179 protein-coding genes are annotated in these 190,364 nt (G+C 66.4%); 89 read left to right on the top strand and 90 right to left on the bottom strand.

Translation table 11 applies throughout. From position 1 onward, the window contains the following. Positions 1 to 315: 315 nt before the first annotated feature. The 3 genes from ACFWF1_RS29430 to ACFWF1_RS29420 form a co-directional block, all read right to left on the bottom strand. Positions 316 to 1,239, bottom strand: coding sequence for a serine/threonine protein phosphatase (locus tag ACFWF1_RS29430; RefSeq protein ID WP_379288218.1), 924 nt, complete (start codon positions 1,237 to 1,239; stop codon positions 316 to 318). 774 nt (positions 1,240 to 2,013) lie between these two features. Further along, the gene (locus ACFWF1_RS29425) at positions 2,014 to 2,433 is read right to left on the bottom strand and encodes a hypothetical protein (protein WP_379288220.1); all 420 of its coding nucleotides are present in this window, start codon (positions 2,431 to 2,433) and stop codon (positions 2,014 to 2,016) included. Positions 2,434 to 2,789: 356 nt separating this feature from the next. Then, entirely contained in the window at positions 2,790 to 3,758 is a 969-nt protein-coding gene (locus ACFWF1_RS29420; RefSeq protein ID WP_379288222.1) for an Acg family FMN-binding oxidoreductase, read from the bottom strand. A 258-nt stretch (positions 3,759 to 4,016) separates the two neighbouring features. Here ACFWF1_RS29420 and ACFWF1_RS29415 point away from each other — a divergent pair, with 258 nt between their 5' ends. After that, positions 4,017 to 4,442, top strand: a complete 426-nt coding sequence (locus tag ACFWF1_RS29415; RefSeq protein WP_379288498.1) for a hypothetical protein — start codon at positions 4,017 to 4,019, stop codon at positions 4,440 to 4,442. Between the two features lie 71 nt (positions 4,443 to 4,513). On the opposite strand, the gene ACFWF1_RS29410 is transcribed toward ACFWF1_RS29415, so the two are convergent. Continuing rightward, the gene (locus ACFWF1_RS29410) at positions 4,514 to 5,617 is read right to left on the bottom strand and encodes an esterase/lipase family protein (protein WP_379288224.1); all 1,104 of its coding nucleotides are present in this window, start codon (positions 5,615 to 5,617) and stop codon (positions 4,514 to 4,516) included. Positions 5,618 to 5,727: 110 nt separating this feature from the next. Here ACFWF1_RS29410 and ACFWF1_RS29405 point away from each other — a divergent pair, with 110 nt between their 5' ends. Continuing rightward, positions 5,728 to 6,711 (top strand): GlxA family transcriptional regulator, encoded by a 984-nt coding sequence (locus tag ACFWF1_RS29405; protein WP_379288226.1) that lies wholly within the window; start codon positions 5,728 to 5,730, stop codon positions 6,709 to 6,711. Positions 6,712 to 6,740: 29 nt separating this feature from the next. Here the strand turns inward: ACFWF1_RS29405 and ACFWF1_RS29400 are convergent, their stop codons facing one another. The 3 genes from ACFWF1_RS29400 to ACFWF1_RS29390 all read right to left on the bottom strand — a co-directional run bounded on the left by ACFWF1_RS29400 (position 6,741) and on the right by ACFWF1_RS29390 (position 9,290). Further along, entirely contained in the window at positions 6,741 to 7,178 is a 438-nt protein-coding gene (locus ACFWF1_RS29400; RefSeq protein ID WP_379288228.1) for a hypothetical protein, read from the bottom strand. Between the two features lie 460 nt (positions 7,179 to 7,638). Continuing rightward, positions 7,639 to 8,223, bottom strand: a complete 585-nt coding sequence (locus ACFWF1_RS29395; RefSeq protein ID WP_379288229.1) for a hypothetical protein — start codon at positions 8,221 to 8,223, stop codon at positions 7,639 to 7,641. Positions 8,224 to 8,375: 152 nt separating this feature from the next. Next, a complete protein-coding gene (locus tag ACFWF1_RS29390; RefSeq protein WP_379288230.1) occupies positions 8,376 to 9,290 on the bottom strand; it encodes an RNA polymerase sigma-70 factor in 915 nt (304 codons plus the stop codon). A gap of 168 nt (positions 9,291 to 9,458) precedes the next feature. On the opposite strand from ACFWF1_RS29390, the gene ACFWF1_RS29385 reads away from it, so the two are divergent. The 12 genes from ACFWF1_RS29385 to ACFWF1_RS29330 all read left to right on the top strand — a co-directional run bounded on the left by ACFWF1_RS29385 (position 9,459) and on the right by ACFWF1_RS29330 (position 23,075). After that, positions 9,459 to 9,944, top strand: coding sequence for a carboxymuconolactone decarboxylase family protein (locus tag ACFWF1_RS29385; protein ID WP_379288232.1), 486 nt, complete (start codon positions 9,459 to 9,461; stop codon positions 9,942 to 9,944). 182 nt (positions 9,945 to 10,126) lie between these two features. Then, complete coding sequence (locus tag ACFWF1_RS29380) at positions 10,127 to 11,611, top strand: dolichyl-phosphate-mannose--protein mannosyltransferase (RefSeq protein ID WP_379288500.1); 1,485 nt, start codon at positions 10,127 to 10,129, stop codon at positions 11,609 to 11,611. A gap of 151 nt (positions 11,612 to 11,762) precedes the next feature. After that, entirely contained in the window at positions 11,763 to 12,782 is a 1,020-nt protein-coding gene (locus tag ACFWF1_RS29375; RefSeq protein ID WP_379288234.1) for an ABC transporter substrate-binding protein, read from the top strand. A 12-nt stretch (positions 12,783 to 12,794) separates the two neighbouring features. Beyond that, positions 12,795 to 13,607, top strand: coding sequence for a siderophore-interacting protein (locus tag ACFWF1_RS29370; protein ID WP_379288235.1), 813 nt, complete (start codon positions 12,795 to 12,797; stop codon positions 13,605 to 13,607). A 127-nt stretch (positions 13,608 to 13,734) separates the two neighbouring features. Further along, complete coding sequence (locus tag ACFWF1_RS29365) at positions 13,735 to 16,074, top strand: bifunctional salicylyl-CoA 5-hydroxylase/oxidoreductase (protein WP_379288237.1); 2,340 nt, start codon at positions 13,735 to 13,737, stop codon at positions 16,072 to 16,074. Positions 16,075 to 16,076: 2 nt separating this feature from the next. Further along, entirely contained in the window at positions 16,077 to 16,865 is a 789-nt protein-coding gene (locus ACFWF1_RS29360) for an SDR family NAD(P)-dependent oxidoreductase (protein ID WP_379288239.1), read from the top strand. Between the two features lies 1 nt (position 16,866). After that, a complete protein-coding gene (locus ACFWF1_RS29355) occupies positions 16,867 to 17,385 on the top strand; it encodes a MarR family winged helix-turn-helix transcriptional regulator (RefSeq protein WP_379288241.1) in 519 nt (172 codons plus the stop codon). Beyond that, positions 17,385 to 18,236, top strand: a complete 852-nt coding sequence (locus tag ACFWF1_RS29350) for an enoyl-CoA hydratase family protein (protein ID WP_379288243.1) — start codon at positions 17,385 to 17,387, stop codon at positions 18,234 to 18,236. The genes ACFWF1_RS29355 and ACFWF1_RS29350 overlap by 1 nt, the downstream gene beginning before the upstream one ends. Positions 18,237 to 18,238: 2 nt before the next feature. Next, positions 18,239 to 19,402, top strand: coding sequence for an acyl-CoA dehydrogenase family protein (locus ACFWF1_RS29345; protein ID WP_379288244.1), 1,164 nt, complete (start codon positions 18,239 to 18,241; stop codon positions 19,400 to 19,402). Between the two features lie 34 nt (positions 19,403 to 19,436). After that, entirely contained in the window at positions 19,437 to 21,074 is a 1,638-nt protein-coding gene (locus tag ACFWF1_RS29340) for an AMP-binding protein (RefSeq protein ID WP_379288246.1), read from the top strand. Beyond that, the gene (locus tag ACFWF1_RS29335; protein WP_379288248.1) at positions 21,071 to 21,493 is read left to right on the top strand and encodes a RidA family protein; all 423 of its coding nucleotides are present in this window, start codon (positions 21,071 to 21,073) and stop codon (positions 21,491 to 21,493) included. The genes ACFWF1_RS29340 and ACFWF1_RS29335 overlap by 4 nt, the downstream gene beginning before the upstream one ends. 4 nt (positions 21,494 to 21,497) lie before the next feature. After that, positions 21,498 to 23,075 carry a carboxylesterase/lipase family protein gene (locus ACFWF1_RS29330; protein ID WP_379288249.1) on the top strand — a complete coding sequence of 526 codons (1,578 nt, stop codon included), beginning with the start codon at positions 21,498 to 21,500 and terminating at the stop codon, positions 23,073 to 23,075. Positions 23,076 to 23,179: 104 nt separating this feature from the next. Here the strand turns inward: ACFWF1_RS29330 and ACFWF1_RS29325 are convergent, their stop codons facing one another. Continuing rightward, positions 23,180 to 24,826, bottom strand: coding sequence for an alpha/beta fold hydrolase (locus tag ACFWF1_RS29325; protein WP_379288251.1), 1,647 nt, complete (start codon positions 24,824 to 24,826; stop codon positions 23,180 to 23,182). Positions 24,827 to 25,073: 247 nt separating this feature from the next. Continuing rightward, positions 25,074 to 25,481 carry a MerR family transcriptional regulator gene (locus ACFWF1_RS29320; protein WP_379288252.1) on the bottom strand — a complete coding sequence of 136 codons (408 nt, stop codon included), beginning with the start codon at positions 25,479 to 25,481 and terminating at the stop codon, positions 25,074 to 25,076. Between the two features lie 50 nt (positions 25,482 to 25,531). Between ACFWF1_RS29320 and ACFWF1_RS29315 the strand changes: the two genes are divergently transcribed. Beyond that, positions 25,532 to 26,404: an NAD(P)-dependent oxidoreductase gene (locus tag ACFWF1_RS29315; protein ID WP_379288253.1), complete on the top strand. Its 873-nt coding sequence runs from the start codon at positions 25,532 to 25,534 to the stop codon at positions 26,402 to 26,404. A gap of 91 nt (positions 26,405 to 26,495) precedes the next feature. Here ACFWF1_RS29315 and mdlC read toward each other — a convergent pair whose 3' ends face one another. Then, a complete protein-coding gene (gene mdlC, locus ACFWF1_RS29310; protein ID WP_379288254.1) occupies positions 26,496 to 28,091 on the bottom strand; it encodes a benzoylformate decarboxylase in 1,596 nt (531 codons plus the stop codon). 26 nt (positions 28,092 to 28,117) lie between these two features. Beyond that, entirely contained in the window at positions 28,118 to 29,104 is a 987-nt protein-coding gene (locus tag ACFWF1_RS29305; protein WP_379288256.1) for an ABC transporter ATP-binding protein, read from the bottom strand. A gap of 350 nt (positions 29,105 to 29,454) precedes the next feature. Between ACFWF1_RS29305 and ACFWF1_RS29300 the strand changes: the two genes are divergently transcribed. After that, positions 29,455 to 30,462: an alpha/beta hydrolase gene (locus tag ACFWF1_RS29300; RefSeq protein ID WP_379288257.1), complete on the top strand. Its 1,008-nt coding sequence runs from the start codon at positions 29,455 to 29,457 to the stop codon at positions 30,460 to 30,462. Here the strand turns inward: ACFWF1_RS29300 and ACFWF1_RS29295 are convergent. The 4 genes from ACFWF1_RS29295 to ACFWF1_RS29280 form a co-directional block, all read right to left on the bottom strand. Beyond that, entirely contained in the window at positions 30,459 to 31,082 is a 624-nt protein-coding gene (locus tag ACFWF1_RS29295) for a DJ-1/PfpI family protein (RefSeq protein ID WP_379288259.1), read from the bottom strand. The two genes, ACFWF1_RS29300 and ACFWF1_RS29295, sit on opposite strands and share 4 nt — an antisense overlap. Before the next feature lie 87 nt (positions 31,083 to 31,169). Next, on the bottom strand, positions 31,170 to 33,125 hold the full coding sequence (locus ACFWF1_RS29290; RefSeq protein ID WP_379288261.1) for a cutinase family protein: 1,956 nt from the start codon (positions 33,123 to 33,125) through the stop codon (positions 31,170 to 31,172). 222 nt (positions 33,126 to 33,347) lie between these two features. Continuing rightward, positions 33,348 to 34,001: a maleylpyruvate isomerase N-terminal domain-containing protein gene (locus ACFWF1_RS29285; protein ID WP_379288262.1), complete on the bottom strand. Its 654-nt coding sequence runs from the start codon at positions 33,999 to 34,001 to the stop codon at positions 33,348 to 33,350. A gap of 87 nt (positions 34,002 to 34,088) precedes the next feature. Then, on the bottom strand, positions 34,089 to 34,970 hold the full coding sequence (locus ACFWF1_RS29280) for an SDR family NAD(P)-dependent oxidoreductase (RefSeq protein ID WP_379288263.1): 882 nt from the start codon (positions 34,968 to 34,970) through the stop codon (positions 34,089 to 34,091). Between the two features lie 537 nt (positions 34,971 to 35,507). Here ACFWF1_RS29280 and ACFWF1_RS29275 point away from each other — a divergent pair. Then, positions 35,508 to 36,320 (top strand): MBL fold metallo-hydrolase, encoded by an 813-nt coding sequence (locus tag ACFWF1_RS29275; protein ID WP_379288265.1) that lies wholly within the window; start codon positions 35,508 to 35,510, stop codon positions 36,318 to 36,320. A gap of 28 nt (positions 36,321 to 36,348) precedes the next feature. On the opposite strand, the gene ACFWF1_RS29270 is transcribed toward ACFWF1_RS29275, so the two are convergent. Next, complete coding sequence (locus ACFWF1_RS29270; RefSeq protein ID WP_379288267.1) at positions 36,349 to 36,756, bottom strand: nuclear transport factor 2 family protein; 408 nt, start codon at positions 36,754 to 36,756, stop codon at positions 36,349 to 36,351. Between the two features lie 58 nt (positions 36,757 to 36,814). On the opposite strand from ACFWF1_RS29270, the gene ACFWF1_RS29265 reads away from it, so the two are divergent. Next, entirely contained in the window at positions 36,815 to 37,396 is a 582-nt protein-coding gene (locus tag ACFWF1_RS29265) for a TetR/AcrR family transcriptional regulator (RefSeq protein ID WP_379288268.1), read from the top strand. On the opposite strand, the gene ACFWF1_RS29260 is transcribed toward ACFWF1_RS29265, so the two are convergent. Next, positions 37,383 to 37,877, bottom strand: coding sequence for an SRPBCC family protein (locus ACFWF1_RS29260; protein ID WP_379288270.1), 495 nt, complete (start codon positions 37,875 to 37,877; stop codon positions 37,383 to 37,385). The genes ACFWF1_RS29265 and ACFWF1_RS29260 overlap by 14 nt on opposite strands. 148 nt (positions 37,878 to 38,025) lie before the next feature. Continuing rightward, positions 38,026 to 38,469 (bottom strand): hypothetical protein, encoded by a 444-nt coding sequence (locus ACFWF1_RS29255; protein WP_379288272.1) that lies wholly within the window; start codon positions 38,467 to 38,469, stop codon positions 38,026 to 38,028. Positions 38,470 to 38,708: 239 nt separating this feature from the next. On the opposite strand from ACFWF1_RS29255, the gene ACFWF1_RS29250 reads away from it, so the two are divergent. Next, the gene (locus ACFWF1_RS29250; RefSeq protein ID WP_379288273.1) at positions 38,709 to 39,803 is read left to right on the top strand and encodes an alpha/beta hydrolase family protein; all 1,095 of its coding nucleotides are present in this window, start codon (positions 38,709 to 38,711) and stop codon (positions 39,801 to 39,803) included. A gap of 19 nt (positions 39,804 to 39,822) precedes the next feature. On the opposite strand, the gene ACFWF1_RS29245 is transcribed toward ACFWF1_RS29250, so the two are convergent. Next, positions 39,823 to 40,506, bottom strand: coding sequence for an alpha/beta fold hydrolase (locus ACFWF1_RS29245; protein ID WP_379288274.1), 684 nt, complete (start codon positions 40,504 to 40,506; stop codon positions 39,823 to 39,825). Between the two features lie 87 nt (positions 40,507 to 40,593). Further along, on the bottom strand, positions 40,594 to 43,320 hold the full coding sequence (locus ACFWF1_RS29240; protein WP_379288275.1) for a LuxR C-terminal-related transcriptional regulator: 2,727 nt from the start codon (positions 43,318 to 43,320) through the stop codon (positions 40,594 to 40,596). Positions 43,321 to 43,703: 383 nt separating this feature from the next. Between ACFWF1_RS29240 and ACFWF1_RS29235 the strand changes: the two genes are divergently transcribed. The 3 genes from ACFWF1_RS29235 (at position 43,704) to ACFWF1_RS29225 (ending at position 51,126) form a co-directional block, all read left to right on the top strand. After that, entirely contained in the window at positions 43,704 to 49,154 is a 5,451-nt protein-coding gene (locus ACFWF1_RS29235) for a carboxyl transferase domain-containing protein (protein WP_379288276.1), read from the top strand. Positions 49,155 to 49,327: 173 nt separating this feature from the next. After that, positions 49,328 to 50,059 (top strand): DUF2071 domain-containing protein, encoded by a 732-nt coding sequence (locus tag ACFWF1_RS29230; protein WP_379322232.1) that lies wholly within the window; start codon positions 49,328 to 49,330, stop codon positions 50,057 to 50,059. 281 nt (positions 50,060 to 50,340) lie between these two features. Further along, on the top strand, positions 50,341 to 51,126 hold the full coding sequence (locus tag ACFWF1_RS29225) for an SMP-30/gluconolactonase/LRE family protein (protein WP_379288277.1): 786 nt from the start codon (positions 50,341 to 50,343) through the stop codon (positions 51,124 to 51,126). Between the two features lie 188 nt (positions 51,127 to 51,314). Here the strand turns inward: ACFWF1_RS29225 and ACFWF1_RS29220 are convergent, their stop codons facing one another. After that, complete coding sequence (locus ACFWF1_RS29220; protein WP_379288278.1) at positions 51,315 to 51,476, bottom strand: hypothetical protein; 162 nt, start codon at positions 51,474 to 51,476, stop codon at positions 51,315 to 51,317. A 105-nt stretch (positions 51,477 to 51,581) separates the two neighbouring features. Here ACFWF1_RS29220 and ACFWF1_RS29215 point away from each other — a divergent pair, with 105 nt between their 5' ends. Together ACFWF1_RS29215 and ACFWF1_RS29210 are read left to right on the top strand one after the other, a co-directional pair. Continuing rightward, complete coding sequence (locus tag ACFWF1_RS29215; protein ID WP_379288279.1) at positions 51,582 to 52,541, top strand: alpha/beta hydrolase family protein; 960 nt, start codon at positions 51,582 to 51,584, stop codon at positions 52,539 to 52,541. Between the two features lie 87 nt (positions 52,542 to 52,628). Beyond that, positions 52,629 to 53,294, top strand: coding sequence for a hypothetical protein (locus tag ACFWF1_RS29210; protein WP_379288280.1), 666 nt, complete (start codon positions 52,629 to 52,631; stop codon positions 53,292 to 53,294). Between the two features lie 15 nt (positions 53,295 to 53,309). Here ACFWF1_RS29210 and ACFWF1_RS29205 read toward each other — a convergent pair whose 3' ends face one another. The 3 genes from ACFWF1_RS29205 to ACFWF1_RS29195 all read right to left on the bottom strand — a co-directional run bounded on the left by ACFWF1_RS29205 (position 53,310) and on the right by ACFWF1_RS29195 (position 57,544). Further along, positions 53,310 to 53,468 (bottom strand): hypothetical protein, encoded by a 159-nt coding sequence (locus tag ACFWF1_RS29205; RefSeq protein ID WP_379288281.1) that lies wholly within the window; start codon positions 53,466 to 53,468, stop codon positions 53,310 to 53,312. A 146-nt stretch (positions 53,469 to 53,614) separates the two neighbouring features. Next, positions 53,615 to 55,285: a bifunctional 3'-5' exonuclease/DNA polymerase gene (locus ACFWF1_RS29200; protein ID WP_379288283.1), complete on the bottom strand. Its 1,671-nt coding sequence runs from the start codon at positions 55,283 to 55,285 to the stop codon at positions 53,615 to 53,617. Between the two features lie 141 nt (positions 55,286 to 55,426). Continuing rightward, entirely contained in the window at positions 55,427 to 57,544 is a 2,118-nt protein-coding gene (locus ACFWF1_RS29195) for a HelD family protein (protein WP_379288285.1), read from the bottom strand. 103 nt (positions 57,545 to 57,647) lie between these two features. Here ACFWF1_RS29195 and ACFWF1_RS29190 point away from each other — a divergent pair, with 103 nt between their 5' ends. Beyond that, entirely contained in the window at positions 57,648 to 58,277 is a 630-nt protein-coding gene (locus tag ACFWF1_RS29190) for a TetR/AcrR family transcriptional regulator (RefSeq protein ID WP_379288287.1), read from the top strand. 6 nt (positions 58,278 to 58,283) lie between these two features. Here the strand turns inward: ACFWF1_RS29190 and ACFWF1_RS29185 are convergent, their stop codons facing one another. Then, a complete protein-coding gene (locus tag ACFWF1_RS29185) occupies positions 58,284 to 58,850 on the bottom strand; it encodes a TetR/AcrR family transcriptional regulator (RefSeq protein WP_379288288.1) in 567 nt (188 codons plus the stop codon). A gap of 196 nt (positions 58,851 to 59,046) precedes the next feature. Here ACFWF1_RS29185 and ACFWF1_RS29180 point away from each other — a divergent pair, with 196 nt between their 5' ends. Further along, positions 59,047 to 59,913 (top strand): MBL fold metallo-hydrolase, encoded by an 867-nt coding sequence (locus ACFWF1_RS29180; protein ID WP_379288290.1) that lies wholly within the window; start codon positions 59,047 to 59,049, stop codon positions 59,911 to 59,913. Between the two features lie 272 nt (positions 59,914 to 60,185). Here ACFWF1_RS29180 and ACFWF1_RS29175 read toward each other — a convergent pair whose 3' ends face one another. Together ACFWF1_RS29175 and ACFWF1_RS29170 are read right to left on the bottom strand one after the other, a co-directional pair. Then, a complete protein-coding gene (locus ACFWF1_RS29175) occupies positions 60,186 to 60,698 on the bottom strand; it encodes a hypothetical protein (protein ID WP_379288291.1) in 513 nt (170 codons plus the stop codon). Positions 60,699 to 60,891: 193 nt separating this feature from the next. After that, positions 60,892 to 61,335 (bottom strand): hypothetical protein, encoded by a 444-nt coding sequence (locus ACFWF1_RS29170; RefSeq protein WP_379288292.1) that lies wholly within the window; start codon positions 61,333 to 61,335, stop codon positions 60,892 to 60,894. Positions 61,336 to 61,608: 273 nt separating this feature from the next. Here ACFWF1_RS29170 and ACFWF1_RS29165 point away from each other — a divergent pair, with 273 nt between their 5' ends. Both ACFWF1_RS29165 and ACFWF1_RS29160 read left to right on the top strand, forming a co-directional pair. After that, positions 61,609 to 62,628: a serine hydrolase domain-containing protein gene (locus ACFWF1_RS29165; protein ID WP_379288293.1), complete on the top strand. Its 1,020-nt coding sequence runs from the start codon at positions 61,609 to 61,611 to the stop codon at positions 62,626 to 62,628. Between the two features lie 41 nt (positions 62,629 to 62,669). Next, positions 62,670 to 63,026: a hypothetical protein gene (locus tag ACFWF1_RS29160; protein ID WP_379288295.1), complete on the top strand. Its 357-nt coding sequence runs from the start codon at positions 62,670 to 62,672 to the stop codon at positions 63,024 to 63,026. A gap of 7 nt (positions 63,027 to 63,033) precedes the next feature. On the opposite strand, the gene efeB is transcribed toward ACFWF1_RS29160, so the two are convergent. From efeB to efeU, 3 genes are read right to left on the bottom strand one after another with little or no spacing between them, the layout of a single operon-like run. Continuing rightward, the gene (gene efeB / locus ACFWF1_RS29155; protein WP_379288296.1) at positions 63,034 to 64,311 is read right to left on the bottom strand and encodes an iron uptake transporter deferrochelatase/peroxidase subunit; all 1,278 of its coding nucleotides are present in this window, start codon (positions 64,309 to 64,311) and stop codon (positions 63,034 to 63,036) included. After that, positions 64,295 to 65,428: an iron uptake system protein EfeO gene (gene efeO, locus ACFWF1_RS29150; protein WP_379288298.1), complete on the bottom strand. Its 1,134-nt coding sequence runs from the start codon at positions 65,426 to 65,428 to the stop codon at positions 64,295 to 64,297. Before efeO ends, efeB begins: the two co-directional genes overlap by 17 nt. Positions 65,429 to 65,448: 20 nt before the next feature. Continuing rightward, complete coding sequence (gene efeU / locus ACFWF1_RS29145; protein ID WP_379288300.1) at positions 65,449 to 66,351, bottom strand: iron uptake transporter permease EfeU; 903 nt, start codon at positions 66,349 to 66,351, stop codon at positions 65,449 to 65,451. 313 nt (positions 66,352 to 66,664) lie between these two features. Between efeU and ACFWF1_RS29140 the strand changes: the two genes are divergently transcribed. Beyond that, complete coding sequence (locus tag ACFWF1_RS29140) at positions 66,665 to 67,072, top strand: hypothetical protein (RefSeq protein WP_379288302.1); 408 nt, start codon at positions 66,665 to 66,667, stop codon at positions 67,070 to 67,072. 52 nt (positions 67,073 to 67,124) lie between these two features. After that, a complete protein-coding gene (locus ACFWF1_RS29135; protein WP_379288304.1) occupies positions 67,125 to 68,360 on the top strand; it encodes a hypothetical protein in 1,236 nt (411 codons plus the stop codon). A gap of 4 nt (positions 68,361 to 68,364) precedes the next feature. Here the strand turns inward: ACFWF1_RS29135 and ACFWF1_RS29130 are convergent, their stop codons facing one another. Further along, a complete protein-coding gene (locus ACFWF1_RS29130; RefSeq protein WP_379288306.1) occupies positions 68,365 to 69,039 on the bottom strand; it encodes a response regulator transcription factor in 675 nt (224 codons plus the stop codon). Positions 69,040 to 69,098: 59 nt separating this feature from the next. On the opposite strand from ACFWF1_RS29130, the gene ACFWF1_RS29125 reads away from it, so the two are divergent. From ACFWF1_RS29125 to ACFWF1_RS29115, 3 genes are all read left to right on the top strand, one after another. Next, a complete protein-coding gene (locus ACFWF1_RS29125; protein ID WP_379288308.1) occupies positions 69,099 to 69,941 on the top strand; it encodes a phosphatase PAP2 family protein in 843 nt (280 codons plus the stop codon). Between the two features lie 11 nt (positions 69,942 to 69,952). Continuing rightward, on the top strand, positions 69,953 to 71,368 hold the full coding sequence (locus ACFWF1_RS29120; RefSeq protein WP_379288309.1) for an ATP-binding protein: 1,416 nt from the start codon (positions 69,953 to 69,955) through the stop codon (positions 71,366 to 71,368). Positions 71,369 to 71,462: 94 nt separating this feature from the next. After that, positions 71,463 to 72,080: a DedA family protein gene (locus ACFWF1_RS29115; protein WP_379288310.1), complete on the top strand. Its 618-nt coding sequence runs from the start codon at positions 71,463 to 71,465 to the stop codon at positions 72,078 to 72,080. Positions 72,081 to 72,354: 274 nt separating this feature from the next. Here ACFWF1_RS29115 and ACFWF1_RS29110 read toward each other — a convergent pair whose 3' ends face one another. After that, positions 72,355 to 73,017, bottom strand: coding sequence for a hypothetical protein (locus ACFWF1_RS29110; protein ID WP_379288311.1), 663 nt, complete (start codon positions 73,015 to 73,017; stop codon positions 72,355 to 72,357). A gap of 71 nt (positions 73,018 to 73,088) precedes the next feature. Beyond that, positions 73,089 to 73,874 (bottom strand): dienelactone hydrolase family protein, encoded by a 786-nt coding sequence (locus ACFWF1_RS29105; protein ID WP_379288312.1) that lies wholly within the window; start codon positions 73,872 to 73,874, stop codon positions 73,089 to 73,091. Positions 73,875 to 73,963: 89 nt separating this feature from the next. Between ACFWF1_RS29105 and ACFWF1_RS29100 the strand changes: the two genes are divergently transcribed. Together ACFWF1_RS29100 and ACFWF1_RS29095 are read left to right on the top strand one after the other, a co-directional pair. Next, complete coding sequence (locus ACFWF1_RS29100; protein ID WP_379288314.1) at positions 73,964 to 74,416, top strand: MarR family winged helix-turn-helix transcriptional regulator; 453 nt, start codon at positions 73,964 to 73,966, stop codon at positions 74,414 to 74,416. Positions 74,417 to 74,528: 112 nt separating this feature from the next. Next, the gene (locus ACFWF1_RS29095) at positions 74,529 to 74,813 is read left to right on the top strand and encodes a hypothetical protein (RefSeq protein WP_379288316.1); all 285 of its coding nucleotides are present in this window, start codon (positions 74,529 to 74,531) and stop codon (positions 74,811 to 74,813) included. 70 nt (positions 74,814 to 74,883) lie between these two features. Here ACFWF1_RS29095 and ACFWF1_RS29090 read toward each other — a convergent pair whose 3' ends face one another. Continuing rightward, positions 74,884 to 75,489, bottom strand: coding sequence for a CatB-related O-acetyltransferase (locus ACFWF1_RS29090; RefSeq protein WP_379288504.1), 606 nt, complete (start codon positions 75,487 to 75,489; stop codon positions 74,884 to 74,886). Positions 75,490 to 75,562: 73 nt separating this feature from the next. Then, the gene (abc-f, locus tag ACFWF1_RS29085; RefSeq protein ID WP_379288317.1) at positions 75,563 to 77,170 is read right to left on the bottom strand and encodes a ribosomal protection-like ABC-F family protein; all 1,608 of its coding nucleotides are present in this window, start codon (positions 77,168 to 77,170) and stop codon (positions 75,563 to 75,565) included. A 157-nt stretch (positions 77,171 to 77,327) separates the two neighbouring features. Here abc-f and ACFWF1_RS29080 point away from each other — a divergent pair, with 157 nt between their 5' ends. After that, the gene (locus ACFWF1_RS29080) at positions 77,328 to 77,957 is read left to right on the top strand and encodes a TetR/AcrR family transcriptional regulator (RefSeq protein WP_379288318.1); all 630 of its coding nucleotides are present in this window, start codon (positions 77,328 to 77,330) and stop codon (positions 77,955 to 77,957) included. An 83-nt stretch (positions 77,958 to 78,040) separates the two neighbouring features. Here ACFWF1_RS29080 and ACFWF1_RS29075 read toward each other — a convergent pair whose 3' ends face one another. Further along, positions 78,041 to 78,616 (bottom strand): TetR/AcrR family transcriptional regulator C-terminal domain-containing protein, encoded by a 576-nt coding sequence (locus ACFWF1_RS29075; protein ID WP_379288319.1) that lies wholly within the window; start codon positions 78,614 to 78,616, stop codon positions 78,041 to 78,043. Between the two features lie 70 nt (positions 78,617 to 78,686). Between ACFWF1_RS29075 and ACFWF1_RS29070 the strand changes: the two genes are divergently transcribed. Beyond that, the gene (locus ACFWF1_RS29070) at positions 78,687 to 79,955 is read left to right on the top strand and encodes an FAD-dependent oxidoreductase (RefSeq protein ID WP_379288321.1); all 1,269 of its coding nucleotides are present in this window, start codon (positions 78,687 to 78,689) and stop codon (positions 79,953 to 79,955) included. On the opposite strand, the gene ACFWF1_RS29065 is transcribed toward ACFWF1_RS29070, so the two are convergent. Then, positions 79,941 to 80,567, bottom strand: a complete 627-nt coding sequence (locus ACFWF1_RS29065; RefSeq protein WP_379288323.1) for a TetR/AcrR family transcriptional regulator — start codon at positions 80,565 to 80,567, stop codon at positions 79,941 to 79,943. The two genes, ACFWF1_RS29070 and ACFWF1_RS29065, sit on opposite strands and share 15 nt — an antisense overlap. A gap of 82 nt (positions 80,568 to 80,649) precedes the next feature. On the opposite strand from ACFWF1_RS29065, the gene ACFWF1_RS29060 reads away from it, so the two are divergent. Together ACFWF1_RS29060 and ACFWF1_RS29055 are read left to right on the top strand one after the other, a co-directional pair. Then, positions 80,650 to 81,621 (top strand): zinc-binding dehydrogenase, encoded by a 972-nt coding sequence (locus ACFWF1_RS29060; RefSeq protein ID WP_379288325.1) that lies wholly within the window; start codon positions 80,650 to 80,652, stop codon positions 81,619 to 81,621. A 110-nt stretch (positions 81,622 to 81,731) separates the two neighbouring features. Then, positions 81,732 to 82,160, top strand: coding sequence for an NUDIX domain-containing protein (locus tag ACFWF1_RS29055; RefSeq protein ID WP_379288327.1), 429 nt, complete (start codon positions 81,732 to 81,734; stop codon positions 82,158 to 82,160). A gap of 117 nt (positions 82,161 to 82,277) precedes the next feature. On the opposite strand, the gene ACFWF1_RS29050 is transcribed toward ACFWF1_RS29055, so the two are convergent. From ACFWF1_RS29050 to ACFWF1_RS29035, 4 genes are all read right to left on the bottom strand, one after another. After that, positions 82,278 to 82,664 carry a VOC family protein gene (locus ACFWF1_RS29050; RefSeq protein ID WP_379288329.1) on the bottom strand — a complete coding sequence of 129 codons (387 nt, stop codon included), beginning with the start codon at positions 82,662 to 82,664 and terminating at the stop codon, positions 82,278 to 82,280. A gap of 82 nt (positions 82,665 to 82,746) precedes the next feature. Continuing rightward, positions 82,747 to 83,274 carry a GtrA family protein gene (locus tag ACFWF1_RS29045; protein ID WP_379288330.1) on the bottom strand — a complete coding sequence of 176 codons (528 nt, stop codon included), beginning with the start codon at positions 83,272 to 83,274 and terminating at the stop codon, positions 82,747 to 82,749. A 142-nt stretch (positions 83,275 to 83,416) separates the two neighbouring features. After that, the gene (locus tag ACFWF1_RS29040) at positions 83,417 to 84,520 is read right to left on the bottom strand and encodes a serine hydrolase domain-containing protein (RefSeq protein ID WP_379288332.1); all 1,104 of its coding nucleotides are present in this window, start codon (positions 84,518 to 84,520) and stop codon (positions 83,417 to 83,419) included. 128 nt (positions 84,521 to 84,648) lie between these two features. Next, the gene (locus ACFWF1_RS29035; RefSeq protein WP_379288334.1) at positions 84,649 to 85,329 is read right to left on the bottom strand and encodes a nitroreductase; all 681 of its coding nucleotides are present in this window, start codon (positions 85,327 to 85,329) and stop codon (positions 84,649 to 84,651) included. Positions 85,330 to 85,430: 101 nt separating this feature from the next. On the opposite strand from ACFWF1_RS29035, the gene ACFWF1_RS29030 reads away from it, so the two are divergent. Beyond that, positions 85,431 to 86,015, top strand: a complete 585-nt coding sequence (locus ACFWF1_RS29030) for a TetR/AcrR family transcriptional regulator (RefSeq protein WP_379288335.1) — start codon at positions 85,431 to 85,433, stop codon at positions 86,013 to 86,015. 3 nt (positions 86,016 to 86,018) lie between these two features. Here the strand turns inward: ACFWF1_RS29030 and ACFWF1_RS29025 are convergent, their stop codons facing one another. Continuing rightward, complete coding sequence (locus tag ACFWF1_RS29025; protein ID WP_379288336.1) at positions 86,019 to 86,393, bottom strand: hypothetical protein; 375 nt, start codon at positions 86,391 to 86,393, stop codon at positions 86,019 to 86,021. A 237-nt stretch (positions 86,394 to 86,630) separates the two neighbouring features. Beyond that, on the bottom strand, positions 86,631 to 87,344 hold the full coding sequence (locus tag ACFWF1_RS29020) for a helix-turn-helix transcriptional regulator (RefSeq protein WP_379288338.1): 714 nt from the start codon (positions 87,342 to 87,344) through the stop codon (positions 86,631 to 86,633). Positions 87,345 to 87,712: 368 nt separating this feature from the next. On the opposite strand from ACFWF1_RS29020, the gene ACFWF1_RS29015 reads away from it, so the two are divergent. The 4 genes from ACFWF1_RS29015 (at position 87,713) to ACFWF1_RS29000 (ending at position 91,841) form a co-directional block, all read left to right on the top strand. Continuing rightward, the gene (locus ACFWF1_RS29015) at positions 87,713 to 89,296 is read left to right on the top strand and encodes a sugar ABC transporter ATP-binding protein (protein WP_379288340.1); all 1,584 of its coding nucleotides are present in this window, start codon (positions 87,713 to 87,715) and stop codon (positions 89,294 to 89,296) included. Beyond that, positions 89,293 to 90,423 carry an ABC transporter permease gene (locus tag ACFWF1_RS29010; RefSeq protein ID WP_379288342.1) on the top strand — a complete coding sequence of 377 codons (1,131 nt, stop codon included), beginning with the start codon at positions 89,293 to 89,295 and terminating at the stop codon, positions 90,421 to 90,423. The genes ACFWF1_RS29015 and ACFWF1_RS29010 overlap by 4 nt, the downstream gene beginning before the upstream one ends. Positions 90,424 to 90,502: 79 nt before the next feature. After that, a complete protein-coding gene (locus tag ACFWF1_RS29005) occupies positions 90,503 to 91,483 on the top strand; it encodes a substrate-binding domain-containing protein (protein WP_379288344.1) in 981 nt (326 codons plus the stop codon). A gap of 109 nt (positions 91,484 to 91,592) precedes the next feature. Continuing rightward, positions 91,593 to 91,841, top strand: a complete 249-nt coding sequence (locus ACFWF1_RS29000; protein ID WP_379288346.1) for a hypothetical protein — start codon at positions 91,593 to 91,595, stop codon at positions 91,839 to 91,841. On the opposite strand, the gene hrpB is transcribed toward ACFWF1_RS29000, so the two are convergent. The 3 genes from hrpB to ACFWF1_RS28985 are packed head-to-tail and all read right to left on the bottom strand — an operon-like array spanning position 91,838 to position 95,036. Further along, positions 91,838 to 94,270: an ATP-dependent helicase HrpB gene (gene hrpB, locus ACFWF1_RS28995; RefSeq protein ID WP_379288348.1), complete on the bottom strand. Its 2,433-nt coding sequence runs from the start codon at positions 94,268 to 94,270 to the stop codon at positions 91,838 to 91,840. The genes ACFWF1_RS29000 and hrpB overlap by 4 nt on opposite strands. Beyond that, positions 94,267 to 94,764 carry an SMI1/KNR4 family protein gene (locus tag ACFWF1_RS28990; RefSeq protein ID WP_379288350.1) on the bottom strand — a complete coding sequence of 166 codons (498 nt, stop codon included), beginning with the start codon at positions 94,762 to 94,764 and terminating at the stop codon, positions 94,267 to 94,269. The genes hrpB and ACFWF1_RS28990 overlap by 4 nt, the downstream gene beginning before the upstream one ends. 8 nt (positions 94,765 to 94,772) lie before the next feature. Then, entirely contained in the window at positions 94,773 to 95,036 is a 264-nt protein-coding gene (locus ACFWF1_RS28985; protein ID WP_379288352.1) for a hypothetical protein, read from the bottom strand. Between the two features lie 148 nt (positions 95,037 to 95,184). Here ACFWF1_RS28985 and ACFWF1_RS28980 point away from each other — a divergent pair, with 148 nt between their 5' ends. Continuing rightward, positions 95,185 to 96,528, top strand: coding sequence for a family 1 glycosylhydrolase (locus ACFWF1_RS28980; protein ID WP_379288353.1), 1,344 nt, complete (start codon positions 95,185 to 95,187; stop codon positions 96,526 to 96,528). Here ACFWF1_RS28980 and ACFWF1_RS28975 read toward each other — a convergent pair whose 3' ends face one another. From ACFWF1_RS28975 to ACFWF1_RS28965, 3 genes are all read right to left on the bottom strand, one after another. After that, entirely contained in the window at positions 96,529 to 97,725 is a 1,197-nt protein-coding gene (locus ACFWF1_RS28975) for an MFS transporter (protein WP_379288355.1), read from the bottom strand. Between the two features lie 51 nt (positions 97,726 to 97,776). Further along, a complete protein-coding gene (locus ACFWF1_RS28970) occupies positions 97,777 to 98,115 on the bottom strand; it encodes a hypothetical protein (protein WP_379288356.1) in 339 nt (112 codons plus the stop codon). Between the two features lie 108 nt (positions 98,116 to 98,223). Continuing rightward, on the bottom strand, positions 98,224 to 98,997 hold the full coding sequence (locus ACFWF1_RS28965; protein ID WP_379288358.1) for a ferritin-like domain-containing protein: 774 nt from the start codon (positions 98,995 to 98,997) through the stop codon (positions 98,224 to 98,226). Between the two features lie 124 nt (positions 98,998 to 99,121). Here ACFWF1_RS28965 and ACFWF1_RS28960 point away from each other — a divergent pair, with 124 nt between their 5' ends. Together ACFWF1_RS28960 and ACFWF1_RS28955 are read left to right on the top strand one after the other, a co-directional pair. Continuing rightward, positions 99,122 to 99,721, top strand: a complete 600-nt coding sequence (locus tag ACFWF1_RS28960; protein WP_379288360.1) for an HD domain-containing protein — start codon at positions 99,122 to 99,124, stop codon at positions 99,719 to 99,721. A gap of 145 nt (positions 99,722 to 99,866) precedes the next feature. Next, positions 99,867 to 100,613: a thioesterase II family protein gene (locus ACFWF1_RS28955; RefSeq protein ID WP_379288362.1), complete on the top strand. Its 747-nt coding sequence runs from the start codon at positions 99,867 to 99,869 to the stop codon at positions 100,611 to 100,613. Here the strand turns inward: ACFWF1_RS28955 and ACFWF1_RS28950 are convergent, their stop codons facing one another. Next, positions 100,614 to 101,186 (bottom strand): TetR/AcrR family transcriptional regulator, encoded by a 573-nt coding sequence (locus tag ACFWF1_RS28950; RefSeq protein WP_379288364.1) that lies wholly within the window; start codon positions 101,184 to 101,186, stop codon positions 100,614 to 100,616. It lies immediately after the preceding gene. Positions 101,187 to 101,309: 123 nt separating this feature from the next. Between ACFWF1_RS28950 and ACFWF1_RS28945 the strand changes: the two genes are divergently transcribed. Then, complete coding sequence (locus tag ACFWF1_RS28945; RefSeq protein ID WP_379288365.1) at positions 101,310 to 101,753, top strand: Fur family transcriptional regulator; 444 nt, start codon at positions 101,310 to 101,312, stop codon at positions 101,751 to 101,753. A 37-nt stretch (positions 101,754 to 101,790) separates the two neighbouring features. After that, on the top strand, positions 101,791 to 104,025 hold the full coding sequence (gene katG / locus ACFWF1_RS28940; protein WP_379288367.1) for a catalase/peroxidase HPI: 2,235 nt from the start codon (positions 101,791 to 101,793) through the stop codon (positions 104,023 to 104,025). A 57-nt stretch (positions 104,026 to 104,082) separates the two neighbouring features. On the opposite strand, the gene ACFWF1_RS28935 is transcribed toward katG, so the two are convergent. After that, on the bottom strand, positions 104,083 to 105,897 hold the full coding sequence (locus ACFWF1_RS28935) for a CHAT domain-containing protein (RefSeq protein ID WP_379288368.1): 1,815 nt from the start codon (positions 105,895 to 105,897) through the stop codon (positions 104,083 to 104,085). A gap of 193 nt (positions 105,898 to 106,090) precedes the next feature. Beyond that, positions 106,091 to 108,031: a potassium transporter Kup gene (locus ACFWF1_RS28930; protein WP_379288370.1), complete on the bottom strand. Its 1,941-nt coding sequence runs from the start codon at positions 108,029 to 108,031 to the stop codon at positions 106,091 to 106,093. Positions 108,032 to 108,837: 806 nt separating this feature from the next. Between ACFWF1_RS28930 and ACFWF1_RS28925 the strand changes: the two genes are divergently transcribed. Beyond that, positions 108,838 to 111,978, top strand: coding sequence for an FAD-dependent oxidoreductase (locus ACFWF1_RS28925; protein WP_379288372.1), 3,141 nt, complete (start codon positions 108,838 to 108,840; stop codon positions 111,976 to 111,978). Positions 111,979 to 112,019: 41 nt separating this feature from the next. Here the strand turns inward: ACFWF1_RS28925 and ACFWF1_RS28920 are convergent, their stop codons facing one another. Continuing rightward, positions 112,020 to 113,213 (bottom strand): MFS transporter, encoded by a 1,194-nt coding sequence (locus ACFWF1_RS28920; protein WP_379288374.1) that lies wholly within the window; start codon positions 113,211 to 113,213, stop codon positions 112,020 to 112,022. 235 nt (positions 113,214 to 113,448) lie between these two features. Here ACFWF1_RS28920 and ACFWF1_RS28915 point away from each other — a divergent pair, with 235 nt between their 5' ends. Then, positions 113,449 to 114,345 (top strand): LysR family transcriptional regulator, encoded by an 897-nt coding sequence (locus ACFWF1_RS28915; RefSeq protein ID WP_379288376.1) that lies wholly within the window; start codon positions 113,449 to 113,451, stop codon positions 114,343 to 114,345. A gap of 142 nt (positions 114,346 to 114,487) precedes the next feature. Here ACFWF1_RS28915 and ACFWF1_RS28910 read toward each other — a convergent pair whose 3' ends face one another. Further along, a complete protein-coding gene (locus tag ACFWF1_RS28910) occupies positions 114,488 to 114,916 on the bottom strand; it encodes a pyridoxamine 5'-phosphate oxidase family protein (protein WP_379288377.1) in 429 nt (142 codons plus the stop codon). Positions 114,917 to 115,244: 328 nt separating this feature from the next. Between ACFWF1_RS28910 and ACFWF1_RS28905 the strand changes: the two genes are divergently transcribed. Continuing rightward, positions 115,245 to 116,123, top strand: a complete 879-nt coding sequence (locus ACFWF1_RS28905) for an esterase/lipase family protein (RefSeq protein ID WP_379288379.1) — start codon at positions 115,245 to 115,247, stop codon at positions 116,121 to 116,123. Between the two features lie 167 nt (positions 116,124 to 116,290). Here the strand turns inward: ACFWF1_RS28905 and ACFWF1_RS28900 are convergent, their stop codons facing one another. The 3 genes from ACFWF1_RS28900 to ACFWF1_RS28890 form a co-directional block, all read right to left on the bottom strand. Then, the gene (locus ACFWF1_RS28900) at positions 116,291 to 117,601 is read right to left on the bottom strand and encodes a lipase family protein (RefSeq protein WP_379288381.1); all 1,311 of its coding nucleotides are present in this window, start codon (positions 117,599 to 117,601) and stop codon (positions 116,291 to 116,293) included. 175 nt (positions 117,602 to 117,776) lie between these two features. Then, entirely contained in the window at positions 117,777 to 118,985 is a 1,209-nt protein-coding gene (locus ACFWF1_RS28895; RefSeq protein WP_379288383.1) for a PucR family transcriptional regulator, read from the bottom strand. A gap of 146 nt (positions 118,986 to 119,131) precedes the next feature. Continuing rightward, on the bottom strand, positions 119,132 to 119,284 hold the full coding sequence (locus tag ACFWF1_RS28890; RefSeq protein WP_379288384.1) for a hypothetical protein: 153 nt from the start codon (positions 119,282 to 119,284) through the stop codon (positions 119,132 to 119,134). A 302-nt stretch (positions 119,285 to 119,586) separates the two neighbouring features. On the opposite strand from ACFWF1_RS28890, the gene ACFWF1_RS28885 reads away from it, so the two are divergent. Continuing rightward, complete coding sequence (locus ACFWF1_RS28885) at positions 119,587 to 120,609, top strand: LGFP repeat-containing protein (RefSeq protein ID WP_379288386.1); 1,023 nt, start codon at positions 119,587 to 119,589, stop codon at positions 120,607 to 120,609. 32 nt (positions 120,610 to 120,641) lie between these two features. Beyond that, positions 120,642 to 120,923: a hypothetical protein gene (locus ACFWF1_RS28880; protein ID WP_379288387.1), complete on the top strand. Its 282-nt coding sequence runs from the start codon at positions 120,642 to 120,644 to the stop codon at positions 120,921 to 120,923. 81 nt (positions 120,924 to 121,004) lie between these two features. Here the strand turns inward: ACFWF1_RS28880 and ACFWF1_RS28875 are convergent, their stop codons facing one another. Further along, positions 121,005 to 122,156: a hypothetical protein gene (locus ACFWF1_RS28875; RefSeq protein ID WP_379288389.1), complete on the bottom strand. Its 1,152-nt coding sequence runs from the start codon at positions 122,154 to 122,156 to the stop codon at positions 121,005 to 121,007. A gap of 100 nt (positions 122,157 to 122,256) precedes the next feature. Next, the gene (locus tag ACFWF1_RS28870) at positions 122,257 to 123,780 is read right to left on the bottom strand and encodes a beta-N-acetylhexosaminidase (RefSeq protein ID WP_379288390.1); all 1,524 of its coding nucleotides are present in this window, start codon (positions 123,778 to 123,780) and stop codon (positions 122,257 to 122,259) included. A 472-nt stretch (positions 123,781 to 124,252) separates the two neighbouring features. Between ACFWF1_RS28870 and ACFWF1_RS28865 the strand changes: the two genes are divergently transcribed. Then, complete coding sequence (locus ACFWF1_RS28865) at positions 124,253 to 126,130, top strand: lytic transglycosylase domain-containing protein (RefSeq protein WP_379288392.1); 1,878 nt, start codon at positions 124,253 to 124,255, stop codon at positions 126,128 to 126,130. A gap of 9 nt (positions 126,131 to 126,139) precedes the next feature. Here ACFWF1_RS28865 and ACFWF1_RS28860 read toward each other — a convergent pair whose 3' ends face one another. Continuing rightward, the gene (locus ACFWF1_RS28860) at positions 126,140 to 126,295 is read right to left on the bottom strand and encodes a hypothetical protein (RefSeq protein WP_379288393.1); all 156 of its coding nucleotides are present in this window, start codon (positions 126,293 to 126,295) and stop codon (positions 126,140 to 126,142) included. 613 nt (positions 126,296 to 126,908) lie between these two features. Further along, positions 126,909 to 127,559 carry a TMEM175 family protein gene (locus ACFWF1_RS28855; RefSeq protein WP_379288395.1) on the bottom strand — a complete coding sequence of 217 codons (651 nt, stop codon included), beginning with the start codon at positions 127,557 to 127,559 and terminating at the stop codon, positions 126,909 to 126,911. 92 nt (positions 127,560 to 127,651) lie between these two features. Between ACFWF1_RS28855 and ACFWF1_RS28850 the strand changes: the two genes are divergently transcribed. After that, complete coding sequence (locus ACFWF1_RS28850; RefSeq protein WP_379288396.1) at positions 127,652 to 128,416, top strand: alpha/beta fold hydrolase; 765 nt, start codon at positions 127,652 to 127,654, stop codon at positions 128,414 to 128,416. 139 nt (positions 128,417 to 128,555) lie between these two features. Further along, positions 128,556 to 128,783 (top strand): hypothetical protein, encoded by a 228-nt coding sequence (locus ACFWF1_RS28845; protein ID WP_379288398.1) that lies wholly within the window; start codon positions 128,556 to 128,558, stop codon positions 128,781 to 128,783. A gap of 13 nt (positions 128,784 to 128,796) precedes the next feature. Here the strand turns inward: ACFWF1_RS28845 and ACFWF1_RS28840 are convergent, their stop codons facing one another. The 5 genes from ACFWF1_RS28840 to ACFWF1_RS28820 all read right to left on the bottom strand — a co-directional run bounded on the left by ACFWF1_RS28840 (position 128,797) and on the right by ACFWF1_RS28820 (position 133,235). Further along, complete coding sequence (locus tag ACFWF1_RS28840) at positions 128,797 to 129,633, bottom strand: SMP-30/gluconolactonase/LRE family protein (protein ID WP_379288400.1); 837 nt, start codon at positions 129,631 to 129,633, stop codon at positions 128,797 to 128,799. Positions 129,634 to 129,699: 66 nt separating this feature from the next. Further along, entirely contained in the window at positions 129,700 to 130,515 is an 816-nt protein-coding gene (locus ACFWF1_RS28835; RefSeq protein ID WP_379288402.1) for a DUF1460 domain-containing protein, read from the bottom strand. 123 nt (positions 130,516 to 130,638) lie between these two features. Further along, positions 130,639 to 130,851 (bottom strand): hypothetical protein, encoded by a 213-nt coding sequence (locus tag ACFWF1_RS28830; protein WP_379288404.1) that lies wholly within the window; start codon positions 130,849 to 130,851, stop codon positions 130,639 to 130,641. Positions 130,852 to 130,901: 50 nt separating this feature from the next. Next, positions 130,902 to 132,458, bottom strand: a complete 1,557-nt coding sequence (locus ACFWF1_RS28825; protein WP_379288405.1) for a M1 family metallopeptidase — start codon at positions 132,456 to 132,458, stop codon at positions 130,902 to 130,904. 189 nt (positions 132,459 to 132,647) lie between these two features. Further along, positions 132,648 to 133,235 (bottom strand): hypothetical protein, encoded by a 588-nt coding sequence (locus ACFWF1_RS28820; RefSeq protein ID WP_379288406.1) that lies wholly within the window; start codon positions 133,233 to 133,235, stop codon positions 132,648 to 132,650. Between ACFWF1_RS28820 and ACFWF1_RS28815 the strand changes: the two genes are divergently transcribed. Continuing rightward, positions 133,234 to 133,608 carry a hypothetical protein gene (locus ACFWF1_RS28815; protein ID WP_379288408.1) on the top strand — a complete coding sequence of 125 codons (375 nt, stop codon included), beginning with the start codon at positions 133,234 to 133,236 and terminating at the stop codon, positions 133,606 to 133,608. The two genes, ACFWF1_RS28820 and ACFWF1_RS28815, sit on opposite strands and share 2 nt — an antisense overlap. 447 nt (positions 133,609 to 134,055) lie before the next feature. On the opposite strand, the gene ACFWF1_RS28810 is transcribed toward ACFWF1_RS28815, so the two are convergent. After that, on the bottom strand, positions 134,056 to 134,907 hold the full coding sequence (locus ACFWF1_RS28810; protein ID WP_379288409.1) for a ParB/RepB/Spo0J family partition protein: 852 nt from the start codon (positions 134,905 to 134,907) through the stop codon (positions 134,056 to 134,058). A 1,054-nt stretch (positions 134,908 to 135,961) separates the two neighbouring features. On the opposite strand from ACFWF1_RS28810, the gene ACFWF1_RS28805 reads away from it, so the two are divergent. Beyond that, positions 135,962 to 136,540, top strand: a complete 579-nt coding sequence (locus ACFWF1_RS28805; RefSeq protein ID WP_379288411.1) for a hypothetical protein — start codon at positions 135,962 to 135,964, stop codon at positions 136,538 to 136,540. Here the strand turns inward: ACFWF1_RS28805 and ACFWF1_RS28800 are convergent. Further along, positions 136,534 to 136,680, bottom strand: coding sequence for a DUF1059 domain-containing protein (locus tag ACFWF1_RS28800; RefSeq protein ID WP_357390253.1), 147 nt, complete (start codon positions 136,678 to 136,680; stop codon positions 136,534 to 136,536). The genes ACFWF1_RS28805 and ACFWF1_RS28800 overlap by 7 nt on opposite strands. Positions 136,681 to 136,880: 200 nt before the next feature. Between ACFWF1_RS28800 and ACFWF1_RS28795 the strand changes: the two genes are divergently transcribed. Then, the gene (locus ACFWF1_RS28795; RefSeq protein WP_379288413.1) at positions 136,881 to 138,131 is read left to right on the top strand and encodes an alpha/beta hydrolase family protein; all 1,251 of its coding nucleotides are present in this window, start codon (positions 136,881 to 136,883) and stop codon (positions 138,129 to 138,131) included. Between the two features lie 52 nt (positions 138,132 to 138,183). Next, entirely contained in the window at positions 138,184 to 138,726 is a 543-nt protein-coding gene (locus tag ACFWF1_RS28790) for a YaeQ family protein (protein ID WP_379288415.1), read from the top strand. 318 nt (positions 138,727 to 139,044) lie between these two features. Here the strand turns inward: ACFWF1_RS28790 and ACFWF1_RS28785 are convergent, their stop codons facing one another. Then, entirely contained in the window at positions 139,045 to 140,448 is a 1,404-nt protein-coding gene (locus ACFWF1_RS28785; RefSeq protein WP_379288417.1) for an FAD-binding protein, read from the bottom strand. 50 nt (positions 140,449 to 140,498) lie between these two features. Further along, the gene (locus ACFWF1_RS28780) at positions 140,499 to 141,992 is read right to left on the bottom strand and encodes a hypothetical protein (RefSeq protein ID WP_379288418.1); all 1,494 of its coding nucleotides are present in this window, start codon (positions 141,990 to 141,992) and stop codon (positions 140,499 to 140,501) included. A 390-nt stretch (positions 141,993 to 142,382) separates the two neighbouring features. On the opposite strand from ACFWF1_RS28780, the gene ACFWF1_RS28775 reads away from it, so the two are divergent. Beyond that, the gene (locus ACFWF1_RS28775; RefSeq protein WP_379288420.1) at positions 142,383 to 143,324 is read left to right on the top strand and encodes a hypothetical protein; all 942 of its coding nucleotides are present in this window, start codon (positions 142,383 to 142,385) and stop codon (positions 143,322 to 143,324) included. On the opposite strand, the gene ACFWF1_RS28770 is transcribed toward ACFWF1_RS28775, so the two are convergent. After that, entirely contained in the window at positions 143,240 to 143,686 is a 447-nt protein-coding gene (locus tag ACFWF1_RS28770) for a hypothetical protein (RefSeq protein WP_379288422.1), read from the bottom strand. The two genes, ACFWF1_RS28775 and ACFWF1_RS28770, sit on opposite strands and share 85 nt — an antisense overlap. A 128-nt stretch (positions 143,687 to 143,814) precedes the next feature. Between ACFWF1_RS28770 and ACFWF1_RS28765 the strand changes: the two genes are divergently transcribed. The 4 genes from ACFWF1_RS28765 (at position 143,815) to ACFWF1_RS28750 (ending at position 145,489) form a co-directional block, all read left to right on the top strand. Continuing rightward, entirely contained in the window at positions 143,815 to 144,213 is a 399-nt protein-coding gene (locus ACFWF1_RS28765) for a hypothetical protein (RefSeq protein WP_379288423.1), read from the top strand. A 113-nt stretch (positions 144,214 to 144,326) separates the two neighbouring features. Next, on the top strand, positions 144,327 to 144,527 hold the full coding sequence (locus tag ACFWF1_RS28760) for a hypothetical protein (protein WP_379288425.1): 201 nt from the start codon (positions 144,327 to 144,329) through the stop codon (positions 144,525 to 144,527). A 60-nt stretch (positions 144,528 to 144,587) separates the two neighbouring features. Then, positions 144,588 to 144,908, top strand: coding sequence for a hypothetical protein (locus tag ACFWF1_RS28755; protein ID WP_379288427.1), 321 nt, complete (start codon positions 144,588 to 144,590; stop codon positions 144,906 to 144,908). Next, positions 144,908 to 145,489 carry a carboxymuconolactone decarboxylase family protein gene (locus tag ACFWF1_RS28750; protein WP_379288429.1) on the top strand — a complete coding sequence of 194 codons (582 nt, stop codon included), beginning with the start codon at positions 144,908 to 144,910 and terminating at the stop codon, positions 145,487 to 145,489. Before ACFWF1_RS28755 ends, ACFWF1_RS28750 begins: the two co-directional genes overlap by 1 nt. A gap of 79 nt (positions 145,490 to 145,568) precedes the next feature. Here ACFWF1_RS28750 and ACFWF1_RS28745 read toward each other — a convergent pair whose 3' ends face one another. Then, positions 145,569 to 146,237, bottom strand: coding sequence for a pyridoxamine 5'-phosphate oxidase family protein (locus tag ACFWF1_RS28745; protein ID WP_379288431.1), 669 nt, complete (start codon positions 146,235 to 146,237; stop codon positions 145,569 to 145,571). After that, entirely contained in the window at positions 146,230 to 147,294 is a 1,065-nt protein-coding gene (locus ACFWF1_RS28740) for an NAD(P)H-dependent flavin oxidoreductase (RefSeq protein WP_379288432.1), read from the bottom strand. The genes ACFWF1_RS28745 and ACFWF1_RS28740 overlap by 8 nt, the downstream gene beginning before the upstream one ends. Before the next feature lie 96 nt (positions 147,295 to 147,390). Between ACFWF1_RS28740 and ACFWF1_RS28735 the strand changes: the two genes are divergently transcribed. Beyond that, a complete protein-coding gene (locus ACFWF1_RS28735; RefSeq protein WP_379288434.1) occupies positions 147,391 to 148,248 on the top strand; it encodes a LysR family transcriptional regulator in 858 nt (285 codons plus the stop codon). A 26-nt stretch (positions 148,249 to 148,274) separates the two neighbouring features. Here ACFWF1_RS28735 and ACFWF1_RS28730 read toward each other — a convergent pair whose 3' ends face one another. Then, positions 148,275 to 148,898 carry a TetR/AcrR family transcriptional regulator gene (locus ACFWF1_RS28730; RefSeq protein WP_379288436.1) on the bottom strand — a complete coding sequence of 208 codons (624 nt, stop codon included), beginning with the start codon at positions 148,896 to 148,898 and terminating at the stop codon, positions 148,275 to 148,277. Between the two features lie 70 nt (positions 148,899 to 148,968). Here ACFWF1_RS28730 and ACFWF1_RS28725 point away from each other — a divergent pair, with 70 nt between their 5' ends. The 5 genes from ACFWF1_RS28725 (at position 148,969) to ACFWF1_RS28705 (ending at position 154,944) form a co-directional block, all read left to right on the top strand. Then, positions 148,969 to 149,862: an NADP-dependent oxidoreductase gene (locus ACFWF1_RS28725; protein ID WP_379288437.1), complete on the top strand. Its 894-nt coding sequence runs from the start codon at positions 148,969 to 148,971 to the stop codon at positions 149,860 to 149,862. Positions 149,863 to 149,940: 78 nt separating this feature from the next. Further along, positions 149,941 to 150,639 carry a hypothetical protein gene (locus ACFWF1_RS28720; RefSeq protein ID WP_379288439.1) on the top strand — a complete coding sequence of 233 codons (699 nt, stop codon included), beginning with the start codon at positions 149,941 to 149,943 and terminating at the stop codon, positions 150,637 to 150,639. Positions 150,640 to 150,851: 212 nt separating this feature from the next. Next, a complete protein-coding gene (locus tag ACFWF1_RS28715) occupies positions 150,852 to 151,430 on the top strand; it encodes a hypothetical protein (protein WP_379288441.1) in 579 nt (192 codons plus the stop codon). A 270-nt stretch (positions 151,431 to 151,700) separates the two neighbouring features. Then, a complete protein-coding gene (locus tag ACFWF1_RS28710; RefSeq protein WP_379288443.1) occupies positions 151,701 to 153,035 on the top strand; it encodes a hypothetical protein in 1,335 nt (444 codons plus the stop codon). Positions 153,036 to 153,219: 184 nt separating this feature from the next. Further along, positions 153,220 to 154,944, top strand: a complete 1,725-nt coding sequence (locus ACFWF1_RS28705) for an FAD-dependent oxidoreductase (protein ID WP_379288444.1) — start codon at positions 153,220 to 153,222, stop codon at positions 154,942 to 154,944. Between the two features lie 52 nt (positions 154,945 to 154,996). Here the strand turns inward: ACFWF1_RS28705 and ACFWF1_RS28700 are convergent, their stop codons facing one another. Continuing rightward, positions 154,997 to 155,599, bottom strand: a complete 603-nt coding sequence (locus ACFWF1_RS28700; protein ID WP_379288446.1) for a GNAT family N-acetyltransferase — start codon at positions 155,597 to 155,599, stop codon at positions 154,997 to 154,999. Between the two features lie 202 nt (positions 155,600 to 155,801). Here ACFWF1_RS28700 and ACFWF1_RS28695 point away from each other — a divergent pair, with 202 nt between their 5' ends. Beyond that, positions 155,802 to 156,275 (top strand): DoxX family protein, encoded by a 474-nt coding sequence (locus ACFWF1_RS28695; RefSeq protein ID WP_379288448.1) that lies wholly within the window; start codon positions 155,802 to 155,804, stop codon positions 156,273 to 156,275. Between the two features lie 18 nt (positions 156,276 to 156,293). Here ACFWF1_RS28695 and ACFWF1_RS28690 read toward each other — a convergent pair whose 3' ends face one another. Beyond that, positions 156,294 to 157,370: a threonine aldolase family protein gene (locus ACFWF1_RS28690; protein ID WP_379288450.1), complete on the bottom strand. Its 1,077-nt coding sequence runs from the start codon at positions 157,368 to 157,370 to the stop codon at positions 156,294 to 156,296. Between the two features lie 117 nt (positions 157,371 to 157,487). Between ACFWF1_RS28690 and ACFWF1_RS28685 the strand changes: the two genes are divergently transcribed. Further along, the gene (locus tag ACFWF1_RS28685; protein ID WP_357390205.1) at positions 157,488 to 157,823 is read left to right on the top strand and encodes an Lsr2 family protein; all 336 of its coding nucleotides are present in this window, start codon (positions 157,488 to 157,490) and stop codon (positions 157,821 to 157,823) included. 70 nt (positions 157,824 to 157,893) lie between these two features. Here the strand turns inward: ACFWF1_RS28685 and ACFWF1_RS28680 are convergent, their stop codons facing one another. Both ACFWF1_RS28680 and ACFWF1_RS28675 read right to left on the bottom strand, forming a co-directional pair. Further along, complete coding sequence (locus tag ACFWF1_RS28680; protein ID WP_379288452.1) at positions 157,894 to 158,226, bottom strand: hypothetical protein; 333 nt, start codon at positions 158,224 to 158,226, stop codon at positions 157,894 to 157,896. 155 nt (positions 158,227 to 158,381) lie between these two features. Then, positions 158,382 to 159,104 carry a LuxR C-terminal-related transcriptional regulator gene (locus ACFWF1_RS28675; RefSeq protein WP_379288454.1) on the bottom strand — a complete coding sequence of 241 codons (723 nt, stop codon included), beginning with the start codon at positions 159,102 to 159,104 and terminating at the stop codon, positions 158,382 to 158,384. Between the two features lie 193 nt (positions 159,105 to 159,297). Between ACFWF1_RS28675 and ACFWF1_RS28670 the strand changes: the two genes are divergently transcribed. Continuing rightward, positions 159,298 to 160,122: an LLM class F420-dependent oxidoreductase gene (locus ACFWF1_RS28670; RefSeq protein WP_379288456.1), complete on the top strand. Its 825-nt coding sequence runs from the start codon at positions 159,298 to 159,300 to the stop codon at positions 160,120 to 160,122. A gap of 247 nt (positions 160,123 to 160,369) precedes the next feature. Then, complete coding sequence (locus ACFWF1_RS28665; RefSeq protein ID WP_379288458.1) at positions 160,370 to 162,421, top strand: phosphocholine-specific phospholipase C; 2,052 nt, start codon at positions 160,370 to 160,372, stop codon at positions 162,419 to 162,421. 1 nt (position 162,422) lies between these two features. Here the strand turns inward: ACFWF1_RS28665 and ACFWF1_RS28660 are convergent, their stop codons facing one another. Both ACFWF1_RS28660 and ACFWF1_RS28655 read right to left on the bottom strand, forming a co-directional pair. Further along, a complete protein-coding gene (locus tag ACFWF1_RS28660; RefSeq protein WP_379288460.1) occupies positions 162,423 to 163,817 on the bottom strand; it encodes an amidase in 1,395 nt (464 codons plus the stop codon). A gap of 156 nt (positions 163,818 to 163,973) precedes the next feature. After that, the gene (locus tag ACFWF1_RS28655) at positions 163,974 to 164,168 is read right to left on the bottom strand and encodes a hypothetical protein (protein WP_357390193.1); all 195 of its coding nucleotides are present in this window, start codon (positions 164,166 to 164,168) and stop codon (positions 163,974 to 163,976) included. Between the two features lie 172 nt (positions 164,169 to 164,340). Here ACFWF1_RS28655 and ACFWF1_RS28650 point away from each other — a divergent pair, with 172 nt between their 5' ends. Further along, complete coding sequence (locus ACFWF1_RS28650) at positions 164,341 to 165,159, top strand: SDR family oxidoreductase (protein ID WP_379288462.1); 819 nt, start codon at positions 164,341 to 164,343, stop codon at positions 165,157 to 165,159. A gap of 63 nt (positions 165,160 to 165,222) precedes the next feature. Here ACFWF1_RS28650 and ACFWF1_RS28645 read toward each other — a convergent pair whose 3' ends face one another. Continuing rightward, on the bottom strand, positions 165,223 to 165,426 hold the full coding sequence (locus ACFWF1_RS28645) for a cold-shock protein (RefSeq protein ID WP_107655522.1): 204 nt from the start codon (positions 165,424 to 165,426) through the stop codon (positions 165,223 to 165,225). Positions 165,427 to 165,782: 356 nt separating this feature from the next. Between ACFWF1_RS28645 and murJ the strand changes: the two genes are divergently transcribed. Further along, positions 165,783 to 167,390 carry a murein biosynthesis integral membrane protein MurJ gene (gene murJ, locus ACFWF1_RS28640; RefSeq protein WP_379322233.1) on the top strand — a complete coding sequence of 536 codons (1,608 nt, stop codon included), beginning with the start codon at positions 165,783 to 165,785 and terminating at the stop codon, positions 167,388 to 167,390. A gap of 10 nt (positions 167,391 to 167,400) precedes the next feature. On the opposite strand, the gene ACFWF1_RS28635 is transcribed toward murJ, so the two are convergent. Next, entirely contained in the window at positions 167,401 to 168,285 is an 885-nt protein-coding gene (locus ACFWF1_RS28635) for an SDR family NAD(P)-dependent oxidoreductase (RefSeq protein WP_379288464.1), read from the bottom strand. A gap of 105 nt (positions 168,286 to 168,390) precedes the next feature. Beyond that, on the bottom strand, positions 168,391 to 169,593 hold the full coding sequence (locus ACFWF1_RS28630) for an MFS transporter (RefSeq protein WP_379288465.1): 1,203 nt from the start codon (positions 169,591 to 169,593) through the stop codon (positions 168,391 to 168,393). A gap of 74 nt (positions 169,594 to 169,667) precedes the next feature. On the opposite strand from ACFWF1_RS28630, the gene ACFWF1_RS28625 reads away from it, so the two are divergent. Beyond that, positions 169,668 to 170,426: a DeoR/GlpR family DNA-binding transcription regulator gene (locus ACFWF1_RS28625; protein WP_379288467.1), complete on the top strand. Its 759-nt coding sequence runs from the start codon at positions 169,668 to 169,670 to the stop codon at positions 170,424 to 170,426. A gap of 116 nt (positions 170,427 to 170,542) precedes the next feature. Next, positions 170,543 to 171,520, top strand: coding sequence for an iron-containing redox enzyme family protein (locus ACFWF1_RS28620; protein ID WP_379288468.1), 978 nt, complete (start codon positions 170,543 to 170,545; stop codon positions 171,518 to 171,520). 2 nt (positions 171,521 to 171,522) lie between these two features. Here ACFWF1_RS28620 and ACFWF1_RS28615 read toward each other — a convergent pair whose 3' ends face one another. From ACFWF1_RS28615 to kduI, 5 genes are all read right to left on the bottom strand, one after another. Further along, positions 171,523 to 171,768 carry a CDGSH iron-sulfur domain-containing protein gene (locus ACFWF1_RS28615; protein WP_379288469.1) on the bottom strand — a complete coding sequence of 82 codons (246 nt, stop codon included), beginning with the start codon at positions 171,766 to 171,768 and terminating at the stop codon, positions 171,523 to 171,525. 56 nt (positions 171,769 to 171,824) lie between these two features. Beyond that, positions 171,825 to 172,337, bottom strand: coding sequence for a hypothetical protein (locus tag ACFWF1_RS28610; protein WP_379288471.1), 513 nt, complete (start codon positions 172,335 to 172,337; stop codon positions 171,825 to 171,827). 103 nt (positions 172,338 to 172,440) lie between these two features. Continuing rightward, positions 172,441 to 173,274 carry an IclR family transcriptional regulator gene (locus ACFWF1_RS28605; RefSeq protein ID WP_379288472.1) on the bottom strand — a complete coding sequence of 278 codons (834 nt, stop codon included), beginning with the start codon at positions 173,272 to 173,274 and terminating at the stop codon, positions 172,441 to 172,443. Further along, complete coding sequence (locus tag ACFWF1_RS28600; RefSeq protein WP_379288474.1) at positions 173,259 to 174,017, bottom strand: SDR family oxidoreductase; 759 nt, start codon at positions 174,015 to 174,017, stop codon at positions 173,259 to 173,261. Before ACFWF1_RS28600 ends, ACFWF1_RS28605 begins: the two co-directional genes overlap by 16 nt. Continuing rightward, a complete protein-coding gene (gene kduI, locus ACFWF1_RS28595) occupies positions 174,014 to 174,832 on the bottom strand; it encodes a 5-dehydro-4-deoxy-D-glucuronate isomerase (RefSeq protein ID WP_379288476.1) in 819 nt (272 codons plus the stop codon). Before kduI ends, ACFWF1_RS28600 begins: the two co-directional genes overlap by 4 nt. Before the next feature lie 124 nt (positions 174,833 to 174,956). Here kduI and ACFWF1_RS28590 point away from each other — a divergent pair, with 124 nt between their 5' ends. The 9 genes from ACFWF1_RS28590 (at position 174,957) to ACFWF1_RS28550 (ending at position 186,757) form a co-directional block, all read left to right on the top strand. Then, on the top strand, positions 174,957 to 176,258 hold the full coding sequence (locus tag ACFWF1_RS28590) for an ABC transporter substrate-binding protein (RefSeq protein WP_379288478.1): 1,302 nt from the start codon (positions 174,957 to 174,959) through the stop codon (positions 176,256 to 176,258). Beyond that, entirely contained in the window at positions 176,255 to 177,142 is an 888-nt protein-coding gene (locus ACFWF1_RS28585; RefSeq protein ID WP_379288480.1) for a carbohydrate ABC transporter permease, read from the top strand. The genes ACFWF1_RS28590 and ACFWF1_RS28585 overlap by 4 nt, the downstream gene beginning before the upstream one ends. Next, positions 177,139 to 177,987: a carbohydrate ABC transporter permease gene (locus ACFWF1_RS28580; protein WP_379288481.1), complete on the top strand. Its 849-nt coding sequence runs from the start codon at positions 177,139 to 177,141 to the stop codon at positions 177,985 to 177,987. The genes ACFWF1_RS28585 and ACFWF1_RS28580 overlap by 4 nt, the downstream gene beginning before the upstream one ends. A 65-nt stretch (positions 177,988 to 178,052) precedes the next feature. Then, on the top strand, positions 178,053 to 180,689 hold the full coding sequence (locus ACFWF1_RS28575; RefSeq protein WP_379288483.1) for a hypothetical protein: 2,637 nt from the start codon (positions 178,053 to 178,055) through the stop codon (positions 180,687 to 180,689). Continuing rightward, the gene (locus ACFWF1_RS28570; RefSeq protein ID WP_379288485.1) at positions 180,679 to 181,779 is read left to right on the top strand and encodes a glycoside hydrolase family 88 protein; all 1,101 of its coding nucleotides are present in this window, start codon (positions 180,679 to 180,681) and stop codon (positions 181,777 to 181,779) included. Before ACFWF1_RS28575 ends, ACFWF1_RS28570 begins: the two co-directional genes overlap by 11 nt. Before the next feature lie 181 nt (positions 181,780 to 181,960). After that, entirely contained in the window at positions 181,961 to 183,481 is a 1,521-nt protein-coding gene (locus ACFWF1_RS28565; protein ID WP_379288487.1) for a catalase, read from the top strand. Between the two features lie 83 nt (positions 183,482 to 183,564). Continuing rightward, positions 183,565 to 183,738 carry a hypothetical protein gene (locus ACFWF1_RS28560; RefSeq protein ID WP_379288489.1) on the top strand — a complete coding sequence of 58 codons (174 nt, stop codon included), beginning with the start codon at positions 183,565 to 183,567 and terminating at the stop codon, positions 183,736 to 183,738. A gap of 82 nt (positions 183,739 to 183,820) precedes the next feature. Then, positions 183,821 to 185,194, top strand: coding sequence for a DUF5933 domain-containing protein (locus tag ACFWF1_RS28555; RefSeq protein ID WP_379288490.1), 1,374 nt, complete (start codon positions 183,821 to 183,823; stop codon positions 185,192 to 185,194). 72 nt (positions 185,195 to 185,266) lie between these two features. Then, entirely contained in the window at positions 185,267 to 186,757 is a 1,491-nt protein-coding gene (locus ACFWF1_RS28550) for a wax ester/triacylglycerol synthase family O-acyltransferase (protein ID WP_379288492.1), read from the top strand. Here the strand turns inward: ACFWF1_RS28550 and ACFWF1_RS28545 are convergent. Together ACFWF1_RS28545 and ilvD are read right to left on the bottom strand one after the other, a co-directional pair. Further along, positions 186,713 to 188,413: a DUF885 domain-containing protein gene (locus tag ACFWF1_RS28545; RefSeq protein WP_379288494.1), complete on the bottom strand. Its 1,701-nt coding sequence runs from the start codon at positions 188,411 to 188,413 to the stop codon at positions 186,713 to 186,715. The genes ACFWF1_RS28550 and ACFWF1_RS28545 overlap by 45 nt on opposite strands. Before the next feature lie 53 nt (positions 188,414 to 188,466). Further along, the gene (ilvD, locus tag ACFWF1_RS28540) at positions 188,467 to 190,173 is read right to left on the bottom strand and encodes a dihydroxy-acid dehydratase (protein ID WP_379288496.1); all 1,707 of its coding nucleotides are present in this window, start codon (positions 190,171 to 190,173) and stop codon (positions 188,467 to 188,469) included. Between the last annotated feature and the right edge of the window lie 191 nt (positions 190,174 to 190,364).

Raw genomic sequence — 190,364 nt, 5'->3', positions numbered from 1 at the left:
AAACGCCACGGCTACCGCACCCCCGCCCAAGTCCTCGACCAGCTACTGTCGAACCCCGACAACCCTGTTGCATCGACCCCTTGAACCTGCCCGAGAGACCAGTTACATAGATTCCTCGTGATCGACTGTCCAACAGCGCATCGGGCGATCTCGGCGGAACATGCCGCGCGACTGACGGGCTGAGATTCGCCGCGGTTCAGAACACCCGGCATTGCCGCGTGGCGCGGGTTAGTCAGCCGTCCAAATATCTTGATCGACAAGGCTTCCCAACGCGGGCATATGTGGATGAGCGTGCCGCGGGTGACCGGTGCGCAGTTACCCAGCCGGGTACTCCGCGTGGATGTCGCCGGCGAAGAGTTCCCAGTAGAAGGAGTTCATCTTCGCGGCGGCGGGTGCATGCCGGGTCAAGATCGCGGCGACCGTCGGTGGCACGTCATCCGGTATTTGCCCGGCGGCGCACTGGAATACGTACTCGTTGCGGGCGACTGGGCCGCCGCCGGGCGGTATCGGTACCCCGCAGACATCGGTCACCAGCCAGTTGACCAGTCGCATCGCGGCATAGTCGGCGTCATGAGTGCTGTGTTGTTCGGCGAAGTCGCGCTCGGCGGCCGACAGGTCGAATTGCGGCGATGTGACCAACCCGAAATCGCTGAGATAGATCCTGGCCCCGTCGGTGCGCATATTGTCGAAATGCCCGTCCATGTGCAGCAACTCCCGATCCCGCAGAAACGTCACAATCTCTGAAAACTGCCGCTCGACTGCGGAGGCCTTGCCGACCGGGTCCTCGCGCAGCAAGTCCGGCATCGAGTACGGGATGTACTCGCAGAACAGCACAAGGCTGCATGCTGCGGCGGCCAGCGCTTCGAGACGGGTCCGCACGGCCGGGCTACCGCCCTGGGCAGTGACGACCGTGTCGATGTCTGCGTGTTCGGCTGCGATCGGCGACCGGCCAGGTAGTACTCGCCAGTGATAGAGCATCGGGAACGACTGCGTCTCGCCGCCCAGAACTGCTTCGGTGACAATGATGTTCGCCGCCAGCTCGCGCCATGCATTGAAACTCGGGCCGCCGATACCGTACTGACAGAACACCGGCAGGTCGAACAGGTTCGCGGTGGAGCCTTGGTTAGCGACCTCCCGATCGGTCAACGGGATCCGCTTGGTGAACATCGGGAGGCCGTCGACGACGAGGACTGCCGAGCCACCACCCACACCCACGCTGACGACTCGACCAGCGTCCACCAGCTCAGCGAGCTCAAAATCGCTGCGCGACGCCAGGAATGCCGAGAGTCTTTGGTGGCGAGCAGTTCTGGCAGCTGTCACCGCACGATTCTGCCACCGCTCGGATGATCGGCCGATAGAGACGCCCGCGGCTGCGTCGGGTCGAGTCAAATGGCCAGGGGCAGCCCCGTTCGCGGAGATCGAGTCGAGTCAAATGGTCGTTGTTGAAGATCAAGTAGCGACCTTTTGACTCGACTCGGTTCGTTGTCGGGTGACGGCGGCTGCCGGGCGACGCTGGACCGGGCTATTGCACACCGAACTTGGGTCCGAAGGGCTCGATACGCCACAGCCAGCCAGGCTGTGGTGCTGTTCCCGAAAGCCTTGGGCAGGGAAGCGGCGGGGGCCGGTGCAGTTGGTAGTACCGAGTCGAGTCGAATGGTCGTTGCTCAAGATCAAGTAGCGACCTTTTGACTCGACTCGATTCGTTGTCGGGTGGCGGCGGCTGCTGACGACACTGGAACGGGCTATTGCACACCGAACTTGGGTTCCCACCGAACTCGGGGCAGTCCCTAAAGTCGTCGTGGCTGCGTCGAGTCGAGTCAAATGGTGGTTCGCGGACTTCGGGTCGAGTCGAATGGTCGTTGTTGATGATCAGGTAGCGACCTTTCGACTCGGCTCGATTCTTGGTTGCTCATCGGGAGCTACTCGACGACGCTGGGAGGGGCCGTTGCGCACCGAACTTGGGGTCCGAAGGTCTCGAGAACAGCACCACAGCCAGCCAGCCAGGCTGGAAGATCACGTCGCGCGCCTAACCGTAAGGGGAAGGTCGGGGACGGCACACGACGCGCCCAGCATTACTGAGTGGCTGGCAGCGAGACCGACTGCGGCGCAGTGTATCCACGTCCTTTCGAATGCCGTGCATGCACCTTGCGTTGCAGCACTACTGAACTCGCAGTAGCCGGTGGTCCATTCGTCCTTGTCGACCTGGTACCCGACGATCTGAAAACACTCGAGGTCGTCACGGAAGCCGGGCAGGGTCTTCGCTTCGCGAATTCGCTCCTCTGCGTGCTGCTCGGTTGAGTAGACACCCAGCAGCTTGACGTCATCTCCGTCTTGCTCATCCCAGTCGAGGTCGCCATCCGCGTCGAAATGCCGAACGGGAGACCCATCCGTGGGGCGCGCGTGACCGAGGTGCCAAAGCAGGTAGACATCCACTAATAGAGCGTATGCGAGCCTGGCATTACTCAACGCAAGTGAGCGCGCATGCCGCATATCCCGCGCCTAACTGGCATTCACGGCGTGAGATGATCCGATAATCCTGACAACAGGCACTCCGGGGTGCCCGAGGCCTTTCGGCCGAACCGGTAGAGGTAAGTCGCGGGAGGCGGGAGAACCGCACGCGTGGCGCGCGATCGGTGCCGACAAGTCCTTACCGGACCCGTTCGATGTCGAGAACCGCATGTCGTGGCGGGTGGAGAACGTCTGGCACTGCGTGCAGATTCAGCCATGGGACAGATACGACTTGCCGTCACAAAGTGCCTCACTACCGAATGTGGTTGGCTGGCAACGAGTTACACGTCGATCACGTCTTCGATCGCTCGGCGTGGAGTTTCGGCCAGGGGTGCGGAATCTGTTGGTATCCAGCCGATTCGAATCATGGTTTGGGGGAAGGCGCAGTCGAAGAGCACTGCGGATCGGATGTCGTCGCGCAGTTCGGGGAGGCCGAGTGGCTCGGTTTGCAGGCAACTGGACAGGCCGAGACGGGTGGCTCCCAGTAGCAATGCGCTGGTGGTTTCGCCTGCGCGCAGTTGAGATCGGCGGTCGTCCTGCGGGGTGCAGACCACCAGCCATTCCGCGGCGTCGGGGTCGACGTGGCGGTCGATCAGTTCGGCGTCGGCGAATACTCGCGCGGGAATCTGATCGGATGGATGTGGTTGCGGCACATTCGATCCCGGCACACCGTCGACGGTCCGGCGCTGACCGCTCCACGCGGCGAGTTCGAGTTGGTAGCCGGGATCCGCGGCATGGCGGGTCACGGCATCCTGGAACGGCCGGACCAACCGGAGGCGAAGGCTTTCCGGGACGTGGCGCACCACGGCACCGAACTTCGCGGCGTTGCGCGAGATGGTTTTGAGGTCGCCGGGCGGGATTTCCCACGAGCGGAAACCGCGGCGATCGCTGTGCCGCTGCAGCAGGGCCGCGCCGAGTTCGATATCGGCCTGGGTCGGCTGGTGCGGTGCGACCTCGACGGTCGCGAGATGGTCTGGCTCATCCGGGTCCGGCAGGTGCGTGACGGTGGCGGACCAACCGAGCACGGCCAGCGCGACGCGCAGATGATGCAGCGCGGCGCCGCAGCTCACGATCAGCTTGCCCTGCTGCGGGTCACTCGCCATGAGATGCCGTTGCGGGTCGGCCCAGAGCTCGATCGCATGGTCGCCGATCCGCCAGCGCCACGGCTGGGTGTTGTGGATCGAGGGGGCGCGGCCCGCCATCTCCAGCGCGATCTTGACCGTGTCCATGGTCGGCGACGACGGTGCCATGAGCTCGGATCCATCCTTCCGATCGACAATGTTCGGCGGCGCATCACCGTGGTTGAGCAGGCCTTTCGTGATCGACGCCGGTTTCCAGTCTTACCGCGGGGCAGCTGCCTGTCATCGAGTCGTATGTCACGTGGGTTGGTGTGCGCGCCGTCAGCTGCCGATTCGCCCCGCGAAAATCAGGGCAGAATCTCGCACCGGAACGGATAGGCTCGGCGGCATTCGGGTCGGGTTCCGCCAACGTTCCAGGAGATCGCTGTGCTGACTTTCGCTCGCAAGCTCGGTATGGGCGCGGTGTTTGTCGTCGCGTCAGGATTGTCGACCGCTGGTGTCGCTACCGCGGCGCCGGTGATCGTTCCGTTTCAGATCAGTCCGGCTCCGTTCGGAAATCCGAACGGCAGTTTCGATGCGCCCGCGATTCAGTGCGCGGCGGTGGTCGGTGACCAATCCGGCGTGGTGGTGATTACCGGCAGTAGGCCGGGCGGATGGGGCTGTCTGCTCATGGCACCCGTGCAGTGGATCAACTTGTCGACCGGTGCGACCGGCTCCGCGCAGCTTTCCGACGGCCTGAACGGGATTCCGGCCCAGGTGTCGATGGTCACCGGTGCCGGACAGGTTGTCGTCATGGTCAGTCCGCGGCAGGGCGGGACGGTCACGCCCGGTTTCGCAACGCTCTCCGTGCCGTAAAACCGGCCGGGCGCCGCCGGATCGTTGGTCGATCCGGCGGCCCGCGAAAACCGTTGCCGGTCAACAGGAATTCAGATCAGCCAGGGGTTGACGCTGCAAACCAGGTCGGGATGGGCGACGGGATCGAGTGCGTGCAGCGCGATGGATATCGCCCGTGGCGAGTAGAGCATCGAATTGTGGTCGGAGATGTCCTGTGGGCAGCCGTCCTGCAGGACGATGTCGTTGACCGTGGCTCCCGGTCCGGCCGTGAGGAACGTCTTGTCGAACGGGGTCGACACCTCGTCGTAGATCCCGCCGACGATGGTGTAGTCGACGCCGGGGACCGTGTCGCCGCCCTCGTTCACCTTGGCGACGACCTTCGAGTCGTACACCTGCTGAACTCCGCCCGCGCCGAGTACCTGGGTGAACGGCACGTGCAGGTCGATGCTGCCCGGTGGCAGTTTCGCTTGGATCGCCATCATCAGCGTGGCGAAGCTGTCGAGTGAGGTGCCGTGATTGGTGCCGCCGTAGGTGATGAGGTGTCTCACCTTGTTCCGTGCGGGATCGTCGGGATTCGCGCCGCCCTCGTACTTCAAGTACAAGCGGGTTTCCAGGGCGGCTTGCGAGTGCCCGATCATGTCGACCTGGTCGGCGCCGGTGGCGACAAGCACGCGATCGACGAAGGTGGCGACCTGTTTGGTGGACTCTTCGATGTCACCGGTGGCGCCGGGAAGTAGGGCGTCGAGTCCTTGGCCCCGAACGACGGGACGGCCGAAATTGAACGTGAACACGCAGTACCCGGCCTGTTTCAGCTGCGGCGACATCGAGGCGTAGGCACCGTAGGCGTTAGCCCAGGTGCCATGCACCAGGACAACCGGGCGCGGGTGGGCGTCATCCGGTTTGCAGGACCAATCGTTGGCGCCCTGGGGTGCCGCATCCGGGAAGGCGAGGCCATAAGCGAAGGCCGCGGCTTCGTCGCGCAGTTCTGGGCCGTATCCGATCGTGTCGGAGGCGCGCGAGGTCGGCTCCGAATCCGCAACGGCCACTTCGATATTCAGCCCGAGCATGACGAGGGTTGCCGCCATGATCACCGCGATATCGCGCGGCCGGACGCGGTTCAGGTCGAGCGTGGCGCTGCGGCGCCGTTTCCGGCGAGCGTCGGTGTCGGCGCGATCGCCGGTTGGTGTGCTGGTCATCACGTGCTCCCTTCGTCCTGTCCCGGCCTTACTGGTCGGTTGTCCATGATGTCGCCAGAACGAGACGGCAAACGAGTAGCTATCTGGTCGGTTATCAGTAGGATCACGACATGCGGATGGTCGCGATCGTCGTTCCCGCCAGCGTCAACACCTTCGATATGGCGATGGGTGGGCAGCTTTTCGCTGCGGTTCGGCTCCCCGATGGCAGTCCCGGCTATGACGTCCGATTTTGTGGCGAACCCACGGTCGCGCTCGCCTCCGGCCAACCGGCCGGCATGCTGCAGACCACTTGGCCGTTGGCAACAATCGAGCAAGCAGACACGGTGATCATCCCGGCCGCGGCGAGCATCTTTCAGCCCACGACGCCGGACCTCATCGAACCGCTCGACCCTCGGCTGGTTACTGCCGTGCTACGCGCCGCGGACCGAGGCGCGCGAGTAGCGTCCATCTGCACCGGCGCCTTCGCACTCGGCGCGATGGGACTCCTGGACGGTATGCGGGCGACCACCCACTGGCTTTACTGCGACGAACTCGCCCGGCGCCACCCACTCATCGAGGTGGATCCGACCGTGCTGTTCGTCGACAACGACACGGTCGTCACCTCGGCAGGCGCGACCGCCGGCCTGGACATGTGCATGCACCTGGTGCGGCGCGATTACGGCTCGGCCGTTGCCAGCGATACCGCACGCTTGCTGGTGATGCCGCTGCAACGCGACGGCGGCCAAGCGCAATTCATTCCCCAGTACCTGCCGCCGCAGAACGCCACCGCACTGCAACCCGTACTGGACTGGATCGAGCACAACCTCGCCCGGCCGCTCACGCTGAGCGAAATCGCGAACCACGCCGGACTCAGCGTCCGGACCCTGCAGCGTCGCTTCCGAACCCAGCTCGGCACAACCACATTGAACTGGCTGCTGGCCGCTCGCGTTCATCGCGCCCAGTACTTACTCGAGACGACAGATCTATCGGTCGACCGTATTGCCGCGGAAAGTGGTTTCGGATCGGTCGTCAATCTGCGCCATCACTTCATCCGGCAAATCGGCACGCCGCCGCGCAACTACCGGCGCGCATTCGGCAACGTCGCCGCGAGTTAGTCGAGCGCGGGGAACGTCGAACGTCGCTGTCACGGTAAGGAATTCGGCCACGGGTTCTCTGCGAGGAGCACACCCGACACCCGTTGCAGACTTTGCCGGCGACGCAATTCGACCATCTCACCGCAAGGTCGTGCAGGCGACACCGACGCTTGGGACGCGCACCACTGCGAGAGCACCAGCAGCGATCGCGGATCACCCTCGTCCAGCGACACCAGCAGAGTCGCGTTCCGCTGCGGAAACGCGGGCCAGTCGACATGCAACAGCACGAGCGACTCCTGATCAGGTTGCGCCACCACCGCCTGCACGTGCAGCTCCGGCCAATCCAGCGCCGAAGTCGGTTGCGACACAGCCATTTTCTCGGCCAAGGCCTGCGCGTCCAGGTTGCCCGCGCAGACGAGATAGGCCGTCCGGAACAACCCTGATACGAGGAACAGGGTGATACCGACCAGCCCGACCGCTAGGCCCACCAACCGACCGTAAGCCGAAACAGGCCACGACACACCGGGATTCCACGGGCCTTAACATTCCGGCGGAATTCCTCAGCCGTCGCAGCCACCCAAAGGGATAGGCGGAACAGCCGAAGTTGACCGATCAGCCTCGTCACATGGTTCCGGATCAGGCTTTGGTTCCGCCGACGGCACAGGTTCTGGCTCCGCACTGGGCACAGGCCCGGGACAAGACGTGGGTTCCGACTCTCGTCCCGGTTCCGGTTCTGGCTCGGCCTTGGGTTCAGGTTTCAGGCTCGGCTCCGGCGTCGGCATCAAGTTCGGCATTGGCATCGGCCATGCCTCCGGTCCAGGTCCAGGCTCAGGTTCCGACTCCAGCTCCGGCTCCGACTCCGGTTCGGGCTGCGGCCGCGGCTCGTGCTCAGGTCCCGGCTCGGGTCCTGGCTCCGGCTCCGGTTCTGGCTCGGGTCCCGGCTGCGGCTCAGGTTTTGCTCAGCACGACATCGGTCACCCGCGACCACAGCTCTGACCGCTCCCCCGCGCCGATCTCGGCGCTGGTCATCCAGAAGTACTCGAAGTCGAGGCACCCACCTGACTCCAGCACGCCGATGGCCCTGGGCAATTGTGCCTCGGTGATCGCCTGATCGATCGCCGAACCCCACTCCGCTGGACGTTCGATCCCGTGCCGCAACACAATCGGATCACCGAGGGTGTCGACGAGGGTGTAGGCGTACGAGACCTGGTTCGGTGCAGGAGAATTGGCGTACTCGATGATATTTCGCCGCAGCGTAGTGGTGTCGTAGCGAACGCACCGAGGCTTGCCCCCGACAATCACTACGAGACCGCGCTCGTACAGATCCAGCCGAGTACGGCGGTTCCGCCCTTGTATATAGGCCAGCCACAACAGATCCCACAGTAGCCGAGCACCGACCATCAGCATGCCTGTCACACCGACGATGGCCACCGCGGCGACACCACTCACGAAACCGAGCACCGCCACCGAAGCGGCGATGAGCGTGGCAACCCCTTCGATGACATACCGCCGAACATCGGGTTGCGCTGCCACGTAAGTTCTTCGGTGCGACCCCAGATCCGCCCGCGCCGCTACCCGGCCGATATCAGCACGAAGATCACTACCGGCAGGATCCGTCACGACGGCTGACTATGCCCCGAACCGTCAACCCCGGCCACCGGCCTTGACGGAACCCATACGCGCACTCAACGGCGCAGCGCGGTCTCGCGCTCCATGTGCGACAGCTTTTCGGGATTGCGCACGGAGTAGAGCCCGGAGATGAGCCCGTCGTCGATGCGCAACGCGATGACCGTGTCGATCTCCCCGTCCTGTCGGAGCAGCAGCGCCGGAGCACCATTGACCTGCGCCGGCTCGACCGACATCGTGGCGCGGATCCGGTCGAAACCGACGGCCAGCAAGCGAGCCACGAGGTCGGAGCCGACGACGGGTCGCGGCACAGCCTGCTTGATTCCGCCACCGTCGCCGAGGAAAACCACGTCCGGCGCGAGGATGTCGAGCAGGTTCTGCATCTCGCCCGTTTCGATCGCCCGCTGGAATGCGGCGAGGGCGTCGCGGGTCTGCGACGGCGAAACGACTCCGCGCGGTCGGCGGGCCGTGACGTGTGCCCGGGCCCGATGCACGATCTGGCGGACCGCAGCCGGAGTCTTGTCGACGGCCTCGGCGATCTCGTCATAGGACAGGTCGAAGACCTCGCGCAGCACGAACACCGCACGCTCAGTCGGCGCGAGCGTCTCCAGCACGAGCAGCATCGCCATCGACACACTGTCCGCCAACTCGACATCCTCGGCCACGTCAGGCGCGGTGAGCAGCGGCTCGGGCAACCACGAGCCGACATAGGACTCCTTGCGGCGGCCGAGCGTGCGCAGCCGGCCGAGCGCCTGGCGGGTGGTGATGCGAACCAGGTAGGCCCGCTGGTCCCGAACCATGTCGAGATCGACACCCGCCCAGCGCAACCAGGTTTCCTGCAGCACGTCCTCGGCGTCGGCGGCCGAACCGAGCATCTCGTAGGCGACCGTGAACAGCAGGTTGCGGTGCGCGACGAACGCGGCGGTGGCGGGATCGGCCTGGCTTTCGGGCGCGGTGTTCGACGTACCTGCCATGGGGAAGCTCCTAGCTCTCTGCTGTGTCACCCCACCAGATGCCGCACCGCGCGGTTTTGTGACACCGCCCGATTGTGGCGCTCGTCACGTCACCGCAGCTGTCACAGGAGCCGAGTCGTCGGCATCTCATGGTCGTACACCGCAACACCAACGAGTGAGGACGACATCATGGAACCTCGAATCGACCTGTTCACCAACCAGCTCGGCGCCAAGTTCGGCAAGCGGTTCGCCAACGCCAGCATGCCGATCGCGCAGTCGTCGCTGCCGAAGGCCACGCAGGAACTGGTGTCGTTGCGCGCCAGCCAGATCAACGGCTGCGGCTGGTGCATCGACCTGCACACCAAGGACGCCGCGGCCGCGGGCGAAAGCGCGGTCCGGCTCAACCTGGTCGCCGCCTGGCGCGAGGCCACCGTGTTCACCGAGGCCGAGCAGGCCGCGCTGGCGCTGGCCGAGGAGGGCACCCGCCTCGCCGACGCCTACCAGGGCGTCTCCGACGAGACCTGGGCCCAGGTCCGCAAGCACTACGACGACGACCAGACCGTAGCCCTGGTCGCGCTGGTCGCGATGATCAACGCGGCCAACCGGCTCGCCGTGATCGTGCACCAGAAGGGAGGTTCTTACCAGCCAGGCATGTTCGACAGCTTCGCGAATTGACTCAGGCGAATCGTGGCCCGGCCCACGTTCATTCCGGGCCGGGCCCTGCCATCGAGGTCGCAAACCGTTGCAACGCTCGGGCTTTGACGCCCGGTTCGGTTGTCGGATCCGACTCTCCGTAGGGTCGGATCGTGGTTGATGTGGGGGTGAACCGGTGGGCTCGGCCGATCGTCGACGAGCCGATGGTGCGGCCGGAGCCTGGTCTGGGTGACACAGCGCGTGGTTGGTGGGTGACGATCGCGCTGACGCTGATCGCGGCGGTCACCCGGTTCGAGCGGCTCTGGTCGACGACCGATGACGGGATGCCGGTCTTCGACGAGAAGTACTACGCGTTGCAGGCGTGGGAGATGCTGACCAATGGGATGGGGATCGAGGACAATCCCGGGTACGTGGTCGTGGTGCATCCGCCGGCGGGGAAGCTGCTGATCGCGATTGGTGAGGTGCTGTTCGGTTACAGCCCGTTGGGGTGGCGGTTTTCGGCGGCGGTGGCCGGAACGCTGTTGGTGTTGCTGGTGATTCGGATCGTTCGGCGGCTGGCCCGGTCGACGCTGATCGGGGCTGTCGCGGGAATCCTGATGATCACCGATGGCGTCACCTTGGTTTCGTCGCGGATCGGGATGCTCGACATCTTTCTCGCGGTGTTGGTCACGGGGGCGTTCGGGTGTTTGATCGTCGATCGTGACGAGGTCAGGGCGCGGCTGGCCGATGCCGCGGGACGGGTCACGGCGACTTCGTTCGGGCCTCGTCTAGGGGTGCGGTGGTGGCGGTTCGCTGCTGGAGTTCTGCTCGGACTAGCTTGTGCCACAAAGTGGTCGGGGGCGTATTTGATGGTCTGCTTCGTGGTTCTGTGCCTTGGTTTCGATGCGGCGGCGCGACGGCGATACGGCGTGCCTCGCCCCTATGTCGGCACGATCGTGCGCGATGCCGTACCTGCCGTGTTCGCGTTGATCGTCGTCGCGCTCGGCGTGTATCTGGGGTCTTACGCGGGGTGGTTTGCGAGCGAAAGCGCGATCAACCGGCACGCCGTCGGGATACAGGCCGGCGCGGGCGGGTTCTTCTCGTTCGTGCCGGATGCATTGCGGTCCTTATGGTTCCAGCACGGCGAGGTCCTCGAGGTGCATACCCATCTGACCAATTCGGCGGGTTTCCACCATCCGTGGGAGTCCAAGCCGTGGACCTGGCCGATGGGGTTGCGGCCGATGCTCTACCACTATTCCGATACCGAGCAGACCACCGGGTGCGGGCAATCGGCGTGCGTGCGAGCGATCATGCTGGTGGGTACGCCCGCGATCTGGTGGCTGGCGCTGCCTGCGGTGGGGTGGGCTTTGTGGCAGTCGATTACTCGGCGCGACTGGCGATACCTGGCGGTGCTCGCCGGCTACGCGGCCGGATGGTTGCCGTGGTTCGCGGTGCTGGACCGGCAGATGTACTACTTCTACGCCACCGCGATGGCCCCGTTCCTGGTCATGCTGGTTGCGCTGGCACTCGGGCACGTCCTCGGACGCGCCGCCGAATCCGACGAGCGTCGTGGCACCGGATTGCTGGTGGTCTGCCTGTACCTGGGGTTGGTCGTTGCGAACTTTGTCTGGAATTACCCGATCCTGACCGCGATGCCGATCACGGAGTCGAGCTGGCAGCAGCATCTATGGTTGCCGAGCTGGCGCTGACGACGAAGTCGAGTCTACCGGCCAACGCTGCCGAGTCGGCTTCCGCAACAACAGCATTGGAGAAGCGGTGCTGCGTGCGGCCTGCATGCGGTGATCAACCTCATGTAGGTGAGGCTTGCCTTACTGGCGACAACTCGTTCTAATGGCCGCCATGGACACAATCCATTTGACCCGCCGCCGCCTGTTCTCGGCCGCCTGTGCGGTCGGGCTCGGGGCCGTCGCTACCGCGTGCACCGGCCGGTCTGCCGAGGACGGATCGTTCACGGGGCCGGGCGGCTGGTCATTCACCGACGACCGGAACAGTACGGTGCACACCAAGGAGGTGCCGTCCCGGATCGTCGCCTTCGTCGGGGCCGCCGCGATGCTGGCCGATTTCGGGCTGCAGGATCGCATCGTCGGGGTGTTCGGCGAAACACGAACGGCGGCACACGAACTGGCACCGTTGAAGGGCGAACTCGACCTCGACGAGGTGACCGTGCTCGGTAACAACTGGGGCGAGTTCAATGTCGAGAAGTACGCGGCGCTCGAACCCGATCTGCTCGTCACCGATATGTATGTGCCAGATCGGCTTTGGTATGTCCCGGACGAGAGCAAGGCGAGAATTCTGGCGATCAATCCGAATGTGGCGGCGGTGCGGGTCGCGCACCGGACACTGCCGGATACCATCGCACGCTATACCGAGCTCGCTCACGCGTTGGGGGCGGATCTCAACGCGCCCAAGGTAACCCAGGCCAAGGCTCGCTTCGAAGCAGCGGCACAATCGATTCGCGACGCGGTCGCGGAGCGGCCCGGACTGCGCGTGCTCGCCGCCTCCGCGGCACCCGGCATCTTCTACGTGTCCGATCCGAAAGTATCTGCCGACCTGAGCTATTTCGCGCAGTTGGGCGTCGACGTGGTCGGGCCGGAGCACGTCACCGGCGACGGCTTCTTCGAGGAGCTGAGCTGGGAGCACACCGACAAGTACCCGGCCGACCTGATCCTGCTCGACGGCAGATCCACCGGACTGTCCCCGGAGGCGCTGGCCGCCAACCCGGTCTGGCGCGGCCTGCCCGCGGTGCGCGCCAACCAGATCGGCGGTTGGCAGCCGATCTACCGGTTCTCGCACGCAGGCACGGCACCGCTGCTCGAGGACCTGGCCGCGGCCATCCGCCGCTCCGGCAAAGTCACTTGAGAAGGAATCACCATGCGCGCCCAACCTTTTCGGTTCTTCGAAAATGTGCCGGTCCTGCGGACCGAACTACTCAGCCCCTCCCAGCTCCGGATCGTTTTCGGCGGTCCGTCATTGGCGGGCTTCGCGAGCGGCGGACGCGATCAGAGCCTGTCGCTGTTTCTACCCCAGCCGGGTCAGTCGAAACCGTGGATCCCGATCGACGCCGGTGAAAACTGGTTCGCCGAATGGCGAGCCGCCGATCCTGCCGTCCGGTCGGTGATGCGGGCATACACCGCGCGCGGGCATCGTCCCGAAACGGGCGAGCTGGATATCGATTTCGTCCCGCACGCCGACGGCGGACCGGCTTCGCGATGGGCGGCCCAGACGCAACCGGGCGATCGGGTCACCATCCTCGGTCCCTCCGACGGCGACAATCGCAGCGTGGCATTCCGCCCGCCCGACGACGCGGGATGCGTGCTCATCGCCGCGGACGAGACGGCATTGCCCGCGGCGTCGAGCATCCTCGAATCGCTGCCCGCCGGGACCGTCGCCAAGGTATGGATCGAGGTGCCCAACAAGGCAGATCGCCGAGAGCTTCACACCAAGGCGGACGCCGAGATCACCTGGCTGGTGCACGACGATCGCCAGCGCGGCCAGATCCTGCGCGCAGTCCAGTCCGCCGCATTGCCGCACCGGCGGCCCTACGCGTGGATCGCGGGCGAATCGGGCGTCGTGCGCGCATTGCGCCGCCACCTCATCACCGAACGGCGTATCCCAAAGGCGGACGTAACCTTTCGCGGCTACTGGCGGCTCGGCGCTTCGGAGGACGACCTCCGCAACGAGTAAGCCGCCCGGCCGACGAAGACGCTTGGGCGTGGCTGGACGAGGACTCTGGGTCGACAATCCGGCGAAAGTGCTTTATGTCTAAAGCTTTAGGTATAAAGTACTTGGTACCGCGACTCGAGGAGAGCGTATGAAGGTCGTGTGCATCGGCGGCGGGCCCGCCGGCTTGTACTTCGGGTTGTTGATGAAGCAGCTCAATGCCGATCATGAGGTCACCGTGGTCGAACGTAACCGTCCCTACGACACTTTCGGGTGGGGCGTGGTGTTTTCCGACGCCACGATGGAGACGATGCGGGTGTGGGATCGCAGCACCGCGGACCGGATCGAGTCGGCGTTCAACCACTGGGACGACATCGAGCTGCGCTTCAAGGGGCGCGTCTTGCGTTCCGGCGGACACGGTTTCGTCGGCATCGGCCGCAAGAAGCTGCTGAACATCCTGCAGGCGCGATGCGAGGAGGTCGGGGTAAAGCTCGAGTTCGACCGAGAGGTCGACTCCGACACGGAATTCCTCGACGCCGACCTGATCGTCGCCGCCGACGGCATCTCCTCCAGAATCCGCCACAGGCACACCGATGTCTTCGTGCCCGACCTCGTGACCCGCCCGAACCGCTACATCTGGCTCGGCACCGAGAAGCTCTACGACGCCTTCACTTTCGACTTCGTCGAAACCGAACACGGCTGGCTACAGGCACATATCTACAAGTTCGACGAGAACACCAGCACCTTCATCGTCGAGGCACCCGAACACGTCTGGCGGGCACACGGACTCGACCAGGCCACACCGGACGAGTCGGTGGCGTTCTGTGAGCGGGTGTTCGCCGACAACCTGCGGGGCGAGAAGCTGATGACGAACTCACGTCATCTACCGGGTTCGGGCTGGCAGAACTTTCAGCGGGTCAAATGCGAGCAGTGGTGGCTGCACAACGGCAACAGCCACGTCGTACTGATGGGCGACGCCGTACACACCGCGCATTTCGCCATCGGCTCCGGCACCAAGCTGGCACTCGAGGACGCCATCGAACTGGTCCGCCAACTCGGTGAGTACGGCGACACACCCGCGGATCTGCCCGACGTGCTCACGCACTACCAGGAGGTCCGCTCGGTCGACGCGCTCCGCCTACAGAACGCGGCCTGGAACGCGATGGAGTGGTTCGAGGTCTGCGGCGAACGCTACTGCGACCAACTGGAACCCGAGCAGTTCATGTACTCGATGCTCACCCGCAGCCAGCGCATCAGCCACGAGAATCTGCGCCTGCGCGACAAGGGCTGGCTGGAGGACTACGAGCGCTGGTTCGACGCGCGGGCCGGCGTCGCCCGGACCACCGAAGAACCTTCCGTCCCACCGATGTTCACGCCGTACACCGCCCGCTCGGTGACGCTGAAGAATCGCGTGATCGTCTCGCCGATGGCCCAATATTCCGCCGTCGATGGGGTTCCCGGCGATTTCCACCTGGTGCACCTCGGCGCTCGTGCGCAAGGCGGTGCCGGGCTGGTGTTCGCGGAGATGACCTGTGTCAGTGCGACGGGCCGGATCACACCCGGCTGCCCGGGCCTGTACACCGACGAGCAGCGCCAGGCCTGGCAGCGCATCGCCGAGTGGGTACACGACAACACCGACGCGAAAATCGGTATGCAGCTGGGGCATTCAGGAGCCAAAGGTTCCACGCGCCGCATGTGGGACGGCACCGATCAGCCACTCACCCCGGACGACGACGAACCGAACTGGCCGTTGATCTCGGCGTCACCGCAGCAGTACCTGGCTGGGGTGAGCCAGTGGTCGCGGGCGATGACCCGCGCCGACATGGACGAGGTGACCGAACAGTTCGTCGTCGCCGCCCGCCGCTCAGCCGAAGCAGGCTTCGACTGGCTCGAATTGCACTGCGCGCACGGCTATCTGCTGTCGAGCTTCATCTCGCCGCTGACCAACCAGCGCACCGACGCCTACGGTGGCTCGTTGTCGAACCGACTGCGCTATCCACTGGAAGTGTTCGCCGCGGTCCGCGCGGTATGGCCCGCCGAACTCCCTATGTCGGTACGTATTTCGGCACACGACTGGGCCGAGGGCGGCATCACCCCGGCCGACGCCGTCGAGATCGCGAAGTGGTTCAAGCAGGCGGGCGCCGACCTGATCGACTGTTCCTCAGGCCAGGTGACCAAGCAGGAACAACCGACGTTCGGGCGCATGTGGCAGACACCGTTCGCCGACCGGGTGCGCCAAGAGGCGGGCATCGCCACCATCGCCGTCGGGGCGATCTCCGAGGCCGACCACGTGAACAGCATCGTGGCCGCCGGACGGGCCGACCTGTGTGCCATCGCCCGCCCGCACCTCGCGAACCCGTCCTGGACGCTGACCGAGGCGGCCAAGATCGGCTACACCGAACTCGGCTGGCCCAAGCAATACCGCGCCGCCAAGCGGCAATTCGAAGCGAACATCCAACGCCAGCAGGCCGCCGCGGCGGGGAAAGGCTGACCATGCCCGAGGTCGACACCAGCGGCATCGCCGACCGGCACGCGCTCGTCACCGGCGGATCACGCGGCATCGGCGCGGCGATCGCGAGCAGGCTCGCGCACGACGGCGCCCGCCTCACCCTGCTGTCCCGTGACTTCGCGCGGGCCACCGAAACCGTTGCCCGGCTGCCGAAATCGGCCAAGGCGCACGCCATCGCGTGCGACATCACCGACCCGGAGGCCATCGCCGCCGCGTTCACCGACGCCCGGCTGATGTACGGCGCGATAGACATCCTGGTCAACAACGCCGGGCAGGCGGCGAGCGCACCACTGCGGCGCACCACCGACGAGCTGTGGCAGCGCATGCTCGCGGTGAACCTCACCGGCACGTTCCTGTGCACGCGCAGCGCGGTCACCGACATGCTGGCCGCCGGGCGCGGCCGGGTGATCAATATCGCCAGCACGGCAGGCCTGCGCGGCTACCCCTACGTCACCGCCTACGCCGCCGCCAAGCACGGCGTGATCGGCCTGACCCGTTCGCTGGCACTGGAACTCGCGAACACGGCGATCACCGTGAACGCGATCTGTCCCGGCTTCACCGACACCGACCTGTTGCAGGAGAGCGTGACCCACGTGACCGAGACGACCGGCCGTAGCGCCGACGACGCACGCGCGGCCTTCACCCGGCACAACCCGCAGGGGCGGCTGATCGAGCCGGACGAGGTCGCCGCCACCGTGGCCTGGCTCTGCTCGGACGCGGCGGCTTCGCTGACCGGACAGTCGATTTCGGTCAGCGGCGGGGAGGTGATGTGAGGTGACCACCCGGCACGAGCTCGGCGACGAACGCATCGGCATGGAGGCCCGCACGGTCTCCGGCGATCACCTCGATGTGCGGCTGTGGCTGCGATTGCTGGCCACTACCAACGAGATCGAGCAGGAGATCCGTACCAGGCTGCGGGTCCGGTTCGCCACCACACTCCCCCGCTTCGACTATCTGGCCCAGCTCGACCGGCATCACGACGGGCTCCGGATGAGCGCGCTGTCCCGCTATCTTATGGTGACCGGCGGCAACGTCACCGGCCTGACCGATCAGCTGGTGGCCGAGGGCTGGGTCGACCGGATTCCGGACCCGGTCGACAAGCGCGCGACGCTGGTGCGGCTGACCGAGCTCGGGCGTGAGTGCTTCGAGGAGATGGCCGCCGAACACGAACGCTGGCTGACCGAGATGTTCGCCGGCTTCGGCCGCGGCGACGAGCAGGCGCTGTTCGACCTGCTCGGCAGGCTGCGCGTCCACCTCGCCGGAACGGCCCCCATATCGAACCAGGAACGCTGATGACCCAGAACCTCGACCCCGCACTGCGCGAGGCCAACCGCACCACACTCGCCGGCTACCAGAGCATTCACTTCCAGTGGAAGGTCGACGAGGGCGTCGGCACGATCATGCTCGATCGCCCGGACCGTAAGAACCCGTTGACCTTCGACTCCTATGCCGAGTTGCGAGATCTGTTCCGCCGCTTGGCCTATGCCGAGGACGTCGCGGTGATCGTGCTGCACGGCGCGGGCGAGAACTTCTGTTCCGGCGGCGATGTGCATGACATCATCGGCCCGTTGATCGCGCTGCCCGCGCCCGAGCTGTTGATGTTCACCCGGATGACCGGTGATCTGGTGAAGGCGATGCGGGCTTGCCCGCAGCCGATCGTGGCCGCCGTCGACGGCGTCTGCGCGGGCGCCGGTGCGATTCTGGCGATGGCGTCCGACCTGCGGGTCGGAACCGCGCGCAGCACAACGGCTTTCCTGTTCACTCGGGTCGGGCTCGCCGGGTGCGACATGGGGGCCTGCGCGATCCTGCCGCGCATCATCGGGCAGGGTCGCGCGTCCGAATTGCTCTACACCGGACGGGCAATGACCGGTAACGAGGCTTACGCATGGGGTTTCTTCAACCAGCTGACCGAACCGGAGCAACTGCTGGACACCGCCGGGCAGCTCGCGCACCGGCTGGCCGAGGGCCCGACCTTCGCGCAGGGCATCACGAAAACCATGCTGCACCAGGAGTGGTCGATGACGGTGGACCAGGCGATCGAAGCCGAAGCCCAGGCCCAGGCGCTGTGCATGCTCACCGAGGACTTCAAGCGGGCCTATCACGCGTTCCGCGACAAGCAGCGGCCGAAGTTCGAAGGGAACTAGTCATGTCCGAAGATCACTGGGACTGGCCCTTTTTCGAGGATGAACACCGGAAGCTGGCCGCCGCACTGCACGACTGGGCAGCCGATCACCTCAACCACGGCACCAGCACCGACGTCGACGCCCGATGTCGTCGGCTGGTCCGCGCGCTCGGCGACGCGGGCTGGCTGCGACACACCGTCGCCGGCACCGAGTTCGGCGGTAACCGCGACCAGATCGACACGCGCGCCCTCTGTCTCGCCCGCGAGATACTCGCCGAACGCAACGCACTCGCCGACTTCGCCTTCGCGATGCAAGGACTCGGCTCCGGCGCGATCAGCCTCGCGGGCTCCGACGAGCAGAAGCGGCACTATCTGCCCCGAGTGGCCGCCGGTACCGCGATCGCGGCGTTCGCGCTCTCGGAAACCGAGGCGGGCTCCGACGCCGCCGCGCTCTCGTGCACCGCACGCGCCGACGGCGACGAGTACGTCATCGACGGCGAGAAGACCTGGATCTCCAACGGCGGCATCGCGGACTTCTACGTGGTCTTCGCCCGCACCGGGGAAGCCGAAGGCGCGCGGGGCATCTCGGCGTTCATCGTCGACGCGGACACCCCCGGCCTGCACATCGCCGAACGCATCGACGTGATCGCCCCGCACCCGCTCGCCCGGCTGCGCTTCGACGGCTGCCGAGTGCCTGCGACACAACGCATCGGTGCGGCGGGCGCGGGCTTCTCGATCGCCATGCGCACCCTCGACATCTTCCGGACTTCGGTGGCGGCCGCCGCCCTGGGCTTCGCCCGCTCCGCCATGGCCGAGGCGATCGCCAGGGCGACCTCGCGGCGCATGTTCGGCGGCGTGCTGTCCGACTTCCAGCTGACCCGAGCCGAACTCGCGCAGATGGCGACCACGATCGACTCGACCGCACTGCTGACCTATCGCGCGGCCTGGCAGCGCGATCAAGGGCGGTCCGTCACCCGCGAGGCCGCCATGGCCAAGATGGCCGCGACCGAAGGCGCCCAACGGGTTATCGACGCCGCGGTGCAGATGTGGGGCGCGCTCGGCGTGGTCAGTGACCAGCCGGTCGAACGGCTCTACCGCGACATCCGGGCCCTGCGCATCTACGAGGGCGCCACCGAGGTGCAACAACTGATCATCGCCCGTGAAGTCCTCCGTGGCGCCACCTCCTGATCCACGATTCTCCTTCTCCCCCAAGGTTCGACCCATGACAAGCGCGCACCTCGACACCTTCGCCCGCGACAACCTGCCCCCGCTCGACCAATGGCCGGACCTCGTGTTCGACGCCCCTGAGTTGCAGTTCCCAGCCCAACTCAATTGCGCCGGTGAACTACTCGACCGCCAGCTGGCCATCGGCAACGGCGACCGCCTGTGCGTGCAGGCACCCGACGGAACGCGCTGGACCTATGCCGATCTACACGAGCAAGCCAATCGCATTGCCGCCGTGCTGGTACACGATATGGGGCTCGTGCCGGGCAATCGGGTGCTGCTGGACGCCCCGAACAACCCCATGCTCGCGGCGTGCTGGTTCGCGGTGCTGAAGGCGGGTGGCATCGCCGTGACGGCCATGCCACTGCTGCGGGTCAAGGAACTCACCCAGATCGTCGACAAAGCCCGAATCACGCACGCGCTCTGCGATTCCGCGCTGTCCGCTCGACTGGACGCGGTGGTGTCGGCCTGCCCCACGCTGAACCAGGTGCGCTACTTCCACAGCGCCGCCGACGACGGGCTCGAAGCGCTGATGGCGCGGCACAACGGCCGGTTCGACACGGTCGACACCGCCGCCGACGACGTCTGCCTCATCGCCTTCACCTCCGGTACCACCGGCGTGCCGAAGGCGACCGTGCACTTCCACCGCGATGTCATGGCGATCTGCCACTGCTTTCCGCAACACATCCTGCGGCCGGAGCCCGACGACGTGTTCATCGGCAGCCCGCCGCTGGCCTTCACCTTCGGTCTCGGTGGGCTGCTGCTGTTTCCGATGACGGTCGGCGCTTCCACCGTGCTGCTCGAGCAGGCCGGCCCGCCGCAGCTGCTCGACGCCATCGAGAAGTTCCGTGCGACGGTGCTTTTCACCGCACCCACCTCGTATCGCATTCTCGCCCGCCATGACCTGAGCGGCAGCTCGCTGCGCAAATGCGTCTCGGCGGGCGAATCGTTGCCGCCGAGCACCCGCGCCCGATGGCGCGAGGCCACCGGCATCGAGCTGATCGACGGCATCGGTGCCACCGAGATGCTGCACATCTTCATCTCCGCCGATGAGGCGCACGCCAGACCCGGCGCGACGGGCCTAGCGGTACCCGGATATGAGGCGCGCGTGGTGGACGCGGACGGAAACACGTTGGGCCCCGGCGAGATCGGGCTGCTCGCGGTGCGCGGCCCGACCGGCTGCCGCTACCTCGCCGACGACCGCCAGACCACCTACGTGCGCGACGGCTGGAACTACACCGGCGACGCCTACTCGATCGACGCCGACGGCTACTTCCACTATCAGGCCCGCTCCGACGACATGATCGTGTCGTCCGGCTACAACATCGCCGCACCCGAGGTCGAGGACGCGCTGGCCGGGCACTTCGCGGTCGCCGACTGCGCCGTGGTCGGCGTGCCCGACGAGGACCGCGGCCAGATCGTCAAGGCGTATGTAGTGCTGCGCGCGGAGATCGAGACCCGCGAGGGGATGGTCAAGGAATTGCAGGATTTCGTGAAACAGACAGTGGCACCGTACAAGTACCCGAGGGCGATCACCTTCGTCGACGCGCTGCCGCGCACGCCGACCGGCAAGCTGCAACGCTTCCGGTTGCGCGACGTCGATGCGGTGCACGGAGATTCGGCGGCGACGGCATGAGGGTGCTGCAGCCGCCGGGGTGGCCACGGCCGCGCGGATACGCCAACGGCATTGCCGCGCGCGGGGAAATGGTGTTCGTGGCGGGCATGATCGGCTGGGACACCGAGGGCGTGATCCGCTCGCCCGACCTCGCCGACCAGGTGCGTCAGACGTTGCGCAACATCGTGGCGGTGCTCGCCGAGGCGGGTGCGGAGCCGGCCCACATCGTCCGAATGACCTGGTACATCACCGATGTCGACGCGTACGTGCGCGCGTATCGGGAGATCGGGGTGGCCTTCCGCGAGATTATCGGCGACTTCCGCGCGGCGATGACCGCCGTCGAGGTGAGCCGCTTGGTCGAGCCGGACGCCAAGGTCGAGATCGAAGTCACCGCCGTGATCCCCGACCCGCCACAGGTTGGGGCAGCAGAGCAGGAGTGAACTCATGGGAGTTGTCGTCACGACCACGGCGGGTGCCGTCGAAGGTCGCAGGGACGGTGCCCTTTTCGTCTTCAAGGGCATCCCGTACGCCGCCGCACCGTCCGGGGCGCTCCGCATGCAGGCGCCTGTCCCGGTGGCCGGCTGGGACGGCATTCGCCCGGCCCTCGAATACGGTGCCGCGCCACCGCAATTGCCGTTGACCGCCGGAACTCCACCGTTGTGGCGGCCTGCCGACGGCCTCGACTGCCTGAGCGTGAACGTCTGGACACCGGGCGGCACCGGCGACCGGTTGCCCGTGATGGTGTGGATCCACGGTGGTGGCTGGAAAGCGGGCTCGTCCAGCGATCCGGCGCACGACGGTGCGATTCTCGCTCGCGGCGGGGTCGTCCTCGTGACGTTCAACTATCGAGTCGGCTTCGAGGGCTTCGGATTTGTCCCCGGCGCGCCCGCCAATCGCGGCTTCCTCGACCAGACCGCGGCGCTGCGCTGGGTGCACGACAATATCGCGGCGTTCGGTGGCGATCCGGACAACGTCACCCTCTTCGGCGAATCCGGCGGCGGGCTCTCCATCGCCGCTCTGCTCACCGCGCCCGGCGCCCGCGGATTGTTCCGGCGCGCCATCGTACAGAGCCCCGCCGCGCGCTTGCTCCCCGAGGAAGAGGCCAGGCGGATCGCCGAAATCATCGCCGCCGCACTAGGTGTCGAGCTCAACCAGCTCGCCACACAAACACCCCTCGCATTGCTGTCGGTGCAGGATGAACCGCTCGCCGCGATGGAGGCCGACCCCGGCGCCTGGACAACACCCGAGGCGATCACCGCCTTCACCCCTGTCATCGACAGCGTCACCGTCGTCGACAAGCCTTGGCTCGCACTGGGTTCGGGCGTCGCCCGCGATATCGACCTGATCTCAGGCTCGACCCATGACGAGTTCACCCTGTTCGCGTTGAGCCGCGGTCTGATTCAACCCAGCGCGTCGGCGATGATCAAAGGTCTGCCGGCCTTCGCGCGTATGACCGCCCGCGGTCTACGCCGCCACGGCCTGCCGCCGACCCCACGCCGGAGTCGCCTGCGCACGGTCGATTTAGCCAGCACCGCAGCCCATCTCGGCCTGCCACCCTCGGCACTCGCCGCCTATCGCGCGGCCTATCCGACGTCCACCGACGCCCAGCTCTACACCGTCATGTATTCCGACGCGATGTTCCGCATGCCCGCCATCTGGCTCGCCGAGGCGCACACCGCCGCGGGCGGCCGCAGCCACGTCTACGACTTCACCTGGGCCAGCCCAGCTCTCGGCGGCATCCTCGGCGCCTGCCACGTCGCCGACATTCCGGCCACCCTCGGCAACACCGACAGCCCCCTGGCCTCCTTCGTCCTCGGCGGCCCCCGTCCCCCGGAAAGCCTGCTCCGACTCTCCGAACAACTCCGCGCCTCCTGGATCTCCTTCGCCACCACCGGCGACCCCGGCTGGCCCGCATTCACCCCCGCCCAATCCCTCACCCGAATCTGGAACACCGAACCCACCGTCGCCGCAGACCCGCTCGCCGCCTCCCGCCAGATCTGGCAGCAGAATTCCGGCCGCTGATCAGCCGAAAACGCCGCCGAGCTACTGCCCGAATACGACTGATACCGGCCGAAACTACTGGACCCGAACGACATTCGAACGGCTCCGCACCGCTGTCGGTGGGATCAGGGCCCCGCTTCGACCTCCGTCTTTACCTGGTCGGCGGACTCGCCGAGCAGCGGTATGGTCGCTTCGGGGTCGGGGTTTTCCGGATTGGGTTGGGCGGGAACTGGCATCGGCGGGTCGGCGGTGGCGCATTCGACTGTGCCTGCCGGGAGTTTCGCGTCGAGGAGGTAGGCGTTGACGGCGTCGTTGACGCAGGCGTTCGCGGGGGTGGTGGCGTATAGGCCGTGTGCGCCTTCGTTGTGCACCACGATCAGGACGCTGTCCAGGGTTTTGGCCATGGCCTGGCCGTCGACGAGGGAGGTTTGGGTGTCGCCGTCGGACTGAACCACCAGTCCCCGTGGGTATTTCGGGGTGCCGATCTTGACCAGCGGTTCGGCTTTGTCGGTGTGGAAGGAGCAGGCGTTCGGGCTGAGCTGGCCGACGGTGTTGCCGTACGGGAAGGTGTCGCGGGCCGAGCGCATGTCGCGGAAGTAGACCTCCATGTCGGTCGGCCAGTCCCAATCACACAGCACGGCAGCGTTTACCGCGCCCGACATGTCGTTGTCGTCGTCGCGTTCGGTGACCGCCTCGTCGTCGAGGGCATCGGCCGTTTGCGCGGCGTGCTGGTTGCTGCGGTCCACGTCGGGTCGCGGTGGTGCGCCGTGGATCTCGTCGAGCACGTAATGCATGCTCTTGGCGAAGGGCGCCCAGGACTTGCGGTAGCGGGTGAATTCGCCTACGGCTCCGTCGAAGTCGTCTCGGTTGTCGAATCCGCCGACGGGCTGCTTGATGATCGCTTCGGCGATGGTGTCGATGGACGCGCGCACGGCTTCCGGTTTGGCGCCGAGATGGAATACCGCGTCGCGCTCGGCCGTCCAGGCGGCCCAGTTCTCGAAGTTCTTCTTGATTGCCGCTGCATTGTTCACATCACCGTCGCGCCAGCTGACTCGCGGATCCAGCGACGAGTCGAGCACATTGCGGTTCAGGTGCTCGGGAAACATCTCTCCATAAACCGAGCCCAGCCAGGTGCCGTAGGAGACGCCGAGATAGTTGATGAAGGATTCGCCGAGTTGGGCGCGAATGTTGTCCATATCGCGGGCGGTATTCATCGTTGTCACGTAACGACGGAACTCGCCGCCGGTTTGCGCGCACGCCGCTTCTTTGGCTTTCGCCTGCTCGACCAGTTGGATGAGGTCGTTGTCGGTGGGGCGAGACTGCGAGGAAATCGGAAACCGGGTTTCGTCGACGGGTGCGCACGCAGCCAGGTTCGTCGACTTCCCCACGCCGCGCACATCGATGCCGATGATGTCGTAGACCTGCCCGATCGGCTGTTCGGCGTACTGGGTAGGCATCGACAGACCCGCGCCGCCGGGGCCGCCGGGATTGGTGAAGAGCACGCCCAGACGTCGTTCCGGAGCTTTGGCGGCGGCCCGGCTGATCGCGATATCGATCTGTCCGCGACCCGCATCGCGGTAATCCATCGGAACCTGCACCGTCGCACACTCCAGGCCCGCGAGTTCCGCACCATCACAGGCCGCCCACTGCACATTCGACGCCGGACGCTCCTGCACGGTCGCTCTGTCACCCGGCCGAGTTTGCGGCTCCGACTTGCTACAGGCGGGCGCGAAGATCGCGACCGTGGTGAGCGCCGCGACCAATACCGCCAATGGCCAGGAATCAGCCGGCTGCGGACAATCCGCCGGTTGTCGCACAACCGGTTTGGTGCGTGCGATCGCACGTCGAGTGATAGCAGCGAAGTTCCTGATTGCCATGATCGACTCTCCTGGTCTCAATGAATTAAGGCCACCCGAGCTATCAATTAGCAAACTACACAGGATTGCCGCATTTCCATTGACGAACACGAGAAACAAGCCGCAGACATTTGTGCACTCTGTCAGCCAGCGCGCCGACTACTCAGGCAGAGACGGGCAACGCGTCGGCATCATGCAGCGGCGGATAGCTCTCGCCGCCCATTCGCTCGGCCGCATCGATGTATTCGGCGAGCACGTCGCGCGACTGCGTGAGCTTGTCGAGCTGGTCGTCCAGTCGCCGCAGCCGGGTCCGCAACGCGGCCACCAACTCCGGGCACCCGGGCAACTCCGGCGCCTCGCCGACGGCGCACGGCAACAAGTACCCGATGTCCTCGGACGACAGACCAGCAGCGAGCAGGTGCCGGATCTGCTTCACCCGCAGCACGGCCGTCTCGTCGTACTCGCGATAACCGTTCGCGCCGCGGTCCGCTGCCAGCAGGCCTTGGGCCTCGTAGTAGCGCAACTGATGGGCGTTGACGCCCGTCCTCGTGCCCAGTTCTCCGATCAACATCGCAAACCTCACTTGACCTTCACACCGATATCAACGTTGACGATGCTCTCATGACCAACGAAACCGAAACATCCGTGACCGTCCTCGGACTCGGGCTGATGGGCCAGGCGCTCGCCGGCGCGTTCGTGAAAGCCGGGCATCGCACCACCGTGTGGAACCGCACGTCCGCCAAGGCCGATCAGCTGGTGGCCGACGGCGCCCGACTCGCGCCGACGGTCGGCGACGCGCTCGCGGCGAGCGCGCTGACGATCGTCTGCCTCACCGACTACTCGGCCATGTATGAACTGCTCGACGCGAGCGAGCTTGACAGCACGACCTTGCTCAATCTCACCTCGGGCGACTCGGCTCAGGCCAGGGCAGCCGCGCGTTGGGCCGAGCAGCGCGGCGCTCGTTACCTGGATGGGGCGATCATGGCCATCCCACCGGCGATCGGCACCGACGAGGCGATAGTTCTGCACAGTGGGCCGCAGTCGGTCTTCGCGGCGCACGAATCGACGCTCAGCGCGCTCGGCACCGTCACCTATCTCGGCGCGGATCATGGGCTGGCGTCCCTGTACGACGTGGCCGGCCTGGCCATGATGTGGAGCGTGCTGAACGCCTGGCTCCAGGGCACCGCCATCCTCAGGACTGCCGGGGTCGACGCCGCCACGTACGCGCCGTTCGCCAGGCAGATGGCGGCCGGGGTGGCCGAATGGCTGCCCGGACATGCCGAGCGGATCGACAACGGCTCCTTTCCCGCCGAGGTGGCGAGCCTGGAGACGCACGCGCGGTCGATGGTGCATCTGATCGAAGAGAGCGAGCGACTGGGCGTCAACGCCGAACTGCCGAAGCTGTTCAAGGCGATGGCCGACCGCTCGATCGCGGCCGGCCACGGCGGCGAGCAGTATCCCGTACTGATCGAAGAGTTCAGCAAGCCCGCTTAGTTACGTTGGACGGCAAGGTGATTAGCAGCCGACGAGGTGGTGTCGCCCGCTCGCCACGCTCGCGGCGCCTTGCCGTCCACCAGTCGCCGGATCAGGCGAAGATGTCGCTCGGTTCGGGCACGACGTCGACTTGGATCAGCGAAGGGCCCGGAGTGGTGAGCGAGTGCTTCAGTGCGGTGCTCAGCGCGTCGGGGTCCGCTACGGCGACCGCGGGGACGCCGTATCCCTGTGCCAGGGAGACGAAGTCGATTCCGGGCAGCGTCAGGCCGGGCAGTTCGGGGGCACGCAGCCACGAGCCGAAATCGGCGAGGACCTGGTAGATGCCGTTGCGGACAATGACATAGGTGATGTCGAGGTGCTGTTGGGCGGCCGACCATAGGCCGGTGATGCTGTAGTTCGCCGATCCGTCACCGATGAGCGCGACCACCCGTCTGCCGGGCTGCGCGAGTGCGACGCCGACCGCGGCAGGTAGTCCGTAACCCAATCCGCTTGCCGCGGCGTAGAAGTAGCTGTTGGGCTGGTTGATCGGCACGATGTCCCACCAGCAGCCCAGGGACGGCGCCTCGTATATCCAGGCCGCGTCGTCGGGTCGTAGCTGGGCGAGGACCTGCTTGAGTCGCGTATTGGTGACAGCACTGCCGGGCTGCCCGATAGACGACGAAAGCGGTTGTGGCATAGGGCGTTTACCAGAATCAACGAGCGTGACCAACCGAGCCAGCGCGTCGGCTGGGTCACCGACGATCGCATCGCCGACCGGACTACGTGCCGCTTGATCCGGATCGGCTGTCACGGATACCAATTCGGTGCCTGGCCGCAAATAGGGTCCCGGTGTCCAAGCGTGATATGGTAGCACCGCTCCACCGATCCAGGCGATGAAATCGTAGGGGGCGAGTTGATCGTGAATCTGTTCGACGGAAAGGCCCAAAGTGCCTTGGTAGCAACGATGATCGGTCGGGAAACCGATCCGGGCGTATTCGAAACTGCCCAGCAGCACCGGTAGCGCGGCCTGTTCGGCCAGCGCCACTGCGGCATCCCACCCGCCGTACCCGTCGACGTCAGGGCCGAGGACCAGCACTGGATTTCGAGCGGCGTTCAACCGGTCAGCAAGCCGTTCGAGCGCGGCGGCGGAGGCGACCGGCCGCCCTTCGACCTTATGGGCGACAAGATACTGCTGGTTGTCCGAGTCCGCGGTTTCGTTCCAATCCGACAGTGGCACAGACACGTAGACCGGTCCGGTCGGCGCGGTAGTGGCGCACGCGATGGCGCGGGCAAGCACCGCGGGCACCGACTGCGGCGACGGCGCCTCGAAACTCCATTTGACGTGCGGCTTGGGCAATGTCGTCGGATCGGGGTTGGCGAGCATGCCTTGCGAGGTGAGCAGCTCGCGGGACTGCTGGCCGCTCATGAGGACCAAGGGCGTGCCCGCCATATAGGAGTTGACCAGGTTGCCCATCGCCTGCCCGACGCCGGCCGCCGAGTGCAGACTCACCAGCACGGGGCCGCCGGTGGCCTGCGCGTATCCGTCGGCCATGGCCAGTCCGGCACCCTCGTGCAGCGCGAGAATGTAGCGGAAGTCCGCCGGGAAATCCTGCAGGAAGGGCAATTCGTTGGAGCCTGGATTGCCGAAGAATGTGGTCATGCCGCGGGCACGCAATATCTCGTAAGACGCCTCCCGCACTGTCGGCACGGCAGCTCCTTCGCGATAGTCCCTGGTCAATTGTCGTTTCGGTCGAGTGATTCGCGAATTGCCACCTGGGCCGGGTGCGGCAGTGTGTGCATGATCTCGCGGACCCGGTCCTTGCGGCGCAGCACGGCCTGACGCACCGGCATGCCCGGCGTGGCCTGCATCTGCGGCGCGATGCCTTCGATCTCTTCGGCACCGCCGTGGTGGTGGCCTGCGTCGAACATTGCCTGCTCGCGGGCCATTTGGGCTTCGTCCTTCTCCTCGGACATGCCGATCGGACCCTGCATGCGGCCGTTGAGGAACTGCTTGACCACCGGCTCGTCGGAGGTGAGCAGGACTTCGCGCGGGCCGAACATCACCAGCTGACGGCGGAACAGCATGCCGATATTGTCCGGAACTGTGCGCGCGAGGTTGATGTTGTGCGTGACGATCAGGATGGTGGCGTCGATCTGTGCGTTGATGTCGATCAGCAGTTGGCTCAGGTAGGAGGTGCGCACCGGGTCCAAACCGGAGTCCGGCTCGTCGACGAGAATGATCTCCGGGTCGAGTACCAGTGCGCGCGCCAGGCCCGCCCGCTTGCGCATACCGCCGGATATCTCACCGGGGAGCTTGCCCTCGTCGCCGAGCAGACCGGTCAGCTCCAGCTTTTCCATGACGATTTGCTTGATCTGCGACTCCGACTTCTTCGTGTGCTCACGAAGCGGGAAGGCGACGTTGTCGTAGAGGGTCATGGAGCCGAACAGCGCGCCGTCCTGGAACAGCACGCCGAAGAGTTTGCGGATCTCGTAGAGCTGCTTGTTGGAGCAGGTGGTGATATCGGTGTCGCCGACAAAGATCGAGCCGCGCTCCGGCCGCAGCAGCCCGATCAGCGACTTCAGGAAAACCGACTTACCGGTGCCCGACGGGCCCAGCAGCGCGCTCACCTCACCGTACGGCAGCGAAAGCGAGACATCCTGCCAAATCCGCTGCGAGCCAAATGATTTGGTGCATCCTTCGGCCCTGACCGCGACACCCATGATCGACCTCCATAGATTCCCGACGAGAACCCACCGACGAGGCCTGACCGCCTCCGCCATCTCGCGCTGGACCGTCGGTCAACTGTAAACCGCGACGTACCGCGAGGGTCTCGATTCCGTGGACCGAGCCAAAGTTGGGATCCAGCACAATCGGAGTGTCCGCCCGGTCGCGATGCCCGATTGGTCACCTATAGCGGTCGAGTTCTCGTCCCATTTACTGACTCGACGCATCAACGAAACTGGACGGTCGACCTAATTTCGTTCACTGCGTGCTGATCGATCGTCGATCACCTACGGCTGGGCCGACGGATCGGCGCGGCCTGCGGCTCGTGGGTTACGGAGGAGGGCGTATGTCCTGGTTCGGATTTCGGCGTGGTGCCGCGGCTGTGCTCGCCGCCGGGTCGCTGCTGGCCGGTATGTCGTTCGCCGCGCCCGCCTCGGCCGATTCCTACGACCCCGGCCCCGTTCCGCTGAGCCGATACGCGCCCGCCGGCGAGCATGAGGCGGTGAGCACGGCGGCGGTCTACCCATGCCAGGCGCTCTACGCCGTGTACGACGCCGTCGGCCACGTACTCGGCAACCACTCGGCCATGACCTGCACGCGCGAATTCCCCGGCGGCCTGGACTCGCCCGTCGGCGTGGACTTCTACTACCCGAAGGACATCGCCACGATGACCCGGGTGCCGACGGTCGTCTGGATTCCCGGATTCACCTCCGAGCCAGGCAATTACGACGCCAGCGCGCGGCTGTGGGCCAGCAACGGTTTCGTCGTCGCGATGCCGCACGACCTGATCAACTCACTGGACGAACTGCCCCTCGCCGCCGCGGCCGCCCTGTCCGCGGCCAACCGCGATCCGCGAAATGTGTTGCACGGCAAGCTCGATCTGAGCCGTACCGTGATCGGTGGGCACTCCGGCGGTGGCGGTGCCGCCATCAACGGCGCTGGCATCCCGCCGAACATCTACCAGCTGATCGATCCGGACTTCCGCATCATCGGCGCCGTCCCCACTCAACCGGGACCGGTCGCCGCCGCCTTCCTCGTCAACGTGCCCACCCTCTATCTCACCGGCTCCGCCGATTTCATCGTCCCGCACTTCCTACCGAGACTCGTCGAATACGAACTCGCCTTCAACGCCCCCGCAATCCTGGTGTGCCTCAAAGGCGTAACCCACTGGACCCCCTTCGACGACGCCACCCACAACCCGACGGCGACCATCACCCTCGCCTGGCTCCGCTACCTCGTAGACGGCGACAAAACCGCCGCAAGCTACTTCACCGGCCCCGACTGGAAACTCCGCACCGACCCCGCGGTCGACTACGCGCTGCGCAACGTCCGCGCCGACAATCTCCCCGCTTAACGGCTAGCGGACACGGTGGCCGCGTGCAGGTACGGCGTGATGTTTCCCATCGCGCGGGCCACGTAATCTTCCTTCTCCCCCACCGGCGCAACGTAATACAGTGCTTCTTCGGCCGCTTCGACACTCTCCAGATGGGCGATCATCCAGGCGGCGAGATAAGGAGAAGCGAGGCAGCCGCCCGCGGTGGCGATGTTGCCTTTGGCGAAGAGGGGTTGGTTGAGGACATCGACGCCTGCGGCTTGAACCCACGGCTTGGTGGTGAGATCGGTGCACGCGGGGACGCCCTCGAGCAGTCCGAGTTTGGCCAAAACCAAAGTGCCGGAACATTGTCCGGCGAGCAGCTGGCGGGACGGATCGAGTTGCAGCTGTGCCATGAGCGCTTGGTCGGCGACGACTTCCCGGGTCTGACTGCCGCTGCCGACGAGCACCGCGTCGGCGGCGCTGGCTTCCTCGAGGGTGGCCATCGACTCGATGACGACCCCGTTCATCGAACGGACGCGCTGGGTCGGGCTGGCGATCGAGACCCGCCAATCCGGCTTCTTGATCCGGTTGAGGACGCCGAGGGCGATGAGGGAGTCGAGTTCGTTGTAGCCCTCGAAGGTAAGGATGGCGATGTGCATGGCGATTGCCTTTCCAGGTTGCTACCAGGCACTGTATTGACCCCCGTCCGACACGATCAACAGAATTTCATGCCCGAGACGCGCGGGTTATTTGACGTATCCGATGCGCTGGTTCATCCAGTCGCCGAGCCACTGGACGGCGTTGCGGCCGGAGCCGTCGACGATCAGCGCACCGTAGTTCATGTGCACGCCGGACGCGACAAAGTTTGCGGCGCTGAGGCCGTCGACGACGAGGTTGACCAGGTTGATGTCGTGGAACGGTGCCATTCGGCCGAGCGGGGCGGTCAGCTCGCCGAGGTCGAGGTCCTGCTGGGCGATGGCGCGCGCCGGGGCCCGCTTGCCGAGGACCTGCGGCGGGGACTGTTGCGGCTTGCCTGCGAACATGTCGGCCGCCGCCGCGGCCAGGTCGGCGCCGATCGGCAGCAGGCCGGACAGCGCGACGCCCGCGCCGATCAGGTCGGGTGCCTGCCCGGCCGGCGGGACCACCTTCTGCAGCACCGACCAGGCGACGTCTTGGATCCGGCTGACGATGTTGACCAGGCGGGGGATGTCGACGTTGGACAGGATCGAGGTCACCCTGGCCGCGACCTCGGTGTAGCCCTGCGAGTCCGGGATGATCGACAGGACCTGCGAGATCCATTTCAGATCGACGCTGCCGCTGAGGTCGGCCAGTGGTTGCAGCTGGTTGTTGAGTTCACCGGCGATCTCATTGGCGCCCCCGGCGTCCATCGCGACGACCTTCTGCGGCAGCAGCGTGAGGTTGTCGAGGATGCCTTGGAAGTCGAAGGTGGTGACGTCGGCGGCGACGTCGAGTGCCTGGTCGACCAGCACACTCGGCTTGAGCAGCGACAGGATTCTCGTTGCCGAGCCAAGGGTTTCGGCCGGTGTGGCGGCCAGCGGTGCGACCTGGTTGCGGACGGCGTGGGCTTCGGCGCGCAGCGACCGCGCTTTCGGCGAGCCCGCCGCCAGCGTGCCGACGCCTCGGTTCAGCAGTTTGGTCGAGGTGTCGGCGATCGTGCGCACCGCCGATACCGCACCCGAAAGGTCCGAGTCCCCTGCCGCGGTGAGTACCTCGCCCGCGTTGTGCTCCGCAGTGCCGCCGGGGGCAGCGATCAGCCGGGCCGTGGCAGCCGGGTTGGCCGCGCCGGAGTCGACCAGGTCGACCAGTGGGTTGAAGGTGTCGAGCAGCTTGTTCGCGCTGTTGCGGACCCGCGCCAGGTCGATGCCTGCGGGAGCGGCGAGGCCGGCGGTCAGCCCGGCAACGTCGGTGGCCACACCTGAGAGATCGGTCTTCGAGAAATCCGAGGTCAGGGCTGCCGCCACCGGAAGGTTCGGGTCGGCCGGCGGCGCGCCGATGCTCAGCGTCTTGCTCAGGATCGAACCCAACGCCCCGAGCAATGGGTTGACGCCCTTCTGAATCGAGCAGTACAGGTCCTTCGGGTCGCAGATCGAGGTGACCCGGCCCGAAAGCTTGCCCATGCCCTGCGGTCGCGGATCGGCGATCCCGGTGCCCCTGGTACCCGGACCGACGACGACCTCACCCTTGGTGCCCGCGCCCGGATCGGAGAGCAGGCCGACGGCAAGGACCCGGTCGGCGGGGACGGGGCCGCGGTCGTTGCCGATGTCGGCAGCGAGATCACCGGCGGCGTCGGCCCCCTGGCTGTAGCCGTTGATCGTGAATCTGGCAGTGGGGCAGCGTGTTCCGTAATCACGCAGCGCGGCGGTCGCGTTGGCCAGCGCGGTGTTCTTGCTGTCGGCATAGGTGTAGCCGTTGTCGAACGCGCGGGCCATATAGGGCGTGAAATAGATTTCCGAGCGTGGCCCCTGCTGGCGTGCGATGGCGTCCGCGATCGGCGCGAGCATGCCGACGGGTCGCGCCGGGTCGGCATCCTCGTCGGTCTCCCAGGTGCCGGGAATGAATAGATTGAAGGTCGCCGCGCAACCGTTCGGCCCCGCCTGTGCGATGGCGGGGACGGTGACAACAGACGAACCGACGGCAACGGTCACCAGGGTGGCGACTACATACCGCTTGGACGAACGCATGACTGACACCTGCACCCTCACTGCTGAACTCGGTTGCCCCGATCGCCGCGCGGACCCGCACATCATCGAGCCGTCCGCCGCCTCGAGGCGATGAACTGCGCTCGCTTCGATTGGTCGATCCGGCACTACGGTAAATCAAATTCCCGAATCATGAACTGTCAGCAGTGCCGTACTTACATTCGTTAAGAAGCACTTTCAAATCGAATGCAATGGGAACCGGAGTTATCCGAGGACGAGGGGGAGTTTCGTTGCCAGCTCGCCTAATTCGGACTGCTCCGCGGCTGCCGGGCTCCGGCGTCCGGTGCCGATCAGCAGCGCGTCCTTATCGGACCATGAGGCCGGGAATGGGGACCCGGCGATCTTTTCGAGCATCGCGCGGGCACGCGACAGGGATTCGGCGGGCGGTTCGGGGGCGTCGGGGAGGTAGGCGATCAGGTCGAGGTGGTGCAGGGTCCATTCCATGACATAGGCGCCGAGGTAGTCGGCCACGGTCAGTACATAGTCCTGGGTGCTGACGCGGAGGTCGGGGTTCGCGAGTTCGGCGGCGCGACCTGCGGCGGAGCCGACGTCGTCGAGGTGGAACTTCAGCAACTCCGGCTGCTCGTAGGCGGCGGCCAGCCGGACGATGAGCGCGTCGAGCGGGTCGTCGCCGGTGGGCGTTTCGACGATTTTCCAGTAGGTCACCGCGTCGCGGTTCGGTTCCTTGCCGGAGGGTGTCACCAGCGTGATCAGGACGTCCTGCGCGTCGATGATCAAGTGGCACACCAGATCCCGGACCAGCCAGCCGGTGCAGCCGGACGGCTGCGCGAAGTCCCGGTCCGGAAGTTCGTCGACGGCCGCGCGCAACGCGGTCCACGAGCGTGCGAAGAGTTCCACGGCAGCAAGCTAGCAGCGACCGGCCGCTCAGGCGACCGGATTCGCCGGCCCCGCAGTTGGGGTGAAACACGACCGGCCGCAACCACTTCAGCGAGAGTGCTGGACGCGGGCGATGGTCCGGTCCATGATCCACGCCATCAACCCGGGTGCGACGGCCGCGAGCCATTGCATCAGGCGACCGGACAGCGTCGGTACGACCGAGGCCTTGCCGCGAGCCGCACCGACCAGCAAGGCGTGCGCGACAGCGGCCGCGGTGATCGGCGCCGAGGAGCTCAATGCTCGCAGCTCCGGCGGTTTGGTCGCGGACTCGGCGGCTAATTGCGGGGTGTCGACATCGGGCGGCATGACCACGGTGACCGTCACGCCATGGGGTTTGAGCTCTTGGCGCAGCACCTCGCACAGCGTCCGTACGGCGGACTTGCTGGGACTGTATGCGCTGTAGCCGAAGCAGGGCAGCACCGCGGCCAGGGACGAGATGACCGTGACGCTACCGCGCTCACCGGCGCACAGATCCCGTACCGCCGACTGGATAACGTGCAGCGCCCCAAAGTAATTCACCGACATGTGGCGGACGAAGTCGGTGTCGTTCAGCTGCGCGAAGTAGCCGGGCCTGGCGATACCGGCGCAGGCGATCACCGCGCCGATCTCGCCGTGACGGGCACGGGCTTCCGCGACGGCCGCGTCGACCTGAGCCTTGTCCGTCACGTCGACGGCGAACACCGCCAGCCCGGACACGGACTCGGCGAAGTTCGAAAGGCGTTCCAGTGCAGCATCTTCGAGCACTAGAACGCTGACCCGCGCACCCACCGACAATGCCGACTCGGCCACCGCGAGCCCGATACCGCTGCTCCCGCCGGTGATCACGACATGGCGACCGCTCCAGTAACGCGACACGTCGGCGGGCAGCGAGATCCGGGCGGCCGGAGCCGAAACACGCTCGCGGCCGGTCAAGTAGAGGTTCTGGGACATGGCGGGCACTTCCTTCCGTCACGATCGCCCGGCAACCACCGGGTGTCTCATTCAGGTTGGGCGGCCCCCGTCAGAGCAATGCCAAGCCCACCGCAAAACCGCGTAAGAATTCGCGCCGGCGTACTCATCGCAGATTCTTACGTCCCTTTGCCGCAACCCCACCACCTCTTTTACCTCGCGCGCGAACGATATCGACTACCAACACTCCGAAACCCATTGGGAGAACCGACATGCCCCCCTTTCTGCAATTCATCCTGCTGCTCAACCTGCTGACAAACGGCTTCATCAGCGGCGCACCGGTACCGGGCGGCCAAGCCATCTGACGCCTCACCCCAAAGTGGACATCGCCCAAGTCCTGCTCGCCTCTTGGGCTGAATCGAGTCGGATATCACAGCGGGCGAACATATTTCGCCCGCTGCGAATCGCGGCGCCGGATGCCGCCGATCCTGCGGAGGGTATGGGCTGGTGGTTCGACTGCGGTGGGGTTCGGGGTGCGTGTAGAAACGGGGTGGGTGTGCTCGGCAGGATGAGGTGGATATGTGGAAGATCTGTCAGACGTGTGCGGTGGAGCACGAGGCTGGGGCCGAGGTTTGCCGTATCTGCGCTGATGAGCGGCAGTGGGTGCCTGCTGCCGGGCAGCAGTGGACAACGCTCGAGAAGCTCGTTGCGGCGGGGCACAGGGTGGTGGTGCGGGAGTTGGAGCCGGACATGTTCGGTGTGACGGTTGAGCCGGAGGTGGGGATCGGGCAGGAGTCGCATCTGGTGCGGACACCCGCAGGGAATGTGCTGTGGGACGTGACCGGCTATGTCGACGAGGATGCGGCGCGCCGGGTGCTCGAGCTCGGTGAAGTCGTCGCCATCGTGCCGAGTCATCCGCACCATTACGGCGTGCAGGTGGAGTGGAGCCGGGCGCTGGGTGGCGTGCCGGTGTATGTGGCCGAATCGGATCTGCAGTGGATTGCCCGGCCGGATCCGGTGATTCGGCCGTGGTCGGGGCGGCTCGAGCTGCTGCCGGGCGTTACCGTGCGCCAGTTGGGCGGACACTTCCAGGGCAGCGGCGTGCTGCATTGGGCGGCCGGGGCCGAGGGCCGCGGTGTGCTGTTCAGTGCGGACACCATTCACGCCAACCCGGATCGTAAATCGGTCGCGTTCATGCGTAGCTATCCCAACCGGATCCCGCTGTCCCCCGCCGTCGTGGAACGCGTCACGACAACCGCCGAAGAGTTCGAATTCGACCGCCTCTACGACAATTTCGGCAAAATCATCGACGGTGACGCGCGCGCCGCCATCCGCCGCTCGGCCGACCGCCACATCGGTTGGGTGCGTGGCGATTTCGACCATCTGACCTGAGAGCCGGACTCCGCCACCCGTGTTCGCGTCAGCGGGTGGCGGAGTCGGGGGTGAAACCCCAGCGGGCGGTGTCGGTGATCTGGACGAGGCGCGAAATCTGTTCGCCGCGAGTGGTGATGATGTGCGCGAAGGCGGCGTCGACCTCGGTGTCGCCACTGCGCGCCGGACCCCAGTAGCGGCCGAGTACCACCACGCGGTCGGGTCCGACAGCGAGGTATTCGCTGGGGTCGGCGTGGATGTCATAGATCTTGCCGAGCACGCCCCACATCCGATGAACCATGTCTTCGGGGCCGTGGTGCAGTCCCGCGACGCCGTGCGGCATGCCCGCGCTCATTTCGCCGACGAAATCGTCGGTCAGCAGTGCTTTGAGGGCGTCGGTATCCACCTTGGCCAGTGCGGCGTAGAGCTGTTCGGCGGTTTCTGTCGCTGTGTTCATGATTCCTCCCAGCTAGTATTAGAGAGTCATCTCTAATACTAGCTGTAGGATTGCTGATATGCCACGGCCTGCGATATACGACACCGATCTGCTGCTGGACGCCGCAGCTCGGATCGTCGCGACGGCGGGCGTGAGCGGCTTATCGGTCAAAGCGGTTGTCCGCGCATCGGGCGCACCGAGCGGATCGGTGTATCACCGTTTCCCCACCGGCGCGGCACTCAGCGGGGCGCTCTGGGTCCGCACACTCGAACGATTCCACGCCGGTTTGCTACCGCTGTTGGCCGCCGACGATCCGGTCGAGGCCTGCGTCGCCGCTGCCCGGTACGTACTCACCTGGTCACGGGACCACCCCGACGAGGCGCACGTCCTGCTCGCAGGCCCCGCCGCCTACGCACCGGACCGCTGGACCCCCGACCAAACCACCCGCAACGCCGAACTCGGCATGGCATTCCGTGACGCCATCACCACCGTCGCCCGGGGACTCGAACCAGCCGAACACACCACCGACAAGGTGGTCGTCGCCGTGATCGACCTCCCCTACTCCATCGTCCGGCGCTACCTCGGCATGAACACCGAAATCCCGTGCCACATCGAAGAACTCATCGCCACCTCGGCCCGCGCGATAGTCACTCCCCCGTGACGGCACCCTCGGCGATCTCCCTCGGCGGGATGCTGGCCTTTTCGGCTTCCAGCAACCCATTGATGTGATCTGCCAGCCAGACGACAGCGGCTTCCGACGCCTCGGCCACCCGATCGGTGAACGACACCGGGGTGTCGGCAACGCCGAGCGCACGATCAGGGTTGATCCATTGCTCTCGACTGAAGAGAGTCTCCGCACCACGTTCCTCGAAGGTGTATCGGAGCGTGGCATCGTGCCCGCAGTCGTACAGCATCACCCGCCACGGGCGCTCGTACTCGCGCACCTCCCAATAGAGGTGGAAGTCGATACCGTCGGTCACGCCGTGCTCATAGACGGCATCGCCCAACCGGAACGGGCGTTCGGTGACACCGCCGACCGAACGCGTATACGGGTGCCACTGCGGCCAGAATCTCGCCTGGGTGATCAGGTCGAAAACAGCCTCGATGGGGCCGTGCAGGAGAACCTCGAACCTTTCAGTCACGACGACCTCCTGAATCGGGGCAATGCCCAAAACGCGGCCTCGCTCAGCGGTCGATCAGGACACGCTGGACACGGTTCGGATATTCAACCACGCATAACGGTCGGCGCAGGGTGACGCCGGACACTCACTCCGGTGTAGCGCGGACCTACTACTTCCCGTCCTTGCGCTGCCCGATTTCTTTCGTGAGGGCGATGACGTCGGTCAGCAATTTAGGCGACTCGTTGCATTCGTCGGTGGTGACGCGCTTGCTGGTGCCGTCGCGGTAGGTGACGGTCACGGTGTAGAAGTACGAATCCCGGCAGTCGTTGGGGCCGGTGTAGGCGTCGGTCAGCGTCTGGAAGTCCGGGCTGCCGACCATGTCGAACAGGCTGCCGCGGCGCTCGTTCGCCACCTTGTCGTCGACGGTGTACAGCTGGTCGACGCCGGCGAAGCCGCCGGTCTGGTTCACCTCGACGCTCGTTGGCTGCGGATCGCTTGGCTTGGCCTGGGTTTCGCCGGTGCCGCCGCACGCGGCCGACGCGAGCAGCAGCGCGACCACGGCGGAAAGCAACAGCGGCTGCACGAGACCGCGGCGGAACCGAGATTCGCTCATAGCCGCACAGTATCGCGGCGGGCACGCCGAGACAATGCCGGCGCTCCCCAGTTGAACCCGGCGAAAGTTGCTGCTGTCGACGGCTTATCGGATCGTGAATCGAATCGACCATTTCCGAAGTCCGAAACAGACAAAGGCCAATTTAACAGTGGCAGTGGGCGATAGCGTGACGGGCAGGATTTCTGGGGGCTTGCGTCGTCACGGCCGACACCCCGCCCGCAACGGACCGCGGCACGGTGGTGAGCACGACTCCGGTCGCGCAGCTGTCGGCCGAGGACTTGGCGAAGTACTTCGCCTCGGGCAAGTTCGATACCCCGGTGCACAACGGAGTGGACGCGTATCGCGTCGACTACCGCACCGTCACTCCGACGGGTGCGCCGACCACCGCAAGCGGGCTGGTCATCCTGCCGCGCACCGAATCGCCGCGGCTACGCCTGGTCACCTTCGAGCACGGCACCCTCGTACTCAAGACTGACGCACCGTCGCGCAACAGCACGACCCGCCCCGACCAGGCCCGCGCACTCATGTTCGCGGCCGTCGGCTATGCCGCGATCGCGCCCGACTACCTCGGCCTCGGCGACGGCCCGGGAACCCACCCCTACACCCACGGCCCGTCCGAGGTCAGCGCGTCGGCCGACCTGGTGGCTGCCGCCAAAGACGTAGCAGCCCAACAGCATCGGGAGTTCGAGCGCGACGTACTCGTCACCGGCTTCTCGCAAGGCGGCCACGCCGCAACAGCATTCGGGAAGGCGCTCCAGGCGGGTGCGGTGCCCGGATTCGGTCTCGCCGCACTGGCACCGATCAGCGGCCCCTACGACGTGCAGCACGTCGAGACGCCCGCCGGACTCGACGGCCGGGTCGCACCGGCGTCGGCGGTGTTCTACTTCGCGTACTGGGTCACCAGCATGAACCGGATCTATCACCTCTACGACAACCCGGCCGAAGCCTTCCGAGAACCCTACGCCGACAAGGTCGACGGGCTCTTCGACGGCGAGCACGACGAGACCGCGATCAGCGCCGCCCTGCCCGCCACCCCTGACCAACTGCTTACGCCGGAGTTCATCGCCCTCGCCGAGAACCCGACCGGCGCCACCCTGAAGGCAATGACCGACAGCGACGGCACCTGCGATTGGACGCCGCGCATCCCGGTCCACCTCTACGCCGCCACCGGCGACCGCAACGTGGCCTTCGCCAACGCCGAACACTGCCTGCAAGCCCTGCACAGCGACAACGCCACCCTGCAGAACCTCGGCGATATCGACCACACCGCCACGGCCAAAACCGCACTGCCGCAGATCCTCACCTGGTTCCAGCAACAAGTACCTGCCAGCTGAGGACCTGCGGACGCCGCAGTTAAGCCGCTGCGCTGCGGATGATGTTCGCGACCACGTCCGGGCGAGACACGTACACCGCGTGGCTGCCGGGCGTCTCGACGACGGTCGCGCCGATCCGTTCGGCCATCGACGCCTGCGCGGCAGGCGGGATCATCTTGTCCTCGGTGACGTGCAGGTACCAGCTCGGCTTCAACCGCCAGGCCGCCTCGCTGATCGGGCCGCCCAGCGCCTCGAGACCCCACGGCACCTGGGAGTCGGCCAGGAACGCCGCGTCCTGCGCGGACAGGTCACCGGCGAACGACTCATGGAACTTCGCCCGGTCCAGGAACAGGTAGCCGTCCTGCGGTGGCAGGATCGGGGGCTGCGGGCCGTCCTGCGGGAAGGTGCCGAGGAGGGTGTTCACCGATTCGCCCTTGTCGGGCGCGAACGCGGTGATGTAGACGAGTGCGGCGACCTTGTCGTGGGTGCCCGCCTCGGTGATGACCGCGCCACCGTAGGAGTGGCCGACGAGGACGACCTCGCCCTCGATCTCGTCGAGGATCTGGCGCGTGGTCGCGGCGTCGTCGGCCAGCGACTTGGTCGGGTTCTGCACGACGCGCACGGTGAATCCGTCTTGGGTGAGGTTGTCATAGACCCCTCGCCATCCGGCCCCGTCCACGAAACCTCCGTGAACCAGGACGACTGTCTTGCTCTGCGCGCTCATACCGAGTCTCCTATGCAGTGAATTGCTGTTCGGCACAACCGAATCTAGTTTCCTGGTCGGAGCGGTGAATCCGTCAAATGACGTATATCAGCCGGGTTGCCTGCTCATCGCGTCGCGCAGCGCGCTGCGGGTGGTGATGCCGAGTTTCGGGAAGACGCGATGCAGGTGGGTGGACACCGTCCGCGCCGACAGGAACAGGCGCTCGGCGATCTCCTTGTTCGTCAGCCCGGAGGCCGCCAGTTCGGCCACCGCCAGTTCCTGCGGTGTCAACGCCGAGCCGCGAACGTCGGCGGGCGCGGAGTCGCCCGCCGCACGCATTTCCGCGCGTGTCCGTTCCAGCCACGGAATCGCTTGCAGCCGTTCGAAGGTTTGCGCCGCGGCGGTCAAATGGGTTCGGGCAGCGGCCGGTTCGCGCTCGCGGCGCAGGCGTTCGCCGTACAGCAGTTCGATTCGGGCGCAATCGAATACCCATCGATCATGGTCCGGGCCGGCAAGCGCTTCCTCGAACAAACTGCGCCAGTTGGGCGGATCGGTCACGGCGAGTGCGGCTTTGGTCAGCATCCGGAGCCTGCTGGAAAGCTCTGGCAAACCGGCCGCGACGGCGGCTTCGGCGTGGGCGCGCGCCTCCACTAACCGGCCGCTGCGGGCTGCGGCTTCAGTGAGATCGAGAACCAACCAGAGCGCGTGCGGTGTGTAGCGCGGAAAACTCCCCGGCGGGCTGACCGACGCCGCATGCCGGTACGCCACATCGAAACTCGACCGGCCCAGCGCGGACAGGCACCGAATATGCGACGAGTACCCGGCATAGGTGGCGAGGTGTCGCGGTGCGGCCCACAGCAGCAATTCCTCGGCGGCCAGCTCGGCGGCGTCGGTCCTTCCGCGGGCCGCGTCGACGAGTGCGCGCAGGAATTTGCCCGGCCCGGCGACCAGTGTGTAGCCGAATTCGGCGCACAGCTGCTGCCCCTCGTCGGTGACGTCGATCAGCTCGGCCCAGTCGCCTTCGAAGAAGTCGACCTGTGCGATCAGGAACAACGCTTCGATGGCTTTGGCGACCGCGCCGCCACTACGACCGTCGGTGATCACCCGCCACAAGGATTCGCGGGCCAGGCCGGCGCGATCGACATAGGCGGCGGCCGTTGCCACACGCACGATCCGCAGTGGATCTGCGGAGAAGCGCAGTCCGTCGAGCGCGTCGGTGAGCTGCCGCAACGCGGCCGGTATCGCCTCGACCGGATTGACGAAAACGTGGTGCAGCAACGACAGCGTGTCCGTCGGCTTCGGCTCGGCGAGCTCCAGCACCTCGCCGATGTCGTCCCACAGTTCTGGCCGTCCGCTGTAGAAGCCGACATACAGCAGCGTGTGCAGTGCCTCGACCATGGTGTCCGAGCCGGAATCGATGTCGTTCTTGTGCACCCGAATGGTGGCGAGCAGCAACCGGCTTGCGGTGTCGGCGTTGCCCTCGTCGTTGAGTAGCTGGGCCGCCGCGGCGACCGCCACTTCCAGCGACGGCGTCTCGCGAACCTCCGTGCGGTTCGCGTCCAGCAGCAGCCGCGAAGTGTCGGCGAGGTTGCCGGTGATCGACGCGCCGAGATAGGCCGCGCGGGCGGTGCGCCGGGCCCGATCGGACTCCGAGGTGCTCAACTCGGCGGCCCGCAGCATCGCGGCGGTCGCCCGCCTGCTGTCGCCGTGCCGAATCATCTGCTGCGACAACGATTCCAGCGAGGCGGCGATCTCACTGTCCGGACCGACCGCGGCCTGCCCGAGATGCCAGGCCCGGCGCTGCGGGTCCCTGGCGAAGGCCTCGGCGAGGATGCGATGGACCTCGCGGCGTTCCCCGCTCGTCGACTGCTCGATGACCGCCGCGCGGATGAGCGGATGCCGGAACTCGACCCGGCCGGTCCGTGGGTTCGTCCGGACGATCCCCGCGCGCTCGGCCGCCGGGAGATCGGCGATCCCCGCCGGTGTCGGCGCGCAGTCGTCCAGGGTCAGGCTGTTCTCGGCACCGGCGAGGATGACGAACAACAGCATCCGCCGCGTCCCGGCGGGCAACCCCGCGAGCCGATCGGCGAACATGCGCTGCAGCCGATCGGTCAGCGGCAAGACCGCAGGCAGGTTCGCGGGAGACGTGCCGTTCTCGAAGGCGGCGGGCAATTCGAGCAGCGCCAGCGGATTGCCGTGCGCGTCCGCGCGGAGGCGTCGGCGCACCCGCGCGGTCAGCGCCGGATACGCCGCGCGCAACAGTTCGTCGGAGTCGCTGTCGTCCAGCGGCGCCAGGTCGTGCACCCGGAAACCGCTGCGGGTGAACCCGTCGTCGGATTCCGCGCGCACCGCGACGAGCAGCCGGATGTCGCCGGTCCAGCGCCGGGCCGCGTAGCTCAGCGCCATCGTGCTGGACAGATCCAGCCACTGCACGTCATCGACGATCAGCAGCAGCGCGGTGCCCCGCTCCGCCGACGACCGCAGCAGTGCCAGCGTCGCCGCGCCCGCGATCAGCTGCGACGGCATCGGACCCGATGCCAGCCCCATGATCACGCGCAACGCGTCTCGATGCGCAACGCCGAGTTCATCGATGTCACTCATCAACGGATGCAGCAGCTGATTGAGCGCACCGAACTTCAGCTCGGCCTCATACTCGAGCGCCGCCGCCCGCAATACCCGCAGACCTTCGGCCGCGGCGATATCGGCGGCCATCTCCAGCAGCGCGGTCTTCCCGACGCCCGGTTCCCCGCGGAGAACCAATACCGGCTGGTCCCCGGCCTGTCCGAGGACGAACTTCGCAACCAGGTCACGCTCGACCGCACGACCGACCAACACGGCGACCAACACCCCCGCTCAACAGACTGATTATCGAGTTAACGCCACCGGCGAACCGAAATACAACCACTTCGCTCACCAATCGGACGGGCTGCGCGCCGGACCTCTGTCCGGTTCCGCCCGGAGGCAGCGGATCCGCAACCGAAGGCAGATACTGTTTCTACCCAATGTGATTCATCGACGCGACCGGCCCGATTCCGGACGCCGACCCGTCGGGCGAACCACATCCCGGACCCGCCGACCCCGGCTTCTCACACGCTACGGGCCGGTAACACCCGTTCGCTGTGCACATATTTGGATTAGAGGTGCACACTACGCGGGACCGTGAGTTGTAACCTTTCGCCCGTTGCTCGGGCCAGCTCTGGAGAGGAAGGAGTCGGCGAGTGTTCAGCCGCATCGCCATCGTGAACCGGGGAGAGGCCGCAATGCGCCTCATCCACGCCGTCCGAGATTTGGCCGCGGCAACCGCGCGTCCGATCGAAACCGTCGCCCTGTACACCGACGTCGACCGGAACGCGACGTTCGTTCGCGAGGCCGATATCGCCTATGACCTCGGGCCCGCGTCCGCGCGTCCGTACCTCGACCTGAAGGCACTCGAACAGGCGCTGGTCGCGACCGGCGCCGACGGGGCCTGGGTCGGCTGGGGTTTCGTCGCGGAAGACCCGGCGTTCGCGGAACTGTGTGAACAGATCGGCGTCACCTTCATCGGCCCCAGCCCGGATGCCATGCGCAAGCTCGGCGACAAGATCGGCGCCAAGCTGATCGCCGAGGAAGTCGGCGTGCCGGTCGCGCCGTGGAGCCGCGGCGCGGTGGAGACCGTGGAAGCCGCCATGACCGCCGCCGCCGAGATCGGCTACCCGCTGATGCTCAAGGCGACCGCCGGCGGCGGCGGGCGCGGTATCCGCGTGGTCACCAACGACGAAGACCTCGTCGACGCCTACGAACGCACCCGGCAGGAAGCCGCGCGCGCGTTCGGCAGCGGCGTGGTGTTCCTGGAACGACTGGTCACCGGCGCCCGGCACGTCGAGGTCCAGGTGATCGCGGACGGCCAGGGCACCGCGTGGGCGCTCGGCGTGCGCGACTGCTCGGTGCAGCGGCGCAACCAGAAGGTCATCGAGGAGTCGGCGTCACCGGTGCTGAGCGCCGAGCAGGCGGCCGAGCTCAAGGCCTCGGCCGAGCGGCTGGCCATCGCGGTCGATTACCGCGGCGCGGCGACCGTCGAGTTCCTCTACCACCCCGGCGACCAGCTGTTCGCGTTCCTCGAGGTGAACACCCGCCTGCAGGTCGAGCACCCGATCACCGAGTACACCACCGGTTTCGACCTCGTCCGGGCGCAGCTGCACGTGGCTTCCGGCGGCCGGCTCGAGGGCGAGATGCCCATCGAGCGCGGGCACGCCATCGAGGCCCGCCTCAACGCCGAGGACCCGGACCGCGACTTCGCGCCCGCCCCCGGCCGCATCGCGCGGCTGAATCTGCCTGCGGGCCCTGGCATCCGGGTCGACACCGGCGTCAGCGAGGGCGACACCATCCCGGCCGACTTCGACTCGATGATCGCCAAGATCATCGCCTACGGCAGCGACCGCGAGCAGGCGCTCGGCCGGCTGCGCCGGGCCGTCGCGCAGACCAGGGTGATCATCGAGGGCGGTGCGACCAACAAGAGCTTCGTGCTCGACCTGCTCAACCAGCCCGAGGTGATCGACGGCAGCGCCGACACCGGCTGGATCGACCGCGTCCGCGGCGAAGGCAGGCTCGTCTCGCATCGGCACTCCGCCATCGCGCTGGCCGCGGCCGCCATCGACGCCTATGAAGAGGACGAGCGGGCCGAACAGCATCGGCTGCTGTCCACCGCTTCCGGCGGGCGACCGCAGGTGCAGCACGAGAGTGGCCGACCGCTCGATCTGAAGCTGCGCGGCGCGAGCTACCGCGTGCGCGTCGCGCGGATCGGCGCGCACCGGTTCCGCATCGGCGTCGAGGCGAGCGGCGACATCCGTACTGCCGACGTCGATTTGGAGCGTTTCGACCGGCACACCGGTCAGATCATGGTCAACGGCACCCGCTACCGCCTGACCACCGGCACGCACGGACCGGTGCACCTCGTCGATGTCGACGGCGTGACCCATCGGATCAGCCGCGACGAGGGTGGCGTCGTCCGCTCCCCCGCGCCCGCGCTCGTTGTCGCGACGCCGCTCGAGGTCGGTGCCGAGGTCGAGGCAGGCGCGCCGGTCCTCGTGCTGGAGAGCATGAAGATGGAAACGGTGCTGCGTGCGCCGTTCAAGGCCCGGGTCAAGGAATGCGCCGTCTCGGTCGGCACCCAGGTGGAGACCGGTGCACCGCTGCTGTGGCTCGAGCCGCTCGGCGATGCGGACGAGGCAGAGGCCGAGGCGGTCGGGACCGTCGAGCTGGACCTGCCCGTCGGTCCCGCGCAGGTGCAACCGCACGAACGCACCACCCGCGGTCAGGAAGACCTGCGCAGCCTGCTGCTCGGTTACGACGTCGACCCGCACGACGACAGCCGTGTGCTCAGCGACTACCTCACCGCGCGTCGGGCCGCCCTCGCGGACGGTCGCAGGCCGCTCGCCGAGGAACTCGAACTCATGCAGGTGTTCGCCGACCTGGCCGAGCTGAGCCAGAACCGCTCGTCGGACGAGGACGGCAGCCAGAGTCACGTGCACAGCGCGCGTGAGTACTTCCACACCTACCTGCAGAGCCTCGACGTCGAGCGGGCCGGGCTGCCGGAGTCGTTCCAGGCCAAGCTCGCCAACGCGCTCGCGCACTACGGCGTCACCGAGCTGGAACGTTCGCCCGAGCTCGAAGCGGCGGTCTTCCGTATCTTCCTCGCGCAGCAGCGTCCGTCCGACACCGTCACTGTCATCACCACGCTGCTGCGTGAGTGGCTGCAGGAGCCGATGCCGGATCGCGCGTTGCGCGAGCCGGTCGGCCTCGCGTTGGAGCGGCTGGTGGCGGCGACGCAGATTCGCGTCCCCGTGATCGCCGACCTCGCGCGCGGCCTGGTGTACGCCTGGTACGGCCAGCCGCTGCTGCGGCGCAACCGTGCCCGGGTGTACACGAACATCCGTAAGCACCTGCGCCACTTGGACGCTCAGCCGGAGTCGGCCGATCGCGCCGAGCGCATTTCCGACATGGTGCGCAGCACCGAGCCGCTGGTGCGGCTGCTCGGTCAGCGGTTGGTGCGCGGCAATCAAGACAACACGGTGATGCTGGAGGTGCTGACCCGTCGGTACTACGGCAACAAGGGCCTGGCCGGTGTGCGGACCCACGAGGTCGGCGGCTGTACCTTCGTGATCGCCGAGCGGCGTGGTCTGAGCCTGGTGTCCGCGGCGGTGCGCTTCGACGCGCTCGACACCGCGTTGCGCGGGCTGAAGGAACTCGCCAGCGGTGCCGCGTCCATCGACGCCGACATCTACCTCAGCTGGGAAAACCAGCCTGCGGACTTCGACGCGATGGCGGCGAAGCTGCACGAGGTCCTCGGTGCGTACACGTTGCCGAGCCAGGTGCACCGGATCACCGTCGCGGTCGCCGGTAGCGGCGGCGCGGTGATGCACCACCACTTCACCTTCCGTCCGTCGGCCACCGGCATGGTCGAGGAGCGACTCATCCGCGGCCTGCACCCGTACATCGCTCAGCGGATGCAGATGCAGCGGCTGCGCAAGTTCGACCTCACCCGGCTGCCGTCCTCCGACGACGAAGAGGTGTACCTGTTCCGCTGCGTCGCCAAGGAGAACCCCGCGGACGAACGTCTTATCGCGTTCGCGCAGGTCCGCGACCTGGCCGCGCTGCGTGAGCAGGACGGCAGGCTGCTCGCGCTGCCGACCGCCGAGATCGCCATCGCGACCTGCCTCGACTCGATCCGCCGGGCCCAGTCGCTGCGGCCGTCGGCCAATCGGTTCAACACCAACCGCATCGTGATGTACATCTGGCCGCCGATCGACGTCACCCCGGCCGAGCTGGAAACCGTTGTCCGGCATGTGCGTCCGACGACAGCGGGCGCCGGGCTGGAGGAGATCCTGCTCATCGCCCGCCAGCGCGATCCCAAGACGGGCGAGCTCACCAAGGTCGCCCTGCGGATCGGCTTCGACGCCACCGAGGTGACCGTCGGCGAACGCTCCGACGAGGTGGTCGAGCCGCTCGACGAGTACCGGCAGAAGGTGCTGCGCGCCAGCAGCCGCGGCACCGTGTACCCGTACGAGTTGACCGGTCAGCTCGGCGAATTCGCCGAATACGACCTCGACGCGAACCACGCGCTGGTGCCGGTCGATCGGCCCAAGGGACGCAACACCGCGGCGATCGTGGCCGGTGTGGTCAGCACGCCGACCACGCAGTATCCCGAGGGTGTCACCCGGGTGGTGCTGCTCGGCGATCCGACGAAATCGCTTGGCGCGCTGTCGGAACCGGAATGCCGCCGGATCATCGCGGCATTGGATCTCGCGGAGCAGATGCGGGTGCCGCTGGAGTGGTACGCGCTGTCCTCCGGCGCCCGGATCTCCATGGAGTCCGGCACCGAGAACATGGACTGGGTGGCGGCCGCGCTCAAGCGGATCGTCGAATTCACCCAGGACGGCAGCGAAATCAACATCGTGGTCGCGGGCATCAACGTCGGCGCGCAGCCGTACTGGAACGCCGAAGCGACGATGCTCATGCACACCAAGGGCATCCTGGTGATGACGCCGGACTCCGCGATGGTGCTCACCGGCAAGCAGGCGCTGGACTTCTCCGGTGGTGTCTCGGCCGAGGACAACTTCGGTATCGGCGGCTACGACCGGGTGATGGGTCCGAACGGCCAGGCGCAGTACTGGGCGCCGGATCTGGCCGCGGCGCGCGACGTGCTGATGTCGCACTACGACCACACCTACATCGCACCCGGCGAGCAGGGGCCGCGCCGGTCGCAGTCGAGCGATCCCATCGATCGCGACGTCTCCGACTTCCCGCATGCGTTGGCGGACAGCGACTTCCGGACCGTCGGCGAGATCTTCTCGGCCGCCGCGAACCCGGATCGCAAGAAGCCCTTCGACATTCGGTCCGTCATGCGGGCCGTCTCCGACCAGGACCACCCGGTGCTGGAGCGCTGGGCCGGCATGGCCGACGCCGAGACGGCCGTGGTGCAGGATGCGCACCTCGGCGGTATCCCGGTGTGCCTGCTCGGCATCGAGTCGCGGGGCGTGCCGCGGCGCGGGTTCCCGTCCACCGACGGGCCGGACACCTACACGGCGGGCACGCTGTTCCCGCAGTCGTCGAAGAAGGCCGCGCGGGCGATCAACGGGGCCAGCGGCAATCGTCCGCTGGTCGTGCTCGCCAACCTGTCCGGCTTCGACGGTTCACCGGAATCGATGAAGAAGCTGCAGCTGGAGTACGGCGCCGAGATCGGCCGTGCCATCGTGAACTTCCAAGGGCCCATTGTGTTCTGCGTGATCTCGCGGTACCACGGTGGCGCGTTCGTGGTGTTCTCGAAGCAGCTGAACCCGAATATGACCGTGCTGGCGCTGGAGGGTTCGTTCGCCTCGGTGCTCGGTGGCGCACCGGCCGCCGCGGTGGTGTTCGCGGGCGACGTCAACCGGCGCACCGCGGCCGATGCGCGGGTGCGGGACCTGGCGGCGCGCGCCGCGAACGCGTCCGGCACCGACCGGGCGACGCTGACCGCCGAGCTCGACGAGACTCGGTCGTCGGTTCGCACGGAGAAGCTCAGCGAGGTCGCCGCGGAATTCGACAAGGTGCACAACATCCACCGTGCGGTCGAGGTCGGTTCGGTCGACGCGGTGATCAGCGCCGCCGAGCTGCGGCCGCGGATCATCGAGGCGATCGAGGCGCGACTGCCCTGATGATCGTGTGAGTTCGCCGGCAACGGCGGGTTCGGCCTTCGGGCCGGGCCCGCCGTTGTCGTCTGCGACGAAGCTCTCGGTGCTTCGCCGAGCGATGCGTATTACGGTCGAGTTCAGAGGGAATCGGCATCCAGCGCAACGGTGCGGCCGACTCCGGAGGGAGGATTCGCGACATGATGCCGCAAATTTCGAGCGTTATCGAGAGACGACTTTTGGTCAATTACCGAGTGGCGCCCGAGGTTGTGGCAGGCCTGTTACCGGCGCCGCTGCGACCGCAGTTGGTCGGCGACTGGGCGGTTGCCGGGATCTGCCTGGTTCGGCTCGGTCAGGTCCGCCCGGTCGGGCTGCCCGGCTCGATCGGTGTGCGCAGCGAGAACGCGGCGCATCGGATCGCGGTCGAATGGGATGGTCCGGACGGAGTCGAGAGTGGTGTCTACATTCCGCAGCGGGACAGCGGATCATCGCTGAATGTGCTGCTCGGCGGGCGCGTGTTCCCCGGCGTGCACAGCTTGGCTCGGTTCGACGTCAAGGAAAGCCAGCACGACCTGCACGTCGCATTCACCAGCCAGGACAACACAACCCAGGTCAGTGTGGATGTACACACCGTCGATGAGCTCGACGGCAGCGAACTGTTCCCCGACCTGGCCACGGCCTCAGAGTTCTTCCGCCAGGGTTCCGTCGGCTTCTCCGCCAGCCGCGACGGCCACCGCCTCGACGGCCTCGAACTGAACACGGCCCAATGGCAAGTGCGCCCAGCACATGCCACCGCCGTCCGGTCCACCTACTTCGAGAACCAGACCCGATTCCCCAGTGGCAGCGCAACTCTCGACTGCACACTGCTCATGCGCGACGTGCCCGCCACCTGGCGCGTCACCGCGCCGATGCGGATACCCGCCATAGCCTGACCTCCCCCGCCAAGGTGCCTCGCGACCGCCCCCTCTCTCGGGCCCCGCACTCTCTCTCGGGCCCCGCACTGGCTATAGGGCCCTATTTCGAGTGCAGATTCCGAGTGAAGGTGCAGATTCTGCCGTCGGCGTGGCGAGTTGGCGGCCGGGCACCGGCTATGTGAGCCGCGCACCCTGTGTACTGGGTGTGGGGGTTATGCAGAGGGGGTGGGGTTTCGGCGCGTGTGTTATGCGAGAGTGTGCGATTGGTGGAGCAGGCTCGCGGACCGATCGGAGACGATATGCCGACATCGCTGTATACGACGACCGGGCTGCTCGAGGCGCCGCTGGTGGGGACAGATGGCAGTGTGCTGTTCTCCAATGTCACCGGCGGCGGGGTCTATCGCTACCACGAGCAGGGTACGGAGACCGTACTCGCGGCACGGCGAGGAATCGGCGGCCTGGTGTGGCATGCCAATGGTGGTGTGGTGATGACTGGGCGGGATATGTCCTACATCGGTACTGACTCGGTGACGCGACAGATCCTTACCTTGGATGGCGCAACGGGTTTCAACGATCTCACCGTCGGAGCCGACGGCGCGCTGTATGCCGGAGTTCTGCGGCACCAGCCACAGCGAGGCGAGCCCGCTGGGCCGAGCGAAGTCATCAAAATCGGTCCGGCAGGCGATGTCTCGATCGCTGCCGAGAACATTCGCTGGCCCAACGGACTCGGCTTCACACCGGACGGGCAAGCGCTCTATGTCTCCGAATATGCCGAGAGCCGAATCCTGTTGATAGACAACGGCGAAAGTCATGTCTTCGCGACGGCACCGTCCGGCGAGTGCGATGGCCTCGCCGTCGATGCCGAAGGTGGTGTGTGGGTCGCACTCGGCACCGGAAGTGCCGTAGCGAGATTCACCCCGGATGGGCGACTCGATACGAAGATCGACCTCCCCGACGGCTTCGTCTCCTCAGTCGCGTTCGACGGAAGCACCCTGCTGATCACCACGGCAGGCCGCCTGCTGAGCCACCCCGTCGGCATCACCGGCACTCCCATCCCCGCAACCCTCATCCCACTCCCTGACTAGGGCGTGATGCGGAAGTAGGTGAGGTTGAAGTCGTGTTCCCAGGCGGTACCGTCGGTGGATTTCTCCCACGCGCCGATGATCTGATTGCCGTCCGGCGCTGAAGGTGCCGGAATACCGTTGGGAGAAGCCAGGTTCCATGCGCCACATGCGTAAGGTGCTCCGGTCCGAGCTCATTCGGTAGGTGCGGCTCACGCCGCGGGAATCCACTCGAAGGTCGTCCTGCCGCGTCGGTCGGTGCGGGCCGGAGTGTCCGGGCCGAAGAAGCCGGCCTCGAAGACGGCTTCGGCCTTCGACGCCGCGACCGACCCGGAATCATCGCTCGGTCTCGCGCTGCCAGCCGACGTTGACAAAACGGAACAGTGCTCCGTATATTAATTGGAGCAGCGCTCCGCTTCATCGTAACCCGCGCGGACGCTTGTGAACGCCTCGGCAGAGGCCCTCGAAGGGACAGCATCATGAGCGAATCCACTTACCCCGCCGACACTTTCGGCTCCCCGACCCCGGCCCTCTCGGTCAGCCCGGTGGTCCTGCCTGCTCCCGGACGCGCCGTCGACCTGCAGGTGCGCGTCTCCGCGCCCGTGACCGGCAGCGACTTGCCGATCATCCTGCTCTCGCACGGTCAGGGCCCCTCGAACAACCTGTCCTCACTGAACGGCTACGCGCCCCTCGTCAACTTCTGGGCGGCGCACGGTTTCGTCGTGATCCAGCCGACCCACCTGAGCTCGACGACGCTGAGGTTGGATCCCAATACCCCTGGGGCACCGCTGTATTGGCGATCACGCGCCGAGGACATGCACAACATCCTCGATCAGCTCGATGCGCTCGAGGCCGCCGTCCCGCAACTCCGCGGACGTCTGGACCGCGGCAAGGTGGCCGTGGCCGGGCACTCGATGGGCGGGCACACCGCGAGCCTGCTGCTCGGCGCGCGGCTCACCGATCCGGCGGACGGAACGGAGGTGAACCTGGTCGAGCCGCGGATCACGGCGGGCGTGCTGCTTGCCGCGCCCGGTCGAGGAGGCGACGCGCTCACCGAGTTCGTGGCACAGAACTATCCCTTCCTCTCGACCCCGGACTTCGCCGAGATGACGACGCCCGCGCTGGTGGTCGCCGGCGAGAAGGACGCCTCGGCGCACCTGACGGTCGCGGGCCCGGACTGGCACACCGATCCGTACTTCCTCGCCCCCGGCCCCAAGTCCCTGCTCACCCTGTTCGACGCGGAGCACGGGCTCGGCGGGATCTCCGGATACGACGTCGCCGAAACCACCGACGAGAATCCCGAGCGAGTGGCCGCGGTCCAGCGACTCACCTCGGCCTACCTCCGCGCCGAGTTCTACCCGGGCGATACCGCGTGGCAGGAGGCGTGTGCCGCGCTGACCGGCGGCCCGGACCCGCTCGGCCGGGTCGAATCGAAGTAAGCCGAACAAGCATCCTCCGAACCGGGCGAAACACGGTGCGATGCATGCTGATCCGATTATGTCGGTAGGTGGCGTTAACCTGCTGACATGGTCGGAACGGACTCGGCACTGCGCCGACTGATGCGCGAGGCAGGCAAGCTGCTGCAGCCGTATGGCTTCGACGGCTCGGAGGACACCTGGGTGCGCGTCATGCCCGATGGCGTGGCGTCCGTCGGGCGCACCCGAACGCTGCGGACCTGGACCGACGGGCAGCAGGTGCTCAGATTCGGCCTGTGTCTGAGCGCGACACCGACCGCATGGTGGGAGTTCCACAACTGGCGCAACGCCCAGCTCGGACGCCCGCCGGTGCCGATCGAGCAGGCGAGCGGCCCCGGCCTGATCAACGATCAGGGCATGCCGGACAACTTGACGGAATTGTGGTCGCTGGGAGTCGATCCGTCCCAACCTGGACGACACGCGCTACAGACCGATATCGACACCATCCGCGCCGAGCTACCCAAGCGCGTGCACGCCTACGCGCGCCGCGCCCTTCGACTGCTGGAACCCGACCGATACCTCGACGAACTACTGGCCGACCCGAACCCGCAGTACGCGACCTGGGAGGCGATCGTCGTCCTGCTCGCCGACCGCGGACCAGGACCGGAACTGGACGAGGCCGTCCGCCGGTTACACGCATATCTCCCTGGTCAGGACGCGCCGATCGACGCGGCGAACCTCATCGCCTACGCACAGGGCCGCGCGGCACTGGTCTGAGATAGACGGTCCAACCTAGCCAAATCGATCATCTCCACCCGGCTCGGGCGAAGCCTTGAGCACCTGTCCGATGCGGGTCAGTACGTCGATCTGTGCGGAGTCGCAGAGGTCGTTCACGGCGAATTCGACCGCGTCGACGTAGGAGTCCAGCAGACCCGGATGCCGGGTGAACATGGCCCGAACCTGAGGCGTTATCCGTTGGCCGGCATCGTCCTCATACGAATCCTCCAGGCCGCCAACGGAAACCGCGAAGCGGAGCGGAGCGATCCCTACATCACCTCCGCCACGGCATCGATCAGCGCGGGCGTCCAGGCCTAGACCTACTTCGCGTCGAAGTAGCACTCGACGATGGCGGTCGTGAACGGGAATCGGACCGGTATGGGACCAAAGGTGATGCGGCCTGCGGCGTCTGCGGCTGTGGTGATCATTTCGGCGACGGTCGCGGCCTCCTCGGCAGGGCAGTGCACGATCACCTCGTCGTGTTGGAAAAAGGCCAGTTCGGCGCGGAGGCCGGCGTGGCTCATCGCGTGACGCAGGCCCGCCAGGACCAGCAGGGCCCAATCGGCGGCACTGCCCTGGATCACGAAGTTGCGGGTGAAGCGGCCGCGGGCGCGAGCCGCGGCGGAGCTGCCGTACCCGTTGACCTGCTCCTGCGACAGTTCCGCCTGCTCGGGCGAGGTGACGGAGGCCGGTGGGCAGGTGCGGCCCAGCCAGGTGCGCACCAGACGGCCCTGTTCGCCGGCACGCGCCGCTTCGTCGACATAGGCCATCGCAGTGGGATAGCGGCGGCGGAGTTCAGCCATGTGGGCAAGGGCATCGCCGGAGGTTTGGCCGTAAATAGCGCCCAGCAGAGCGAGTTTGGCTTGGGCGCGGTCGCCGCCGAAGGCGCGGGCGGCCAGATCCGCGTAGAGGTCTTCGCCGCGGCCCGCCACCTCCATCAGTCCTGGGTCGCGGGAGACCGCGGCGAGTATTCGCGGCTCCATCTGGTCGGCGTCGGCGACCACCAGGGACCAGCCGGGGTCTGCGCGGATCGCCTGCCGGACCACCTTCGGGATCTGCAGGGCGCCACCGCCGTTGGTGGTCCAGCGGCCGGAAACCGTTCCGCCTGGCAAATATTCGGGACGGAAACGGCCGTCGTGCACCCATTGTTCGAGCCAGGCCCAACCGTTGGCGGTGTGCAGGCGGTAGAGCGATTTGTATTCCAGCAGGGGCGCGACCGCAGGGTGATCGATCTGCTGCAGTTCCCATTTCCTGGTGGAGGACAACAAGATTCCGGCGCGGGCGAAGGTTTTGATGATCTCGTTGGGCAGGTCCGGCCGGACGCGCACGCCGCCGAACGCGCGCGATACCTGGTCGGCCAGGTCCGCCATCTTGCGCGGTTCCAGGCCGCTCGGGAACCGCTCACCGAGCAGCTTGTCCAGCAATTCGCGGTGTACGTCCGCGCGCCAAGGGATTCCGGCTCTGGACATCTCCGTGGCCACCAGCATGCCCGCCGATTCGGCGGCGACAAGCAGCCGCATGCGGTCCGGATGTTCAGCCTTCGCAGTGCGGGCAACCTGTCCCGCGTAAACCTCCAGCAGGGCCGTGAATTCGTCCGTGCCCGGCGGCAGCGGCACCGGTCCGGACTCGAACAGCGACGGCTGGGTCTCGGCGGCCCGGGCAGGCGCATCCGGCGGGACAGGCAGATTGTGCAGTCGTGCCCAGGCCGCCGCCAGCGAGCGGGCCTGCCCCGACTGCCCCTCCTCGTGCCCGATCAGCAGCGCCTCCGCCGCCTGCACGTCATAGCACCGCTCGACCCGCACCCCGGCCGCCAGCAGCGATCGGTAGATCTCCGCCGTCGACCGCCACACCCACCGCTCGACCTCCGGTCGCGACCGCACCGCCTCGGCGAGCGAGGCCTCGCGGACCACCGGCCCCGCCGGCCGACCGTCCTGATCAAGCGGACACAGACAAGCACCCCCACCCTCCGTCTCGGCCACCGCCCATCTCATGCCCCGGAGTCTTGCACCGAGCACCGACAACCTCGTCGATAGCCGACCACAGCGCGAGAGTCGCGGTGCGAATCACCAGGCTGGTCGGCGGCCGACCGGCATGGAGCTCGGCTCGAACCGCAGGTGCCGCGGTCCGCGGTCTCAGACGCTCATCGCGGGTTCTCGAGTTAGGGGTTCCGGTAGGGCGTCGGCGTGGATGACGCGCAGGTTGCTGACAGCTCGGGTCAGCGCGACGTAAAGCCGTTGCAGGCCTCGTTCTTCCGATTCGGCGATGCGGGACGGTTCGACAACCAGGACCGTGTCGAATTCCAGGCCTTTGGCGATGGTGACCGGGATCAGGGTCAGGCGGGTGGAGTCGATGTCCGCTTCGGTGGCACCGAGGACAGTGTGCTGTAACCCGTTGGCGGAGAGAGCTTCCCGCAGGTCTGCGATGTCACAGTCGGCGGCGATGAGACCAACGGATCCTTCGTCGGTCAGTGCGGTGGTGCATGCCGCGAGGATTGCGCCGGTCATGTCTTGCGGTGTGACCCTGGTGATTTGGAGGGCATCCGCGGACTGGCGGTATGACGCCGGGCCGCGTAGCTCAGGGGCGATGTGTGGGAGTAGGCGAGCGGCGTAGTCGATGACCTGGGCGGGGACTCGATAGCCGCGGGTCAGTTCTTCGATGTGGCCGTTCGGTTTTGCGAGGTGGGTGAGGACGGTGGTCCAGTCTGTGGCGGCGGAGGGGCTGGTGGCTTGGGCCAGATCACCGAGGACGGTGCAGGCGCCTGCGACGCGGCGGCCGATTGCCCGGATTTGCATGGGGCTGAGGTCTTGGGCTTCGTCTACGACGATGTGGCCGAGTTTCGCTGGGCGCCGGATCATGGCCGAGGCCTCGTCGATCAGCGCCAGGTCGGGGCCGGTCCAGGTCATGGATTTCACGCTGCGCGGGCGCGGGGTGCGCAGGATGGCGTGCTGCTCGTCGGCGGAGAGGATGCCGTCGGCTGCGATGGCGAGTTGCTCGGTATCGGTGAGAAGTTCGAAAATCATTCGGGTGGAATCGGTTTCGGGCCACATCTGCTGGACGGCACGGACAATCGCCTTGGTGCGACAGAGCTGAGCAAGTGTGCTCGTGGTGCTCGGGTGCCCGGCCCGTTCCATCTGGCGCAGGACAAGCAGCGCCAAGCGCTGGGCGAGCAGTTCGATGCCGCTGCGGTAATCGGTGCCGCGGTTACAGACCTCGTCGAGTTCCTCGGCGATCTCGTCGGAATACAGGTGCCAGGTGCGCTGTAGATACTTGACCTGCACCGACTCGTCGAGCGGCCGGACGCGCGACCACAGGTGGCGCCGAATGACTTCGGCCATCCGGGCGTCGCCTTTGATGCGCTCGATGTGCGGATCGTCGGCTCGCGCGACGGTGATGCCGGAGTTGGTGAGCTCATCGATGGTGGTTTGTAAGACCTCGACCTCGCCGAGGGCGGGCAGGACGTTGCGGACATACGCGAGGAAGGCCCGGTTCGGCCCGATGACGGCGACCCCACCCTCCCGTTGTAGCCGCTCCCGCTCGGTGAACAGCAGATACGCCAGCCGGTGCAGGCCGACGGCGGTTTTTCCGGTGCCGGGCGCGCCCTGAATACACAGCGTGCGTTCCAGCGGAGAACGCACCAGGCTCATCTGTTCGGGTTGGATCGTGGCCACGATGTCGCGCATCGGCCCCTTGCGTGGCCGTTCGATTTCCGCGGCCAGCAGATCGCTTCCGCCGGAGTGCGCGAACCGTGCGTCCAGCGATTCGTCTTCGAAGGCGGTCAACTCGCCGTGGTGATCGAAGCCGAACCGGCGGCGAATTCGAACCTTCATCGGGTCCTGGTGACTGGCTTCGTAGAAGGCGCGCGAGAGCGGAGCACGCCAATCGATGACCATGAGCTCGCCCGCCTCGTCGCTCACGCCGCGGCGGCCGATGTAGACGCGATCACTGTCCGGTGCCGCCGAAGGTGAACCAACACTTCGGATTTCGTCGTAGACGTCACCCAGCGGGAAGTCCAGGCGGCCGAAGAACAACGGCACATCGTCGAGATCGGACAGTTCCTTGATCTGCTTCTGATGGAACTGGCGCGCCGCGAAGTTCTGCATCTTGTCGAAGACATCGCCCGACCCCCTACCGGTGGCGAGCGCGGTGACGGCCTCTTCGCGCATGCGGGCAAGCGCCGCGCGGCAGGTACTCAGATAGTCGCGTTCGACGCGAATCTCGGGCTCGACCTGGCCGTACTCAGCATTGTGCATGATCGCGACAACTCCCCACCTCGCAGCGCAAAATAAGTTAACTCGGTCAAGTATATGATCAAGTTAATTTGTATACCAAATAAGTTTTGACTACCCTGGATCCATGGAGGAACCCGGGCTACGCGAGCGCAAGAAGCGCCGCACTCGTGAGGCGATCGTCGAAGCCGCCTTCACCCTGTTCCAAGAATCCGGGTTCGACGGCGTCTCGGTCGCCGACATCGCCGCCGCCGCCGAGGTGTCCAAGCCAACCCTGTTCGCCTACTTCCCCACCAAGGAAGATCTCGTCCTGCGCCGATTCATCAACGGCGGCAGGGGTTCCGCGCTCGTCGTGCGCGAACGCCCCTCCGGCACATCGGCATTGAGCGCGCTACGCCAGTACTTCCTCGACCGGCTCGCCGAGCGTGATCCGCTCACCGGACTCAACGACACCCCGGCGGCGATCACCTTCCACCACCTGCTGTATTCCACGCCCGCCCTGATGGCCCACCTAGCCGGTTTCATGCTCGTCCAAGAACAAGACCTCGCCGACGAACTGCTCGCATCCGGCCGGCCGGGCGACGAATTCACCGCCCACCTGGTAGCGGGCCAGGTCTTCAGCACGCAACGAATCCTCACGCACCACAACGCCTCGGCGATACGTTCCGGCCACAGCGCCGACGACATCTATCCCACGGCGGTCACCCGCGCCGAGACCGCCTTCGGCCTTTTGGAGAGCCAGACGTTCAACCCCTGAACCTGCTTATCCGGCGTGCGTGGCGAGCAGGTCGTCGACGAGGTGGTGGGCGTAGTGGGTGCTCAGGGCGTTGGGGCGAAAGAGTATGCGGTACATCATGGGGGCTACTACGCGGTCGAGGATCGATTCGACGTCGTGTGTGGGTTCGCCGCGAAGGTTGGCGCGGGTCACGATGGTGTTGATTTGGTCGGCGGCGTAGTCGGAGCATTGGCCGGCGTTGGTGCCGTGGGGGTCGCCGAGTAGGGCGTCGCGGATGTAGGCGCGGCCGGGGGGTGAGTTCATTTCGTCGAGGAATTGTTCGGCCCAGGCGGTCAGGTCGGCGGTGAGGGTGCCGTGGTCTTCGGGTTCGGTTTCTGGGCGGAGGTGTTCGACCGCTACGTCGGAGAGTAGTTCGCGCAGGTCACCCCAGCGGCGGTAGATCGTCGACGGGGTGACTCCGGCGCGGGTGGCGATCAGTGGGACGGTGAGCGCGTCGCGGCCGAGTTCGGCCATCAGTTCGTGCGTGGCCGTGTGGACCGCCTGTTGGACGCGGGTGCTTCGCCCGCCAGGACGGACCATCGGTTTGCGGCTCATCTTGTCACCTCACAGTGTGTCGAGCAGGTCAGACAGTTGCGGAGATGGGCTCGGCTGCAGCCTCTTCGGGCGCGGCGAGTGGACATGAGAACCCCGGCGGTCGGTAAACGCGAATAGTTTGCTTTAACGTCAGAGTAGGAGCTACCGTTGCTTAACGCAAACCAATCGCGTTTACCCGCAGCCGAAGGAGCTTCTCGTGACCACATCCCCCTCCTGGACTGCCGGCGAGCTCACCATCCATCGCATCGACGAGATCGCGCTGCCGCGCCCCACCGGCGCCTGGTTGCTCCCAGCGGCCACTCCTCGGCTGGTCACCGAAAACTCTTGGCTGCAACCGAATTTCGCCGACAACGACGGCACCCTGAATCTGAACAGTCACACCTTCGCCGCGACGATCGATGGGTTGCGCGTGCTGGTCGACACCGGCATCGGCAACGGCAAAACACGTGCGAACCCGGCCTGGGACAACCTCGACACCGACTACCTGCAGAGACTCGACGCGGCCGGATACGCACCGGAGTCCATCGATCTCGTCGTGCTCACCCACCTGCACACCGACCACGTCGGTTGGAACACTCAGCGGCACAACGGCAAATGGGTTCCGACCTTCCCCAACGCCCGCTACCTCACCTCGCGCACCGAATGGCGATTCTGGGCCGACTACGACATGGACCAGCCACGGCAGCAGATGTTCGACGATTCAATCCACCCGATCAACGATGCCGGACTCCTCGACATCCTGGACGTCCCCGATTCAGGCCTGGACGTGGCCCCAGGACTGCGCCTACTCCCCACCCCGGGCCACACACCCGGACACCTCGCCGTCCAACTGGGCGACGCCGCACTGATCACCGGCGACTGCATCCACCACCCCGTCCAATTCGCCGACCCCACCATCGGCAGCTGCGTCGACATCGACCCGAGCCGAGCCGAAACCTCCCGCCGCGCCCTCCTCGAATCCCTCACCGGCACAGGCACTCTCCTACTCGGCACGCATTTCCCGCCACCCACGACCGGTTTCGTCGTCAGCGACGAAGGCACCTACCGACTCGTCCCGGCCTGACAGGGCAACCCGCCGAGTCATGTCGCGCACCACCGAGATCCGCTGCGTGGCAGTCATTCTCACCGGACATCTTTGCTGAACGCCCTATCGATTCGCTGTTCGAGTAGTTCGGCGAGCACCGGGCGCAGCACACCACGTGCCTACGATCGATCGGCGACCAGTATCGGCGACAGTCGAATCCTGGCTCTGATCAACAGGTTTCCTGAGGCGGATGGTGGCGGCCGCCACCATCCGCCTCAGGGTCCGAGTTCGGCGTTGGTCCTACGGAACTGTCAGTGCTGGCAGAGCCATTCGGTGCCGTAGTGCGCGGCGTTGTCGCCAGTGAGGTGAACCCAGCGGCCGTCACCTTCACAGGGTGCACCCTCGACCCTGGCCGTGTCCTGCGGGGTCGTTGACGGGGCGACCTGCGGAGTTGTTTCGGGGCCGGCACCGTAGTTGGGGTTGGTGCAGATTGTGCCTTCGCACGGCACCCAGGTGCCGTCGCCGTTGGGGTTCTGGATAGCGTTGGGGCCGATGTAGCTGCCGAGCGGGCAGCCCGGATCCTGGTTCTTGGCACAGTATTCCGGGCTCAGGTTGTTGTTGGTGGAGCCGTCGGCGCCGCGCTGCTGCGGGCTGGTGGGCGGTGGTGCCACCGTCGTGGTGATGGGGATGGTGGTGGTCGCCGCCGCCGAGGTGGTTGTCACCTTCGGTGTGCTGGTGCCCGGTGCTGGTGTCGAGTCGTCCGAACAGGCCGCCGCACCCCAGATAACAACCACCCCCACCAGGACTGTCAATACACGTTTCATCATTCCCGCCTCTCTCGAAAGCCACGAACCCCTTGCCGGTATTGGTGTCGCCGGGCGATCAGCGGATGCAATCGCGCAGACAAGTCTTCAGGTGAGCGTGCTCGCCAGGACAAACCGCCAGCCCGCAGCGGTGTGTCTCCCGATCGGTGGAGTACTCGGGTGCGTCTGCGGTGACAATTCGATGTGTTTCCGGCTAGGCGACGAAGTCGACCGGGCCGAACTCGAGTTCGGCCTGGACGATGGCGGCGGCGATGTCGTCGTGGAACGTGTCGGTGATGCAGTTCCACGCCTCGTCGCAATAGAACAGGTACATCTCGGAGGCGGATTCATACTGCGCGATCGCCAGCCCGGCAAAGTATTGAACGAGCTGCCCGCCGACAAAATGCCGTGTCCTGCCCGTAGGCGTGGCCCCACGAATGTCCGCCGCGCGGAGAACTCGTGCGCCATCGATGAACTGCGGCAGTTTCGTCACCAGCGGATTATCCACGCGCAAAGACCCGGTGCCCAAAATGGGGCGGGGGAACAACCCATCAACCAGTCGGCCTCTGCCAAGGTCAGTGCCGGAAGTCGAGGAGTCTCGCTCACGCGATCGAATCTCGCGGAGCGGACCGCCGCCCTCCGACAGATCGCCACGCAACGATGGTCTGGTGGGGCCAGCACGAATGGAAAGTAGGGTGCCTGCTGGATAGGAGAGGACCCCGATTGCTCATAGCGTGAACCGAGTCAACAACTGAAGGGAATCACCTTGCGCATCAGGGTTTGTGATCGATCGTTGGCCATCGTGGCGGTGACCGGAGCATTGGTTGCCCTCATGGCTACGGGTTGCGGTTCCACTGGAACTGCGCCAGCCGGGCCCGTTGCTGATGCTGGGCGGGCGAAAATCACTGAGGCCCTGAACAATCTGATCTCGGTGGACCATCTGCCCGGTGCGCAGATCGTGGTCACCGATCGCGGCCAGGTGTGGAGCGCGACCGCCGGAGCAGGCAACATCGAGCAGGGCACGCCGTTCCCGGACCACGCTCGAGTCCGGATCGCCAGCAACACAAAGACGTTCGTGGCGACGGTCATGTTGCAACTGGTGGCCGAGGGCAAGGTCGAATTGGATGCGCCGGTGGAACGGTATCTGCCGGGCGTTGTGCACGGGCCAGGGATCGACGGGAATCGGATCACGATCCGAAACCTGTTGCAGCACACCAGTGGAATCCCCGAATACGCGGCGGAGTTCGGGACGACACCCAAACCCGGGCAGATCGAGACCCACGATGAGCAAGTGCGTTGGGGGAAAACGGATATGACCGAAGTCGTCCGCAACGCCCTCACCGCACCTGCCGATTTCGAACCCGGCGCACAGTGGGCCTATTCCAACACCAACTACGCCATCGCGGGCATGGTGATCGAGAAGATCACCTCGAGCACGATCGGCGCCCAAATCACTCACCGGATCATCGACCCCCTCGGCCTACCCGACACCTACTACCCCGACCCCGATGAAACCGACATCCGCGGCCCACATCCGCTGGGCTACACCGAAATCGACGGCAAACTAATCGACTACACCAGCCAGAACGTCACCTCGGCGGGCGCAGCGGGAGCGATGGTCTCGACCGGCGCCGACCTCAACCGTTTCTTCACCGCACTCCTGGACGGCACCCTGCTCCCACCAGCCCAACTGGCCGAAATGAAAACTACCGTCCCCCTGGGCATTCCAGGGCCGCCCACGGGCTATGGCCTGGGCCTCCTCTACCACCAGCTCCCCTGCGGCACAGACAGCTGGGGCCACGGCGGCGACATCGACGGCTTCGAAACCCGCGGCGGCGCGACCACCGACGGCCGCTCGGTCACCGTGATCACCAACCAGGTCCCCACCGCCGCGGAACCCACCACCCACATCAACCAACTCGTCGACGCCGCCCTCTGCCCCACCACCTGACGACCACGTAATTGTCGGTGTCACAAGGCAAGATCTGGCCCATGAGCTTCGACATGCTGGTCTGGGAAGGCGAACGGCCGGACAACGACACCGACATGCACAACGTGCTGGACAGCTTGGCCAGATATCGAGAGGCTCGAGTTGTCCGAGGAGACAAGCCCGACCCGCCGAGCCAGCAGATCGCGGAGTTCGTGCAGGCCCTATTGCACCGCTGGCCGGACTGCCGCGAGGAGGGCAGTCCTTGGGCCAGCGGCGGCACCGGCGACGCGGACGGCTCCTCGCTGATCATCAATATCCGGTGGGGCAGGCAGGACGAGGTGGCCCCGTTCGTGGCCGGATTGGCGAAGGTGCACGGCCTCGTCTGCTACGACCCGCAGCAGGGCTGCCTACGACCGTAGCCGGGTATCAACTCGAGAACAGAGTTGATCCCCAGTAGTCGTCGGCCCCGAGCCCCGGCGGTACCGCGAAGACCGCTGAGCCAACATGTTTGATGTATTCGTTCAGGGCGTCGTTGCGAGCGAGGTTCTGCTGCATCGGGACGAACTGGGTGAGCGGGTTTCGGCAGTAGGCGATGAAGAAGAGACCCGCGTCGAGGTGGCCGAAACCGTCGGAGCCGTCGGTGAAGTTGTAACCGCGGCGCAGGATTTGGATACCGCCGAGTTCTTCGGCGGAAGCCAAGCGCACGTGGGCATCTTTATCGACGAGTGGCCCGGACGGCCCGGCCGACTGCAGATCGAGTTCGTCGAACTCGTCCTTGCCACCCATCGGTGCGCCGGTGCCCTTGGTGCGACCGATAACTCGCTCCTGCTCGTGCAGCGTGGTGCGATCCCACGGCTCGATCAGCATGCGGATCCGGCGGGTCACCAGATACGAGCCGCCGGCCATCCAGGCCTGATCGTCACCGCGATCGACCCAGACGAACTTGTCGACGGTGTCGTGATCCTCGGCCTTGATGTTGCGTGTTCCGTCCTTGAACCCGAGCAGGTTTCGCGCCGTCACCTGACTGGTCGAGGTCGAGGACGTACGCCCGAACCCGAGCTGCGACCACCGCACCGACACCGCGCCGAATCCGACGCGCGCGAGGTTACGGATGGCGTGCACCGCGACCTGCGGGTCGTCCGCACACGCCTGGATGGCGATTTCACCACCGCTGCGCGCCGGATCGAGCGCGTCCCCGGTGAACTTCGGTAAATCGGTGAGCGCCTTCGGTTTCCGCGACGCGATCCCGAACCGGTCGACCCCGTCGGCGGTGGTGAACAGCGACGGACCGAACCCGATCGTCAGCGTGAGCCGCGAGGGCGAAAGATCCAGTGCCTCACCGGTATCGGTCGGCGGCTTGTACGCGCCGGCACCGATGGCACCGCCGGGCGCGGCCTCGCGCCCCGAGGTCATCCGCTCCGCCATCAGCGTCCAGGTCTTGAGCAGATCGACCAGCTCGGCGCGGGATTTGGTGTGCACGTCGAATACCGCGAAATGCAGCCGGTCCTGCGCGGGCGTGACGATGCCCGCCTGGTTGGTGGCGCGGAACGGCACCACCCCGGAGGCGGCGGCCGCCGAGGCCGGGCTCGACATCCGCCCGGCCAGCACCCCGGCCCCGGCCGCCGCGACGCCGATACCTGCTGACCCGATCAGGCCGCGGCGCGAGATGCCGCCGCGACCTGCGGACTCACGCTCCCGCGACAACGCCCTGCACCTGACTCACCACCGCGGACAACGCATCGATCTGCCGCGCTAGCGCGGCGCGCTGATCGTTGCTGACCGTGTCGTAACTGACATGACCGTCGCCCTGCCGGTACTTTGCGAGCTCGCTGTCGAGTTCGGCGAAGCGCCGGTCGATCTGCGTGCCCAGATCGGGATTGCGCTCGTCGAGGATCGGCCGCAGGCTGGCGATCGCCGCCTGGGAACCGTCGACGTTGGCCTGGAAGTCCCACAGGTCGGTGTGCGAGAACGTGTCCTCTTCACCGGTGATCTTGGTGCGCGCGATCTCATCGAGCAGGCCCTGCGCACCGCCTGCCACCTGCACCGGATCGACGGTGTAGCTCGCCGCGCTGACACCCGTCACCAGTTCCCCGACATCGGTGAGCAGCTGGTCGGCCATTTGATTGGTGTCGGGCTGTAGGCCCTGTGTCCAGAGATCCTTTTCCAGCCGGTGGAATCCGGTCCACTTGTCGCCGGGGACGACATCGGCTTCGCGCAGATCCAAGCGCGGATCCAGATTGTCGGGGAAGCTCTCGGCGACCGGTTCGATGCGTTCGTAGTAGGTGCGGGCCACCGGGTACTGCTTCTTGGCGGACGCGATATCACCTGATTTGATCGCCGCGACAAACGATTTCGTGGTCTCCTGCAGCGCGGTCACCTGACTCACCAGATACCGCTTGTAGCCGTCGGCCGCATCGGCGAGTTTGCCGGTCTCATCCCGCTTTTGCGCCTCACCGGTCACGGTGAAGTCATGCCGGATGCCGTCGCCGACCATGCCCGGCTTGCACGCGGTCTGGTACTTGCCCGGATCGGGCACCGAGACGATCAACTGGCGGGTGAGCCCGGGACCGATGTTCTCGATCTCACCGATGACCCGCTCGCCGGCGCCGTACACGTAGAACTCGGTGACCTTGGTCCCGTTGTTGACGATCCGGAAGGTCACCGTGCCGGTTTCCGCCGAATCCTTGGCCACCGCGCAGGTGGAGTCGTCGGCGGTGACCGCGATATCGCCCGCCGACGCTGCATCGGTCTTACTGGTGCACGACACCAACAACGCTGGAACTGTCACCGCGACCGCTATCGGGAAAATGGAGAAACGCACGGAGAGTGGACCTTTCGTTGTCACGGCTGGGCCGCGGTATCTGTCGAAGAGCGAGTCGCGGGGTTCGCGCCCGCGGTGGCGGGCACCGGGCGCAGGAACAGGAACAGCACCACGACCACATAGAGCAGCCAGGCGAGCGCTTGCAGCACCGTCGGGTCGGCGCGGAAGTTGAAGATGCCCTGCGCGACCGTGCCGTACCAACTCGACATCGAGAACCACGAGGAAATGTCGAACGCGTTGTGCGCCAATCCCGGCAGCCAGTCCGCGGTCTGCAGCGCTCGAATTCCGTAGGCGAGAATCCCGGCGGCGACCACGATCAACAGCACGCCGGTGTATCGGAAGAAGGTGGCGAAATTGATCCGAACGGCGCCCAGGTACATCAGTACGGTCAGCGCCGCCGCGACGACAATTCCCAGCAGCAGACCGATCAAGGGCCATTGACTGCCCGCGGTGTTCTCGGCGTATCCGACCATCAACAGCGCGGTCTCCACGCCCTCGCGTCCGACCGCGAGAAACGCCAGCATCGCGACCGCCACCGGCCCGACATCGAGCGCATGCGACAGGCCCGCCTTCAAATCCCCGGAAATGGACCGCGATGCCGTCCGCATCCACAGGACCATCCAGGTCACGATCACGACCGCGGCCAGCGACGCGAGCCCGGCGATCAGCTCCGCGGCGATGCCGGTGACCGTGGAGGTGCCGTAGCGGATGCCGACGAAGATCGCGACGACCATCGCGACGGCAGCGCCCACCCCCGCCGCGACCCACTTCAACGACTCGCGGCGCTGCGACTTCACCAGAAAGGCCACCAAAATCATGACCACGATTCCGGTCTCGAGCCCCTCACGCACTCCGATCAACCCGCTGCCGAACAATTGAGCGGCGACCGAAGGTGCGCCGGAAGCAAACCCCTGCTCTGTCACATCCACTCCCAGTCGAACCAAACCCAGCCTAACCACAGTTCGGCAAGGCAAACCTAGTGTTGCACGCAGATCGGCAGTTTTGAAACCCGGTCCGGAAAGGTCGGCGCGCCGTACCGATCACGGCCGAGGCCGACCCATCCGCGCGGGTTCCCGGTTGTGCGGTGCGCGATCCAGCGGAAACGCCGGTGTCGATGCACGCGGGAAACGTGAACTGGGGAGCCCGCATGGTTATGAAATTGGTTGTCTTGCCTGACAATTGGGCTACGGCATGGCGGTGCGCTCGTCATCCGGTGACGCTCCCCTGGAGGGCTCGATGACTTTTGTGACCGCGCTGTTGCTAGCAGGCTTCCTCGGGGCAATGCCGGTGCCGGCCGCGCAAACCGGCGCGATCTGGCTGCATGACGACAGCTACGTATCCGCAGGCAAGGCCAATGCGTATATCGACGTGCAGTGCCCGAAGGGGCAGCAGGGCTGGACCCTGACCGTCCACCTCACCGCCGTCAAACCCGGACAGCCGACCGCCACCGGCTCGCTGACCTCGAAAGTGACCTGCGACGGCAACACCCAATGGCACCAGCACCCGGTCACCGTCCGCCCCGACAGCACACCGTTCTTCGCCAGCCACGACAAACAGAACCAGGGCGTCGCCGAACTCCGCGACCCCACCGGCACCCTGGTCGGCACGAATAGCAAGCAGATGACCTTCTACGCCTGGAATTAGCCGCCGGCGTCCTCAGCGTCGCTTCAGCGAGCTGTCCCTACAGTCCCGCGTTATGACCGAAACAACGCGACCCTGTGCCGAGACCCGCCGCGTGCTGCTGAGCAAGGTGCCCGAGGTCACGGTGTGGTTCTGGATCATCAAGATCCTGTGCACGACCGTGGGCGAGAGCTTCGCCGACTGGATCAACATGACCTTGGGCGTCGGCTTGGATCTGACCGCGCTCATCTTCACGGCCGTCCTGGCGGCAGTGCTGGCGTGGCAGTTGCGGCTGGACCGCTATGTGCCGTTCGTCTATTGGCTGTCGGTCGTCGTGCTGAGCGTGACCGGCACCCTCTACACGGACATCCTCACCGACAATCTGGGTGTGCCGCTCGCCCTGAGCACCGGTGTCTTCGCGACGATCTTGGTCGTGGTGTTCGGCGTGTGGTTCGCACGGGAGCGGACGCTGTCGATCCACAGCATCGTCACGCTGCCGCGAGAGCTGTTCTATTGGCTCGCGGTCCTGGTCACCTTCGCCCTGGGGACCGCGGCCGGCGACTGGTCATTGCAGCTGACCGGTTGGGGCCCAGGCGTTTCGGTGCTGCTGCCCGCCGGTTTGATCGTCGCGATCGTGATCGGCTGGCGAGCGGGCGCGAACGCGGTGCTGTCGTTCTGGCTCGCCTACATTCTGACTCGCCCGCTGGGTGCGAACCTCGGTGACTGGTTCGCGACGCCGTCGAGCGAGCACGGACTCGGCTTGGGGACCGCGGCGACGAGCGTGCTGTTCCTTGCCGCGATCCTCGCGTCGGTCATTTACCTGACGCGCACTCATCGCGATGTGATCGCGGAGCCCGAGAGCGTCCGCGCACCGACCACGGTTCGCGAGCAGGTCATGGTCGGTTACTACATCGTGGTCGCCGCAGCCACCGCTGCTCTGCTGATATGGGCCGCCGCGCAGCCACATACCGTGGTGACGAGCGACGAAGAAGCCTCGACCGGCACCACCGCACTCGCTCCGGGCCAGGCGACCGCACGTTTCCCGCAGGGCGAAGTCGCGAAGTTCCGCACCATCACCCAGGACACGCTCGCGCGGGTCCGGGCCGGCGACCAGCCCGGCGCGAAAGCCAGGATCAAAGACCTCGAAACCGCTTGGGACGACGACGAATCCACCCTGCGCCCGCTCGATGGCAACGCCTGGCAGGTGCTCGATGGGCAGATCGACGACGCGCTGAAAGCGGTGCGCGCCAGGACTCCCGACGCCGCGAGCGAGACGAGGGCGTTGACCGCACTGTCGACCACGCTCGGCTGAGCCGTCAGCCGGCGTCGAGGAGGCGGTAGCCGACGCCGCGGATGGTCTCGATGGTGGTCAGGCCGAAGGGGGTGTCGATCTTGCGACGGAGGTACCCGACGTACACCTCGACGACGTTGTCGGATCCTTCGTAGTTGCTGTCCCATACGCCGCGCAGGATGTCGTTCTTGGTGACGACGTCGCCCTTGTGCCGGATCAGGTATTCGAGCACGCCGTATTCGCGTGGCGTCAGCGAGATTTCGTGTCCGGCGCGGGTGACGATTCGCCGCGCCGGGTCGACCGACAAACTGCCCGCAGTGAGGATCGCGGGGCGTTCCGGTGCGCCGCGGCGGACCAGGGCGCGCAGGCGGGCGATAAGGATGACGAACGAGAAAGGCTTGGTCAGGTAGTCGTCGGCGCCGAGATCGAAGGCGTCGGCCTGGTCGTATTCGCCGTCCTTGGCCGAGAGCATCAGGACCGGCGTCCAGACCTGACGTGCGCGCAGTTCGCGCACGATCTGATAGCCGTGTTTGCCGGGCAGCATGATGTCGAGCACCAGCACGTCGTAGTCGCCGGACGCGGCCAGTTCCAGGCCGTCGAATCCGTCGTGGGCGACCTCGACGACGAAACCCTCGGCCGTCAGGCCGCGACGCACGGTCTCCGCCAAGCGGACCTCGTCATCGATCACCAATACGCGCACCCGCCACCACCCTCTGTGCTCTCAGTGTTTCCACAGCGGCTCGCGCCGAGACTGCGGGCATGTCCATCATTCTCGACCTCGTCGAAAGCACGGTACGCGAGATCACCACCGAGGCCGCCACCGCGGAGATCACCCTGTCGATCGGTGCGGCCGGTGCCGCGGCGATCGTGGCGTCACTGGTCGCCGATCGGTGGCGACCTGCGCGCAGCCTGGGGCACACCACGGTCCGGCGGCTCGTGCGCGCGGTGGCCGTGCTCGTGATGTTCATCGAATTGGCTGCGCACGCCTCGAGTTCCGGCTGGTTGACCGGCGAGGACGCCGCGGTGCTCGACTGGTTTACGACACATCGGTCGCCAGGATGGACCACCGTCGCACGCGTCATCACCACGGTGGGCGATCCGATGGGCATCGCGGTGCTCGGCCTCGCGGTGGCGACCGTGCTCGCGTGGCGGGCGCGTAGCGCGGTGCCGATGGTGTTGGTCCTCGGCATCGTGGCGGTGTCCTCGGCGACGAGCACGATCACCAAGGGATTGGTCGGGCGGGCGCGTCCGCCGGCGGCCGTGCAGCTGATGTCGGAGACCGATTTGGCGTTTCCCTCCGGGCATGTCACGGGCGCCACCGCGCTCGCCGGAGCAGTGGCGCTCGTATATCTCAGTGCGCATCGGTCGGCGGTGCGGCGCGTTGTCGCGGTGGTATTGGTTGTTGTTGTGGCGCTCGTTGTTTCGGTGACCCGCCTGTACCTGGGCGTCCATTGGCTCACCGACGTCGCCGGTGGCGCGGTGCTGGCGTGTTCGGTGGTGTTGATCGGCGCGGCCGTGCAGCCTTACCTGGGGTCGGTTTTGCGCAGGCCGAGGCGACACACCGATGCGGCGGATGCGCCGTTCGCGGGGCACAGCACGTAAAGGTGGTCACGATGAAGCCACTCGCGTCACGTCGACGGCACGGCCGCGGGTTCGCCGACGCCGCAATGCGATTGCTCGGCGCGATCACGCACCCCACTCGATGGGGGCTGAGGGTGCGTTCGGCGCTCATCGTCACGGTCGTCATCACCGCGGCACTCGCGATCGCGGCGCTGTCGTTGACCTATGTGCTGTATCGGTCGTTGATCACCGCCTCCGACGACGCCGCGGCCGACCGGATCCGGCAGATCGAGGGACAACTCGCCCTCACCTCCCCCGCCGAGTTGGACCGCACTGCGCTGGCCACCGACAACCGCGTCTCGATCGTGCAGATCATCGATCAGAACGGACAGGTGGTGCAACGGTCCACCGGAAGCCCCGCCGGGCCGATCACCGACAGCCGACCGGAGCCGGGGACCATCGCATACGACCTACCTGCGACGCCCGGGGCAGATGAAGGCCGAGTGAGCGCGGCGACCAGCGGTGGCTACACCATCGTCGTCGTCACCGATCAGGAAGAGGTCGAGCGGACAATCAAGCTGGTCGCGGTCCTGGTCGCGCTCACCACCCCGTTCATCGTCGTCCTCGCCGCATTGGCCACCTACGTGCTGGTCGGGCGATCCCTGCGCTCGGTCGAAGACATCCGCACCCGCGTCGCCGCCATCACCAGCGCCGACCTCACCGACCGCATCCCGGTGCCACCGCAACGCGACGAAATCGCCGCACTCGCAAGGACTATGAACGACATGCTGACCCGGATCGAGGCCGGGCACAGCGCGCAACGCCGCTTCATCAGCGACGCATCCCACGAACTGCGCAGCCCGCTCACCACCATCACCGCCGCCCTCGAACTCGGCCGCACGCAACCCACCGTGCTCGATGCCGCCATGCTCGACGACACCCTGCTCCCCGAGGCCGAGCGGATGCGCCACCTCATCGACGACCTGCTGCTGCTGGCGCGCGCCGACGAAAACGCCCTCACCCACCGGCACACCGATGTCGACCTCGACGACATCCTCACCACCGAGGCCGCCCGCACCCGCACCACCACCGCGCTGACCATCGAGGTCACCGTCGAACCTGCGCGGATGACCGGCGATCCCACCCAGATCGCCCGGGCGGTGCGCAACCTGCTCGACAACGCCACCCGCTACGCCACCGGCACCATCTCGGTCCGCTTGCGGCAGGACGGCGGCTCGGCCCATATCGAGATCGCCGACGACGGACCGGGCCTCGCCGCGAACGAGCGCCGACGCGTCTTCGACCGCTTCTACCGACCGGACCACGACCGCGGCCGCGGCACCGGCGGCACCGGCCTCGGCCTCGCCATCGTCGCCGAAATCATCGGCGCCCACCACGGCACCGTCCGCCTCGACGCCAACCTCCCCACCGGCACAATCGCCGTCATCGACCTGCCCCTCGCCCCCTGACCCGCCGCTTCTCAGCGTGCTCACAGCGCCCCGAGGGCAGTGTTGGCCGCGAGCCACCTGCCCTGATCACCGCGCGAAAGAGGCCGTCCGCCGCATGCAGCAATTCATCATCAGCTACGGATTGATCGCGATCTTCGTTCTCATGCTCGCCGAATCCGCCTGCATCCCCATCCCTTCGGAAGTCACCATGCTGCTCGGCGGCGCCCTCGCGGCCGGCGCGGTCGCCGGAACCCACTTGAACCTCGTCGCGGTCATCGCCGCGGGGACCCTCGGCAATGTCGCGGGGAGTTACCTCGCCTGGCTGGTCGGCCGCTACGGCGGTCGGCCCGCGCTGCATCGTTGGGGCAGGTTCGTGCTGTTGCGGAGCGAGGAGATCGATCGAGCCCAGGACTGGTTCGTCCGGCGAGGCAGTTCTTCGGTGTTCTGGGCTCGCCTACTGCCCGGCATCCGCACCTTTATTTCGTTGCCCGCCGGTATCGCGGCGATGGCTCCCGGTCGGTTCGGCATCTACACAGTGGCCGGTTGCCTTCCGTGGACCGCGGCGTTGGCCGTCGTGGGGTACGCCGTCGGAGCCAACTGGCACAACGTCGAGAACGCACTGCGTGGCCCGAGCTATTTGATCGCCGCGATCGCTGCGATCGCCATCGTGGCCGCCGTTTTCATCGCGATCCGCCGACGCCGCCGCGAGCCCGTCCGGTCCAGTACTTCGTGACCCAATGGCGATGGCCCCCGAACCAAACTGGTTCGGGGGCCTCAACCAGCAAAGGTACACCGAGAATCCGTTGCTCTGCGGGGAATTCACCAAAAATCTATCAACGTGATAGCCATCGCGTCATTCCTCGCAATTCGCCCACCCGGACCAGGATCTGCGCGAATGCGCTGCCACGAGCAGGGACACGCCCGGCAGTTCGTCAGCACCAGGGCAGGCGCACCGCTTCGAGGTCCGGTGCAAGCGTACCCAGCAGCTCGCCCTGACGATCGAACAGTCAATTGTCGGCCGAGCTCTCGAAATACACCAGGACCTTGCCCTCGCGCGAACTGACACTCACACATAGGGTGTGCCGATCCAGCGGCCAGCCCGCTTCGCGGCACATAGTCCAGTCTCGGCTCGACTCGGAGTACCTGAGTTCCCAGCCTCGCGCCTCGTTCAGATGCCGGGCAACGTGCTCGGCTACGCGAACATCGGAACTGCCGTCCGTGCTTGCGATGTCGAAGACACGCATACAGATCGTCGACGAATTGCCCGCGCAGCCTCGGTCTCGATTCTCGAGTGCCACCAGACCGCCCGGCAGCGGCAACAACTCGCCACTGCTCGGCACCCGAGCCCGCTCACCACCCATGATCCAGACAAACAGCAATACGAACAGCACGCTGATCGTGCAGAAACCCGAGGCGAGCACCCGTCCGAGCCTGACCCGGACCGGTCGGTCTTCGGTCCGTCTATCGGCCACCACCCCCCAAACGACAATGGCGGCATCCGCAAAGGTCGACAGCATCATCAGCGTTTGCGTCCCCTCCGTCAGCGCCCAGCCCATACCGATCACGACCTGAGCTGTTGCGATCGCCGCCAGAGCGGCCCCCACCCGACGCCAGACCTTCGAATTCTCGGCGGCCAGCAGCCAACATGCCAGTGGCGCAAGGAAAATCAATCGAAGCACCGCGTCAGCCTAGGTGAGCAGTCAGCCCCCTCAGCAGACCGTTGCCCTTTGGGTTTCGGGGTTCAGCTGTTGGCCAGGGCGCGGGCGAGGAGAGGAATCAGACGGTCCCAGTGATGTTGGAGCGCAGCGGGATTGAAGGCGTCGGTGTCGGACATAGTGAAGCCGTGGACGGTGTCGGGGTAGAGCTCGGCGGTGTTGCCGAGGCCGGCGGCGGCCAGGGCTTGGTGGAGCTGGTCGACAGACTCGGGTGGCATGTCGTTCTCGGCGAGGCCGAGGTGGAGTTGGGTGGGGAGTTCGGGGATGAGGAGGTGGGGGCTGTCGGGGGCGTCGGTGACCAAGGCGCCTGGGTGGAATCCGGCGACGGCGGCTACTCGGTCGGGGTAGGCGGCTGCGGTGCGCATCGCCAAGACGCCGCCGAGGCAGTAGCCGATCACGGCGACCGGGCCTGGGCTGACCTGCGGCTGGGTGGCGAGGAAAGCGAGGTAGGCGTCGGCGTCGAGCAGGACACGTTCGGTGGTGTGCGCCATGACCAGCGGGATCAACCGGGCGGCGATCGTGGGCCGGATCTCGTGGGTGATGTGCTCGGGAAGTTCGACCAGAGGTGTCGGGCCGTTGCGGTACAACAGATTAGGGATGAGCACGTAATATCCGTGCTCGGCCAGTTCGCGGGCTCGCTGTTCGAGCACGGGCCGTATGCCGAAGACGTCCATGTACAGCAGCACTGCCGGGTGCCGTGCGCCGTCGTCGGGGTAGGCGGCGAACGCGTCGGCTTGGCCGTCCGCGGTGGGAATCTGCAGTGTCTTGGTCTCGATGGAAATAGTGGATCTTCCTTTCTCAGGCTGTCGCACAGCCGGTACATCGTTAGTGGGATAAACGTTCTTGGCACTAACGAACGTAGAACGTTAGTGACACTAACGCAAGTGGGTATGCTGCATCCATGACTACGACGTCACCGCGTTTGCGCGCCCTGCCCAGCCGGCTGTTGAGTCAGGCGGCGACCCACGGCGATCGACTGGTGTCCGACGGACTCGCGCGGATCGGCGCGCGCAAGTGGCACTACGCGGTGCTGGCCACGCTCGCCGACGCGGGCCCGGCGAGTCAGGCCGAAATGAGCAGGCGCACCGGCATTTACCGCAGTGACATGGTCGCGGTGCTCAACGAGCTCGAGCGCGACGGATACGCCCAACGAGTCCCCGACCCGGACGACCAGCGACGCAACGTCATCACGCTGACCAAAGCGGGCACCAAGCGGCTACACGAACTCGATGCCGTACTGGCCGGCCTGCAACAGGAACTGCTCACCCCGCTCACCGCGACACAACGCGAACAACTCGCCGCACTACTGACCCAGCTCATCGACCATCACGACCGCGACCCGAGTTCGGTGTAGCCGACCAGGTAGTCCGCTTCCAAAACTTCAGGTATTCGGTACTCGTGCCACGAGTCGGTGATCGGTGGACGCTGACAGTTGCTCGACACCGATTCACCTGGAGGTGCCCATCGTGGCCGCATTATGGATTCGCACGCGCCGGATGGTGCTGCCCAACACGTTCCGAGACATCAACGACCTGAAGGCCAGCATTGTGCCGGTGTTGGTACAGAGCCACTTCGATCATGTCGTGAACGACCCCGGCGAGGTGGCCGGGAACCGAGGGGCCATCCGCCTTTCGGTGGTATACCTGCCCATCGCCGGACGAGAGTTCTACCAGCAGGTCATCGCCGCCGGTGACGACGCCGACGTCACGTTAGGTGTAGTCGAGGACATTCAACGCCAGATCTCGATTTAGATCGCGAGCATGTGCTCGATAAGGTCGGCGGCGCGCACGGTGCCGTCCTCAGCTCACGCGTCGGTATCACTTATTTCAGGTTTGCGGCGGCCTCGAGGTCGGTGATGCTGCCGGACATGATCGTTCGGATGTGTTCGGTGATGTGGTCGACGGGCCAGTCCCACCAGGACACTGCCAATAGACGGGCAATGTCCTTGTCTTCGTAGCGGTTTCGGATGAGGCGGGCTGGGTTGCCGCCGACGATGCCGTAGTCGGGTACGTCGCTGACGACGACGGAGCCGGTGCTGATGATCGCGCCGTGACCGATGTGGACGCCGGGCATCACCGTTACGCCGTTGCCGAACCAGACGTCGTTGCCGACGACGGTGTCGCCTCGGCTCGGCAGGCCGGTGAGCAGGTCGAAGTGGTCCGACCAGGAGCCGCCCATGGTGGGGAACGGGAAGGTCGACGGGCCGTCCATGCGGTGGTTGGCGCCGTTCATGATGAACCGGGTTCCGGTGCCGAGTGCGCAGAACTTTCCGATGATCAGCTTGTCTGGTCCGTAGTGGTACAGCACATTTCGGGTTTCGAACGCGGTCGGATCGTCCGGGTCGTCGTAGTAGGAGTACTCCCCCACCTCGATCAGCGGTGAGGTGACCAGCGGCCGCAATTGCACGACTCGCGGCTGGCCTGCCATGGGGTGGAGCACGGTCGGGTCTGCGGGAATGTTGGGCACAGCGAAACTCCTTCGGTGCGTGGATGATCGGATGTCAAACGGACGCCGAAGCGCGCAGGTCGAGTCGGGCGCCGCGCCAGCGGGTGCGCAGTCGACGATCGTGGCTGACGATGACGAGGGCGCCCCGGTATTCGGCCAGCGCGGTTTCCAGCTCCTCGACGAGACCAGGCGACAGGTGATTGGTGGGCTCGTCGAGCAGCAGCACATCGACGGGCTCAGTTACCAACCGCGCCAAGGCAAGTCGCTGCCGCTGCCCGGTGGACAGGTTCTCGACGCGTATCGAGAACTGAGCGCGATCGAACAGGCCCAGCGACGACAATCGTTCGGCGTGCTCGTCGGCTTGCCCTGCGCGGCCGCGGGCGAAGGCCGCCAACAGCGTGTCCCCGGGTTCGGCGGGACGCGGCTCTTGGGCGAGGTAACCGACTGTCCCACTGCGGGTTACGGTGCCGTCGTCCGGGACGAGCACACCGGCCAGCACACGCAGCAACGTGGACTTGCCCGCACCGTTCGGGCCGGTGATCAGCAAGCGATCACCTGCGTCGAGCGTGACACTCGTCCGATCGAGCCTGCCCGCGACCGCGATATCGGTGGCGTCGAGCACGCTGCCCCGCACCTGACCGGCTCGCACAGCGGGAGCGAAACGCAGCGGTTCCGGCGGCGCAGGCACCGGGTCGGCGAGCAAGCGGCGCAGCCGTTCCTCGGCATTGCGGACCCGGCTGGCCAGCGACTGCTGCACCCGTCCCCCGGCCCGATCGTAGGCCATCTTGTTGTTGTCCTTCATCGCCCGGCCCGGCGCGACGTCACGCGCCGTGGTGGCGGCGACCTCGCGCAGCCGATCGGCATCGGCCTGCCACTGCGCGTGCGCCTGTGCCCACCGCTGCCGCGCCGCCGCCTTCTCGGTCAGGAATCCCGCATAACCGTTGCCGTAGCGGATAACTCGCTGCCGGTCCGCGTCGACCTCCAGGAGGCTGGTCGCGACCCGTTCGAGGAAGACCCGGTCGTGCGAGACCGTCACCGTGGTGCCGCGGCGGGCGCGCAGATGGTCTTCCAGCCAGGTCAGGGCGTCGTCGTCGAGGTGGTTGGTCGGCTCGTCCAGCAACAGCACCTCGGTGCCTGCCGCCAGCACCGCGGCCAGGCGCAGCCGGACCTGCTCGCCGCCGGACAGTCCGTCGACCGCGCGGTCGCGGTCCACCAGGCCCAAGCCGAGTCCGTGCAGCGCTCGTTCTACCCGAGCGTCGGCATCGTAGCCGCCGCGAAACTCGAAAACGGTTGCCAGTTCGCCATATTCGGCAATCCCCGACTCATCGCCCGCGGCCATCGCGTCTTCGAGGCGGCGCAGCCGCTGTTCGATCGCGCGTAGCTCGCTGAGCGCCCGATCGATGACCTGTTGGACGGTCATCCGCGGCGGCAGCTGCTCGTCCTGGCTGAGGTAGCCGATACCGCCGTCTGCGTGGACGACGATCTCGCCATGGTCGGGCCGCTCCCGCCCGACGAACAGCCGCAGCAGGGTGGTCTTGCCGGATCCGTTCTCGCCGACGATGCCGGTGCGCTCACCGGCGGCCAGCGAACACGTCACCTCATCGAGAACACACTTGCCGTTGTAGGACTTGCTGACCGCGAGCGCGGTGATCTGGGTTCGCATATGCACACTCCGAGGCATTCGAGGAAGACACGGCCATGGGGAACCGCAGGGCCGGGTGAACACTTCGGATGAGCATCGGCTGACCTCACTAGTGCGACGGATGTTGCATTAGCATGGTGCCACAGCCCGCCCCCTTCGAGCAACCGGACAGACGACAATGAGTTCGACACCTGCTGCACCAGCGCCCCGACCTCGGCCCGGTGGCCGAACCGCCCGCATCCGCGACCAAGTCCTCGAGGCCGTCCGCGCCGAACTGACCGAGCACGGGTACGACGCGCTCACCGTGGACACCGTCGCCGCCCGCGCCGGCGTGCACCGCACCACGGTGTATCGCCGCTGGCACGATGTCGGCGGTCTGATCACCGACGTGTTCGACGCGGCGAGCGATATGGAATGGCATCCCAGCGACACCGGCTCACTGCGCGGCGATCTGGCCGCGCTCAATCAGGAGATCCAGGATTCACTGCTCGAGGAACCGTCCTTCGCGGCGGCGCTGATCGCGATCTCATTCCGCTCCGAAGAGGCCGCCGGTGCCTTGCAGCGATTGTGGGAGGGCCGATATACGCAGTGCGAGATCGTCATTCAGCGAGCGATCGAGCGCGGCGAACTCGCGCCGCCGATCGACGCGCGCGCCCTGCTGATCGCCGCTACTGCTCCGATCTACCACCAACTGATACTGCTGCGCACCCCGCCCGATCCACAGCTCCCCGATTACGCGGCCAGAGGTGCCGCGCTCGCCGCACGGGCCGGCGCGTTCACCAACCCGTCCGCGACGGATGCACCCTGACTTCTCAGGCGCTCAATTGACAATCCACGAGCCCTTCGACATACGAACGAGTTCGACTGCCGCGCAACGAGACTCACGTCTAACTAAGCGCGCTCGACCTGCCACGCCAAGCCGTCCACGATGAGCGCCAGCCCCGCCTCGAACGCCGCCTCGGGATCAAACTGCGGCAGCTCCGCCAGATCGTCTGCGCTGCGACCGATTTCAGCGTCCGCCTGCTCTTCCAACACCGCACCAACCGTGTAACGCCCCGCAGCCAACATCGCCATCTGCGCATCCCGCTCCGGCACGCCGGACGCGATCAGAAACGCCATCTTCTGCGCAAGCCGGTCGAGATCCGTTGCCCCAGGCCGACTTCCGGCGTGCAGGCGAGCCCCGTCGCGACGCATCAGCAGCGTCCGCCGGAAGCTGCGCATGTTCTCGAGGAACCACGCACGCCAGTCGTCGGCGGGCGTCGGCAGCGGCTCCGCCGTGTGCGGCGCCATCGCGGCCTCGGCCATCGCGCCGAGCAGGTCCTCCTTCTTGCGGAAGTGGTAGTAGAGCGACGGCTGCTCGACGTTCAGTCGCTTCGCCAGCTGCCGCGTACTGACGGCGTCCAGCCCGACCTCGTCCAGCAGATCGAGCGCCTCGGCGATGACATTTTCCCGGTTCAGCTTGGCCACATTGACAATCTATCAGCGATAGGCAACCATGTAAAAAGTCAACCTATCATCGATAGAAAAGGAGGCTGACATGGCCTTCGAATCAACAGCTCCGTCCCTGAAAGTGCTCATCTGCGGCGGCGGCATCGCCGGGCAGGCACTGGCCTTCTGGCTCGCCCGCGGCGGGCACCAGGTCACCGTCGTCGAACGCTTCCCCGCACTCCGCGCCACCGGCGCGCAGGTCGACCTGCGCGGCCAGGGCATCGACGCCATCGAACGGATGGGCCTGCTCGAGATCGTCCGCAGCAAGCTCGTGGACGAAGCGGGCGTCTCGTTCGTGAACGCCCAGGGCAAAACGCGCGGGACGATCATGGCCAACACCTCCGGCCAGGGTCGGCAGACGCTGACGTCGGAGTACGAGATCATGCGCGGCGACCTGGTCCGCCTCCTGCACGACGCGACGAACGACGACGTGAACTATGTCTTCGGCGTGCGCGTCGACCGCTTCCAGCAGCACGACGAGCGCGTCGTCGCCCACTTCTCCGACGGCACGTCCGGCGAATTCGACCTGCTGGTCGGCGCGGACGGCCAGGGATCACGCATCCGTCGAGCCATCCTGCCCTACGATTCCGCCGACCCGTACTGGCCGGTGGGCATCCACATGGCTTACTGGTTCATTCCGCGCATCGCCTCGGACGGCAACATCCGCGACACCTACCATGCCCCGCGCGGCCGAATGATCATGCGCCGCAGCCACAATCCGGCCGAGACCCAGGTCTATTTCGTCCTGCGGGAAACGTCCGAGGAAGCCTCGGCCATCCACCGCGAGCCGGTCGAACGTCAGAAGCAGTTCTGGACCGAGAAGTTCCGCGATGCGGGCTGGCAGACCGAGCGGTTCCTCGAAGGCATGGAGACGACCGAAAGCTTCTACTCGCAGGAGGTTCTGCAGGTGCGCACGGACACCTGGTCCAAGGGCCGCGTCGCTTTGGTCGGCGATGCCGCGCACTGCGCGTCCCCCTACAGCGGCATGGGCGTCTCCGGCGCGTTGGTCGGCGCGTACGTCCTGGCGGGCGAGATCAACCGGCATCCGCACGACCTGTCTGGCGCTTTGGCGAACTACGACACCGTGCTGCGGCCGTTCGTCGACGAGATCCAGGCCACCGTGAAACCAGGCCTGCTGCGACTCGGCATGCCGACACACCAGCTCGGCATCGACGCCTTCCACGCCCTCACAACCGTGGCTTGCTCGCTGCACATCCCTGAGCTCGTCGCGAGGTTCGCGAAAGAGGACCGAGGGGGTGCCTGGCCGATCCCGGACTACCCGGAACTCGCGGAAGCGACGAGATCACTTGGGCCATAACGGAGTCAATCGTGGCACCGGCGGCAGCGGCGTGGACACGGGGGAGACTTCGAAGGCCTGGATCAGCAGCGCGGCGAAGCGCCGGGAGGCGGCGACTCGGGCCGCCGGTGTGCTCGCTTGAATGCCGTTGTTGGCCATGATCATCAGGATCAGGTCGTCCAGCACGATCTCGGGGCGCAGGCGACCGGTGTCCTTGGCGTGGCGGATCAGCTCGGCGGCGCCGGTCAGCGAGGACGTGCGGATCGCGGCGAAGTCCATCGCGTGCGGGAAGGTGGACATGAAGGCCGCGGTGAAGCCCTGGTCGCGGGCCTGCAGTTCACAGAGATTCTCGACCGCGCGGCAGAAGCCGTGCCAGGGATCCGGGTCGGCGAGTCCGTCATCGACGATGGACCGGCAGGCGCGCATCTGGTCGGTGAACGCCTCGGCGACCAGCAGCTCCTTGGTCGGGAAATGCCGGTAGAGGGTGGCGGGCCCGACGCCGGCGCGGCGGGCGATCTCCCGGATCGGCACGTCGAGGCCGTCGGTGACGAACACCGCGCGAGCCTCCTCGAGGATGCGTTCGCGGTTGTCCCGAGCATCCGAACGCAAGGTGTGAGGCAAACGAGTGGTCACCTCTCTCACTTTAGCTAAACGGACGGTGGTGTCCGTTACGGTCCGCTGGTCAGCTTCGCTCGAAAAGAACACGGAGACACCAGTGAAAGCAGTGATGGCCCAAACATTCGGCGGTCCGGAGACCCTCACGGTCGTCGACCTCCCCGACCCGAAACCAGGCGTCGACGAAGTGCTGATCGCGACCGAGGCGAGCGGCGTCGGCGGCGTCGACGCCCTGATCCGAAGTGGCGCGCTGGCCGCCTACGGAGCTGAGCCGGGTCGCATCCCCGGCCAAGAGGTCGCGGGCACCGTGTCCGAAGTAGGTGACGGCGTCGACCCGACGTGGATCGGTCAGCGCGTGTGGGGGTTCACCGGGGTGAACGGCGGCTACGCCGAGCGCGCTATCGCCGCGGCCGAAACCCTCGTCCCCATCCCGGAAACCTTGTCGTCCGTTGCCGCAGTGACACTCGGCAGCTCCGCCATGGTGGCCCACTTCGCTTTGCGCCATGCCCATTTCGCGCGCGGCGAGTCGGTATTGGTGCGCGGCGCAGCCGGCGGCATCGGCGTCATGGTGGTCCAGCTCGCAGCGCGTGGCGGCGCCAGCGCAGTCGCGGTAACCACCTCGTCGGCCGAACGCGGCGATCGCCTACGCAAGCTCGGCGCGACCCATGTGCTCGACCGCGCCGGGCACGGCGAAAACGACGCTCCCACAGCCTATGACGTAATAATCGACATCGTCGCCGGCCCAGACCTGCCATCCTTCTTCACCAAACTCGAGCCCAACGGCCGCATGGTGGTCGTCGGCGCAATGGCAGGCATGCCACCTGCCGACTTCGGCGCACCGATGATCCCCCGCTTCCAAAAGTCCCTGTCCTTCGCCACTTTCAGCGCCGACACCGTCTCCCTACCCGACCGCCGCACCGCAACCGCCGAACTCTTCGCCGCCGCCACCCGCAACGAACTCGAAGCAGTTGTCCACGAGATACTTTCCCTGAACCAGGCCGTACTGGCCCACCAAAAAATGGAAGCAGGCAAGGTTTTCGGCAGAATCGCCCTCACCCCAACGTCAAGTTAGCCGTCGCGTTCTCCCGCCACCCCTAGCGGTGCAGGCCAGTGGGGTGTCCACTGGCAAACCGTCAACGCCGACCAGCAGCTCCTAGGCGATGGCGGTGCTAGCGTCGCGGCATGACTGCCTTCGGTTACGTGCCGCACATGTACTCGATTTCAGTTAAAGGCGTGGTTGTCCGCGACGGTCAGGTGCTGCTGCTGAAGAACGAGCGCGAGGAATGGGAATTGCCGGGCGGCAGAATCGAACCCAACGAAACGCCTGAGGAATGCGTGGCTCGGGAGATCACCGAGGAGACGCAGTGGCCGGTTACCACCGGGCCAATTCTCGACTCATGGATCTACTACATCAGCTCGGTTGAGAAGCATGTGTTCATCGTGACGTACGGCTGTTACCCGGACACCGACGCGGAGCCGATCTTGTCGCACGAGCACAAGGAGGTCGGGCTGTTCGGTGCAGACGAGGTAGCGGGCTTGAACATGCCGGAAGGCTACAAGCGATCCATCACGACTTGGTTCGCCCAACTCCGTGCAGCGGAGAACATCTAGAGGGACACAGTGCGCCGCCGATCGAATTGTCGTGCGGCGACGGGGTTCCCGGACGCGGGGGTACAAGTGGGGCGGTGTCGAACATGCCACGCGGGTATCCGCTTTCGACTGCGGTGATCAGGGGTGGCGGCTGGCGAGGACGCAGAACTCGTTGCCCTCCGGGTCGAGCAGGACGACCCAGCTCACCTTGCCTTGGCCGATGTCGGCAGGTCGGGCCCCTAGGTCGAGCAGGCGGCGGACCTCTTCGTCCTGTTCTCGGTCGGTGGGGTTGACGTCGAGGTGTAGCCGGTTCTTGACGGTCTTGCCTTCGGGCACGCGGGCGAAGGTCAACGTCGGCGGGACCGGGCCGGGACGGGCCTTGCCCTCCGGCATCAGCGGGGAGCCGATGGTGACGAGTCCGTCCTCTTCGTCCTGCACCTCGTAACCGAGTACCGCACACCAGAACTGGGCGAGGCCGAGGGGATCGGCGCAGTCGATCGCAAGCTCGGTGAACTTGCTGGTCATCAGGACCTCCCGGTAGCGGGTCCGTCGACGCGTGCGACGGCCCACCCGGCAGCTTATCCATGGTGCTGCGCGACAGGGCATTTCAGAAGACGAAACCCCGCAGCGCCACGAAGCGCATGCCGCCGACCGCCGCCATGATGGCGATTACCGCACTCGCCTGCGCGAGCGAGCCGAGCCCGGGCGCCCAGAACGCGAGCCCGGCCAAGGCCGCCGTGCTGATCAGCAGGCCGATCAGCGCTAGTCCCCCGCCTTCCCACTGCGCGGTGAACCAGCCGACCCGGCCGGCCGCGCGAAAGGTGAGCTGCCGGTGCAGTTCGTTCGCGATCACCGTGCTGACGATCGAGCCTGCGATATTGGCGACCAGCGGTCCGGTCCCGCTCAGCATCATGAACAGCAGCACATAGGAAATGTTGCTGACACCGCCGACCAGCGCGAAGCGGATCAGCTGCGCGACGGCGTGATCACCACGCAGATACCGCCTCACGCGAGCGCGCCGGTCGAGCCATTCCGCGCGCAACACCGGGTACGCACCGAGATCGATGCGGTCGAGGATCGAGGTGTCCTCGTAGGCGTTCCGCATCCCGGAAGTGGCGATTGCTGTGCTGTTCACGTGAATACCGTCGCTGTCCCGGCTTACACCGCGCTGTCACCGAACTGACATGCCCTGACATGGCACTAGGCACCCGCGCCGTCAGCTCGGCGAAGCGCGCTTCACCGAGGCGACGATTTGTACGGGAATGAACAGGTCGCGGCTAGTGCCCGAGCCGACTCCGCCCGAACACCTCGTCGACAAGTCGCTTCGTCGCCGTCTGGAATGCCGCCGACAGCGACAGGTCGGCGTCGTCGACATAGTTCAATGCGGCGGTCAGTGTCGTACTGCCATCGGGCGTGCTGTACATCAGCGCCCCGTTCCCCGCGATGCCACCGTTGTGCGTGATGACGGTGCCACCGTGACCGGTGTCCTGCACGAAAACCCCCAGCCCATAACCGACTTTGGGATGCGGTGTGAACATCTCGGCCAGCAGCGGCGCAGGCAGCAGTTTGCCGTCCACCAGCGCGGAAATGAAGGTGTGCAGATCCGCAGTGGTCGAGATCATGTCACCGCCCGCCGAGATCCACGAGGGATTCTGGCTGGTGACGTCGACCGTCTTCTCTTGGCCCCCTTCCACATACCGGTAGTAGGCGTGCGCATGCGGTTCGGGAAGCTCCGTCGAGGTCCCCGGCACCACGGTGCCCGACAACCCGAGCGGACCCAGGATCCGCTGCTGCGTCTCCTCGGCAATCGGTCGGCCGGTGACCTTTTCGATCAACAGCCTGGCCAGTACGTAGTTGGTGTTGGCGTAACTCCAGTCCGTCCCGGGCTCGAATCGCGCGGGCTTGGCCAACGCCAGCCGCACCAGTTCCTCGGGCTGATACGTCTTGAACCGGTTGTCCACCCACTCCTGCCCGGCCCAGGTGATACCGGGTGCGAACGTCCCGTCCTCGTAGTACTCGCCGGTGAAATTGAAGATGCCGCTGGTGTGCTGCAATAGCATTCGCACGGTGATCCGCCGGTCCAGCCCGAACTCGGGCAGGTAGTCCGCTGCCGGAGCGTCCAGCTCGATCGTGCCCTCGGCCACCAATTGCAGCACCAGGGTCGCGGTGAAAGTCTTGGTGTTGCTGCCGATCCGGACATGGCCATTCGTGGACGGCCGCGCCGCTGCGCCGAGCTCGCTCACCCCGGCGCTGCCGGCCCATGCACCCCGCTCGTCGTGCACCCGCAGCGTCAACCCGACGAAACCGGTCTCGACGATCTCCTCGATGAGCTGCTGCAATTCCGGGCGATCCGGTACGGCCGTTGGGGATTGGATGTTCATGGTCCCGTCTTTCTCTGGTATCGCGCTCGGGCGAACATTTCCGCCCGAGCACCCAGAATCGCCGCCGCCCGACCACCGAACAACGATGAATCGGGCAACGTCGCATTAACCGCGGAGTTAATAACCGGTCATGAGTGGAATCGGGTCGTCTCGCCGAGCTCGGCGCGCGGCACGGTGACGGTGTTGGCCGCGGCGGACTGGTCGGCGTAGCCGAAAGAGATGCCCAGCAGGATCTTTCGGTCCTGAATGCCGAGCTCGGCACGGATGGTGTCGGCGTAGAAGCTCAGCAATCCTTGCGGGCAGCTCGCTATGCCGTACGCGGTCATGGCCAGCATGAGTGTCTGCGCGTAGATGCCGACGTCGGCGGCCATCCGCACCTCCGCGTTGGGGGCGGTGAACAGCAGCGCGACGTGTGGCGCACCGTAGAAGCGCAGGCTTTTGGCGTTGTAGGCGTCTCGTGCGGCGTGGTCGTCGCGCGCGATCCCGACGGCCGAGTACAGCCGCTCGCCCGCGCACTGCCGTCGCCGCTGATACGTACCGCGGTAGAGGTCGTCGCTGTAGGGGAAGTCGAGCGAGGTGTTGTTGCGGGCGTGCGCGGCCACCAGCGCCGCGCCGAGTCGGTCGCGGGCCGCGCCGCTGACCACCTCGACGTGCCATGGCTGGGTGTTGGAGTTGGAAGGGGCCGCGCCGGCCAGGGAGAAGACGGCTCGCAGCGTGTCCTCGGGCACCGGGTCGGGACGAAACGCACGGGTGGCACGTCGTCCCCGGATCAGGTGTTCGGCGTATTCGGGCTGGTAATCGGTGTTCATCGCCTCACGTCCATGCAGTCTTAAGTAAACGATTTTGTTTACCTAGCGATGGACCATAGTCGAGAAATGCGCCGAGGTAAACGGCGACGTATACTTAAGGCGTGGTCGAAGAACAAGAAACTGCCCGTCGTCGCGGGCGCGGGGCACGAGAGCGCATCCTGGCCGCGGCCACCACCCTGTTCGAGACACAGGGGATCACCACCACGGGCATGGAGCAGGTGGCCACGCGGGCCCCGGTCTCCAAACGCACGCTCTACCTACACTTTCCGACCAAGGATCAGCTGGTGGTGGCGTACCTGCGCCACCTCGTCGAGGCCGGACACACGATGGACAGCGTGCTCGATCGGCAGGATCTGCCGCCCAGACAGCGACTGCTGGAGTTGTTCACCGTGCCGGACCCCGGCACGGGGCCCATCCGAGGCTGTCCGTTCATCGATGCCGCCGCCGAGTTCCCCGATCCCGACAGCGCGGTGCACGCCTACACGCGGCAGCAGAAACAGCGCTTCACCGAACGCGTCATCGATCAGGTGCGGCAACTCGGTGCGACCCACCCCGACGCACTCGGTGAGCAACTCGCGATTCTCGCCGACGGAGTCGCCAGCCGCTCGATGGTGTTCAACGACCCCGCGTGCGGCAAACACGCGCGCGCCGCCGCGGCGGCGTTGCTCGACGCCGCCACCGCGTGAGGCCTAGCCCAGCCACTGATTACACACGTGGATCGACAGCGGATCCTCGACGCCGACGTCGTCAGCGGTGGATCGGCATACCGCACTCAGCGCGACACAGGCGGCCAGCTCGAGACCGCGCTGTTCGGTGATGGTGAGAAACGGAAAGTCGTCCTCCGGGTGCGCCAGCGCGGACCAATCGCGAATGAACGCCGCCTTCATCTGCTCGCCGCCGAACTCGACGGACTCGATGCTGATGTAGCGGTCGAGGAATCGCTGTCCGATCAAGCCGACGCTGTGCAGCACATGAATCGCCGCGCGATCGGTGATCGAACCGGATACCAAAGCGCCACCCTCCAGTAGGTCCCGCAGTTCTTCGGCGGTATATCCGTCAGTCATTTGTCCTCCCCTGCGCGGCCGGTGATCGTCCCGCGAGCACCGATCACCGAACCGCGCCTCGACAACCTCATTCACATTCGGCGACTTTGTCATTGGAATCCACAGGACAGGCATTGGGACAGCAAACTTGACGTCGAAGCCGAAATCCCCCATTCCTGTCCTCCCCTCCGCTCATCCAAGCTGTCGCCGCACACCCATCATCCGGTGCGGGCGGCCGCGATGGCTTGGACAAACCTGCTACGACTCGACGCTGAACGCCATCTCGCTGATCAACACGGCCGGCGAGATGCCGAATGTCTTGTTGCACACGCGCGTGAAGTGCGCACCGTCGAAGAATCCCGCCGCATGCGCGGCCTCGGTGAGGTTGCGCCCGAGCGCGATTTCGTCGATCGCCCGAGTCATCCGCAACCACCGCACGTAGGGCCGGAACGCGAGCCCGAGTTCCTCCGAGAAGAGATGAGAGAGCCTGCTCTCGGACAACCCGACCGCACCGGCCAACTCCCGCAACCGAACCGGTCCGGCCGCGATGCGCTCCGGTAACAGGCACAACGCCGAGGAGAGCGCGGGATGTCGCATCGGCTTGACGGTCGAGCGCACATACGGCAATCCGTCTGCCCACCAACCACCTTTGCCCAGCCCGGCCAGCAGCGCGTCGCCCGCCTCGACCCACGCCGCGGCGGATTTCGGCTGCACCACCATCCGGCTCAGCTCGACGCCGTCTTCGGATTCAGCGGCGAGATGGACCATTTCGCCTTCTTCTACGCCTTGCAGCAACGCATGGCCGATATCCGGTGGAATCACCATCGCGCGACACACCACCTCCGTTCCCGCGGTATCCGACACGACGAACTCGCCGCGCCGGGCGACCATCACCTGAACCGAATGATGGGCATGCATCGCCGCCACCGACAATCCGCCGCGATAGGACAGCACACCCGGCCGGATAGTCATCTCACCAAAACATGACAAGATTCAATCCCCCTTCGCTGAATTCCTCACTGCCACAATCACGTTAGCGCTGTCAGAATACCTCTTTCAGCACTCCCCCAGTGGTGCTCTCGCCGAGGCATGACGCGTCGATGACAGTCCGGTTACCGTCGACACGGGCGCGCCGACCCGAAGTAACCGTCGCTCGCCCGCCCCCGGATTTTGCTGGCACTCAATGACCTTGACGGCTGACGAGTCGAAATTTACGGTAGCAGAGTTCGATTTCTGAGACCGATGTCACACTGAGTGGAGCAGTCACCGTTCGCGGCGGCACCCACCGGTCGACGAAGGGGAGGGGGTCAGGTGGCACGCATCGGACTACACGCAATCCCATGACCAGCACCGACGCTCGCCCGCCGCTGCTCGCGATGACCGGCATCGTCAAGGAATTCCCCGGCGTGAAGGCGCTGCGCGGCGTGCGACTGACGCTGCGCGGTGGCGAGGTGGTCGCGCTGCTCGGCGAGAACGGCGCGGGCAAATCGACCTTGATGAACGTCCTCGCGGGCGTCTTCGCCCCCGACGCGGGCAGCATCGAAATCGACGGCACCCCGGTGCATTTGCGCTCCCCCAAGGACGCCACCCGGCACGGCATCGCGATGATCCACCAGGAACTGAACCTGGTGCCGGAGCTGTCGATCGCCGACAACATCTTCCTCGGCCAGGAACGACGCACCCGCCGCGGCACCTTGGACCGCACCGACATGGAGGCGCAGACCCGCCGCCTGCTGGCCAGGGTCGGCCTGGAATTGACGCCGCGCAGGCTGGTTCGGCAATGCCGCCTCGCCGAACAACAGCTCATCGAGGTCGCGAAGGCGCTCAACCATGACCTGAAGGTGCTGGTAATGGACGAGCCCACCTCCGCGCTCACCGAGTCGGAGGTGGCGCGGCTGTTCACCGTCATCCGGAACCTGACCGGACACGGCGTCGGCGTCGTCTATATCTCGCACCGGCTCGAGGAGCTGGAGGAAATCGCCGACACCGTCACGGTATTGCGCGACGGTGCCTATGTCGGCCAGCGATCGATGCGGACCACGCACCGCGCCGAACTCATTCAGCTGATGGTCGGCCGCCCGCTCGGTGAGCTGTTCCCGCGCCGCGCCGAACAACACCAGGGCGGACAGGTCTGCCTGACCGTCCGCGATCTGACGACCACGCCAACCGCCGGTAGCGACGCAGTGCCGTTGCACGACTTGTCGTTCGAGGTGGCCGAGGGCGAAATCGTCGGGCTGGCAGGCCTGATGGGGGCAGGCCGCAGCGAGGTACTCGAAGCCGTCTACGGCGCGGGCACCGGCGTCAGCGCGACGATCGAACTGATGGGCCGTCGCTATCGGCCGCGCAGTCCGCGCCGCGCCATCGCGCACGGCATCGCCCTCGTCGCCGAGGACCGCAAGGCGCAGAGCCTGATGCTCGCCAACAGCGTGCGCTTCAACGCCTCGCTGGCCGCGCTGAACCGCTACCTGCGCCCGTGGGGCACGGTCGACAGTAAACGGGAACGCGCTGCGGTCGCGGCGAAAGTGACTGAGCTGAAGGTGAAGACGCCGTCGCTCGCCACCACCGTCGCCACCCTGTCCGGCGGCAACCAGCAGAAGGTCGTGCTGGCCAAATGCCTGCTCACCCAGCCGTCGGTGCTGCTCATGGACGAGCCGACCCGCGGCATCGACGTCGGCGCGAAGGCCGAGGTGCACGCCCTGATGGACCAGCTCGCGCGGCAGGGCACGGCGATCCTCGCGGTGTCCTCCGAACTGCTCGAACTGATCGGCATGTGCGACCGCATCCTGGTGCTCTGCGAGGGACGCCTCACCGGGGAGTTCCACCGGGATCCCGCCCGGGGCGCGCCGTTCGATCAGGAAGCGATTCTCGCGGCGGCGATGGCCAGGGCGCCCGCCATCCGCACCCGGCGAGAGGACCACGCATGACCGACCCGCTGCCCACCGATGACCAGGGTTCCCGCGCGGCGCGCGGGTGGTCGCGGCTGACCCGGCTGACGCCGTATCTCGGTGCGGCCCAAGGATATATCGGCCTGCTGCTGGTGATCGTCATCGGGATCAGTACCAAGGGGCAGTACTTCTGGAACCAGACCAACATCACCAACGCCATCACCGCGTTCTCCTCGCGCGGCATTCTCGCGGTCGGGGTCACCCTGGTGATCATCACGGCGGGCATCGATCTGTCCGTGGGGTCGATCCTCGGCATCGGCTCGATGACCGCCGCGATGCTGCTGGTCGACCACAATCTCGACCCGTGGTTGATCATTCCGGCCTGCGCGGCGGTCGGGGCGTTCTTCGGGCTATGTAATGGGTTGGGTACCACCGTGTTACGGATCCAGTCCTTTGTCATGACGTTGGCGATGCTGTCGATAGTCCGCGGGATCGATCGGCAGGTTTCCGGCAATGTCGCGGTCGGCACTGCCGTGTACGACGAGAACGGGCACCTCACTCCCACCTCGTCCGAGTTCGCGCTGCTCGGTACGCCCGGCCACACCCTGTTCAAAGGGACCTGGCTGCCGCTGTTCGGTACGTCCGGGATCCCTTATCCGGTACTCGCTCTGGTCGGCGTCTGCATCGTCGCTCAGCTCGTGCTGTCCAAGACCACCTTCGGCCGGCACATCTACGCGGTCGGCGGAAATCCGACTGCCGCAAGACTTTCCGGTGTCAACGTGACGCTGGTCGTGATCGCGGTGTTCACCCTGTCCGGGATGCTCGCCGGATTCGCCGGACCGATCGACGCCGCCTATCGCGCGTCAGGCGACCCACTGGCCGGTGCCGGGTACGAGCTGGACGCCATCGCCGCCGCGGTCATCGGCGGTGCCAGCCTGGCGGGCGGAAAGGGCACCATCACCGGCACTTTCGTCGGGGCGCTCATCCTGACCCTGCTCGACAACGTGCTCGGCCTGAACGCGGTCAGCGACAACCTGCAGCTGATCATCAAGGGCCTGATCGTCGTGGTCGCCGTGGTGCTGCAGCGACCCGGCTTCTTCCGCGGTCTCAGCGGGCCGATCGCGCGGTGGCTACCCCGGCGACCGGAGATCGTCAACCGCGAGTAAGCGAACGGCACCCGATGCCGTTCCCGACCGAGGCCAGTGCGCCGGAGTCCTCCCATCCAAATCCGTTCCAGGAGTACACATGTCATCCACTCGTCGCTCGGTTCTCATGGCGATCGCGCTGTGTACGGCGGCCGTCGCAGCTACGGCCTGCGCGTCCAGCCCACCGAGCCCCTCCGACGGCGGCCAGTTCGTCGTCGGCTACTCGCAGTCGAACAATGCCGAGCCCTACCGTGCGCAACTGAACCTGCAGCTGCAGTACTTCGCCAAGCAGCACCCCGACCTCAAACTGCTCCCCATCACCGATGCGCACCAGGACAGCGCGACGCAGGTCAGTCAGGTGCAAACCTTCATCCAGCAGAAGGTCAACGCGCTCATCGTCTCGCCCAACGAACCCGCACCGCTCACCGCCGCCGTGCAGCAAGCCTGCGACGCGAAGATCCCGGTGATTATCCTCGACCGTACCGTCAGCACCGACTGCTACAGCGCGTTCATCGGCGGCGACAACTACGCCATCGGCAAGCTGGCCGGCGAGGCGGCCGTGCAGGCGCTGCCCAACGGCGGCAACGTCGTCGAGCTCCGCGGCATCCTGTCCGATCAGCCACAGATCGACCGCGACAAGGGTTTCCGCGACGCCATCGCGGGCCACAACCTCACCATCATCGAGGAGCAGGAAGCCAAATGGCTGAAGGCCAACGCCACCACGGTCATGCAGCAATGGCTGTCCAAGGGTGACAAGATCGGCCTCGTCTACGCGCACAACGACGACATGGCGCTCGGCGCCCAACTCGCCATCCAGGGCGCGGGCAAGGCCGGGTCCATCCAGATCATCGGGGTAGACGGCCTCGCCATCCCCACCGGCGGCATCCGCGCGGTCCAAAACGGCCAGCTGCTGACCACATTCGTGTATCCGACCGGTGCCGAACAAGCGGTCGACACCTTGGTGAAGCTGCTGCACAACCAGTCGGTCGAGAAGAAGCAGGTGCTGTCGACGACGCGCGTGACTCCGGAAAACGCCGCCCAGATCTACCAGGAGTACGACATGTCCGGCAAGGTGGGCTGAGCTCTCAATACGATCTGAATACATTGCGTTAGAGCAACATTCGTGGCGTTCTACGATGGATGCGAGGGGATGGTGCGGACTTCCCTGCGGCACGAATGGAGAACGTCTCATGTCGGATATGAACAAATGCAATCTTATCTACTTCGAAAATCCTTCTATGCGTGGGTTGTTCGAGTGCATGGAGGATTGGCAGCAGTCGGTTAATCGGCGGCTGTTGTCGATCAGTATTCAGCAGGATCGGGACAACTACTGTTGTATCGCGCTGACCAATCCGACCGAGGTCGTGATCACCAGTCCGGATGGGCACAACCACGCGAATGTCAGTCGGTTCGGCATGCTGGCGGTGGACCCCGGCTAACCGCGGCCTGCGTTGCGGGCGGTGCCGCGATGGGCGGGGACGGTGGTGGGGTCTTCCGGCCAAGCGTGTTTGGGGTAGCGGCCGCGTAGGTCCGCGCGGACCTGGGGCCAGCCGGTGCGCCAGAAGGAGGTCAGGTCGGCGGTGACCGCGACCGGGCGTTGGGCCGGTGAGAGCAGGTGCAGCAGGATGGGGACGCGGCCGTCGGCCAGGCGCGGGGTATCGGTCCAGCCGAAGACTTCCTGCACCTTGACCGCGAGGACCGGCGGGTCGGTCGAGTAGTCGAGGCGGGGGCGGCTGCCGGACGGGACCAGCAAACGTTCGGGCGCGAGTTCGTCCAGGCGGGTGGCCTCGGGCCAGGGCAGTAGGCGGCGCAGGGCCTGGCCGGCGTCGATGCGTTCGAGGTCGGCGCGGTTGCGCGCGGTGGCCAGTTCGGGACCGAGCCAGCTGTCGGCTGCGGCGAGCAACGACTCGTCATCGACTGCGGGCCAAGGGCTTCCGAAGACGCGATGCAGGAATTCGAGACGCTGACGGAAGGTGATCGCGTCGGCATTCCAGCGCAGCACGCCGAGACCGGTCGCGCTCAGTCCGCGACGCAGTGCGGCGGCGAGCAATTGGCGATCTGGTTCGCGAATCCGTTTCTCCGACAACACGATCGCTCCCAGTCGCTCGACTCGACGGGCGACCACCTCGCCGTCGATCCAATCGACCTCGTCGACGGTCGTCAGCAGACTCGACGCGGCACGGCGGGCCAGTTGTTCGTCCGCGACCGCGGCCAACCGTATCCACCCGTCGGAACGACCCGGATCGCGCGTTGCCACGCCGACCGCCAGCCATTCCGCATCGCCCATGCCGGAGCCGGGCGGCAACGTCACCGCGGTGCCACCGACCATGAGGTAGCTCGACGATCCCGGACCGCGTCGTCGCGCCAGTCTTTCCGGATGAGCAAGTGCGACAACGAAAGCCGGATCGTCGACGCCGTCCGACGCATCGACCAGGCGGGCCAGCCGTTCGACCTCACGCCGCCAGCGCGCCGGTCGCTCGCGCCGCAGCACCCGCAGACCTGCCGTGAGATCGACTCCGGCGATCAGGGTGTCGTCGTCGAGGACGGTCACCACTTCCGCCGCCGCCTGCGCACCGACCACGGCCGCCCCGTCGAGCAATGCCCGTGCCAACCGGGGGTGCAACCCGATCCGGGCGATGCGCCGCCCCCGATCTGTCACCGCGCCGTCCTCGTCGACGGCGCCCAACGCGCGCAACACCTCCCGGCCCGCCGCCAGCCCGCCGGGCGGCGGCGCATCCCACCAGGCCAGACCATGACCGTCGGCCGTGCCCCAGCACGCCAGTTCCAGCGCAAGCCGGGTCAGATCCGCCGTCCGAATCTCCGGCTCCGGATACGCGGGCAGCGTGCCGTTTTCATGTTCCGGCCAGCAGCGCCACACCCGGCCCGGCGCTTCCCGCCCGGCCCGCCCGGCGCGCTGCTCCGCCACCGCCGCCGAAACTCGAACCGTCGCAAGGCCGGACAGTCCGCGCCCCCGATCGATGCGCGGCACCCGCGCCAGTCCCGAATCCACCACCGCCCGCACGCCGGGCACCGTCAAGCTGGATTCCGCGACCGCCGTGGACAACACCACTCGCCGCCGCGGCCCTGGCCGCAACGCCGTGTCCTGCCCGGCGGCGGAGAGCCTGCCGTGCAACGGCACCACGTCCACGCCGTCCAGGTCGGCCAGAAGTGTTGTCGTCCGGCGAATTTCGGCCGCACCGGGCAGGAAGACCAGCACGTCGCCGTCGGTTCCGGCGAGCGCGGCCCGGGTCGCGCGAGCCACCTGCGCCTCGACCCGCTCCCGTGGCAACGACGGAACATACGTCATCTCAACCGGATAGGTCCGCCCCTCGACCTGCAGCACCGGCGCCGCCCCCAGCAGCACCGAAAGCCGTTCAGCCGCAACAGTCGCCGACATGGCGAGCACCCGAAGATCCGGCCGCAACCCGGCCCGCGCATCGAGCAGCAACGCCAGCAACAGATCCGCGTCGAGATGCCGCTCGTGGCACTCGTCGAGCACCACCACATCCACCCCCGCCAACTCGGGATCGCCCTGCAACCGCCGCACCAGCAACCCCGACGTGACGACCTCGATCCGTGTCCCCTTCCCCACCCGCCGATCCCCGCGCACCGAATACCCGACGGTCTCCCCCACCGACTCCCCCAGCAGCGAGGCCATCCGCCCCGCCGCCGCGCGAGCCGCCAACCGCCGCGGCTCGGCCACCAACACCCGCCCCGCAGTCCCCGCCGCCAACGCCAACGGCACCAACGTCGTCTTCCCGGTCCCCGGCGGCGCGACCAGCACCGCGGTCTCGCGCTCCGCCAACGTCCCGACAATCCGATCGAGCGCACCGCGAACCGGCAGATCAGGAAGCTCGGGCAGTTTCATTCAAACGCCTCGGCCGAGGTCAGTCCGCGCAGGAACGTCTCGAAGTCCGGCACGAGGACCACCGAGGTCTCCCGATCCGCATCGAACAACGCCACCGACGGCTCACCCTGCGGCCCACAACCGCGATAGTCCAGCCCAACCCAGTAGTGCCCGTCCCCATCCAGCAGCACAATCGGCGCGGGCAGCCCCCACTCCTCCACCAAATATGGCGTATCCAACAACGTCAAACGGCCGTCGGCCCGACCGATCCCCATGACCTCGTCCAACGGCACGTACGGATCGAACCCCAGCGTCGGCACCGAAACCGGCAGCGCACTCCACCGCTCGGCGACGGCCCCACCGTTCTGCACCCGCAAGAGCCGCACCAACGACCCGGGCAACGCAACCCCCAACTGCTCCTCGGCCTCCCGAATCGCCGCATCGGTCAACGAACCGAGAACCCCATACCCGGAGTCATCCCAGAACGACGCCACCACCTCATCCAATGTCACCACAGTGCGAATCATACGAACAATGCGAGCCCGGCCCCGACGACGACTTTTTCCCCGTACGCACGGTGACTGTGCTCGAATCCGGGCGGCGTCCAAGTGAGCCGATCCGCGGGTGCCACCCAGGTGCCGAGTTCGGTCGTGGTCGCCAGCACACCGGTGGACGGATACAGGAACTGTCCGTGCCGATGCACGGCGATATGCGTCCCATGGCCCATCCGGCCGTGCTTGGTCGTGTCGAAATCGAACTCGGCTGAGACCTGGCGGGTTTCCGGCATCTTCGTCCAAAGTACCAGAACCTTCGATGCGCGAAACCGTGTGCGTCCCTGCCACATTTGCGCGCCACGGGGCGGCGACTCGCGGAGACGAGCACCGACTATCGTGCGATCCACCTGTCCCTGGCGCGCATCCAGTTACCCTGAGGTGATGCGATTCCGGTTCCGTAGGTATGCCTTGGCCGTACTCGCCGCCGCTGCGTCGACGATGATGTTGTGCACGAACGCTTCTGCGGCCCCGCCGATCCAGCCGGCCGCCGCGCCGCTGGACAGCGGCTTTCTCTGGGGCGTGGCGTCCTCCGGATTCCAATCCGAAGGCCATGCGACCGACAGCAATTGGACGCGCTACATCCCCGCGCACCCCGACTACGACGCGGTGCAGGACTCGGTCGACTTCTATGACCGCTACGCCTCGGATATCGACGCCGCGGCCGGGCTCGGTGTGCGGGTGTTCCGGATCGGGATCGAATGGGCCCGGGTGGAGCCCGCGCCAGGAGTCTGGGACGAGAACGCATTCCGTTTCTACGATGCCGTCATCGCGAAGATCGAACAGGCCGGGATGCGGCCGATGATCACCCTCGACCATTGGGTGTACCCGGGCTGGGCGGCCGACCGCGGCGGCTGGCGCAATCCGGGCATGGTCGGCGACTGGCTGGACAACATGCGCAGGGTGGTCGATCACTACGCCTCCCGTAACCCGCTGTGGGTCACGGTGAACGAGCCCGCCGCCTATGTCTCGCAGGAAGTCCGGCTGAACGCCACCAATCCCGGTGACATGCTGGACCGGATCGCACAGTCGCACAACGCCATCTACGACTACATCCACCAGGTCCAGCCCGGCGCGCAGGTGACCAGCAACGTCGGTTATGTCGCGGGCTCGGAAGACCAGGTCAACGGGCCATATCTCGATCGCATCGGGGGCAGGCTCGACTATGTCGGCATCGACTACTACTTCGCCTTCGATCCCGCGCAATCGCTGCTCAGTTCCATCACCCGGGCCCTCGGCTCCGCCGCGCCGAACCTGCCCGGCATGAACATCTGGGATCTGCCGTTGCGCACCGAGGGCATCTACTATGCGCTGCAACACTATTCGCGCCGCTTCCCCGGCAAGCCGCTCTATATCGTCGAGAACGGCATGCCCACCGACAACGGCCGCCCGCGCGCCGACGGCTACTCCCGCAGCGATCACCTGCGCGACACCGTCTACTGGATCCAGCGCGCCAAGGCCGACGGCATGAACGTCATCGGCTACAACTACTGGAGCCTCACCGACAACTACGAATGGGGCAGCTACACACCACGATTCGGCCTCTACACGGTCGACGTGCGCACCGACCCCGGCCTCGGCCGCCGCCCCACCGACGCCGTCGGCACCTACACCCAGCTCATCGGCGACGGCGGCGTCCCCGCCGACTACCGCCCCACCCGCGCCCCGGCCCTCTGCATCCAGATCGACCCGCCGGCCAGCTGCCTGACCCCGGTCGGCGTCCCGTAGTCACTCCCCGATCAGTACGACGGCGGCTGCCGCGAATGCCAGTATCCCGGCGCCGACGGTCTGCACTCGGTAGTCGAACGCGGCCACCATCGCGCTGCCCAGCGGCAGCGCCACCGTAATCGGCGCGAAGACCAAGGTATTCGTGGTGGCCGCGACCCGACCGAGCAGCTCGTTCGGAGTGTCGCGCTGTACCGCGGTGAACGCGGTGATGAGCGGGCAGGGCAGTCCGAGACCGATCGCGAGGCTGCCGCCGAGGACAACGGGAAACCACGGGGTTGTTCGCGCGAGAACGCCGAGTGCGAAAAGGGCGATGCCGCACGCTGCGAACGTCCGGTCGGAGGTTCGCCGGAGCAATGCGCCGGCCAGGAGACCGCTCACGACCGACCCGAGCCCCTGCACCGGCGTCAGGACACCGACGAAGGTGGCGGAACGATGCAGACCCGTGTCGAGCATCGCGAAGGTCGCACTGCTACTCAGGCTGGACGCCGCCATGGTCATCCCACCCGCGAGGACCAACGAGCGCAGCGCCCGGTGCTGCCCGATATACCGGACACCCGCGGCAAGCTCGGCCCGCCAAGTCCGGCCGATCGGCTTGACAGGTGGCGGCTCATGGATTCGGAGGAACGCGAACGCTGCGGCGGCAAGCAGAAAGGTCACCGAGTCCAGCAGCGCGACCGCGGTGCCACCGAAGCCGACGAAAATGCCGACTCCGGCCGCGGGCGCAACGAGTTTCATACTCTCGATCGCCGTGCGTACCAGCCCGTTGAAGTCCGCGCGCAATTCTGCCGGCACGGCGGTGGCGACCAACGCGATCTCCGCCGCGTCGGCGAGCACCGCCCCGATCCCCACCACGGTGAGCACCGCGAACAGCAACCACACCCATTCGCGCGAGTGCAGGCCGAACAACACCGTCAGCACCGCGGCCAGGGTCAGTTTGGTGACGATCAACAGCCGGCGCCGTCGGACCCGGTCGGCAACCGTGCCGATCGCAGGTCCGAAAAGCGTAGGGAGCCACACACAAAAATTGACGAGGGCGGCGAGGCTGTTGGAGCCGGTGAGCGACTTGACCCAGACCCCGGCGACCAGCAACATCGCCGAGTCGCCGAACCCGGAGACAATCACTCCGCTGAGATAAAGTCCCGCGTTGCGGTCTCCGAGGACCTTGGCTACACCCCACCCCGCCGTCTTTCGACGCATCCCGCACCTTAACCCCGATCATCCGATGATGGGATGCAAAGCCGTGAGCCACTATTCGATACGTCGTCGCCGATCGCGGACGGTCACCGAGATCACCGAGCGGGCGAGCGCGCGGAGGTCATCGGGGATGAGCAGGGGTTCGACCGCGCCCTCGAAGCCTTCCAGGATCACACCGTCGGGCCAGCTCACCTCGTAGCGGTACCAGCAGCGGACCTCGCTGGGATGGTAGGGCAACTCGAGCTCCAGGCGGACCGCCATCTCGACCAATGCGGCCGCTACCTGCGCGGCGCCACCGGTGTTGGTCACCTGCCACCACAGCGGGCTACCCCGGTCGTCCTCGGAGATTTCGACCAGGTACATCAGCTTGCCCCTGTCGCTGAACTCGGTCACATCTGACACCCTGCCAGAACAGGCGGGCCTGGCAAACCAAAACCGGTGCGCGGCGGCGTATCTCGCCGGGCGCATGCGGCCGGATCAGCGTGTCGGTTTCATCCGATATCAGTGCTTCGAGAACCCGAGCGCCGCACGCAACGGCACCGGCCCGCTGTCCGGGATCGCCCGGGTGCCCGTCGAAACAGCAGTCGGCACAATACCTTTGAACAAGGCGATGACATCGAGCACGAACCCGCCGCGGCTGACACCCAGCTGCCGCAACGCGGGCCCGTGGTCCGCCGCGACCACCATCGTGGCGCCGACCAGCACGATCCACCACAGCAAGACCGGAATCAGCCGGGCCAGGCCGGAGGTGTTCGCGAACGCGACCCGCAGCCGGTGACAATGGAACGGCACGTGCCGCAATTCGTCGTTCAGGATCAACCCGGCGACCTGAGCGGTCAACGCATCATCGGTGCCGTCGCGCAGTGCGCGGTAGTACCGCAGCGCAACCACCTCGGCGACCATCAGCACCATCAATTCCAGCCGCAGACCCAGCGCACGCCGGAGCCGAACGAACACCGTGTCGCTCCAGTGCGCGTGAATAGTCGCAGACCCGCCCGCCTCGAGCAGCAAACCCAACATCCGCGCGTGATTGATCTCCTCGGCGACGAACAGCCGCACGGCGGCGGAGTACGCCGGATCTCCTGCTGCTCCGGCCTTCGCGATCAGATTCGCCCCGTCCCCACTCTCGCCGACCTGGAACCGTTGCACGCTGCGCGCCACCGCCGGATCGAGCCGCGCACCCCGCGCCCAATCCGGATCCCCCGCCGCCGCCCGCGCGACCTGTTTCGCCTCGAATTCGGTTGCCCACCGCGAGAACTCGTCCACACCCTGCATACCGGCCTCCCTGCTCGTCGGCTCGCCCGGCGGCGAACTTGAAGGCAAACTTAGGCAACGCTTGTGCAGTTCCCTGGCGTCAAACGTGGAGATCCTGTGCAGAACCGCCTGGCACAATAAGCCCGTGAAGCTCGAAGACATCACGATTCCGGATTCCGTGAGTTGCCGCGCGGCGACCGAAGTCGCGGCGGCCTACTGCACGCCCGCCCTGTTCAACCATTCGATCCGCTCGAATCTGTGGTCCGCGGGTCACGCCGAGCTGAACGGCATCGACTTCGACGCCGAACTGCTCTATGTCGCGGCGCTGCTGCACGACCTCGGCCTGGTCGACGAGTTCGACAATGCCAGTCTCTCGTTCGAGATCTCCGGCGGCCACCTGGCCTGGGTCTTCGGCGCCGCCGCCGGTTGGCCGGTGCCACGGCGGGTGCGCGTCTCCGAGGTGATCGTCGCGCACATGGCGGACAGCGTCGACGTCGCGATCGACCCCGAAGGCCATCTGCTGGAACACGGGACCTCGGTGGACATCTCGGGCCGAGGATGCGACGCGCTGCCGCCGGAGTTCCGGAGCAGCGTTCTCGAACGCCACCCCCGACTCGGGCTTCCCGAAGAATTTCTCGCCTGCTTCCAGGCCCAGGCCGGTCGTAAACCGACCAGCTCGCCCGCGGCGGCCCTGCGCAGCGGAATGGCCACCCGAGTCTCGGCCAACCCACTCGACCGCACTTAGGCGCCGGAACCTCCACTCCGCCACAGCGATTCGCACCGTGCCCAAGTAGTGGTCTGCTGGTAGCCGGGACACCGGACACCGTGCGCGTCGGCGGACTCCCGGCAATACTGGGTTGGTTCGAGGAAACACAGTGAGGGAGTGACGAATGAGCACGGCGAAAACCGATGCGTGGGTCCGACGCTTCCATCCGGCCCCCGACGCCGCGACCCGGCTGATCTGCTTCCCGCACGCCGGCGGCTCGGCCACCTACTACTTTCCGGTCTCCCGTGCGCTGTCCCCGGACATCGACGTACTCGCGATCCAATACCCGGGCCGGATGGATCGGCGCAACGAGCCGTGCGTCGAGGACATCCACGAACTGGCCGACCTGGTGGTCGAGCAGCTGACTCCGTGGCTGGACCGGCCGTTCACCCTGTTCGGCCACAGCCTGGGCGCCACGCTGGGATTCGAAGTGGCCCAACGACTATCGGCCACAGGCGCGCATCCGCTTGCCCTGTTCGCGTCCGGCCGCATGGCACCGTCCCGGCATCGCGACACCAACTTCCACCGCTTCGACGACCGCGCCCTCATCGAGCAGATCGGGCAACTGAGCGGCACCGACGCCAAGGTCCTCGACGACGCGGAAATGCTGCGCCTGATCCTGCCGACGATTCGCGGCGACTACAAGGCCGTCGAGACCTACCGCATGCGACCGGGACCGCCGCTGACCTGCCCGATCACCGTGCTGACCGGTGACGACGATCCCGAGGTGACCCTCGACGAAGCGCAGGCCTGGGCCGAGCACACCAGCGGCCGGTTCGAGATGACGGTGTTCAACGGCGGGCACTTCTTCCTCACCGATCATGTCGAGGCGGTGCTGACCCAGATCAGCGCACAGGTCGCGGCCGCGTAATCACATGTCGCACAATGCTTCCACCGCGAGCGCGAGCTGCTCGCCGTCCACCGTCGCGGCGGCGGGCGCGATCAGTTGCGTCATCGCGAACCCTTGAAAAAGATTGAAGTACAGCGTGGCGACAGCTCGCGCCTGCTCGACCGACACCTCGGGATGCGTCTCGCGCAAGACGTCCGCGAGGTCGCTGATCGCGGTCTCGGTGGCCTGCGCCATGAACTCCTTCGACTCGGGCGACCGGGCGATGAGCATGCCGTTCTCCGCGCTCAACAGCAGCGCCTCGTGGTTGGTGCGGATCACCTCGAGCAGCCCGGCCCAGGTGGGCGCCACCGACTCCCGCAGCGTTCTCCCCGCGCCCCCGGCCCGGATCGCCGCCTCCATGCCGTCGCCGACCTCGCCGCCGAGCCCCTCGGCGATCGCCTCGGTGATCAGCCGATCCTTCGAACCGAAGTGGTAGCCGATGGCGGCCAGGCTGACCCCGGCGGCGCCCGCGATATCGCGCGCGGTGGTTTTGGCGAGGCCGCGTTCGAGCACGGCCTTGCGCGCTCCGGCCAACAGGTCTTCGCGATTGCCCATCAGAGGAGAATACCAGCGTCTTAGACATTTGTCCCATGCGGGTCCACCTGGGCAGACCCGCATCTCGGCACGAATTTCCGGAAACCGCCGCGGCCAAGACTTGAATGAGTAATACTTCGGAACGTGTCCAACTCAGCCGAATTCGAGCGGATGCTGCGCGGCGCGGCTCTGCGGGTGACGGCACCGCGACTAGCGGTGCTCACCGCCGTGCACGCCCACCCCCACGCCGATACGGACACCATCCTCGGCCACGTGCGCCAGACCCTCGGCGCGGTCTCGCACCAGGCGGTATACGACGTGCTGCGCGCACTGACCGCCGCGAAACTGCTCCGGCGCATCCAGCCGATGGGCACCGTGGCGCGCTATGAGACGCGCGTCGGCGACAACCACCACCACCTGGTCTGCCGGTCCTGCGGCGTCATCGTCGACGTCGAGTGCGCCGTCGGCGAGGCGCCGTGCCTGACCGCTGCGGACGACAACGGTTTCGTCCTCGATGAGGCCGAGGTCATCTACTGGGGCCTATGCCCGGCCTGCGCGGCGCTACCGGCGTCGCTACCCAACCCGTGAACACAGCCCGATTCACTCACTCCCGAAAGGAATTGCCGTGCCCGAGGAAACCCCGCCCATCGGAGAGGCCAGCACGGAGCCCGCGCAAAGCGGTTGCCCCGTAACGTCTGCCCGCCTCAAGTACCCGACCGAGGGTGGCAGCAACCGTGACTGGTGGCCGAACCAGCTCAACCTGAAGATCCTGCAGAAGAATCCCGCCGTCGCCAACCCGATGGACGCGGACTACAACTACGCTGCGGAATTCAAGACGCTCGATCTGGCCGCGGTGAAGCAGGACATCGAGGCCGTGATGACGACCTCGCAGGACTGGTGGCCCGCCGACTACGGCCACTACGGTCCGTTCTTCATCCGGATGGCCTGGCACGCCGCAGGCACCTACCGCATCAACGACGGCCGCGGCGGAGCCGGTGCGGGCATGCAGCGGTTCGCGCCGCTGAACAGCTGGCCCGACAACGCGAGCCTGGACAAGGCCCGCCGCCTGCTCTGGCCGGTCAAGAAGAAGTACGGCAAGAAACTGTCCTGGGCCGACCTGATCGTCTACACGGGCAACGTCGCGCTCGAGTCGATGGGCTTCGAGACCTTCGGTTTCGGTGGCGGTCGCGTCGACCAGTGGGAGCCCGAGGAGGACGTCTACTGGGGTCCCGAGCACACCTGGCTCGGCGGCGACGAGCGCTACACCGGCAAGCGCGACCTCGAAAACCCGCTCGCCGCAGTGCAAATGGGTCTGATCTACGTGAATCCGGAAGGGCCCAACGGCAATCCGGATCCGCTGCTCGCGGCCACCGACATCCGCGAGACGTTCCGCCGGATGGCGATGAACGACATCGAGACCGCCGCGCTGATCGCGGGCGGCCACACCTTCGGCAAGACGCACGGCGCGGGCCCGGCCGATCACGTCGGCCCCGAGCCCGAGGCCGCCCCGCTGGAGGAGCAGGGCCTCGGCTGGCGCAGCACCTTCAACACCGGCGTCGGCAAGGACGCGATCACCAGCGGTCTGGAGGGCGCCTGGACGCCGACCCCGCGGACCTGGGACAACAGCTTCGTCGAGACCCTCTACGGCTACGAGTGGGAGAAGACGAAGAGCCCCGCCGGTGCGTGGCAATGGATTCCGAAGGACGGCGGCGGCGCGGGCACCGTGCCCGACGCGCACGACTCCTCGAAGTCGCACACCCCGGTCATGCTCACCACGGACCTCTCGCTGCGCGTGGATCCGATCTACGAGCAGATCACCCGTCGCTGGCTCGACCACCCCGAAGAGCTCGCGGCGGAGTTCTCGAAGGCCTGGTACAAGCTGACCCACCGCGACATGGGCCCGATCGTCCGCTACCTCGGCCCGCTGGTCCCGCAGGAGACGCTGCTCTGGCAGGATCCGGTTCCCGCGGTGACGCACGACCTCATCGGGGCGGCCGATATCGCCACCCTCAAGAGCCAGATCCTGGCGTCGGGTCTGACTGTGCCGCAACTTGTCTCGACCGCGTGGGCCGCCGCGTCCTCGTTCCGCGGCAGTGACAAGCGCGGCGGCGCCAACGGCGGCCGCCTGCGGCTGCAGCCGCAGCGCGGCTGGGACGTCAACGAGCCCGATCAGCTCACGCTGGTGGTGCCCGTGCTGGAAGGCATCCAGGAGGCGTTCAACTCGGCGCAGACCGGGAACACGCGAGTGTCGTTCGCCGACCTCGTGGTGCTCGGCGGCGTCGCGGCGGTCGAACAGGCCGCCAAGGCCGCCGGTTTCGACATCGAGGTGCCGTTCGCCCCGGGTCGTACCGATGCCACGCAGGAACAGACCGACGTGGAATCCTTCGCCGCGATGGAGCCGAGCGCCGACGGCTTCCGCAACTACCTCGGCAAGGGCAACCAGTTGCCCGCCGAGTACCTGCTGATCGACAAGGCGAACCTGCTCACGCTGAGCGCACCCGAGCTGACCGTCCTGATCGGCGGTCTGCGCGTGCTCGGCGCGAACTACCACGAGTCCTCGCTCGGCGTCTTCACCGCCACCCCGGGGTCGTTGACCAACGACTTCTTCGTGAACCTGCTCGACATGGGCACGAAGTGGGAGCCGACCTCGGCCGACGAGGGCACCTACGAGGGCAAGGACCGCGCCACCGGCGCGACCACCTGGACCGGCAGCCGGGTCGACCTGGTCTTCGGGTCCAACTCGCAGCTGCGCGCGCTCGCTGAGGTCTACGCCACCGATGACGCGAAGGAGAAGTTCGTGCAGGACTTCGTCGCCGCGTGGGACAAGGTGATGAACCTCGACCGGTTCGACCTGGCCTGATCGGTCAACTCGTGCGGCACCCCGCGAACTGATGCAGTTCGCGGGGTGCCGTGCTGTTTACGCACCGTATGCGGTGAAACCGGCCCAGGTGAAGCTGCGATCGCCGCGCTCGAACGATGCCGTGATCGCCGCGCCGAGTGCGACGCGACCTTCGTCGCCCGCCTGCAGTGCGCGGTGCAGATCTGCCAGGAACGCGATCGTCGCGCGGGAATCGATAACCGGTAGCGCGGAAGCGATTACGGTGCGTGCGCCGGCCGACAGGAACACCGCTGGGAAGCCCAGTAGTTCGTTCGGCAGGGTTGTCACCGCTCCTCCGACGTGGCAGGCGGACAGGACGATCACCCCGCCCGGTGCCACCGGGCGGACGAGGAATTCGCTGAGTGAGATCGGGTTCTCGCCGAGGAGTAGCACCGAGTTGAACACCGGCTCCTGGACCAGCACACCATGGCAGGCGAAGTGCACGACGGCGGCCTGTTCGATGGTGTCGAGGATGCCGCCGTCCGGGTGTGGTGCTCCCAGGTAAAGGGCTTGGTAGTCGGCGATTTCGCGTTGTCTGCTCGGTGTCATCGAGCGGATGCGAGCAGGTGCGTCGTGCGGGTGCGGAGCAGCGCCGGGTGGTCGCGGGTTCACCGCCTGTGTCCCGTGTATCGCGGCTATCGCGTCGCCTTCCGGCCCGATGTGAGGCAGGAAGTCGTCGCCGGTCGACGGGTCCGCCGCGACCACTACGAGACGCGAGGTCGGTCTGGGCGGCAAAGTGGCGGAAAGGAAGATGCTCGCGCTGGGTACGACGGTCATCTCGAACTGCAACTGGGCGGGCCGCTCGTCCACCAGTGCGCCGCCGAGCGGCAGGGTGGCCGCCGCGCCGACCGGGGCGAGCGCGAAAGCCGTCAGGTCGGGCCAGTGCGCTCGGACGACCGCCAGGCTCGCCGCGCCGAGTTCGGTCAGGACCTCGGTGAGTTCGTTGTGCAGTATCGCGGCACCCGGACCGTCGATCTCCCGCCGCCGGTAGAGGTCGCTGAGACGGGCCTGCCACGCGCGCACCCGCTCGCTCGTGAAGCGAGGAAGGTCGATGCTGACGGTTCGGCCGATACGTGCGCTGTCACCGTAGGTGCGAAATGCCGCGCCGCCGACCGGAGTTGCGACGACGTAGACGATGTCACGTCCCGAGCGCATCGCCGCGAGCTCGGTAACACAGTGCCGGGCATCGGCTTCCAGCGTGATGCGGTGGACGGGTGCCGCCTCCACCTGTTTCACCTGGCGGGCCCGGAACTCCTCCAACTGCCGGTTGATCATTCGGGTGTCGCTGTCCCGGTGATCCCAGAATTGCTCCGATCGGAGGGGCGCGCCCCAGTGCTGATCCTCTTGCGAGAGTTCGATCAGCTGCTGCGGGTCGGGGTCGAACGCGCGAATGGCGGTCATCACCTGCGTCGCCAGATACAGGCTGCCCGAGACGTTCTCCAGCAGCATCGGCGCGAACGCGGGCATCGAGCAGCGGTGATTCGCGTAGGCGCCGAGCTCGAAGGCGAGCTGATTGGCCGCGCGCAGCGGCATCTGGGTTTCGTCATGCTGCCAGAACTGGGCCACCGCGTGCGCGTAGGCGCCGGCATGCATCGTCGCGGTCAGCGCCACCCGGAACCAATTGCACTCCGGCAGTTGCGATTCCAGGACAATCGCCCAGCGCAGCACCTGTGTGCCGATCAACGACTTCTCGAGATCGGCGCCCATCGTCGGCACGAATTCCAGGACGAACAGGTTCAATTCGGCCAAGGTCGCGCGCACCTCATCGAGCGAACCCGACTCCTCGGCGGCGGTGACGCGTTGTTTCAGATGCTCGACCCGGCCGAGCAGCGTCGGGTCGAGACGATTCGTCATTCCGTCGAACACGTCAATTTCGGATCACCAGTCTCGCGCATCACGAAAGCTTCTGCGTAACAACAGCTTATCGATACGCACGGGAACGCGATGTCCACCAAACGACCTACAGCCATCGCGCGGCGGCCGAGGTACGAACCAGTCCCGACCGGTCCGTACTCGGTATCACGCTGATCGACAACAGATTTGCGCGTTACACCTCGACCCGCTCACCCATGATCACGGTCCGCTCCCCCGGCAACCCGAAGTACTCGGCGGCGTCGGCGGTGATGTAGGACGTCGCGATGAACAATCGCTTGCGCCAGTCCGCCATCGTCGGTTCGGGTCCGCGCTTCAGCTCGATCTTCGACAGGAAGTAGGACGCGTCGTCGACCGAGATCCGCCCTTCGGTCTGCGCCGGATCGAGCAGGCGCAGGATGCCCGGGATGTTCGGCGTCTCCATGTAGCCGAAATGTGCCGTCACATGGATGATTCCGTCGTCGACGTAGCCGAGCGCGTCGATCTCGGTGCGCTGCGCGTCGGGCACCCTCGGCACCGGCAGCGTGTCGATCGCCAGGATCACCACGTGCTCGTGCAGCACGTGATTGTGCTCGACGTTGGCCCGCATCGCCAGCGGCGCGGTCGCTTTGCCGCGGTTGAGGAACACCGCCGTGCCGGGGACCCGCACCAAAGGCGGCTTGCGGTCCTGCAATTCGTCGACGAACTCGCGCAGCGGGCCCTCCTTCGCCTCCCGCGCGCGGGTGACCACGTCGCGACCGCGGGCCCAGGTGCTCATCACCGTGAACGCCGTGAGCCCGATCAGCAGCGGCAGCCAGGCGCCGTGCACGAGCTTGGTCATGTTCGCCGCCAGGAACATCGCGTCGACCGCGAGCAACGGGATCGCGCCGAGCAGCACCAGCCACAGCGGCGTATTCCACTTGATCCGGGCGAGATAGAAGAACACCAGCGTCGTGATGGAGATCGTCGCGGTCACCGCCATGCCGAACGCGTAGGCCAGCGCCGCGGAACTGCGGAAGGAGAACACCAGCGTGAGCACCGAGAACATCAGCACCCAGTTGATCCACGGCACGTAGATCTGCCCGATGGTCGATTCCGAGGTGTGCGCGATCCGGAGCCGCGGCAGATATCCGAGCTGCGCGGCCTGCGAGGCCACCGAGTAAGCGCCGGTGATCACGGCCTGCGAGGCGATCACCGTGGCGGCGGTCGCCAGCAACACCAGCGGCAACCGCGCCCAGCCGGGCGCGAGCAGAAAGAACGGACTGCCGACGTTGCTTTCGTCGCCCAGAATCAGCGCACCCTGTCCGAGATAGCTCAGCACACATGCGGGCAGCACCAGCCCGAGCCAGCCGCGGGTTATGGCTTTTCGGCCGAAGTGCCCCATGTCGGCATACAGGGCCTCCGCGCCGGTGATGGCGAGCACGATCGCGGCCAGAGCGAAGAAGGCAATACTGAAGTGCCCGAACATGAAACTCACCGCATAGGTCGGCGACAGCGCCTTCAGAATTTCCGGATGCCGCGCGATGCCGGAGATACCGAGCACGCCGATCGTCCCGAACCAGAGGATCATCACCGGCCCGAACAGGCGGCCGACCGCCGCCGTGCCGCGCCGCTGCACCATGAACAGCACGATGATGATCACCGCAGTGATCGGCACGATCAGGTCTTCCAGCCCGGGCTGCACGATCTTCAGGCCCTCTACCGCGGACAACACCGAAATCGCCGGAGTGATCATGCTGTCGCCGAAAAACAGGGCGGCACCGAAGATCCCGACCCCCGCCAGCAAGGTGGCGGCCCGGCCACCGCGCCCGCCACCCAGCCGCCGCAGCAGCGTGATGAGCGCCATGATGCCGCCCTCACCGTCGTTGTTCACCCGCATCACCAGCGAGATGTAGGTGAAGGTGACGATGATCATCACCGACCAGAAGATCACCGACACAACGCCGTACACGTTGTCCGTGCCGATCGGCACCGGATGCGGATCGCCGGGGTTGAACACCGTCTGGATCGTGTAGATCGGGCTGGTACCGATATCACCGAACACCACACCGAGCGCCCCGACCACGACGGCGGTCCGCACCGGTCGATCCGCGCCCGATGCGGAATGCACCGGTGTCACCTCGACCCCTGTATCCATGACGCCTCCTCCTGCGCGGCCCGCATCCATCGCGAGCGTGGTTTGCCGCACGTCACTGTAACCACGCCGCGCCCGGATAGAGCGGTACGCCCGCACCGAACCGGCGCTTCGCGAGGTCGGCACGGCGTATCGCTCGAATAGCCGCTCAGCAGGTCGTTTTCAGGTAACGCCTGCGGCGAACTTCAGCGAATGAAGTCGAAGTACCATCCCGGACTTCTTTCGACCTTGCCGTTGAATTAGTAATCGCGCTCGCTACTTCAAGAAATGAAGGCGCGGTAACTGAATTCGGACATGACTCCCGCACGCCATCGGACACGCCATGACAACGCGCTGGCAAATGGCGATCCCCCTTGACAGACTTAGCACGCGGACCAGACGCTGGCCGAGGTCGAGAAGTACTGGCGCGCAGCCGAACCAGCGGGGTATCGGACCTGGTCCGGGTACCCGACACCACCGGTGATCAGAAGCGCGAACGGGTCACCCACGCAGACCGAACCGGACGGCCTGTGAATGCACGCCACGAGGCGCAAGCCACGGACACTTGAACCGGCGGCGAATTCACAGCATTGACATATGAATTCGCGTACTCTTATACACAAGTCCCATCGCGGATCGGTCGCTAGTTCATCACCATTGGATAACAGGCAGTCAGCGCTGTTCGCATGTGCACGCGCTGACGCCTGACTTACCTGACGATCGAGGTCAAACCGGATGTGCAGAGTGGTACAAACGCGCGCCCATGCGCGGAGCCGGTTGGTTGGGGATCAGGGCAGCGGGTGCCGAGCGCTGCCCAGTGGCGGTGCCGCATGAGCGCACCGCCCGATCGAACAGCCAACTGGCACAATGGGTTCCGAAGATTCGGCGGCCGTACCGGCATGCTGAGCGGTCCGCCGCTGATCGAGATCAGAGAACCGGGGCGAGCCGCCCGGCGGCTCATGCTGAGCGGCCCGGTGACCTTCGGCCGCAACGGCGACAACGAGCAACTGCGCGACGCCACCATTTCGCCGCGACACCTACGGCTGGTGCCGAGCCCGACGGCGCTGTCGGTGGTCGACCTGGGTAGCCGCAACGGCACCACGGTCAATGGCGTCCCGCTCACCGGACGCGCCGCGCTGACCACCGGCGACACGGTGCAACTCGGCGACACCGAAATCATCGTGCTGTACGAGCCGGTCACCGAACCGCTCGCCCGGATCGATCCGGACATGCCGAGCGAACCCCCCGCCCCCGCACCTCCGGTCGATCCGCCACCGTCGCCGTTGCTCACCCTGGCCACTCGGATGCTGGGCATCGATCCGACCGGGAAACGAAATCTGTTCCCCGCCGCCACCGAACTACCCACCCGCATGCCACGGACAATGTGGCACCTCGTGCGAATCGCCAGCATGGCCGTCTACTTCGAAATGATCGTCGCGATGTTCGTTCGACCCGCGGGCGGGTTGTTCGTCTTCTTCGGGGTGGTGGTTCCGCTATTACCGGGACTATTTCTGATCGCGCCGGGACTGTGGCGGAACAGCTGCCCACTGGCCGCGACGAACCAGATCCCGCGGGTACTGCGCTTCACCCGCGGCAAGAATCCGCCCGATTGGCTATACGCCCGAGGTTATCTCGGGGCAACCACGCTGTTCTTCGGCATCGCCGGGGCCAGGCTGGCGGGATTGGATCGCAACGGCGCGGCCGCAGGCATCGTGTTATTACTGGTCGCCGTCGCCGCTTTCACCGGTGGCGTGCTGTTCAAAGGCAAGAGCGGCTGGTGCAGCAGCATCTGCCCGTTGTTCCCGCTGCAGCGCGCCTACGGGCAGACACCGTTCGTCACCGTGCCCAACAGTCATTGCGAGCCGTGCGTCGGCTGCGCCAAGAATTGCTTCGACCTGAAACCGCGGGCCGCCTACCAATCGGATCTCAACGATCCGGAACTGGCCTGGAGCGCGCCGCGCAAGCTGTTCGCGGCCGCGTTACCGGGCTTCGTCCTCGGCTTCTTCACCCTGGCCGGGAAGACCGAAACCAGCCTGGTGCAGCGGTATTCGGTGCTCGGGCTGTTCATGATCGTCGCGGTCGGCCTGTTCTTCGCCCTGGAGGCGATGACACCGCTCAGCGTCGCGACGATCAGCGCCGGCTATTCGGCGCTGGCACTCAACATCTTCTACTGGTTCGCCGGAGTGACGCTGGCCCGGTCGTTCGCGACGGTCACCGGGCTCAGCGCACCGTGGTTGCATTGGCCGATCAGCCTCGCGATCCTGGTCGCCACGATCGTCTGGATCGCCAGGACCCGGGTCGTCGAACTGCAATTCGCGCTCAGCACCGGAACACGCACCGAACCGGTCCTGCTGTCGCTGCCGAAGGTGCGGCCACGAGACCCGGAAATATCCAGCGCGCCAGCGGCTTCGGTCACCTTCGACGGCGTTCAGGTGGACGCCGACAGTGGGATGAGTCTGCTCGACGTCGCCGAACGGGGTAAGCAGCCGATCGAAGCAGGCTGCCGCATGGGCGTCTGCGGCGCGGATCCGGTCGCGGTGCTCGACGGCATGTCCTGCCTGTCACCGCCCGGTCAGGACGAGCGGAACACCCTGCGGCGCCTAGGTTTCGCCGACAACACTCGGATGGCCTGCTGCGCCCGGATCAGCACCGGCAACGTCGAGGTGTCGTTGACACCGGAACCCGGCAGCGCGAACAGACTGCGACCGACGCGCTTCGATCGGTCCATCGTCAGCGTCGCGGTGATCGGCAACGGCATCGCGGGCGTGACCGCCGCCGACTTCCTGCGGCGCAACCACCCCGACTGCGAAATCCACCTCGTCGGACGGGAATCCCACCCGCTGTACAACCGGATGGGCATCTCGCGACTGGTGTACGGGCGCTCGGCGATGCAGGGCCTGCACCTACTACCCGAGCAGTGGTACGACGATCACCAGATCACCACCTGGCTGAACACCCTTGCCACCAGTATCGATCTCGCGGGCCGCCGGGTCTTCCTCGGCACCGGCGAGGCGCTCCCCTACGACCGCTTGATCCTTGCCATGGGCGCGAGCAGCGCACTGCCACCCATCGAAGGACTGTCGCGCCCAGGCTGTTTCGTGCTCCGCGAGGCCGGTGACGCGATCTGGATCCGCTCCTACGCCCAGCAATTCCGCTGTGCCACCGCGGTCGTCGCCGGTGGCGGGCTGCTCGGCCTGGAGGCCGCGCACGCGCTGCACCTGCTCGGCTTGCAGGTCACCGTGCTCGATCGCGGCGACCGGATACTGGCCAAGCAGATCGATGCTCGCTGTTCGCAATTGGTGCTCGACCATTTCACCAGGACCGGCATCCAGGTGCTGCGGCATGCCGAAACCGTCAGCGTCCTGGGCGATCCCGCAGTGCGCCGGGTGGTGCTGCGGGACGGCCGCGAGATCGACTGCGACCTCTTCCTGACCGCCACCGGCATCCGGCCGAATATCGATCTGGCCCGTAGCGCGGGCGTGCCCGTCGAACGCGGTGTCCTGGTGGACGATCGGATGCGCACGCGCGTCCCCGACGTTTACGCCGCCGGCGACATCGCCGAACTCGACGGACAGGTCTCCGGGCTGTGGCCGGTCGCGGCCGAGCAGGCGCAGATCGCCGCGGTGAACGCACTCGGCGGCGACCGGCCGCTCGCCGGTGCCGTGCCCGCCATGATCCTGAAAGGTGTTGGATTGGAGTTGTTCTCGACCGGAAAGGTCGAACCGGAGTGGGGCGACGAGGTGATCGTCATCGATCGCCCCGACTCCTATCGGCGGCTGATCCTGTCACACGGGCGCGTCGCCGGTGCCACCGTGCTCGGCCACCATCCCGGCGACCTGGCGGCCGCACAGCAGGCAATGAGTAGTCGGCTGCCGGTGCCGGTCACCGCGCGAGGCGCGCTGTACGCCGGGGACTGGTCGGTACTGACCCGCACCGAACGGACTGCCGGGCAACCGGTTCGAACGCCGTGAGATGCCCTGCCTGACCCCTCGACCAGGCAGGGCACCCTGCGTCAGCGCGCAGTCCGGGTGGTCGAAACGACCAGGGACGCAAGGATACTGAGCCCCGCACCGAACCAGAGCACCGCCGAGAGCGCCACGTTGTCGGCGATGATGCCGCCGAACAGCGCGCCGAGCGCGATGGCCAGGTTGAACATCGCGGTGTTCAGCGCGGTGGCCGCCTCGGTGGAGCCCGGCGCGGCCTGCAGGATCCAGGTCTGCACGCCCACCGGGATGCCGCCGAAGGCCAGGCCCCAGACGATCAGCAGCGCTAGGCCGGTGATCGGGGTGCCGCCGACGAGCGCGACGAGGGCGAGCACAACGGCGAGCACCGTGCTGATGGTGATCAGCGTGGTGCGGATGTTGCGGCCCGCCGCCACCCCGGTGATGAAGTTGCCTGCGATGCCCGCGACGCCGAAGGCCAGCAAGGCCGGGCCGACCATCGCCTTGTCGATGCCCGAGACGGACTGCAGGATCGGGCTGACGAAGGTGAACGCGGCGAAGTGGCCGCTCACCATCAGGAACGTCACCAGCACTCCGGCGCGGACCACGGGGTTGCGGAACTGCTCGCCGAGGGTGCGTAGTCGCACCGGCTCAGTCGCGGGCATCCGCGGCAGCAGCCACAGCAGTGCCACGACCACCAGCAGGCCCAGCCCGCCGAGCAGCCCGAAGGCGATCCGCCAGTCGGTCAACTCGCCGATCAGCGTCCCCGCCGGGATGCCGAGTACGTTGGCCGCGGTGGCGCCGCCGAACGCGATCGCCGTGGCCTGCGGAACATACTTCGCGGGCACCATGCGCACCGCGATCCCCGCGGCCAGCGCCCAGAAACCGCCGATGGCGATGCCGACCAGGAAACGTGCGGCCAGCAGCAGACCGAAGTTCGGCGCGAAAGCGGCCAGCACATTCGCCGCCACCATCAAGGTGATCAGGCCGAGCAGCACGACGCGGCGGTCCAACCGCCCGATCGCCACCGGCAAGATGGGTGCCGTCGCCGAGGCGACCAGTCCGGGCACCGTCACCATCAGGCCCGCCGTCCCCGGCGAGACACCGAGCGCACCGCTGACCGAGGTGAGCAGCCCGACGGGCAGTTGCTCGGAGGTCACCACCGAGAAGGTGCCGAGCGCCACCGCGGCGACCGCGAACCATCTTCGGAGCGGCACCTTTTCGGCTACAGAATCGGCGGCCGCGGGGCCGGCAACAGTCACCATGTCAATCACTCCTCATCTAGGAACATAAGCGTCAAGTAGCTTAGTGCTAAGATTTATTCCGGGCAGCACGGAACGCCCGAGCTGCTCGGGTGGGCCGGTCGCCGGTGGTTGCTCATGCCTTGCCGGCCGCGGTGACCTTCGACTTCGAGTCTTAGGATGTACTGCCTGCCAGCAGCGAACAACGACGAGAACAGCAATGCCGCATTAACCGCGGAGTTAACGAGATAGGGACTTCGTGGAACTGCGTGACATCGAGATCTTCCTGACGCTGGCCGAGGAGCTGCACTTCGGGCGCACCGCCCAGCGGCTCTGCGTCACGCCGGCGCGGATCACCCAGGCGATCAAGAAGCAGGAGCGTCACATCGGCGGCCTGCTCTTCGATCGGACCAACCGGTCTGTTCGATTGACACTGCTCGGTGAACAACTGCGCAACGACCTCGGCCCGGTGCGCGCCGGGTTGGAGGACAGCATCCTGCGGGCTCGAATGGCGGCGCGCAACCAAACGGCGCGACTGCGCGTCGCGCTGCTGCCGTTCAACACCGTCGGACTACGTCACTACTGGGTCGCGTTCCGAACTCGGCACCCCCAGTGGGAGTTACAGCTGCGCCGCGCCTTCGTCGACCCGATCGGCAAACTCCGCAACGGCGACTTCGACGCCCTGATCATCTGGCTCCCTATCGAAGAACCCGATCTCACCGTCGGCCCGATCCTCTTCACCGATACCCGCGTCCTGGCCGTCCCTGACGATCACCCATTGGCTTTGCGCTCCAACGCATCGGTGGAAATGCTCGCCGACTTCCAACACGCCACCGCCCCCGACATGCCGGACTACTGGGAAGACCAGTACCTACCGTTCTTCACCCCCGACGGCAGCCGAATCGAACGCGGCCTCAGCGTAACCGGCCCCGACGAACTCATCGACCTGGTCAGCACCGGCGAAATCGTGCACAGCTTTCCCGCCCACGTCACCCACTACTGGTCCATGCCCCACATCAACTGGCTCCCCATCCCCGACATGCGCCCCCTCACCTACGCCCTCGTCTGGCGCACCGGCACCGAATCCGCCCCCTTACGCGCCCTCGCCGAAATAATCGCCGACCTCGGCACCCCAACCTCCTTGAACGACCTGTAATTCCGCCGGAGATAGCGGAACGATTCTGTCCGCTAGGGGTGCCAAGGTTGCCGCTGAGATGCGCCGCCGGTGGTGGGGATCAGCGGCGCTTCTCGAATCAGTTTCGGCCTGCGGGCAGGTTCCCGTTGGGGCCCAGGGACTTTCAGTCGGTCGAGTAGTCCTGGGAGATCCAGCGGTCAGGGCGGATGGTGAAGAGGACGGATTGGGTGCCGTCCATGCGGGCGGCGAAGGCGCTGCCCTGCTCCGGGCCGAGGTAGCGGGTGGCGATCTCCACTCTGGCTTCCTGCGGGGAGGGGGTGGTGGCGTCGATGACGGTGCCCTCGACGATGACGTACTGGTAGGGCAGTTCTTCGCGCTGGACGGTGAGGGTGACCACGCCGGCCTCGCGGATGAGCCTGGCCTTGCGGCGCTCGGCGCCGGTGTTGACCCTGATGGTGCCGTCGGGGGTGTAGTCGTACCAGATGGGGACGCTGGCGGGCGGGCGGCCGTCGTCGGCTGCGACCGACAGCACGGCAATGTGCTTGCCTGCGAGGAATTCCTGACGTTCGGACTCAGTGAAGGGTCTCGGCATGTGATGTCGAACACCCCGATCGACGGCGTTATTCCCGCGCCCGCGTCGGCGTCCACTTGTGACAGTGCCCAATCCCGCAGTCGTGAAACTGTGCGGCAATCCGATCTGAAGTTCGCTGTGAAGTGGATCCCGGCGGACCGGATGCCGGTGAATGCGCGGTGCGATAGGCTCGGCCCGCGTAATTACCCGAGGCCTTATTCCGAACAGAATATTGACGCCGAAAACCCACGTTGCCTGTCATATCGATATCCGCGCATAAGGATTTCCACACGGCGGCCTGCAGGCAACGTGGCCGCTGTATCTCGTCGAACGGATATGAGGAGCTTTTGTGCGTGGTTTCAGATTATCTGCGGCCGGCCTGAGCGTGCTGGCGCTCACCTGCCTGTCGGCTACCGCCTACGCCGACGTGCCCGCGCCGGTCCAGGGATCGTCCGAGGTGGACGTCGTACCACCGCCGCCGGGCGCGAACGACTGGTCCTGCAAGCCGAGCGCCGCCCATCCGCGGCCAATCGTGTTGGCGCACGGCACCTTCGAGAACCGCCTGGACAACTGGTTCACGATGTCGCCGAGGCTCGCGGCGGCGGGCTACTGCGTGTACGCGCTCGACTTCGGCCTCGGACTGGGTGGCACGGTGTCCGGCCTCGGGCCGATGCGTGAATCCGCGCAAAAGATCTCGGACTTCATCGACCGGGTACTCACGACAACCGGTGCGCAGCAGGTCGATATCGTCGGCCATTCGCAGGGCGGCATGCTGCCGCGGTACTACCTGAAAAACCTTGGCGGCGTAGCGAAGGTGCACTCCCTCATCGGCCTCGCGCCCGACAATCACGGCACCACTTGGGGTTTGGTCGGCCTGCCGATCACCCTCGTGCCGCCGGCGACCACCCTGGTGTGCCCGTCCTGCACCGAACAGTTGCCGACGTCCGAATTCATCACGCAACTGAATAGTGGTGACGAAACACAACCCGGCGTCAGCTACACCGTCATCGCATCCAAGTACGACGAGTTCGCGACGCCGTACACCACCGGTTTCCTCAACGGCCCCGACGTCGACAACATCACCCTGCAAGATGTCTGCCCGACAGACTTCGCCGAACACATGGCGATGACGTCCGACCCCGTCACGATCCAATTGGTGCTCAATGCACTGGATCCCGAACACAAAGCACCGGTTCCGTGCGGCACCGGATCGGTACAGACGAAATAGCGAGGCCCCCAATTCCGGTGGCGCATCTTCCCGGGTCTGTCCGTTATGTCGGTACCGCCGCTAACGTCTCGACCGGCGGCACCCCTCGCCGCCTAGCGGCTCGGCCGCTAACCACGGCGATCGGCTATCGCGGCGGTCGCCTGCGATAGCCGATCGCTCGTCAGCGACTAGCCGGGAATCTGGAAGTCGGCCTTGAAGCGCGGTCCCGGCGGCAGACCACGCAGCACCGCACTGATCCAGGCCACGGCGGGTGCCCACACCGCGCCCGCGTTGACGATGTGTTCGGGCAGCGGCATCGTGTAGAACCGCAGGTCCGCACCGCGGTTCCAGTATTCGTTCACCACCGGCAAGACCACGGACGCGGGAATCAGCTCGTCCCAGATCCCGTGCGCCCAGAAGATCGGGCTGTCCGGAATGTGCTGGCCCAGGCTCTGCTCCTGCAGCACCTGCATCACCCCCGGCGCGTTTTCCAACGTCATGCCGGGATTGAAGTAGTCGCTGATCGGCCGATACATCCCCGACAGCGCCACCGTGTAGACACAACGACTCTGCATGTCCTGCAGAATCGCCTGACCTTCCTTGGTCAGCAGCTTCGCCGCATCGAACTGTTCGGGGAACTCGCGGGACAGCCCGGCGAATCCGAGCCACATCGTGAAGTTGCTGATTCCGGCGAGCCCCGGCTGCTGCTGGGTCGCATACCGCGCCTGCAACCGCAGGTCACCAGGCGTGCCACCGAGGGCCGTGCCGAGCAACCGGACGTCGGGGGCGTAACTTTCGCGCATCTCGGCCGCCCGGATCGACCCGGAACCACCACCCGAATAGCCGTACATGGCGATGCCGGAATCCGAAAGCCCCAGCGACGCTTCGTTTTTCATGGCTCGCAGGCTGTCCAGCACCATCTTGCCCTCGTCGAAGGTGTTGAAGGTGTTGAACTTGCCGTCGAAGTCGGGCACGTTGATCGCGAAACCCTGCGCCAGCCAGCCCGCCACCAGCGTGGCTTCCTTCATGGTGCCGACCTGCAGCGTGTAGGACGGGTTGCAGGCCGAGTTCGTCGAGTCGATCGCCTCCTGGAACGAAACCACCGGCCGCGGTCCGCCCGCCCAGGGGATCCCCGGCGTGATCACCGAGGTCGCGGTCGCGATCGGGTTGTCGCGAATGTCGTTGCTGCGGAACAACAACTGCCTGGTGTCGACCGGGAACGGGATGCCGAGTATCCGGGTCTGCACGGTGCGCGAGCGAATAACCTGTCCCGGCGCGTACGACGCCAAATCCGCCGGGTCGGCGTACCACGGGTCCTCGGCAGGCACCGGGATGGGCAGCAGGTCGTAGATTTGCGGCTCAGCGGGCAACTGCGGCAATTGATTCTGATCAGGAGGGAACGCCGGATACGGATCGGCTGCCGCGATCCCGGCGCTGGACACCGCGAGGCAGAGCGCCGTCAATGGCACCGCAGCCCATGTGAATCTCTCCCCGAACATGCACCCTCGTCTCGTCGCGTGTGATCGGCATCATGCGAAGACCGAACTGGTGTCAGTACACCCCCGCGCGAGAACGTCCCGCTATCGACAAACCGACAGACTGCCCGCTGGGGCAGTTGTGCACATCCATAGAAACCGATCCCGCGGGCACCGAAATCCCGAATCCCGCACGAAATCACGCGGAGAATGCCTTCGATTCCAACAGCTGAGCGGTCCGCGCCGCCGACAACGTCATCGCCTCCGTCGGCCGCTGCGGATCATATCCGGTGAGTTCGGCGATCCGTGCCAGCCGATACGTGATGGTGTTGCGGTGCACGAACAACAGTCTGGCCGCGGCGTTCTGATTGCACTCGTTCGCGAAGAACACCCCGAGCGTCTCCGCCAGCACCGGTTGATCGGCGAGCGGCTCCAGCACCGAGGCCAGCTCTTTGCGCACCGACCCGTCGACCGCCACCGCGTACTCCAGCCGCAGATCCTGCCGGCGGCAGATCATCTCGCTGCGGGAAAGGCAGCGACCGAGTTCCGCGACGACCCGCGCCTCCGCGAAGGACGCCGGTATCGCCGCGCGCGTCATCGCGGGCGAAACACCGATCCACAGCAAAGGCGGTGCGCCCGTGGCGATTCCCGGCGCCAATCGGAGAGACAGATGCTCGATGACCGCCGCACTGTCGTCGCCCGAATCGATCGGAATCAAAGCCGTCCAGCCACTGATGTCGCGGCGCAGGAACGCACCGGGAAGATCATGGATGCGACGTCGCAGATCGGTCAGCGTGCCGGGCCCGGGGTCGCCGGGGCGAATCACCGCGACCACGAACGCCTCCGCGACCGGCACCGCCGGATCACCCACCCAATCGACCGGATCACGCCCGGCCAGCAGCGCGTCCACGATCCCGCGCCGCCGTTCCAGCTCGTCCCACGGCCGCCGCCGGGCATCCTCGACGCAGGCCACCGCGATGCGGGCCGTCATCAGCGAAAGATATTCGGAGAGCGGCCGTCCGATCTCCGCCAGCGCCGCCCGCCCGGACGGGGACGCCGTGTTCGGCAGCTGAGACCAGAGGAAATCGACGCCCGCCCGATAATTCCCGAGTACGTCGTCCAACCGCATCCCGTCGTGCACCAGCGACACCGCCCGCTCGACCAGTGGACGGGTATCTTCCTCGGTCGGCTGGTCGCCATCGAGCCAAAACCGGAAGAACAGCCGCACATTCAGCTCGGCGGCCGGAACGAAGTCCGCGTCCACCAGCGAGCTGGGCACCGCGTCATATAAGGAAGATTGTGTCGAGAAGCCACCGACCAACGCGATAGCATCCGACAGCAATCGCTCGATCGCACCGGCCCGCCGGGCCGGACGATCGAACGCGGCAACGGTGCCCGCTGTGCCCACGGCAACTCCCAACGACGATGTCTGGTACCGCCCGCCGCCCCCGGATTTCATGAACCCGGTACCGCCGGTAACGCAAATCTAGCAGACCGTCTCAGCCACCGTCAGCAAGATTCACCGGGCCACCCATTGCGGGCCAGGGGCGCGATCTATCGGTCGCACTGGTCGTCGTCGGTGCGGAATCGGCGCAGGGTGGGGTCGGGGTGGTTCTGCTCGTAGGGGCCCTCGGTCCAGAAGCTGATGGTGCCCCAGACGGCGATCGCACCGATTGCCAGCGCGACGAGCGTGACCAATACATCCATGCAGCAATGCTGGCCGTCGCGGGGCGGCCGGGGTATCCGCCGAACATCGGACAGTATTTCCGCTGATGGCCTGGTTCAGGCCGGTCGACGATCGATCGCCCGGTCGCCGCCCTGTAGTAGCTGACTTGTTCGAATTCGATCCCGAAACTCCGGCTTACTCGCCTGCCGACCATCGATTTCCAGCGAAAAGCCGCGTTTGATCGCGGGGGAACCGGGGAATTGCCCGCCTGTAGCTGATCGATCGTGTCCGTACCGGCCGAGCTTTGTCGGCTCGCGAATCGCACTGACGAATCGAGGAGATCATGCCTGAACTATTGAATACCCATCGAGGAAAGACCCGGCGTCGTACGTCGCTCACGGTCGGCGCCGTTGCGCTACTCACCTCCGGGCTGCTGGCCACCGCACCGTCCGCAGTGGCTGATCCGTCAGCGGAGGCGACCACTGCGATCGACGCGCACTACGCCGATTTCGGCGGGGCGGGCTCGTTCCTCGGCGCGCCGCTCGGCCCGGCCACCGACGTTGCCGGCGGTGCCGAGCGCGCCTACCAGGGCGGCGTCATCTACTTCTCGCCGAACACCGGCGCCAAAGCCGTGTACGGCGAGATCCTGGTGAAGTACAAGTCCCTCGGTGGGCCGAGCGGTCCGCTGAGTTTCCCCACCAACGACGAGACCGGCGCGGGCGACGCCGTCGGCCGCTTCAACGATTTCGCCGAGCCCGGCGGGGCAGCGATCTATTGGAAGCCGGAAACGGGCGCCTGGGCGATCAAGGGCAAGGTGCTCGACGCCTGGCGCGAAAGTGGCGGTATCACAGGGCCTTTCGGTTACCCGCGCTCGGATATGACCGTCGATAACGGCGTCGCGACCGCGAACTTCGAGGGCCCCGGCGGCACCGAGATCAAGTGGTCCGACAGCGAAGGCCTGGCGACACTGCCGCCCGAGCTAGCCGCGACCCTACCGGGATTCCGGGTGAACTCGCCCGACGTCGCGGCGCCGAATCCCGATGTGGCCGTGACCAATGACTCCGGCAACTCCGGAATCAACAGGTGGTGGGGCATCCCCATCGGATTGGCCATCACGGCCGTCGTCGGCGGGCTGCTCGGCATGCTCGGCCGTCGACGCGCGGACCCGACGCCCGTGACAACGCGCACGACCCGCGGACCGGCCGCACCCACCTCGGCGGCCACGACGGGTGATCGACAGGGATTTGTGCCGCCACGTACTGACGCCACTGCCGCAGCTACTGCTGCCGGCGCAGCACAGCGCGGCACTGCGAATGTCGCAGGGGCACACGAGATGCACCGCGACGCACCGCGCACTCGCAGCTAGCCAGAGCAATCGACCACGGGAAAGGAACGACAATGGAATGGCTATTGGGCGTACTAGGTGGGCTCGTCGGCGGCAACATAGCCGGTGCGGGCAAGGGCTTCGGCCTGGTCGGAAATAGCGCTGCGGGCGCGGTCGGTGGCGGTGTCACCGGCGCGATCATCCAGGCGGCGACCGGATCCGGCCTCGATCTGGGGCAGGTCATCGGTCAGGTGGCGGGCGGTGGCGCGGTCGGCGCAATACTGACCGCGGTGATCGCGATGTTCGCGAAGAATCGCGGGACGGCCGATCGACGCGAGCTGGCCGATCACCGGTAAGTCACCGATCTCGTTGCCGCGCAAACACTCCCGGCGGTGTGTCCTCGTTCGAGGCCACACCGCCGGGCAGCGTTCAGGTGACTAGTTCTCGCGCAGGCTCGACTGCAGCCGGTCGAACTCCTGCTTCGTCATTTCCTCCGGCGACCGTTCCGGCAGCTGCCGTGATTCGACGCCGACCGGGCCGACGTTCCCACCGTCGAATACCACTGAGGCCCAATTGTTCTGGGCTTGCAGCGTGTTGTAGTTACGGTCGTTGTTCACGCTGGTCTTGACGGCGCCGGTCTGGATGGAACCGTTGCAGTTCCAGTCGATCGGCTGGTCCGCCGATCCGGCGGTCTTCCTGCGGGTGTTGTCCGGGCAGAAGTACACCGTCTTCCAGCCTGCCGCCACCGCACCGAGACCCTGCCGCTCCTGCAACGAATTCTCGTTCAGCGCAGGAGGATTCACATTCGAGTAACCGAAGTTGGCACTGCCGTCCGTCTTCGGTACACCGGAGAACTGGAAACTGTAGTTCATCACGCTGAGGTAGTTCGGCTTGTAGTTCACGTGGTCGGTGCCACCGTGCTTCAGGCCGAGGTTGTGCCCCAGTTCGTGGATGAACGTGCCGACATTGCCGTCGTCACCGGGATTCCAGTTGCACTGCGGGCCCAGTGCGACGATGAAGGTGTCGGCCGGGATGCCCAGCGAAATGCCGCTGCTGCAACCGTTGTCGTAGGAATCCGCCCAGATCATGTAGTGGAAGATATGCGAACGAGCGGAGGCGAAGTTGGTTCGTTTGATCGCCGCGACCTGATCGTCCACCGGCGACAGATTGCTGTCGTAGGGCACCTGATTGCCGCCGCCGAGATCATATTTGGCGCCTCTGGCGTTGCCCGCGTCCAGATGGATGTTGATCCCGTTGCGGCCGTCCGGGTTGGTCACCGGGGCGGCGGCGAACACCCCGGTGACCCGATCGAGCGCCGCGGTGGTCGGCAGGCGCCCGTTCATGTAGTCCATCTCGACGAACAGGTCCTTGTGCTTCGGATCCGCGCCCATCTTCGGCAGATCGACGTCGATCTTCCCGTCGCCGTCGGCGTCGTAACCGTTGATCTCCCATGCGTCGGGCAACCCGTCACCGTCGCTGTCGACCGCGGCGGCCTGCGGTTGGGCCACTGCGGTCACCGGGGTCAGGAACGCCCCCAGCCCGGTCAGTAGCGCGAAGCCGGCGATCAGAGTTTTTCGATAAGGCGACACTTCGGACTCCTTCCGGATCGTATCGGGGGACGATCCTGTATTTCGAACGAACCTTGCGATGGAATTCCGAAGTGGCCTTCGGATTATTGCGCAGCGTCGGCTATTTCCAGTCCACCTGCGGGGAGCGGTAGAAATTGATCCCCTGCGCGGCCCAGATCGGGCCCTGTTTGGCGAGCCGCAACCGGTACGTGTCCCAGTTGTGAGTCGCGGCCGGTGACCAGCCGATCTCGGCGATCCCCGCCAACCGCGGGAAGGCCATGTACTCGATGTCGGCGCTGGTCCGCAAGGTCTCCGACCACAGCGGCGCCTCGACCCCGGCGAGCTGGTTCTCCGAAACGCCCTGGAGGAAGGTGGCCGGATCCCAGTTGTAGGAATCCTTCACCTCGACATAGCCCGCCCAGTGCAGACCGAGCGGTGAATCCTTGTTGTACTGCATATCCAGGTACGCCTTGTTGGCAGGCGACATCAGGATCTTGTTGCCACGCTTGGCCGCCGCCGCGACATCGGCATTCGTGTTGGCGGTATCCCAGTACTGCGGGATCGCCGACGTGGGCGGGTTGGTCACCACGATGTTGTGCCAGCCCGTCGCCTTCTTGTCGTAGGTGGCCAGCATCGGCGTCACCTTGTCGTAGAAGGTCTTGTAGTCGGCCGCGGAGGTGGAATGCGCCTCGTCACCACCGATATCGATGTATTTGCCCGGGGTGAGCGCCGACAGCTCGCGGATGACATCCTCGACGAACTTGTAGGTGGTCGGGCTCGCGATGCACAGCGAGCTGTAACCCACCTCGATGTCGGTGCGCGGCGGCACCGGCTTTCCGTCGCAGTTCAATTCGCCGTACGACGCCTGCGCGGCATTGGTGTGGCCGGGCATGTCGACCTCGGGAACCACCGTGATATGCCGGGAGGCAGCGTATTTCACGATGTCGGTGTACTGCGCCTGGGTGTAGTAGCCACCGGGGTCACCGCCCACCGCGGTCTGGCCGCCGATCTCGGCCAGCTTCGGCCAGCTCTTGATCTCGATGCGCCAGCCCTGATCGTCGGTCAGGTGCAGGTGCAGCGTGTTCACCTTGTACTGGGCGATCTGGTCGATGTAGCGCTTGACCTGATCGGGCTTGAAGAAATGGCGGGCCACGTCGAGCATCGCGCCGCGCTGACGGAAGCGCGGATAGTCGAGCACCTTGCCGCCGGACACCGTCCAATCCTGGTGCTGCACCGACGTTTTGTTGATCGCCGCGGGGAACAGCTGGCGCAGCGACTGCACGCCGCCGAACAGTCCGTCCGTGGTGTTCGCCTTCAGGGTGATGCCGGACTTGGCGACGGTGAGCTGGTAGCCCTGGTCGCCGACGCGCTTGCCCGCGTCGCCGAGCTCGAGGGTGATGCCCGGCTTGGCCAGGTCATAGCGCTCCACCACCGGCAGCGGGAAACCCGTCGCGGGCCGGAGTAACCCGCCCAGGTATTCCCCGACGTCCTTGGCCTGGTGTTCGGCGCGGATCACGCTGGCGGCGGTCAGCTTGAAGTTCGCGCCTGCGTCGGGCTTGGCCTCGACGGGGACGGGCACGATATCGGTGACCGCGCGCTCGGTTGTTTGTGGATTGTCGGCTGCGTTACCGGTTAAACCGGGCATGACAAGCGTGGTGAGAGCCACGGCTGCGCCGAATGCAAAGGGGTATAGAAACTTTCGCATAGCGTACCTCCGGTACAACTTTAGGGGGCATCCAGAAGTATGGAGCAGCGTGCAAGATATGAGTGGGGACCTTCCCAACTGGGGATATGCGCCGATTCGGCGATCACCGATCCGCCACCGCACCGGAACATGCCGAATTCCCCACTTCTACTGGGGATCTCCGGGCAGCTCGTTCATGTCATGCTTGCGCCGGTTGTTCGGGACACGGCGGCTGCGGGCTGCCCGTTGACCGAGACATCCGCTTGTACAACAGCTCTCATGAGATATCCACTTGTACAACAGCTCTCATGTCCGCTGAGGTGCGTCGTCCGGCGTCGTTCTGCAGCGAACAACGGGAAATAGCTGTCGCGGTGAAAAATGGCGGCGGTACCGCGCAGGTAACCGTCGACGTCGACGAAGGATTGGTAAGCCGATGCGAATATCCGGTCCGATTACCGCATCCGCGCTCGTGTTTGCCGGGCTGCTGATTTCCGGTTCCGTGGCAAGCAAAGTGCCCGACGGTGTACTGGCCTCCGCGATGACACCCACCGGTCAGGACAATTCGGCCGATCAATCGGTCATCGTGATCCCGACCTCGCCCAAATCGCAGCACCTGCAAGCAGATCCGCCGCAGGATCCGGGGCCCGATGCCACGGTCCCGATCCACGATGTCGCCCTGCCCAACGTGCCGACCCGGGGCATTCCGGAGATCGCGCTCGCCGCCTACCGCAATGCCGAACTGTCGCTGCAAGCCTCGACCCCCCACTGCGGGATGCCGTGGCACCTGCTGGCCGGCATCGGCAAGGTCGAGTCCAATCATGCGGGCAACGGGCGCACCGAACCCGACGGCACCACCCGCGGCATCATCTACGGCCCAGCGCTGGACGGCACCCTGCCCGGCAATGAGGTCATCAAGGCCGCCGAGGGCGGCTACGTGCGCGCCGTCGGCCCGATGCAATTCCTCCCCGGCACCTGGTCTCTCTACGCCGCGGACGGCAACGGCGACCGGAAGTCCGACCCCAACAACATCTTCGACGCCGTCCTCGGCGCGGGCAAATACCTGTGCTCGGGCAACCTGGACATGCGCGACCCGAAGCAGGAGACCCGAGCGGTCCTGCGCTACAACAATTCCCTCGACTACGCGTCGAAGGTGCTCAGCTGGTCCAACGCCTACAAGACCGGCGGCGCCCCACCCCAGGGCGAGCTCGCCCCCATCCCCGACGCCACGCCCAGCGGCGGCATGCCCGACGGTGCGGGCTCGAGCATGAGCCAAGGCGAAACAGCCACCGTCGCCGATCCCGCCGACCCCGCTGCCCCCACGGACGCTCCCGCCCCGGACGCGACCACCGACCCGAACCCGGCACCCACGACGGACCCACTCCCGTCCGATCCCCAAAACCCCACGGGCACGCTGGAAATCAGAATCCAGGTGATGATCAACATCCCCGGCCGAGCACCGATCCCGTGCGGTGTCTTCTGCCCGCCGCCCACGCCGGACGGGTCGACCATCCCGCAGACGACCACACCGCTGCCCACCCAAACTCCCACCACCACAACACAACCCGACACCACCACGCCGCCCGCACCCACGCCGACGACCACGCCGACCCCGACAACCACTTCCGTCGCGCCGACAACGTCGACGACACCTGCGCCGGTGCCACCCGCCATGACCACACCACCGCAGGTCAACAACCAACCGCCAGTCGCCCCGGCACCGGCACCGGCAACCACCGAGCAGAAGCCACTCCAAACCACCACCGCAACACCGGCACCCAATTCAGCAACACCCACCACGACAACTCCGACAACAACGCCGAAGCCACCGGCACCGCAGCCCACACCCAGCCGGACCCCGCCGGTCCAACCCACCACCCAACCGGTCGCACCAGCCCCGGCTACCTCCGCACCCAAACAGCCGCCAACGGCTCCGGCTCCGGCTCCGGCTCCGGCTCCGGCTCCGGCTCCGGCACCGACACCCGCACCCGCACCCGCACCCGCACCCGCACCGAAACAACAACCGACCGCACCGGCTCCAGCAACCACCGCACCCAAACAACAGCCGATCGCACCAGCTCCTGCGCCAGCTCCGGCTCCGGCTCCCAAGCAACAACCGACCGCACCGGCTCCTGCGCCCGCTCCTGCTCCCCAGCAACAACCGACTGCACCAGCTCCAGCCGCCCCGGCCCCCAAGCAGCAGCCAGCCGCCCCAGCTCCTAACCAGAAGCCACCAGCCCCAGCACCGAAACCCATTCCGGCACAACCAACCGCGACCAGTCGGCCCCCCATTCCGCCCGCTGCACACCCCTGAGCGATGCTCTCAGCCGCGCGCCGACGTTGCGGCCCAGCTGATTCGACGCACTTTCCAGCGCCGCTTCACCACGCCCTCGACTGGGCCGACTGCAATCCGCAGCAGCAATGACCACAGCCCGACATGCGGCACCGACAGCGCGATAACCAACGCCAACCCCACCATCGCCGCCGCTCCCCACCCTGACCATCGCTACCCCTCGGCCGGCCCACCCACGCGCAACGGCAACGGATCCCGCCCGTCGAAACCTTCCGGCACCCTATGGCCACGCTGATTACCGACCACCGGCCGGCACACACCAGACCCACAGATCCGCCATACCCCTCACAAGGACTGTAGCCCCTGTGAGGGGTATGCACGTTCTGTGAACCTCCCTGCGGCTCAGCTGGTTTCGTGCGCTTTCCACTGCCGCTTCACCATGCCCTCGATCGGACCGGTGTGCAGCTCACGCAAAGGGTGAGCGGCCTCCAACGCGCCACGCGGACAGCAGAATCCGCACCCTCACTCGGGATCGGCACCGACTTTAGGGCCCTATTCCGAGTGCCAATCCCAAGTGAGGGTGCGGATCTGTGGTGAAACTGGGTACGGCACGGCCGGCGCTGACCGGTGCCCCCTTGTTTAGGCTGTGCACCCGCTAACGTGCAGTCCCTGTGAGGGGTATGGAGTGTCTGTGGACCCGGGACTGCCGTGTGCACGCGGTGGGCGGCTTTGACAATGGGGTTCAGCCCCGCCCGCCGCGACGAGGCGTGTGCGCGAGTTCCACGGCTGATGTTGCGGCTCAGCTGGTTTGGTGCGCTTTCCACCGCCGCTTCACGACACCCTCGACCGGGCCCACTGCTATCCACAGCAGCAATGACCACAGCCCGACGTGCGGCACCGACAGCGCGATGACGAGTGCTAAACACACCGTTGCCACTGAAATCCAGCGCACCGCAATGTCGATGCCTGTCACTCGCTCGGCGTCCGCTAGCAGGTTCGCCCGATACAGCACCAACTCCGCCAATCGGCTGAGCGTCATCGCACCGATCATCACCCCCAGGTAGATGCCGATGGCGAGCCGGTCACCCCGGTGCGAGTAGACATCGAGAACCGTCGCGAGCGGCAACGCGACGATGCAGAGCAACCACAACATATTGATGCGCACCAGCAGCCGCGTATACCCGGTCGCCCGCTCGAACAGCCGATGATGCTCCCGCCAGAACGAACTGATCACCACAAAGCTGACCCCAGCCGCAATAAGCCCATAACTGTTCTCGGACAAGAACTTCGACGTAGAAGAATCCGCAACCTCACGAGCATTGTCGACCAACGGCAACACAATCAACGTGATAGCAATAGCCACCACCGCATCACTGAAGAAGATCAACCGCTCCAGCCCCCGCTCCGTCCGAATAGGGCCCCTCGCATCGCCTGTTCCTCGGTCGGTCATCCGCAGAGACTACCCAGCACAACGAAATCCCTGGACCCGACCGCCAAGTTATTCGGATGCGCATGCAGTTGACGCCGACTAGCGTCCGAGCGATGGTTCTCCCCCACGATGTAGCAGGCGACGGTCCGCCGGCGGTCCTGCTGCACGCGGGCGTGTGCGACCGGCGGATGTGGGATCCGCAGTGGACTGCGCTCATCGATGCCGGATATCGGGTTGTGCGTTGCGATTTCCGCGGTTTCGGCCAGGCGCCGGTGCCGCCCGACGTGTTCAACGATGCCGAAGACGTCCTCGCACTCCTGGACTTGCTCGGTCTCGAGCAAGCGGCACTCGTCGCCTCGTCTTATGGCGGGAAGGTCGCCCTGGAGATCGCCGCACGCTGGCCGCAGCGCGCGACAGCGTTGGCGTTGCTGTGTACCGGTGTGCCCGACCACGATCCCGGCCCGGACCTGCGCGCGTTCGACACACGCGAGGAAGCCTTACTCGAAGCCGGAGACGTCGCGGCCGCGGTGGAACTCAACGTAACCACGTGGCTCGGACCGGACGCGGACGCGAAGACTCGGGAAGCCGTCCATCAGATGCAGCGCCGTGCCTTCGAGCTCCAACTGGCCGCCGCCGACGCTCAGGGCCGGAACAACGTCGCCTTCGACCTGTCCGCGATCAGCGCGCCGGTACTGGCCATCTCCGGCGAGCACGATCTGCCGGACTTCCGCCAGATCGCCGCCCGGCTCCCCCGCTTGCTCGCCGACGCCCGGCACCTGGAACCCGCCGGCGCAGGCCACCTCCCCAACCTCGAGCGCCCCGATGAGACGACGGCAGCACTGGTCGCCTTCCTGCGGAAGACGATGCCGACCAACTGAGTCGCCGCATTTGGCAAGAATTCAATCCGGTAAGGCGTCTTGTCAGATTGATCAATCCTTGCTATGTTTCGAATATCAGCTATTGATCAGCTACATGTACGCCCCGGGACTCACCGTTCGCACCACCAGGAGGGCCTGGATGCGTCAACCCCCGACGCCGAAGTACGTTGTCATACTCGAAACCACCGTGCTCATCATGATTGCGGTCGGCTTGGTCTTGGCCCGCTTGTCGTTCAAAGTGTCTGGTGGCGTGACGAATTGCTTGTACATCGGCGCGATACTGGCGGGCCTCGCCGCGCTCGGGGCGTACTACAGCGCCCGCAGAGCACGTGCGGAGTTGGAGCCGCCCGATCCCGACGACCCGTGATCGCGCAACCCGGTCACGGTCTCCCTGCGCCCGGTGCGGGGGCCGGAAAGGCCACCACCTGACCGGTGGGTTCCGCTGACTCGGGTCCGCCCCAATTCTGGCCTACGACATACAGTTTCGGATTGTCCCCGCGACTGAGTACGCAGGCGAATGCGCCGCGGTCGAGTTCTACCTTGCCCAGCACTTCGCCACCTTCGGCAACTCGAACGCAATGCCTGTTGCCCACGTCGGCGTACCAGACCGCGCCCTCGGCGTCGACGCAGATTCCGTCCGGATGATCGCCCGGTGTCGCCGCCCATACACGGCGACCTGCAAGACGCCCATCGGGCTCGATGTCGTAGGCGGTGAGCTGGTTGGCGTAGGACTCCGCGACGATCAGGGTCGCGCCGTCCGCCGTGATCGCCATCCCGTTCGGGAAAGCGAGGCCGTCGGCGACCTGTTCGACGCGCCCCGCCGGTGTGACGAGCACGATTGGGCCCGGCGTGAATTCACCGCCGGGAAAATCGAAACCGATGCTGTTGACGTAGGCGTTGCCGCGATCGTCGACCACGATGTCATTCCATGGCTTGTCCGACACGACGGACAGGTCGGCGTGCGTGACGAGCGACCCGTCGGTCTCCAACCGCACGAGCCTGCGCTGCGCCGAGTCCACGATCAGCAGTCGCCCGTCCGGCAGAAAGTCGATGCACATCGGGAACGACGGGATCTGCACGATCACCTCGGGCCGGTGGTCCGCCCCCAGGGCGATCACCTGATTCGCGCCCCAGTCGGAGAACCAGAGTCGTCCGTCGTGCCAGCGTGGGGACTCGCCGAACACGACTCCCTCCAGCAGAATTTCGGGCTTGCTCACGTCGCGATGTCCTTCTGTAGTCGGTACAGAATCTGACGTGGCCGGCCTCGAGAACTCATCGGCCGACTATTGCGCGCGGTACACCACAATGCCCGGCACCGACCGGACGTATTCGGCCAACGGCGAATCGACCACCTTGTTGTTCGCCGCCAGCGAGGACGCGTTCCGGAAAACCGGACCGCTCGGCGTCATGACGAAGATCCCGACATGCGTAACATCCAACCCCGCCTGGTCGGTGTAGGCACCGAGGTAATCGCCAGTACGGAGTCCACCGATGACACCGTCGTCAACGGCGGCACTGGGAATGTAGGTGATACTGCGATCCACCACCGGCAGCCCGGCAAGATACGTCCCGCCGTCCGCCTTCGCATTGAGATGTTTGCCAACAGTCACTGCGGCCGTCGTCAACGCGCCGGTGATATCGGTGGCCGCAACTCGCGGAGTACTCACCCAATCACTGAAGAAGTGCTTGCGCTGCAAGAATTCAACGCGCCCACCGGTATACCGCGTATCGATCAGGTTCTGGTCGAACTGGCCACGGTCGGCCGATCTACTGAGCGCCTCGACATAGTCGAGATAGGTGAAGCAATCCACCCGCCGGAAATCGATGACGAGCTGTTCCGGCTGCGTCGCGGACCCGATCAGCATGTCGGCCCCATACGGCGTACCGAGAAACTGCCGCGACAACAGCTCGACCAACTCACCCTTGCTCTGCCCGGCGGGCGCACCGGCCCGCAACGCCAGCAACGCATCGATCTTCTGCTGGGTGACACCATCCACGACGACCGGCGGAACAGGCTCAGCGAGCGCTGTGGGCACCGTCGACGCCATACCACCGCCAAGAACCAGCAGAACGAGCAGTAACCGGGCCAGGGTGCGCAAGAAGCCTCCAAGACGAGTGCATGATCCATCGAAGAACAACACCCACGGTAGCCCGGCCGTCAATCCGTCAGCCCGCACACGACGGTGACCGCCGCAGAAACCCGCGGCGGTCACCGTGTGCGATCAAGCCGCTACATAGACCGGCTTCTTCTTGAAGACACCCTTGCTGGCGACCGGCGTCGCCGTGCCGGCATTCACCCCTTGCCCGCTCTGCGGCGCATAGTTGACCGGCCCGCACGATATCGCGCCCTGCGCACACTGAGCAGGTGACGAGACGCGCTCGTCCGGTGCCGCGTGCAGCGCGGCCACAATGAACGGTGCGATGGTGGCCGCCATGACGAAGGACCTTATCGATCGCGGTAAAGCGGGTCTCGAAGAGACGGACGTCATTTCCGATCCCCGCGCCCGAACGGCCACGCGTCGGTGCCCGGTGCCTCGGGAGCTGCCTGCATGCCCTGGTTGCTGAGGCTGCCCGGGTACAGGTATTCGCTGGCGGGCCGCTTCTTGCCATTCAGCCACGCGTCGAAGAAACCGTCCAGCTTCTTGGTGGTGCGGGACTGCACGAACTGCCGGAACTCGGGAATCGACGCGTTGCCGTGCTTGTGGCCCTGCGCGAAATCCTTGACGGCGGTGAAGAATACGTCGTCACCGATGTAACGGCGCAGTGCGTGCAGGAACAGCGGGCCACGGGTGTAGACGGTGGTGAATTCGTTGCCCTTGCCGGGATTGTAAAGCGGTGTCGCCCAGACATTTTGCTGATCGGCACTGGCGAGGGCCCGGCGATAGATCTGATCGGCGTTCTGATGATTGACCCGTTCCGGGTACAGGATGTCGGCGGTGTAGCTGGCGAAGCATTCGTTCAGGCAGACATCGCGCCAATCCTTGACCGAGACCGAGTCACCCCACCACTGATGGGCGTTCTCGTGGATCAGCGTGTTCAGATCCGTCCACGGCGCGTAGATCGGCCGGGTCTGAGTCTCCAGTGAGAACTGCAGATCGGTATCCACATAGATGCCGCCGCCCGCTTCGTGCGGATACGGGCCGTACAGCTGCTCTTCGAAAGCGAGCACGCCGGGCAGCTTCTTTTCCAGATCCTTCTTCTGCTGGGCCCCGCCGGGCGCGAAGAAGCTCTCCAGCGGCGTATTGCCGACCTTCTGGTTCAGTCGGGTGAACTTGTCGATCGCGATCGTGGACAGATACCCGATGATCGGATCCTTGGCCTCCCAGGTGACGGTGTGCTTGCCCGTCCCGGCGGCCACGTCCGACGTGCGGATGCCGTTCGAGGCCACATCCCAGCCGGTCGGCACCGTGGCCTTAACCGTCAAGGTGACCTTGTCCAGCGGCGTGTCGTTGAGCGGGTACCACGTTGTCGCCGAATGCGGTTCGCCCGCCGCGAAGGCGCCACCGGACGGCGAATACGTCCAGCCGTTGCCGTTGGTGTTGGGCACCGTGCCCGCGTAGTCGACGACGACGGTGAAAGGTTGCCCCAGCGGCAGTGCCGCTTTCGGCGTCACCACGAGTTCGTGCTCGCCGGTCCGCTTGAACTGCGCGGGCTGACCGTTGACGGCGACGGAACCGACTGCGGGACCGGCATAGTCGAGGTTGAACGCCGACAGGTTCTGGGTGGCGTTCGCCGTGATGGTGGCCTTGCCCTTGAGGTTGTGCGACGACGGGGTGTAGTCGATGGCGACGTCGTAGTGGAGCGCGTCGTAGCCGCCGTTGCCGTCCTGCGGGTAGTACGGGTCGCCGAGACCGTCCGAGCCCGGCGTCGGATCGGCCGCGCTCGCGGCGGCACCGTTCGGCGCATCCGGCGGCGGTGCGGCGACCGCGGCGACGCCGGCCGACAGGCTCAACGCGAGAGCCAACGCGGACACCGCGACCGGCCGCGCCCGCAGCGCGACGGGGATCGGATTGCCTCTGTCTGACCACTTGGGAATTCGCATGGTGCACAACCTCTTTGGTAGGCGATCCGATGAGCGAGCTCGGTCGCGCGAACGTGTCGTTGCCCGATCGGATCTGTAATCGACTGCAGGAAATGCCAACTCGGCAATCTGCAGGTTCTGCCCCGGCGGGCCCGGCGGCTCGCTACGAGCAACCAGGCCGATCCGGTAAAGCGATGAGCCGCTGGGTGTTCAGCGACTACTCCAGCCGCCGAGTACCCGTCCGGTGTTGTTGGCATCGACGAACACGACCCACTGCACGGGCTGCTTGCCTTGCCCGGCAGCGCCTTTGATCGAGACCTGGTACGCGGGGACCGCGACGCTGGGCGCCGTCGAGTTCTTGGCGGCCAGCTTCGGGTCGAACCACTTGGCGGTCGTCGCGGCGACGGCGAACTTGTCGCGCGGTTGCTTGGTCTGCTCGGCGAGCGCGCGCAATGCGGTGGCCGCTACCGCGGCGGGCGGCGGGCCGGCCGTGCTGGTCCCGGTGGGGTACTTGCCCTTCGCCTGCTGCGACAGTGCGCCGGTGGCCGAGATGAGCTTGCCGTCGGCGGCCAGCGACTGCGCGACCGTCGCACCGTAGACCGGCACCGAGTCGATCTCCTGACGCAGCTGCACCGTCGAGCCCTGATCGGCCGGGGAAACCTGGTCGACGACGAGGTTGCCGACCGACCCCGCACCGAAGACCTGCTGGACCGTCTGCGCCTGAGCCTGCGCGATGGCGGGGGCCTCGGCCGGCGTGCCCGGCGGGATCGGCAGCGGGTTCTTGAAGATCACCCGCATGGCGATGCCGTCGGGATCGGTGAAGATGTTCCGCGGCAGAGAGGGCAGTTCGAAGATGCCCGGCTTGGTGGTCGGCGGGGTGGTGGTAGTGGTCGGTATCGACGAGGTTGTCGGCGACGGCGAGGTGGTGGGCGACAACGTCGTTGGATCGGTCGTCGGCGACGTGGTCGGTGCCGAGGTGGCCGAATCGGTCGTCGGTGCCAATGTCGTCGGATCGGTCGAGGTCGTCGATTCGATCGTCGGGGACGAGGTGGTCGTCGGGGACGACGTCGAAGGGGTGGTCGGCGTCGGTGTCGACGAGGGCTGGGCGAGCGCACCGGAGCTGGTCGTGAAAACCGTTGCCGCTAAAACGAACACCACGGTAGCGGTGTAGCGAGCCGCCCTTCGATGTGGGTATTTCATATCCAAGTAGAACCACACTGCGGGCATTATTTTCGACTGGGGACGTACTGGGGAGTTTGTATTACGACTTAATTAACTTTCCCCGCTCCGCAATTCGGCGAAGTGTCCCGCACATGCGCGCGAGCGGCAGCACTTTCGGCGCAAGTGCGACGAAATATCAAGCCGCCGAGCCGGACCGGTAGCACGATCGCGCCGCGACGCGACGGTGTGTTCCGGCGGACCTTCGGTGGTGCTCCGACGGACCTTCGGTGCCGCAATCGACTGGGCACAGTCGAGCAGCGGCTGCTCCGTGCCGAATAGCGCCGACGCCGTAGGCGTATGCGCGGTGGGTCGCGGCACCGAAGGCTCGCCGACGCGCAACCTGCGGACAAGATTCGATTCGCAAGTCACGCACCGTATCGCGAGGTAAAATGCACGGTCATTTACTGTGTAGTCGATCGCCGATACGCGTCGCGAAGTCCTGCCAGTTGGCCGCGTTCTGCCGGGCCATATCGAGCACGAGATTCAGACAGTGTTCCGGGATGCGATCGGCCAGATCGAGCGACTGGGTCGGCGTGCGCGGGCTGGCGTCGAGCCAGCGCAATACCGTGCGCCCGGTTTCGGTGAGGCGCAGCGACGGATCGCGGCGCAGGCTCTGCAATACCGACGAGGGGCAAACCCGCTCCGGCGGTGCCGGATCCGGTGCGAGCGGCGCGCCGTCGGAGCCGTCGCAGGACTTCTTACGGCGCTGGTGTTCGACGTCCGGGCGGCGCACTCGGCGCATCCGGCCGTCGCGCCCTAACCGGTGCCTCGTCTGGGGAACATCCCCAGACGACTGCCTGCGCACCGCACCCACCGTCTTGTGGTCCAGCCCAGCGACTTCGGCCACCTTACGGTCCGACCACAGCGGGTACATCCGCATGATGCGCAGCGAGGCGGCCTTGCGATCGAGGATCGACAGTGGCAGGCCGTGCGCGATGTTGGCCTGTACCGCGAGCACGAACGCCTCTTCCTCGGTGCCGTCGAAGAATTGTGCCCGGATGACGCTGTCCCCCTTCAATTTCGCGGCCTTCAGACGGTGCACGCCGTCGATCAGCCGCATGGTTTCTCGATGCACCAGGATCGGCGGCAGCTCCGCCTCGGTCGTCGCTAGCACCTGCGTATGCGCCGAGTCCTCAGCACGCACGCGCAGTGCGCCGCTGATGTCTATCGACTCGATAGGAATCTCGATGACTACGTCGGCAACTCCGACTCTCGCATCGTCGTCCACGTTCAACCTGTGTTCACTCACGGCGGTACTCCTGCGTCGAAGCCGAGATCATTCCGTAGCACACTTCGCCCCGCTGCCAGTACCGATCCGAACCACCACAACAAGCGGGACGAATCGATGCGGTAGGCACGGCGCTGTGCCGGGTCAGCAGTGACTAACTAGCGCGGACAGCAATATTTCACATTGGCAGAGTTCCGGCAACGATACGGTGTCGAAACGCCCCTGCATTCGCAATCTGCGGATCGCCAGCGTGATTCGCGGCGTTATTTGTGAAAGGTGTTAACCCGAAGATCCCCCGCTCCGCCTTTCGGAAACATTTCGGAAACTACCAGTTCCAGCCCGAAACCGCAGTCAGCGTGGATACGCTTAAGAGTTGGACCTGCCCGGCGGCCGCGAAGGCCGCGACGGACATGCTTGTACGCCAAGGTATATGGCCGAACAAAGCACCGGAACACGACGACCACCCTGATCGCCGCGACAACAAACAGGATCCGGAACAATTCGGCTCCGGACGCAACAAAAGGACGGTATTCCGACCGAAAGGAATTACCGCTCGACCTACACCACGTGCCTCAGGCACACCCATACCGCGTTCGTGTTCAAGTCCCCTCTCGCACACGAAGAACAAGGCGGGTTCCGCCTTGTTCCAAACGATTTCAGCCGAGGAACTTATCTGCCCGAACATCCCTCAGTTCCGATCCATCCTATCATCGGACCTCCCGCTCAGCAGCGCGACGAACGAAATTCCCCGGGTTAGTTCACCCTTCGAGAGTCCATACAGGAGAACATGTTTCGGTGATATCCGGTAGCCGTCACCGAAGAACTTCTCGAGTGTGCGCTCGCCGCCCTCTTGCAGGTTTCAAGCCGGCCCATCCGGTGAACACTGAATCGGCGTCCTTGTGACACCTGCCTGCGCTGACCGAATCGGACAGTCGCCGAGGCCTCATCGCACCGGCGACCGACCCCGAGTCCAGCACCCCGCGCGGTCCGGAATCTCCCTTAGCACTGCGGTATTGACGGCAAATGGTACTGCGGCGTGATGCTCGGTCCGGTCACCGATTTCTACGGTCGGGACATGCTCAACAACGAACCCGCTTCAGTTGCTCACGACGCCACCGTGCGTCCCACCCGGTTGCGCGGCGCACTCGCCCTCACCGTGGCGGCGGTGGCCACCGCGGCCCTCATCGGCGCGGCAACCGGTAGCGCGAGTGCCGCACCGGGCGGCGACTGCCTGTGGGCGGGCACGGGCTATGCGCAAGGCACGACCGTGGTGGCCGGCGGCCGCGCTTTCACCTGTGCGACAGATCAACTCGGCGCACCGCGGTGGCAGCGGGGCGCGGCCGTCCGCGCGCCGAGCACCGTCGCCAATCCCGGCGCCACCACCGCGCCGGCAGGCAACTTCAGTGCGGGCGCGCAGCAGCCGGGCACCGAGTACAACGACTACTGCGTGGGTACCCAGCTCGTCGATGGCAGCGAGTCGGTGTACGAGGTGGTCGCCGACGCGACGGGTGCGCTGCGCTGGAAAGCGGCCGGACCGATCGCCCAGTGGACCTTCACCCCCGGCACCGGCCCGGTGCCGACCACCCGCTCGGCCAGCCTGTGCCCGCAGGATCAGGTGCTCTGGCCGGAGCCGAGCCGATCGACGAATCAGTAAGCGATGAACAAGATCTCGTCGCGCGAGTACTCGTGACCCGGATGATTCTCGGCCAGGTGAGCCTTCGTCTTCTCGACAAGATCGTCCTCGTCGATGCCGACGATGGCTTCTCCGCAGGGGCAGTTCAGGTTTCGCTTCATCAGGGGTGTCCTCTCCACTCGTTCGACAGTCTAAGCAGAACGGTGACCGCCCCCGAGGTTGCCTGGCGATAAGGACTGGTCCCGTGGGGGTAGTCCCCTACGCATCCCGGGGTACACCGGGTCGTCCGCCGGGCTGACGCGCTCGCGACGCAACTCTTGCCATCATGAGCTCGAGCCGAACGTCGAGGAGGACCACCGAAGTGATCACATTGCGCAGCTGCGCGCTGGCGCTGACCGCTGCCATGGCCGCGACCGTCCTGCTCACCGCGTGCGAGCAGAACGCGCCCGAGCCGACCACTTCGGCTGCGGCGAAGATCACCCTGCCGCCGCTGAGCGGGCGCTATCCGGTCGGCACCACCGACCTGCACCTGGTGGATTCGCGGCCGGACCCGTGGCATCCGGCCGACAAGCGGGAGCTGATGGTCACCGTGACCTACCCCGCGCAACGCACCGGTGAACGCGCCGCCTGGATGTCGCCGGCCGTGGCGGCCGCCGTCGACCGGCTCGCGGCCAGCTCGCCCGAGAACGGCCTGAAACCGGGCACGATCGACTGGGCAGGCACCAAACGCCAGGCCAGCGCCTCGGTCGAGGTGGACCGCACCGGCGATGCCTGGCCGGTCGTGCTGTTCTCGCACGGTTTCGGCGTGGAGCGCGAGCTCAATTCGGTTCGCACCGACGACCTGGCCAGTCACGGCTACATCGTCGTGTCCATCTCACACACCTACGACGCGAGCGTGGTCGAGTTCCCCGGCGGACGCCTGGTCACCAGCGATGCCCACCCGGATCCGCAGTATCTCGCGACCTCGGTCGACGCCCGCGTCGCCGACACCAGGTTCGTGCTCGACCAGCTGACCCGCCTGAACCACGGCGAGAACCCGGACGCGGAAAATCGTGCCCTCCCCACGGGATTGCCGGGCGCGCTGGACCTGTCGAAGGTCGGCATGTTCGGCCATTCGCTAGGCGGCTACGCGGCGGGCGAGGCGATGTATCAGGACCAGCGCATCGGCGCGGGTATCAATCTCGACGGCAGCATGAGCGTCGGGAAGGTCGGCGAGATCGTGCAGCACGGCGTGGACCGCCCGTTCATGCTGGTGGGTGCCGACGGCGTGGATCCGGCGACCGGCCGCAAATTCGAGCACTCGCACCTGGCCGACTTCGACACGAGCTGGGGCCAGTTCTGGACCAATCAGCAAGCGTGGAAACGCGACCTGCACTTCGACGGCGCCGCCCACATGAGCTTCACCGATCTCCAGGTCGCGGTGCCGCAGTGTGCCAGCGTGCTGACCGAGGAGGCGCGGCAACGCACCGTCGGCACGATCCACCCGGCCCGCTCGGTGAGCGCACAGCAGGACTACATCGCAGCGTTCTTCGACCTGCACCTGAAACACCTCGCCACCGACCTGTTCGACGGTAACAATCCGCGCTACCCGGACACCAGGTTCATTCCCTGACGCAGGCCGCGTGGCAGGACCAGCGGCGAGGTTCGCCTAAGCTCCTGGCCTTATGGCCCTTCCCGCAACACTGCACAACTTCGCCGTCCAACTGGCCGACGTCGACCGCGACGTCTACCAGGACCTGGAGTTGCGGGTAGCGCGCCACCCGTCCGAGACCGCCGAGTTCATGGTGACCCGCCTGCTGGCCTACTGCCTCGAATACCAGGAGGGCATCGCGTTCAGCGAGGGCGGCATCTCGTCCACCGACGAGCCCGCGGTCCTGGTCCGCGACCTCACCGGCCGCCTCACCGCCTGGATCGAGGTCGGCGCCCCCGACGCGGAACGCCTGCACCGCGGCAGCAAGCTGGCCGGCCGCGCCGCCGTCTACACCCACCGCGACCCGGCCAAGGTCCTGGCCCAGCTCGCGGGCAAGCGCATCCACCGCGCCGAAGCCATCCCCCTCTACAGCTTCGATCGCGACTTCATCGATGCCGCCGTCGCCGCGATCGACCGCCGCAACACCGCAACCCTGTCGATCACCGAACGCTCGCTGTACCTGGACCTCAACGGCACGAACCTGAGCACACCCGTCGAGGAGCACGCGCTCGGGTAGGTCCGAACTGGGCCATGACCGCGGCGACCCTTGCTACCCTCACGGCTCGATCATCAACGTGGAGGATCTCTATGAACCGTCCCATGCTGAATCTTGTTGCCGCCGGAGCTATCTCTCTGGCGATCGCTCTGCAGCCCGCACTCGCCGCAGCCACTCCCGCGGCGCCGCAGGAACCGACGACAACGGCTCCGGTCACCGCCCCGTTCGACCCGATCTGCCCACTCTGCTTCATCCGCGAATTCCTCGAAAGCGGTTCAGGGCACCCATAATCCGCCCGTCCGGGCGAGGGGTATGCGTGCTGCCTCGCCCGGCGTGGGATCAACGGATGGCGAACTCGTCGCTGACGAGGCGGAGGCGGCGGGCCAAGTCGGAGACGAACACCCGCTCCGGGTCGATGGCGTCGCGAACCCGGCGCCATTCGTCGAGGCGCGGATACATCGCCCGGACCATTTCGGGCGTCGTCCGTGAATCCTTCGCGAAGTACAGACGTCCGCCCGCGGCGAGGACGCGCTGATCGAGTTCGGCGCAGAACTCGCCGAGCCCCGGTTTGAGTGGGAAGTCCAGGCTGAGCATGAAACCTGGGTGCGGCCAGGACAGCGGTGCCTGGTTGCCAGGGCCCATGCGCTTGAACACGTTCAGGAACGATCGGTGTCCTGAGTGCGCGATGGCTCGCACCGCGTCGGCGAGCTGCTGCTCGGCACCGAACGGCATCGAGAACTGGTACTGCATGAAGCCGCGGCGACCGTAACCCCGGTTCCACTCGCCGAGCAGATCCAGCGGATGAAGGAACTGGGTGATGTTCTGGATCAGACCCCGCCCGCCCTTCGCGAAGGTCCGATGAGTGACCTCACCGCCGAGCCGCGTGGTCAGATTGTTGACCATGCCGCCCGGGAAGATGTCGGGGACGGTAAACAGTTGCGGCGCACTGAAATGCAGCGGATTGCCGCGAAGCTTGACCGGCAACTCATCGAGTTTGGCAAGGTTCCCGCGGCTGAACCCGGCCCGGCCCAGTTTCGTACCGGTGCTGATCGTGTCGGGCACCGCGACCGAGTATTCGTAGCCCTCGTCCGAGCCGCCGGTCAGCAGTTCCATTGTCTCGTCGAGGTTGCGGGTGCGGTCGCTGTCCACGATGAAATACGCGGTCTCGGTGTGCTTCATCCGCACCCGGGCCCGAATGATGATCCCGGTCAGCCCCATTCCGCCGACGGTGGCCCAGAACAGTTCCGCATCAACACCTTCCGGTGCGATCGTGCGCACCGACCCGTCGGCGGTCAACAGCTCCATCGACAGCACGTGATTGCCGAAGCTGCCGTGGGAGTGATGGTTCTTGCCGTGGATGTCGGAGGCGATCGCGCCACCGACCGTCACCTGCCGGGTACCGGGCAACACCGGAACCCACAGTCCCGATGGCAGCACCGCCCGCATCAGCGCGTCGAGGCTGATCCCCGCATCGACATCGACCACACCGCTATCCGGATCGATGCTGTGCACACGGTCGAACACCGTCATATCGACGACGAGCCCGCCACCGTTCTGCGCCGGATCGCCGTAGCTGCGGCCGAGGCCGCGCGCGATAACCCCGCGCGGCCCCGCCTCCCGTACGCTCTTCGCCACCAGATCGATATCAGGCGTGGACAACACCCGCGCGACCGTCGACGCAGTCCGGCTCCAGCCGGTCAGTGGACGCTGATCAATCACCGAGCCCCCATCTCCGAAATTCACCAAGCCACCGTAGCGCTTGACGACACGTGTGTGCCGACACCGGAGCTGCTTCACGTCGCGAGGAACGCCAGCATGCTCTCGCGGAGTTCGGTGTTGGGCTCGCATGCCGCCGCCGCCTCGATCCAATCGTGGGTAGCGGCTGGGCGAGTCTCGGGTGGCCAGGCGTCGAGGGTGGTGAGGGCGGATCTGCGGCATCCGACGACTCGGTTGGTGAGGGCCACCGGCAGCAGCCGCTGACCGAGGCCGGGGTGCCGGCGCACATTCACCACGATGATCTCGAGTGCCCGGTCCGCCCCGTAATCGCGGCCGAGACCCCGTGATTCGGACGGGCCCGACGCCAACTCGTCGAGTGGAAGGAGCTCTTCGGCGAGGTCTACGACTTGCTCGACAGAGACCTCGTCGGCATGGCGCATCGCCCACTGCCAGATGTAGGCGTTGTAACGATCAATACGCAAGTGCGCCAGCGCATGTGGCAGTGCGTCCATGCCGAGTCGTCCCGCACAGGACAGCGCGGTGGCGACCGTATAGGACCGCGACTCGGCGTCTTCGCCGCGTGGAACGAGTTCACGCAGCACCACATCGCGCCATCTGGGTTGCGCGAGCAAGGCCGTATACCGGGCTCGCAGCCGAGCAGGCTCGCCGTCGGGCCAGTCGAAATCGTCGTCGCGAGCCAGTCTTTCGAGGGTGAGCGCCGCATCGAGCAGGTCGAGGTGGGGTTCGGCCATGGCGACGAGTTCGGCGAACCGGTGCATGGCGGGTACTGCGTCGTCGTAGTCGTGCATGTCTTCTGCGGGGCCGCCGATCGCGAGTGCTTGCAGGATGCCCGCCGCGCCGGCGAGCAAGGTGTCGTCGACCTCGGGTTCGAGCAGGGCTTCGTAGAGACCGCCGGTCGTGGCGGCGAGGTGGGCGAGGTATTCGTTCATCACGCCGTTGCGGAAACCGCTGCGCAGCAGCCAGGCTTTGATGTCCGGGTCGACGCAGCCTTTCAGTCGCTCGACCGCGTGAATGCGGCCCCATCCGTCGAGACGCTGTGCCAGCTCGAAAACCGCACGCTGCCTGTCGGGTTGGGTGTTCATCAGCGCGACGACGGCGAAGAGCGCGAACTCGTCGAGGGTCCCCAGTAGTTGCAGCAGTTCGCGGTCCCGTTCGTCGCCGCTCACGCCGAGCAGCACGATGCCGAGTTTGGCGACCTCGCGTCGGGTGGCGTTCTCCGCAACGAATCTGCCTGCCGTACGCAGTTTTTCGCGCGGCACCGGTCGGGATAGCAACTCGCCCACCAGATCATCGGCGACGCGCACGGCCTGCACTGCGGCGAACACCCCGAGCAGGTAGGCCGGATCGTCGAGATGCCGGATGATTCGGTCGGCCAGTTCGGCGACCGGCTGTGATTCGGTCCCGAAGTGGTGGGTGCTGACACCGTCGTAGACGACGCTGGGAAAGACGAATTCGTCTGTCTTGCGGGGCTCTTCGTCCGGTAGCGGATACCCGTCGCGCGGCCAGGGGCCGGGACCGTGCAGAGCGGCGAGAGAGAGTGCGTGGGCCACGAAGGTGGCCTCGCGGGGGCTCAACAGCCCGGGCGCAGGACGCCCTTTCCGTAGGTGATCATGGGTACGAGGATGGCAGCTCGGCTGTCTGGACGCAACCGCACGACTATCTATATTTCAATAGATAATCCTTTCAATTATCCCCACTTCTACTGGGGAGAGGCCGTCGATGTCTTTCATGTCACTATTCAAACAGTTGTTCAGGAAATGGCGGCGTACCCCGTAGCCGTCGACTGGGACATCCTCTCGCGCAACAGTTCTCGGTTATCGTTCGGCTCTACCCTGCGGCGACCGCTCGCGGCGAGTAATGGGAAAGTTCCCAGCGCCGGCGGTAATGGGTTCGTCCGACTGTTCAGCGCCCCCGCATGCCCAGTCCGAAGTGAGAACCTCATGAATCGCAAACGCCTCTTACCCATTGTCACCGCCTGTTTAGTCCTGTCCCTCGGGCCGGGCTCCGTCGCGGTGGCAGCCCCCGCCAGCACCCAGGCCGCCGACGCCGCGCCCTTCTGTTACGAGGAACCGTCCACCCCGCAGGCCGATATCAGCGACCTCAAAGCCCGGTTCAACAAGTCGAACTGGATGCCCACCCTGCAGGCCATGTACCAGCGGCGTTGGCCGAGTGGGCAGAAATTGGCGATCGCCCAGGCCAAGGATCAGTACTGGAATCAGTTCGTGGAAACGGGCAGTTTCGAGGCGTTCGCCGAGTCGATGATGGTGGCCATCCACGAGGAAACCCACATGTGGGACCTCGACGGGTCACGCACCGAGTGGGACAAGTACACCGCCTCGTGGATCAACGCCACGCAGCAAATGACGAACATCCCGCTGTACGCCGGTTTCCCGCGCAGGGAAATCCTGCCGTTGATCAAGGACAAGCTCAGTGACGACATGGACGGCATCTATCTGCGCGATCAAGAGCAGGGCGACTATCACTTACAGGGCGTGACAGCGGAATTGAACGCGGGCCTGATGGGCCTGCCCGCGGTCACCGTGGTGCAGGAGTACATCAAGGGCATCGGCGCGAGCAATGCCAGGGATATCGCCGCGACCAACCTCCGCTACCTGCTGCTGTACTTGCGGGTGGCCAAGGACAAGCACCCCGATTACTGGGCGAAGATCAAGAACGAGCCCAAGCTGCGCGACTGGGTGTTGACCGAATTCCTGCGCACCGCCTACTGGTTGGAGAAGTCCGCGCCGTACACCGGCACGGTCGGCGGCCCGAACGCCGATAAGATCACCGAGAAGAATTATGCCCCGGAGAACATCTCCATTCTCCAGGAGTTCACCGGTCGCAAGGTCCGCACCGACGCCCAAAAGAACTGCACCGCTTGATATTCGATAGATGAGCGGGATTGCTGTCCGCCGACGGCAATCTCGCTCAGAGCGACGATGCCGCCCTTCTCGTCGCCGTTGTCGTCGTTGAAGATCAGGTACGTGCCGTCGTCCGGACCGCCCCGTGTCTCCTCGGGATACGTCTTGCCGCCGAGGATGATCGGTGGCTTCCGCGTCGCCAGCAGGAAACGCTGCTTGCCACGACGATCGACCACCGTGAACGGGCTGTCCACGGTCGACGCGTCCGCCTCGGTGATCCTTCCGGCGGCCACCCCTATCCCGACACCCGCGACGGCCGCCGCGGTGCCGACTATCGCGGCCCGCCGGTTGGTCATTGCCTTCTTCGCTTCATCTCCCACCACCTCGACGATCCTATTGGTGGACTGGCTATTTCGCCCGGGTACGGTATCTTCGGCCACGACTGCATCCGTACGCTGGATATGATCTTCGGCACGGGCCGACCATGCCGACCGAGATCGAGATTGCCGCTATGCCTGCACACCCCGACCTGGCCGACGTGATCGAGGCCCTGCACTCGGACCTGGCCGAATGGATGGGTTCGAACGCGCCGCCCAAGGTGTTCGACCGGTTCGCCAACGCGCTGCACGACGAGTTCTCCTCGGTCACCACGGTCGGACAGGTCATCGACCGGGACACGCTGCTGGCCGGGGTATGGTCCGCGCGCAACGCACAGCCGGGATTCACCATCGAGATCACCGGCATCGAGGAGATCGCACAGAGCGGCAGCCTCCTCACCGTGCGCTTCACCGCCGAGAACCTACAGGGCGATATCCGCAGCCGTCGCCTGGTCACGGCGATCCTGCTCAACACCGACCACGGATATCTGTGGCGCTCGCTACACGAAACAACCACTCCCCCAGCCGAATAATCCGTGCCGACGTTCCCGGCAAATCTGAAGCATTAATTGTTCAGTATCTGGCGGGGTCGCCGGGTGTCAGAATCAATTCCGACCACCGCGCCGAATACAACCCGGAGGCGAGCATGACGGAGGAATTACCCGACGACCCGACAAACGAGGCCGACGAACCGGTCGTCGCCCACGAGCCACGCCATTTGGCGGAACTCGTCGTCCTGGACGACGAAGGCAACCCCATGCCCTACGAAGAAGCGGCCGCCTGGCTGGCCGAGAACGCCCAAGACCGCACCGACGAGTTCCGCTCCTACCTCACCGATAAACCCTGAGCGCGCCCGATCGGGACGCCTATCGTAGGCACAGGGACGTATCCGAAGTGGAGGAGAGCTGTGCCGGATAAGGACGAAAAGCAAGCAGCGCACCGTGCTTTGGTGGACCGCGTCCTACACGGACGGGGCACGGCGACTGCGGACCAGCGCGCCGCCGCCTTCCACAACACGGACGTTCCCCCGCCCTTGCGCACACTGATCGACAAGGTCGTCACAAAACCTACTCAACTCACCGACGCGGACTTCGCCGCCGCCGAGTCCGCCGGCTTCAGCGAGGACCAACTGTTCGAGGTGGTGGTATCCGCCGCGGTCGGCCGGTCCGCCCGGCTGTACGACGCGGGTTTGGCGGCCTTGGCCACCGCGATCGGCGAGGTCGGCTGATGCGACTCGACATTCTCGACCACGGATACCGCCCTGGAACCAAGATCCTGTTCACGATCATCCGGGTGTTCTCCGGACATCCGCTACCCGACGCCGCGAAGCTCGTCTTCTACCGGCCCGACTTCTACGGTGCCGCCGCGAAGAAGTTCACCCACGCGGCAATGCGCGGACCTTCCGACTGGTCGGTGGGCGATCGCGAGTTGATGGCCGCGGTCGTGTCGCAGGTCAACGACTGCGCGTTCTGCGTCGGCGCACACACCGCGACAGCGGGGCAGGCCTACGGGGACGAGGCGAAGGTCCGAGCAGTGCTCGCCGACGTGGACTCGGCCCCCATCGAGGGCGGCCTGCGGGCAACACTGCGGATGCTCGGCACGCTGACCAGGACGGGAACCGTTGGCGCCGAGGACATGCGCGAAGTGCTGTCCGCAGGCGTCACACCCCAACAGGTCAAGGACGCGCTGGCAGTCTGCGCCGCGTTCGACATCACGAATCACCTCGCCGACGCCTTCGACTTCGCATTGCCCAGCCCCGCAGGCTTCAAAGTCGGAGCCAAGTTCCTGCTCAAACGCGGCTATCGATAGACCGGACCGTGTCGGCGATGATCGTGGCGACGGAGTCGATGCTGGTGATCCGGCCGATCCCCGTAAGGCTTTCGGCGTCTTACTTTCCTTGCAGACTGGCGAGTTGCTGTTCGAGTTCGTGATTGCGTCGGCGCAGCTCTTCGATCTCGTCGGTGAGCGGGGCGCGGGCCAGGCGCAGGGATTCGGCCATCCGCTCGCTGCTGTATTTGACCGGAATGTTCTTGAGGCAGTTGTGATCCAGCGCCTCGACGTGGATCACGAACGCACGATCACAGCGGGTACGCACGACGCCATCCGAGGTCGTGAGCAGCCGGTCGATGAGTTCGGGATCGGCTGCGCGCTCGATGATTTCGACGCGGCCGAACACCTTGACGCGGGTGCGGGTCGGGTAGTCGATGAAAAACAATGCGACCCGGTTGTCGTGGTCGAGGTTGCCGAGGGTGACGAACTGCTGGTTTCCGGAGTAGTCGCCGAGCGCGATCGTCGCAGGGTTCAGGACGTGAACGAAACCCGGTGGCCCGCCGCGATGCTGGAGGTAAGGCCAGCCCGACGGGGTCACCGTGGCGATGAAGAACGAGTCGGTCGCGCCGACGAGTGCCGCAGTCGGTCCATCGAGTTCCTCTGGTAAGCCTAAGTTTTCGCCGTCGGCCATCTGGTGTCCGTACCAATTGATGCTTCCCGTGGCGCGCTGCCGTGCGGCGGTGGCGTCGGAGAACGCGATCGCACCGTAGCGGGTGGTCCTATTCACTGGCCCACAGCGCGGAATGTGCTGGTACGCCACGCAGTTCGGCGATCCGCGTGCCGAGCCGGGAGACCACGACGGCAGCGGGTTCGGTGCTTGCGTGGCGGTAACCCGTTCCGGCCCACAGGTTCAGGGAGTGCGGATCGGCTGCGGCGGCCTTGCGTAACGCGGTGGTGAGGGTGTTGACGTACGGGTAGGCCGGAGGTGCGGCGGCGGCGAACTCGTCGATGAACGAGTTCCGTAGCGCACGGGCCGGGCGGCCGGAAAACGCACGGGTGAGCACGGTTTCGGTGAACTGCGGGTCGGCCAAGGCGCCTTTGTGCGCGGGCTTGGTCCCGGCTTCCGGGGTGCGCAGCAGCAGTGTGCCCACCTGTACGGCTACTGCGCCCAGTGTCAGCATCGTGACCGCGCGTTCCGCGGTGGCGATGCCGCCCGCGGCGAGCAACGGCAACTCGGTCACCGCGCGCACCTGTGCCAGAAGCTGATCCAGTGGCACCTCCTCCGGAGTATCCGCGATATGGAAGGTGCTGCGGTGCCCACCGGCTTCGGGCCCCTGCACGCACAGCACGTCCGCACCGGCATCGGCGGCGAGCCGCGCCTCGGCGATCGTGGTGACGGTGATGACAACGCAGATGTCGTGCTTGTGCAGCCGAGCGATCACGTCCTGGGAGGGAACACCGAAGGTGAAGGACACCACGGGCACCGAGTCGGTGATCGCCAGCTCGACCTTGGCGTCGAAATCGTCATCACTGAAAGGGATCTCATCGGGAAGCGATGCGTCGAATCGGGCGGCACGCTCGGCCAGCAACGCACGATAGGCGTCGAGCGACGGCCGCTCCACCGAAATCACCTCGGGCACAAACACGTTGATGCCGAACGCCGCGCCGGAATGGTGCCGCAGCTCGGCGATGTCTTCGCGCACCTTCGCCGCGGCGGCGTAACCGGTGGCCAGGAACCCGAACCCGTCGGCCGACGACACCGCGGCCACCAATTCCGGAGTCGAGGGCCCACCGGCCATCGGAGCGCTGACCACGGGGACGGTCAGAGATCGGAAATCGAACATCGCTGCACTTCCTGAATGTCGAGGGACCCCGCTCACGCTACGACCGTCCGAACCGGCCGTAAAATGCTTGCTCAGCATGCGGTATACGCTGAAACTATGGACTTGCAGCTGCGTCACCTCACCGCGTTCGTCACGCTGTGCGAGGAAGGCACCTACACCCGCGCCGCAGCCCGCTTACACATCACCCAACCGTCGCTGACCCGCACGATCCAAGACCTCGAGCGGATCCTCGAATGCGACCTGGTCGCCCGCCCCTCCCGCAAGCTCGAACTCACCGCCAACGGTGAGCTCTTCCTGCAGCGCAGCCGCGGCATCCTGACCGAGGTGCATGAGCTGCAAGCTGAGATGCGCACACGCAGCCAAGTCCGGGTCGGTTTCGCGTGGCTGTTGCCCAGCGACTGGTTCGCCGCCACCCGCGCTCGCTATGAAGAACTCGGCGGCCAGATCACCATGCACCGCAACGACAATCCCGCCGCGGCGCTGCATCAGGGCACCATCGATATCGCCGTCGCCCGCAATTTCAATCAGCCCACCGCCGCGATCACCTGGCGTCGCATCGGCACCGAACAGCGAGTACTGGCGGTATCCACACGCTCGGAGCTGGCGCACGCCACGGGTCTGCGCTGGGCCGACCTCGCCCATCACCCGCTGGTCGTCAATACCCAATCGGGCACAACAACTCCCGACTGCTGGCCCGATCCCGATCCGGACCGCGAGATCGTCACCTGCGGCAACTTCGACGAATGGATCGAACTCGTCGCCGCCGACCGCGGCATCGGCGCGGTGCCCGCCATCGCCGAACACCGTGCGCCCCACCCCGATGTGGTCTATCGCGAACTGCCCGACATCCCGGACTCCACCCTCTACCTCGGCTGGCGGCGCACTCCGCCACCGCCACGCTCGGTCCGGCGGTTCCTGGATGCCGCACTGGCCACGGCAGATTCGGCCCGCTAGTCACCGCGGGCCTGACGCTCGAGCGGTCAGCGACCCGCAACCGTCCGATCGGCCCCGGCTCCTCGGGCATGTCGAGAAGCGCTGGCGACCTCCCAGGCCGCCTCGATCATCTGGAATATCTCGTCGACCGCGGCGTCCGGGTCGGCCGCCTCGCGGGCCAGCGAATGGGCGTCGACGACGAACCGCGCGATTGTCCGACAGGCTGTCTCGCTTTGCGGCAGTTCAGGATCCGCGGCGATAGCCGCCGCCAGCGACTCCGCGTGACGCAGCCGCATCGACTCCTCATACGCCCGCAGGTCCGGTGATTCGTCGATCATCCGCCAGATCGGGGCGGCACCGTCGGACGCGCAATGTCGCACCATGGCGTGGATCTCGCGGCGCAGCGCGAGAATGAGCGGTTCATCTGGCGCGCGGTCGGCGACCGCCTGCGCGAGGCGTCGCTCGAAGTCCTCGTCCTGCTCGAAGATCAGCGCCTCTTTGGCGGCGAAGTGCGAGAAGAGCGTGGTGACGGCCACGTCCGCCGCGGCGGCGATCTCGCGAATGCCGACCGCGTCGTATCCCTGTTCCAGGAACAGGGATAAGGCGGTGTCGGCGATCTTCTGGCGGGTCGCGGCCTTTTTACGCTCACGGCGTCCGAGCGGCTCGGTCATCCGCTAAGGCTATCAGGTAGGAAAAACTAACCGTTGTTAAATACTAACCGTTAGTGTTATGTTCGATCGCATGAAGAGAGTGAGCTTCGCCGAGTTCGGCGGTCCGGACGTGCTGCGACTCGAAGACGCCGAGGAGCCGCACGCGGGACCAGGTCAGGTGCGCATCGCCGTGCGGGCGGCGGGCGTGAACCCCGTCGACTGGCGCGTCCGGGAAGGCCAGAAACTGCAAGCCCATCCGCTCGAGCTGCCCGCCGGAGTCGGGATCGACGCGGCCGGGGTGGTGGACGAGGTCGGCGCGGGAGTCGACGGGATTGCGGTCGGCGACAACGTGTTCGGCGAGGGCTCGAACACCTATGCCGAGTTCGCCGTGCTGTCGGCGTGGGCACTGATGCCCGAGGAGTTGTCGTTCGACGAGGCGGCCGGTTATCCGTCCGTGGTGGAGACCGCACTGCGCGTCATCCGTGAGGTCGGTGTACAGGCCGGGCAGACGCTGCTGGTCAGCGGAGCGTCCGGTGGGGTCGGCTCGGCGGTGCTGCAGATCGCCCGCGAGCGCGGCATCACGGTGATCGGCACGGCCGGTGCCGCGAACCAGGATTATCTCCGGAGCTTGGGTGCCGTCGCCACGACATACGGCGCGGGCTGGGTCGAGCGGGTGCGGCAGTTCGGCCCGGTCGACGCGGCGCTGGATCTGGCCGGCTCGGGGGTGATCCCCGAACTCGTCGAACTGACCGGCGATCCGCAGCGGGTGATCTCCATCGCCGATCTCGGTGCACCGCAATTCGGAGTCCGATTTTCCGGCGTCGCCGGGAGCGTGCCTGCCGCGCTCGCCGAGGCGGCCGACCTCATCGCACAGGGAAAGCTGCACATCCCGGTCGAGAAGTCGTACTCGCTCGCCGACGCCGCGGCGGCGCACATCGACAGCCATGCCGGTCACACGCGCGGGCGCCGGGTCATCGTCATCTGAGCACGGTATCGATACTGCCAACGGCCCGATGAGACCCGCAGCCCTCCCCCGCTGACCACCAACCTGCATGATGGGCGGATGCTTCCCACCGACCATCTGGCTCAGGCAGATCGTCGCCCAGCGGTGATCGACACGCCGCTGGGCACCATCGGGTTCTCCGTCGCGCTCGGCACGGACGTACTACCTGCCGAGCCGGATACCCTGTGGTGCTTGCCGAATGGCTCGTATCTGCACCGGTGGCGGCATCGCAGCGCGACGGTCGATCTGCTGATCGGCAGCGTCGACGAACCGGCTTGGGACGGCGGTGCGCCGGTGCCGATCTGGGCAGGCATCTGGCAGGTGCAGGCGCGCGCTAAGGTGCCGGCACTGATCATCTCGGCGGAGCTGACCGACATTCCCGTCGATGCCTACGGCGGCCGGGACTCCGGCGAATGCCTCGCCGCCGTCAGCGTGGAGAACACGGACTTCATGGTGTCGATCGGCGGCCCCGATACCGAACTGCTCGCCATGCAGGCCGCCGACGGCAGGCTGATGCCCACCAGCTGGGCCCGCCCACTGCGCGCGAGCAACGACGACAGCACCACCGAATACGGTGTGCGCTACACAGATCCGGCCCGACTCGCCTGGCACCTCCCCGGCCTGTCCACCTCGGAAGTGGCCCGGCTCTGCATCGCCTCCGCCTGGTGCCCCCGCGACGACGACCGCCCCGCAGCCTGGTTCGCCGTCGACATCCCCCTCGACACCGCCTACCACCACCTCGTCAACGACCCGGCCTGACCGCCACCCGCCATCCCAGTTCCATTCGGCCCCAGTCGATCACGCCCACCGAACCGCGACGCCGATCTTCCCTGGCCGCAGCACCGCGACGCCGCCTGCGGTGCGCCGATACCCGCAGCGGTTCGTGACTTGACGACGTCTTCATGGCCATGGAGATTGCTGTGGATCTTTGTGGTGGTGCGCCGGGCAAGGCTGCGGGATAGCGTGGACTGGTGGGTGGAGATGATTTGCTGCGGCGCTGGGGTGAGCGTTGGGTGGCGGGGCCGCCGATCGCCGAGTGGTTGAGGCACGCTTATCCGGAGCTGTGGGTGCGTTTTCACAGCTTGCCGGGTTCCAAGCGGTATGCCGATACCGAGGACCAGTATGCGATCGTGCTGGACCGGTACAACACCGTCTTGGACGAGCTGTTCAGTGGCGCAGTCGTCTATGTGATCACAGTGGACTGGTCCGACACCCCGCTTCCGCCCTCGCCTCCGCACGAGGCTGCGCGCTGGCACCCGGGATCAGCCGAGTACTGGACATCCGTCTGCTCAGAGCCTGATCCCGAGCACCTCACGTACACGCACTTGTACGTCAGCCAAACGCCCTGGGAGCGTGGCTGTCTCGATGAATTGCTGCGGACCGTCGCGGACGACATCATCGCCGGGGTACTGATCACCGATATCGCACTACAGCGGATCTACCATCCTTACGACGGCGGAGCCGACGTCATCCTGAGCACCACCGAGGAGCGCGATCACCTGCGCTCCCGGCATGCCGAATGGCTGTCATCTCATCCGTTAGGACTCTGAATCAGCCTGGGCGCCTGCGGCGGTGGCCGAGCGGGGGTTCGGCAGCCTGCGGCATCGCCCACCACCAAGCTGAAACCAGAATCTGCGCACTCTCTCGGGACCTGCACTGGCTTTAGGGCCCTATTCCGAGTGCCGATCCCGAGACAGAGTGCAGATCCTGGAGATACCTGCGGGGGTGGCCGAGTGGGGGGTGGTGGCTTGTGGCAGCGGCTGGCCGGCTCTAGCCTGACTGGCACTCAGTGTCTGTACCAATCGGAAGGAAATCGAATGATGAGGTCGTGGTCAGCCAGGGCGCTGGTTGCCGTTGTCGTTCCGCTGACCGCGATGGCCGTGATCGGTGTTCCCGCAACAGCTGAGCCGGACGTCAATGACGTTGGCACAGTGCGGATTCCCACCGCCGAATGCATCAATCGGTCGATTCAACTCGGTCCGGAGGAAGCACGTTTGAACCGGTCGGAACCGGCCGAGTTGATCGCGGGGGGTGGCTTCACCGACCTTGTGCAGTCGTTCGTGACGGATCTTTGTTCGACGGCGGATTATCCGTCGGCGGTTGCGCTGGCCGGCGCCGATGCGAAAAAGCTGTGGCGGCACGCGGTGGATCGGGCGCAGGGCAGGCTGTCGAGCGGATCGCTGTCCGCGAGCGACGATCGGCCGCTGTATTGGGCTCGGCTGGCGGAAGTGGCTGCGGTGCAGCAGTGGCAGCCGTCGTTCGGGTTGTCGGTACAGCAACGCGCCGATATCGTCGCGGCGATCGACCGGACCGGTCGCGGCCAGGATGCCGTCAGCTACTCGACGCCGCGTTCGACTACCCGGCATGTTCTGATCACCGGTTTCGACCCCTACAAGTTGGACTCGGAAATCAGAGGCGGAAACCCTTCGGGCGCAACGGCGTTGGCGTTGAACGGCAAGGTCGTCCAAACCGCCCGGGGCCGTGTCGAATTCGCCACCGCGATGTTCCCGGTCCGCTGGCGTGACTTCGGCAACGGCGTCGTCGAACAGACCTTGCGACCGTTCCTGACCGACGGCGCCGGCCAGGTGGACCTGTTCGCCACGCTCAGCGTCGGCAGCCCGGGCGAATTCGACCTGGAGCAGAACAACGGAGCCTGGCGCGGCGGCAAGGCCGACAACGAATCCGTCTGCTACCTGGGCAGCGTGCCCAACACCGCCGCCACGGGTCCCGCACCGCAGTGGACTCGATCGACCTTGCCGCTGACGGAGATGGCGGCCGTTCCCGGACCGTTCCCGGTCAAGGTGCGCACCTCGGTGGACACCGCACTGCTGCCGTTCTTCCCCGCACTGCCTGTCATCACCGACTGCCGCGTCCCCACCATCCCCGGCGTCCCGATGCCCGATGGCCCGCCGGCGGACTCGACCGCGTGGGCAGGCGGCGGTGGCAGCTACCTCTCCAACGAAAGCGCCTATCGCGCAACACTATTGCGTGATGTGGCGGGCGCGGGCCTGCCCGGCGGGCACATTCACACCCCGGTACTCGAGGGGCTACCCGAGGCCGGATTGACCGGTCCGGAGTTCGACAACAACCGCGACGCGATCATCACCCAGCTCACCGCCCTGCTCCTGACCGCCGCGGACTCGACCAGGCCCTGACTCCCGGCGCAGCCACCCACCGTTCCCCGCGCGCGAATCGCCGCACCACCGGCCGGTAACCCGAGTTCTCGAGTGCGCTTCGAGAATTCGGGTACCGTCTGCGCCCGTCGTGGCGAAGTGGGGCCGTTGCCCCTCGTTTCGGGAGGTTACGGGAATTTCGGACAGCAGGGTTTCTCGGCGTCGCTTGCTCGGCACGTTGGCCGCCGGTGCCGTCGCCTCCGGCGCGATCGCGGCGACCGGATGCGTCCCGGCCAGCACCGACGATCACTCCCGCGACCGCAGTGAACTGCTTGCCCGAGAGCTACTGGGGGTCGACGAGAACGGTGCCGACCGCACGCTGTCGTATCTGAAGGTCCTCATCGATACCGGCCTGCCCGCTTCGGCCGAGCGCAAGAAGATCGTGGTCGTCGGGGCCGGTCCGGCCGGGTTGAGCGCCGCGAATCTGCTCGCCGATGCCGGACATCAGGTGACCGTGTTGGAGGCCAACGGGAATCGAACGGGCGGGCGGGTCAAGACATTTCGCGGCGTCTTCACCGATCCCGCCCTCTACGCCGAGGCCGGGGCGATGCGGTTGTCCAGCGTGCACCCGATGGCGCTGGCGCTCGCGGACAAGCTCGGTGTGCGGCGCAGGCCGTTCTACAGCTCCGACGTGCTCACGGAAACCCGCACGCCGCCAACGCCGCCCGTGTTCTACCGTTCGTGCACCGGCGAGGAGTGGTCCAACGGACCGAAGCAACAGTACGTGCCGCCACCCGCGGCCGGGCGCGGCCTGATCAGAGTCAACGGAACCACCGTCACCCGAGCCGAATACACCGCGAACCCAGGCGCGGTGCATGCGGGCTTCGGCTGCCGGATGACGACCTCGAGCAGCGCAGCCCTGGATACCGCGCTGCGCAAAGCCGAAGTGCTGCAAAGCGAGTCGATCGAGCGCCGGGTCGATGGCTGGACCGAGCTGCTGTCCGCCTACGAAAACCATTCTCTGCGCGGCTATCTCAGGGAGCAGGGCTGGCCCAAGGAACGCATCGAGTCCGTCGGCACCCTCGAAAGTGTCACCGCCCGAGTGCGACACAGCGTCATCTTCCCGCTCGTCGACCACACCATGATCCCGTCCGACGCCACCTACTGGGAGCTCGCGGGCGGCATGGCAGCGCTCCCCGACGCCATGGCCAAGCGACTCGGACCGGCCATCCTGATGGGCAAGCGGATGACCCGCCTGGAACAGACCGAGCACGGGGTGCGGATCTGGACCACCGGCGAGACCGGCGACGAAGCCTCCGACGGTCGACCGACCGGACCGGCCGAATTCTTCGACGCCGATTACGCGCTCGTGGCCATCCCGCTCACGGCGGCCCGGTTCTGCACCTTCGACCCGCCACTGTCCTACGACAAGCGCCGCGCCATCATCGAACTGCACCATGACGCGGCCACAAAGGTGTTGCTGGAGTTCAAGAGTCGCTTCTGGGAGCAGGGCCCGACCGGTTTCCGCGGCGGCCGCTGCGTGACCGACGGGCCGAGCCGATCCCTCTACTTCCCGTCACACGTCGAGGGCTCCGACGGCGGCGTGGTCCTCGCCTCCTATACGTTCGCCGACGACGCCATGCGCTGGGACTCCCTCACCGACGGCGAACGCATCCACTTCGCCCTGGCCGGCATGCGTGAACTCTTCGGCGCGCAAGTCGATTCCGAATTCACCGGCGTCGGCCTCACCCAGAGCTGGGTCCGCGCCCGCTACGCCCTCGGCGAAGCCGCCATCCCCACCCCCGGCCAGCTCCACGAACACCACAGCGCCACCCGAACAGTCGAAGGCCGAGTACATTTCGCCGGCGACCACACCAGCCTCAACACCGCATGGATCGAGGGCGCCCTGGAGAGTGGCGTCCGCGCCGCGCTCGAGATCCATCGGCGCTGATCCCCGACACCGATTCGGTCCAGGCCGACTTGCTCCAGCGAGCCGAGCAGCGTCAGTCGGCCGACGTTGTCAGCGAGTCGGACTCGAGCTGCCGCACACTCTGGCCGCGCCATTCCTGTTCCAACATCGCATAGATCAACGTGTCGCCCCACTCGCCCTTGAACCACAGGTCTTGCAGGTGCAGCGCCTCGCGGCGCATCCCGAGCCGTTCCAGCACGCGGGCGGAGGCGTGGTTGCGTGGGTCGAGATTTGCGATGATGCGGTGCAGCGCCAGTTCTTCGAAGCCCAACCGCAGCAGCACGCCGGCCGCCTCGGTCGCGTAGCCATGACCCACGGCATCGGGCGAGAACACGTATCCGATTTCACCGGTACGGTTTTCGGCGTTACGCCAGAACAGGACGACGTCGCCGAGCAACCGGCCGGACGCCTTCTCCTCGACACACAGATAGAGCCCTTGACCCACCTCGGTCAGTTCGGTCCGGCCCCACACCCCCGCGATGCGCTCGGCCACGGCCTCGCGTGACATCGGTTCGTACGGCAGATAACGGCACACGTCCGGTTGCGATTTGTAGGCGAACATGGCGTCGGTATCCGCCGCGGTCGCGGGGCGAAGCAGGAGTCGCTCGGTAACGATCGGATAGTCCGGATGTAGCACGATTTCCGACTATAGCGACGCCGATACCACCCCTGTAGACCTCAGCACGGGTGTACCCGAGGGCAGCGAACCAAGTGGGGACCCCGCTGACTAAGGATAGCCTCGGTCGCCAGTTGCTGAACAATTCACCACTGCGGATCGTAGTCATGAATACGGGTGGCGCTTCCGATCATCCGAAACCCTCCGGATTCGAGGTTGTGTCATGCATCTGTTGTCATCCGATGCAAACGCCGGGCCCGCACCGGGTGGTCGTGGTGCGGTCGTGCTCGGCTTGTTTCGTATTCTCGTCGGCCTCTCGTTCACCATCCACGGCCTCTCCGGGCTGTTCGGCTGGCCGGTCACGCCGCACGGTGGTCATGTCGCGGCGATCGGCAGCTGGCCGAGCTGGTGGGCCTCGCTGATCCAGCTCGTCGCGGGCGGGCTCGTCACGCTCGGCATCGGCACCAGGATCGCCGCGCTGCTCTGCTCGGGGTCGATGGCGTACGCGTTCCTGTTCGTGCACCTCAAGAGCGGTATCTTGCCGATCCAGAATGGCGGTGAGGCGGCCGTGATGTTCTGCTGGTCGTTCTTCCTCATCGCCATCCTCGGTCCCGGCGCCTTCGCGCTGGACGCCCTGTTGCCCAGCCGCGCTCAGCGGCGCACCGCCCCGGCAGACGTCGCGCCCACCCGCGGCTGAGCGCCCCTAGCTGAGCGCTCAGCCTCGGCTCATCTCGTCGGCGATCGCCTCGGCGAATCCGTCGATATCGTCCTCGGTGGTGTCGAACGCACACATCCAGCGGACCTCGCCGGTGTGCTCGTCCCAGAGGTAAAACCGATACCGCTTCTGCAGCCGCTCGGTCACCGGGCGAGGCAGGATCGCGAAGACCGCGTTGGCCTGGACCGGACGCACCAGCCGCACCCCATCGATGCCGCGTACGACCGCCTCGAGCCGCCTGGCCATGGCGTTGGCGTGCGTGGCGCTCCGCAGCCAGAGATCACCACCGAGCAGCGCCTCGAACTGCACCGAGACGAACCGCATCTTGGAGGCCAGCTGCATCGACATCTTGCGCAGATAGACGAGGTCACGGACGGCGTCCGGGTTGAGCACCACGACGCACTCACCAAGCAGCAGACCATTTTTGGTGCCGCCGAACGACAGCACATCCACCCCGGCGTCCGTGGTGATCTCGCGCAACGGCACACCGAGCGAGGCGGCCGCGTTGGCCAGCCGGGAGCCGTCGAGGTGCACGAGCATGCCGCGCTCGTGGGCGTGCTCGCAGATCGCGCGAATCTCGTCGGCGGTGTACACGGTGCCGAGTTCGGTGCTCTGCGTGATCGACACGGCCAGCGGCTGGGCGCGATGTTCGTCGCCCCACCCATAAGCCTGGCGGTCGATCAGTTCAGGGGACAATTTGCCGTCGGGGGTCGGCACGGTGTGAATCTTGATTCCGGCGAGTTTCTCCGGCGCACCGCACTCGTCCACGGTGATATGCGCGGATTCGGCCGCGATCACCGCACCCCACCGCGGCAGCAGTGCCTGCAGCGCGACGACATTTGCGCCGGTGCCGTTGAAAACCGGATAGGCCGTCGCGCGCTCGCCGAAGTGCCCGGCGAAGATGCCTTGGAGGTGGGCGGTGTAATCATCCCCACCGTAGGCGATCTGGTGACCGCCGTTGGCCAGCGCCAGCGCGGCGAGCACCTCGGGGTGTATCCCGGCGTTGTTGTCGCTGACGAATCCGCGCACGGCGGGGTCGTGTCTACGGACGGCGTCGGTCGTCGGCGTGTCGGCCACAGCGAGGTTCCTATCAGTTCGATTGTTCGTACCCGGATACCGCGAAGTCCACACGTTGTTCGGAAGGTCTACGATTGTCGCTTCTACACATTCGAGCATCTACGAAGGGGAAACTCCATGGCACGCAAGGTCGTTGTGACACTGGTCGACGACTATGACGGCAAGTCCCAGGCCGAAGAAACAGTGCACTTCACCTTGGACGGCGTGGCCTACGAGATGGATCTGTCGGCTTTGAACGCCAAGCAACTCCGCGGCATTTTCGCGGAGTGGACGCCGACCGCCCGCAAGGTCGGTCGCGCGCCGCGCGGTACGAGCAGTCGCTCGCAGCCGTCGGCCGGGCGGGAGCAGACGGGTGTCATCCGTGAATGGGCACGCCAGAAGGGTATTGATGTATCGAGCCGCGGGCGGATTTCGGCCGAGGTGGTGGACGCCTACAAGAAGGCGAGCATGTAACTCCACCAGAAACGCCGAGCCGGGCTCGGCCGTGCAGACCTGGATCTGCCCTGCCGAGCCCGCGGCTTTTTCAGCTCCGTCGACCGTTCACCGCGCGGGTCACGCGCCGGATTCGTTCGCGCGCAAGCAATTCGGTCATTTCGGTGAGCGAGTCGGCCAAGAGCGGGTGTAGTTCGGCGCGGGCCTGCGCGACGGCGGCCTGGATCACATTCGGCGACACCGTCGGGAATTCCCCGCCGAGCCGCTGCGCGGTGACCCGACTGGCCGTCATGGACTTCACCCACTGCCACACCAGATCCGGTTCCAGCTTGCCCGACCCGCTGCCCGGGCTGGGCGCGGCCGTAATCGGCCGGTATTGCGAACGTTTGCGCGCCGAGCGCAAATCGGACTTATCGCTACTCATCGGCATGCACAACTCCAGAGACGGCACCAATACGCAGCGAGCCGCGCTTCGGGACCCGAGAAAGTAGTTGAACTCTACACCGGAATACATACCGCAGGTACGCATGTCGGTCGAACAACCGACAGCCGGCAAAGCCGCCCGCGGCGGTCGAGTACTCATCCCAGGCCCGCGTCCCTGGCGCGAACGATTGCGTTGGCGCGGTCGGCGACGCCCAGTTTGGTGAAGATGCGGGACAGGTAGTTGCTGATTGTTTTGGGCGCCAAGGTGAGTTCGGCCGCGATGGCGGCATTCGGCAGTCCCGCGGCGACCAGGGTGAGTACGTCGAATTCACGGGTGGTCAGCTCCGGAAAGGGGCGGGTGTGCCGGTTCGGGATGGCCAGCATGGTGGCGAGCCTGCCTGCGATGTGCGGGCTGAGCACCACCCAGCCTGCGGAGACCGCGCAAATCGCGTGCAGCAGATCGTCGCGGTCCGCGGCATTGCGCAGGTAACCGCCCGCGCCCGCCCGGATCGCGGCGAATACCGACTCGTCGTCCTCGGCGACGCTGAACACCAATACCGCGACGCCCGGCGCACAGCGCGCCAATTCGCTGATCACGGCGCCGCTTTCGGGTTGCCGCCACTGGCCGAGGATCAGCACATCCGGCCGATTCAGCACCGCCTCGCGCAGCGCGCCGTCGCAGCCCGTCTCGGCGACCACGGTGATCCAGTCGACGGAGGTGAGCAGCGACCGCAGCCCCGCCCGGACCACCGCGAGGTCATCGGCGAGCACCACGGTCAGCGGGCGCGTCCCGGTCACCATCGCGCCGATCCCGTCGATGACCGAAAGCTCCGGCCCGAAGGTTCGCCGCTGGGACACCGGCTTCGGCAGCGCACTCATCAAACCCCCTGGCACGGTCCTGGTTTCGACGCCACCGGATTCGCGCATCGCACCCGACGGCTATCCCGCTGAGAATCCTCTGACCAGGGCCCAAGGGAAAGGTTCCGGACCGCTGACCGAACCTCGGCGGGCGGCCGACTGCCCAGCCGCTCGGTGCGGAATATCCGGCGGTACGTCGCCGGTTGCTCAGCACATGCAGATCGGTATCAACACCTTCGTCACCGACGAAGGCATCAGCGGTCCGAAGCTCGGTGTGGCACTGGAGGAGCGGGGGTTCGAGTCGCTGCTGCTGGCCGAGCATTCGCATATTCCCGCGAGCCGGGAAACCCCCTACCCGGGCGGCGGCGACCTGCCGCGGTTCTATTACCGCACGGAAGATCCGTTCGTCACCCTCGCCGCCGTCGCGGCCGTCACCCAGACGCTGATCGTCGGCACCGGCGTCACCCTGCTGATCCAGCGCGACCTCATCCACACCGCCAAGCAGGCGGCGACGCTGGACCGAATCTCGAACGGCCGCTTGCTGTTCGGCGTCGGTGCGGGCTGGAATCGCGAGGAGATGGCCAATCACGGCACCGATCCGCGCACTCGCGGCGCGCTGCTCGACGAGCAGATCGCCGCCATCCGCGAGATCTGGACCAAGGACCTCGCCGAATACCACGGCCGCTTCATCGATTTCGACCCGATCTACGCCTGGCCCAAGCCCGTGCAGCAGCCGCTGCCGATCTTCGTCGGTGGCGGAGCGGCCGCCGCGCAGCGCGCGATCCGGCACGGTGTCGGCTGGATCCCGCTCGCCCTCGCCGACCCCGCCGCCATACCGGCCCAACTGGCCGAACTCGACGGCAACGAGCTGCCGATCTCGGTAGTCGGCGCCGCGCCGGACCCGGCGATCTTCGACGCCTACGCCGAGGCCGGCGTGCAGCGGCTCACCCTCTCCCTGCCGACGCTCCCCGAATCGGAAACCCTGGAAAAACTCGACGAATTCGCGAAGGTCGCCGATAGCTACCTGTCTGCCCGGTAACTGGGTAACCACAGCTCACTCCTCGCGGACCAGGCCCGTCGCAGATTCCTGCGGCGGGCCTGTTCTTCTCACGTCTGTCGGCGATTAACCGGGATTTTGCCTGTACCGCCTGGCTCCCGCCAGTTCGGTTCCCAGTTGCGGGATGTTCATTGCCCAGTTGCCTCCGAGCGAAAACATCGCAGATGGTTATAGCAAGCGAACATTTTCACTCTGCACGTCAGCTATATGTCGTCTCGAGAGGAATGCTGTGCCCGACGTAGATTCTGGTTTTCCAAGGCGGCGATTCATCGGTGGGGCGCTCGGCGCGGCGGCCTTGGGTGGCGGGCTGCAGTTGTTGCCCGCCGGTATGGCCGAATCCCTCGCGGCGCCGAGCCGCAAGGGCACTTTGAGCGATGTCGAACACGTGGTGATCCTGATGCAGGAGAACCGCTCGTTCGACCACTATTTCGGCACGATGCGCGGGGTGCGCGGGCTCGCGGACGCGAGCGTCGTGGTCAAGGCGGACGGCCGCAACGTCTACTACCAGCCGGATCCGGGCCGCTCCGACGGCGGCTACCTGCTGCCCTTCCACGTCGACACCAAGGTGGTGGACGGCCAGGACCTCGGCGATCTGCCGCACGGCTGGGACGACCAGCATCGCGCGGTGCGCGGCGGCTGGAGCGACGGCTGGACCGCGGCGAAAGGCGAGATGGCCATGGGCTATTTCACCGAGGCCGACATCCCGTTCCATCGCGCGCTCGCGGACGCGTTCACCGTGTGCGACCACTACTACTGTTCGGTCCTCGGGCCGACCACACCCAACCGGCTCTATCACTGGACCGGAACCATCGATGCCGCAGGACAATACGGCGGTCCGGCGATCAGCAACCCGGCCGACTACAAGCCCGTCTATCGCTGGACCACCTACCCGGAACGCCTGCTGGACAAGGGGATCAGCTGGAAGGTCTACGCCAACGACGAGGTGGGCGACGACGGCGGCCACCCCTTCGTCGGCGACTACGGCGACAACCCGCTGTGGCTGTTCGACGCCTACCACGATCCGAAGAACACCGAACTCTCCTCGCGAGCAAAGGTATTCGGTGCCGGGAACTGGAAGCCCGACTCCGGGCAGGGCAAGAAGGTCGAGCACGTCCTCGCCGACTTCATCGCCGACTGCGCCGGTAACCGCCTCCCCCAGGTCTCCTGGGTGGTTGCCCCCTACGGCTACTCCGAGCACCCGGCCGCCCGCCCGGTCGACGGCGCCGCCTACACCCAGGCCGTACTGAAAGCGTTGTGGGGCAATCAGAACCTGTGGAACTCGACCGCCCTGCTGATCAACTTCGACGAGAACGACGGCTTCTTCGACCATGTGCCGCCGCCGATGGCACCGCCGGGCACGCCGGGCGAGTACGTCAACGGCCAGCCGATCGGGCTCGGCCCCCGGGTGCCTATGCTGGTGATCTCGCCGTGGAGCCGCGGCGGCTGGGTGAATTCGCAAGTGCACGACCACACCTCGGTGATCCGGTTCCTGGAGAAGTGGACCGGCGTCAACGAACCCAACATCTCCGCCTGGCGCCGATCCATCTGCGGCGACCTCACCGGCTGCTTCGATTTCGGCAAGGCCAATACCACGGTGCCGATGCTGCCCGACGCCAATGCCCTTCGGGCCCAGGCGGATGCGACCCAGAGCAAACTACCTCGGCCCGCGCCGCCCGCCACCGGCAGCCAGCACCCGCCGGAGCAGGAGGCGGGCACCAGGCCCGCCCGTCCCCTGCCCTACGCCCCCGTGGCGAACGCAACCCTGGCCGCGGGCGGCGCGCTGACCACCACGTTCCGGAACACCGGCTCCGCCGATTTTCAATTGGCGGCCTACCGGAACGACGGGCGTACCGACGGACCGTGGCGCTACGACGTGAAATCGGGGGCCACGGTCTCCGATACCTGGAACGTGCAGAGCTATCCCGACAAGAAATACGGCATCGCCATTCACGGCCCGAACCGTTTCCTCTGGCGGATGACGGGCACCTCGACGTCCCCGCTCGAAGTGACCGCCTCTTATTCCACCGACAACAAACTGCAGCTGTCGATGACGAACAAGGGCACGGCGGCCGCCGTCGTCACGGTAAAAGCCAACAGCTACCGCACCGACGGCCCGTGGACCTACAAGATCGCACCCGGGAAAACCACCACCGATACCTGGAACGCGCTCAGCTACGGCAAAGGCTGGTACGACCTGTCGCTGACCGTCGACATCGACACGACCTACCAGCGCCACTTCCGTGGCCACATCGAGAACGGCCAGCCCAGCGTCACCGGCTGAGCTACGGCGCGACCGGCCAGGGTGCCTGTTCCGGTCGCGCCTGCTCGAAGGCCGCGGCCAGCTGTAGCAGCCGGACGTCATCGAAACGGCGGCCGATCAGTTGGACGCCGATCGCGGTGCCGTCGGCGGCCTGGCCGCAGTTCATCGAGATCGCCGGATGCCCGCTCGCGTTGAAGGGGACGGTGAATCCGATGTGCCGGAACGGCAGCGTCGGGTCGCCGTCCGGCGCGGTCTGTTCCACCGGCCATGCGGTGACCGGGGAGGTCGGCGAGACGAGGAAGTCGACCGTGTCGAGCCTGCGGTCGGCGGCGATCGACATGGCGTCGAACTGCGAGTAGCCGTCGAAAACCGCCGCACCGGTCAATGTTTCGGCACCGGCGATCCATTCGTGGATGTACGGCAGGATCCGCTCGCTCCGCGCGGCGGGCAACGAGCGGACGTCGGACCACAGCCGGACCCGCCAGAAATCGTTCAGCCCGGCGAGCATTTCGTCGGTCATGATCGGCTCGACCTTTTCGACCTGAGCGCCCAAGGATTCGAGCAGTTCTGCGACGCCGCTGATCGCCGCGCTGACCACCGGCTCCACCGGCCACCCGGTGCCCGCCTCGGACATCAGGCCGATCCGGACGCCGGACAGCTCGAGCGGCAGGGCCGCGCCGACCCAATCGGTGCGGAGTTCCGGAGCGGCGGTGTGATCACGCCGGTCCGGTATCGCCACCGCCGCCGTGGCGAGCGCCGCGTCGGCCACCGTCCTGGTCAGCGGTCCGATGGTGCGGCCGAGGTACGGCGGAACGACGGGGATGCGCCCGAAGCTCGGCTTGAAGCCGACCACGCCACACCAGCTCGCGGGCAGCCGGATCGACCCGCCGATATCGGTGCCGTAGTGGATCGGTCCATAGCCTGCCGCGGCCGCCGCGCCCGCGCCGGAGCTCGAGCCGCCCGGATTACGCGCCAGATTCCACGGATTGCGGGTGATGCCATGGAAACTCGACAAACCGCTGGACGACATTCCGTAGTCGGGCATCGTGGTCTTGCCGACCAAGATGCTTGCCGCCTCGCGAATCCGGTCGGCGGTCGGACTGTTCGCTACCGCGGGCGCGAGATCCGTGGCCGCGCTACCGAGCGGCGTCGGACAACCCGCGGTGGCGATGTTCTCCTTCACGGTGAGCGGGACGCCGTCGAGTGCGCCAGCCGGTTCGCCGCGCCGCCAGCGCTCGGTGCTGGCGACCGCCTCGGCTCGGGCCTGCTCGGCGTAGCGGGTATAGAGGGCGTTGAGGTGCGGTTCCCACTGCTCGATCCGCGTCAGCACCGCATCGATGACCTCGACCGGCGCGAGCGTCCGATCGCGGTAGCCCGCCAGCAGAACGGTGGCGGGTAGGTCGGCGGGGTCGGTCATCCTGACTCCTCTCGCGCGCTACCGTCCCCGCGCGCGGACGCCGAGACACGGCACTCTGCGCACTGGCGAACGGCGTGTTGGCGTACTCAGCGAGACAGCCACCGGGACAACAAGATTGTTCCACCGGAGCGGCTCGGCCGCACGATGGCGGTGATCTCAGTGGCGATGCGCCGTGTCGTACCACTGATGCGGCACGGACCAGTCCCAGCAGTCCGTCGACGGCCGGTCGACCGGATTTTCGCGCTCCCACTCGACGTAGCAGCGGGCCGATCCGCCGACGCACGCGCCGCACAGGATCAGGCCGCCCAGCACGTGGCGCCACAGCGAGTGGAGTGAGATGCGTCGCCGCATTGCGACCTCCTCGGCGGAGAAAACGGGTCTGAGCAGGGGCATAGCCTCAGGTCAGGGACGATACCGGCGCGTCGCGCGGCGCGGACGAGAATCGTGCGGACTGCTTCACTCAGCGGGAAATTCGCACTATGACGCTTGCTTGGAGTGCACTCCAGATGACTACCGTGGTGGCATGAGCAAAGTATGGTTCATCACCGGCGTTTCCCGAGGATTTGGCCGTGAGTGGGCACTTGCCGCGCTGGAGCGCGGCGACAGTGTCGCAGGCACGGCGCGCGACCTGAGCACGCTCGACGACCTGGTTGCCAAGTACCCCAACACCTTTCAGCCGATCCAGCTGGACGTCACCGACCGGGCGGGTGATTTCGCCGCGGTACAGCAGGCGGCCGACCGGTTCGGGCGGCTCGATGTGGTCATCAACAACGCGGGCTACGGCCAGTTCGGCATGATCGAGGAGCTCACCGAAGAGGAATTGCGGGCGCAATTCGAGACCAACGTGTTCGGCGCGCTGTGGGTGACCCAGGCGGCGGTGCCGATCCTGCGCGAGCAGGGCAGCGGCCACATCATCCAGGTCTCCAGCATCGGCGGCATCTCCGCGTTCCTGAACCTGGGCGCTTACCACGCGTCGAAGTGGGCGCTGGAGGGGTTCTCGCAGTCGCTTGCCCAGGAAGTCGCGCCGTTCGGTGTGCACGTGACCCTGGTCGAGCCCGGCGGGTTCGGCACCGACTGGTCCGGTCCGTCGTCGAAGCACGCCACTCCGAATCCGGCTTACGATCCGGCGAGAGAAGCCCGAGCCTCGCAGCGCAAGTCGATGCCGAGCGGTGATCCGACCGCTACCCGCGACGCGATTCTGGCCGTGGTCGATGCGGACGAGCCGCCGTTGCGCATCTTCCTCGGCGAGGCGCCCCTCGCGATAGCCACCAGGGACTACGAGTCACGACTCGAGCTGTGGCGCAGGTGGCAGCCCATCTCCGCTGCCGCACAAGGGAATTGACGGTTCCGGACAACGCAAGAGCCCCGCACCCAAAGGGTGCGGGGCTCTTTCACGCTATGTCGATCAGATAGCGCGGACGTCCTGGGCCTGCGGCCCCTTCTGTCCCTGTCCGACCTCGAACTCCACGCGCTGTCCTTCTTCAAGGGACTTGAATCCCGAGCCGGACACGGCGGAGTAGTGAACGAACACGTCAGCGCCGCCACCATCTTGAGCGATAAAGCCGAAGCCCTTTTCGCTGTTGAACCACTTCACACTGCCTTGAGCCATTACTTTTACTTCTTCTTTTCTGTAGATGAGCCAAACGAATCACGTCGATAAGCTTGATCTCACTGGACTACCATGTCATGGATCGGTGGTAATCCCTACGAAATATCCCACTATGTGAGCTAACCGACACTCGCGCGGTCCGCCGAGCCTCGCTCGCTCTCGACGCACCGCTTGCCCAATCACGTTGCACACCAGCGCGTTCAGGCCGTCTGGCAGCATGGCGGAGGCCTGTCCAGGGGGACGGCATCCGAGCTGCCATCGACTAGCGCGAGCGGGGACCATTGACGGACTACGGCAACTTACCGACGCAACCGCTGCCACTGGGGACGAACTGGCAGGCAACGGAAGCGCCCCCGCTGAAAGGGATACAGCCGGGTGGGCGTTCCTCGGGCGATGCGCTCGCACGGGCCGGTGGTCATGTCGCGTTGGCCGGTGTGGTGAGCCGATTGACCGGGTTCACCCGCACGATCCTGCTGGCGGCGTTGCTCGGCACCGCGGCGGTCGGCGACGCCTACACCGGGGCGAACAACTTGCCGAACATGGTCTACGAGTTGCTGCTCGGCAGCGTGTTCGCCAGTGCCGTGGTGCCCCTGCTGACCAGAGCAAGACGGCACGGGCGCAAGCACTCTCGGGAGTTCACCCAGCGAGTGCTGGTGGCGGCGGTGCTCGGGCTCGGTGCGGTCACGGTGGTCACCGTGCTCTGCGCGCCGCTGATCGTGCGCGTCTTCGTGGGCGATTCCGATCAGCGGCAGCTCACCACCTTGTTCGCCTACCTCCTGCTGCCGGAGATCTTTTTCTACGGCGTGACCGTTTTGCTGACGGCCGTGCTCAATGTCCGCGACAGCTTCGCCGCGGCGGCGTGGGCACCGGTGGTCAACAACGTGATCGTGTTGCTGACGTGCGGGATCTTCGTGCTGCTGCCAGGGCCGGTCACGCTGACGCCTACCTCGATGACGTCCGCGCAGGTGCTCACGATCGGGATCGGCACCACGCTGGGGATCGTCGGGCAAGCCGTGTGGGTCGTTTTTGCGCTGCGCCGCAATGGATTCCAGTGGAAGTGGCGGGTTCGGCCGTTCCCGTACAGCTGGCGGCCGGTGCGCGCGGGGATGCCCGTGCTCGGATGGATCCTCACCTACGCCGCGATCAGCCAGGTCGGTGTCGCGGTGACGATGCGGGTCGCGTTCTCGCACAACGGAGTAACGATCTACAACTGCGCGGACTTGCTGTTCCAAGTTCCGTACGGGGTCCTCGCCGCCTCGCTGTTGACCGTGCTGATGCCACGCATCTCCCAGTCCGCCGCCGCAGGTGATCAGGCTGCCGTGATCGCCGATCTCGGGCGCGGCGCAAGGTATCTCACCGTCGCGCTGGTACCGATGACCATGGCCTTGGGTCTGCTCGGCCCGGTGCTGGCCGCCGTCGCGTTCACCGGTCGCGTCGACGCGCACGCGGCCGGGTTGATCGGCACGGCGATCGCGTCGTCGGCGTTCGGCTTGGCGCCGTTCGCGCTGGTGATGCTGCAGATGCGAGTCTTCTACGCGAACAACAACACCCGCACGCCGACCATCATCAACATCGCCATGGTGGCCACGAAGGTCGCCGTGGTCGCGTTCTCCGTCAACGTCTTTCCCGACCGTGTCGTCGTGGTGATGCTCAGCGTCTCCAGCTCGCTGTCCTACGTGGTCGGCGCGATCATGGGGTACGTGCTGCTGCGCCGCCGCTACGGCCTGCTCGGATTCTCCGATGTCGCAGTGACATTCACACGCGTCATCTGGGCCACCGCCACCGCGGGCTGGGCCTGCCTGGCGATCATGGTCGTCACCCGCCACCTGGTGCCCGATCCAGGCGTCGAACACCTCGTCACGCTCGCGGCCGGAACGCTGATCGGTGTCACGGCATTCCTCTTGGCCGCCAAGGCAATCGGAATACCGGAAGTGCGCAACGCTCGCGCGTTGCTCGCCGCCTGATCGAAGTCCGCTATAGGCCGACCAGTTCGGCGCTGCGGAGCCACAGGCTGTGCTGGTAGTCGGTGTCGCGACGGGAGGCGACGGGTGGGAGCAGGTGCAGGCCGGGCGTCGAGGTAATGAATTGGCCTGTCGTGGTTTCCAGCTTCGGGTCGACACTCAGGTCGATGCCGGTCCGGGCGCCCACCTCGGGGCGTCTGATGATCCGGGTGCGCGCCAGGGCTTTCAAGGGGACCGCGATGATCCGATCGTCACTGATGAGGCCGGTGGCGTTGGCGCCGGGGCAGAAGCTGTTCACGGTGACGCCGGTGCCGTCGAGTCGCCGGGCGAGTTCCTGGGTGAACAGGATGTTCATCAGTTTGGATTGTCCGTAGGCGCGGAAGGAGCCGATCGGTCCGAAGGCGCGTGGCTCGCCGAGGTGATCGAGGTCGGGGCGGCCGCCGTTGCGGTGGGCTTCCGAGGCGGTGATGACGATCCGGGACGGTGCGGCGGCGATGAGCTGATCCAGCAGCAGGTTGGTCAGCAGGAACGGCCCGAGATGGTTTGTCGCCGTCATGGATTCGAAGCCGTCCACCGTGGTGCGCGCGAACAGCGCGTGAATGCCCGCGTTGTTGATCAGCACGTCGATGCCGGCGTAGCGATTACGGATCTCCTCGGCGGCGCGCCGGACCGAGGCGAGGTCGGACAGATCGCCGCCGACGATATCGGGGCGGCCCTTCGCGCCTGGTTCCGATTCGAGTTCGGCAGCGGTCGCCGCCGCTTTGGTTTCGTTGCGGGCCACCAGTGTCAGGTTCGCGCCGCGACGGGCCAGCGCCCGCGCGATCTCCTTACCGATGCCATTGGTGGCCCCGGTGATGACGATCCGTTTGCCGGTGACGTCGATGTCGTTGCTGCCCATGGGAAATCAGCCCTTCATGATCCAGTGGCGACGACGCGGATGATCGGCATGATAGTTGTGGCCGAACAGGAATGAGTCACCACAAGTTACAGATAACAGCGCTGATCACGACCGTAGCGCACCGCAACCGTCGGCACTGCCGGATTGCACGGCCGGTGGAGCACCCCGTGGGCGTAGCACGCCGGCCGCACCCGCGGCGACGACACAGCATGCCACGGGCAGCAGAAGGACGATGTTCAGCGGGGCCAGGTGGGTCAGCGGTCCGATGATCGCGGGCCCGGCGAGCACGCCGAGGTAGCCGAGCCCGGCGACGCGAGCGACGTTGGCGCCTGCGGCATTTCGGTCCGCATGGCCCGCGGCGCTGAACAGCTGCGGGACACATCCGGACAGTCCGGCGCCGAACACGGTCCAGCCGGCCAGCGCCAGCGGAACCCACGGGGACAGCGCGGCGAGCGTCAGGCCGAGCGCCCCCACCCCCGCCCCGTAACGGAGGATGGCCACCGGCCCGAAGCGGGTAGCGCCCCGGTCGGCGACCAGCCTGCCGACGGTCATCGCGGTGGCAAAAGCGCCGTAGGCCAAGGCCGCGGTGGCAGCCGGTGCCGCGAGTACGTCGCGCAGGTGCAGCGCGCTCCAATCGTTGGCGACACCTTCGCACAGCATCAGCAGTAGCGCGATTCCGGCGAGCAACCAGATGCGCCGCGGTGTCGCCTGCCGCACCCTCTTCTCGAAACCATCAGCGGGATAAGGTTTTTCGGGCCGCAGCAACGCGGGCGCGCCCAGCGCCGCGACGACCAGACCGAGCAGCGCCGCCAGGCCGAGCGCGGTCGCCGGGCTCCAACCCCAGCTCAGTGTGCGCGCACCGACCAGCGCCGCGAGGACACCGCCGAGCGAATAGGTGGCGTGGAATGCGGACATGACCGACCGCTGATAACCGTGCTCGACCTGGACGGCGTGTGCGTTCATCGCAACGTCCAAGCAGCCGTTCCCGAAGCCGAGCACGAGCAGCGAAACCCCGAGCGTCCAGACACTCGCGGATACCCCGGGCAGCACGACCGCGACCGCACACAGCGCCCCGCTGACCGGAACGACGAGGCGAGCACCGAACCGATCGGACAGCGGACCCACCAGCCGCATGCCGGCGAAGGCCCCCGCGCCGAGCAGCAACAACAGCCAGCCGAGTGTCGGATGACCGATCCCGGCCCGACGCTCGACGGCCGGGATGTGCACGACCCACATCCCGATCAGAAAGCCGTTCAACGCGAAATAGGCGAACGTGGCCAGTCGAGCGGCCCGCAACGAACTGTGCATGCTTCCGAACATAACGGACAGATCGAATGTTCGAAACATTGACTTTCGAACACAAAGTGCGTTCTAATACGGGTGTGGCGAGCGTAGACCGACTGAAGCAGATCACCGACGCCGTGCGCGAAGCAGGCCAGATCGGAGTGGCGGAGCTGGCCGGACGCACCGGCGCCTCGGAGATGACCATCCGCCGTGACCTCGAGACCCTGGCCGGTCAGGGCGTACTGGAGCGCTATCGCGGCGGCGCACGCACCCTGCTGCTGCGTGGCGACGAACCCCCCTTCGGCATGCGCGCCTGCGAGGGACTGGAGATCAAGCGTCGCATCGCCGCCGAGGCCGCCGGGCTGATCGCCGATGGCGAGTCGGTCGTCCTCGACAGCGGCACCACCTGCCTGGAGGTGGCCCGCGCGCTCGAACATCGCCGCCTGACCGTGCTCCCCCTGTCCTTGCACGCGGTGAACGCACTCACCGGCGCACCGCTGCTCACCCTGCTGGTGCCCGGCGGCCAGCCGCGCCCCGGCGAGCTGGCGTTGACCGGCCCGCTGACCCTGGCTTCGTTGTCCGCCTTGCGTTTCGACACCGCGATCCTCGGCTGCTGCGGACTGAACGCGACCGACGGACTCACCGCCTACGACCTCGACGACGCCGCCATCAAGCGCGCCGCGATCGCCTCGTCCCGCCGAGTCATCGCCGTCACGGAAGCCGCGAAACTCTCCCGCACCGCCCTCGCCTTCGCCGCCCCGGCCGCCGCGCTGCATGCCGTCGTCACCGACGAGACCGCCACGCCCGACGACATCGCCGCGCTCGAAGCCGAAGGCGTCACCGTACGACGCGTCTGAACAGAAACGTTCCGCCAGGTGAGCAAAGTCGCAACCGGGTTGGCACGTCTGGCAGCGGGTATGCGGGGCGTGAAGGGAGCGTGACCATCGATGACACATCTCCGAGCACCACGCCTATGACGAGCGGAACGATTGCACTCCCAGCACCGCGCGGCGAACTCTCCGCAGCGGTCACCGAAGTCCTGCGGGCGGCACCGACCGCACAGACCCGGTTCCCAGAGATCGGTGCGGCCGATCCGTACGGCGACGATCTGCAACTGGCGCTGCACACCTGCTATGAACTGCACTATCACGGCTTCGAGGCGGTCGATCCCGGCTGGGAATGGGACCCGGAACTGCTTCGGCTGCGCGGAAACATGGAGCGGTTGTTCCGGCGAGCGCTGCACAACGACGTCAAGGGTGGCGATGACGTGACCCAGGCGCTGGCGGAACTGCTGGTCGAACCGATCGAACCGAACGATGTCGCGCAGTATCTGCACGACGAGGGCGAGTGGTGGCAGCTGCGTGAGTACTTCGTGCAGCGCTCGATCTATCACCACAAAGAAGGCGATCCGCACGCCTGGGTGATTCCCCGCTTGTTCGGGCAGGAGAAGGCGTCGCTGGTCGCGGTCGAATTCGACGAGTTCGGCGGCGGCCGTGGCGAACGACTGCACGCGCGGCTGTATGCCGATCTACTCGCCGCCGCCGGGCTGGACGACGGCTACCTGCACTACGTCGACCAGGTGCCCGCGCCGATGCTCGCACTCGTGAACATGATGTCGCTCTTCGGATTACACCGAGACCTGCGCGGCGCACTGGTCGGCCAGCTCGCCACCGCCGAGATCACCTCCTCGCCTGCCGCGCGCCGGATGGGCGCCGCACTGGACAAGTTCGAGGCACCGGCGCCGTGCCGGCTGTTCTACACCGAACACGTGGAGGCCGACGCCGTGCACGAACAGGTGATGCGGCACGACGTCATCGCGAGTCTGCTCGCGCGCGAACCCGCGCTCACCGAATCGGTGGTCTTCGGCATCCAGGTGACGAACCTGCTGGAGGATCGGTTCACCGATCACGTGCTCGGCAGCTGGCGGGCGGGCCGCAGCTCACTGCGGTGAGCTCAGTCCGTCCGCCGCGACCGCTTGCGGTGGCTGGTGTCGCAGAACGGAAAGTTCTTGCTGCGCCGGCACATACACACCGCGACGAGGAAACGGTCCGAGCACACCACGGTCCCGTCCGGGCGCACCAACTCGACCGGGCCCTCGATGAGCGCGGGACCGTCCGAGGCAAGGGTGATGCGCCGCCGGTCGATGTCCGATCCGTCTTCGTTCGCCGTCTTCGACGGGTCGTTATGGCTTGCCCGCATGGCGCACCTCCTACGCCTCGGATACCCCTCCGTGCGGTACGAAACCTGCGACTACCTCACACAACCTCGAGGTCATAGGTGACCTCGGTCCAGAACCCGCCCGGCTCGTACTCGCCGCCGAGGGTGAGGATGTAGTCGCCGCGGCTGAGCTCGTCCAGGCCGCACCACAGGCCCCAGGCATTCGCCCGGTAGCGGCCCGGCGGGCCGAACGGTCCATCGGGATCCGCGTCGATGAGGAACGGGCTGCGGTTGGCGACTTCGCGCAGCGGCAGGGAGACGCCGTTGAGCTCCGCGTGACCGGTCGCCGTCGGCAGCACCGGAACGCGCCTGCCGAACAGCGACGCGCGCTGCAGGTAATTGACGGCGGGAAAGAAGATCGGGCGACCGTATGGCACGGAGCATTTCCGGCTGACCTTGCCGCCGAAGGTGCCGGCAAGGAACCAGACATCCGCGGACTGGCCGACGTCCGCGAACTTTCCGGTTTCGTCGCTGACCGGATTCGTGGCGGTGGGAATCGCCGAGGCCCACTGCCACCATCGAGCCGCCAGCTCAATGTCCCTACTCCGCATATCTACCCACCTTGATCATCAAGCCTTGAACCAGGTCAGGATAGCCATGCGCGGACGGCGCGGACCACAGAGAAGGACGATCCCCAGTTGTCCCCAGTTGGCGTCAGCGGTCCCGAGCCTGCTTCGTCGGGCCGCCTGGGCGGTGTCTGCGGTCTGCCGGGCCGGGCGGCGGGTGCGCGGCGTTGGGCAGCCCGAGTGCGTGCGAGGCGTCGTGGGCGGCCGCGATCAGCAATGGCGCGCAGGTTCGCACCTTCGCGCGGTCGAGATCGAACGCCAGCGCCGACACGCTGATGCCGCCGATCGGTACGCCGTGGTGATCGAGCACCGCGGCGCCGAGGCATCGGGTTTGCGTCTCGTTCTCCTCGTCGTCGACGGCATAGCCGCGGGCGGCCACCGCGCCGACGTGGGCGATCAGCAGGTCGGGGTCGGTGATCGTGCGCGGTGTCATGGCGGTGAGCGGGATCCGGGTGAGCAACTCGCGTAACTCCGCGCGGGGCAGGCCGGCCAGCACCGCCTTGCCGATTGCGGTGCAGTGCAACGGGATCGACAGGCCGACCCGTGAGCGCATGGCGTACGCGCGGTCGCCCTCCAGCTTGTCCACATAGATGGCCTCGTCGCCGGAACGCAAAGCGAAATGCACGGTGTGCCCGGTGGCCGCGCAGAGTCGCTGCAGGATGGGCCGCACCAGATGCGTGATGCCTGCGGTCTGCCCGGCCAGCGACAGCAGGCGCACGCCGGGCAGGTAGCGGTGGTCCGGGTCGATGCGGACCCAGCCGACGGCGGCCAGCTCCTGCAGGATCCGATGCACCGTCGAGGTGGAAAGCCCGGTGCTCCTGCTGATTTCGGTGACTCCCCGGCAGCTCGGCAGCGCCTCTAGCACGAGCACCACCTTGGCGACCGCGCTCGGCGAGGAGTCGGGCTTCACCGGGCCAGCCATCCCCCGTCGACCACCAGAACGTGGCCGTGCACGTAGGCCGCGGCGGGCGAGCACAGGAAGACGACGGCACCGGTGATGTCGGCGGGTTCGGCCCATCGACCGATCGGAATGCGTTCTGTGATGGCGTGATTGCGCGCAGAGTCGGCACGCAAGGCCGCAGTATTGGCGGTTGCGACGTAGCCGGGAGCGACCGCGTTGACGCCGACCCCGAGCCCCGCCCATTCGGTGGCCAACGCCTTCGTCAGTCCCACGACCGCGTGTTTACTCGCGGCATAGGAGCCGACGTTGACTCCGGCTTGAAAGGACAGCAGCGACGCGATATTCACGATCCGTCCCGCGCCCCGTTCGAGCATCGGCGCACCGATGCAGCGGGCCAGCAGGAACGCGGCATCGAGGTTCACGTCGAGCACCCGTCGCCAGTCGGCGAGCGACACCGTGGCCGCCGGGCCGCGGCTGATGATGCCCGCGTTGTTCACCAGCAGATCGATACGGTGTTCGGCGGCAACGGAAGTCGCGGCAGCTTCGACCGCCACAAGGTCGGCTAGGTCGGTGCCAACGGTGACGCATTCGCGACCCAGCGCCTCGATCTCGGCAGCAACGGTTGCCAGACCGTCCTTATCGCGACCCCACAGCACGAGGTCGGCACCGGCCGTGGCCAGCGCGAGCGCGGCGGCCCGGCCGATGCCGGTGCGCGCGCCGGTGACGAGCGCGCGCTGTCCGTCCAGCCGGAACGGGTCGGTCACGAAAGCGACTCCGTCGCAACCAGATCCATATCGTTGTAGGCGAGATTCTCGCCTGCGGTCGACCAGACGAACCGGTAGGGCGCGGTGCCCGCGCCGGTGTGCACCGACCACGGCGGGCTGATCACCGCCTGCCGGTCGGCGACGATGATGCTGCGGGTGCGGGTGGGTTCGCCGCACAGGTGCACGACGCGTTCGGCCGGGTCGAGGCCGAAGTACAGATAGATTTCGGTGCGCCGGTCGTGGGTGTGGCACGGCATGGTGTTCCATACGCTGCCGGGCTCGAGCGTGGTGATGCCGAGGGCCAGTTCGCAGGAACGAGCGCCGTCCTCGTGCACGTATTTGCGGAGCGTCCGCTCACTTGCCTTGTGCGCCTCGCCGATCCGCACGCTGTCGGCGGAATCGCGGGTGATCAAAGTCGTCGGGTGCGCCAGATGCGCTGGGGCGGAAACGATGTAGAAGACCGCGTCGCCCGCCACCGTCACGCGCCGGGTGCCCTGGCCGACGTAGACGATGTCCTCGGCGGACACCAAATGGGTCTGATCATCGGCGTGCACGGCCCCTGTTCCGTCCAGGCACACGATCCCCAGTTCGCGTCGGTCACAAAGGTTTTCGGCGCGCAGTTCCGCGGGCGGAGTAAGCTCGAGCTCCGCGCCATCGGGCACGGCGCCGCCGATCAGCAGCCGGTCCTGCTGGGACAGCGTGAACCGGACCTCGCCGGTGGCAAACAGATTCGTGACCAGAAATCGTTCCCGCAGTTCCTCCGGCGAGAGCCTTGCCATTTCCCCTGGACTGGTCGCGTAACGGACGTCGGTCATGGCGCCACCTCATCTTTCCCGTCTGACGGAAAGTGCTTTCCCGCACAGAGAAAGCCGGAGGAGTATCCCGTACGAAGCAAGACCGCGGCAAGGGAGCCGCCCCCGCAGGCAAGGAGCAGTGCGCATGCGAATCAGGGCACGAGTAATCGGAGTGATCGCCGCGGGGGTGCTGGCGTTGACCGCATGCGCACCGGGTGAGCCGGAATCGAACGCCCCCACCGGCCCGGTCGCGGTGGACTTCACCGCCTTCAAGGGCAAACACCTGACCTACGTGTACTTTACCGACGGCCCGGACCTGGATGCGACGAAGGCGGCCATCGCCGGATTCGAGAAGGACACCGGCGCGACCGTCGACCTGCAGGTGATCCCGTTCGCCCAGTTGAACACCGCGCTGCAGGCCCGGATCGCCTCGGGCACCGCGCCGGAGGTCGCCCGGGTGCAGGACTGGCACCCGTACCGGGGCGAGCTGCTCGACTTCGGCAACTACTTCGGCGCGTCCTATGCCGGCGAATTCACCGACGGCGCACTGGCGGTCACCCGCGACGACGCCGGCCACCTGTACGCGGTGCCCAGCGACCAGACCATCAACGGCCCCTTCGTCAATACCGACGCCTTCGCCAAAGCCGGTGTGCCAGTGCCGAATCCGACGGACAAGTGGACCTGGCAGCAGTTCGTCGACGACGCCACCAAGGTCGCCCAGGCCAACGGCATGCCGTTCGCGCTCACCATGGACGTATCGGGCAATCGGCTGAGCACGGTACTGAGCCAGTACGGCACCGCCCTGATCGGCGCGGATGGCCAGGCCGGACTCGATCAGGTCAAGGCGGAACAGGCGCTGGGCATGGTCAACGAGCTGCTGCAATCGGGCAAGATGTCCAAGGACTTCTGGCTCGGCGCGGGGACCAGCTACAAGGGCGGGAACGATGCGTTCCTCGGCGGGCAGGCGCCGGTGTACCTGTCCGGGCCGTGGCAGGTCGGCGCGTTCGCCAAGGCAGCGCCGTTCGGGTGGGCGACCGTGCCCAATCCCTGTGCGGCAGAGTGCGGCGGGTTCCCCGGCACCAAGATGATGGTGGCCTTCGCGCGCAGCAAGGAGCCCACGCTCGGTGCCGCGTTCGCCCAGTGGATGAATCGCACCGAGAACCAGCGCGAGATCGATAAAGCGGCTTTCTGGCTCCCTACCCGCAAGGATCTGGTGGCGTCCGGGTTGCAGTACCCCACCCGCAACGCCGATATGAACACCTTCATCAGCCAGATCGGAGTCACCCCGGCGGTGGACTTCGTCGCTGCCGCCAGCCCGGCCTTCACCGGTGTCGCCAACGCACTGATCAAAGAGTTCGGCAAGGTCGTCGCCGGTCAGGAGAGCGTCGCCGACTGCGTCACCAACCTGCGCGCGCAGCTACCCGACATTATCAAGGCCTCCAAATGACCACGGGGAAGCGCCTTTTCAATCGACGCAAGGTGGCGCCGTACCTGTTCGTGCTGCCGAACATGGTGATCTTCGGGCTGTTCACGATCTGGCCCGCGATCAACGGCTTCAATCTCAGCTTCTACGACAGCAACAACGGACGGACCTTTCACGCCGTCGGGACCGACAACTATCGGCGGGTCGTGGACAGCGCCGAATTCTGGCAGGTGGCGCGGCAGACGGTGGTGTTCGTCGTCGTGTTCGTGGTCGCGAGCACCGTGTTGGCGACCGCCCTTGCGCTGCTGCTGAATTCGCAGCGGCGCGGACGCGGCGCGTTGAGTGCGGCGTACTTCCTGCCGATCGTGGTGTCGCCGGTGGTGGTCGGGCTGATCTGGAATGCCGCGCTGCAACGGCAGACCGGGCTGGTGAACTCGGTGACCGGCGCGCTCGGCTTCGGGCATCCGGCCTGGCTGATCGATCCGCAGCTGTCGCTGGCCTCGGTGATCATCGTCGGCGTCTGGATCCACCTCGGCTTCTACACGATGATCATGCTGGCCGGTCTGCAGTCCATCGACGAATCGCTCTACGAGGCCGCCACCATCGACGGCGCGGGCACCTGGCAGCTGATCAGGACGATCACCCTGCCCCTGCTGCGCCCGACCACCATGGTGGTGGTCACGCTGGCCACCATCGCGGGCTTTCAGGCCTTCGACTTCATCTACACCCTCACCGGCGGCGGCCCGGTGGGCGCGACCACCTTGATCGTGCAATACATCTACACCAACGGGTTTCACGCACCGATCAGTTACGGCCTGGCGAGCGCGGCGGCGGTGATCCTGTTCCTTGTCGTCTTCGCGGTCACCTTCCTCAACTATCTGGTCGGCCGGCGGCGGGAGGCGATGTGACGGGCACGTGGACCTCGACCACCGGGCGCACGCCGCCGGTCGGCGGTGTGGTGCGGGCAACGGTGTTGACGGCGGGCGCGATCATCATGGTCGCGCCGCTGATCTGGGCCGGACTGTCGTCGTTCAAGAACCAGGCCGAACTGGCCGCGCAGCCGCCGACGCTGTATCCACACCACGCCACCGTCGACAATTACCGAACCGGGCTGGCCGCCTTCGACTTTCCGCACTATCTGCTCAACAGCACGATCGTCACGGTGGCGGCGACGCTGCTCACGCTGCTGATCAATTCGATGGCCGCGTACGCGCTGGCCAAGTACAACTTCCGCGGCCGTGACCTGCTGTTCCTGATCACCCTGTCCACCATCATGATTCCGCTGCAGGTGATCCTGCTGCCGGTCTATCAGGTGGTCTCCTCGCTGGGCATGACCAATTCGCTACTGGGACTGATCATTCCGCCCGCCGCGACACCGACCGGGGTGTTCCTGCTTCGCCAGTACATGCTGACCCTGCCCGACGAGACCATCGAGGCGGCCCGCATCGACGGCGCGGGCGAGTTCGCGATCTTCTGGCGGATCGTGTTGCCGCTGTGCCGTCCCGCGCTGGCGGTACTGGCGATCTTCTCGATCATCTGGCGCTGGAACGACTTCCTGTGGCCGCTGATCGTGGCCCAGGACGAGTCGAAACAGACACTGCCGGTGGCGATCGCGCGGTTCGCCGGGCAGCAGGCCATCCCGTTCGACCAGATCCTGGCCGTCTCGGTGATCTCGATCATTCCGGTGATCATCACCTTCTTGATCCTGCAGCGGCAGATCATCTCCGGTCTCGTCAGCGGAGCCGTGCGATGAACGACGCTATCCCCCGGTTCGCCACGAGCGACCGGACAGTACACAGTCTTGACCGGAACGGGTACGTGCGAGATTGGCTGAGCACGGCGGCGTTCGTGGCACCGTGCACGGATCTGCACGAGGTACTCGAACCGGACGGCAGCCCGTGGGGGCCGGACGGCCGATGGCTGCTCACCAACGGTCCCGACGTGGCACCGTTGAAACAGATTCTCTACCAACACCATCCGCTTTCCGCCGATCCGCTGGTGCCCGCAGTGCAGGAGGGCTGGCGTTTTTCGTGGCAGGTGACACCGGGTGACGTGCGGCAGGCCGAGTGGGAACGCAGGCGCACGGGTGCGGACGGGCTACTCGACTGGAGCGAATTCTGTTTCACGCCGGAGTACCGGCAGGCGATCGCCGCGACGGTGTTCGAAGTCGACCAGGCCGAGTATCGGACGTTCGAGGTGGGCTGCACAGGTCCGATTGCCGTCTTCGTCGACGGCGAATTGGCCTTGCTGACAACAGAGTTCACCTATATGGAGCCGCACCGGACGCAGCTGCGATTGCGGTTGCGCTCCGGGCTGACCGCTGTGCACCTCGTCACCTGGCAGGTCGCGTTCCGGGAATGCAGGCACGTCGCCTGCCTGCGGGTGTCCGGACTGCCTGTCCGTGTCGTGGTCCCGGTGCCCGGCGCGGACGAATCCCGTTCGGCGGCGGCCGAAGCCATGCTCGACGCGGTGGGACTCGCTCCGTGGGCGAGTACCGATGGCACCGTCACGCTCACCGGGCCGTCGGGTGCGCGGTACCTCGTCTCCGCAGACGGAAATGCCGCGACCCCAGTCGTACTCACCGACGGAACCGCTCGCTTTACCTTGCCGGGTGGGCTCAGCGACACAGCCGACGCCACAGCCTCCATGCTGTACACGGGCGAGACGGTGCTGGACGTTCGCGTCGACGACCCCGCCGCGCCGGTGACCCGCCGGTTGCGCGCGGCACGAGTACCTGCGGTGCACCGCGCGCATCCCGTTGGCGATCAGGCAATCTGGCGGGACGAACTGCTGCGCCACGTCACGAACGGCGTCCCCGGGGTGGCCCGCGCCCTCGCCAGGCATACCGTCGACCCGACCGCGAGACTCTCCGACGACGATCTCGCACCCGCATTGAAGATGATCGAATCTCGCTCCGACTGTGCCGATTTCGAGGCGGTCGGGTTGGCCCACCTGTGGCGACGACTCGACGACGCATGGTCACCGGCACAGCGCGACCGGGTTCGAGGCGCGCTACTCGCCTTCAAATACTGGATCGACCAGCCCGGCCTGGACGCCATGTGCTACTTCACCGAGAACCACCAGTTCGTCTGGCACACCGCCGAAACCCTGATCGGCGAACTGTTTCCGGACGATCGATTCGCCAACACCGGCTGGGCCGGTTGCGTCCACGCCGAGCACGGCCGGCAGCTCGCCGAGGAGTGGATGCGACGCAAGATCGCGGGCGGCTTCAGCGAATTCGATTCCAACGCCTATCTGGCGATCGACTCGCTCGCCCTCATCTCCTGGATCGAATTCGCCCGCGACGACGACCTGCGGCAGCTCGCCGAAGCACTCTTGGACAAGGCGTTGCTCACCCTCGCAGGCAACTCGTGGCACGGCATGCACGGTGCCGCGCATGGGCGTTCCTACGTGCCGACGCTGCGATCGTCCCGATTCGAGGAAACCGCGCCGATCATGTGGACCCTTTGGGGCGCAGGCTCATTGAACACAGCGGTCCTACCCGCCACCGCGCTCGCGACCGCGACGCACTACCGCCTGCCCGAGCTCATCCGAGCCGTCGCCACCGACCTACCGGAGGAATGGGACGGTCGGCAGGTCTACTCCGGCGAATACCGCCCGCACCTCGATCTGCTGGATCGACCGTACCGATCCGATCTGCGGGTGTGGCGGACGCCGGATGCGATGCTGTCCAGCGTTCAGGACTACCGCGCCGGGCTACCCGGACTGCAGGAGCACATCTGGGGCGCGGCACTCGGCCCGGAGGTGCAGGTGTTCGCGACGCATCCCGCCGCGGACAGCACCTCGTCGTCGGCCCGCCCCAATGCCTGGGCGGGACAACGGATCTTGCCGCGGGCGCACCAGCACCGCGACACCGTACTGGTGCTGCACCGAATTCCGGAGTCCGACTGGTTCGAGTCGACGCACCTGTGGTTCCCCACACCGCATATGGACGAATGGACGGCCCACGGTTCCTGGCTGGCCGGTCGGGTCGGCGACGGTTATGTCGCGGTCGCCAGCGCCGGTGGTTTCCGTCCCCGCACCACGGGCGACGAGTGCGGCCAGACCTGGCTGCCCGCCGGTGACGGCCTGGCCTATGTCGCGACGGTCGGACGGGCGGCGACCGATGCGGCCTTCGCCGACTTCGTATCCGCGCTCACCGAACCGGTTTTCACGCCCGACTCGGTATCGTGGCACACCCGCGACGGACGCGCTCTCGCCTTGTCGTGGCCGGGCGCGTTCACCGTAAACGGCAGTGCGGCAATCGATTCAGCCGATGGACGACCGACCGACCCACCGCACCTGGACAACCCGGCCGTGCACGTTCCCTTCGGCGCCGACCGGCTGACCGCAACTTGGCGAGGCCACCGACTCGTCCTCGATCTCGCACAGGGCCGCCGGATCGAACCGCCGAGCGCCGTACGCACCGCGCCGGAAGACCACCATGTCGGCTGACGATCTCACCTCCGCACAGCACGCCGCTCCCCCGCTGCCACCGGTCACCGACCTGTCCCTCGCCGCCTTGATCGTGACCGGCGAGCGCCTGATGACCCGCACCTGGCAGACCGGCCTGCCGTCCTGGTTCTGGGGCGAAGGCGTCTGCCTACTCGGCATGCTCCGCTACACCCAGGCCAGACACCTCCCGATACCGGCGGAGGTCGTCACTTGGCTGCGCCGACAACACTCGGCGGGCATCAGCGTCACTCACGTCAACAACCTCGCGCCCGGCACCGCCGCGCTGATCGCCGCCACCGACCATCCCGACCTCGCGGACACCGCAGACCAACTCGCACAGTGGTTCCGCGAACCGTCCTCGACCACCCGCGCGGCCAACGGCGCACTCGAACACTGGCCCGACGGCGTCTGGGCCGACACCACATTCATGGCCGGTGTTTTCCTCGGCCATCTCGGCGAATACCGCCGCGACCCCGACCTGGTCGCCGCCTTCGGCAACCAGCTCATCGCGCACGCCGAAATACTGCAGCACCCAGACACCGGCCTGTTCGCACACGGTTCGCACCGAGGGCAAACGATCTGGAACTACTGGGGACGCGGCAACGCCTGGTGCGCGCTCAGCGCCGTCGAGTTCCTCGAACTGGCCGCACGCGGCAACGTCCCCGTCGACCACGACCAGCTCGACCGGATCACCGAACTGCTGATCCGGCAACTGTCCGCCCTGGCGGCACGGCAACCCGAACACGGCGTCTGGAGCGTCCTCGTCGACGAACAACCCGAAAACGCAGGCATCCTCGAACCCTCGGCCGCCGCAGGCCTCGGCGCCGCCATGCTGCGCACCGCAGCGGTACTCGCGGACTGCCCACCCGAGATCGCGCCCGCGGGCTGGCGCGCGGTGGCGGGCGCGCTCGGCTACGTCGACGCCACCGGCACTCTCACCAGGGTCAGCGCCGGAACCGTGCTGCAACTCGTCCCCTTCGGCTACAGCGTCATCCGAAACGACCGCATTCAACCCTGGGGTCAAGGACTCGCCCTGCACGCGGTGGCCGCTGCCCTGCGAGCCATCGAGCGAGGCCTGAATCCGCCCTGAGCCGCCCGCACATCCGCATTTCAGACATGGAACCAGCACTTCGCGATACGTTTGACGTTCAGGCACCTGGGAAGTCGATCGGGAGAACCGAGACGGACACCGAACAGCCTTCGACCGTCCTCGGCTCATCCCGACCGGCTCGCCGCAGGGCGCTCCTTACCGCTGGTAGAAGAGGAGAGACATGTCTGATCCGAACTACACCACCGACGACGCCGGAATCCCGGTGCCCAGTGACGAACATTCGCTCACGGTCGGCGCCGACGGCCCGATTCTGCTCAACGACGCGTACCTGATCGAGAAGATGGCGGCGTTCAACCGGGAACGGGTGCCCGAGCGTCAGCCGCACGCCAAAGGCGGCGGCGCGTTCGGCACCTTCGAGGTCACCCACGATGTCAGCGCCTACACCAGGGCCGATGTCTTCCAGCCCGGCAAGAAGACCGAAATGCTGGCCCGCTTCTCCACCGTGGCGGGCGAGCGCGGCAGCCCGGACACCTGGCGGGATCCGCGCGGGTTCGCCCTGAAGTTCTATACCGAACAGGGCAACTTCGACATGGTCGGCAACAACACCCCGGTGTTCTTCGTGCGAGATCCGATGAAGTTCCAGGACTTCATCCGCTCGCAGAAGCGCCGCGCCGACAACAATCTGCGCGATCACGATATGCAGTGGGATTTCTGGACGCTGTCACCGGAATCCGCGCATCAGGTCACCTGGCTGATGGGCGATCGCGGCATTCCGCGTACCTGGCGGCACATGAACGGCTACTCCAGTCATACCTACCTCTGGTACAACGCCGCGGGCGAAAGGTTCTGGGTCAAATACCATTTCAAGTGCGATCAGGGCATCGAGTTCTTCACCCAGGACGAGGGCGACCAGATGGCCTCGATGGACACCGATTACCACACCCGCGACCTGTGGGAGGCGATCGACGGCGGCAACTTCCCGAGCTGGACGCTGCACATGCAGATCATGCCGTTCGAGGACGCGAAGACCTACCGGTACAACCCCTTTGATCTCACCAAGGTCTGGCCGCACGGCGACTATCCGCTCATCGAGGTCGGCAAGATGACCTTGAATCGGAATCCGGCCGACTACCACACCGAGATCGAGCAGGCCGCGTTCGAGCCGAGCAGTTCGGTGCCGGGCACCGGTCCGAGTCCGGACAAGATGTTGCTCGGCCGGTGGTTCTCCTACCCGGACGCGCATCGCTACCGGATCGGCGTCAATTACAAAGAGCTGCCGGTCAATTCGGCCCATGCGACGACGGTGCGGTCGTATTCGAAGGATGGTGCGATGCGCCACCACAACCCGGGCGATCCGGTATACGTGCCGAATTCGAAGGGCGGCCCGCACGCCGACCCCACCGTGTCCGGCCCGGTCGTCGGCTGGCATACCGACGGCGAAATGGTCCGCACCGCTTACACATTGCGCAAGGACGACGACGATTGGGGCCAGGCGGGCACCATGGTTCGCGAGGTGCTCGACGACGCGGCCCGGGATCGGTTGGTGGACAACATCGTCGGGCATCTGCTCAACGGCGTCACGCCGCCGGTACTGGGCCGGGCGTTCGAGTACTGGCGCAATGTCGACAAGGGCCTGGGCGATCGCATCGAGGCGGGCGTGCAGGCCAAGCAGGACGAGCTCGATCCCAAGGCCGCGAAGCAGGCGAATCCCGCCCGCTCCTCGGCGCAACACAAAGCCTGACAATTCCGGCGACCGCAGGGCGAGCCACGGCGCGCCCTGCGGTTGTCTCGTTTGGGGGTACGACCGCTGGGTAGCTCGGGGCCATGACTGTGAGAACGACACATCGCCTCCAGGGGCCGCGTTTGGAGCAGGGCACGGCATGGTTCGACTCGTCGCTCGACGCAATCGCCACCGCTGCGGTAGTGATCATCGACTCGGTCGGCGCGACCGCGACGGCAAGCCTCGGCATCATCTCGGCGCTGGTCCTGGTGCTATGAGCCGGTAGGCTCTGTCCGCGCCTGAACGGCCCGTGTTCACCACGTCGCATGGTCATGTTCACATCGTGTTTACGATGTCCGAATGCTTATTCACGACGAACCGGGTAGTGCGCCTCCACCCGCAGAGCAAACGGGTGCTGCGCGGCTCCGGGAACGTCGCGTTCGACCGTCGATGGTCTGGTGCGGTATCGCCGCCGCGGTGCTCGTGCTGGTGGCCGGCGAACTCATGGCCTCGCACATCCACGCACTCGGCCCGCTGACGAGCCTGTTCCGCGACTACGTCGGCAGGCCGAAGTCCGCGACCACCTCGTGGGCCGGCTTCCTGCTCGCGCTGGTCGGCGTCACCACCCGCGTCCGGGTGACCGCGCTGGCGGCGGCGATCGCCATCGACCTGATCTTCGTGGTGATCCGGGCGGTCGAGGGCAGGCTGTTCACCGTCGGCAACGGTCCGACCATCGTGCTGACCGCGCTCGCGGCGATCGCGGCCTGGCGTTGGTCCGGTGCGCGACGCCGAACCGCGCTGCGCGCCATCGCATTCGGTGCGCTGCTGATCCTCGCCACGAAGATCGGCGAGATCTGGCTCGACGTCACCGCGTGGGCCTGCCCGACGGTTCTCGATCCGTACGCGGAACTCGCCGACCACGCGCTCGGCAATCCGTCCTGGTTCATCGGGCACCTGCTCGAGGTGACGGGGCCGGTGCCGTTCGGCCTGGTGCGCTGGGTGTATTTCGAGCTTCCGGTCGCGGCGATCGTCGTTGCGGTCTGGCAGTTGCGCGGCGTGACCACCGGCATATGGCCCCGGCACCACCTGGTGCGCACCTTCCTTACGCTCGGCCTGATCGGCCCGCTCTTTTACGTGGTCTTCCCGGTGGTCGGCCCGATTCTCGCCTTCGGACCGCAGGGACACGGCATGGAGCTCGCCGACGTCTGGCCGAGTATCGTTCCGCCGCTGCCGTTCTCCGTCGAACCGATGCCCTTCGACGGCATCACCCCGCGCAACTGCATGCCGTCGCTGCATACCGCCTGGGCGCTGTCGCTGTTCATCCACTCCCGCCGCGGACCGCTGTGGCTGCGCATAGGTGGCGCGTTCTGGCTCGTCTGCACCCTCATCGCGACCCTCGGCCTCGGCGCGCACTACGGCGTCGACCTGGTCGCTGGCGCCGCGCTGTGCCTGACCGTGGAATCCGCACTGCGCGAGCCGGACCGGGGCTGGGATCACTACCGCATCCGCGTGGTCGCGCTGGGCATCGTCACCTTCGCGACCACCCTCCTGTCCGTCCGCTACCTGGCCCCGACGATGGCCGACCATCCTTTCGTGTCCGGAATCGGCCTCCTCGGTCTGCTCGCCGCGTTGGCGATCCTGTTCTACCTGACCTGGTTCGCCCCCACCCGCCCGCAGAAAGCCGCGGCGCCGAACGCCGAAAGCATCCCCCTCGACGAACGGATTGCCCGCTGACGAGTTCGTTTCGGAGACTGGACGAACCGAAGGTGCGATGCTCAGATCCTCAGGAGCAACAGAGGATCAACGATGAAGCAGCTCTCCGGCCTCGACGCCGCGTTCTTGTCGCTGGAAACCCACAACTCCACCGGGCATGTCGGCGGACTGTGCGTGCTCGACCCGAGCGAATCACCCACTGTGCTCGACCTCGCGGCGCTGACCAGCCTGGTCGGCGAGCGGGTGCCACTGATCCCGCTGCTGCATCAGCGATTGACGTATGTCCCGCTCGGACTCGACCAGCCCTACTGGATCGATGACGAGAACTTCGACATCGAATATCACGTCCGCGAGATCTCGCTGCCCACACCGGGTTCGGACGCGCAACTGACCGAACAGGTCAGCAGGCTGCACGCGCGGCCCCTCGATCGGCGCAGACCGCTGTGGGAGGCGTATCTGATCTCCGGACTCGCCGGCGGGCGGCTCGCGGTCTATACGAAGATGCATCACGCGGCGATCGACGGCGTCTCCGGGGCGGAACTGATGACGATCCTGCTCGACCTCACACCGGAGGGCCGGCTACTCACTCTCCCCTCGGCTTTCCCCGCGGAGCCGAAGCCGAGCAGGCGCACGATGCTCACCCGCGCGGCAGTGTCCCTGGCGAGCAGGCCATTACAGGCCGCGCGGATCGCCGGCGACATCGGCCGGGCGCTGCCACTCGTCGGCAGTTACCTGACGCCCTATGTCGGAGCGATACTCGGCCGCGAACACGACGACGGCGACGTGATCGCCAGCGCGGTCGGGCTCGCGCCGAAGACACCGTTCAACCACGAGATCACCCCGCACCGCCGGTTCGCCTTCCGCAGTGTCGATCTCGACGAGGCGAAGGCGGTCAAGAACGTCTTCGGCATGTCGGTCAACGACGTCGTGATGGCCATGTCCGCGGGCGCGTTGCGGCAGTGGCTGATCGATCACGACGCGTTGCCCGCGGTGCCGCTCGTCTCGATGATCCCGGTCTCGGTGCGCGACGAAGGCAGTAGATCCAAGCTGGGCAACAAGGTTTCGGCGATGCTGGCATCCCTGCCGACCCATCTCGACGATCCGGTGGCGCGCCTCACCGCCGTGCATCGGGCCACGAAGATCGCCAAGGCACAGCAGGCGGCGATCCCGCCGGGACTCATCGAGAACGTCACCGACTTCGCGCCGCCCGCGCTGGTGGCCCGCGCGGCCCGCGTCGCCTTCGCGATGGGCCTGCCACATCGGATCCCACCGTTCAACCTGGTGATCTCCAATGTGCCGGGCCCGAACGTCGACGTCTACCTCGGCGGCGCGAAAATGGTTGCCAATTACCCCCTTTCGGTCGTCATGGACGGCCAAGGCCTGAACATCACCGTCAGCAGCTCCGGCGGCCGCCTGCACTTCGGCCTGCTCGGGTGCCGCGAACTGGTCCCCGACATCGACGTCATCGCCGGCTACCTCGTCACCGAGTTGGACGAATTGCTCCGCGCGGCAAAGCAATACGCCGAGCCGATCCGACTCTCAGAGCGCGGAGAGTTCGGCGACAAGGTCATCGAGGCCGAGTGAGCCTTGCGACAGGGCGGCCATGTGCCAGGCCTTCAGGTCGAAGGCATCGCCGTGCGCGGCGGCCGCGGCGGCCCGGCCACGCAGCCACGCACGTTCGCCCAGCTTGTAGCCGATCGCTTGGCCCGGCCAGCCGAGGTAGCGGATGAGCTCGCTGTCGAGGTGTTCCGGCGGCAATCCGCAATAACTGGCGAAGAATTCGCGGGCGTTGTCCGGCCGCATGGGCTCGCCGGGCCGGTACGGGGAGTCGGGCGGATAGTCGAGGCCGACGTGCAGGCCGATGTCGAGGATCACCCGGAGTACCCGCAGGATTTGGGCGTTGAGGTAGCCGAGGCGGTGGCCGGGGTCGGTGAGGTAGCCGAGTTCGTCCATCAGCCGCTCGGCGTACAGCGCCCAGCCCTCCAGGTTGGCGCTCACGCCGCCGAGGGTGACCTGATAGACGGATAGCTGGTCGGCGAGGTGGATCCACTGGGCGATCTGGAGGTGGTGGCCGGGGACGCCCTCGTGATACCAGGTGGAAACCAAGCTCCACACCGGAATTCGGTTCGGGTCGAGGATGGGCAGCCAGGTGCGGCCCGGTCGGGTGAAGTCCAGCGAGGGCTCGGTGTAATAGGGCGCGGCCGCGCTACCCGGCGGTGCGATCATCGACTCGACCTTCAGCAGCGGCTCGGCGAGGTCGAAATGGGTGCCCTGCAGGTCTTTGATGGCTCGGTCCATCAGGTCCTGCAGGTAGCGGCGGGCGCTGTCCGGGTCGTCGAGCGCCGGACCTTCTTGTTCCAGCCACCGCATCGCCTCGGTCGGCGTTGCGCCCGTCCGCACCTTGTCTGCTTCGGCGCGCATCTGGGCGTCTACCTCGCGCAACTGCTCCCAGGCCCAGCTGTAGGCCTCGTCCAGGTCGAGTTCGGCACCGCTCCAATAGCGGGCGAACCGCTGGTAGCGCTCGCGACCCACCGTGTCGGGAACGTCGATTGCCTTCGGGCCGTAGACATCTCGCAGCCAGTCGCGCAGTTCCGCCACGGCGGCCGTGGCGGCGACGGCAGCCGAATCCAGTTCGGTGCGTAGCGATTCCGGTCCGTCGGCCACGAAATCGCCGAACCAGCCTGCCGGATTGTCGCCCGCCACCCACTCGTTGAGTTGCCGCACCACGGCACTCACCTGCAGCGGCCCGGCCAGCAGACCGCGGTCGATGCCGACGGCCAGCGTGGACCGGTACTGCTCCAGCGCGACCGGCACCCGACTCAGTCGGCGGCCGATGGCCTGCCACTGCGCCTCGGTGTCGGTGGGTAGCAGGGTGAACAGGTCACGAACGCCGTGCACGGGCGAGTTGATGTTGCGCAGCGCGCGGAAATGTTCGCCCGCGTCGTGCACCGCCAGTTCCGCGGTGAGCCGCTCGCGCAGCAGCGTGGCGCAGCGGCGGTCGGCCGCGTCCGGGAAGCCGTCGGCGGGCTCGGCGGCCTCGAGTTCGGCGAGCGCGGCCCGGGCAGCTGCGGCGTTCGCCTCGAGTCCGGCCGGGGACAGATCGGGGAGTCGGTCATCGTCGGGGTTGTGCCCGAGGATCACCGCGATCAGCGGATCGAGCTCGGTGAGCGCGTCGACATAGGCGTCGGCGATGTCGCGCGCGGTACACACAGGAGTCGAATCTGTTGTGGTCTCATCCATCTCGTCGACTCTGCTGGAAATCGGCACCCCTGACAAGGTCATTTGCGCCGGCTTCAGCCGCAGACGGCACCGTAGGAAGCCGACCCGACCAGCTTCGAATACTTGGCGAGCACACCGCGGGTGTAGCGGGGCGGCAACGGTTCCCAGCCCTCGGCTCGACGTGCGAGCTCCGCGGTATCGATCAGCAGGTCGAGGGTGCCCTTGCCGACGTCGAGGCGGATCTGGTCGCCGTCGCGCACGAAGGCGATCGGTCCGCCGTCGACCGCTTCCGGCGCGACGTGCCCGACGCACAGCCCGGTGGTGCCGCCGGAGAATCGGCCGTCGGTGAGCAGCAGGACGTCCTTGCCCAGTCCGGCGCCCTTGATGGCGGCGGTGATCGCGAGCATCTCGCGCATGCCGGGTCCGCCCTTGGGTCCCTCGTAGCGGATGACCACCACGTCGCCCGCCGCGATGGTGCCGTCCTCCAGCGCGTCCATCGCCGCCCGCTCACGATCGAAAACCCTTGCCGTGCCAGTGAATACGTCGGAGTCGAAGCCCGCCGACTTGACCACCGCGCCGCCGGGCGCGAGGGTGCCCTCCAGAATGGTGATGCCGCCGGTCGGATGGATCGGCGAGGTCATCGCCCGCACCACCTTGCCGTCGGGATCCGGCGGCGCGATCGCGGCCAGGTTCTCCGCGACCGTCCGGCCCGTCACGGTGAGGCAATCCCCGTGCAGCAGACCGGCATCGAGCAACGCCTTCATCATCACCGGTACGCCGCCCACCCGGTCGACGTCCGTCATCACGTGCTGCCCAAAGGGTTTCACGTCGGCGAGGTGCGGCACCGTGCGGCCGATCCGCGCGAAATCGGCCAGCTTCAGGTCGACGTTCGCCTCGTGCGCGATGGCGAGCAGGTGCAGCACGGCGTTGGTGGAGCCGCCGAACGCCATCACCACGGCGATGGCGTTCTCGAAGGCCTCCTTGGTCAGGATGTCGGAGGTGGTGATCCCGCGCCGCAGCAGTTCCACCACCGCCTCGCCGCTGTGCCTGGCATAACCGTCGCGGCGACGGTCGGTCGCGGGCGGCGCCGCGCTACCCGGCAGCGACATGCCCATCGCCTCGGCCGCGCTGGCCATGGTGTTCGCCGTGTACATGCCACCGCAGGCGCCCTCGCCGGGACAGATGGCCCGCTCGATGGCGTCCACATCCTCTCGGCTCATCAGCCCGCGCGAGCACGCGCCGACCGCCTCGAACGCGTCGATGATCGTCACCTCGCGCTCGCTGCCGTCGGACATCTTCGCGATGCCGGGCAGGATCGAACCGGCATACAGGAACACACTCGCCAGATTCAGCCGAGCGGCCGCCATCAACATGCCGGGCAGCGACTTGTCACAGCCCGCGAGCAGCACCGAACCGTCGAGCCGCTCGGCCTGCATCACCGTCTCGACGCTGTCGGCGATCACCTCGCGCGACACCAGCGAGAAGTGCATCCCCTCATGCCCCATCGAGATGCCGTCGGACACCGAGATGGTGCCGAACTGCATCGGGAACCCGCCGCCGGCGAACACCCCGTCCTTCGACGCCCTGGCCAGCCGGTCGAGCGAGAGGTTGCACGGCGTGATCTCGTTCCACGAGGACGCCACCCCGATCTGCGGCTTCTCCCAGTCGTCGTCCCCCATCCCGACCGCACGCAGCATCCCGCGAGCGGCGGTCTTCTCGAGGCCGTCGGTGACGTCGCGGCTGCGTGGCTTGATATCGGTGACGTTCGGATCAGTGGGCACGATTGCCCATCATCCTCTGTCCGGATCCGAAACCCGCGGCACCCACGCCCGACGGAGGTTCGACCGAGCGATACCGGACTGCCCGAACCGCGCGGTATGCGGCTAGTTAGACACTTGGTGTCAGGACCGGATCCAGGCCAGGATTTGGTCTAGGTGCCCGGTGGGGTGCTCTCAAATCGGCTGCCCACCGT

Source organism: Nocardia sp. NPDC060255 (assembly GCF_042727395.1).
Lineage (GTDB): Bacteria > Actinomycetota > Actinomycetes > Mycobacteriales > Mycobacteriaceae > Nocardia.
Note: the sequence above shows the minus strand (reverse complement) of the source record. Positions and strands in the feature narration are given on the sequence as shown.

Excerpts from the sequence above, each read along its gene's own strand:
- ACFWF1_RS29420 (WP_379288222.1), bottom strand. The coding sequence starts at position 3,758 with ATGGCACCGTCGTCGCCGACCATGGACACGGTCAAGATCGCGCTGGAG.
- ACFWF1_RS29410 (WP_379288224.1), bottom strand. The coding sequence starts at position 5,617 with ATGACCAGCACACCAACCGGCGATCGCGCCGACACCGACGCTCGCCGG.
- ACFWF1_RS29405 (WP_379288226.1), top strand. The coding sequence starts at position 5,728 with ATGCGGATGGTCGCGATCGTCGTTCCCGCCAGCGTCAACACCTTCGAT.
- ACFWF1_RS29390 (WP_379288230.1), bottom strand. The coding sequence starts at position 9,290 with ATGGCAGGTACGTCGAACACCGCGCCCGAAAGCCAGGCCGATCCCGCC.
- ACFWF1_RS29385 (WP_379288232.1), top strand. The coding sequence starts at position 9,459 with ATGGAACCTCGAATCGACCTGTTCACCAACCAGCTCGGCGCCAAGTTC.
- ACFWF1_RS29380 (WP_379288500.1), top strand. The coding sequence starts at position 10,127 with ATGGTGCGGCCGGAGCCTGGTCTGGGTGACACAGCGCGTGGTTGGTGG.
- ACFWF1_RS29375 (WP_379288234.1), top strand. The coding sequence starts at position 11,763 with ATGGACACAATCCATTTGACCCGCCGCCGCCTGTTCTCGGCCGCCTGT.
- ACFWF1_RS29370 (WP_379288235.1), top strand. The coding sequence starts at position 12,795 with ATGCGCGCCCAACCTTTTCGGTTCTTCGAAAATGTGCCGGTCCTGCGG.
- ACFWF1_RS29365 (WP_379288237.1), top strand. The coding sequence starts at position 13,735 with ATGAAGGTCGTGTGCATCGGCGGCGGGCCCGCCGGCTTGTACTTCGGG.
- ACFWF1_RS29360 (WP_379288239.1), top strand. The coding sequence starts at position 16,077 with ATGCCCGAGGTCGACACCAGCGGCATCGCCGACCGGCACGCGCTCGTC.
- ACFWF1_RS29350 (WP_379288243.1), top strand. The coding sequence starts at position 17,385 with ATGACCCAGAACCTCGACCCCGCACTGCGCGAGGCCAACCGCACCACA.
- ACFWF1_RS29345 (WP_379288244.1), top strand. The coding sequence starts at position 18,239 with ATGTCCGAAGATCACTGGGACTGGCCCTTTTTCGAGGATGAACACCGG.
- ACFWF1_RS29340 (WP_379288246.1), top strand. The coding sequence starts at position 19,437 with ATGACAAGCGCGCACCTCGACACCTTCGCCCGCGACAACCTGCCCCCG.
- ACFWF1_RS29335 (WP_379288248.1), top strand. The coding sequence starts at position 21,071 with ATGAGGGTGCTGCAGCCGCCGGGGTGGCCACGGCCGCGCGGATACGCC.
- ACFWF1_RS29330 (WP_379288249.1), top strand. The coding sequence starts at position 21,498 with ATGGGAGTTGTCGTCACGACCACGGCGGGTGCCGTCGAAGGTCGCAGG.
- ACFWF1_RS29320 (WP_379288252.1), bottom strand. The coding sequence starts at position 25,481 with ATGTTGATCGGAGAACTGGGCACGAGGACGGGCGTCAACGCCCATCAG.
- ACFWF1_RS29315 (WP_379288253.1), top strand. The coding sequence starts at position 25,532 with ATGACCAACGAAACCGAAACATCCGTGACCGTCCTCGGACTCGGGCTG.
- ACFWF1_RS29305 (WP_379288256.1), bottom strand. The coding sequence starts at position 29,104 with ATGGGTGTCGCGGTCAGGGCCGAAGGATGCACCAAATCATTTGGCTCG.
- ACFWF1_RS29300 (WP_379288257.1), top strand. The coding sequence starts at position 29,455 with ATGTCCTGGTTCGGATTTCGGCGTGGTGCCGCGGCTGTGCTCGCCGCC.
- ACFWF1_RS29295 (WP_379288259.1), bottom strand. The coding sequence starts at position 31,082 with ATGCACATCGCCATCCTTACCTTCGAGGGCTACAACGAACTCGACTCC.
- ACFWF1_RS29290 (WP_379288261.1), bottom strand. The coding sequence starts at position 33,125 with ATGCGTTCGTCCAAGCGGTATGTAGTCGCCACCCTGGTGACCGTTGCC.
- ACFWF1_RS29280 (WP_379288263.1), bottom strand. The coding sequence starts at position 34,970 with ATGTCCCAGAACCTCTACTTGACCGGCCGCGAGCGTGTTTCGGCTCCG.
- ACFWF1_RS29275 (WP_379288265.1), top strand. The coding sequence starts at position 35,508 with ATGTGGAAGATCTGTCAGACGTGTGCGGTGGAGCACGAGGCTGGGGCC.
- ACFWF1_RS29270 (WP_379288267.1), bottom strand. The coding sequence starts at position 36,756 with ATGAACACAGCGACAGAAACCGCCGAACAGCTCTACGCCGCACTGGCC.
- ACFWF1_RS29265 (WP_379288268.1), top strand. The coding sequence starts at position 36,815 with ATGCCACGGCCTGCGATATACGACACCGATCTGCTGCTGGACGCCGCA.
- ACFWF1_RS29255 (WP_379288272.1), bottom strand. The coding sequence starts at position 38,469 with ATGAGCGAATCTCGGTTCCGCCGCGGTCTCGTGCAGCCGCTGTTGCTT.
- ACFWF1_RS29245 (WP_379288274.1), bottom strand. The coding sequence starts at position 40,506 with ATGAGCGCGCAGAGCAAGACAGTCGTCCTGGTTCACGGAGGTTTCGTG.
- ACFWF1_RS29230 (WP_379322232.1), top strand. The coding sequence starts at position 49,328 with ATGATGCCGCAAATTTCGAGCGTTATCGAGAGACGACTTTTGGTCAAT.
- ACFWF1_RS29225 (WP_379288277.1), top strand. The coding sequence starts at position 50,341 with ATGCCGACATCGCTGTATACGACGACCGGGCTGCTCGAGGCGCCGCTG.
- ACFWF1_RS29215 (WP_379288279.1), top strand. The coding sequence starts at position 51,582 with ATGAGCGAATCCACTTACCCCGCCGACACTTTCGGCTCCCCGACCCCG.
- ACFWF1_RS29210 (WP_379288280.1), top strand. The coding sequence starts at position 52,629 with ATGGTCGGAACGGACTCGGCACTGCGCCGACTGATGCGCGAGGCAGGC.
- ACFWF1_RS29205 (WP_379288281.1), bottom strand. The coding sequence starts at position 53,468 with ATGTTCACCCGGCATCCGGGTCTGCTGGACTCCTACGTCGACGCGGTC.
- ACFWF1_RS29200 (WP_379288283.1), bottom strand. The coding sequence starts at position 55,285 with ATGAGATGGGCGGTGGCCGAGACGGAGGGTGGGGGTGCTTGTCTGTGT.
- ACFWF1_RS29195 (WP_379288285.1), bottom strand. The coding sequence starts at position 57,544 with ATGCACAATGCTGAGTACGGCCAGGTCGAGCCCGAGATTCGCGTCGAA.
- ACFWF1_RS29190 (WP_379288287.1), top strand. The coding sequence starts at position 57,648 with ATGGAGGAACCCGGGCTACGCGAGCGCAAGAAGCGCCGCACTCGTGAG.
- ACFWF1_RS29185 (WP_379288288.1), bottom strand. The coding sequence starts at position 58,850 with ATGAGCCGCAAACCGATGGTCCGTCCTGGCGGGCGAAGCACCCGCGTC.
- ACFWF1_RS29175 (WP_379288291.1), bottom strand. The coding sequence starts at position 60,698 with ATGAAACGTGTATTGACAGTCCTGGTGGGGGTGGTTGTTATCTGGGGT.
- ACFWF1_RS29160 (WP_379288295.1), top strand. The coding sequence starts at position 62,670 with ATGAGCTTCGACATGCTGGTCTGGGAAGGCGAACGGCCGGACAACGAC.
- ACFWF1_RS29140 (WP_379288302.1), top strand. The coding sequence starts at position 66,665 with ATGACTTTTGTGACCGCGCTGTTGCTAGCAGGCTTCCTCGGGGCAATG.
- ACFWF1_RS29135 (WP_379288304.1), top strand. The coding sequence starts at position 67,125 with ATGACCGAAACAACGCGACCCTGTGCCGAGACCCGCCGCGTGCTGCTG.
- ACFWF1_RS29125 (WP_379288308.1), top strand. The coding sequence starts at position 69,099 with ATGTCCATCATTCTCGACCTCGTCGAAAGCACGGTACGCGAGATCACC.
- ACFWF1_RS29120 (WP_379288309.1), top strand. The coding sequence starts at position 69,953 with ATGAAGCCACTCGCGTCACGTCGACGGCACGGCCGCGGGTTCGCCGAC.
- ACFWF1_RS29115 (WP_379288310.1), top strand. The coding sequence starts at position 71,463 with ATGCAGCAATTCATCATCAGCTACGGATTGATCGCGATCTTCGTTCTC.
- ACFWF1_RS29100 (WP_379288314.1), top strand. The coding sequence starts at position 73,964 with ATGACTACGACGTCACCGCGTTTGCGCGCCCTGCCCAGCCGGCTGTTG.
- ACFWF1_RS29090 (WP_379288504.1), bottom strand. The coding sequence starts at position 75,489 with ATGGCAGGCCAGCCGCGAGTCGTGCAATTGCGGCCGCTGGTCACCTCA.
- abc-f (WP_379288317.1), bottom strand. The coding sequence starts at position 77,170 with ATGCGAACCCAGATCACCGCGCTCGCGGTCAGCAAGTCCTACAACGGC.
- ACFWF1_RS29080 (WP_379288318.1), top strand. The coding sequence starts at position 77,328 with ATGAGTTCGACACCTGCTGCACCAGCGCCCCGACCTCGGCCCGGTGGC.
- ACFWF1_RS29070 (WP_379288321.1), top strand. The coding sequence starts at position 78,687 with ATGGCCTTCGAATCAACAGCTCCGTCCCTGAAAGTGCTCATCTGCGGC.
- ACFWF1_RS29055 (WP_379288327.1), top strand. The coding sequence starts at position 81,732 with ATGACTGCCTTCGGTTACGTGCCGCACATGTACTCGATTTCAGTTAAA.
- ACFWF1_RS29050 (WP_379288329.1), bottom strand. The coding sequence starts at position 82,664 with ATGACCAGCAAGTTCACCGAGCTTGCGATCGACTGCGCCGATCCCCTC.
- ACFWF1_RS29040 (WP_379288332.1), bottom strand. The coding sequence starts at position 84,520 with ATGAACATCCAATCCCCAACGGCCGTACCGGATCGCCCGGAATTGCAG.
- ACFWF1_RS29035 (WP_379288334.1), bottom strand. The coding sequence starts at position 85,329 with ATGAACACCGATTACCAGCCCGAATACGCCGAACACCTGATCCGGGGA.
- ACFWF1_RS29025 (WP_379288336.1), bottom strand. The coding sequence starts at position 86,393 with ATGACTGACGGATATACCGCCGAAGAACTGCGGGACCTACTGGAGGGT.
- ACFWF1_RS29020 (WP_379288338.1), bottom strand. The coding sequence starts at position 87,344 with ATGACTATCCGGCCGGGTGTGCTGTCCTATCGCGGCGGATTGTCGGTG.
- ACFWF1_RS29015 (WP_379288340.1), top strand. The coding sequence starts at position 87,713 with ATGACCAGCACCGACGCTCGCCCGCCGCTGCTCGCGATGACCGGCATC.
- ACFWF1_RS29010 (WP_379288342.1), top strand. The coding sequence starts at position 89,293 with ATGACCGACCCGCTGCCCACCGATGACCAGGGTTCCCGCGCGGCGCGC.
- ACFWF1_RS29005 (WP_379288344.1), top strand. The coding sequence starts at position 90,503 with ATGTCATCCACTCGTCGCTCGGTTCTCATGGCGATCGCGCTGTGTACG.
- ACFWF1_RS29000 (WP_379288346.1), top strand. The coding sequence starts at position 91,593 with ATGTCGGATATGAACAAATGCAATCTTATCTACTTCGAAAATCCTTCT.
- hrpB (WP_379288348.1), bottom strand. The coding sequence starts at position 94,270 with ATGAAACTGCCCGAGCTTCCTGATCTGCCGGTTCGCGGTGCGCTCGAT.
- ACFWF1_RS28985 (WP_379288352.1), bottom strand. The coding sequence starts at position 95,036 with ATGCCGGAAACCCGCCAGGTCTCAGCCGAGTTCGATTTCGACACGACC.
- ACFWF1_RS28980 (WP_379288353.1), top strand. The coding sequence starts at position 95,185 with ATGCGATTCCGGTTCCGTAGGTATGCCTTGGCCGTACTCGCCGCCGCT.
- ACFWF1_RS28975 (WP_379288355.1), bottom strand. The coding sequence starts at position 97,725 with ATGCGTCGAAAGACGGCGGGGTGGGGTGTAGCCAAGGTCCTCGGAGAC.
- ACFWF1_RS28965 (WP_379288358.1), bottom strand. The coding sequence starts at position 98,997 with ATGCAGGGTGTGGACGAGTTCTCGCGGTGGGCAACCGAATTCGAGGCG.
- ACFWF1_RS28955 (WP_379288362.1), top strand. The coding sequence starts at position 99,867 with ATGAGCACGGCGAAAACCGATGCGTGGGTCCGACGCTTCCATCCGGCC.
- ACFWF1_RS28950 (WP_379288364.1), bottom strand. The coding sequence starts at position 101,186 with ATGGGCAATCGCGAAGACCTGTTGGCCGGAGCGCGCAAGGCCGTGCTC.
- ACFWF1_RS28935 (WP_379288368.1), bottom strand. The coding sequence starts at position 105,897 with ATGACGAATCGTCTCGACCCGACGCTGCTCGGCCGGGTCGAGCATCTG.
- ACFWF1_RS28930 (WP_379288370.1), bottom strand. The coding sequence starts at position 108,031 with ATGGATACAGGGGTCGAGGTGACACCGGTGCATTCCGCATCGGGCGCG.
- ACFWF1_RS28925 (WP_379288372.1), top strand. The coding sequence starts at position 108,838 with ATGAGCGCACCGCCCGATCGAACAGCCAACTGGCACAATGGGTTCCGA.
- ACFWF1_RS28920 (WP_379288374.1), bottom strand. The coding sequence starts at position 113,213 with ATGGTGACTGTTGCCGGCCCCGCGGCCGCCGATTCTGTAGCCGAAAAG.
- ACFWF1_RS28910 (WP_379288377.1), bottom strand. The coding sequence starts at position 114,916 with ATGCCGAGACCCTTCACTGAGTCCGAACGTCAGGAATTCCTCGCAGGC.
- ACFWF1_RS28900 (WP_379288381.1), bottom strand. The coding sequence starts at position 117,601 with ATGTTCGGGGAGAGATTCACATGGGCTGCGGTGCCATTGACGGCGCTC.
- ACFWF1_RS28890 (WP_379288384.1), bottom strand. The coding sequence starts at position 119,284 with ATGGATGTATTGGTCACGCTCGTCGCGCTGGCAATCGGTGCGATCGCC.
- ACFWF1_RS28885 (WP_379288386.1), top strand. The coding sequence starts at position 119,587 with ATGCCTGAACTATTGAATACCCATCGAGGAAAGACCCGGCGTCGTACG.
- ACFWF1_RS28880 (WP_379288387.1), top strand. The coding sequence starts at position 120,642 with ATGGAATGGCTATTGGGCGTACTAGGTGGGCTCGTCGGCGGCAACATA.
- ACFWF1_RS28870 (WP_379288390.1), bottom strand. The coding sequence starts at position 123,780 with ATGCCCGGTTTAACCGGTAACGCAGCCGACAATCCACAAACAACCGAG.
- ACFWF1_RS28865 (WP_379288392.1), top strand. The coding sequence starts at position 124,253 with ATGCGAATATCCGGTCCGATTACCGCATCCGCGCTCGTGTTTGCCGGG.
- ACFWF1_RS28860 (WP_379288393.1), bottom strand. The coding sequence starts at position 126,295 with ATGGTGGGGTTGGCGTTGGTTATCGCGCTGTCGGTGCCGCATGTCGGG.
- ACFWF1_RS28855 (WP_379288395.1), bottom strand. The coding sequence starts at position 127,559 with ATGACCGACCGAGGAACAGGCGATGCGAGGGGCCCTATTCGGACGGAG.
- ACFWF1_RS28850 (WP_379288396.1), top strand. The coding sequence starts at position 127,652 with ATGGTTCTCCCCCACGATGTAGCAGGCGACGGTCCGCCGGCGGTCCTG.
- ACFWF1_RS28845 (WP_379288398.1), top strand. The coding sequence starts at position 128,556 with ATGCGTCAACCCCCGACGCCGAAGTACGTTGTCATACTCGAAACCACC.
- ACFWF1_RS28830 (WP_379288404.1), bottom strand. The coding sequence starts at position 130,851 with ATGGCGGCCACCATCGCACCGTTCATTGTGGCCGCGCTGCACGCGGCA.
- ACFWF1_RS28825 (WP_379288405.1), bottom strand. The coding sequence starts at position 132,458 with ATGCGAATTCCCAAGTGGTCAGACAGAGGCAATCCGATCCCCGTCGCG.
- ACFWF1_RS28815 (WP_379288408.1), top strand. The coding sequence starts at position 133,234 with ATGGCGATGCCGTCGGGATCGGTGAAGATGTTCCGCGGCAGAGAGGGC.
- ACFWF1_RS28820 (WP_379288406.1), bottom strand. The coding sequence starts at position 133,235 with ATGCGGGTGATCTTCAAGAACCCGCTGCCGATCCCGCCGGGCACGCCG.
- ACFWF1_RS28805 (WP_379288411.1), top strand. The coding sequence starts at position 135,962 with ATGCTCAACAACGAACCCGCTTCAGTTGCTCACGACGCCACCGTGCGT.
- ACFWF1_RS28800 (WP_357390253.1), bottom strand. The coding sequence starts at position 136,680 with ATGAAGCGAAACCTGAACTGCCCCTGCGGAGAAGCCATCGTCGGCATC.
- ACFWF1_RS28790 (WP_379288415.1), top strand. The coding sequence starts at position 138,184 with ATGGCCCTTCCCGCAACACTGCACAACTTCGCCGTCCAACTGGCCGAC.
- ACFWF1_RS28775 (WP_379288420.1), top strand. The coding sequence starts at position 142,383 with ATGAATCGCAAACGCCTCTTACCCATTGTCACCGCCTGTTTAGTCCTG.
- ACFWF1_RS28765 (WP_379288423.1), top strand. The coding sequence starts at position 143,815 with ATGCCTGCACACCCCGACCTGGCCGACGTGATCGAGGCCCTGCACTCG.
- ACFWF1_RS28760 (WP_379288425.1), top strand. The coding sequence starts at position 144,327 with ATGACGGAGGAATTACCCGACGACCCGACAAACGAGGCCGACGAACCG.
- ACFWF1_RS28750 (WP_379288429.1), top strand. The coding sequence starts at position 144,908 with ATGCGACTCGACATTCTCGACCACGGATACCGCCCTGGAACCAAGATC.
- ACFWF1_RS28740 (WP_379288432.1), bottom strand. The coding sequence starts at position 147,294 with ATGTTCGATTTCCGATCTCTGACCGTCCCCGTGGTCAGCGCTCCGATG.
- ACFWF1_RS28735 (WP_379288434.1), top strand. The coding sequence starts at position 147,391 with ATGGACTTGCAGCTGCGTCACCTCACCGCGTTCGTCACGCTGTGCGAG.
- ACFWF1_RS28730 (WP_379288436.1), bottom strand. The coding sequence starts at position 148,898 with ATGACCGAGCCGCTCGGACGCCGTGAGCGTAAAAAGGCCGCGACCCGC.
- ACFWF1_RS28725 (WP_379288437.1), top strand. The coding sequence starts at position 148,969 with ATGAAGAGAGTGAGCTTCGCCGAGTTCGGCGGTCCGGACGTGCTGCGA.
- ACFWF1_RS28720 (WP_379288439.1), top strand. The coding sequence starts at position 149,941 with ATGCTTCCCACCGACCATCTGGCTCAGGCAGATCGTCGCCCAGCGGTG.
- ACFWF1_RS28710 (WP_379288443.1), top strand. The coding sequence starts at position 151,701 with ATGAGGTCGTGGTCAGCCAGGGCGCTGGTTGCCGTTGTCGTTCCGCTG.
- ACFWF1_RS28695 (WP_379288448.1), top strand. The coding sequence starts at position 155,802 with ATGCATCTGTTGTCATCCGATGCAAACGCCGGGCCCGCACCGGGTGGT.
- ACFWF1_RS28685 (WP_357390205.1), top strand. The coding sequence starts at position 157,488 with ATGGCACGCAAGGTCGTTGTGACACTGGTCGACGACTATGACGGCAAG.
- ACFWF1_RS28680 (WP_379288452.1), bottom strand. The coding sequence starts at position 158,226 with ATGAGTAGCGATAAGTCCGATTTGCGCTCGGCGCGCAAACGTTCGCAA.
- ACFWF1_RS28675 (WP_379288454.1), bottom strand. The coding sequence starts at position 159,104 with ATGAGTGCGCTGCCGAAGCCGGTGTCCCAGCGGCGAACCTTCGGGCCG.
- ACFWF1_RS28670 (WP_379288456.1), top strand. The coding sequence starts at position 159,298 with ATGCAGATCGGTATCAACACCTTCGTCACCGACGAAGGCATCAGCGGT.
- ACFWF1_RS28660 (WP_379288460.1), bottom strand. The coding sequence starts at position 163,817 with ATGACCGACCCCGCCGACCTACCCGCCACCGTTCTGCTGGCGGGCTAC.
- ACFWF1_RS28655 (WP_357390193.1), bottom strand. The coding sequence starts at position 164,168 with ATGCGGCGACGCATCTCACTCCACTCGCTGTGGCGCCACGTGCTGGGC.
- ACFWF1_RS28650 (WP_379288462.1), top strand. The coding sequence starts at position 164,341 with ATGAGCAAAGTATGGTTCATCACCGGCGTTTCCCGAGGATTTGGCCGT.
- ACFWF1_RS28645 (WP_107655522.1), bottom strand. The coding sequence starts at position 165,426 with ATGGCTCAAGGCAGTGTGAAGTGGTTCAACAGCGAAAAGGGCTTCGGC.
- ACFWF1_RS28635 (WP_379288464.1), bottom strand. The coding sequence starts at position 168,285 with ATGGGCAGCAACGACATCGACGTCACCGGCAAACGGATCGTCATCACC.
- ACFWF1_RS28630 (WP_379288465.1), bottom strand. The coding sequence starts at position 169,593 with ATGCACAGTTCGTTGCGGGCCGCTCGACTGGCCACGTTCGCCTATTTC.
- ACFWF1_RS28620 (WP_379288468.1), top strand. The coding sequence starts at position 170,543 with ATGACGAGCGGAACGATTGCACTCCCAGCACCGCGCGGCGAACTCTCC.
- ACFWF1_RS28615 (WP_379288469.1), bottom strand. The coding sequence starts at position 171,768 with ATGCGGGCAAGCCATAACGACCCGTCGAAGACGGCGAACGAAGACGGA.
- ACFWF1_RS28610 (WP_379288471.1), bottom strand. The coding sequence starts at position 172,337 with ATGCGGAGTAGGGACATTGAGCTGGCGGCTCGATGGTGGCAGTGGGCC.
- ACFWF1_RS28605 (WP_379288472.1), bottom strand. The coding sequence starts at position 173,274 with ATGGCTGGCCCGGTGAAGCCCGACTCCTCGCCGAGCGCGGTCGCCAAG.
- kduI (WP_379288476.1), bottom strand. The coding sequence starts at position 174,832 with ATGACCGACGTCCGTTACGCGACCAGTCCAGGGGAAATGGCAAGGCTC.
- ACFWF1_RS28590 (WP_379288478.1), top strand. The coding sequence starts at position 174,957 with ATGCGAATCAGGGCACGAGTAATCGGAGTGATCGCCGCGGGGGTGCTG.
- ACFWF1_RS28585 (WP_379288480.1), top strand. The coding sequence starts at position 176,255 with ATGACCACGGGGAAGCGCCTTTTCAATCGACGCAAGGTGGCGCCGTAC.
- ACFWF1_RS28570 (WP_379288485.1), top strand. The coding sequence starts at position 180,679 with ATGTCGGCTGACGATCTCACCTCCGCACAGCACGCCGCTCCCCCGCTG.
- ACFWF1_RS28565 (WP_379288487.1), top strand. The coding sequence starts at position 181,961 with ATGTCTGATCCGAACTACACCACCGACGACGCCGGAATCCCGGTGCCC.
- ACFWF1_RS28560 (WP_379288489.1), top strand. The coding sequence starts at position 183,565 with ATGACTGTGAGAACGACACATCGCCTCCAGGGGCCGCGTTTGGAGCAG.
- ACFWF1_RS28555 (WP_379288490.1), top strand. The coding sequence starts at position 183,821 with ATGCTTATTCACGACGAACCGGGTAGTGCGCCTCCACCCGCAGAGCAA.
- ACFWF1_RS28550 (WP_379288492.1), top strand. The coding sequence starts at position 185,267 with ATGAAGCAGCTCTCCGGCCTCGACGCCGCGTTCTTGTCGCTGGAAACC.
- ACFWF1_RS28545 (WP_379288494.1), bottom strand. The coding sequence starts at position 188,413 with ATGGATGAGACCACAACAGATTCGACTCCTGTGTGTACCGCGCGCGAC.